The 227,605-nt window shown below is 60.0% G+C and carries 222 protein-coding genes, 1 tRNA gene and 5 pseudogenes (2 of these 228 running past the window's edge); 91 read left to right on the top strand and 137 right to left on the bottom strand.

The genetic code is table 11. From position 1 onward, the window contains the following. From N7U68_RS05755 to N7U68_RS05765, 3 genes are all read left to right on the top strand, one after another. Positions 1-297 carry the 3' end of an O-acetylhomoserine aminocarboxypropyltransferase/cysteine synthase family protein gene (locus tag N7U68_RS05755; protein ID WP_263048532.1) on the top strand. Its footprint begins 981 nt before the window's first position, so 297 of the gene's 1,278 nt are visible here — the last part of the coding sequence; its start codon lies off the left edge, out of view; the stop codon is at positions 295-297. A gap of 184 nt (positions 298-481) precedes the next feature. Next, positions 482-2,263, top strand: coding sequence for a hypothetical protein (locus tag N7U68_RS05760; protein ID WP_263048533.1), 1,782 nt, complete (start codon positions 482-484; stop codon positions 2,261-2,263). 10 nt (positions 2,264-2,273) lie between these two features. After that, entirely contained in the window at positions 2,274-3,383 is a 1,110-nt protein-coding gene (locus tag N7U68_RS05765) for a hypothetical protein (protein ID WP_263048534.1), read from the top strand. Between the two features lie 33 nt (positions 3,384-3,416). Here the strand turns inward: N7U68_RS05765 and hppD are convergent, their stop codons facing one another. Beyond that, positions 3,417-4,520 carry a 4-hydroxyphenylpyruvate dioxygenase gene (gene hppD / locus N7U68_RS05770; protein WP_263048535.1) on the bottom strand — a complete coding sequence of 368 codons (1,104 nt, stop codon included), beginning with the start codon at positions 4,518-4,520 and terminating at the stop codon, positions 3,417-3,419. A gap of 135 nt (positions 4,521-4,655) precedes the next feature. Here hppD and N7U68_RS05775 point away from each other — a divergent pair, with 135 nt between their 5' ends. Together N7U68_RS05775 and N7U68_RS05780 are read left to right on the top strand one after the other, a co-directional pair. Continuing rightward, complete coding sequence (locus N7U68_RS05775) at positions 4,656-5,111, top strand: Lrp/AsnC family transcriptional regulator (RefSeq protein WP_263048536.1); 456 nt, start codon at positions 4,656-4,658, stop codon at positions 5,109-5,111. 16 nt (positions 5,112-5,127) lie between these two features. Beyond that, on the top strand, positions 5,128-7,038 hold the full coding sequence (locus N7U68_RS05780; RefSeq protein WP_165197365.1) for a cation:proton antiporter domain-containing protein: 1,911 nt from the start codon (positions 5,128-5,130) through the stop codon (positions 7,036-7,038). Between the two features lie 61 nt (positions 7,039-7,099). Here the strand turns inward: N7U68_RS05780 and cobT are convergent, their stop codons facing one another. Continuing rightward, on the bottom strand, positions 7,100-8,110 hold the full coding sequence (cobT, locus tag N7U68_RS05785) for a nicotinate-nucleotide--dimethylbenzimidazole phosphoribosyltransferase (protein ID WP_263048537.1): 1,011 nt from the start codon (positions 8,108-8,110) through the stop codon (positions 7,100-7,102). A gap of 78 nt (positions 8,111-8,188) precedes the next feature. Here cobT and N7U68_RS05790 point away from each other — a divergent pair, with 78 nt between their 5' ends. After that, complete coding sequence (locus tag N7U68_RS05790) at positions 8,189-8,944, top strand: adenosylcobinamide-GDP ribazoletransferase (RefSeq protein WP_165197361.1); 756 nt, start codon at positions 8,189-8,191, stop codon at positions 8,942-8,944. A gap of 86 nt (positions 8,945-9,030) precedes the next feature. On the opposite strand, the gene N7U68_RS05795 is transcribed toward N7U68_RS05790, so the two are convergent. The 5 genes from N7U68_RS05795 to N7U68_RS05815 form a co-directional block, all read right to left on the bottom strand. Beyond that, complete coding sequence (locus tag N7U68_RS05795) at positions 9,031-9,543, bottom strand: CarD family transcriptional regulator (RefSeq protein WP_165197359.1); 513 nt, start codon at positions 9,541-9,543, stop codon at positions 9,031-9,033. Between the two features lie 297 nt (positions 9,544-9,840). Then, on the bottom strand, positions 9,841-10,179 hold the full coding sequence (gene fdxA / locus N7U68_RS05800; RefSeq protein ID WP_165197357.1) for a ferredoxin FdxA: 339 nt from the start codon (positions 10,177-10,179) through the stop codon (positions 9,841-9,843). A gap of 63 nt (positions 10,180-10,242) precedes the next feature. Then, positions 10,243-10,638: an RNA-binding S4 domain-containing protein gene (locus N7U68_RS05805; protein ID WP_263048538.1), complete on the bottom strand. Its 396-nt coding sequence runs from the start codon at positions 10,636-10,638 to the stop codon at positions 10,243-10,245. A gap of 8 nt (positions 10,639-10,646) precedes the next feature. Continuing rightward, positions 10,647-13,508, bottom strand: coding sequence for a helicase-related protein (locus N7U68_RS05810; protein ID WP_263048539.1), 2,862 nt, complete (start codon positions 13,506-13,508; stop codon positions 10,647-10,649). 33 nt (positions 13,509-13,541) lie between these two features. Next, complete coding sequence (locus N7U68_RS05815; protein WP_263048540.1) at positions 13,542-14,105, bottom strand: tetratricopeptide repeat protein; 564 nt, start codon at positions 14,103-14,105, stop codon at positions 13,542-13,544. Positions 14,106-14,179: 74 nt separating this feature from the next. Between N7U68_RS05815 and N7U68_RS05820 the strand changes: the two genes are divergently transcribed. The 3 genes from N7U68_RS05820 to N7U68_RS05830 all read left to right on the top strand — a co-directional run bounded on the left by N7U68_RS05820 (position 14,180) and on the right by N7U68_RS05830 (position 17,460). After that, a complete protein-coding gene (locus tag N7U68_RS05820; RefSeq protein WP_165197351.1) occupies positions 14,180-14,470 on the top strand; it encodes an SCP2 sterol-binding domain-containing protein in 291 nt (96 codons plus the stop codon). Between the two features lie 5 nt (positions 14,471-14,475). Then, complete coding sequence (locus N7U68_RS05825) at positions 14,476-15,453, top strand: alpha/beta hydrolase (protein ID WP_263048541.1); 978 nt, start codon at positions 14,476-14,478, stop codon at positions 15,451-15,453. 186 nt (positions 15,454-15,639) lie between these two features. After that, positions 15,640-17,460 (top strand): M3 family oligoendopeptidase, encoded by a 1,821-nt coding sequence (locus tag N7U68_RS05830; RefSeq protein WP_263048542.1) that lies wholly within the window; start codon positions 15,640-15,642, stop codon positions 17,458-17,460. A gap of 165 nt (positions 17,461-17,625) precedes the next feature. On the opposite strand, the gene N7U68_RS05835 is transcribed toward N7U68_RS05830, so the two are convergent. The 4 genes from N7U68_RS05835 to N7U68_RS05850 all read right to left on the bottom strand — a co-directional run bounded on the left by N7U68_RS05835 (position 17,626) and on the right by N7U68_RS05850 (position 21,220). Next, on the bottom strand, positions 17,626-17,895 hold the full coding sequence (locus N7U68_RS05835) for a DksA/TraR family C4-type zinc finger protein (protein WP_165197348.1): 270 nt from the start codon (positions 17,893-17,895) through the stop codon (positions 17,626-17,628). A gap of 84 nt (positions 17,896-17,979) precedes the next feature. Continuing rightward, positions 17,980-19,065 (bottom strand): alpha/beta hydrolase, encoded by a 1,086-nt coding sequence (locus tag N7U68_RS05840; protein ID WP_165197347.1) that lies wholly within the window; start codon positions 19,063-19,065, stop codon positions 17,980-17,982. Positions 19,066-19,127: 62 nt separating this feature from the next. After that, the gene (rpoH, locus tag N7U68_RS05845) at positions 19,128-20,024 is read right to left on the bottom strand and encodes an RNA polymerase sigma factor RpoH (RefSeq protein ID WP_165197346.1); all 897 of its coding nucleotides are present in this window, start codon (positions 20,022-20,024) and stop codon (positions 19,128-19,130) included. Positions 20,025-20,194: 170 nt separating this feature from the next. Next, positions 20,195-21,220: an RluA family pseudouridine synthase gene (locus N7U68_RS05850; protein WP_263048543.1), complete on the bottom strand. Its 1,026-nt coding sequence runs from the start codon at positions 21,218-21,220 to the stop codon at positions 20,195-20,197. On the opposite strand from N7U68_RS05850, the gene N7U68_RS05855 reads away from it, so the two are divergent. After that, a complete protein-coding gene (locus tag N7U68_RS05855) occupies positions 21,219-21,521 on the top strand; it encodes a DUF6476 family protein (RefSeq protein ID WP_263048544.1) in 303 nt (100 codons plus the stop codon). The genes N7U68_RS05850 and N7U68_RS05855 overlap by 2 nt on opposite strands. Positions 21,522-21,570: 49 nt before the next feature. After that, positions 21,571-21,945 carry a hypothetical protein gene (locus N7U68_RS05860; RefSeq protein ID WP_263048545.1) on the top strand — a complete coding sequence of 125 codons (375 nt, stop codon included), beginning with the start codon at positions 21,571-21,573 and terminating at the stop codon, positions 21,943-21,945. A gap of 34 nt (positions 21,946-21,979) precedes the next feature. Here N7U68_RS05860 and N7U68_RS05865 read toward each other — a convergent pair. From N7U68_RS05865 to N7U68_RS05875, 3 genes are all read right to left on the bottom strand, one after another. Beyond that, a tRNA-His gene (locus N7U68_RS05865) sits at positions 21,980-22,056 on the bottom strand. A gap of 41 nt (positions 22,057-22,097) precedes the next feature. Then, entirely contained in the window at positions 22,098-22,556 is a 459-nt protein-coding gene (locus tag N7U68_RS05870; protein WP_263048546.1) for a GNAT family N-acetyltransferase, read from the bottom strand. A 36-nt stretch (positions 22,557-22,592) separates the two neighbouring features. Beyond that, positions 22,593-23,810 (bottom strand): porin, encoded by a 1,218-nt coding sequence (locus N7U68_RS05875; protein WP_263048547.1) that lies wholly within the window; start codon positions 23,808-23,810, stop codon positions 22,593-22,595. A gap of 193 nt (positions 23,811-24,003) precedes the next feature. On the opposite strand from N7U68_RS05875, the gene N7U68_RS05880 reads away from it, so the two are divergent. Further along, complete coding sequence (locus tag N7U68_RS05880) at positions 24,004-24,186, top strand: DUF6324 family protein (protein WP_165197339.1); 183 nt, start codon at positions 24,004-24,006, stop codon at positions 24,184-24,186. Here N7U68_RS05880 and N7U68_RS05885 read toward each other — a convergent pair. The 19 genes and pseudogenes from N7U68_RS05885 to N7U68_RS05975 form a co-directional block, all read right to left on the bottom strand. Beyond that, a complete protein-coding gene (locus N7U68_RS05885; protein WP_165197337.1) occupies positions 24,175-24,639 on the bottom strand; it encodes an MmcB family DNA repair protein in 465 nt (154 codons plus the stop codon). The two genes, N7U68_RS05880 and N7U68_RS05885, sit on opposite strands and share 12 nt — an antisense overlap. Before the next feature lie 427 nt (positions 24,640-25,066). Continuing rightward, the gene (locus tag N7U68_RS05890; protein WP_165197335.1) at positions 25,067-25,402 is read right to left on the bottom strand and encodes a hypothetical protein; all 336 of its coding nucleotides are present in this window, start codon (positions 25,400-25,402) and stop codon (positions 25,067-25,069) included. Positions 25,403-25,501: 99 nt separating this feature from the next. After that, positions 25,502-25,987 carry a transcription antitermination factor NusB gene (gene nusB, locus N7U68_RS05895; RefSeq protein ID WP_263048548.1) on the bottom strand — a complete coding sequence of 162 codons (486 nt, stop codon included), beginning with the start codon at positions 25,985-25,987 and terminating at the stop codon, positions 25,502-25,504. Beyond that, on the bottom strand, positions 25,984-26,529 hold the full coding sequence (locus N7U68_RS05900) for a 6,7-dimethyl-8-ribityllumazine synthase (protein ID WP_165197332.1): 546 nt from the start codon (positions 26,527-26,529) through the stop codon (positions 25,984-25,986). The genes nusB and N7U68_RS05900 overlap by 4 nt, the downstream gene beginning before the upstream one ends. A gap of 3 nt (positions 26,530-26,532) precedes the next feature. Next, positions 26,533-27,666 carry a 3,4-dihydroxy-2-butanone-4-phosphate synthase gene (gene ribB / locus N7U68_RS05905; RefSeq protein WP_263048549.1) on the bottom strand — a complete coding sequence of 378 codons (1,134 nt, stop codon included), beginning with the start codon at positions 27,664-27,666 and terminating at the stop codon, positions 26,533-26,535. A 42-nt stretch (positions 27,667-27,708) separates the two neighbouring features. Beyond that, the gene (murD, locus tag N7U68_RS05910) at positions 27,709-29,118 is read right to left on the bottom strand and encodes a UDP-N-acetylmuramoyl-L-alanine--D-glutamate ligase (protein ID WP_263048550.1); all 1,410 of its coding nucleotides are present in this window, start codon (positions 29,116-29,118) and stop codon (positions 27,709-27,711) included. 132 nt (positions 29,119-29,250) lie between these two features. Further along, positions 29,251-30,558: a tetratricopeptide repeat protein gene (locus N7U68_RS05915; RefSeq protein ID WP_263048551.1), complete on the bottom strand. Its 1,308-nt coding sequence runs from the start codon at positions 30,556-30,558 to the stop codon at positions 29,251-29,253. 94 nt (positions 30,559-30,652) lie between these two features. Next, on the bottom strand, positions 30,653-31,735 hold the full coding sequence (gene mraY, locus N7U68_RS05920; RefSeq protein ID WP_165197329.1) for a phospho-N-acetylmuramoyl-pentapeptide-transferase: 1,083 nt from the start codon (positions 31,733-31,735) through the stop codon (positions 30,653-30,655). Further along, entirely contained in the window at positions 31,736-33,178 is a 1,443-nt protein-coding gene (locus N7U68_RS05925; RefSeq protein WP_263048552.1) for a UDP-N-acetylmuramoyl-tripeptide--D-alanyl-D-alanine ligase, read from the bottom strand. Further along, positions 33,175-34,674: a UDP-N-acetylmuramoyl-L-alanyl-D-glutamate--2,6-diaminopimelate ligase gene (locus tag N7U68_RS05930; protein WP_165197327.1), complete on the bottom strand. Its 1,500-nt coding sequence runs from the start codon at positions 34,672-34,674 to the stop codon at positions 33,175-33,177. Before N7U68_RS05930 ends, N7U68_RS05925 begins: the two co-directional genes overlap by 4 nt. An 18-nt stretch (positions 34,675-34,692) precedes the next feature. Continuing rightward, a complete protein-coding gene (locus N7U68_RS05935) occupies positions 34,693-36,483 on the bottom strand; it encodes a peptidoglycan D,D-transpeptidase FtsI family protein (protein WP_165197326.1) in 1,791 nt (596 codons plus the stop codon). Then, positions 36,480-36,827 carry a cell division protein FtsL gene (gene ftsL / locus N7U68_RS05940; RefSeq protein WP_206295711.1) on the bottom strand — a complete coding sequence of 116 codons (348 nt, stop codon included), beginning with the start codon at positions 36,825-36,827 and terminating at the stop codon, positions 36,480-36,482. The genes N7U68_RS05935 and ftsL overlap by 4 nt, the downstream gene beginning before the upstream one ends. Then, positions 36,827-37,807: a 16S rRNA (cytosine(1402)-N(4))-methyltransferase RsmH gene (gene rsmH, locus N7U68_RS05945; RefSeq protein WP_263048553.1), complete on the bottom strand. Its 981-nt coding sequence runs from the start codon at positions 37,805-37,807 to the stop codon at positions 36,827-36,829. Before rsmH ends, ftsL begins: the two co-directional genes overlap by 1 nt. A gap of 3 nt (positions 37,808-37,810) precedes the next feature. After that, a complete protein-coding gene (locus N7U68_RS05950; protein WP_165197322.1) occupies positions 37,811-38,314 on the bottom strand; it encodes a division/cell wall cluster transcriptional repressor MraZ in 504 nt (167 codons plus the stop codon). A 711-nt stretch (positions 38,315-39,025) separates the two neighbouring features. Then, positions 39,026-40,012, bottom strand: coding sequence for an acryloyl-CoA reductase (acuI, locus tag N7U68_RS05955; RefSeq protein WP_263048554.1), 987 nt, complete (start codon positions 40,010-40,012; stop codon positions 39,026-39,028). A 69-nt stretch (positions 40,013-40,081) separates the two neighbouring features. Then, a pseudogene (locus tag N7U68_RS05960) lies at positions 40,082-41,190 on the bottom strand (dimethylsulfoniopropionate demethylase). Continuing rightward, positions 41,187-41,702 (bottom strand): DinB family protein, encoded by a 516-nt coding sequence (locus N7U68_RS05965; protein WP_263048555.1) that lies wholly within the window; start codon positions 41,700-41,702, stop codon positions 41,187-41,189. Before N7U68_RS05965 ends, N7U68_RS05960 begins: the two are co-directional and overlap by 4 nt. After that, on the bottom strand, positions 41,699-42,346 hold the full coding sequence (locus N7U68_RS05970) for a DUF1326 domain-containing protein (RefSeq protein ID WP_165197316.1): 648 nt from the start codon (positions 42,344-42,346) through the stop codon (positions 41,699-41,701). The genes N7U68_RS05965 and N7U68_RS05970 overlap by 4 nt, the downstream gene beginning before the upstream one ends. 3 nt (positions 42,347-42,349) lie before the next feature. Continuing rightward, the gene (locus N7U68_RS05975; protein WP_263049115.1) at positions 42,350-43,072 is read right to left on the bottom strand and encodes a DUF2182 domain-containing protein; all 723 of its coding nucleotides are present in this window, start codon (positions 43,070-43,072) and stop codon (positions 42,350-42,352) included. Between the two features lie 150 nt (positions 43,073-43,222). Between N7U68_RS05975 and N7U68_RS05980 the strand changes: the two genes are divergently transcribed. Next, the gene (locus N7U68_RS05980; protein WP_165197314.1) at positions 43,223-43,963 is read left to right on the top strand and encodes a FadR/GntR family transcriptional regulator; all 741 of its coding nucleotides are present in this window, start codon (positions 43,223-43,225) and stop codon (positions 43,961-43,963) included. Between the two features lie 12 nt (positions 43,964-43,975). On the opposite strand, the gene N7U68_RS05985 is transcribed toward N7U68_RS05980, so the two are convergent. From N7U68_RS05985 to N7U68_RS05995, 3 genes are all read right to left on the bottom strand, one after another. Continuing rightward, positions 43,976-44,653, bottom strand: a complete 678-nt coding sequence (locus N7U68_RS05985) for a 5-formyltetrahydrofolate cyclo-ligase (protein ID WP_263048556.1) — start codon at positions 44,651-44,653, stop codon at positions 43,976-43,978. A 94-nt stretch (positions 44,654-44,747) separates the two neighbouring features. Then, positions 44,748-44,981: a DUF2842 domain-containing protein gene (locus N7U68_RS05990; RefSeq protein WP_165197310.1), complete on the bottom strand. Its 234-nt coding sequence runs from the start codon at positions 44,979-44,981 to the stop codon at positions 44,748-44,750. Beyond that, positions 44,981-46,276, bottom strand: coding sequence for an adenylosuccinate synthase (locus N7U68_RS05995; protein WP_263048557.1), 1,296 nt, complete (start codon positions 46,274-46,276; stop codon positions 44,981-44,983). The genes N7U68_RS05990 and N7U68_RS05995 overlap by 1 nt, the downstream gene beginning before the upstream one ends. 142 nt (positions 46,277-46,418) lie before the next feature. Here N7U68_RS05995 and N7U68_RS06000 point away from each other — a divergent pair, with 142 nt between their 5' ends. From N7U68_RS06000 to pyrG, 3 genes are all read left to right on the top strand, one after another. Continuing rightward, positions 46,419-46,814: a DUF6524 family protein gene (locus tag N7U68_RS06000; RefSeq protein ID WP_165197306.1), complete on the top strand. Its 396-nt coding sequence runs from the start codon at positions 46,419-46,421 to the stop codon at positions 46,812-46,814. A 115-nt stretch (positions 46,815-46,929) separates the two neighbouring features. After that, positions 46,930-47,292 carry a preprotein translocase subunit SecG gene (gene secG / locus N7U68_RS06005; RefSeq protein ID WP_263048558.1) on the top strand — a complete coding sequence of 121 codons (363 nt, stop codon included), beginning with the start codon at positions 46,930-46,932 and terminating at the stop codon, positions 47,290-47,292. 183 nt (positions 47,293-47,475) lie between these two features. Beyond that, positions 47,476-49,119 carry a CTP synthase gene (gene pyrG, locus N7U68_RS06010; protein ID WP_263048559.1) on the top strand — a complete coding sequence of 548 codons (1,644 nt, stop codon included), beginning with the start codon at positions 47,476-47,478 and terminating at the stop codon, positions 49,117-49,119. A 175-nt stretch (positions 49,120-49,294) separates the two neighbouring features. Here the strand turns inward: pyrG and recN are convergent, their stop codons facing one another. The 14 genes and pseudogenes from recN to N7U68_RS06080 all read right to left on the bottom strand — a co-directional run bounded on the left by recN (position 49,295) and on the right by N7U68_RS06080 (position 64,262). Further along, positions 49,295-50,941, bottom strand: coding sequence for a DNA repair protein RecN (gene recN, locus N7U68_RS06015; RefSeq protein WP_263048560.1), 1,647 nt, complete (start codon positions 50,939-50,941; stop codon positions 49,295-49,297). Between the two features lie 40 nt (positions 50,942-50,981). Further along, the gene (locus N7U68_RS06020; RefSeq protein ID WP_241188139.1) at positions 50,982-51,845 is read right to left on the bottom strand and encodes an outer membrane protein assembly factor BamD; all 864 of its coding nucleotides are present in this window, start codon (positions 51,843-51,845) and stop codon (positions 50,982-50,984) included. 251 nt (positions 51,846-52,096) lie between these two features. Further along, positions 52,097-53,017 carry a UDP-3-O-acyl-N-acetylglucosamine deacetylase gene (gene lpxC, locus N7U68_RS06025; RefSeq protein WP_165197299.1) on the bottom strand — a complete coding sequence of 307 codons (921 nt, stop codon included), beginning with the start codon at positions 53,015-53,017 and terminating at the stop codon, positions 52,097-52,099. Between the two features lie 252 nt (positions 53,018-53,269). After that, positions 53,270-54,925: a cell division protein FtsZ gene (ftsZ, locus tag N7U68_RS06030; protein ID WP_165197298.1), complete on the bottom strand. Its 1,656-nt coding sequence runs from the start codon at positions 54,923-54,925 to the stop codon at positions 53,270-53,272. Positions 54,926-55,101: 176 nt separating this feature from the next. Beyond that, a pseudogene (ftsA, locus tag N7U68_RS06035) lies at positions 55,102-56,437 on the bottom strand (cell division protein FtsA). After that, complete coding sequence (locus tag N7U68_RS06040) at positions 56,430-57,332, bottom strand: cell division protein FtsQ/DivIB (protein WP_263048561.1); 903 nt, start codon at positions 57,330-57,332, stop codon at positions 56,430-56,432. Before N7U68_RS06040 ends, ftsA begins: the two are co-directional and overlap by 8 nt. After that, positions 57,320-58,240 (bottom strand): D-alanine--D-alanine ligase, encoded by a 921-nt coding sequence (locus N7U68_RS06045; RefSeq protein ID WP_165197296.1) that lies wholly within the window; start codon positions 58,238-58,240, stop codon positions 57,320-57,322. Before N7U68_RS06045 ends, N7U68_RS06040 begins: the two co-directional genes overlap by 13 nt. A 48-nt stretch (positions 58,241-58,288) precedes the next feature. Then, entirely contained in the window at positions 58,289-59,230 is a 942-nt protein-coding gene (murB, locus tag N7U68_RS06050; protein ID WP_263048562.1) for a UDP-N-acetylmuramate dehydrogenase, read from the bottom strand. Positions 59,231-59,373: 143 nt separating this feature from the next. Beyond that, entirely contained in the window at positions 59,374-59,754 is a 381-nt protein-coding gene (locus N7U68_RS06055; RefSeq protein WP_165197294.1) for a hypothetical protein, read from the bottom strand. Further along, positions 59,664-59,906, bottom strand: a complete 243-nt coding sequence (locus N7U68_RS06060; protein WP_165197293.1) for a DUF2484 family protein — start codon at positions 59,904-59,906, stop codon at positions 59,664-59,666. The genes N7U68_RS06055 and N7U68_RS06060 overlap by 91 nt, the downstream gene beginning before the upstream one ends. Before the next feature lie 4 nt (positions 59,907-59,910). After that, complete coding sequence (gene murC / locus N7U68_RS06065) at positions 59,911-61,314, bottom strand: UDP-N-acetylmuramate--L-alanine ligase (RefSeq protein WP_165197292.1); 1,404 nt, start codon at positions 61,312-61,314, stop codon at positions 59,911-59,913. Next, a complete protein-coding gene (locus N7U68_RS06070; protein WP_165197290.1) occupies positions 61,311-62,420 on the bottom strand; it encodes a UDP-N-acetylglucosamine--N-acetylmuramyl-(pentapeptide) pyrophosphoryl-undecaprenol N-acetylglucosamine transferase in 1,110 nt (369 codons plus the stop codon). The genes murC and N7U68_RS06070 overlap by 4 nt, the downstream gene beginning before the upstream one ends. A gap of 39 nt (positions 62,421-62,459) precedes the next feature. Then, positions 62,460-63,626: a putative lipid II flippase FtsW gene (gene ftsW, locus N7U68_RS06075; protein ID WP_165197288.1), complete on the bottom strand. Its 1,167-nt coding sequence runs from the start codon at positions 63,624-63,626 to the stop codon at positions 62,460-62,462. 111 nt (positions 63,627-63,737) lie between these two features. Continuing rightward, positions 63,738-64,262, bottom strand: a complete 525-nt coding sequence (locus N7U68_RS06080) for a peroxiredoxin-like family protein (RefSeq protein WP_263048563.1) — start codon at positions 64,260-64,262, stop codon at positions 63,738-63,740. 110 nt (positions 64,263-64,372) lie between these two features. Between N7U68_RS06080 and N7U68_RS06085 the strand changes: the two genes are divergently transcribed. Then, entirely contained in the window at positions 64,373-65,569 is a 1,197-nt protein-coding gene (locus tag N7U68_RS06085) for a BaiN/RdsA family NAD(P)/FAD-dependent oxidoreductase (protein WP_263048564.1), read from the top strand. A gap of 102 nt (positions 65,570-65,671) precedes the next feature. On the opposite strand, the gene map is transcribed toward N7U68_RS06085, so the two are convergent. Beyond that, a complete protein-coding gene (map, locus tag N7U68_RS06090; protein ID WP_241188137.1) occupies positions 65,672-66,487 on the bottom strand; it encodes a type I methionyl aminopeptidase in 816 nt (271 codons plus the stop codon). A gap of 76 nt (positions 66,488-66,563) precedes the next feature. Beyond that, the gene (gene sfsA, locus N7U68_RS06095; protein WP_263048565.1) at positions 66,564-67,283 is read right to left on the bottom strand and encodes a DNA/RNA nuclease SfsA; all 720 of its coding nucleotides are present in this window, start codon (positions 67,281-67,283) and stop codon (positions 66,564-66,566) included. Between the two features lie 48 nt (positions 67,284-67,331). Here sfsA and N7U68_RS06100 point away from each other — a divergent pair, with 48 nt between their 5' ends. The 5 genes from N7U68_RS06100 to N7U68_RS06120 are packed head-to-tail and all read left to right on the top strand — an operon-like array spanning position 67,332 to position 70,835. Next, a complete protein-coding gene (locus N7U68_RS06100) occupies positions 67,332-68,051 on the top strand; it encodes a competence/damage-inducible protein A (RefSeq protein ID WP_263048566.1) in 720 nt (239 codons plus the stop codon). 13 nt (positions 68,052-68,064) lie between these two features. Further along, positions 68,065-68,805 (top strand): GNAT family N-acetyltransferase, encoded by a 741-nt coding sequence (locus tag N7U68_RS06105; protein WP_263048567.1) that lies wholly within the window; start codon positions 68,065-68,067, stop codon positions 68,803-68,805. Then, the gene (locus tag N7U68_RS06110) at positions 68,802-69,374 is read left to right on the top strand and encodes a peroxidase-related enzyme (RefSeq protein WP_263048568.1); all 573 of its coding nucleotides are present in this window, start codon (positions 68,802-68,804) and stop codon (positions 69,372-69,374) included. The genes N7U68_RS06105 and N7U68_RS06110 overlap by 4 nt, the downstream gene beginning before the upstream one ends. Positions 69,375-69,384: 10 nt before the next feature. After that, the gene (locus N7U68_RS06115) at positions 69,385-70,356 is read left to right on the top strand and encodes an OmpA family protein (protein ID WP_263048569.1); all 972 of its coding nucleotides are present in this window, start codon (positions 69,385-69,387) and stop codon (positions 70,354-70,356) included. Continuing rightward, complete coding sequence (locus N7U68_RS06120) at positions 70,353-70,835, top strand: GNAT family N-acetyltransferase (protein ID WP_263048570.1); 483 nt, start codon at positions 70,353-70,355, stop codon at positions 70,833-70,835. Before N7U68_RS06115 ends, N7U68_RS06120 begins: the two co-directional genes overlap by 4 nt. Here the strand turns inward: N7U68_RS06120 and N7U68_RS06125 are convergent. From N7U68_RS06125 to N7U68_RS06160, 8 genes are all read right to left on the bottom strand, one after another. Then, positions 70,832-71,176: an SH3 domain-containing protein gene (locus tag N7U68_RS06125; protein WP_263048571.1), complete on the bottom strand. Its 345-nt coding sequence runs from the start codon at positions 71,174-71,176 to the stop codon at positions 70,832-70,834. The two genes, N7U68_RS06120 and N7U68_RS06125, sit on opposite strands and share 4 nt — an antisense overlap. Before the next feature lie 107 nt (positions 71,177-71,283). Further along, positions 71,284-73,119, bottom strand: coding sequence for a carbamoyltransferase family protein (locus N7U68_RS06130; RefSeq protein WP_263048572.1), 1,836 nt, complete (start codon positions 73,117-73,119; stop codon positions 71,284-71,286). A gap of 1 nt (position 73,120) precedes the next feature. Further along, positions 73,121-73,273, bottom strand: a complete 153-nt coding sequence (locus N7U68_RS06135) for a DUF5989 family protein (protein WP_165197265.1) — start codon at positions 73,271-73,273, stop codon at positions 73,121-73,123. A 9-nt stretch (positions 73,274-73,282) separates the two neighbouring features. Beyond that, on the bottom strand, positions 73,283-73,681 hold the full coding sequence (locus tag N7U68_RS06140) for an SxtJ family membrane protein (RefSeq protein ID WP_165197263.1): 399 nt from the start codon (positions 73,679-73,681) through the stop codon (positions 73,283-73,285). Between the two features lie 100 nt (positions 73,682-73,781). Then, entirely contained in the window at positions 73,782-74,882 is a 1,101-nt protein-coding gene (locus N7U68_RS06145; RefSeq protein ID WP_263048573.1) for an SGNH/GDSL hydrolase family protein, read from the bottom strand. Between the two features lie 84 nt (positions 74,883-74,966). Continuing rightward, positions 74,967-76,022 (bottom strand): YeeE/YedE family protein, encoded by a 1,056-nt coding sequence (locus N7U68_RS06150; RefSeq protein ID WP_263048574.1) that lies wholly within the window; start codon positions 76,020-76,022, stop codon positions 74,967-74,969. 39 nt (positions 76,023-76,061) lie between these two features. Next, a complete protein-coding gene (locus tag N7U68_RS06155) occupies positions 76,062-76,397 on the bottom strand; it encodes an ArsR/SmtB family transcription factor (RefSeq protein ID WP_165197257.1) in 336 nt (111 codons plus the stop codon). Between the two features lie 124 nt (positions 76,398-76,521). Next, a complete protein-coding gene (locus N7U68_RS06160; RefSeq protein WP_263048575.1) occupies positions 76,522-76,893 on the bottom strand; it encodes a thioredoxin domain-containing protein in 372 nt (123 codons plus the stop codon). Between the two features lie 76 nt (positions 76,894-76,969). On the opposite strand from N7U68_RS06160, the gene N7U68_RS06165 reads away from it, so the two are divergent. The 13 genes from N7U68_RS06165 (at position 76,970) to N7U68_RS06225 (ending at position 88,357) form a co-directional block, all read left to right on the top strand. Further along, positions 76,970-77,707 carry a cytochrome c biogenesis CcdA family protein gene (locus tag N7U68_RS06165; RefSeq protein ID WP_165197253.1) on the top strand — a complete coding sequence of 246 codons (738 nt, stop codon included), beginning with the start codon at positions 76,970-76,972 and terminating at the stop codon, positions 77,705-77,707. Between the two features lie 14 nt (positions 77,708-77,721). After that, positions 77,722-78,300 (top strand): thioredoxin family protein, encoded by a 579-nt coding sequence (locus tag N7U68_RS06170; RefSeq protein WP_263048576.1) that lies wholly within the window; start codon positions 77,722-77,724, stop codon positions 78,298-78,300. A gap of 117 nt (positions 78,301-78,417) precedes the next feature. Beyond that, on the top strand, positions 78,418-78,891 hold the full coding sequence (soxX, locus tag N7U68_RS06175; protein ID WP_165197249.1) for a sulfur oxidation c-type cytochrome SoxX: 474 nt from the start codon (positions 78,418-78,420) through the stop codon (positions 78,889-78,891). 41 nt (positions 78,892-78,932) lie between these two features. Continuing rightward, a complete protein-coding gene (gene soxY, locus N7U68_RS06180; protein WP_165197247.1) occupies positions 78,933-79,352 on the top strand; it encodes a thiosulfate oxidation carrier protein SoxY in 420 nt (139 codons plus the stop codon). 22 nt (positions 79,353-79,374) lie between these two features. Continuing rightward, positions 79,375-79,704 carry a thiosulfate oxidation carrier complex protein SoxZ gene (gene soxZ / locus N7U68_RS06185; protein ID WP_165197245.1) on the top strand — a complete coding sequence of 110 codons (330 nt, stop codon included), beginning with the start codon at positions 79,375-79,377 and terminating at the stop codon, positions 79,702-79,704. 27 nt (positions 79,705-79,731) lie between these two features. Beyond that, entirely contained in the window at positions 79,732-80,586 is an 855-nt protein-coding gene (gene soxA / locus N7U68_RS06190) for a sulfur oxidation c-type cytochrome SoxA (protein ID WP_165197243.1), read from the top strand. Positions 80,587-80,680: 94 nt separating this feature from the next. Next, on the top strand, positions 80,681-82,378 hold the full coding sequence (soxB, locus tag N7U68_RS06195) for a thiosulfohydrolase SoxB (RefSeq protein ID WP_263048577.1): 1,698 nt from the start codon (positions 80,681-80,683) through the stop codon (positions 82,376-82,378). A 26-nt stretch (positions 82,379-82,404) separates the two neighbouring features. Further along, positions 82,405-83,673 (top strand): sulfite dehydrogenase, encoded by a 1,269-nt coding sequence (gene soxC / locus N7U68_RS06200; RefSeq protein ID WP_263048578.1) that lies wholly within the window; start codon positions 82,405-82,407, stop codon positions 83,671-83,673. Continuing rightward, positions 83,657-84,685, top strand: coding sequence for a c-type cytochrome (locus N7U68_RS06205; RefSeq protein ID WP_263048579.1), 1,029 nt, complete (start codon positions 83,657-83,659; stop codon positions 84,683-84,685). The genes soxC and N7U68_RS06205 overlap by 17 nt, the downstream gene beginning before the upstream one ends. Before the next feature lie 3 nt (positions 84,686-84,688). After that, positions 84,689-85,393 (top strand): c-type cytochrome, encoded by a 705-nt coding sequence (locus tag N7U68_RS06210; protein WP_165197235.1) that lies wholly within the window; start codon positions 84,689-84,691, stop codon positions 85,391-85,393. A gap of 30 nt (positions 85,394-85,423) precedes the next feature. Next, positions 85,424-86,689 carry an NAD(P)/FAD-dependent oxidoreductase gene (locus tag N7U68_RS06215; protein WP_165197233.1) on the top strand — a complete coding sequence of 422 codons (1,266 nt, stop codon included), beginning with the start codon at positions 85,424-85,426 and terminating at the stop codon, positions 86,687-86,689. 82 nt (positions 86,690-86,771) lie between these two features. Further along, a complete protein-coding gene (locus N7U68_RS06220; protein ID WP_263048580.1) occupies positions 86,772-87,203 on the top strand; it encodes a DUF302 domain-containing protein in 432 nt (143 codons plus the stop codon). An 89-nt stretch (positions 87,204-87,292) separates the two neighbouring features. Next, positions 87,293-88,357 (top strand): YeeE/YedE family protein, encoded by a 1,065-nt coding sequence (locus tag N7U68_RS06225; protein ID WP_165197229.1) that lies wholly within the window; start codon positions 87,293-87,295, stop codon positions 88,355-88,357. Here N7U68_RS06225 and N7U68_RS06230 read toward each other — a convergent pair. The 5 genes from N7U68_RS06230 to N7U68_RS06250 all read right to left on the bottom strand — a co-directional run bounded on the left by N7U68_RS06230 (position 88,338) and on the right by N7U68_RS06250 (position 93,916). Next, on the bottom strand, positions 88,338-89,381 hold the full coding sequence (locus tag N7U68_RS06230) for a YeeE/YedE family protein (RefSeq protein ID WP_263048581.1): 1,044 nt from the start codon (positions 89,379-89,381) through the stop codon (positions 88,338-88,340). The genes N7U68_RS06225 and N7U68_RS06230 overlap by 20 nt on opposite strands. A gap of 192 nt (positions 89,382-89,573) precedes the next feature. Then, on the bottom strand, positions 89,574-90,515 hold the full coding sequence (locus tag N7U68_RS06235) for an MBL fold metallo-hydrolase (RefSeq protein ID WP_263048582.1): 942 nt from the start codon (positions 90,513-90,515) through the stop codon (positions 89,574-89,576). After that, positions 90,515-91,429 (bottom strand): MBL fold metallo-hydrolase, encoded by a 915-nt coding sequence (locus N7U68_RS06240; protein WP_263048583.1) that lies wholly within the window; start codon positions 91,427-91,429, stop codon positions 90,515-90,517. The genes N7U68_RS06235 and N7U68_RS06240 overlap by 1 nt, the downstream gene beginning before the upstream one ends. A 226-nt stretch (positions 91,430-91,655) precedes the next feature. Beyond that, on the bottom strand, positions 91,656-92,981 hold the full coding sequence (locus N7U68_RS06245; RefSeq protein WP_263048584.1) for a DUF6638 family protein: 1,326 nt from the start codon (positions 92,979-92,981) through the stop codon (positions 91,656-91,658). Between the two features lie 236 nt (positions 92,982-93,217). Beyond that, a complete protein-coding gene (locus N7U68_RS06250; RefSeq protein WP_165197219.1) occupies positions 93,218-93,916 on the bottom strand; it encodes a helix-turn-helix domain-containing protein in 699 nt (232 codons plus the stop codon). A gap of 252 nt (positions 93,917-94,168) precedes the next feature. Here N7U68_RS06250 and N7U68_RS06255 point away from each other — a divergent pair, with 252 nt between their 5' ends. From N7U68_RS06255 to N7U68_RS06295, 9 genes are all read left to right on the top strand, one after another. Continuing rightward, entirely contained in the window at positions 94,169-96,853 is a 2,685-nt protein-coding gene (locus N7U68_RS06255) for a nitrate/nitrite transporter (protein ID WP_263048585.1), read from the top strand. A gap of 62 nt (positions 96,854-96,915) precedes the next feature. Beyond that, positions 96,916-100,644 carry a nitrate reductase subunit alpha gene (locus N7U68_RS06260; RefSeq protein WP_263048586.1) on the top strand — a complete coding sequence of 1,243 codons (3,729 nt, stop codon included), beginning with the start codon at positions 96,916-96,918 and terminating at the stop codon, positions 100,642-100,644. Continuing rightward, positions 100,641-102,164 (top strand): nitrate reductase subunit beta, encoded by a 1,524-nt coding sequence (gene narH / locus N7U68_RS06265; protein WP_263048587.1) that lies wholly within the window; start codon positions 100,641-100,643, stop codon positions 102,162-102,164. Before N7U68_RS06260 ends, narH begins: the two co-directional genes overlap by 4 nt. A gap of 1 nt (position 102,165) precedes the next feature. After that, positions 102,166-102,867: a nitrate reductase molybdenum cofactor assembly chaperone gene (gene narJ, locus N7U68_RS06270; protein ID WP_165197214.1), complete on the top strand. Its 702-nt coding sequence runs from the start codon at positions 102,166-102,168 to the stop codon at positions 102,865-102,867. Positions 102,868-102,879: 12 nt separating this feature from the next. Beyond that, positions 102,880-103,623 carry a respiratory nitrate reductase subunit gamma gene (gene narI, locus N7U68_RS06275; protein WP_263048588.1) on the top strand — a complete coding sequence of 248 codons (744 nt, stop codon included), beginning with the start codon at positions 102,880-102,882 and terminating at the stop codon, positions 103,621-103,623. 5 nt (positions 103,624-103,628) lie between these two features. After that, complete coding sequence (locus N7U68_RS06280; protein ID WP_263048589.1) at positions 103,629-104,426, top strand: peptidylprolyl isomerase; 798 nt, start codon at positions 103,629-103,631, stop codon at positions 104,424-104,426. A 57-nt stretch (positions 104,427-104,483) separates the two neighbouring features. Beyond that, complete coding sequence (locus N7U68_RS06285; protein WP_263048590.1) at positions 104,484-105,098, top strand: carbonic anhydrase; 615 nt, start codon at positions 104,484-104,486, stop codon at positions 105,096-105,098. Continuing rightward, positions 105,099-106,355: a molybdopterin molybdotransferase MoeA gene (locus N7U68_RS06290; protein WP_263048591.1), complete on the top strand. Its 1,257-nt coding sequence runs from the start codon at positions 105,099-105,101 to the stop codon at positions 106,353-106,355. A 17-nt stretch (positions 106,356-106,372) separates the two neighbouring features. Continuing rightward, complete coding sequence (locus tag N7U68_RS06295; RefSeq protein ID WP_263048592.1) at positions 106,373-106,894, top strand: DUF2478 domain-containing protein; 522 nt, start codon at positions 106,373-106,375, stop codon at positions 106,892-106,894. A gap of 117 nt (positions 106,895-107,011) precedes the next feature. Here N7U68_RS06295 and N7U68_RS06300 read toward each other — a convergent pair whose 3' ends face one another. The 5 genes from N7U68_RS06300 to N7U68_RS06320 all read right to left on the bottom strand — a co-directional run bounded on the left by N7U68_RS06300 (position 107,012) and on the right by N7U68_RS06320 (position 111,374). Continuing rightward, positions 107,012-107,551: a hypothetical protein gene (locus N7U68_RS06300; RefSeq protein WP_263048593.1), complete on the bottom strand. Its 540-nt coding sequence runs from the start codon at positions 107,549-107,551 to the stop codon at positions 107,012-107,014. Between the two features lie 72 nt (positions 107,552-107,623). Further along, a complete protein-coding gene (locus N7U68_RS06305) occupies positions 107,624-108,502 on the bottom strand; it encodes a sulfotransferase domain-containing protein (protein ID WP_263048594.1) in 879 nt (292 codons plus the stop codon). Further along, positions 108,499-109,329, bottom strand: coding sequence for a sulfotransferase domain-containing protein (locus N7U68_RS06310; protein ID WP_165197206.1), 831 nt, complete (start codon positions 109,327-109,329; stop codon positions 108,499-108,501). The genes N7U68_RS06305 and N7U68_RS06310 overlap by 4 nt, the downstream gene beginning before the upstream one ends. 96 nt (positions 109,330-109,425) lie before the next feature. Continuing rightward, a complete protein-coding gene (locus N7U68_RS06315; RefSeq protein ID WP_241188135.1) occupies positions 109,426-110,556 on the bottom strand; it encodes a porin in 1,131 nt (376 codons plus the stop codon). 428 nt (positions 110,557-110,984) lie between these two features. Further along, complete coding sequence (locus N7U68_RS06320) at positions 110,985-111,374, bottom strand: carboxymuconolactone decarboxylase family protein (protein WP_165197205.1); 390 nt, start codon at positions 111,372-111,374, stop codon at positions 110,985-110,987. A 255-nt stretch (positions 111,375-111,629) separates the two neighbouring features. Between N7U68_RS06320 and N7U68_RS06325 the strand changes: the two genes are divergently transcribed. Together N7U68_RS06325 and N7U68_RS06330 are read left to right on the top strand one after the other, a co-directional pair. Next, complete coding sequence (locus N7U68_RS06325; RefSeq protein ID WP_263048595.1) at positions 111,630-112,394, top strand: class II aldolase and adducin N-terminal domain-containing protein; 765 nt, start codon at positions 111,630-111,632, stop codon at positions 112,392-112,394. 23 nt (positions 112,395-112,417) lie between these two features. After that, on the top strand, positions 112,418-113,653 hold the full coding sequence (locus tag N7U68_RS06330; RefSeq protein WP_263048596.1) for a hypothetical protein: 1,236 nt from the start codon (positions 112,418-112,420) through the stop codon (positions 113,651-113,653). A gap of 68 nt (positions 113,654-113,721) precedes the next feature. Here N7U68_RS06330 and N7U68_RS06335 read toward each other — a convergent pair whose 3' ends face one another. Continuing rightward, positions 113,722-115,044, bottom strand: a complete 1,323-nt coding sequence (locus N7U68_RS06335; RefSeq protein ID WP_263048597.1) for an aspartate aminotransferase family protein — start codon at positions 115,042-115,044, stop codon at positions 113,722-113,724. Positions 115,045-115,176: 132 nt separating this feature from the next. Between N7U68_RS06335 and N7U68_RS06340 the strand changes: the two genes are divergently transcribed. The 4 genes and pseudogenes from N7U68_RS06340 (at position 115,177) to N7U68_RS06355 (ending at position 120,233) form a co-directional block, all read left to right on the top strand. Next, on the top strand, positions 115,177-116,049 hold the full coding sequence (locus tag N7U68_RS06340; protein ID WP_263048598.1) for a MurR/RpiR family transcriptional regulator: 873 nt from the start codon (positions 115,177-115,179) through the stop codon (positions 116,047-116,049). A gap of 40 nt (positions 116,050-116,089) precedes the next feature. After that, a pseudogene (locus N7U68_RS06345) lies at positions 116,090-117,059 on the top strand (TAXI family TRAP transporter solute-binding subunit). Between the two features lie 127 nt (positions 117,060-117,186). Continuing rightward, positions 117,187-119,796 (top strand): TRAP transporter permease, encoded by a 2,610-nt coding sequence (locus tag N7U68_RS06350; RefSeq protein ID WP_263048599.1) that lies wholly within the window; start codon positions 117,187-117,189, stop codon positions 119,794-119,796. Next, the gene (locus N7U68_RS06355) at positions 119,793-120,233 is read left to right on the top strand and encodes a universal stress protein (protein ID WP_308446170.1); all 441 of its coding nucleotides are present in this window, start codon (positions 119,793-119,795) and stop codon (positions 120,231-120,233) included. The genes N7U68_RS06350 and N7U68_RS06355 overlap by 4 nt, the downstream gene beginning before the upstream one ends. 83 nt (positions 120,234-120,316) lie before the next feature. Here N7U68_RS06355 and N7U68_RS06360 read toward each other — a convergent pair whose 3' ends face one another. Genes N7U68_RS06360 through gmd form a run of 4 tightly spaced genes read right to left on the bottom strand, consistent with a single transcriptional unit; the run spans position 120,317 to position 124,762 of the window. Then, entirely contained in the window at positions 120,317-121,204 is an 888-nt protein-coding gene (locus tag N7U68_RS06360) for an NAD-dependent epimerase/dehydratase family protein (RefSeq protein WP_165197200.1), read from the bottom strand. Then, entirely contained in the window at positions 121,191-122,627 is a 1,437-nt protein-coding gene (locus tag N7U68_RS06365) for a mannose-1-phosphate guanylyltransferase/mannose-6-phosphate isomerase (RefSeq protein ID WP_263048600.1), read from the bottom strand. The genes N7U68_RS06360 and N7U68_RS06365 overlap by 14 nt, the downstream gene beginning before the upstream one ends. 37 nt (positions 122,628-122,664) lie before the next feature. Then, positions 122,665-123,630: a GDP-L-fucose synthase gene (gene fcl / locus N7U68_RS06370; RefSeq protein WP_263048601.1), complete on the bottom strand. Its 966-nt coding sequence runs from the start codon at positions 123,628-123,630 to the stop codon at positions 122,665-122,667. Between the two features lie 13 nt (positions 123,631-123,643). Further along, the gene (gmd, locus tag N7U68_RS06375) at positions 123,644-124,762 is read right to left on the bottom strand and encodes a GDP-mannose 4,6-dehydratase (protein WP_165197194.1); all 1,119 of its coding nucleotides are present in this window, start codon (positions 124,760-124,762) and stop codon (positions 123,644-123,646) included. A gap of 453 nt (positions 124,763-125,215) precedes the next feature. On the opposite strand from gmd, the gene N7U68_RS06380 reads away from it, so the two are divergent. The 7 genes from N7U68_RS06380 (at position 125,216) to N7U68_RS06410 (ending at position 131,697) form a co-directional block, all read left to right on the top strand. Then, a complete protein-coding gene (locus N7U68_RS06380; protein WP_263048602.1) occupies positions 125,216-125,500 on the top strand; it encodes a cupin domain-containing protein in 285 nt (94 codons plus the stop codon). 240 nt (positions 125,501-125,740) lie between these two features. Continuing rightward, positions 125,741-126,637: a metal ABC transporter substrate-binding protein gene (locus N7U68_RS06385; RefSeq protein ID WP_373322995.1), complete on the top strand. Its 897-nt coding sequence runs from the start codon at positions 125,741-125,743 to the stop codon at positions 126,635-126,637. Next, entirely contained in the window at positions 126,634-127,563 is a 930-nt protein-coding gene (locus N7U68_RS06390; RefSeq protein ID WP_373322965.1) for a manganese/iron ABC transporter ATP-binding protein, read from the top strand. The genes N7U68_RS06385 and N7U68_RS06390 overlap by 4 nt, the downstream gene beginning before the upstream one ends. Beyond that, positions 127,563-128,444 (top strand): metal ABC transporter permease, encoded by an 882-nt coding sequence (locus N7U68_RS06395; protein WP_263049119.1) that lies wholly within the window; start codon positions 127,563-127,565, stop codon positions 128,442-128,444. Before N7U68_RS06390 ends, N7U68_RS06395 begins: the two co-directional genes overlap by 1 nt. Continuing rightward, entirely contained in the window at positions 128,444-129,283 is an 840-nt protein-coding gene (locus tag N7U68_RS06400) for a metal ABC transporter permease (RefSeq protein WP_165198042.1), read from the top strand. The genes N7U68_RS06395 and N7U68_RS06400 overlap by 1 nt, the downstream gene beginning before the upstream one ends. A 203-nt stretch (positions 129,284-129,486) precedes the next feature. Then, positions 129,487-130,941 carry an aldehyde dehydrogenase family protein gene (locus N7U68_RS06405; protein WP_263048604.1) on the top strand — a complete coding sequence of 485 codons (1,455 nt, stop codon included), beginning with the start codon at positions 129,487-129,489 and terminating at the stop codon, positions 130,939-130,941. 9 nt (positions 130,942-130,950) lie between these two features. Further along, positions 130,951-131,697, top strand: coding sequence for an SDR family oxidoreductase (locus tag N7U68_RS06410; protein ID WP_263048605.1), 747 nt, complete (start codon positions 130,951-130,953; stop codon positions 131,695-131,697). 21 nt (positions 131,698-131,718) lie between these two features. Here N7U68_RS06410 and N7U68_RS06415 read toward each other — a convergent pair whose 3' ends face one another. Together N7U68_RS06415 and N7U68_RS06420 are read right to left on the bottom strand one after the other, a co-directional pair. Continuing rightward, a complete protein-coding gene (locus tag N7U68_RS06415; protein ID WP_263048606.1) occupies positions 131,719-132,951 on the bottom strand; it encodes a vWA domain-containing protein in 1,233 nt (410 codons plus the stop codon). A 1-nt stretch (position 132,952) separates the two neighbouring features. Beyond that, complete coding sequence (locus N7U68_RS06420) at positions 132,953-133,867, bottom strand: AAA family ATPase (RefSeq protein WP_165197180.1); 915 nt, start codon at positions 133,865-133,867, stop codon at positions 132,953-132,955. 141 nt (positions 133,868-134,008) lie between these two features. Between N7U68_RS06420 and N7U68_RS06425 the strand changes: the two genes are divergently transcribed. Then, on the top strand, positions 134,009-136,039 hold the full coding sequence (locus N7U68_RS06425; RefSeq protein WP_263048607.1) for an oxidoreductase: 2,031 nt from the start codon (positions 134,009-134,011) through the stop codon (positions 136,037-136,039). A gap of 22 nt (positions 136,040-136,061) precedes the next feature. On the opposite strand, the gene N7U68_RS06430 is transcribed toward N7U68_RS06425, so the two are convergent. The 3 genes from N7U68_RS06430 to N7U68_RS06440 all read right to left on the bottom strand — a co-directional run bounded on the left by N7U68_RS06430 (position 136,062) and on the right by N7U68_RS06440 (position 137,863). After that, on the bottom strand, positions 136,062-136,781 hold the full coding sequence (locus N7U68_RS06430; protein ID WP_263048608.1) for a type 1 glutamine amidotransferase: 720 nt from the start codon (positions 136,779-136,781) through the stop codon (positions 136,062-136,064). Between the two features lie 72 nt (positions 136,782-136,853). Next, positions 136,854-137,258 (bottom strand): carboxymuconolactone decarboxylase family protein, encoded by a 405-nt coding sequence (locus tag N7U68_RS06435; RefSeq protein ID WP_263048609.1) that lies wholly within the window; start codon positions 137,256-137,258, stop codon positions 136,854-136,856. 83 nt (positions 137,259-137,341) lie between these two features. Beyond that, complete coding sequence (locus tag N7U68_RS06440; RefSeq protein WP_165197172.1) at positions 137,342-137,863, bottom strand: winged helix DNA-binding protein; 522 nt, start codon at positions 137,861-137,863, stop codon at positions 137,342-137,344. A 242-nt stretch (positions 137,864-138,105) separates the two neighbouring features. Between N7U68_RS06440 and N7U68_RS06445 the strand changes: the two genes are divergently transcribed. The 6 genes and pseudogenes from N7U68_RS06445 (at position 138,106) to N7U68_RS06470 (ending at position 143,524) form a co-directional block, all read left to right on the top strand. Next, positions 138,106-139,077 carry a TRAP transporter substrate-binding protein gene (locus N7U68_RS06445; RefSeq protein WP_263048610.1) on the top strand — a complete coding sequence of 324 codons (972 nt, stop codon included), beginning with the start codon at positions 138,106-138,108 and terminating at the stop codon, positions 139,075-139,077. 65 nt (positions 139,078-139,142) lie between these two features. Continuing rightward, a complete protein-coding gene (locus N7U68_RS06450; protein WP_263048611.1) occupies positions 139,143-139,691 on the top strand; it encodes a TRAP transporter small permease in 549 nt (182 codons plus the stop codon). Positions 139,692-139,703: 12 nt separating this feature from the next. Next, entirely contained in the window at positions 139,704-140,999 is a 1,296-nt protein-coding gene (locus N7U68_RS06455) for a TRAP transporter large permease (RefSeq protein WP_263048612.1), read from the top strand. A 20-nt stretch (positions 141,000-141,019) separates the two neighbouring features. Further along, positions 141,020-141,739 carry a 5-oxoprolinase subunit B family protein gene (locus N7U68_RS06460; protein ID WP_263049120.1) on the top strand — a complete coding sequence of 240 codons (720 nt, stop codon included), beginning with the start codon at positions 141,020-141,022 and terminating at the stop codon, positions 141,737-141,739. Further along, a pseudogene (locus tag N7U68_RS06465) lies at positions 141,736-142,754 on the top strand (5-oxoprolinase subunit C family protein). Before N7U68_RS06460 ends, N7U68_RS06465 begins: the two are co-directional and overlap by 4 nt. Beyond that, entirely contained in the window at positions 142,751-143,524 is a 774-nt protein-coding gene (locus tag N7U68_RS06470; protein ID WP_263048613.1) for a LamB/YcsF family protein, read from the top strand. The pseudogene N7U68_RS06465 and the gene N7U68_RS06470 overlap by 4 nt, the downstream one beginning before the upstream one ends. A gap of 17 nt (positions 143,525-143,541) precedes the next feature. Here the strand turns inward: N7U68_RS06470 and N7U68_RS06475 are convergent, their stop codons facing one another. From N7U68_RS06475 to N7U68_RS06510, 9 genes are all read right to left on the bottom strand, one after another. Further along, positions 143,542-143,763 (bottom strand): hypothetical protein, encoded by a 222-nt coding sequence (locus tag N7U68_RS06475; protein ID WP_263048614.1) that lies wholly within the window; start codon positions 143,761-143,763, stop codon positions 143,542-143,544. Continuing rightward, a complete protein-coding gene (locus N7U68_RS06480) occupies positions 143,763-145,829 on the bottom strand; it encodes an oxidoreductase (protein WP_263048615.1) in 2,067 nt (688 codons plus the stop codon). Before N7U68_RS06480 ends, N7U68_RS06475 begins: the two co-directional genes overlap by 1 nt. Before the next feature lie 61 nt (positions 145,830-145,890). Beyond that, on the bottom strand, positions 145,891-146,595 hold the full coding sequence (locus tag N7U68_RS06485) for a TetR/AcrR family transcriptional regulator (RefSeq protein ID WP_263048616.1): 705 nt from the start codon (positions 146,593-146,595) through the stop codon (positions 145,891-145,893). A gap of 56 nt (positions 146,596-146,651) precedes the next feature. Next, positions 146,652-147,545 carry an ABC transporter ATP-binding protein gene (locus tag N7U68_RS06490; protein WP_308446171.1) on the bottom strand — a complete coding sequence of 298 codons (894 nt, stop codon included), beginning with the start codon at positions 147,543-147,545 and terminating at the stop codon, positions 146,652-146,654. Further along, a complete protein-coding gene (locus tag N7U68_RS21045; RefSeq protein ID WP_373322966.1) occupies positions 147,439-147,756 on the bottom strand; it encodes an ATP-binding cassette domain-containing protein in 318 nt (105 codons plus the stop codon). The genes N7U68_RS06490 and N7U68_RS21045 overlap by 107 nt, the downstream gene beginning before the upstream one ends. A 14-nt stretch (positions 147,757-147,770) precedes the next feature. Beyond that, entirely contained in the window at positions 147,771-148,577 is an 807-nt protein-coding gene (locus N7U68_RS06495) for an ABC transporter permease (protein WP_165197152.1), read from the bottom strand. Beyond that, positions 148,574-149,500 (bottom strand): ABC transporter permease, encoded by a 927-nt coding sequence (locus N7U68_RS06500; RefSeq protein ID WP_373322967.1) that lies wholly within the window; start codon positions 149,498-149,500, stop codon positions 148,574-148,576. The genes N7U68_RS06495 and N7U68_RS06500 overlap by 4 nt, the downstream gene beginning before the upstream one ends. Before the next feature lie 72 nt (positions 149,501-149,572). Next, positions 149,573-150,700 (bottom strand): ABC transporter substrate-binding protein, encoded by a 1,128-nt coding sequence (locus N7U68_RS06505; RefSeq protein WP_165197148.1) that lies wholly within the window; start codon positions 150,698-150,700, stop codon positions 149,573-149,575. Positions 150,701-150,962: 262 nt separating this feature from the next. After that, the gene (locus N7U68_RS06510) at positions 150,963-151,607 is read right to left on the bottom strand and encodes a TetR family transcriptional regulator C-terminal domain-containing protein (protein ID WP_165197146.1); all 645 of its coding nucleotides are present in this window, start codon (positions 151,605-151,607) and stop codon (positions 150,963-150,965) included. A 141-nt stretch (positions 151,608-151,748) separates the two neighbouring features. On the opposite strand from N7U68_RS06510, the gene N7U68_RS06515 reads away from it, so the two are divergent. Genes N7U68_RS06515 through N7U68_RS06535 form a run of 5 tightly spaced genes read left to right on the top strand, consistent with a single transcriptional unit; the run spans position 151,749 to position 158,333 of the window. Then, positions 151,749-153,386 carry a phytoene desaturase family protein gene (locus N7U68_RS06515; RefSeq protein WP_263048617.1) on the top strand — a complete coding sequence of 546 codons (1,638 nt, stop codon included), beginning with the start codon at positions 151,749-151,751 and terminating at the stop codon, positions 153,384-153,386. Next, positions 153,383-154,939 carry a phytoene desaturase family protein gene (locus tag N7U68_RS20980; protein WP_308446172.1) on the top strand — a complete coding sequence of 519 codons (1,557 nt, stop codon included), beginning with the start codon at positions 153,383-153,385 and terminating at the stop codon, positions 154,937-154,939. Before N7U68_RS06515 ends, N7U68_RS20980 begins: the two co-directional genes overlap by 4 nt. Then, entirely contained in the window at positions 154,936-156,114 is a 1,179-nt protein-coding gene (locus tag N7U68_RS06525) for an aminomethyl transferase family protein (protein WP_263048618.1), read from the top strand. Before N7U68_RS20980 ends, N7U68_RS06525 begins: the two co-directional genes overlap by 4 nt. Positions 156,115-156,157: 43 nt before the next feature. Then, a complete protein-coding gene (locus N7U68_RS06530; protein ID WP_263048619.1) occupies positions 156,158-157,549 on the top strand; it encodes an aminotransferase in 1,392 nt (463 codons plus the stop codon). Next, a complete protein-coding gene (locus N7U68_RS06535; protein ID WP_263048620.1) occupies positions 157,542-158,333 on the top strand; it encodes a phytanoyl-CoA dioxygenase family protein in 792 nt (263 codons plus the stop codon). Before N7U68_RS06530 ends, N7U68_RS06535 begins: the two co-directional genes overlap by 8 nt. Here N7U68_RS06535 and N7U68_RS06540 read toward each other — a convergent pair. Then, on the bottom strand, positions 158,315-158,914 hold the full coding sequence (locus N7U68_RS06540) for a GNAT family N-acetyltransferase (protein ID WP_263048621.1): 600 nt from the start codon (positions 158,912-158,914) through the stop codon (positions 158,315-158,317). The two genes, N7U68_RS06535 and N7U68_RS06540, sit on opposite strands and share 19 nt — an antisense overlap. Continuing rightward, positions 158,911-159,690 carry a methyltransferase domain-containing protein gene (locus tag N7U68_RS06545; protein WP_263048622.1) on the bottom strand — a complete coding sequence of 260 codons (780 nt, stop codon included), beginning with the start codon at positions 159,688-159,690 and terminating at the stop codon, positions 158,911-158,913. Before N7U68_RS06545 ends, N7U68_RS06540 begins: the two co-directional genes overlap by 4 nt. A 158-nt stretch (positions 159,691-159,848) precedes the next feature. Between N7U68_RS06545 and N7U68_RS06550 the strand changes: the two genes are divergently transcribed. Next, positions 159,849-162,308, top strand: a complete 2,460-nt coding sequence (locus N7U68_RS06550; protein WP_263048623.1) for a GcvT family protein — start codon at positions 159,849-159,851, stop codon at positions 162,306-162,308. A gap of 49 nt (positions 162,309-162,357) precedes the next feature. On the opposite strand, the gene N7U68_RS06555 is transcribed toward N7U68_RS06550, so the two are convergent. Next, positions 162,358-162,846, bottom strand: coding sequence for a MarR family winged helix-turn-helix transcriptional regulator (locus N7U68_RS06555; RefSeq protein ID WP_263048624.1), 489 nt, complete (start codon positions 162,844-162,846; stop codon positions 162,358-162,360). 115 nt (positions 162,847-162,961) lie between these two features. On the opposite strand from N7U68_RS06555, the gene N7U68_RS06560 reads away from it, so the two are divergent. From N7U68_RS06560 to N7U68_RS06575, 4 genes are read left to right on the top strand one after another with little or no spacing between them, the layout of a single operon-like run. After that, positions 162,962-163,501, top strand: coding sequence for a TRAP transporter small permease subunit (locus tag N7U68_RS06560; protein WP_263048625.1), 540 nt, complete (start codon positions 162,962-162,964; stop codon positions 163,499-163,501). Beyond that, entirely contained in the window at positions 163,498-164,808 is a 1,311-nt protein-coding gene (locus tag N7U68_RS06565; RefSeq protein WP_263048626.1) for a TRAP transporter large permease, read from the top strand. The genes N7U68_RS06560 and N7U68_RS06565 overlap by 4 nt, the downstream gene beginning before the upstream one ends. Before the next feature lie 29 nt (positions 164,809-164,837). Further along, entirely contained in the window at positions 164,838-165,860 is a 1,023-nt protein-coding gene (locus N7U68_RS06570; protein ID WP_263048627.1) for a TRAP transporter substrate-binding protein, read from the top strand. A 14-nt stretch (positions 165,861-165,874) separates the two neighbouring features. Beyond that, complete coding sequence (locus N7U68_RS06575) at positions 165,875-166,789, top strand: alpha/beta fold hydrolase (RefSeq protein ID WP_263048628.1); 915 nt, start codon at positions 165,875-165,877, stop codon at positions 166,787-166,789. A 39-nt stretch (positions 166,790-166,828) separates the two neighbouring features. Here N7U68_RS06575 and mnhG read toward each other — a convergent pair whose 3' ends face one another. The 15 genes from mnhG to N7U68_RS06650 form a co-directional block, all read right to left on the bottom strand. After that, on the bottom strand, positions 166,829-167,218 hold the full coding sequence (mnhG, locus tag N7U68_RS06580) for a monovalent cation/H(+) antiporter subunit G (protein ID WP_165197120.1): 390 nt from the start codon (positions 167,216-167,218) through the stop codon (positions 166,829-166,831). Then, a complete protein-coding gene (locus tag N7U68_RS06585; protein WP_165197118.1) occupies positions 167,215-167,502 on the bottom strand; it encodes a K+/H+ antiporter subunit F in 288 nt (95 codons plus the stop codon). The genes mnhG and N7U68_RS06585 overlap by 4 nt, the downstream gene beginning before the upstream one ends. Further along, on the bottom strand, positions 167,499-167,999 hold the full coding sequence (locus tag N7U68_RS06590) for a Na+/H+ antiporter subunit E (RefSeq protein ID WP_263048629.1): 501 nt from the start codon (positions 167,997-167,999) through the stop codon (positions 167,499-167,501). Before N7U68_RS06590 ends, N7U68_RS06585 begins: the two co-directional genes overlap by 4 nt. A 2-nt stretch (positions 168,000-168,001) precedes the next feature. Further along, positions 168,002-169,636, bottom strand: a complete 1,635-nt coding sequence (locus tag N7U68_RS06595; protein WP_263048630.1) for a monovalent cation/H+ antiporter subunit D — start codon at positions 169,634-169,636, stop codon at positions 168,002-168,004. After that, positions 169,633-169,998 carry a Na+/H+ antiporter subunit C gene (locus N7U68_RS06600; protein ID WP_263048631.1) on the bottom strand — a complete coding sequence of 122 codons (366 nt, stop codon included), beginning with the start codon at positions 169,996-169,998 and terminating at the stop codon, positions 169,633-169,635. Before N7U68_RS06600 ends, N7U68_RS06595 begins: the two co-directional genes overlap by 4 nt. A 1-nt stretch (position 169,999) precedes the next feature. Continuing rightward, positions 170,000-172,879, bottom strand: a complete 2,880-nt coding sequence (locus tag N7U68_RS06605; protein WP_263048632.1) for a monovalent cation/H+ antiporter subunit A — start codon at positions 172,877-172,879, stop codon at positions 170,000-170,002. 251 nt (positions 172,880-173,130) lie between these two features. Next, the gene (locus tag N7U68_RS06610; protein ID WP_263048633.1) at positions 173,131-174,240 is read right to left on the bottom strand and encodes an NAD(P)/FAD-dependent oxidoreductase; all 1,110 of its coding nucleotides are present in this window, start codon (positions 174,238-174,240) and stop codon (positions 173,131-173,133) included. Next, positions 174,237-175,259: a histone deacetylase family protein gene (locus tag N7U68_RS06615; protein ID WP_263048634.1), complete on the bottom strand. Its 1,023-nt coding sequence runs from the start codon at positions 175,257-175,259 to the stop codon at positions 174,237-174,239. Before N7U68_RS06615 ends, N7U68_RS06610 begins: the two co-directional genes overlap by 4 nt. Next, the gene (locus N7U68_RS06620) at positions 175,256-175,738 is read right to left on the bottom strand and encodes a GNAT family N-acetyltransferase (protein ID WP_263048635.1); all 483 of its coding nucleotides are present in this window, start codon (positions 175,736-175,738) and stop codon (positions 175,256-175,258) included. The genes N7U68_RS06615 and N7U68_RS06620 overlap by 4 nt, the downstream gene beginning before the upstream one ends. Continuing rightward, the gene (gene kce / locus N7U68_RS06625; protein WP_263048636.1) at positions 175,735-176,661 is read right to left on the bottom strand and encodes a 3,5-dioxohexanoate:acetyl-CoA acetone transferase; all 927 of its coding nucleotides are present in this window, start codon (positions 176,659-176,661) and stop codon (positions 175,735-175,737) included. The genes N7U68_RS06620 and kce overlap by 4 nt, the downstream gene beginning before the upstream one ends. Further along, positions 176,661-177,998 carry an aminotransferase family protein gene (locus N7U68_RS06630; RefSeq protein WP_263048637.1) on the bottom strand — a complete coding sequence of 446 codons (1,338 nt, stop codon included), beginning with the start codon at positions 177,996-177,998 and terminating at the stop codon, positions 176,661-176,663. The genes kce and N7U68_RS06630 overlap by 1 nt, the downstream gene beginning before the upstream one ends. After that, positions 177,995-179,074: an ABC transporter ATP-binding protein gene (locus tag N7U68_RS06635; protein WP_263048638.1), complete on the bottom strand. Its 1,080-nt coding sequence runs from the start codon at positions 179,072-179,074 to the stop codon at positions 177,995-177,997. Before N7U68_RS06635 ends, N7U68_RS06630 begins: the two co-directional genes overlap by 4 nt. Positions 179,075-179,143: 69 nt before the next feature. Further along, the gene (locus N7U68_RS06640; RefSeq protein ID WP_308446182.1) at positions 179,144-180,280 is read right to left on the bottom strand and encodes an extracellular solute-binding protein; all 1,137 of its coding nucleotides are present in this window, start codon (positions 180,278-180,280) and stop codon (positions 179,144-179,146) included. Positions 180,281-180,330: 50 nt separating this feature from the next. After that, positions 180,331-181,137: an ABC transporter permease gene (locus N7U68_RS06645; protein ID WP_165197096.1), complete on the bottom strand. Its 807-nt coding sequence runs from the start codon at positions 181,135-181,137 to the stop codon at positions 180,331-180,333. Further along, positions 181,137-182,003: an ABC transporter permease gene (locus N7U68_RS06650; RefSeq protein ID WP_165197094.1), complete on the bottom strand. Its 867-nt coding sequence runs from the start codon at positions 182,001-182,003 to the stop codon at positions 181,137-181,139. The genes N7U68_RS06645 and N7U68_RS06650 overlap by 1 nt, the downstream gene beginning before the upstream one ends. Positions 182,004-182,094: 91 nt before the next feature. Here N7U68_RS06650 and N7U68_RS06655 point away from each other — a divergent pair, with 91 nt between their 5' ends. After that, positions 182,095-183,072: a LysR family transcriptional regulator gene (locus N7U68_RS06655; protein WP_263048640.1), complete on the top strand. Its 978-nt coding sequence runs from the start codon at positions 182,095-182,097 to the stop codon at positions 183,070-183,072. Between the two features lie 15 nt (positions 183,073-183,087). Here the strand turns inward: N7U68_RS06655 and N7U68_RS06660 are convergent, their stop codons facing one another. The 8 genes from N7U68_RS06660 to N7U68_RS06695 all read right to left on the bottom strand — a co-directional run bounded on the left by N7U68_RS06660 (position 183,088) and on the right by N7U68_RS06695 (position 191,610). Further along, positions 183,088-184,374, bottom strand: coding sequence for an NAD(P)/FAD-dependent oxidoreductase (locus tag N7U68_RS06660; protein ID WP_263048641.1), 1,287 nt, complete (start codon positions 184,372-184,374; stop codon positions 183,088-183,090). Then, the gene (locus tag N7U68_RS06665; protein ID WP_263048642.1) at positions 184,375-185,997 is read right to left on the bottom strand and encodes a GMC family oxidoreductase; all 1,623 of its coding nucleotides are present in this window, start codon (positions 185,995-185,997) and stop codon (positions 184,375-184,377) included. 10 nt (positions 185,998-186,007) lie between these two features. After that, on the bottom strand, positions 186,008-186,868 hold the full coding sequence (locus tag N7U68_RS06670; protein WP_263048643.1) for an ABC transporter permease: 861 nt from the start codon (positions 186,866-186,868) through the stop codon (positions 186,008-186,010). Positions 186,869-186,881: 13 nt separating this feature from the next. After that, a complete protein-coding gene (locus tag N7U68_RS06675) occupies positions 186,882-187,748 on the bottom strand; it encodes an ABC transporter permease (RefSeq protein ID WP_165197086.1) in 867 nt (288 codons plus the stop codon). 5 nt (positions 187,749-187,753) lie between these two features. Then, complete coding sequence (locus N7U68_RS06680; RefSeq protein WP_165197084.1) at positions 187,754-188,854, bottom strand: ABC transporter ATP-binding protein; 1,101 nt, start codon at positions 188,852-188,854, stop codon at positions 187,754-187,756. A 78-nt stretch (positions 188,855-188,932) separates the two neighbouring features. Beyond that, positions 188,933-190,012, bottom strand: coding sequence for an extracellular solute-binding protein (locus N7U68_RS06685; protein WP_165197082.1), 1,080 nt, complete (start codon positions 190,010-190,012; stop codon positions 188,933-188,935). Between the two features lie 117 nt (positions 190,013-190,129). Continuing rightward, complete coding sequence (locus tag N7U68_RS06690; RefSeq protein ID WP_263048644.1) at positions 190,130-191,116, bottom strand: aminotransferase-like domain-containing protein; 987 nt, start codon at positions 191,114-191,116, stop codon at positions 190,130-190,132. Continuing rightward, on the bottom strand, positions 191,056-191,610 hold the full coding sequence (locus N7U68_RS06695; protein WP_263048645.1) for a GntR family transcriptional regulator: 555 nt from the start codon (positions 191,608-191,610) through the stop codon (positions 191,056-191,058). The genes N7U68_RS06690 and N7U68_RS06695 overlap by 61 nt, the downstream gene beginning before the upstream one ends. A 180-nt stretch (positions 191,611-191,790) precedes the next feature. Between N7U68_RS06695 and N7U68_RS06700 the strand changes: the two genes are divergently transcribed. After that, a complete protein-coding gene (locus N7U68_RS06700) occupies positions 191,791-192,897 on the top strand; it encodes a mandelate racemase/muconate lactonizing enzyme family protein (protein ID WP_263048646.1) in 1,107 nt (368 codons plus the stop codon). Positions 192,898-192,999: 102 nt separating this feature from the next. Here the strand turns inward: N7U68_RS06700 and N7U68_RS06705 are convergent, their stop codons facing one another. Continuing rightward, complete coding sequence (locus N7U68_RS06705; protein ID WP_165197076.1) at positions 193,000-194,289, bottom strand: 4-aminobutyrate--2-oxoglutarate transaminase; 1,290 nt, start codon at positions 194,287-194,289, stop codon at positions 193,000-193,002. A gap of 153 nt (positions 194,290-194,442) precedes the next feature. Here N7U68_RS06705 and N7U68_RS06710 point away from each other — a divergent pair, with 153 nt between their 5' ends. From N7U68_RS06710 to N7U68_RS06720, 3 genes are all read left to right on the top strand, one after another. Continuing rightward, positions 194,443-195,009, top strand: a complete 567-nt coding sequence (locus N7U68_RS06710; protein ID WP_165197074.1) for a cupin domain-containing protein — start codon at positions 194,443-194,445, stop codon at positions 195,007-195,009. Positions 195,010-195,116: 107 nt separating this feature from the next. After that, the gene (locus tag N7U68_RS06715) at positions 195,117-196,328 is read left to right on the top strand and encodes a DegT/DnrJ/EryC1/StrS family aminotransferase (protein WP_263048647.1); all 1,212 of its coding nucleotides are present in this window, start codon (positions 195,117-195,119) and stop codon (positions 196,326-196,328) included. A gap of 66 nt (positions 196,329-196,394) precedes the next feature. Further along, the gene (locus N7U68_RS06720; RefSeq protein WP_263048648.1) at positions 196,395-197,300 is read left to right on the top strand and encodes an aminotransferase class IV; all 906 of its coding nucleotides are present in this window, start codon (positions 196,395-196,397) and stop codon (positions 197,298-197,300) included. A 38-nt stretch (positions 197,301-197,338) separates the two neighbouring features. On the opposite strand, the gene N7U68_RS06725 is transcribed toward N7U68_RS06720, so the two are convergent. From N7U68_RS06725 to N7U68_RS06740, 4 genes are all read right to left on the bottom strand, one after another. Continuing rightward, positions 197,339-198,304, bottom strand: a complete 966-nt coding sequence (locus tag N7U68_RS06725; protein WP_263048649.1) for a LysR family transcriptional regulator — start codon at positions 198,302-198,304, stop codon at positions 197,339-197,341. Between the two features lie 17 nt (positions 198,305-198,321). Next, a complete protein-coding gene (gene phaR / locus N7U68_RS06730) occupies positions 198,322-198,897 on the bottom strand; it encodes a polyhydroxyalkanoate synthesis repressor PhaR (RefSeq protein ID WP_165197066.1) in 576 nt (191 codons plus the stop codon). A gap of 230 nt (positions 198,898-199,127) precedes the next feature. Continuing rightward, positions 199,128-199,571, bottom strand: a complete 444-nt coding sequence (locus N7U68_RS06735; protein ID WP_165197064.1) for a phasin, PhaP — start codon at positions 199,569-199,571, stop codon at positions 199,128-199,130. Positions 199,572-199,702: 131 nt separating this feature from the next. Continuing rightward, positions 199,703-201,514, bottom strand: coding sequence for a PHA/PHB synthase family protein (locus N7U68_RS06740; RefSeq protein WP_263048650.1), 1,812 nt, complete (start codon positions 201,512-201,514; stop codon positions 199,703-199,705). Between the two features lie 105 nt (positions 201,515-201,619). Between N7U68_RS06740 and phaZ the strand changes: the two genes are divergently transcribed. Next, positions 201,620-202,897: a polyhydroxyalkanoate depolymerase gene (phaZ, locus tag N7U68_RS06745; RefSeq protein WP_165197060.1), complete on the top strand. Its 1,278-nt coding sequence runs from the start codon at positions 201,620-201,622 to the stop codon at positions 202,895-202,897. Positions 202,898-202,938: 41 nt separating this feature from the next. Here the strand turns inward: phaZ and N7U68_RS06750 are convergent, their stop codons facing one another. From N7U68_RS06750 to N7U68_RS06765, 4 genes are all read right to left on the bottom strand, one after another. Next, positions 202,939-203,649 carry an alpha/beta fold hydrolase gene (locus N7U68_RS06750; RefSeq protein WP_263048651.1) on the bottom strand — a complete coding sequence of 237 codons (711 nt, stop codon included), beginning with the start codon at positions 203,647-203,649 and terminating at the stop codon, positions 202,939-202,941. A 70-nt stretch (positions 203,650-203,719) separates the two neighbouring features. Next, a complete protein-coding gene (locus tag N7U68_RS06755; protein ID WP_263049122.1) occupies positions 203,720-204,343 on the bottom strand; it encodes a hypothetical protein in 624 nt (207 codons plus the stop codon). A 17-nt stretch (positions 204,344-204,360) separates the two neighbouring features. Beyond that, positions 204,361-204,789 carry a VOC family protein gene (locus N7U68_RS06760; protein ID WP_165197056.1) on the bottom strand — a complete coding sequence of 143 codons (429 nt, stop codon included), beginning with the start codon at positions 204,787-204,789 and terminating at the stop codon, positions 204,361-204,363. Then, a complete protein-coding gene (locus N7U68_RS06765; protein WP_263048652.1) occupies positions 204,790-205,554 on the bottom strand; it encodes an alpha/beta hydrolase in 765 nt (254 codons plus the stop codon). Between the two features lie 159 nt (positions 205,555-205,713). On the opposite strand from N7U68_RS06765, the gene thrS reads away from it, so the two are divergent. The 5 genes from thrS to N7U68_RS06790 all read left to right on the top strand — a co-directional run bounded on the left by thrS (position 205,714) and on the right by N7U68_RS06790 (position 210,470). Next, positions 205,714-207,660 carry a threonine--tRNA ligase gene (gene thrS, locus N7U68_RS06770; protein ID WP_263048653.1) on the top strand — a complete coding sequence of 649 codons (1,947 nt, stop codon included), beginning with the start codon at positions 205,714-205,716 and terminating at the stop codon, positions 207,658-207,660. Between the two features lie 249 nt (positions 207,661-207,909). Further along, positions 207,910-208,209 (top strand): BufA1 family periplasmic bufferin-type metallophore, encoded by a 300-nt coding sequence (locus N7U68_RS06775; RefSeq protein ID WP_165197050.1) that lies wholly within the window; start codon positions 207,910-207,912, stop codon positions 208,207-208,209. A gap of 72 nt (positions 208,210-208,281) precedes the next feature. Next, positions 208,282-209,151 (top strand): MNIO family bufferin maturase, encoded by an 870-nt coding sequence (gene bufB / locus N7U68_RS06780; RefSeq protein ID WP_263048654.1) that lies wholly within the window; start codon positions 208,282-208,284, stop codon positions 209,149-209,151. Beyond that, on the top strand, positions 209,148-209,897 hold the full coding sequence (locus N7U68_RS06785) for an HvfC/BufC N-terminal domain-containing protein (RefSeq protein ID WP_263048655.1): 750 nt from the start codon (positions 209,148-209,150) through the stop codon (positions 209,895-209,897). The genes bufB and N7U68_RS06785 overlap by 4 nt, the downstream gene beginning before the upstream one ends. 9 nt (positions 209,898-209,906) lie before the next feature. Continuing rightward, complete coding sequence (locus tag N7U68_RS06790; RefSeq protein WP_263048656.1) at positions 209,907-210,470, top strand: DoxX family protein; 564 nt, start codon at positions 209,907-209,909, stop codon at positions 210,468-210,470. Here the strand turns inward: N7U68_RS06790 and N7U68_RS06795 are convergent. After that, on the bottom strand, positions 210,467-210,781 hold the full coding sequence (locus N7U68_RS06795) for an arsenate reductase family protein (RefSeq protein WP_263048657.1): 315 nt from the start codon (positions 210,779-210,781) through the stop codon (positions 210,467-210,469). The two genes, N7U68_RS06790 and N7U68_RS06795, sit on opposite strands and share 4 nt — an antisense overlap. A gap of 196 nt (positions 210,782-210,977) precedes the next feature. Between N7U68_RS06795 and N7U68_RS06800 the strand changes: the two genes are divergently transcribed. Continuing rightward, on the top strand, positions 210,978-211,184 hold the full coding sequence (locus N7U68_RS06800) for a cold-shock protein (protein WP_165197040.1): 207 nt from the start codon (positions 210,978-210,980) through the stop codon (positions 211,182-211,184). A 214-nt stretch (positions 211,185-211,398) separates the two neighbouring features. Here the strand turns inward: N7U68_RS06800 and N7U68_RS06805 are convergent, their stop codons facing one another. From N7U68_RS06805 to lepA, 4 genes are all read right to left on the bottom strand, one after another. Beyond that, positions 211,399-211,674 carry a hypothetical protein gene (locus N7U68_RS06805; protein WP_241188130.1) on the bottom strand — a complete coding sequence of 92 codons (276 nt, stop codon included), beginning with the start codon at positions 211,672-211,674 and terminating at the stop codon, positions 211,399-211,401. A gap of 112 nt (positions 211,675-211,786) precedes the next feature. Next, positions 211,787-211,972 (bottom strand): CTP synthetase, encoded by a 186-nt coding sequence (locus N7U68_RS06810; RefSeq protein ID WP_263048658.1) that lies wholly within the window; start codon positions 211,970-211,972, stop codon positions 211,787-211,789. Positions 211,973-212,160: 188 nt separating this feature from the next. Further along, positions 212,161-213,306, bottom strand: a complete 1,146-nt coding sequence (locus N7U68_RS06815; protein ID WP_263048659.1) for a hypothetical protein — start codon at positions 213,304-213,306, stop codon at positions 212,161-212,163. A gap of 138 nt (positions 213,307-213,444) precedes the next feature. Continuing rightward, positions 213,445-215,244, bottom strand: a complete 1,800-nt coding sequence (gene lepA / locus N7U68_RS06820; RefSeq protein ID WP_165197034.1) for a translation elongation factor 4 — start codon at positions 215,242-215,244, stop codon at positions 213,445-213,447. A 302-nt stretch (positions 215,245-215,546) separates the two neighbouring features. Between lepA and N7U68_RS06825 the strand changes: the two genes are divergently transcribed. Further along, positions 215,547-215,933 carry a hypothetical protein gene (locus N7U68_RS06825; protein ID WP_165197032.1) on the top strand — a complete coding sequence of 129 codons (387 nt, stop codon included), beginning with the start codon at positions 215,547-215,549 and terminating at the stop codon, positions 215,931-215,933. 70 nt (positions 215,934-216,003) lie between these two features. On the opposite strand, the gene cuyB is transcribed toward N7U68_RS06825, so the two are convergent. The 4 genes from cuyB to N7U68_RS06845 all read right to left on the bottom strand — a co-directional run bounded on the left by cuyB (position 216,004) and on the right by N7U68_RS06845 (position 219,623). Continuing rightward, positions 216,004-216,699 carry a cysteate racemase gene (gene cuyB, locus N7U68_RS06830; RefSeq protein ID WP_263048660.1) on the bottom strand — a complete coding sequence of 232 codons (696 nt, stop codon included), beginning with the start codon at positions 216,697-216,699 and terminating at the stop codon, positions 216,004-216,006. Further along, on the bottom strand, positions 216,696-217,700 hold the full coding sequence (cuyA, locus tag N7U68_RS06835; RefSeq protein ID WP_263048661.1) for a D-cysteate sulfo-lyase: 1,005 nt from the start codon (positions 217,698-217,700) through the stop codon (positions 216,696-216,698). The genes cuyB and cuyA overlap by 4 nt, the downstream gene beginning before the upstream one ends. A gap of 10 nt (positions 217,701-217,710) precedes the next feature. Next, positions 217,711-219,009 carry a histidinol dehydrogenase gene (gene hisD / locus N7U68_RS06840; protein ID WP_263048662.1) on the bottom strand — a complete coding sequence of 433 codons (1,299 nt, stop codon included), beginning with the start codon at positions 219,007-219,009 and terminating at the stop codon, positions 217,711-217,713. Between the two features lie 176 nt (positions 219,010-219,185). Then, on the bottom strand, positions 219,186-219,623 hold the full coding sequence (locus N7U68_RS06845) for a low molecular weight protein-tyrosine-phosphatase (RefSeq protein WP_263048663.1): 438 nt from the start codon (positions 219,621-219,623) through the stop codon (positions 219,186-219,188). Between the two features lie 23 nt (positions 219,624-219,646). On the opposite strand from N7U68_RS06845, the gene N7U68_RS06850 reads away from it, so the two are divergent. After that, complete coding sequence (locus N7U68_RS06850; RefSeq protein ID WP_165197022.1) at positions 219,647-220,345, top strand: NAD-dependent deacylase; 699 nt, start codon at positions 219,647-219,649, stop codon at positions 220,343-220,345. 66 nt (positions 220,346-220,411) lie between these two features. Here the strand turns inward: N7U68_RS06850 and rpmB are convergent, their stop codons facing one another. From rpmB to meaB, 3 genes are all read right to left on the bottom strand, one after another. After that, positions 220,412-220,720: a 50S ribosomal protein L28 gene (rpmB, locus tag N7U68_RS06855; protein ID WP_165197020.1), complete on the bottom strand. Its 309-nt coding sequence runs from the start codon at positions 220,718-220,720 to the stop codon at positions 220,412-220,414. Positions 220,721-221,027: 307 nt separating this feature from the next. Then, complete coding sequence (locus tag N7U68_RS06860; protein ID WP_263048664.1) at positions 221,028-222,863, bottom strand: ABC transporter ATP-binding protein; 1,836 nt, start codon at positions 222,861-222,863, stop codon at positions 221,028-221,030. Positions 222,864-223,063: 200 nt separating this feature from the next. Then, positions 223,064-224,041 carry a methylmalonyl Co-A mutase-associated GTPase MeaB gene (gene meaB, locus N7U68_RS06865; protein WP_263048665.1) on the bottom strand — a complete coding sequence of 326 codons (978 nt, stop codon included), beginning with the start codon at positions 224,039-224,041 and terminating at the stop codon, positions 223,064-223,066. A 106-nt stretch (positions 224,042-224,147) separates the two neighbouring features. On the opposite strand from meaB, the gene N7U68_RS06870 reads away from it, so the two are divergent. The 3 genes and pseudogenes from N7U68_RS06870 to hrpB all read left to right on the top strand — a co-directional run bounded on the left by N7U68_RS06870 (position 224,148) and on the right by hrpB (position 227,335). Further along, positions 224,148-224,375, top strand: coding sequence for a hypothetical protein (locus N7U68_RS06870; protein WP_263048666.1), 228 nt, complete (start codon positions 224,148-224,150; stop codon positions 224,373-224,375). After that, positions 224,356-224,886, top strand: coding sequence for a DUF3108 domain-containing protein (locus tag N7U68_RS06875; RefSeq protein WP_263048667.1), 531 nt, complete (start codon positions 224,356-224,358; stop codon positions 224,884-224,886). Before N7U68_RS06870 ends, N7U68_RS06875 begins: the two co-directional genes overlap by 20 nt. 8 nt (positions 224,887-224,894) lie before the next feature. After that, positions 224,895-227,335, top strand: a pseudogene (gene hrpB / locus N7U68_RS06880) (ATP-dependent helicase HrpB). A gap of 105 nt (positions 227,336-227,440) precedes the next feature. On the opposite strand, the gene gnd reads toward hrpB, so the two are convergent. Then, positions 227,441-227,605: the 3' end of an NADP-dependent phosphogluconate dehydrogenase gene (gene gnd, locus N7U68_RS06885; RefSeq protein WP_263048668.1), read on the bottom strand. 1,239 nt of this gene lie beyond the right edge of the window; only the last 165 of its 1,404 coding nucleotides appear in the window; its start codon lies beyond the right edge, outside the window — the gene reads right to left on this strand; the stop codon is at positions 227,441-227,443.

The following is a 227,605-nucleotide window of genomic DNA, read 5'->3' on the forward strand; positions in this document are numbered from 1 at the left end:
CGTGTCGCCAAATACTGCCCGCGTGGGGCCAGCGGGCTCTTCACCGTGAAACTCAAGGGTGGCTATGACGCCTGTGTGAAAATGGTCGACAGTCTGGAGCTGTTCAGCCACGTCGCCAATCTGGGCGATACCCGTAGCCTTGTGATCCACTCGGCCTCGACCACGCACCGTCAGCTGACGCCGGAACAACAACAGGCAGCCGGTGCCAGCCCCGATATGGTGCGTATCTCGATCGGAACAGAAGATGCGAACGATCTGATCGCCGATCTTGAACAGGCACTGGCCAAGGCGGGCTGATCCCGCCACTCCTGCCACTGTTCGTCAGATATTCCGGGGGCGCCAGCGATTGCCGCGCCCCCGGTCAATTACGCCGGGACAGGTGCGGGCACCATGGCTTCCCCTCGGCAGGAAGCTGCTATAGACTTCCATGCTGTGATAGTGGGACTCCCCGAGTAGTGACAGCGGTGTTAGAACGCCTGATATGAAACCAAATTTTGCCCTTTCTCTGTCATTTGACGGCATTGCCCTTCTGCACCGCCGGTTTCCCGGCTGGACATTGGTGGACGAGGTCAGTCTGGACACGGACGATCTTCAAGCCGCGCTGGCTGAATTGCGCGCCAAGGCCATCGCGCTCGACCCGTCCGGGTTGCGCGCCAAACTGGTCATCCCCAACGATCAGATCAAATACATCACCATCGCCACCACCGATGATAGCGATGAGAACAGCCGCGATCAGGCCGCGCGTGCGGCGTTGGAGGGGGCGACGCCCTATCCGGTCGATGAACTGTCCTACGCTTGGTCGGTGGACGGCTCAGACCTGAAAATTGCCGCCGTTGCCCGAGAAACGCTGGATGAGGCCGAAGCGTTTGCCGTTGATCATGCCTTTGCCCCGGTTTGTTTTGTAGCAATCCCCGCGAATGGCGATTTCAGCGGCGAACCGTTCTTTGGAGAAACCGCACATGCGCGCAGCCTGTTATCCAAAGGTGCGACCGTAACGCGTGACCAGACCCCAATCCGCATTATCGGTGTCAGCAAACCTGTCACGGATGCGTCGCCCGTATCGCCGGTGGACGCGGCACAAGAGGCCGAGCCACCGACGCTTGACTCTGCGCCAGAGGCAACACCGGCAGCGGATATTGCGATCCCGGCCGCCCCCAACGATACCGCAGACGAGGACACGGTCGCAACACCTGACCAGCCCGCTGTCACGGCACCTGAACAGCCTGACGATGAACACGCATCCCCGAAAAAGTCAAAATCAAAGCCAAAAGACAAAACGCCCCCCAAAGGCACGAAGAAATCCGATTCAGAGGTGGCCGGGCCTTTCACCAGCATCCGCGCCAGCCGCGCCGACCCCCTTGGATCGGCACCGAAGCTGGATGCGCCCTCGCGTCTGCGCAGCCTGATCGCAAACCGCAAGGATGACGCGCTGCGTCCCGGCAGTGCCGATATGGACCAGACATCAGCGCCCGAGCTGCCTTCGCCCGGTGCCGAGATGACGCCGGACACTGCACAGATCGCACGGGCTGCGGCCAGTTTGCGACCCGATCCCGCAGAACGCCTGCAAAATACGGCACCCGCATCCGAACCAGCGCCAGATCCAGACAAAGCCCCCAAAATCACGTTCTTTAGCGGACGAAAGCCACGTTCGGCCCGGTCCAACACCCGCTCGGGCAGCGTCAAGCGTATCCCCGAGAGCAACGCCAAGACCCGCTTTGAGGACGAAAAACAGCGCATGACCGTTTTTGGTGCGCGCCACCAACAGGTTGGCGGCAAGCCGCGGTTTCTCGGCCTGATTCTCATGGCAGTTTTGCTGCTCTTTCTGGTCGGCGTCGCGGCGTGGGCGTCAATATTCCTTGATGACGGATTGGCGCGGCTGTTTGGCGGCCCGAAGGACATCAATGTTGCAGAAATGCCGGGCGCGCCTGAATCCGAAGACAATGAACCGATCCGCATAGCCGTCCCGCAAACACCACAGACCAGCACATCATCGGAGTCCGCGGACACGGCAGCGATCGAACTGTCCGACAGCGTGCCGCAAGAAACTGTGCCAGAGGCACCCACGCTCCCGGCAGCAGAAGAAACCGCTTCACTTGCCGATACTCCCGCCTCATCCGAAACGCTTACGCCCAGCGCCTCCCTCGCCCGGTACGCCGCAACCGGTATCTGGCAGATGGCCCCCCGAGCCGCCCGCTTCACCGCGCGCGACGGGCGATGCCGAACGGATTTTCCAGATCTCGGTCGATCCGGATATCCGCTTTGATGACCCCGCCTTGCTGCCCGGTGCCACCTCACCGCAACGCGATGCCCCCCCCGATACGCCAGCCGACCCTCCGCCGCCGGGCGTGACCTTCGATATTGACGATAATGGCTTGGTACGCGCCACCCCCGAAGGGGCGATGACACCGCAGGGGGTCCGCGTTTTCGCCGGACGTCCCACGCTAGAGCCACCCGCCGTCATGCAGGGCCGCACGCCTGCGACCCCCGTCGTACCAGACCCAGCTGAGGTCCAAGGACAGGAAACCGAAGAACAGGCTGAGGAAGAGGTCGCAGAAGAAGAATCCCCACCCGAGTTGAGTGAACCGACCTCGCCTCTGGCCGCAATTCGTCCGCGTCCGCGCCCTGACAGCCTGAGCCCCGAGGCGCAGACCACGCCCGAAACGGATGCTGAAATCAGCTCTGAAACGGCCGAAGTTGCCGAAACAGAAGCCGAATCGGAAGTCGATACAGAAGCCCAGTCAGAAGCCGACGCAGAAACCGATCCGCAAAGCACAGCCGATGACGATGCCGCGCCACTGGTTGCCGTCAACCCGGCCCTTGCAGCGTTCCGTCCTCGGGTACGCCCAGACAGCATCACCGCAGATGCGGCTGAAGACGCCGACACCGACGCAACCACAGATGCTGATGCTGATGCCGTTGAGGCTGCTCTGGCGGCGGCAAATGCCAATACCGATGCAGAGGACGCGGGCGAAGAACGCGACGAAACGCTCTTTGAGAACGCGACAGAGCAAGCCGTGACCGCATCGCTGACGCCGTTAACCCGGCCCAAGAATTTCGCCGCCATCGTCGAACGCGCCCGCGAGAGCGCGTCAGCGCAGCCCGTGGCGGCGGCTCAGGTGCTGGCCCCGTCCCTGCCCTCGACCGCGTCGGTGGCCAAGGAGGCGACAGAACGTAACGTGCTGAACCTGCGCGCGGTCAATCTGATCGGCGTCTACGGGTCCCCCGCCAGTCGCCGTGCGCTGGTGCGCCTATCGAACGGGCGCTACAAGAAGGTCAAGGTTGGCGACCGGCTGGATGGCGGCAAGGTCGCGGCCATTGGCGATAGCGAATTGCGCTACGTGAAGAAGGGCCAGAACCTGACCCTGCGCATGCCCAAGGGCTGATCCGCCTCCTCAACCATCCCCATCGATGCGCCGTCACTCCCCGGTCGTCATCTCCAGTTCGCCCGCATTGATCTGCTCTTGTTCGATCGATTCAAAAAGCGCCTGAAAATTGCCCTCACCAAATCCGTCATCCCCCTTGCGCTGGATGAACTCGAAAAAGATCGGCCCGATCACGGTTTTCGAGAATATTTGCAGCAGGATGCGCGTCTCACCGCCATCCACCACACCCTCGCCGTCGATCAGGATGCCGTGGGCCTTCATCCGGTCCAGCGGCTCTGCATGACCCGGCACGCGGTCATGGCTCAGATCGTAATACGCGTCGGGCGGTGCAGGCATGAACCGCAGCCCGCGTGTCGCGATCTCGTCCACCGCGTCATAGAGTGCCTCGGTCCCGACTGCGATGTGCTGGATGCCTTCGCCACGATACTTGTTCAGATAGGATACGATCTGCCCGGTCTCGCCCCGATCCTCGTTGATCGGGATACGGATACGTCCACAGGGCGACGTCAACGCGCGGCTGTAGAGGCCGGTGAATTTTCCCTTGATATCGAAAAACCGGATCTCACGAAACCCGAACACGTCGCCATAGAACCGAAACCATCGGTCCATGTTCCCCTTGTAAACATTGTGCGTCAGGTGATCGAGATAGTAGAACCCGACGCCCTCGGGCTTGGGCGCGGCCAGCCATTCATACTCTCCGCCATAGACAGCATGCGGGTCGGTTTCGTCGATGAAATAGATCAGCGATCCGCCTATACCCCTGATCGCCGGCACGGTCAGCGCCTTGCCACCGCCATCATAGGCCTCCGCCCCTTTCGCGACTGCATGGGCCAACGCCTTGGGTGCATCCGCCACGCGCCAGCCCATCGACGGCGCCGACGGTCCGTGCTCGGCCTGAAAATCATGTGCGAAACTGTCTGCATCATTGGTCAGGATGTAAGTGATATCCCCCTGCTGCCACAGCTCCGCATCGCGGCGCTTGTGTCTGGCAGTGCAGATGAACCCCATCCGCGCAAAGAGCGCACGCGCCTCTTCTGGGTCCGGATGGGTAAACTCAACGAATTCAAACCCGTTCGTGCCTGCGGGATTGTCAGTGGTGATGCCGGTTTGCGGGGTATCATGCGGGAACGGTCCCATGGGGCAGCCTCCTCCTGTCTTTGACCTACGCCATAATACCACGCAACATGTACATAATTCGCGCATTTAGCGCCCAACATCCCATTTATGCGCAAAATATTTGCATATACTTTCATATTAATACATATATTTCGCATGCTCGATGACACAGATACCCGGCTGGTTCAGGCCCTTCAGGAGAACGCTTATCTCACCGTGCACGAATTGGGCGCGCTCCTGAACCTGTCGGCCAGTCAGGCCGGACGGCGCAGGCAGCGCCTTGAACAATCCGGCATCATCGCCGGCTATACCGCCCGGCTCGACCCGACACTTGCGGGACTGGACGTGCAGGCATTTGTGCAGGTCGCAATGACCAGCCACCGACCCGATGATGCGGCCAGCTTTGCCCGACTGGTCGCCACCCAGCCCCAGATCGTCAGTGCGTGGACCCTAACCGGGGATGCCGATTACCTGCTCAGGGTCTACTGCGCGGACCTTCCTGCGTTGAACCATTTGATTCACGCGGTATTATTACCCCACAGCGCCGTCGCAAAAGTGCATAGCCAAATCGTTATGAACCAGCTCAAGGCGGACGCTCCGCTGCCCACCTGACCCAAAAGGACCCTCAATGGAAGGTTTCCTCTACCAAGCGTCGATATATCTGGCCGCAGCAGTGATTGCGGTGCCAATCGCGGCGCGATTGGGGCTCGGATCAGTGCTGGGCTATTTGGCAGCGGGGATACTCATTGGGCCGGTCTTTGGCCTCGTTGGGCACGAAACCGAAGAGTTACAGCATTTTGCAGAATTCGGCGTGGTGATGATGCTGTTTCTCATCGGGCTGGAATTGTCGCCAAAGGCACTCTGGGACATGCGGCACAGGTTATTGGGTCTCGGCGGCATGCAAACGACCATCACGACACTGGCGGTCATGGTTGGTGCGATGCTGCTGGACCAAAGCTGGAGCGTGGCACTCGCTGTCGGGTTAATATTCGCGCTGTCATCGACGGCGATCGTGCTACAGACCCTGTCTGAAAAGGGCTTGATGCAGACCGGCGGGGGGCGATCGGCCTTCTCGGTGCTGCTGACACAGGACATCGCGGTGATCCCGATCCTCGCTCTCTTGCCCCTACTGGCGCTGCCCAAACCGTCCGATATGGTACTGGCAGATGCGCTGGAGCGCCCTGTAGGCGAAGTGGCCCATGCGGTGTCCGGCCATCACGACGCCAGCTTTTCACTGGTGCAGGGGCTGCCCGGCTGGGGCGTCACACTGGTTACGATAGGGGCGGTCGCGGCGATCATCCTCACCGGCATCTATCTGATCGCACCTGTTTTTCGCTTTATTCATGCTGCCCGCCTGCGCGAGATGTATACCGCGCTGGCATTGCTGATTGTCTGCGGCATCAGCTTCGTGATGTATCTGGTCGGCCTCTCACCCGCGCTCGGTGCATTTCTGGCGGGTGTGGTTCTGGCCAACAGCGAATTCCGGCACGAACTGGAATCGGATATCGAACCCTTCAAGGGGCTGCTCCTCGGCCTCTTCTTCATCACCGTGGGCGCGGGGATCAACTTTGCCATCCTCTTTGGCGCGCCATTCCTCATTCTAGGGCTGGCGCTGCTGGTGATCGTGACCAAGGGGCTGATCCTTTACCTGCTCGGCCGCGTCTTCAATCTGCGCGGGCGCGATCTGTGGCTGTTCACCCTCTCGCTGGCGCAGGCAGGTGAATTCGGTTTTGTCCTGATTTCATTCTCATCCCAGCAAAATGTCGTCCCACCCGCCCTGACCGAGATTCTGCTGCTGGTGGTGGCCCTGACGATGCTGATCACGCCACTGCTCTTTATCTTATACGACTGGCTGTCAAAACGGATTGAAACAATCGCAGAGACCCATGAGCCGGACAAGATCGACCATCAGGGGCCGGTGATCATCGTCGGCATCGGTCGCTTTGGCCAGATCGTCAATCGGCTGGTGCGCTCTGCAGGATACAGCACCGTGGTGCTTGATCACGATCTTCAGGCTATCCAGCGCATGCGCCGTTTTGGCGTCAAGGGGTTCTTTGGCGATCCGACGCGGCCCGAACTGCTTCACGCCGCGGGCCTCAAGGACGCCAAGGTGCTGGTTGCAGCGATCGACGATCCCGACGCCGCCACCCGGCTGGTGGCTTTTGCCAGACGCGAACGGCCGGATCTGCACATCATCGCCCGCGCCCGTGACCGTACCCATGTGTTCCGCCTCTATCAGGCCGGGGCCAATGACATCGTCCGAGAGATGTTCGACGCCTCCCTGCGTGCAGGCCGCTACGTGCTGGAAAACATCGGTCTCTCTGAATATGAGGCGTCCGAGATGGAGGAAACCTTCTATCACCACGACCGGCATTCAGTACGCGAACTGGCTGCCCTATGGAATCCGGACGTGCCGACGATCAAGAACGAGCCCTATATCGCCCGCGCGCAGGAACTGGAAAAAGAGCTGGAGACAATGCTGCTGTCACAGCTGGAAGAAAGCGCCGAGGTCAGCACGACCAAGAAACGTCGCGCGTAGGTCGGGCTGCAACCCGCGCCCACGGCATGGCGCGCCACATCGACTGGCGATATGGCCCGCCCTATCCGCCCGCTACGCCCGCCTCGGCAAATGTCGCCATGCCACTGTGACACGCCAACGCGCCCTGCATCACGCCGATCGCTAACGCGCCACCCGATCCCTCGCCCAGCCGCATATCCAGCGATAATAGCGGCATCTTGCCCAATCGCTCTAACGCGGGCGCATGTGCCGTCTCGGCGCTGACGTGGCCAGCGACGCAGTGATCCAATGCGCCGGATTGTTCGCTTTCCAGACAGGCCGCCGCCGCCGTGCAGATGAACCCATCCAACAGCACCGGGATGCGCAGCACCCGTGCCCGCAGGATTGCCCCCGCCATCGCAGCCAACTCTCGACCACCGACGCGGCGTAACACGTCCAAGCCAGTCGCACCGGCATGCAACTTCGCCGCCGCCTCTACCACTTGCGTCTTGAGGGCCAGCCCAGACGCATCGACTCCGGTCCCCTCGCCCGTCCAATCCCCCGCCTGCCCACCATAGAGCAGATGCAGGATCGCCGAGGCGCTGGTCGTGTTGCCGATCCCCATCTCGCCGGTGACCAGCAAATCACTGGCAGGATCGACCGCATCCCATCCGGTGTGCATCGCCGCGACCAATTCTGCTTGGGTCATCGCGGGCTCTTGGGTGAAATCCGCTGTCGGCACGTCCAGCGACAGCGCATGCACATCCATCCGCGCGCCAAAACAGCGCGCCAACTGGTTGATGGCAGCACCGCCCGCCTGAAAATTGGCCACCATCTGCGCGGTCACTTCGGCAGGAAAGGCAGACACACCGCGCGCCGTTACCCCATGATTACCAGCGAAGACAATGATCTGCGGGGCTTCGATCCGCGCGCGTCCATCGCCGCGCCAGCCACAATACCAAATCGCCAGTTCTTCCAGTCGGCCCAGCGCTCCCGGCGGCTTGGTCAGCTGGCCGTTGCGCGCCTCTGCCGCCGCGCGCGCTACGTCGTCTGAACCCTGCAAAGCACCCAAGATGCCCTGAACCTCCGCGAGCTGCGAAAAATCCTGCCCCATCTACGCCTCCGTTGTGTTTGCCTTCTGCCTTATGTATCGCAGTCGTGCCCCCTGCAAGACACCCGATTGGCCGACCCAATGACCAAAAACGACGCTCCCCTGATCAACCTTGCCGACATCGCCGAGGCGCTGACCCTGCTCAGCCGCCTGCCGATAGCATCACAAGGCAAACGCGGCAGCGCGGCGGTCTGGGCCTACCCCGTGGCCGGGTTGGCGATTGGCGGTATCGCCGGTGCAGCCGGTCATCTGACCGTCTATCTCGGACTGCCGACCGCGCTTGCTGCGATTGCCGCGCTGGCGTGCCAGATCATCATCACAGGGGCCATGCACGAGGACGGGTTTGCCGATAGTGTCGATGGCCTTTGGGGCGGTTGGGACCGCACGCGGCGGCTGGAAATTATGAAGGATAGCCAGATCGGATCTTATGGTGTGATCGCGCTTTGTCTTTCGTTGACCTGTCGATGGGTGCTGCTTTGGTTCTTGTTTGATCTGAATCACGAGGCCGCGCCTGCGGCGATCGCTGTCGCAGCGGCCCTTTCAAGGGCTGCCATGCCGGTGCTGATGTGGTCACTGCCCCACGCGCGCGCAGACGGGTTGTCACACAGCGTCGGGGCCCCTTCCGTCCAATCTGTGCTGATCGGGCTGGCCATCGCTGCCTTTGCAGCGTGCATACTGACATTATCCACCGCCCTTCCGGCAATCATCGCCGCCGGGTGCGTGACATTGGTTGTGCGTCAGATCGCCCGTGCCAAGATCAACGGCCAAACCGGCGATATTCTGGGCGCAACGCAGCAGATGGTCGAAATTGTCGTACTTACGGCCATCATCGCCTGACCATCCCCATCTACGATTTAACCCAGCCACGCAAAAGGGCCGCACCCTTAGCAGGATGCGGCCCTCAATGCGTCAGTTACCTGTGATCAGGCAGCCGCACGCGAGATCAGCACATCGCCAACCTGCTTGGCGGCTTCTACTTCGCCGTCACCGCTAACGGCAGCGACTTCGCGAGTCAAACGCTCCAGCGCCGCCTCATATAGCTGGCGCTCGGAATAGCTCTGTTCGCGTTGATCGTCCGTCCGGTGCAGGTCGCGCACCACTTCGGCAATGGCGATCAGGTCGCCCGAGTTGATCTTTTGCTCGTATTCCTGCGCACGGCGCGACCACATGGCGCGCTTGGCCTTGGCCTTGCCTTTGAGTGTGGTCATCGCGCGCGACACCACATCAGGGCTGGACAGACCACGCATACCGATTTCCGTCGCTTTGTGTGTGGGCACGCGCAGCGTCATCTTGTCTTTTTCGAACGAGATGACGAACAGTTCCAGCTCGATCCCGGCAATCTCTTGGCTCTCAATCGACACGATCTGGCCAACGCCATGCGCGGGATACACCACAAAGTCATTAGGACGGAATTCGGATTTCTTCGATTTTGTCATTCAGATCTTCCTCATACGCCAGCCGCGTTTGCGCAAGAAACAGACCAGAGGGAGAACCCCCTGCTTTGGATCGGTCTGTCTGTGGCGCAAAGAAACCCATCCCCAGGCGGCAGCAAGGGCAGATGGATATCGGGCAAGACTCTACATTTGTAACGGTAATATATCATAATTTTTGACCCACCGAAAGAGACAGGGGTGCGTCAGACAGATCATAGCTTAGAACTCATAGACTTAGCGCGTCACCCTCATGTGAAATGAAAGCGTTTTCAGCCCGTTTTCCGAATCAGACCGTTTAGTTCAGCCACCTTCGCCGGGCTTTTCGGAAAAGTACTTGTCCAGCTTACCCTCTTCGCCATCACGCTCGGCGGCTTCGGGCAGCTCGTCCTTCTTGGTTATGATCACCGGCCAGAGTTCCGCATACTTGCGATTGAACTCCACCCACTTTTCCATATCCGGCTCGGTGTCGGGACGGATCGCGTCGGCCGGGCACTCAGGTTCGCAAACGCCGCAGTCGATACATTCATCCGGATGGATGACCAGCATGTTCTCGCCCTCATAGAAACAATCGACCGGGCACACTTCGACACAGTCGGTGTATTTGCAGGCAATACAGGCATCGTTGACGATATAGGTCATGTCCGGTTTCTCGCGTGAGGCGTCATCGTGGCGTTCTGGGCACTCCTAATCCAGCAGCCAGCATCATTCAAGCGCTCTGGAACGATTGAGATCGAGATCACGGCGCGCCTTCTTGGTCGGGCGTCCTTTTCCGTCATAGCCGGGATTTTGTGGAACAGTGTTCTCGCTCTTGTGTTCCTGAGTTGGCTTCAGATCCTCATAAAGCGCCTGTGCCTCTGGGGCTGGGCCGCGACGCTGGCCGGGTGCGACGATACGCACCACTCTGATTTGCCGTGCTTGGGCAAAGGTCAACACGTCCCCGGCCTGCACAACCGTCGCCGGTTTCACCACCCGTTCACTGTTGACCCTGACATGCCCGGCGCTGACCTCTTTTGCTGCCAACGATCGGGTTTTAAAGAACCGAGCAAAGAAAAGCCACTTGTCGATCCGAATTTTCTGATCTTTATCAGTATCCTGCACGGCAAACTTCAGGTTTTATCCCGCAACCCCATCAATGCGGCGGCGAATGGGTTATCCGGGTCAATCCGGTCCTTCTTGACGGGCTTCGCCGAGAATGACTTGGCGCCGTGATCGTTATCGCCACGCTGCTTGCCCTTGCCTTTACCCTTGTTCGGACGGCCTTTACCTTGCGGCTTGCCCCGTGCGCCGCTCGGTCCTCGTGACGGACCATCGGATGCACCCTGACGACGGGCGCGGCCAGCCCAGGTAAAGGTATAGTAGACTTCTATTTCCGGCGCGACCTTGTCTGCGGGCGCATCGCCGGGCAAGCTCTCGGTTTCGGCCGCTGGGGGAATATCCGCCGGTACAGCGGCTTCTTCAGTCGGTTCAACCGCAATCGGGGCAACACCTTCGTCAACGATTTCCGCCGCTTGATCAGCAGCCGTTTCGGGCGTCGCCTCGGAGGGCGTGACATCCGTTTGCGTCGGTGCATCGGCTACGGCCTGATCCACAGGCTTGACCTTCTCGCGCTCGGCGCGCACGCCCTTGTAGCCCAGCCCTTGCATCAGGTCGGCGAATTGCTCCAGCGTCATGCCCGTGATTGACAACATGTCGGCATCCGCTTCGAACCCGGCGCGGCTGTCTTTTGCCCGCAGCATATCCGCAAGTCGCTCCAGCATGTCGATACGGATGGCCCGCTCGCCTGCGGCGCGGTAGCCCGCCATTGTGAAATAACCCTGCGGGCTGGATCCGGCCGGTACCGTCACCAACCCCGGAGGTGGTGCTTCAGGAAAGTCGTCCAAATCCTTGTAAAGGGACCATAAAACCAATCTCAGACGCGTCGGCGCAGGCTTCAGAAGCAACGGCATAAAGATGGTAAACTGACCGAACCGGATGCCATGCTTGCGCAACGCGCCGCGCGCGTCCTGATCCAGTGCTTTGACGTCATCGGCGACCTCGCCGCGGGGAATGACACCCAGTGCCTCAACCATGCGAAACCCGAAACCGCGCGCAAGCCCGGTCAGTGCCTCATCCCGACCAAGCGCAAGAAGTGGTTCGAACAGAGTCGCGATCTTGCGATCAATGAAATGTTGCAGACGACGTTCGACCTTCTGCGCCACGTCCGCGCCAGCCTCGTCATCGACAAACGCCTTGATCACGGGCTTCAGCGGATCAGCCCCCTTGACCAGCTTACCCACTGCCTGACTGCCCCACATCAGGCCGCCCTGCTCGGTGAAATCAATCTCGGTGTCCGGCGCGTTGTAGAACCGGTCAGCGCGCAGATGGAAATGCGGGCTAAGTGCCTGCAAACTCGCTTGACTCAGTGTCTTGGCCTCCTGTCCGGTCGCGGAATTGTCCGCCAGAAACCGGAACCCGTCCAACCGCCCGACAAATTCGCCTTCGACAGTCACTTCACCTTGATCATTCACTTCGGCCACGATGGCTTCCTTCTGCTTGAGCCGCCGCAACAACACGGATGTGCGCCGGTCCACAAATCGTTGGGTCAGCGCCCCGTGCAGGGCGTCCGACAGTCGGTCTTCTACAGCGCGGGTCGCAGCGCGCCAATGGCTTTCGTCCTCGACCCAGCCTTTTCGTTGCGCAACATAAGTCCACGTCCGGATATAGGCCAGCCTTTTGGACAATGTGTCGATATCTCCGTCGGTGCGGTCGATCCGGCGAATTTGTCGCGCCAGCCAGTCGTCGGGTATCCGCCCGGTTTCGTGCAAGTCGCAATAGATCGTTTCCAGCAGGCTGGCATGTTCGGCCTGACTGATCCCGCGGAAATCAGGAATGCGGCACACATCCCACAACAAACGCACCGACGGGCCATCGGCTGCGCGCATATGCACGTCAGGCACCTCGGCCAGCGTCCGCAGCGCGATCACGTCATCCGCATCACGCGCACGGGCCAGCAATTCATGCCCCGGACGGGCCTCCAGCGATGCAATCAGCGCGCTCACACTGCCCAGAGACAGATCCGCGTTGCGCCATTCCAATTTTGCAATCGGGGTAAAGCGATGATCCATCACAGCCTGCGCCACCTCGTCCGCGAGCGGCGGGGCCTCGCCAGTGACACCAAACGTACCACTCGCCATGCCCCGGCCCGCGCGGCCTGCAATCTGTGCCAGCTCATTGGGCATCAGCGCACGCATGCGCCGCCCGTCAAACTTTGACAGTGCCGAAAACGCGACGTGATTGATATCCAGATTCAACCCCATCCCGATGGCATCCGTGGCCACGAGGTAGTCTACCTCACCGTTCTGATACAGCTCGACCTGCGCGTTGCGAGTACGCGGGCTTAGCGCCCCCATAACGACCGCGGCACCGCCCTTCTGACGGCGCAGCAGCTCTGCGATTGCATATACATTCTCAACCGAAAATCCGACTATTGCCGTGCGGGCCGGTAGCTTGCTTATCTTTTTCGAACCTGAATACACTAATTGCGACATACGTGTGCGTGGTATGAATTCCACTTCTGGCACCAGCGCGGCAATGACACCCCGCATCGTTGCCGCGCCCAGAAACTGGGTTTCGCGCTGCCCGCGCATCCGCAACAACCGGTCGGTAAAGACATGCCCCCGCTCTGGATCGGCACATAGCTGTATTTCGTCGATCGCGACAAAATCGGCGCCCATCCCCTCCGGCATCGCCTCAACCGTACAGACCCAGTATTTGGTGCGCGGCGGCACGATACGTTCTTCGCCGGTGACCAGTGCCACCACCGACGGACCTCGTATCGCCACGATTTTATCATAGACCTCGCGCGCCAACAGGCGCAGCGGCAGGCCGATAATGCCCGTGGGATACCCCAGCATTCGTTCGATCGCGTAATGCGTTTTGCCGGTATTTGTGGGCCCCAGAACCGCGAGCGTTCTTGACGGATCGGCCATTGGCCCGCCTCCAGTATCAAAATGTGCGGAATCTTAGATATCAGATCCGCCGAGTTCGGCGTCCAGACGCCCCAGTGCCGTGGTTACGTCCTCGAAATAGGGATGTATAGCCAGTACTTGCGTATAGGCTTCATGTGCCAGCTGGTCCTGACCAACCTCCTCCAACAGCGCGCCCAGCGACGCAATCGCATCGAAATGCCGCGGGTTCAGCGCCAGCGCGCGTTCCACATCACCCAGCGCCGGGCCATATAGCTCTACCCGTGCATAGGCGATAGCCCGCGCATGCCAGCCTTCGGCAAAATCCGGCGCATGATCGGTGAGCGCCGTCAAATGTTCGATCGCTAGGTCGAAATCACCCGCTTCCATCGCATCGCGGCCGCGTTTCAGCAACAGGTCCATCGCCGCAGAGCCGGATTTCGACTGTTCCAACTGAATTTCGCTTGCGATCCGCTTGGCATCCGCTGCTTCGGCCTGTTTCAACTGGGCATAGAGTGTGTCCAGCCGTCGACCTTCCTCGGCGCTGAGGGGGACGGAAAACAGGACTGCCAGCAGAAATGCCGTGACGGTACTGTTGAGACTTGGACGATCTGCGCTCATAACAAAGAAGAGTGTAGCGCAGCTTGCCGGAATGCAAACCCCCTCCGGCAACCGACAAGCAGAAAGGACATCAAATGAGCGAAGTTGTGACCAAGGCGGTGGACGCCCTGAATGAAAAAATGGCAGGCCGCCCCTTTGACGGATCGGCCAAGTTTATGATCGAAGGCGAAGGTGCCGTGATCATCGACGAAAATGGCGCCCATGCGGGTGATGAGGACACCGATGTAACGCTGACCGCCGACACCGAGACATTCGAATCGATCCTGTCTGGCGATCTAGATCCCACTGCCGCGTTTATGACGGGCAAGCTGGCCGTCGATGGTGACATGGGACTGGCGATGAAGCTAGGCAGCGTTCTCAGCTGATCAGGATGGAGCGCGCGCCCTATTTCGACGATGTGGCCGACGGTCCCCCGGACGGGGGGGCGTGGTGGGTATCGGCGTCAGACGGGGTGCGCCTGCGCATCGGCTATTGGCCCTGCGATGGTGCCAAGGGCACGGTGTTGCTTTACCCCGGACGCACCGAATATATCGAGAAATACAGCCGCGCAGCTACCGACCTTGCCGCGCGCGGCTATGCAACTCTGGCAATCGACTGGCGCGGTCAGGGTCTGTCTGATCGGCTGACGACAGATCAGATGGCCGGTCACGTGCACCTGTTTGCCGACTACCAGCGCGACGTGGCCGCCATGCTTGAAGCCGCGCGCGCCCTTGATGTCCCCAACCCGCTGCACCTGCTTGCACATTCGATGGGTGGCTGCATCGGCTTGCGTGCGGTGATGGACGGGTTACCGGTTGCCTCCTGCGCCTTTTCCGGTCCGATGTGGGGCATCCAGATCTCCGCCACCCTGCGTCCCGTCGCCTGGTCCCTGTCGTGGAGCGGTAGACGGCTGGGCATGGGACATGTCTATGCCCCCGGCGGTGCCGCCGAGAGCTATGTGCTCAAGGAACCGTTTGCCTCGAACAAACTGACCAACGACGCGGAAATGTATCAGCACATGGTCGATCAGACCCGCGCCCATCCCGAACTTGGCCTCGGCGGGCCCAGTCTGCGTTGGCTGCACGAAGCTCTTCGTGAATGTCTGATATTGTCGCGCCGCCCTTCACCCGACCTGCCCTGCCTCACGGTCGCGGGCAGCGACGAGATGATCGTCGACATGCCCCGCATCAAACAGCGAATGCGCGCTTGGCCAAAGGGCACGCTCTATATTGTCGACGGTGGGCGACACGAGGTTCTGATGGATACGGCCACAGTCCGGGACGACCTGTTTGACCGTATCGGTGCGCTCTATGACGCACAGGTAGCCTGCCGTAACCCGTCGCATGATCCCTCTGAAATATCCGCTTAACCGCAGCTCATCTGCGGCCTTTGCCCCTGCGGTGCAAACCGATGCGCGCGACCCCACTGATTAGCACGAAACACCACCGACGCGTCACCGACAGGATACCGACGTAATACCGACGTTCCAAAACACCGCCTTGAGCCTGCCGCCTCCCGCCCCTATGTCTGGTCCGTACCCAAAGGAGAGCCACCCATGATCCAGTCCCCCGCCCCCGCCTATGACGCCAATGCCAGCTCTGGCGCGGACGACCTCGGCAAGCTGCCGGAATGGGACCTGAGCGATCTCTACACCGCCGAAGACGCGCCCGAGCTAAAGCGTGATCTGGACTGGCTCGAAGCGGCCTGCGCCGATTTTGCCAGTGATTACCAGGGCAAACTGGCCGATCTTAACGCCGATGGCCTGCTCACCTGTATCAAGCGCAACGAGGCGATCAGCACCACCGCAGGGCGCATCATGTCCTTTGCTGGCCTGCGCTACTACCAGTTGACCACAGATGGCGGCCGCACCAAATTCCTGTCCGACACACAGGAAAAGATCACCAACTACACCACGCCGCTGGTATTTTTCACGCTGGAGCTGAACCGGCTGGAAGACACCCACCTAGAGACCCTTCTGGCCCAAAACGCCGAACTGGCCCGTTACCGCCCCGTACTGGATCGCATCCGCGCGATGAAACCTTACCAACTCAGCGATGAATTGGAGAAATTCCTGCATGATCTGGGGGTTGTGGGCGACGCCTGGGAGCGACTCTTTGACGAAACCATCGCCGGGCTGACGTTTGATATCGACGGTGAAACGCTCGGGATCGAGGCGACGTTGAACTTTCTCACCGAGCAGGATCGCAGCAAACGCGAGGCCGCCAGCCGTGAACTGGCCCGCGTCTTTGGTGAAAATATCCGCACCTTTGCCCGCGTTCACAACACTTCGGCCAAGGAAAAGGAAGTGCTGGACCGCTGGCGCGGCATGCCCACCGCGCAGACGGGTCGGCATCTCAGCAACGATGTCGAACCCGAAGTGGTCGAGGCTTTGCGCAACGCCGTTGTCGCCGCCTACCCCAGGCTGAGCCACCGCTACTACGAACTAAAGCGCAAGTGGCTCGGCCTCGACGTGATGCAGGTCTGGGACCGCAACGCTCCGCTGCCCATGGAAGAGACGAAAACCGTCGGGTGGGACGCCGCCCGCGCCACAGTCATGGAGGCCTACACCGCCTTTGATCCGCGCATGGGCGATCTGGCAGAACCGTTTTTCGACCGAGGCTGGATCGACGCAGGCGTAAAACCCGGCAAGGCACCCGGCGCGTTTGCCCATCCCACCGTGACGGATGTGCACCCTTACGTGATGCTCAACTACCTTGGAAAACCCCGCGATGTCATGACCTTGGCGCATGAATTGGGCCACGGCGTTCATCAGGTTCTGGCCGCCGAACAGGGCGAGCTACTGAGCTCGACACCGCTGACACTGGCCGAAACCGCCAGCGTGTTCGGCGAAATGCTGACATTCCGCAAGATGCTGGACGGCGCAGCCAACGACGCCGAACGCAAGATCCTGCTGGCAGGCAAGGTCGAGGACATGATCAACACTGTCGTCCGCCAGATCGCATTCTACGATTTCGAATGCAAACTGCACGCCGCACGCCGTCAGGGTGAACTGACACCAGAAGACATCAATGCCCTCTGGATGTCGGTTCAGGCCGAAAGCCTCGGGCCCGCCTTCGAGTTCATGGAAGGGTACGAAACATTCTGGGCCTATATACCGCACTTCGTTCATTCCCCCTTCTATGTTTACGCCTACGCCTTCGGCGATGGTTTGGTAAACGCACTCTACGCCGTCTACGAGGAGCACCCCGACGGCTTTCAGGACAAATATTTCGATATGCTCAAGGCAGGCGGCTCCAAACATCACAAGGCGCTTCTAGCCCCATTCGGCCTTGATGCCAGCGACCCCGCGTTCTGGGGCAAAGGTCTAAGCATGATCTCCGACATGATCGACGAGTTGGAAGCGATGGAGGACTGATGAGTGCAGCGGTCTGGCACGCCGCTGCTGACACACCCCCCATGACCTCCCCAGCCCATATCTTCTTCTTGCTGCAAGTATCCTGGGGGTTTGGGGGCAAAGCCCCCAAGGTCTGAGTGGCCTCAACGCAAATCTGAAAAGCGCGCCGCAGGCGCACCGCAGCCGTTACTTTAACTGGCTGTCCTTCGAGCCGCGCCGATTGATGCCACCGCGCGCCTGTGCTGCGCTGTCGCGCTCTTGCATGCAGTCGATACACAGCTTGACCCCCGGCAGGGCAATCCGGCGCGCTTCGGGGATAGGCTCTTCGCACTCGGCACAGTGGGTTCGGCTTTCGCCTGTTGCCGTCCGTCGCGCCTTGAGACGGGCCAGTTCATCTGCGATCGACGCTTCTATCTGCTCATTTACCGCGCCATCGCGCGCCCATCCACCGGCCATGCGGCACCTCCTTGCTCTTGATCAAAGCTAGGATCGCCAAGGCAGATTGCCAAGGGGGAATGGTCGTCTTTACCTTTCCGGCCCTTATGGGTTTCCAGTCTTCAGGATCGGCGCGTCCAGGATCAGGTAATCGTTAAACGGTGTGCCACCACTCTGCGCTTGTGCCAACATGCCCTGCAGGACAGACACTGCGGCAGGCGATGCGACAGGCACCATATGGTTCAGACCCTCACCATCACTCAGCGCCGTAAAATCCACCACGGTCACGCCCAGATCCGCCACTTGCTCCGGTCCGTCGATCACCCCCAGCCGTGGCTTGCGACCTGTGATAAAGCCCGCAAGCGACAGCGCGCGGTCCTGCCGCGAGACAAAAATCATAAAAGGATCGGGTAATTTGCCAATGGTTTTGGCCTGATGACGGAAAACATCCGGATCAATGTCAGGTGACATCAGAACGACGCCGCTGATCCTGTCCAACAACCGCCGGTTCCCGCGCAGCGCCGCCTGTCGCAGCACTTCCATCGTCAATTGCGATCCCATCGAATGAGCTAGCAGGAACACCTTCTCGCCCGGTGCTGCCGTCAGACCGTTCAGCACTTCCTCCAGATCGTCGCGCGCATGCAATACACTGTCGCGATCATAGATATAGCCACGTGCATCCCCGGCAGATTGCCACGAGAACAGAACACCCGGCATGCCAGTCTTGAAATCACTCTGAATCTGCGCCAACCGGTACATCGCATCCGACAACGTATTGTTATAGCCATGCACGAAGACCAACGTTTCCTTGCCAGAACGACGGGCACGTATATGCGATCTCATTTCGCTCATACCGGAAAACACTTCGGTTTCCGTCACCGCAAAATCCACAGCGGTATCGGCCGGACCTTCAGGCCATTCGATATGTCCCGGCGTATGGGTCGGCGGCACCGAGATGACATTGCGAAAGAATCGCACCCCTTCGGGGCGTTTCTCGCCGAAATAGGGGCCTGTGCGGTCCAGCTTGCGCTGCGTGGCCACATAAATCGGGTAGGGTGTGGCCTCTGGGCTGGGTGCCGCAAACTGCGCTGTTTCACGCGGCGCACAGGCGGCGAGCAACACACACAACAGTGCGCCTATGATACGGCGATGAACCAAGGAAAATTGAACGCGATATTTAGCAGCAGACATAAAAAAAGCCCCCATAGGCAATCCCATGGAGGCTATCGGTTTTCCGCGCTCACGCCAAGCTGTCACGCGCTGGCAAGCATGCCTTTTTCCTGAGCAAGCCCGCGCATCCGCTTTTGTAGCTTCTCGAACGCGCGCACCTCGATCTGGCGAATGCGCTCTCGGCTCACGTCATATTGGCCGCTCAGATCCTCTAGCGTAACAGTCTTGTCACTCAACCGGCGCTGGGTCAGCACGTCCTTTTCCCGGTCGTTCAAAACATCCATCGCCTCTGCCAACAGTTCGCGACGCGCATGCAACTCGTCCCGCGCCTCATAGTCGCTGGCTTGGTCGGCATCTTCGTCCTCCAGCCAGTCCTGCCATTGCATCGTGCCTTCGCCTTCGGAACCGACGGTGGCATTCAGCGACGCATCACCTCCCGACATACGCCGGTTCATCGAGATCACTTCAGTCTCGGTTACGCCCAACTGTGTCGCGATCTTCTTGACGTTGTCGGGATGCATGTCACCATCTTCCAGCGCACCGATCTTGGACTTGGCCTTGCGCAGGTTAAAGAAAAGCTTCTTTTGCGCCGATGTTGTGCCCAACTTGACCAAGCTCCACGACCGCAGGATATATTCCTGAATGCTCGCCCTGATCCACCACATCGCATAGGTCGCCAACCGGAACCCCTTTTCGGGGTCAAACCGTTTCACGGCCTGCATCAGACCCACATTGGCCTCTGAGATCACTTCGGCTTGCGGCAGTCCGTAACCGCGATATCCCATCGCGATCTTGGCGGCGAGCCGCAAGTGTGACGTCACCATTCGGTGCGCCGCTTCGGTGTCTTCCTGCTCTACCCAGCGTTTGGCGAGCATGTATTCCTCTTCCGGCTCCAGGAGCGGAAACTTGCGGATTTCCTGCATATAGCGGTTCAGACCGCCTTCCGGCGTCGGTGCCGGCAGATTTGCATAATTGCCCATGTAACTGACCCTCCAGATTCACCCATGTTTAGGGTGTTAACATGTATTTAGGCATCCGCTTTTTCATTTCAAGGCGGATACGCCTCATTTGTTAACGCTAAATGAATCCTGTTGGTTCCGATTGCCAGCATTGTGTCGGCACCTCACACAAGCGTGCAGGATTGACATAATTACGACGCCAACGCCGCAATTAATCTGTCCATATCCTGTGGCAAGGGGGCATCAAACCGCATCATCTCGGCCGAAACCGGATGTTCGAACCCCAGATGCGCCGCATGCAAAGCCTGCCGATCAAAGTTACCTGCCGCCGCGAGCGCGACCTCTGGCAGTGCCTTTGCCGACAGCTTGCGCCGTCCGCCGTACGTCGGGTCGCCGATCAGCCCGTGACCAGCATAGGCCATATGGACCCGAATCTGATGGGTGCGCCCCGTCTCGAGCCAGCATTCGACCAGTGCCGCCACTTCGGGCGCGCCAAATCGCTGGACGATGCGCGCACGGGTAACCGCGTGCCGCCCACCAGTCTGACAGACCGCCTGCTTTTGTCTGTCGGTTTTGTGACGTGCAAGACGGGTCTCGATTCGCATGATGTTTCCCGGCTCGAAACTAATACCGCGCAACCCGCGCAAGCGCGGATCACTGGCATCGGGCACACCATTGCAAACCGCGAGATACTTCCGTTCCACATCATGCGCCTCGAACTGGGCCGCCAGACCGTGATGCGCACGGTCAGATTTTGCCACCACCAACAGGCCGCTGGTCTCCTTGTCGATGCGATGCACAATACCGGGACGTTTCGCGCCGCCGACCCCCGACAGGTTGCCACCAAAATGGTGCAGCAGGGCATTTACCAGTGTCCCCGACGGTGTGCCGGGTGCCGGATGCACGACCATGCCCGCAGGCTTGTCCACCACGATCAGGTCATCATCCTCATGGACAATATCCAGTGCGATGTCTTCAGGCGCGATATGGCTGTCCTCAGCCACGGGCACTGTGATCTCGACTGTGTCGCCCTCCGCCACGCGCGCCTTGGCGTCAGTGACCACCGCATCGTTCACTACAATGCGTCCTTCGGCGATCAGCCGCGCCAGTCGCGTGCGCGACAGCGCCGCGGCCTCTGGCACATCGCGTGCCAGTGCCTTATCAAGGCGCGGCGGCGGGTTCGGCCCGATTTCAACGTTCAGCGTGGTGGACCCCATGGAAGACACTCCTCAACATCAGCCGATTGATCCGGGCATGGTTAAATACCTGCGCCTGCTGGTCACGATCCTGACGGCGACGATGGTGATCGGGTTCATAGTGATCGTCGTGCTCTTTGTCACCAAGTTCTCGGACGCGTTCGGACCGGATTTGCCAGATGTGATCACCCTGCCCGACGGGTCAGAGCCGCTGGCCTTTACACAAGGCGCGAGTTGGTACGCAGTGGTGACCAAGGACGACCAAGTGCTGATCTATGATCGTGAGACGGGCGTGTTGCGCCAAACGTTGCAGATCGACTGACTTCACAAACCGTCGCATTGCTGGCACCCTGCGGATTGGGGGACATGTCATGCAACGCATCACTTGGGTCTGGATACTCTTTGCACTTTGGGCGGGCCTATATGCCGCGTCGTTCATTGTCGCGCATCACACCGCGCCCACCGGTGACAGTTTCCTGCGGGGAATGAACCGGCTGATGGTCTTCTTTCAGTTCCAGATCGCCGCCGGCATCGTTGCCATCGTGCTGTGGGGCATGGGCCGGGTTTTCAACAAAGGGACATGGCGACGCTGGCTTAGTCGTATACCTGTCCTGCTTGCTGTCGGGTTGGTGCTGTTGATTGTCGGCCTCATCGTCTACGCCAATTTAGGCAGACCCGCACCGGATGCCTCATATGTACCGCCAAAACAGGCGACGGAACCGGCCAAGGCCGTGATCGCGGAATAACCCACCTGAAAACCTGTGATCTGAAAATGGGGGATGGTACCACCTCCTGGTCTCGAACCAGGGACCTCTTGATCCACAATCAAGCGCTCTAACCAACTGAGCTAAGGCGGCACTGGCCGTCGATTTAGCGGCCATGCATCATAAATGCAAGCCTATTGGAGCGCAATTTCCCAGCTTTGTTCCACCAGATCGCAACCGAAGGAATGCACGGGGCGGCTGTCTGTCAAGCTCCAGCCGCGCTTTGCATACAGCGCACAAGCCGCACGGTGGCTTTCATGCGTCCAAAGCTGCATGCGCCGATAACCAGCCACGCGGGCGAATGCCATGCAGGTATCCAGTAGTTGCGCGCCGAGCCCGCTACCACGGGCCTCCGGCAGGACCAGAAACATCCGCAGCTTGGCCGTCTGCGCATCTAGTCGCACGCAAAAAATGCACCCCATTGGCGCACCATCCCGCTCCGCCACCCATCCGGCCTCATACTCCGAATCGTGATTGGCTATGAAATCGGCAACGATTCTGGCGACCAGCCTCCCGAAACTGGCATCGAACCCGTCGTCACGTGCATATAGCTGGCCATGCTGCGCAACGACCCAAGGTCCATCGGAATCCACGAACCTGCGTATGACGACCCTGCCGTGAATTGTGCTTCAGAAGCTCAGCTTGAGCCCGGTCCCGATGACGAAACCGTCGACATCATCACCCGGCGTACCAAAACCACCATCGCCCACATCCTCATCGAATTTGACATAAGAGGCAAAGACGAAGGCGTTGATCCCAACCCCCTTCTGCAATCCGTAGGTGGTATCGTACCCCGCTCCGGGGCGTGGCGGCTGCACCGGACGCTCGGGATGGCCTGTCGCGTAATAGTTTATCGCCGCCGTTATCGCCTGAAACCGTTCCTTTGGTCCGAACCCGGCATGTTCGTTATCTACATTGCGCCCGTGTAGGTAGGACATGCTGTAGCCAAACTTCCCGGCTTGATACAACAAACCAACATCGTAGGCTTCACCGTCCGTCACCCCGTTAGAGCTGTTGTTGCTCTCGGCGAAACTGCCGCCGATGGTAAACCCGCCATATCCCAGATTGGCGCCCGCGCCCCAATATTCAGGGCTTGCATTGGGGTCCGCCGTGTTGTCGGCAATGCCCCATTTCGCCGACAGACCGACGTCGAAATCCCCGAAACTATTGACGTAATTCGCGCCGATATCAAAAAAGTCCTGCCGGTTCGGCGCAGCATTCGGCTCTTCGTGCGCATAGCTTAGGCCCAGTTGAAAACCCGCAAAACGCGGTGTGAAATACGTGATCCGCCCTTGGGTTTCCTCCCCCATATTGGACACAAAGGTACTGCCCAACGTGCCCCGGATCAGGTCATCTCCCATCATCTGGCTGTTATGTACGCCCGAAAATGGAATATACGATCCCAGTGAACCGGAACTGATCCCGCCAAAGTTGGTCGCCGGGCCATACCCCATCGGCGCACCAAAACTCATATGATTGCCCGGCGTATCCGACTTACCAATCAGCAGCTCACCAAAGCTGCCTTTTACAAAGATATGTGCCTCGTCTATGTCTGCTCCAGCGTTGCGTTCGCCGACATGGCCCTCCATCTGGATGTTCACGCCGATCTTGATCCCGTTGTCCAATGTGATCGACGGCAGGAAAAACGCCTCGCCGGAACCAACCGAATCGATGCCGTCGAAATCGCTGGCGGTATCGCTGTCATAGGACGCATAGGCCAGACTCTGCTCAACATAGGCCCCTAGACCGATCTCCCATTCAGCGGCATGTGATGGCATGGCAGCCGACACCCCGAACACAGAGACGCCGCACAGCAGACTGCGTAACATGGTGGGTGGATATGTCATCGGTCTCGGCCCTCCGTGCTGACGTGGTTCTCCCGCCCTAAGCGTATTGTTGTCACTCGCGCTTCAGAGCCGGATCACCACAATACGCTATGCGCAGCCTAGCAAGCGCGATGCAACGGCACAACATTTGCGCTCATGCTTGCAAAACAAGGACGTTCCGCCTATGCCCCGCTAGCAGATCAAGGAGCAAACCATGGGCATTAATTCCGAACGCGACGTCGAGGCGAACCTACAGATCGGGCCGACAGATCAGGGCATGGTGCGCATTTTCGTGGAATCCCAAGGCACGGAGATTCCAATGGATTTCACCCCGGAAGAAGCGGACGAGATCGCCGCCGAGATCATGGCCGCCGCCAAGGCCGCATCAAGACGCTGACAGCCGTGGGTCCCGCAGGCCCTGTAGACGCCGCGCCGTGTCCCGCGCGAACTTGCGGGTAATGGCAGTACGACGCGCGCCGGACAGCTTGCTCTCCGGTCCCATGCGGACGATTTCACCGCCATAGGCATCCGCGATGATCAGGCCCGTTTCATCGGGTAGAATTTCGGTCGGAAAATCTGCATCCACTGCCCAGAAAAACCGATCACACCACTCCAGATAGCCGTCCCACTTGGAGTCGGTCATAAAATCGGCGCGGCTCGACTTGCACTCGACCACCCAGATTTCGCCCTTCGGCCCCAGCGCCATCACGTCAACCCGTTTACCCCGTTGTGGCACGTATTCTTCCAGTGGACAAAAGTCATGGCTGAGCAGATGGCGACACACCCCCCGCGCCAACAGCTGACCGGGCGTTAGGGTCGGTACGGTTGAGATGAAGGTCGCGTCATGCATAGTGCAATAATGAACAAAAGATGAACACATGCAACCCTTGCATCCCCCCTTGTAGCGGACACCTGTGCATCCTAGATTGAGCAATGGCGGGTTCTGCCCTTCTCGTGAACGGTTGCATTCCGGTGGCCTTAAGCAATTCCGAGGGAGCTGGCTCTGTCCGAGCCCTGGTTCGGTTACCCGGCACCCACCTGTACATACAGGTCCTCGGGAATGAGAGAACCAAACGGTTGCGTGCGGGCCCGCCACTTTAACTGCGTCATTGCCACGACATCAGGCCTGTCTGTGGTTCGACGGCGATGCCGAGGTCGCTGCGGAATCTCACGTCTCGATCTTTTCCAGATATACGGACGACGCACGGCAACCGCTGCCCGCGCGATTGGCCGGGCGGAAAAGCGGGTGATCGCCCCCGCACGATCCTGACTATGGCCTAGTTTTTCCGCACGAACCGCTGGTCCCGGCCCGCTTCGACGCGAACGGGGATCAACTGAGGCTGCGCGCGCATGACCCGCTGACGACGACCGCCGCGCGGCTCGTCATCATCGTCGTCCTTCATCCGCATCACCGCGATGGCGAATTGCACACCGGCAAAAACAATACCATTAGCGAACCACAGCACCAGCAACGCCAACCAGCCTTTGTCCGACGTGCTGATGAGATGCCAAAGATTGGCAATATTGAACCATAACAGCATGCCGACAAACACTGCGGCAATGCCAAACCCGATGGCGACATGTGTGATATAAAGGCGGATGAGCTTGGGCATTTTGTCCCTCTCGTCATGCGTTCATATGTAACTATAGCCCAACCGGGACGCTGCTCCAGCGGATGCGCGGACATTGGCCGATCTGTCGCAGCAGCGGCCTTAAAACGCCTCGGGAACAGCTTCGCGTGCCATGTGATCTAGCACAGCGTTGACGAATTTCGGCTCGCGCCCCTCGGGATAGAAGCTCTTGGCGATATCCACGAATTCACTGATCACCACGCGGGGCGGGGCGGATTTCGAAACCATCTCGGCACCGGCCGCACGAAAAAGCGCCCGCAATGTCGGATCAATTCGGTCAATGGGCCATTTGGCCACCAGCGCCCGGTCGGTCATCTGGTCGATTTTGGCCTGCCGATCCACGGCAACATCCAGCAATGTGCGGAACAGATCCATATCGCCGTCGATCATGTCGGTGTCTTCATCCACCTCAGCCCCAAAACGGTGATCCAGAAACTCGGCATAGACGCCGTCCACGCCCTGATTGGAATGTTCCATCTGGAACAGCGCCTGCACAGCATATAGCCGCGCCGCAGAGCGCATCTGACGCTTCTTATTACCAGATAGGGGTGTGGCTGGTTCGGTCATGCAGTCGGGGTATCCTTGGGCGTGCCCGCGATCTTCAATTCATCAGCGTCGGGCAAAAAACCGACCCCTTTGCGCGGAGCGCCCCACTTACGGCTCAGCGCAACCAGATGCAAGGCCGCTGCGGCAGCGCCTGCCCCTTTGTTCATTTCCGCCGGATCAGCACGCACCTCAGCCTGCGCGCGATTCTCGACGGTCAGGATGCCATTGCCGATGCACAATCCCTGCAACCCTAACAGCGTGATCCCACGCGAACTGTCGTTGCAGACCGTTTCGTAATGCGTCGTCTCGCCGCGAATGACACAGCCCAACGCAACGAAACCATCGAAGTTACTCAACCGGTTGGCAATACCGATGGCGGTAGGCACTTCCAGTGCTCCGGGCACCTCGACGAGATCCCAAGTACCGCCCGATGCCTCGATTTCCGCCTTGGCGCCCGTGATAAGATTATCGGCAATATCGCGATAAAATGGTGCAACCACGATCAACAGCTTCACCGGCTTGTCAAATGTCGCAGGCGGCAGGTTGTATTCCTTCTCGGCCATTGGTTATCCCTTGCTCAGAGGATGGGTGCCAGTGATGGTGATCCCGTAGGCATCAAGACCAAGATACCTTGTATCCGGACTGTCGGTCAGCAAGACCAGTTCATGCACCCCCATCGTGGACATGATTTGGGCCCCCAGCCCGGTCTGTTTGATCGTGCGCGGACCATCATCGTCTATTTCACCGGCAAGCTTCGGTCGCGGTTGACGGAACAGGAAGATCGCGCCGCGTCCTTCATCGGCAATGATCTGCATCGCGCGCGGCAGTTTGCCACCCGGCGCGCCACCGATACCCAGTACATCCTCCAGCGCGTTCAGCGCATGTGCCCGCGCCAGAACCGGCCCGCCGGAGGTGATGTCACCCTTGACCAGCACGATATGTTCGGTGCCGCTGATCTGGTCGGTGAAGATGCGCATATCCCATGTGCCACCGATATGCGACTCAACGACTTCACGCCCGGTTTCGCGAACCAGATTGTCATGCTTGTGCCGGTAGGCGATCAAATCGCTAATCGTACCGATCTTTAACCCGTGTTTCGCACCGATTTCGATGAGGTCTGGCAACCGCGCCATGGTGCCGTCTTCTTTCATGATCTCGCAGATCACGCCCGAAGGATGCAGCCCGGCAAGGCGTGATATATCGACGGCCGCCTCGGTATGGCCTGCACGCACCAGCACCCCGCCATTGCGAGCCCGCAGAGGAAAGACGTGGCCCGGCGTCGCTATGGAACCGGCGGTGTTCTGGTCATTGATTGCCGTTGCGACGGTCAGCGCCCGATCAGCAGCGGAAATCCCGGTGCTTACGCCCTCTCTCGCCTCGATCGACACGGTGAATGCCGTCTCGTGGCGCGAGGAATTGTTGACTGCCATCATCGGCAGGCCCAGATGCTCGATCCGTTCGGCCGTCATCGGCAAGCAGATCAACCCCCGCCCGTGTATCGCCATGAAGTTGATGGCTGCAGCATCGGCGAATTCGGCCGGAATCACTAGATCGCCTTCGTTTTCGCGGTCCTCGTGATCCACGAGAATATACATGCGTCCGGCTTTTGCCTCGGCGATAATCTCTTCGGTGCTTGAGATCGCTCCGCGCAGATCGGCCTCAACCGGTCCGGGTTTCTGATATGGCGCGTTTTCTGTCATGGGGCCTCTCACATTTGCGCCTGCAAATAGCGCAGCGCGCCACTATTGACCAGAGCCGAGTGCCGCGCGGACGAGACGGGTAAAGTCATCACCGCGCTGCTCGAAATTGTCATACTGATCAAAGCTGGCAGCGGCCGGTGCCAAAAGCACTGTCTCGCCCGGTTGCGCGTCGTTGATTGCCTGCCCCACGGCAGATTCCATCGTGGTGCAGACCTCGGCCTCGACTCCGTCCAACTGCACGGCAAAACCGGCCGCCTCGCGCCCGATGACGTAGGCCTTTGCGACGCGATCCAGCGCCGGGGCAAGAGCGGATAGCCCGCCTTCCTTTTCTAACCCACCACAAATCCAACGCACCCGATCAAACGCCATCAGCGCCTTGAGCGCGCTGTCGACATTGGTGGCCTTGCTATCGTTGATATAGGTCACGCCACCCGCCTCCGCGATGACCTGACTGCGGTGTGGCAGACCCGGATAGCTGTGCAGCGCCGCCTCGATCACGCCGGGAGCCAGCCCTAGACTGCGGCATGCCGCATAAGCGGCGCATGCGTTCTGATGGTTGTGCGCACCGGGCAACCCCTTGATCTTGCGCAAATCAATGCTGCCTGCCTGACGCCCCTTGCGGTATTCGGCCAGAAACCCCTTGCGCGCAAAAACCTGCCAGCCCGGCCCTGTCAGCTTGGTCCCCGATGATACGCGGATCACCCGATCGTCGCCCGGCCCCTCGCTGAGTTGCCCGGCCAGAAACTGCCCTTCCGGCTCGTCTACGCCGATCACCGCGCGGTCGGGACCACCTTCGGCAAAGAGGCGTCGTTTGGCGGCGAAATATCCGCCCAGCCCGCCGTGACGATCCAGATGGTCGGGGGTGAGGTTGGTGAAAACCGCGATGTCGGGGGTCAGGGCGCGGGCCAGTTCGGTCTGGTAGCTGCTGAGTTCCAACACCACGACACCGCCATTTTCTGGCGGATCGATGTCCAGTACACCGCGCCCGATATTGCCCGCCAGTTGCGACGTCCTGCCTGCCTCGAGCAGGATGTGATGGATCAACGCCGAAGTGGTGGATTTGCCGTTGGAGCCGGTGACGGCAATGACACGCGGGGGGGTCTCAAACGCCTCCCAACCGCTGGTGGCGAATGAGCGAAAGAAGAGACCGATATCGTTATCGACAGGGATGCCAAGCTGTTGGGAAATCGTAATAGTCTTGTTCGGGTTGGGGTAGAGATGCGGGATTCCGGGGCTGACGATCAGGCTGGCCACGCCATCCAGCGCGCCATCGCGGCCAAGGTCGCGGACCTCGAAATCCTCGGCCTCTGCCGCCACCCGTGCCAGCGCGTTATCATCCCAGCACAGCACCTGCGCCCCGCCCGCGCGCAACGCCCTGGCGGCACTGAGGCCAGAGCGGCCAAGGCCCAGAATAGCGACCTTTTGATTTGCAAATCCCACCACCGGTATCATGCTGCGCCCCTCGTTGTGCCCTGATGTCCAGAGCTACCCGAGGCCGCAGGCGGCGTCCAGAGCGGCGCGATTTTGGCGCATCGGTATTGCGTCGGTATCGGGTCGGTATTGCGTCGGTGCCGCAGGCGGCGGTCAGGTGTCAGATGCAGGAGGCGGGGCTTGGGGTTTGAGCAGATCGTCGAGGTTGGATTGAAGTGTTTTCGTGGTGGGGTGATCCGGGTCAAGTGTGGCTGTGACGATCTTCAGCGCCTCACGGCATAGCCCCTTAGCTTCCTCAGTACGGCCCTGCGCCTGAACCACGAGCGCGAGGTTGTTGAGGTGGGTGGCATAAGCCGGATGCCCCTCGCCTATCGTGGCGCGGTCAACCTCCAGCGCCTCGCGGTACAGCCCCTCGGCTTCGGCGTAGCGGCCCTGCGCCTGAACCACGTGTGCGAGGTTATTGAGGTGGGTGGCATAGTCCGGATGCGCCTCGCCTATCGTGGCGCGGCCAACCTCCAGCGCCTCGCGGTACAGCCCCTCGGCTTCGGCGTAGCGGCCCTGCGCCTGAACCACGCCCGCGAGGTTATTGAGGCGGGTGGCATAGGCCGGATGCGCCTCGCCTATCGTGGCGCGGTCAATCTCCAGCGCCTCGCGAGATATCGGTTCCGCCTCGAAATTACGCCCCAAACGCCAAAGAACGGTTGCTTGCAAATCCAAAGCGCGGGAACGCGCAGCATCATTTGCGTCTTGGCGTGCCAGGGTGACCAAATCTTCTGCGATACGCTCGGCCTGATGATACTCCCCGGCCAGTTGAGAGAAGTGAACCGCTTTATAAAGGCTATCAAATTCCGGGTGCAGCCGTGCTGCGCGCGCATAGTGCGTGGCGGCATCGGCCCAGCGTATTTCCGCCTCGGCGATCTCTCCACGGCCATAGGCGGCGCGGGCGGCTTCGTGCACTTCCATCTCGCGGCGGGCCTCGATTTCGGCAAAGAGATCATCCGCGATGGAATAGTCGCCCTTTTCCAGCGCCGCGCGGGCGGCGTTCAGGCGATCACCACCGATGTCGTTACCGGAGCGTTCCAGCAAGGCTTCGAGTTCGGCGATGCGTTTTCTGGACTCGGCCAGCGCCGGTTCGGGATCGGCGATCTGGGATTCGAGTTCAGCGATACGGGCAAGCAGTTGTTGTTTTTCATCTTGGGATGCGCCTGTCAGTTCGGCTTCAAGCTCGGCTTTCAGCTCGCGGCGGATGCGGATGAATTCGGCGACCGTGAGGGCGGGGCCATCTTTGGCCTTTGGCGCGTTGAGGGCTTCGCGGGTTTCCTGCCCCAGTTCGACAGTTTCGGCCTTTCGAAAGAGCTTGCGAAATGGGGCGAACACGGTCTCGACAATAGCCAGACCAGCCGCGACGGCACCCAATGGAATCGCGTAATCTGACAATATGCCGAGAAGGGTTTCCAGCATTTAACACCCCAACTGAATACGGCCAAGGTATCTGATAATCCTCAAAAGGAAAGTGCCAGACGTCGGGCATCCGCTGAGGGCGGATAAGTTGCTTTTACCGCACCTTCAGCGTCGCCAGTCCGATCATCGCGAGGATCAGCGAGATGATCCAGAAGCGGATGACGATCTGCGGTTCTGCCCAGCCCTTTTTCTCGTAGTGGTGATGGATCGGGGCCATAAGGAACACCCGTTTACCGGTGCGTTTGAAGTAAAGCACCTGAATGATCACACTCAGTGCCTCGACCACAAAGAGACCACCGACGATGGCCAGCACGATCTCGTGTTTCGTGGCCACGGCAATGGCGCCCAGCGCGCCGCCCAAGGCAAGACTACCGGTGTCGCCCATGAACACCGCCGCCGGGGGGGCGTTGTACCATAAGAATCCAAGGCCGCCGCCAATCAAGCCCGCAACAAAGACCAGAATTTCGCCCGTCCCCGCCACGTAATGCACATCGAGATATTCGGTAAAGTCGACCCGCCCGACCGCATAGGCGATGATGCCCAGCGTTCCGGCAGCGATCATCACGGGCATGATTGCCAGCCCGTCCAGCCCGTCGGTCAGGTTCACCGCATTAGCGGAACCGACAATGACGATGGTGGCAAAGGGCACAAAGAGAAAGCTGAGGTTGATCAGCGTGTCCTTGAATACCGGCAGGGCCAGTTGGTTCTGCAATTCAGCCGGATGGTACATCGTCGCCCAGTAGGCCGCGATCCCCGCGATGATAAAGCCCAGACCCAGCCGCAGCTTGCCCGATACGCCAGTTACATTCTGCTTGGACACTTTGGCGTAGTCATCGGCAAATCCGATCAGGCCAAAGGAGATGGTGACAAACAGGACGAGCCAGACAAACGGATTGTCGAGCCGGGCCCAGAGCAATGTCGAGGTCAGCAAAGCACCTACGATCAGCAACCCGCCCATCGTCGGTGTGCCTGCCTTGGCGATATGCCCCTCTGGACCGTCGTCACGGATCGGCTGCCCTTTGCCCTGCCTTTTGCGCAGCACGTTGATCAGGGGCGGCCCGAAGAGAAAGCCAAAGATTAGCGCCGTTAGGAACGCGCCGCCGGTGCGGAACGTGATATACCTGAAAAGGTTGAAGACATCGCCGCCATCAGAAAGTGCGGTCAACCAGTAGAACATTCAGTCGTCCCTTGTGTGTGAGCGACTGTGCCGCCCGGTTTTGCGCAAAGCCTCGGCAATCAGGCTGACCTTGCTGCCCTTTGACCCCTTGACCAGGATCACGTCGCCCGCGTCTACCATGCTCAGCACATGGGGCACCAGTGCCTCTGCGGTATCAGACCAGCGGCCGCGTTTCACCTCTGGCAGTGCGTCGTATAGCAACCGCATACGCGGGCCGACACAGTGAATCCGCGCCACCGCATCGAGATGCGGCGACCGGGCCAATGCGCGGTGCATTTCGGCCTCGCCTGTGCCAAGTTCCAGCATATCCCCCAGAATCGCGATGCGGCGGCCTCTTGCGACGTGACCCACACCGTCATGGGGTGTGCTGGCGGCCAGCACTTCGAGCGCAGCCTCCATTGAAGTCGGATTGGCATTGAACGCGTCGTCGATCAGATCAATCGTCCAGCTGTCATCACCGGGGTCGAGCAGCACCGTATCGCGGGTGCCGCGCCCGGCAGGCGGTAGCCAACAGGCCAGATCAGGGGCAGCAACGCCCGCATCCGCGCCCAGCGCCTCGGCAGCGGCGAGCACCGCAAGGCCGTTCATCGCGAAGTGGCGACCGGCGCTGGTCAGCTTGAACGTCACCGGCGTGCCGCGCAAATCGGCCTGTACGATCGTTCTGTCATCGCTCAGCTTTGCGGAAATCAACCAATATTGATCGCTTGTCTCACCGAAAGTGACCGTCTTGGCCCCTTGTGCGGCGGCGGCGGTCAGCAACAGGTGCGACGTGTCCAGATCGGCATTGATGATGGCGGTGCCGCCGGGTTCCAGCCCGTCGAAAACCGCTGCCTTTTCAACCGCGATCCCGTCGATGTTCTCAAACGCTTCCAGATGTGCGGCGGCGACGGTCGTGATGAGCGCGACATGCGGGCGCGCCAGACGGCTGAGGGGTGCGATTTCGCCGGGGTGATTCATACCGATCTCGATCACGGCGAATTCAGTGTCGGCGGGCATCCGCGCCAGTGTCAGCGGTACGCCCCACTGGTTGTTGTAGCTGGCTTCGGCGGCGTGGGTGCGGCCCTGCCTGCCCAGCACCTCGCGCAGCATTTCCTTGGTGGACGTCTTGCCAACAGACCCGGTCACGGCCACCACGCGCGCGGTGCTGCGCGCGCGGGCAGCGATGCCCAATGACTCCAGCCCCTTCAGCACGTCATCGACGATCAGCAGCGGCGCATCTGCCGCCACTCCGTCGGGTATGTGGCTGACCAAGGCAGCAGCAGCGCCTTGCTCCAACGCCTGAGCGACGAAATCATGGCCGTCGCGGGCGGCCTGAAGCGCCACAAAGAGATCGCCGGCCACCAACGTGCGTGTGTCGATCGAGACGCCTCTTGCCTGCCAATCCCCCACAGCCCGCCCGCCGGTCGCTGCGGCGGCCTCGCTGGCGGTCCACAGGCTGCTCATGCGATGCCCCCGTCCAGCGCCGACACGGCAACGCTGGCCTGTTCGGCATCATCAAAGGGCAACACGTCGTCGCCCACGGTCTGGCCTGTCTCATGTCCCTTGCCCAGCACCAGCAGCGCATCGCCGGGCCCAAGCGCGTCAACGCCCCGCAGTATCGCCTCGGCGCGGTCGCCGACTTCGGTCGCGTCCGGACATCCCTGCATGACGGCCGCGCGGATCGTGGCGGGGTCTTCGCTGCGCGGGTTGTCGTCGGTGACGATGACCAGATCAGCCGTTTCCGCCGCCGCAGCCCCCATCAGCGGACGTTTCGCAGTGTCGCGATCACCGCCCGCGCCGACGATGGCGATCAGGCGGCCCATGACATGGGGGCGCAACGCACGAATGGCCGTTTCGACCGCACCGGGTGTGTGGGCATAGTCGACAAAAACCGCCGCGCCGCTTTCGCGGGTGGCAGCCAACTGCATGCGTCCACGCACGGTGCGCATGTGCGGCAATGTCTCGAACACGCGCTTGGGGTCGGCCCCTGCAGCGATCACCAATCCAGCCGCCATCAACACGTTTTCCGCCTGAAACCCGCCGATCAACTGCATCGTGCATTGCTGCTGCTGCCCATTCCAGGCAAAGCGCATGGTCTGGCCCGTCGCCTCGAACCGCTGGGCCTGCAAACACAGGTCTGCTGCCTCGTTGCGGCCAACAGTGATCACTTCCTGACCGCGATCATGCGCGATGAGCGCCATGTCCGACCCGCGCGGGTCGTCAATGTTGATCACGGCGATGCCATCCTCGGGCAATACCCGGTCAAAAAGCCCCGCCTTGGCGTTAAAATAGGCCCCGAAATCGGCGTGATAGTCCAGATGGTCCTGCGTGAAATTGGTGAACCCGGCAGCCGCCAGCCGAACACCGTCCAACCGGCGCTGTTCCAGCCCGTGACTGGAGGCTTCCATCGCCGCGTGGTCTACGCCGGCGCGGGCGGCTTCTGCCAGTACTCGGTGCAGGGTGATCGGCTCTGGCGTGGTGTGCGCCAGTGGTGCGGTATAATCACCCTCAACGCCGGTGGTGCCCAGATTGATCGCCGCATGGCCCAGCTCAGACCAGATCTGACGGGTGAAGCTGGCCACGGATGTTTTACCGTTGGTGCCGGTCACGGCCACCATCACCTCGGGCTGAAGCCCAAACCACAAGGCAGCGGCATAGGCCAGCGTTTGGCGCGGATCCTGTGCGATGACCAATGCTGCATCGCTGGCCGCCAGTTCATCGGCGGCGATGCGCGCGCCCTCGGCATCAGTCAGAACCGCAGACGCCCCCTGCCGCAACGCATATTGGATAAATTCGCCACCATGCACCCGTGTGCCAGGCAATGCGGCAAAAAGCGTGCCGTCACGAACCTGTCGGCTGTCGACGGCCAGACCGGTGATGCGCACCTGCGCTCCGGCGCCGGTGCCACCCTGAGCGGTCAGCCCCAGTTCCGCCAGTGATTTATCTTGTCCTGCCGACATCTGCCCGCCACCTCAGGTCTAATTCGATGTCAGCGTTATACCAGTCAGCGGCGCGGGTTCAATCGTGGGCCGAAGGCCCAGCAGCGGCGCTACGCGCGTGATGATTTCGGCGGCCACCGGCACAGCGGTCCAGCCCGCAGTGCGGCGCGGCTTGCTGCCAGACGTCTCTACCGGCTCGTCCAGCGTGACGATCAGCACATAGCGCGGGTCGTGCGCCGGAAAGATCGAGGCAAAGGTCGCGATAACCTTGTCCTCATAATACCCGCCGCGCGGTCGGGGCTTGTCCGCCGTGCCAGTCTTGCCGCCGACGGCATAGCCGGGCACTTCGCCAAGGCTGGCTGTACCAGACGGCGATGCCACAACGTTGCGCAGCATACGGCGCGCGGCGGCAGCGGTATTTTCTGACATCACCCGCGTCCCCGCCTGTGGTGCGTCGCGACGGATCAGCGTCGGCTGAATCATGCGCCCACCATTGGCGATGGCCGCATATCCTGCCGCCAGATGCAGCGGACTGGAGGACAACCCGTGCCCATAGGAGATGGTGACTGTGGATAGGTCTGTCCAACGCTGTGGCAATAGCGGTTTGCCGCCTCCGGCCTCGATGATTTCCAGCGGGGTGGGTTCAAAGAAACCCAGAGATTTCAGAAACTCCTGCTGTCGCTTTGGCCCGATCTGAAGCGCAATGCGACCGGTCCCCCGGTTCGAGCTTTTGACGATGACATCGGACGCGCTGAGTTTGCCATAATTCTTGTTGTTGAATTCCCCGATGGGAAAGCCACCGACCCTCATCGGGCCTGCGGTGTCGATAATGGTGTTTTCGTTGACCAGCCCCAGTTCGAGAGCCTGCGCCACGGCAAAAATCTTGAACGTCGATCCCAGCTCGTAGACGCCCTGCACCGCGCGGTTAAAGAGCGGGCTGTCGCCTGCATCGCCCTTGGTCAGAGGACGGGGGCGGTCGTTGGGATCAAAATCAGGCAGCGAGGCAATGGCGATGACTTCGCCGGTATGCGCATCCATCAGCACCGCTGCGGCACCTTTGGCGTTCATTATGCTCATGCCGCCATAAAGCACACGTTCTGTTGCCGCCTGTACGGTCAGGTCGAGTGACAGTTCCAGAGGGCGACCCCCATAAGCCGGATCGCGCAGACGTTCATCGAAAAACTTTTCGATCCCGGCGACGCCGATCACCTCGGCGGCATGTACGCCCTCGCGGCCAAAACCCGCGCCGCCCAGCACATGCGCGGCCAGATTTCCATTGGGGTATAGCCGCATTTCACGCGGGCCAAACAGCAAACCCGGTTCACCAATATCATGCACAAGCTGCTGCTGTTCGGGGCTGATTTTTTTCTTTATCCACAGGAATTTACGTTTCCCTGTAAAGTCCTTTAGCAGACGCGCCTGATCCAGATCGGGAAAGATTTCGACCAGCTTTTGCGCGGCGCGCTCTGGCTCGATCATCTGTTGTGGCTGGGCATATAGGCTGTGCGTGTCAAAATTGGTCGCAAGGATACGCCCATGGCGGTCCACGATGTCAGCCCGCTGCGCCAGAATGTCGATGCCTGCGGCGCTGGCGCGCGGCTCGGACGGCTCTGACTGGGCCAAAAGGCCCATACGCCCGCCAATCAAGGCAAAGGCGCAGAAGAACATTGCCCCCAGCATCAGCAATCTGCTTTCGGCACGGCGGCGCGATCGGTCCCGCATCTGTTCGTGACGCAGGCGGATATTCTCGCGCTCGATGGCGTCGGGGTTTTCACCCTTGTCACGGGCGGACAGAATACGGGCGAGCGGGCGAAGCGGGGTGCGGATCATTGGATCTGCTCCTGATCGGAAACGTCGATTGACTTGTCAAAAACCAACGGCAGTTCAGCCGGCGGAAACGCCACCTGATCAATCCGCCCGAACTGGTAGGGCTGCAACGGCATCAGGCCGAGCCGCTCGAAATTTATATCGGCAAGTTCGCGCAGACGGCTGGGACGGTTGAGATAGGCCCATTCAGCGTTGAGCACGCGCAAGCGTTGCCGGGCTATCGCAATCTGGTCTTCCAGTGCTTCGGCCTGTGCATGGGCGTCCTGAGTGCGATAGTTTTCATGGTAGGCCCAATAGGCCAGACCGATCACCGCCATAGCACTGAGAACATAGAACAAACTGCGCATCAGTAGTCCCCTTTCAGCAGCGGCATACCCAGCGCCTTGCGGTCGGTGACACCCGGTGGCGCATCGGTGCGCATTCCCACCCGCAGCCGGGCCGAACGCGCGCGCGGGTTACTGGCCAATTCAGCCTCGTCTGCGGAGATGGCCTTGCGACTGGCTTGGATGAATTGCGGTGCGAAACTCTCTAGCTCGGGCGCGTGACGACTGCCGCCGCCGCCGCCTGCGCGCGACTGAAAGAACCGTTTGACCATGCGATCCTCGATCGAATGAAAGGTGACGACTGCCAGATGCCCGCCGGGGCGCAAGACACGCTCGGCGGCTTCCAGCCCTCCGATCAGCTCGCCATACTCATCGTTTACCGCGATGCGGATCGCCTGAAAGCTGCGCGTCGCCGGATGCGCCTGTCCCGGTTTGGCACGCGGCAAGCATCCCTCGATGATCTCGGCCAGTTGCAATGTGCTGACGATCGGCACCTCGGCGCGCTTGCGCACAATGGCACGGGCGATGCGGCGGCTGGCGCGTTCCTCGCCGTAGAGAAAGAGGATATCGGCCAATTCGCCCTCGTCCACGGAATTGACCAGATCAGCCGCCGTCAGGCCAGACTGGCTCATTCGCATATCGAGCGGCCCGTCGCGCATGAACGAAAACCCGCGCCGCGCCTGATCAAGCTGCATGGACGACACGCCCAGATCCAGCACGACCCCATCGGCGGCGTCCGCGACCTGATCCATCTGCGAAAACTGCGCCTGAACAACCGTCATCCGCGCGCCGTAAGCGTCCGCCCATTCGGCGGCCATCTCGATTGCCATCGGATCGCGGTCCACCCCCGTTACCTGATCGGCACCCGCGTCCAGCAGGGCACGCGCATAGCCCCCCGCCCCCAGCGTGCCGTCGATCCAATGTCCGGCTATTGGTGCGCAGGCGGCGATCAGCGGGGTGATGAGAACCGGAACGTGGGGGCTGTTTGCGGCGTCGCTCCCCATCGGTCAGCCCTCTGACGGCAGGGGGATGAGTGTCAGCGGATCGAAATCGTCCGGCTGATCGTCCAGCCATTCCTCGGTCTCTGCCGCCTCGACCACATCATAGGTCTGCGCATTCCATATCTCGAAGTATTCGCCCATAGCGGCCATGACAGCCTCGCCTTCCAGGCCGATCTGTTGACGCAGACGCTGCGGCAGTACGATCCGCCCGTCCTTGTCCACTTCGGTGCTCCACGATTTGCCCAAGATCATGCGGCTGGCGCGCTTGCGCTCGACCGAGCCGCGCGGCAGTTTGCGGATACCGGCCTCGATTTCAGCCATGGCATCTATGGTATAGGCGTGAAGGCAATTTTTCAGGTGCGGGCCATGCAGTACCACCAAACGGGGCAGCGCGGCCTCGGGGCATTTTGGGTCGCCATCCGCCAGCACAGCGCGAAAATCGGCAGGGATCGACATCCGACCCTTACCGTCAACCTTCTGGTTGAACTCGCCTCTGAAGCTGAGAACCACTGTCCCGTTCGCCTCTCTCCCCCCGTTAATGACCCCTTAAACACGAAACGACGGGTTGATCTGCTGCCACTGATCAACCCGCCGCCCTCGTCCCGCTCTAGCGGGGTGTCCGACTGCGCGCGCCACCTGGGGGGATGTCTGCTCGCTCGCGCGCCGGATCTCTTCGTCATGATGAAGCGGAAGTGCCTGTATGAAACCTGACTTGGGTTGTTTTATTCGGGGTCGTTTGGTGCCCCTTGTTCCCGTCCTCATCGTGTAAACATGATTGCCATGGTACTTCATGGAAATCAATGGAAAACTTACCCAAAACCTACTGGATATTGTTTTGGAAGGTTCAGAAAAACAAGATGCTGTGGGGCGCGGAAACCGGATTTACGCAGAACCTAGCGCAATCAAGACGCAAAAACACAAGATGTAGTGATCGACGAAAGCCCCAAAAACCTGCCAGATTTTCCCGAATTTTTCGATCTTTTTTGCATTTTGGCGCCCGATGATGGTTCCGCGCGCGCCTCTATGCGCAGAAAATCACACGATCTACCACCGCAATCCCGCTGTGAATCGCCCCGAATCGGACGAGTCGCGACACGACAGCCTGCTGTGAAGGCTTGGATCCCCTTCTCAGCCACGCCATTCCCATGATTTCCCGAAAATGAATGGAAAAGGGCCCCGGCGACGCGCGCCGAGGCCCCTACCCGCCCTGATCCGGCAGAATCAGGCGTTAACGTCGACGACCACGCGGCCTTTGACCTGACCTTTGAGGATATCTCGGCCCAGTCCGGGCAACTCGCTCAGCGTTGCGGGTTGGACCATCGCCTCCAGCTTGTCCATCGGCAGATCGCTGGCAATCCGCTTCCACGCGCGCAACCGGTTGTCATAGGGCTGCATGACACTGTCGATCCCCAGCAGATTTACACCGCGCAGCAGGAACGGAATCACCGTGCCCGGCAGGTCAGCCCCACCGGCAAGGCCGACAGCCGCGACAGAAGCGCCGTATTTCATCTGCCCCAGCAAACGCGCCAACATGGCGCTGCCGACCGCATCAACACACCCACCCCAGGTTTCGGCCTCCAGCGGACGTTTAACCGTTTCGTTGATCTCGTCGCGCGCGACGATCTGCGTCGCACCCAACCCCCGGAGGTAATCACCGGTTTCGGGGCGTCCGGTGACGGCGGCCACCTCATGGCCCAGCCCCGCCAGAATGGCGGTTGCGACCGAACCAACACCGCCTGCAGCCCCGGTGACCAACACCGGACCATCCTTGATTCCGTGATCCTCCAGCGCCATGACAGCCAGCATCGCGGTAAACCCTGCCGTGCCCACCGCCATCGCCTGACGCGCATCAATCCCGTCGGGCAATGGTACCAGCCAATCGGCCTTGACCCGCGCCTTTTGCGAATACCCGCCCCAATGAGCCTCTCCCACGCGCCAGCCGGTTAGCACAACCTTGTCGCCGGGCTGATACCGGTCATCCGAGGACGTCTCGACCGTGCCGGAGAAATCAATACCGGGCACATGCGGATATTTGCGTACCAGCCCGCCGCCCGGCCCGATGCACAGCCCGTCCTTGTAGTTCACAGTCGAGTATTCGACCGCGACAGTCACCTCTCCGTCTGGCAGCGCGTCTTCGGAAATCTGCTGCACGGCGGCGCTCGTCTTGCCGGTCTCTTCGTTCTTTTCAACAACCAATGCGTTGAACATGCCGTTCTCCTCTTTCAGTGTCTTTCAATGTTCCAAAAATATCCGATGCGGCACGCGCACCCGCGGCGCTCAGGCCCAGAACGTTTCGCGGACCCGTGCCGCGCGATCCGCGCCCAGTACATCGACGCGCAATTCGGCCCCTGCGTCCCAATGGGTCATCCGCACCATTCCGATGGCCACGTTGGTGTCAAAATCGGGCGACCACGCCGCCGAGGTGATCTGCCCTACGCGCACATCGCCTGCATATAGCGGCCAGGGTCGGTCGCAACCGGGCACCGCATCGCCTGCAATCTCGATGGCACGGATTTGTTGTACCGGGCCTTCCTTGGCCACACGCAGCAGCGCATCACGGCCGATGCATCCAATCGCCGTATGGGTGTTACAGAACCGCCCCAGCCCGCATTCATGTGGGGTGTTGGCCATCGTCATGTCGTTGCCATAGCTCAACAGGCCACTTTCGATCCGCTCGATCAGGTTCGGGCACCCGGCCCGCACATTCAGGTCACGCCCGGCCTCAAACAGCGCGTCCCACAACGGCATACCGATATCGCCGCCCTCGACATAGATCTCGAATCCGCCCTGTTTGGAGTAGCCCGAGCGCGCCACCACCATGCTGCGACCCTGAAAATCAAACATCCCGTAGCGAAAGAACCGCACGTCGCGCACGGCATCGCCAAAAACGCGGGCCATCAGGTCATCCGCCTTGGGTCCCTGTACACCCAGCGGCGACACGTCGGGTTCATCCACCAGCACATCGAGGCGATAGCCGTTTGCGATCCCCTTGACCCAGAGCAGCAGGTCACTGTCGGCGATCGAAATCCACCAGCGGTCCTCGGACAGCTTGACCGCCACCGGATCGTTCAGCATGCCGCCGGTTTCATCCACGATGGGCACGTAGTAGCACTGCCCGGCAGTCATCCCGCGCAGGTCGCGCGGCGTCAGCATCTGCATCAGTCGCGCGGCGTCCGGGCCGCGCAATTCCACTTGTCGCTCGCAAGAGACATCCCAGACCTGCACATGCTCTTTCAAGTGGCGATAATCGGCTTGAACGCTCTCGAACACAGTCGGCAGCAGCATGCGATTGTAAACCGTATAGGCTTTGACCCCTTCGGCCTCGACACCGGCGGCAAGGGGGTACGCCGCAACCGGCGTGAGGGGGACAGGAGTGGTGTGATCAAAATCCGATATCCTCTGGCATGACGAACAGATCCGTATCGCCGGGGCCCGCGCCCGCAGCGGTGAGCATGGCGTGTATCTGCCCGCGGTGGTGGGTTTGGTGGTTAAAGAAATGCGCGATGCACATCGCATAGGGTCGGGACACATCACGCCCCAATGCGCCGGAATGCCAGCTGAGTTCCCCCTCCAGATCGTCGGTATCCAACCGGTCGGCCCAACCGAGTATCCGGCGGTCGGCGCGCGTGCGTGTGGATTTGAACGCAGTCCAGTCAGGGTGCAGCGCGGCACTGCCCGGAATACCGCCCACGGGTGCATCCCAGCCATCGAAGCGCGACATCCAGATCGTATCCGCCCAGAGCAGATGGCTGAATGTTCCCATGATCGACCCAAAGAATGCGCCACGATCCGCAACGCGTGCGCCCTCATTCAGCTGATCCGCCGCTGTCACAAGCGACGCGTTCTGCCACATATTGTAGCGCGCCATCATTGCGCAGAACGAGGGCGAGACAATCATTTGCCCGGGCCGCTCCAGTCGATCGGGCAGATCTCTGCTGATTTTCCGCCGAAGTCCCAGATGCGGCCATAATCGCGCACCCGGCTTTTCTTGCCTTTGGCAGCGATGATGTCGGGGCCCATCCAGTATTGCGAATTCGTGATCGTGACCGGCTGATCGGGGTTGGCGCCGTCGATCATTTCAATTTCGCCCTGAATCTTGCGGCCAATGCGGATGCTGCGGGTCTTGCCTTCGCGGACGATCTCGACCGGTTCACGCTGGACCCCGATGATTTCGGACACCAGCATGGTAAAGAGGCCGGTTGTCCCGCCTGCCGCGCCGGAAAAAATCTGGCAAATACCGTCAAATGCCGCGTCGCTGGCACGATCATCGACATACAGCGCGACCTTCCAGTTTCCTTCGCCCATGCGACCGGGAATATCGGCCAGAATACCCACGTTCAGCCCCGACAGATCGGCACCGTCGTATTCGCCCTGATCGATGGCAATCGCCATCCATGCGTGACAATGCCCCTCGGTGGGAGGGTGCGCCCCAAGGCTGACGACGCAAGGGCAGAACACATCGCACGAGCAGTTCAGAAACAATTCGCCTTTGATGGCCCATTCGGGCAAAGGCGCGTTGTCGGGTTTCGGGTTTGCTGACATTTTCTATCCTCCGGTGAACAGTGGCGTGGCCACAACAGCCAGACCACCAACAATCAAAATCAGGCCCATCGGGCGCGTCACCCGGTGGCCGATCTGCGGCAGTTTCTCAATCACCATGAACAGGGTCGCCAGTCCCATCCACGCAAGGTTCATCACGCCGCCGGCAAAGCCGAGCGCCATGAAGCCCCAGCAGCAGCCGACACAGAATGCACCCAGCCCCAGCCCCATACGCAATCCGCCGGCCGCGCCGCTGCGCCAGTGACCCAAAAAGTAGGTCATCGGGCTGTGGCAGACGCCGTGGCAGACCTCTTTGGCGCGAGTGAACTGGAACGCGCCGACTGCGATCAGCAATCCCCCGGCAAAGAGCGGCGATTTGGCAATGCCCAGCATGTCCACCACACCGCCATAAAGCAGCGCGAGTTGAACGCCGGTGATCACGGCGGCGAACCCGACCCAGACGATGCCATATCCCGCCACAACGCCCAGCCACCCGGCGCGACTGCCATTGGCGGAGACCATCAAATCCTCGTAGCTGCGCAGTGTGGGCACCAGTGTCGGCAGCATCATCGCGGCCATCATAATCGCCCACATGGCAAAGAGCGGACCGAAACGCGCCATCGGCATGTCCATCGGCATCCGCGGGTCCATAGCCGCCATCATTGCGCCCTGCGTGCCCGGCCGCCCCAACAGATCGAGGTCCATTTGCATCGCCATCACATACATCATCCACCACGCAGCGAGGATCGCGGCGAAGAAGCCGAGCCACAGCACGTTCCGAAGCGGCGTTGCAAGAATGGTGCGCACGGATGGTTTTCCTCTGCTGAGTCGCAATTCACATCTTGCCGGGAAAATGTCAGACCTTTAAACGTCTGACAAATGAAATCTGTATCCGCCTCCAAACCCGCGCCGAAATCGGACTTGTCCGCACAGATTGCGACGGCGATTCGCGATGCGATCATCTCGGGCGAGATGATCGTGGATGAGCGGCTGCCTTCTGAGGCTGAACTGGCCGAGCAATTCAACGTCTCGCGCCCGACTGTCCGCGAGGCGCTAAAGCGGCTCGCGGCACAGTCGTTGATCCGTACCCAGCGCGGGGCATTTGGTGGGGCATTCGTCAATAGGCTGAGCTATTCCGAGGCCTATGGTCAGCAGATCACCACTGCGACACTGCTGCTGAGCATGAATGACGTCAGCTTTGATGTGGCCTGCGAGGCGCGCTATGCGCTGGAACGGGCCTGTGCGCCGCTGTCTGCCCTGCGCTGCACGGCGGACCAGTTGGCCAGCATGCGGGCGGAAATTCATCGACAGGGGCAACCGGGGCTGAGTGACGAAGGGTTCTGCGCCTCAGACGTAGCGTTTCACCGCGCGCTGGTGGACGGGGCGGGCAACCCGGTGCTGGGCTACCAGCTGGCCGGGGCGATAGAGGCGATGCAGCCGCTGATGAACATGATCACCTTTACCGCCCGGTCGCGCGGCGCGATCATCGCGCTGCACACCCGTATCGCCGACGCGCTGGAAGCGCGCGATGCCGCCGCTGCCGATGGCGCGCTGCAAGAGCTGGAGCGTTACACGTTGTCACTGGCGCGCGACGTCATGGCCGCGCGGCAAAAGCGTTAGGTCGCGCACCGCTCAGGCGGATGCCGGATAGTGCTGCGTATTGCCATCGCCCAGCACGGTCATGGTCATAGGCACATCCCACGGCATTGGATAGATCGTCTTTATCCGACAGTCCGGAGCGCCGATTCCGACGATGAGGGGTGGCGTTTCCATCGCTGCCAAGGTGCGGTCATAATACCCACCGCCATTGCCCAGACGGTATCCTGCCTCGTCCACGCCCAGCAGCGGTGAAATCACGATATCGGGCGTAGCCTCTGCCCCGTCAGAGGGCACGGGGATGTTCCAAATACCGCGCTCCATCGCGCAGCGTGGTGCCCATGTGCGGAAAATCAGGGGGGCGTTCTTCTCGACCACCACAGGCAGGACGATACGCGCGCGCGCCTCATGTGCGCGCGTCATCCAGTCGCGCAGGTCAGGCTCGGACCGGATCGGCCAGTAGGCAGCGATGATGCGACCTGCCAGATCGGTCAGTTCGCGGTCCAGCTCGGTCGCGATCGCATCCGACAATTGCGCGCGATCCTCGGCAGTGCCCGCGTTGCGCAGCGCATAGAGGCGCGCGCGCTCGGCCTTGCGAAAGCGGGACACATCGCGGGCGGTGGCCGGATCAATGGCGTGGCCGGCAATAATGAGATGTTGATAGCAGGGATCGTCGCCCGGTATGTCGTCGTCTGATCTGTCTTCGGAATGCATCGCGGGCCGCCCTCCTGAAACCTAACGGAATACAGGCCAGACGTGAGCATATCGCACCCGCGGTTGCAAGTGACGGATCGATACCGAAAGCGGCCTAGCCTTGGGGCGGCTGATCCGCATCGGGGTCGGCCTTGCCCACCCCGAGAAAGACGAATTTGAACGGCACGATCCACGCGAACCCGAGTACGACATAGAGCGGCAGTTGCACCCAGCGTGGCAAGTCACCCATCATCGCCACCAGACTGATGACCACCACGATATAGGCAGGCAACCCGATCAACAGGATCACCAGTGACCAGCGACGGCGGGCTTTGTAACTGAGCGCCATCAGTCAGCGAACGGGTCAGTGACAAGGATCGTGTCGTCACGCTCGGGCGAGGTCGAGACCATCGCGACCGGGCAATCAATCAGTTCCTCCACCCGGCGCACATACTTGATCGCGTTGGCCGGCAGGTCGGCCCAGCTGCGCGCGCTCTCAGTCGATTCGCTCCAGCCCGGCAATTCTTCGTAGATCGGGGTGCAGCGGGTCTGCGCATCCGCCGCCGTGGGCAGATAATCAAGCCGTGTGCCGTCCAGATCATAACCGACACAGACCCTCAGCACGTCGAATCCGTCCAGAACATCCAGCTTGGTCAGGGCGATGCCCTTGACACCGCTGGTGGCGCAGGTCTGGCGCACCAGTGCCGCGTCGAACCAGCCGCAGCGCCGCTTGCGCCCGGTGACTGTGCCGAATTCGCGGCCGCGCTCGCCCAGACGCTGACCATCGTCATCCTCCAGTTCGGTCGGGAACGGACCTTCTCCGACGCGGGTGGTGTAGGCTTTGACGATGCCCAGCACATAGTTAATGGCGTTTGGCCCGACTCCCACGCCCGTCGCGGCCTGACCCGCGATCACGTTCGACGAGGTGACAAAAGGATAGGTGCCGAAATCAATGTCCAGCAATGCGCCCTGTGCGCCCTCAAAGAGGATGCGTTTGCCCGCTTTGCGCTTGTCATTCAGCACTTTCCAGACCGGGGCCGCGTATTGCAGAATCTCGGGCGCGATGGCGCGCAACTGCGCGATCAGCGCGTCACGGTCAACCGGTTCGATCCCAAGGCCACGGCGCAACGGATCATGGTGCTGCAATGCGCGATCAACGCGCGCCTCAAGCGTGGCCGCGTCAGCCAAATCCGCCACGCGGACAGAGCGACGGCCCACTTTGTCCTCGTAGGCCGGGCCAATGCCGCGCCCGGTGGTGCCAATCTTGGTGCCCTTGCTGGCCGCTTCTTCGCGGGCGCGGTCCAGTTCGCCGTGGATCGGCAGAATCAGCGGTGTGTTTTCCGCAATCATCAGTGTCGCTGGCGTAATATCGACGCCCTGCTCGCGAATCTTCGCGATCTCTTCGACCAGATGCCAAGGATCCAGCACGACGCCATTGCCGATAACGCTCAGCTTGCCACCGCGCACCACGCCCGAAGGCAGCGCGTTCAGCTTGTATACCTTGCCGTCGATCACCAACGTATGCCCGGCATTGTGCCCACCCTGAAAGCGCGCGATCACATCAGCGCGTTCACTGAGCCAATCCACGATTTTGCCTTTTCCTTCGTCGCCCCATTGAGCGCCCACGACAACGACATTGGCCATGCTGATCCTCTTGAATTGCGGTCAAACCCGCGTCGGTATAGCGGGGCATACCGGACGGCGAAACCGTTAAATCGTCGCGCCCCTCTGGACACGACCCCGTGGTTGGGATCATTTTAGGCGCGGGAGCCATCCGAGAGGGCATATGGGGTTCATTATTCGCTGGTGCGTGGCGTTCGTATTGCTGGCCGCCACTTTCAATCCGACCGAGTGGAATTATGTCCACTGGGCAACACAGAATTATTCGGAGCAAATGCCGCTGGCGGTGTTGATCGGGTTGTTGCTGATGGTCGGCTACATCATCTACCTGCGTGCGACTCTGCGGTCCATCGGAGGATTTGGCATGTTGCTGATCGCGGCCATCATTGGCGCCGTGCTGTGGGTGCTCTTTGATTACGGGGTTCTGACGCTTTACAGTCAGGACGAAATGGTTTGGCTGGGGCTTGCCACTCTGGCCACAGTGCTGGGTATCGGCCTGAGCTGGAGCCATGTACGCCGCCGCCTGAGCGGGCAATCTGATATGGATGACGTGGGCGACTGATCAGATCGACAGATTGCCCCTGCCCTAGCTGAAGGCAGTTGCCGTGATTGTCGGGTTGCGGGGCGGCACGTTATTGCATAGATAGCGCCTGAACCAATCCAATGCGGGCCGTTACATGGAAAACGTCGTTCTCATCATCCATCTCCTTCTGGCACTGTCGCTGATCGGCGCAGTTTTGCTGCAACGCTCGGAAGGGGGCGGACTTGGCATGGGCGGAGGTGGCGGTGCTGCCGCGGGTCGCTCGGCCGGAACGGCGATGGGCAAGCTGACATGGATATTGGCGATTGCATTCATCTGCACGTCAATGGCGCTGACCGTGATCGCCGCACGCAACGCGGCGGGCAGTTCGGTGCTGGACCGGATCGTTGACAGTCCGGCCCCCTCAGCGGCAGAGGAAGAAACGCCCGGCCTGTCCGGTGGCAGCCTGCTGCCGCCTGCGGCGGACGACGACGCACCACTTCTGCCGACGGCGGAGTAATACAACTAGGCCTTGGGCTATACCGAATTTCCGTAACATCATGTTGCGGCGCGGTTGCACAACAGGGCCGAATCCTGATAGGCTTAAATCCCGTGGGCTGCGGTATTCCGCACGCTACCAGTGATGCTTTGTTGCTGATCTGACGAGGCTTGGGCCAGAAACAACACGGGGGGTCGCCGACGCATGGCGCGCTATATATTCATCACAGGCGGCGTGGTTTCCTCTCTGGGCAAGGGTCTGGCCTCGGCTGCACTCGGCGCGCTGTTGCAGGCACGCGGATTTTCCGTCCGGTTGCGCAAGCTCGATCCCTACCTGAATGTCGATCCTGGCACGATGTCACCGTTCGAACATGGCGAAGTGTTCGTGACCGACGATGGTGCCGAAACCGATCTGGATCTGGGCCATTACGAACGGTTCACCGGCGTGCCTGCGCGCATGACCGATTCCGTCAGTTCCGGACGCATCTATTCGGATGTGCTGGAGAAAGAGCGCCGCGGCGACTATCTGGGCAAGACCATTCAGGTGGTTCCGCATGTCACCAACCAGATCAAAGAATTTCTGGATGTGGGCGATGGTGAAGTGGATTTCATGCTCTGCGAGATCGGCGGTACTGTGGGCGATATCGAAGGGCTGCCGTTCTTTGAGGCGATCCGCCAGTTCAGCCATGATCGCCCGCGTGGTCAGTGTATTTTCATGCACCTCACCCTGCTGCCCTATCTGGCGGCGAGTGGTGAGCTGAAGACCAAGCCGACCCAGCACAGCGTCAAAGAATTGCAGAGCATCGGCATCGCGCCCGATATCCTCGTCTGCCGATCCGAGCAACCGATCCCGGAAAAGGAACGCGAGAAGATCGCCCTGTTCTGCAATGTCCGCAAAGAGGCGGTGGTGGCTGCATACGATCTGAAATCCATCTATGAAGCGCCACTGGCCTACCACCACGAAGGGCTGGATCAGGCTGTTCTGGATGCGTTTCAGATATCACCTGCCCCACGCCCCGATCTGGACGTTTGGCGCGATGTGGTCGACCGGACTCACAAGACCGATGGCACTGTGAACATCGCCATTGTCGGCAAATACGTCCAGTTGGAAGATGCATATAAATCGATCAAAGAAGCACTGACGCATGGCGGCATGGCCAACCGGGTCAAGGTCAACGTCGAATGGGTCGACGCCGAAGTGTTCGATACCGAAGACCCCGCCCCGCACCTTGAAGGCTTTCATGCAATCCTCGTGCCCGGTGGCTTTGGCGAGCGCGGCACCGAAGGCAAGATCAAGGCTGCCGAATTTGCCCGCACCCGCAAAATTCCCTATCTCGGCATTTGCCTCGGTATGCAGATGGCGGTGATTGAGGCGGCTCGCAACGTCGCGGGGATCGAGGCGGCGGGGTCCGAGGAGTTCGACCACGAGGCCGGGCGCAAGCGGTTCGAGCCGGTGGTTTACCACCTCAAGGAATGGGTACAGGGCAATGCCAAGGTCCGCCGCAAAGTCGGCGACGACAAGGGCGGAACGATGCGGCTGGGCGCCTATGACGCCACCCTAAAGGAGCGGTCAAAGGTCGCGAAGGTCTATGGCACAACCACCATCGAGGAACGTCATCGCCACCGCTATGAGGTGGACATCAAGTATATGGACAAGCTGGAAAAATGCGGTCTGCGGTTTTCGGGCATGTCGCCCGATGGACGGCTTCCCGAGATCGTCGAATGGGCCGATCATCCTTGGTTCATCGGGGTGCAATTCCATCCCGAGTTGAAATCAAAACCCTTTGCGCCGCATCCGCTCTTTGCCGATTTCGTGCGCGCGGCGATCGAGACGTCGCGTCTGGTCTGAGTTCACCACAGGATGGGGCTCGGCCCCACGTTAAGTTTTCCCACGTTGAATTTTCAATGAAAACGCAACGCCCCCGGGGTAGTTCGACCAAGAAAAAGCCCTTTTTTTTCTACCGGTTCCGGATATCTTTGCAGAAGGCACTCAGCCGGCGTTATCCAAACAGGTCGCCAGGCGATCAGCCCATCAGCGCCTCGGCGGCTGCGCGGGCCTCGTCGGTCACGCGATCGCCCGACAGCATGCGGGCAATCTCGTCCACGCGGTCCTGAGTGTTCAGCGGTGTCACGGTCGAGAGCGTCTGTTCGCCCGTCACACGCTTTTCGACGCGCCAATGGTGCCCGGCCAGCGCCGCGACCTGTGGCGAATGGGTGACCACCAAGACCTGCCCACCCTGTGCCAATTGCGCGAGACGCCGACCGACGGCGTCGGCAGTGGCACCACCCACGCCGCGATCAATCTCGTCGAAGATCAATGTGAGGCCGCTTTGTGTGCCGGTCAGACACACCTTGAGCGCCAGCAGAAAGCGGCTTAGCTCGCCCCCGGATGCAATTTTGGCCAGCGGTCCTGACGGCGCGCCGGGGTTGGTGGCGACGCGAAAGGCAACCTCGTCAGTGCCTTCGGGGCCGGGGTCCGTCTCGATGATGCTGGTTTCAAAGACCGCGCGCTCCATCTTGAGCGGGGCAAGTTCTGCCATAACCGCCGCATCGAGCCGGGTTGCGGCCTCGACGCGAGCTGTGTGAAGCGTGGTCGCGGCCGTCGCGTATGTCTCGGCTGCCTGCCGCGCGGCGGCGCGCAGCGTGGCCAGATGGGAATCGCCATCGTCAAGCGCGCTGAGGCGCGTGCGCAATTCGGTGGCGAAATCGCCCAGATCATCCGGGGCCACACCATGTTTGCGCGCCAGCGCGCGGATCGCAAAGAGCCGTTCTTCGGCGGCTTCCAACTCGAGCGGATCAAAGCTGAGTGCGTCGAGGCAGTCGGCGACACCGCGCCCTGCCTCGTCCAGTTCGACCATTGCCCGCGCCAGCGCGGCGAGTGGCGCATCAAGCCGCCCCTCTACGGCATCTGCCGCACCCTCGAGCCAGCGCAGCGCATCGGATGCTGCCCCCTCGGCACCCTCCAGCCCCAGCGCCTGCTGCGCGCGCTGCACGTCGCCGCGCATCTTTTCCGCGCCCTGCATCATCCGTCGGCGGCTGTCGAGATCGGCCTCCTCGCCCGGTGCCGGGTTCAACGCGTCCAGCTCAGTGACGGCATGGCGCAGAAAATCTTCTTCTTCGCGCACGGCGGCCAGTGCCGTTTCGGCATCGGATTCGGCGCGGCGCGCTGCGCTCCAGCCCTTCCAAGCGGCTCGGACCTCTGCCCGCACGGCGTCAAGCGCGCCAAACGAGTCGAGCATCTGGCGATGGCCGCGTGGATTCAGCAACCCCCGGTCGTCATGTTGACCGTGTAGTTCTATCAATGTGTCGGATAGCCGGCGCAGCACCTCGCCCGAACAGCGTCGGTCGTTGACCCAAGCTGTCTTGCGTCCGTCAGCGGCATTGATACGGCGCAGGATCAGCGTGTCACCGCCCGGCAATCCGGCCTCGGCGAGCACTGCATGGGCGGCGTGGTCATCCGGCAGGTCAAATTCGGCAGTCACTTCGCCTTGATCTGCGCCACTGCGCACCAGTTCGGCCCGGCCACGCCATCCGAGAACAAAGCCGAGGCTGTCGAGAAGGATGGATTTCCCCGCGCCGGTTTCGCCGGTCAGCACGTTCAGACCGGGCGCGAAGCCCAGCTCGAGCCGGTCGATGATCAGCATGTCGCGGATGTCCAGATGGCGCAGCATCGTTTTGCCCCGTAGGGTGGGCCTTAGCCCACCGCCCGTGTTACAGCCATTCGCCCTTGATCATCTGGCGATAGACCTGTCGCAGCCAGTTGTCGCCGCGCGCCTCCAGTGCCAGACCACGCCGAGTCAGCAATTCGTAGCTATCCTCGTACCATTTCGTGCCGCGGAAGTTGTGGCCCAGAATCGCACCAGCGGTCTGTGCCTCGTCCGTCAGGCCAAGTGATACGTAGGCTTCGACCAAGCGGTGCAGCGCCTCGGCTGTGTGGGATGTGGTCTGGAAATCCTCGACCACCACACGGAATCGGTTAATCGCAGCGGTAAAATGATCGCGGCGCAGATAGTACCGCCCGACTTCCATTTCCTTGGAGGCGAGGTGGTCAAAAGCCAGATCGAATTTCAGAATCGCAGAGCGGGCATATTCACTGTCGGGATAAACCTCGATCACGCGGCGCAGCGATTGCAGCGCCTGAAAGGTCAGGCCCTGATCGCGGCCAACTTCGTCGATCTGGTCATAATAGCTAAGGGCGAGCAGATACTGCGCATAGGCCGCATCCTCGTCCGTCGGGTAAAAATCAATATAGCGTTGCGCGGCAGAGCGGCTGGCCTCGTAATCCTCATCAAGGTGATAAGAATAGGCCTGCATGATGACCGCGCGCTTGGTCAGGTCGGAATACGGGTATAGCCGTTCAACCTCGGCAAAGCTTTGCGCAGCCAATTCCGGGTTGTTCTGCGCCAGATCGTATTCGCCACGCTCAAAGATATGTTTGGCTGAGAAGTTCTCATAGTCCACGTCGCCGCGTTCAAGCTTGCTATTGATACCGCTGCACGCCGTCAGGCCAAGCGCCAGCACAAGTGCCGCCGCCGTCCGTGTCGCGATTCTGCCGTAAACTTTGCCGCGCATCATGCCGGACCGGTCCCCTAACCCAAGTAGAGGTTTTGTAGCCCAATCATAACGGCTGTGCCAGTGAAGAAATCTCTTGTTTGCTATGGTGTTGGTGCAATCCCGCCCACTGCCGGGATTCGGTTTCTCAATAGCAGGCGTCAGGTTGAAATTTCCCGTGGTGTTTCGCCCGGAGGGTTTCAACCGAAAGGAAGCATTCTGGTCGTGCTGTAAAAGCTGCGGCTGGGAGGTTACGAACATGGGTTGACGTGCTGTCAGGCGACGCGCGGCAACTCGCCCCAATGTACACCAGCGCCGGGCAGAGTGGCTGCAACAGAGGCGTCACAGGTCACCCACTCGTAGCTGTCGGGTGTTGCAAAGAGCGTGCGCAACAGTTCGTTCGTCAGGGCGTGACCGGCACGCGATCCACGATAAAGGCCCAGTATGGGGGCCCCTGCCAGCGCCAGATCGCCCAGTGCATCCAACATCTTGTGGCGCACGGCCTCGTCTGTGTGACGCAAGCCACCGGGGCTGAGAACATCCGCGCCGTCAACGACAACGGCATTTTCCAGCGATCCACCCAGCGCAAGACCGTTTGCGCGCATCTCGTCTACATCCGCCTTACGGCAAAATGTGCGGCTGCTGGCCAGTTCGCGCACAAAGCTGCCATTGGCCATGTTCAGCGTTTTCTTTTGCACACCGATAGCGGCGTCCGCGAAATCAATGTCGAATTCGATCGTCAGCGCATCTTGTGGGGTCAGACGCGCCACGGCATCACCACGGCGCACTTCGATTGGCTTCAGCACACGCAGCGCCCGTACCGGGCGATAGAGTTGGCGCAGGCCACAAGCGAGAATGCCGCGCACAAATTCGACGGAACTGCCGTCAAGAATCGGTGCTTCGGGACCATCGACGGTGATCAGCGCGTTATGAACGCCACAGCCCATCAGCGCAGCCATCACGTGTTCTACCGTAGATACCTGAACACCCTTGTCGTTTTCGAGACGGGTGCAGAGTGGTGATTGCAACACGCGGTCCCACAGCGCAGGAATATCACCTGTGCCCGATGCACAGTCCACGCGGCGGAACACAATCCCATGATCCGCTCCAGCGGGGCGGATCACCATACGCGCGGCATGGCCTGAATGCAGGCCGACACCGTCGAAGGGGATTGGGGTGTTCACAGTGGTTTGCAATTTGTCCTCATACGCCAGAGTGAGTGGTATCTCTGAAGTGGTAACGCATGAAGTAATGAACGGGTGCCGAAGCCTCAACTCAATCTTTGCAACCGAATGAAACATCCATGTAACAAAGCTCGGCAGTTTTTTGCCGAATGCCATAAACCCATTTGTTTACCATGCGTTACGCGGCACGATTTCTGCGGCTAAAACAGAAAAAGGGCCGCCTTGGGCGGCCCAATTTCAAAGATTCCAGAACATGCCCCGACGTCAGTTTGCCTGACGACGCAGGAAGGCCGGGATTTCGATTTGCTCGTCACGCTCGTCTTCCGGCTCCGCGCGTGCGGGCTGTGCCTGCATCGATGGTTGCTGGCGTGCAGGGCGCTGCGGTTCGGATTCTTGTGCGTGGCCGGTCATCCGGTTGAGCAGCGAATTGATCCCAAAACGTGGGCGCTCTGCCTGTGTTTCAGCAGCGCGCTGAGGCTCGGACTGTTGCGTTTTTTGCGGATTGCTGCGCGGCGAAGCATTGCCAACTGCGGCCTGCAACCGTGCCATCGCTTCGGGCGATGGGGTGCCGGCGGCAGGGGCGCGAGGGGCAACATAAGCATCCAGATCTTCTTCGTGATGCTGCGTACGCTCAGCGGCGGCAGGCGGCACATAGGCTGGCGGGGGCAGGTCATCGGCCTGCGCACGCGCGGCGGGTGCCATGCGCGCGGGGGCCTCGTGTCCTGCGTTCTGCGGCTCAAAGATGTCTTCCATCTGATCTTCGGCGGCAGCGCGTTCTGCCTCTACCTGAGAGAACAGCGAAGGTTCTTCTGAGACTTCGGCGCTGGCAGCAATGGGTTCTGCCATTTCTTCACGAACATCTTCCTCGGGCGCGTGATGTTCCTCGGAGGGAACATGCTGGCGCAGAGGTTCGGCCAGAGAACGGCGCGGCACGGGGATGTCCGTGACATTTTCATTGGCATCAATACCCGTGGCGACGACGCTGACGCGCATCGAACCTTCCATCGCGGGGTCAAGCGTGGAACCGACGATGATATTCGCCTCTGCGTCCACTTCTTCGCGGATGCGGTTGGCAGCTTCGTCCAGTTCGAACAGGGTCAGATCGTGACCACCGGTGATGTTGATCAGCACACCCTTGGCGCCACGCAGGCTGATTTCGTCCAACAGCGGGTTGGCGATCGCCTTTTCGGCGGCCTGAATCGCGCGATCTTCGCCGCTGTCCTCGCCGGTACCCATCATCGCCTTGCCCATCTCGTCCATGACGGCACGGACATCGGCAAAATCGAGGTTGATCAACCCGGGGCGCACCATCAGATCGGTCACACCCTTGACGCCCTGATAAAGAACGTCGTCAGCCATCGAGAAGGCTTCGGTAAATGTGGTTTTCTCATTCGCCAGCCGGAACAGGTTCTGGTTGGGGATGATGATCAGCGTATCAACGACCTTTTGCAGGGCTTCCACCCCGTCCTCGGCCTGTTTCATCCGCTTGCCGCCCTCAAATTGGAACGGTTTGGTCACGACACCGACGGTCAGCACGCCCAATTCACGCGCGGCCTGCGCGATGATCGGCGCGGCCCCGGTACCCGTGCCACCACCCATACCGGCAGTGATAAAGCACATGTGTGCGCCCGCCAGATGGTCGACGATCTGTTCAATGCTCTCTTCGGCGGCAGCGGCCCCGACAGAGGCCCGCGCGCCTGCACCCAGACCTTCGGTTACTTTGACACCCAACTGCACGCGGCTTTCCGCGTTGCTTTGCTGAAGCGCCTGAGCATCGGTATTGGCAACGACGAAATCGACACCATCCAGCTCTTTTTCGATCATGTTGTTGACCGCGTTGCCACCTGCCCCGCCGACACCGAATACGGTGATCCGGGGTTTCAGCTCTTCACGACCTGGCATTGTGAGATTCAATGTCATTGCTCTGTCCGCCTGATGTTACGCCCGCAGTTTCGGGCCGTTTTTTTCTGCCTATACCCGTCATTATTACCCATGAGGGGTGTGATCGTCACCAAAAAAACACGAAAAACCCGCAAAATATGGACCTTTTTTTGGATGTTTCCGCGGGATTTCGCCGATCACACCGCATATTGCGTTTACCAGTTGTCCTTGAACCACTTCACGGCTCTCTTAAGGGACCGCGCCGGATAACGATCCACCGGCAGTTCAAAGTCCCACCATTCGTCCTGAGGATTGGCCGCAAAGAGGCACATACCCACCGCGCTGGCAAATCCCGCACCGGTCGCGGCCTGTGGTAGACCGTGCACCCGCAGGGGTCGTCCGAGGCGTACTTGCTGTCCAAGGATACGACTGGCCAGCCCGTCCAGACCCGGAATTTGGCTGCCTCCGCCGGTCAACACGATCTGCTGGCTCGGCAGATATTCGAACCCGGCCGCATCAAGACGTGCGCGCACTTCTTCCAGTATCTCTTCGACCCGAGGGCGCATGATACCGATCAGCTCCGCGCGGCTGACGGTGCGGCGGTCGCGATCCCAGTCGCCGGTATCCCCGCCGATCTCGATCATCTCGCGATCATCCATGCCGGTGGCGACGACGCCGCCGTAGAATGTCTTGATCCGTTCAGCCACAGAGGTCGGTACTTGCAGGCCCATCGAGATGTCGCCGGTGACATGATCACCGCCCATGCGCACGGAATCCGCGTAGATCATATGTTTCTTGATAAAGATCGATATGCTGGAAGACCCGCCCCCAAGGTCGATGCAGGCAGCGCCCAACTCTTGTTCGTCCTCGACCAATGAGGAGACGCCGCTGACATAGCCCGACGAGGCGACACCGGCGAGTTCCAGATCGCAGCGCTTAACGCAATGGGCGAGGTTCTGGATCGCGATGCTGTCAACCGTCAGCATGTGCATATCCGTGGCCAGCGTCTGACCTAACTGGCCACGCGGATCAATCAGGCCGGACCGATGATCCAGTGCAAAGTTTACCGGCTGGGCATGCAGGACCTCACGACCATCTCCGATGTCGGGCAAATCACATGCGCTCAGAACGCGGCTAACGTCCTGTTCCGTCACGACCTGACCTTCCAGTTCCACCTGCCCTGCCAATCCGTAGCTGCGCGGTTGCGCGCCGGAAAAGCACGCGATCACATGGTCGACACGCATGTTGGCCATCTTTTGCGCGGCTTGTACCGCGGTGCGAATGGCACGCTCGGTTTCCTGCATCGCCTCGATCTCGCCAAAGCGGACACCGCGCGACCTGGTTGTGGCGGCACCGATCACCCGAAACCCCGCCTGCCCGGCCATCGCGCCGATGCCGTCAGCCTCAGTCAGCCCATCGGTGCCATCGAACCGCAGCACCAAGCAGGCGATTTTCGAGGTGCCAACATCCAGCACCGCGACGACGCCGCGCTGCATCGCCGCACGGCGCATGTTGCGCATCGCGCGTTGGGATTCTGTATAGTTCAATCATTGCTCACCTGTCCCACACCCATGTTACGCACGCTCCACCAGCTTTCGACGGCGCGCTCCCGCATTCTCAGCGTCGGCCGCGCAGCCAGACGCATGTCCACCGCCGCGATGTCGCGCTCTAGCATTTCCTGACTTTCATTCAGCACGATCACGCGCTCCAGCGCGCGGATCGGATTTTCGACCGGCAGCATGATCCGCTGATCACGGTCCAAAACCACGTCCCAGCGTCGTTCGCCCATCCGAACCAAGCCGCGCAGGCGCAGACGCAATGGACCGGCTGCATTTCGGATTTCCAGCGCCTCGGCGACATGCACATCGGCCCCTTTGCCGGTCAGCACCGGCAGGTCAGGCCGCGCCGCGCGCGATGGTGCGACGCCAATAACGACGCCGTCGATATCAATGACCTGCAAGCCCGCCCGCGTCCGCAACAGCGCGACGGGCTGGCGTTCTTGGACCCGCACCTCGAGAACGCCGCCCTGACGCAGGCGCACAGCTGCCGACGCCACCGCAGGCAGGTTTTCGACGGCGCGACGTACATCATCAAGTTCCATGTCAAAGGAACTGGCGGGGAGTCGGTAGGGAAACCCGTCGTGAATGGCCTCGGCCACGGCCGTGCTTGCACCCTCGACCGCCAGCAATTTGACCATGAATTCCGAGCGCGTTTCGAATTGCTCGCGCAGATCAACGGCCGTCAGCCATATTTTCTGCTGAACATGGGCTTGCGACAAATAGCTGGTCGCCCCCACGAAACAGATCGTGAAAGGAATGCCAAAGCGCAGCAGACGCCGGTAGAGTGGGGTCAGCAGGATACGGTGCACGCGGTAGGACCACCGCGACGGCGCGGGATCGGAGCGGGATATCTGCGCACGTCCGGCGCGGCGCTTCATCTCGGGCATGAGGCATCCTCCACCATCCAGCGACAGAACGCGCCGAACGAAATGCCCATCACTTGTGCCTGTTCAGGGCTTAGCGATGTGGGGGTCATGCCGGGCTGGGTGTTCGTCTCCAGCAGGATCAGGCCATCAGTGCCGCGTGCCTCGTCCCAGCGAAAGTCGGTACGGCTGACACCGCGACACCCCAGCGCACGATGGGCACGCAGGGCGTAATCCATGCATAGATCGAATATTTCGGTCGGGATGTCCGCGGGAACGACATGGCGCGATCCGCCGACTTCGTATTTGGCTGAATAGTCATACCAGCCATCGGTGATTATGTCGGTTACGGTCAGCGGGCGATCGCCCATCACGGTGGTCGTCAGCTCGCGGCCCGGTGCATAGGTTTCCACCATCACTACATCGGGCATATCATCGCTCAGCTGCGGCGGACTGTTGGCCGCCTCGTGCACGATGTAGACACCGACAGAGGACCCTTCGTTGTTGGGCTTGACCACATAGGGCGGGGTCATCACGTGACGGCTGCGCACCTCGTCGCGGGGTGCCAGCACGCTGTCCACGACCGGTAGGCCAGCAGCGCGGTAGGCGGCTTTGCTGGCTTCCTTGTCCATCGCGAGCGCCGAGGCCAGAACGCCGGAATGGGTATAGGGAATCCCGAGCCATTCCAGCATCCCCTGCACGCAGCCATCCTCGCCCCAACGGCCATGCAGCGCGTTAAAGACAACGTCGGGTTTCAGATCTGTCAGATGCGCAGCCAAATCGCGGCCAGCGTCAAGCTCGACCACGTCATAGCCTTCTTCCCTTAGCGCGGTGGCGCATTCGCGCCCAGACGACAGTGACACGTCATGTTCTGCTGACGGGCCGCCCAATATCACCGCAACTTTCGGGGTTGTTCTGCTCGAACGAACCACCTTTATGCCTCAATGTCCCGGGCCGTTTTCGGCCCTGTTTTTATCTGCTCAGGGCGTTTTGCCCTCTGATGGGGCCGGTTCACCGACCCTCATGATTTCCCACTCTAGCTGGATTGCACTGTTTTGAAAAACCTTTTTTCGGACATCCTCACCAAGAGTTTCAAGATCGGCAGCTGTGGCGCCACCGGTGTTGATCAGGAAGTTTGAATGTTTCTCGCTCATCTGCGCGCCGCCACGTCGCGCGCCGCGCATTCCGGCGTCGTCGATCACCTTCCATGCCTTGAGTTCATGGGTATCGTCGGCCTGTCCTGTGCTGCTGAACCCGGCAGGGTTGCGGAACGTGCTGCCCGCGGTGCGGTCCTTGGTGGGCTGGGTTTCGTCACGCTTGGCCAGTTGCGCGGTCATCCGCGCATCAAGCGCATCGGGATCGCCCGACGGCCCGCGCAAGACCGCATGCGTAATCACCCAGCCGTCGGGCAGATCGGTCTGGCGGTAGCGAAAGTTCAGATCCTCGGCGCTCAGCGTGACCACCTCACCCGCCCGTGTCACGGCGCGCGCGGACACGAAAGCATCCGCCGTATAGGTGCCATAACAGCCTGCATTCATCCGCACCGCACCGCCGATTGCGCCGGGGATCGTCCGCAGGAACGTCAGGTCGATGCCTGCCTGTGCCGCCTTGCGCGCCACATGTGCATCCAGTGCTGCGGCCCCGGCGGTGACGTGATCGCCTGCAACCTCGATCCCGTTAAAACCACGCCCAAGGCGGATCACCACTGCGCGCAATCCGCCGTCGCGCACGATAAGATTGCTGCCAACCCCCATCGGGAACACCGGGATGGCCGGGTCGAGATCGCGCAGGAATGCGGCGAGGTCATCCTCGTCCGCGGGCTGAAACAGCCAATCGGCAGGTCCGCCGACGCGCAGCCATGTGAGGTCGGCCAAGCGGCGGTTCGGCGAGAGTTTGCCGCGTGGGGTGGGGAGTTGGGTCATGTGCATCGGGTAAAGTTTTGCTGACGTTGGTGCAAGATCGTTCTGCGCGAAGTGCAGCGCGGGTGTAGTTTGACAGAATTGCCCGGCGCTTTGCACGGCGCCGCGACCGCAGCTGACACAAAGATCGCCATGCATCTGATCGCTCAGAAATCCTGATACCAGATCAGGCCCAAAATTGCCCCCAACGCACCGCCCAACAGGCCGGCAGGCATCAGGAATCCCAGTACCTCGCCAACAAAGTCAGCGCGGATCCCGTATGACGTCACCACCCAGAATAGCCCCGCGCAGAGTGCAGCACAGCCGATCCAGCCGACGAAAACATAACGCCATGGGTAATCAGCGCACGCCATGAAGGCCGCAATCGCACCGAACAGGAATGCCGAGGCAAGTCGCACCAAGACCGGTAGGATATCGCTTGACCCTTCCATCCCGATCAGCTCTGCCGACGCACCCAGCGCCACAGGTAGATCATCGGCCAGCGCAGCATCGACATCGCCGCGACGAGGCAGGCCAATCCCCACCATGGCCCCATCTGATAGGTCACGAAGCCGAGGATCGGGATACCAATGACAATCAGCCCATAGGCCAGCCGCCAGTGATTATCGCGACTGGGCCGCATTGCCAACAGATTGGCGACCAACACCCAGAGGCACGCAAGGATCAGAGACAACGGCATCAACCTATCCTTTTCTCAATTGATCTGGCAGCGCGTTGGCCCACGTGCTGATCGTACCTGCACCGAGGCAGACGACCATATCACCCGGCCCAGCCTGTTCGCGGATCAATCGCACCAAATCATCCTCGCCCTGAATCGCGCGGGCGTGGCGGTGGCCATGACGGATCAAGCCCGCGACCAGATCATCGCGGCTGGCACCTTCGATCGGGGCTTCGCCTGCGGCGTATACTTCGGCGATGGCGACGACGTCGGCCTCGTTGAAACAGGCGCAGAAATCCTCGAAATGATGGCTCAGGCGGGTGTAACGGTGGGGCTGATGCACGGCGATGACGCGGCCTTCGGTGGCTTGGCGTGCGGCCTTGAGCACGGCGGCAATCTCGGTCGGGTGGTGGCCGTAATCGTCTATGATGGTGACGCCGTCCACCTCGCCCACGCGGGTAAAGCGGCGATTGACGCCACCGAACGCGGCAAGTGCTTCGCGGATTTCATCCGCCTTCATGCCCAAATGGCGTGCGACCGCCACAGCGCTGAGCGCGTTGCTGACGTTGTGATCGCCGGGCATGGGCAACATGCACCCTTCGATCACCTTGCCTTCGGTCTGCAACTGCACGTCGAAATAGGCAGCCCCTGCCTTGTAATGCAGATTGACCGCGCGAACATCGGCTTGCTTGTTAAATCCGTAGGTCACGACGCGACGATCGGTGATCTTGCCCACCAGCGTCTGCACATCGGTATCGTCAGTGCAGCAGACAGCCAGACCATAGAACGGGATATTGGACACAAAATCGAGAAAGCCCTGATGCAGCGCCGCCTCTGTGCCCCAATGCTCCATATGCTCGGGGTCGATATTGGTCACGATGGCAATGGTGGCGGGCAGCCGGTTGAAGGTGCCGTCACTCTCGTCGGCCTCGACCACCATCCATTCGCCCTGCCCCACCCGGGCGTTGGAGCCATAGGCATGGATAATGCCGCCGTTGATCACTGTGGGATCGAATTTACCGTGATCCAGCAACGCGGCAACCATCGTGGTTGTCGTCGTCTTGCCATGCGTGCCCGCGACGGCGACGTTGGATTTCAGGCGCATCAGTTCCGCCAGCATTTCTGCCCTGCGCACGATGGGCAAACCGCGCGCGCGGGCGGCGTCCAACTCGGGGTTGCCGGGTTTGATGGCGGACGAAATAACAACCACCTCGGCCTCTGCGATATTCTCGGCCTTCTGGCCCTCAAAGATCAGCGCGCCATTTTCGGCCAACCGGTCGGTGATCGGAGTGCGTTTCAAATCGCTGCCCTGCACCACATACCCGTGGTTCAGCAGCACCTCGGCGATGCCGGACATGCCGATGCCGCCGATACCGACGAAATGGATGGGGCCGACGTCGCCGGGCAGTTTGGTCGCGGCTGCGTTCATTTCGGTTTCCTGCCTTGGTCTGCGAGGGTCTGCACCAGATCGGCCAGATGGGTAGACGCGTCCGGCATGGCGCAACTCATCGCTGCGCGCGACATTTGCGCGGCTCCCTCGGGGTGGTTCAACACGGTTTCGATTTGCGCGCTCAACGCGTCGGGCGTCAGCGCGGCCTCGGGGATCAGAATCGCGCCGCCAGCCTCGGTCAGGTGGCGCGCATTTGCGGTCTGATGATCGCCCACCGCAATCGCAAGCGGAATCACGATGGCCGGACGTCCGATCACGCTGATATCAGCGATGGACGACGCGCCAGCGCGACTAATCACCAACTGTGCCTCGCTCATCCGGCGCGGGACATCGCGAAAGAACGGCTCGACATCCGCGTCGATGCCGTTTTCGGCATAGTAGGTGGCGACACGTACCTGATCCTCGCCGCGCGCCTGATGGCTGACGCGAATGTTGCGCAGCATCTCCATCGGTAGTGCGGCAATCGCGGGTGGCACCAGATCACTGAGGATGCGCGCGCCCTGACTGCCGCCGATCACAAGGATCGACATGGGGTAATCACCCGGCGGGATATACCCTGCACCGGCCCGCTCCAGCACGGCCGCGCGGACTGGGTTGCCGACATGCTCGGCAGTGGTGCCCTCTGGCAGATCGGTGGGCCATGTACCGCAGGCGATCATATCGACGCGCTTGGCAAACGCGCGGTTCACCCGTCCCAACACGCCGTTTTGTTCGTGCACCATACGCGGACGCCGCAGTAGCACGGCCGCGCTAAGGGCGGGTATCGTCGGGTAGCCGCCAAATCCGATCACCATGTCGGGTTTGTCACGCAGCATACGCACCGTCGCACCGATCACCCCCGCCGCGATACGAAAGGGCGCGATCATTTTGGCCAGAACGCCGCCACGCGCAAAGGTCGCGCTGCTGATCTGCTCGATCTCGACCGAATGCGGGAAACCGCCGGTATAGCGCGCGCCACGGGCATCGGTGCTCAGCTTGACCCGCCAGCCGCGGCGCAGCATGACCTCGGCCAAGGACTGCGCGGGGAACATATGCCCGCCTGTGCCGCCTGCGGCCATCAGCAGGAGTGGTTGCCGTTCGCTCATGTCTGCCCTCTCGGGCGGGTATTACCCCGCCGCAAATCGTTATCTCACCCGACCGCGCAGGATATCGCCAATCTCGCCTTGCGGGCGCGTGCGGGTAAAGGCGAAAAGCATCCCGAGCGCAAGCCCGCCTGCGATCAAAGATGACCCACCATAGCTGACGAAAGGAAGCGTCATGCCTTTGGCCGGCAGTAACCGCACCGCGACGCCCATGTTGATCATCGCCTGCACACCGAATGCAGCGGCCAATCCAGTGCCCGCCAGCCGGATGAACGGATCGCGCTCGCGCATCAGGCGCAGCAGCGACCTGACCACGACGAGCGTGTAAAGCGTGATGATCACCAGCACCAGCACCAGCCCGTATTCCTCGGCGGCCACGGCGATGATGAAATCGGTATGTGCATCAGGTAGTGACCATTTCACCTCGCCCTCGCCCACTCCGACGCCGAAAAAACCGCCCTCGCGGATTGCATTCGAGGCAAAACCCAACTGCGTCGTCGGGTCGACATCGGGGCTGAGAAACCCGTCGATCCGGCGCGCGAAGTGCTCGGAATTGGCATAGGCAAAGCTGCCCACAAGCACGACGCACCCTGCCATGATCAGCAGTAGCAGGATCGGCGCACCGGCGACGAAATACATCACGCCCCAAGAAAACAGCACCAGTGACGCCTGACCGAAATCGGGCTGTAGCGCCAGAAAGGCCACGATCACCAGCGCCAGCAGGAATGACCATGACAGGCCGGGCGGGCCGTTGATCTCGCGGCTGGCGGCCATCATCCAGGCAGCTGCGACCACGAAGCCGGGCTTGAGAAACTCTGACGGCTGGATGCTGGCAAAGCCGAGGCTGTACCATCGCACGGCCCCCTTGCCGAAATCCGTGCCAAGCACGGGCAGCAATGCCAATGCTACGAATGACACAACAAATCCGATCACAGCGAGACGCCGCACCAGCAGGGGGCTCATCATCGAGGCCATCAGCATCGCGATCATCGCCATACCGCCGAAAAACGCCTGCCGCTGCACGTAGTGGAATGGCGCGAACCCGTTCTTTTCCGCCAATGGCGGCGATGCGGCAAAGCCCAGAAGCAACCCGATCCCGAACAGGATCAGCACACTGGAGATCGACCATTTGTCGATCGTCCGCCACCATTTCGGCAAAACCGGTTCGACATCGCGAACGGGTACTGCCCCATAGACCATCTCTGTCATGACAACCGCCGATTACTGCCTCAAGTCGCGCCCCTTTGCGGGGTCTGGGACACAGACTAGCAGGAAGAGGCGATTGAGGGAAGCGTCCAGTGCGCAATGTCGGCGCGCGGCTCAGGACCGGTGCGTGCCCCGGATCGGATAGTCCTTGTTGCGTATGAATTCCAGACCACCCGCCAACCCTTCAAGGTCAGGTCGGGAAAAGGGCGCATTCGAGACATCCACAATGTGCAGATCGCCATTCGCATTGATCACGAACAGACCCGGCTCCGCAAAGGGACGGTCCGTTTCCTGTGGGCTGCGCGGGTCCGAGATATAGAGGCCAAGGGCGCGCATCTGAGCAATGCTCAAGTCGTATCCCACCGGCATCGTCAGACCCAACTCGTCCACCATCGTCTGTGCCTTGTCCTGCGGATCGCCAGAGACGGTCACCACATCGATCCCGTTCTCATGATAACGCGACAACAGCATTTCGAGACGGGTCAGGTATTTCTTGCAAATCGGGCAGTGCAATCCGCGATAAACCACTACCATTTGCCAATCGCGACCGTCTTGGGGTGTCCCGAGATCCATTGTCCCGCCACCAATCCGTTTGACGGTCTGTTGAGGAAAGTTCGTGCCAGCATCCAGCGTATTCATAGCGTGCTCCTGTCAAATTGCATTACAACTCGACTTAGGTTCGTCAGCGTATGCGGCAACCCGGTCACAGCAACTTGACCGCGCCGCCACATTGCGGCAGGGGCAAGCACATGCAATTCGACACGCTTATCCTTGGCGCCGGTGCGGCCGGCATGATGTGCGCAACCCATGCGGGCGGGCGTACGCTGGTGATCGACCATGCCCGCGCGCCGGGTGAGAAAATCCGCATTTCGGGTGGTGGGCGCTGCAACTTCACCAACCTCTACGCGGGTCCAGAGAATTTTCTGTCGCAAAACCCTCACTTCTGCAAATCGGCCCTGAGCCGATACACCCAATGGGATTTCATCGCATTAGTCGAAGCACATGGCATCACGTGGCATGAAAAAACCCTGGGGCAACTCTTTTGCGACGAGTCCGCCAAACAGATTGTTGCGATGCTGCGCGCCGAGATGGATCGCGCGGGGGTCGCCCTGTGGTTGCAGACCTCCGTTCACGACATCACCCACGACGGTGGGCACTATACGGCCGTGTTGGAACGCGAAGGCAAACGCCACACGATACGCACCCGCAATCTGGTGCTGGCATCAGGTGGCAAATCCATCCCAACGATGGGCGCAACCGGGTTGGCCTATGAGATCGCGACCCAATTCGGCCTGCGCCTGACAGAAACCCGCGCTGCATTGGTGCCCTTCACCTTTTCCGATGGCCGGTTCGCCGCACTCTCGGGGCTGTCACTGCCCGTCCGGGCGACGGCCGGTGATACGACCTTCGACGAGGCGATGCTATTCACCCATCGCGGGCTATCGGGGCCGGCTATGCTGCAAATCTCGTCGTTCTGGCGCGAGGGTGCACCGATCACACTGGACCTTGATCCCCGCGGCACGCTGCTTGATGCGCTGCGCACTCAACGTGCGCGCGCGGGACGCCATCTGCTCAGCACCGAACTGGCCCGCCACTTGCCCTCTCGTCTGGTGACAGCGCTGCCCGATCAGATCGATTTGCCACTCGTCGGTAATCTGGCCGACCAGAGCGACGCTGCGCTTCGGACTCTCACCGATACGCTGCGCAACTGGCAACTGACGCCAGCGGGCACCGAAGGCTACCGCACCGCCGAGGTCACACTGGGCGGCATTGACACCGACACCTTGCAAGCACGCACGCTGGAGGCGCGCGATATGCCCGGCCTATATGCCATCGGCGAAGCGGTGGATGTCACAGGCTGGCTCGGCGGATACAATTTCCAATGGGCCTGGGCGTCGGGTGCCGCCGCAGGGCGTGCGATTGCCGAGACAACCGCCAGAGTCTGATCGCCCTCTTGATCATCTTCTTGCCGGAAATATCCCCGCCGGGGGCATGAAAACAACGGCCCGCAGGGCCGCCCCCGGCGACGCGCCTCGCGCGGCGCAATCCTACGAGGTGTAGGTCGGGTGAAACAGCCCACCGGGCGACAGCGTGAAGATCTCGGCCCCTGTCGCGGTCACGCCAACCGAATGTTCGAACTGCGCCGACAGCGACTTGTCCCGCGTCACGGCGGTCCAGTCATCCGCCAGTACCTTGGTCTCGGGTCGCCCCAGATTGACCATTGGCTCGATGGTAAAGAACATGCCCTCTTCGAGAACCGCACCAGCGCCTGCGCGCCCGTAATGCAGCACGTTGGGCGGCGCATGAAACACCCGGCCCAGACCATGACCGCAGAAATCGCGTACAATCGACATGCGATGTGCTTCGGCATAGGCCTGAATGGCGTGGCCGATATCACCAAAGGTGTTGCCGGGCTTGACCGCCTCGATCCCCTTCATCAGCGCGTCATGGGTGGTCTGGATCAGCCGCTCTGCCTTGCGGCTCAGCTTGCCCGCGACATACATCCGGCTGGTGTCGCCGAACCAGCCATCGACGATCACGGTCACGTCGATATTCGCGATATCGCCGTCCTTCAGCAGCTTGTCGCCGGGAATGCCGTGGCAGACCACATGATTGACGCTGATACAACTGGCGTGTTTGTAGCCCTTGTAGCCGATGGTGGCGGATTTTGCGCCTGCGGCGTTGACCATTTCCTCGATCGCTGCATCAATGGCTCTGGTCGATTGGCCCGGCACGACCAGCGGTGCGATATCGTCTAGGATACGCGCGGCCAGCGCGCCCGCCGCGTGCATTCCGGCAAAATCCGCGTCCTCATGGATGCGAATGCCGTCTCGTGTCACCCGTCCGCGATGTTGATCGTACACTTTGCGCCTCATAACTCGTGGTTTTGGCCCTATTTAGGCCACCTGTCCCCGACATGCCAGTGCCCGGTCGCTGACATTACCGTGCTGCCCTCTCGCGTGCGAACGCAATCGGCGCGCCGAGGTCAATCGCTTCGGGGGTGATCCGACAACCGATGCACAGCACCTCGACCCCTGCCGCACGGGCCGCGTCAAAGGCGGCGGCATAGGCCGGATCAATATCGGCAGCAAGTGTCACGGCGCTACAATCGGTCCGCTGCACCAGAAACAACATCACGGCGCGGTGCCCGGCCTGCGCCATTGCCTCCAGTTCCTCCAGATGCTTGCGCCCGCGCGCGGTCACACTATCAGGAAATTCGGCCAATCCGGGCGTGCGCGACAAGGTGACCGACTTCACCTCGACATAGGCGTCCGGTAACCCATCCTCCCGCAGCAGGAAATCGATCCGGCTGTTTGAACCATATTTCTGCTCTGGCAGTACCGTTCCATAAGCGGCAAGTTCGGGTATTGCGCGCACGGTCAGCGCATCTTTCAACGCCCGGTTCGGCACGCTGGTGTCGACGCCGGTGAAATGGCCGCTTCCGTGGTCGACCAGACGCCAGCCATATTTCAGCTTCTTGCGGGGATCGTCATTCGGCTCGACCCAGATCCGCATCCCCGGCTGTGCCAGCCCCATCATTGAGCCGGGATTGGCGCAATGGGCCGTCACCTCGCGCCCGTCATCCAGCTGGATGTCCGCCAGAAAGCGTTTGTAGCGGCGCAACAGCACAGCCGGTTGAAGAGGGGTTTGAAACCGCATGGGCGCGGGCCTATACGAGAGGGGCGCGCCAATCAAGGAGGCCGAGCGATGCCCAACCCCACTGCCGCGATGCTGGTCATCGGCGACGAGATCCTGTCGGGCCGCACACGCGATGCCAACATGCATTTTCTGGCCGGACAACTAACCGAGGCAGGCATAGATCTGCGCGAGATGCGCGTGGTCAGCGATGATCCCGCCGCGATACAATGCGCGGTACGTGCGCTAAGCGATGCCTATGGTTATGTGTTCACCTCTGGCGGGATCGGACCGACCCATGACGATATCACCGCCGACAACATCGCCGCCGCCTTTAACGTGCCGATTGACGTGCGAGCGGATGCCCGCGCGATTCTGGCCACGCATTATGATCGCACCGGTCTGGTAATGAACGCGGCCCGCCTGCGCATGGCGCGCATCCCCGAGGGGGCCTCACTGATCGACAATCCAGTGAGCGCTGCGCCGGGATTTATCCTGCGAAACGTCTATGTGATGGCCGGTGTCCCCGCGATATTCGAGGCGATGGTCGCCTCTGTGCTGCCAACCCTTACCGGCGGTGCTCCGCTAACGTCACGCAACCTGACAATCCACCGAGGCGAGGGGGATATTGCCGCGCCGTTGGCCGATCTGGCGGCACGTTATCCCACGCTCAGCTTTGGCTCTTATCCGTTTCAACGGGACGGAGCCTATGGCACGAACGTGGTGATCCGTGGACAGGACGCGGGGGCAGTTGAGGCCGCGCTGGCCGATCTTGTCACATTGGCCGGATGAAAGGGCGCAGGTGATGGAGCTTCCGACCACGGATCACCTCTTTGACGTGATCGAACATACCTGGCCCGCCTTTGCCAACAGCGCGCTTGGTCCATGGACCATCCGCGACGGGCGCGGCGGTGGAAAACGTGTCAGTGCGGCCACAGCGCGCGCACCTGTGACGACAGAGGATCTGCCTGCCGCCGAGGACGCGATGCGCGCGTTGGGCGAGGTGCCCCGCTTTATGATCCGACCGGAACAGGGCGATCTGGATGCGCTGCTGGCCAGCGCGGAATACACCATCGTTGACCCGGTCAATATCTACGTCTGCCCGATCGAAGCGCTGACCGGCGCGCATCCGCCGCGCACCGCCACCTTTGACATCTGGGAGCCGATGGCGATCCAGTTGGATATCTGGCAGACAGGCGGCATAGGATCCGCACGCATCGACGTGATGCGCCGTGCAAAGACGCCAAAGACCGCGCTCTTTGGTCGCGACGACAATCGCCCTGCGGCGACGGGCTATGCCGCGATTCACGATGGCACGGCCATGGTGCATGCGCTCGAAGTGTTGCCACGCCACCGCAAGCGCGGGCTGGGGCGTCACATGATGATCCACACGGCCCACTGGGCAGGCACGCATGGTGCCACGCATCTGTCGGTGATCTGCACAGCCGCCAATACCGGCGCCAACGCGCTCTACGCTTCCCTCGGCATGCGCCTTGTGGGACATTACCATTACCGCCAGCATCCGATAGGAGCCCCTGCCCCATGACCCGTTCTGACCGCCCGACCGCCCTTGATCTGCCGATGGTCGATCCGCTGCCCGACGCTACGCAGAAATATTTTGATATCTGTCAGAACAAGCTGGGGATGATCCCCAATGTGCTGAAGGCGCACGCGTTCGATATTGAAAAGCTTAATACCTTTACCGCGCTCTACAATGATCTGATGTTGGCCGACAGCGCCCTGAGCAAGCTGGAACGCGAGATGATCGCCGTGGTCGTCAGCTCGATCAACCGGTGTTGGTATTGTCAGGTCGCCCATGGTGCCGCGGTACGGCAATTGTCGGGTGATCCGGCGCTGGGCGAGGCGATGGTGATGAACTGGCGTGTGGCGCAACTGGATGCACGCCAGACAGCGATGCTGGAATTCACCGAGAAAGTCACAACCCAAAGCGCCAAGGTGGTCGAGGCTGATCGCGCGGCGCTGCGCGATGTGGGTTTCAGCGACCGTGACATCTGGGACATTGCCAATGTGACCGGCTTTTTCAACATGTCGAACCGCGTGGCCAGTGCCACCGGCATGGAACCAAACCCGGAATATCATGGCAGCGCACGCTAGAAACAGGCGCTTGCTGGTCAGTCTGCTGGTCGCGCTCTGCGCGGGGCTGTCCCCGGTCCATGCGCTGGAATTGAACCTGCCGGGAAACGGGACCATGTCCCGAGAGGTCGTACGCGACCCGGACACCTACCTGCTGCCCGTCGGCCCGTGGGAGGAGGACACGCTACCCGTTCTCGAGGTTTCGGGGCGCGTCGTTCAGCAGGCGTGGCGCATCGTCATCGAGGGCATCACGACATTGCAGGTCATGCGACCGCTGGCGGCCCAGTTGGAGGCGGCAGGATACGAGACATTGCTGCGATGCGCCGGCCAATCCTGCGGCGGCTTCGATTTCCGGTTCGGGACGCCGGTGCTGCCGGCACCGGAAATGTTTGTGGACCTTTTTGATTATCGGTTTCTGTCTGCTCGACTAGCCGGGCCAGAGGGGCCGGAATATGTATCCTTGTTGGTCAGCCGCTCGTCCAACACCGCCTATGTCCAGATCATTCATGTCGGCAGCGATGGCAGTCCCAACCCAATCGTATCGCCCAATCCGGGCGCGCGTCCTGTCGCGCGTCCCGCCACCGGGCAAAACGCGCAGGACAACGCCGAAGCAGCCTCTGCTGGCGATCCCATCGCGGGCACGCTGGTCACGCAAGGCCATGTCATTCTGCATGATCTGGAATTCGACACCGGCTCGGCCACGCTCGGACCCGGCCCGTTCGCTACCGTCGCAGCACTGGCCGCCTACCTGAAATCCGATCCCACCCGGCGCATTGCACTGGTCGGTCATACCGATACCGTCGGCAATCTGGACACCAACATCGCACTGTCGCGCCGCCGTGCGGCCTCGGTGATGAACCGGCTGGCCGAAACGTATGAAGTGCCGCGCGCGCAACTGGAGGCGGAAGGGATGGGGTATCTGTCACCTGTGGCGCCGAACCTGACAGCAGAAGGGCGCGAGGCTAATCGCCGTGTCGAAGCCGTCCTGCTGAACAGCGAATGAGCGCGTCACAACCGTATATTCTGCGCCCGCCTCGGGTAGAGGAATTGGCCCGCGTTTCGGCGCTGATGCTGCGGTCCAAGGCGCATTGGGGTTACGATGCGACCTTCATGCGCGCCTGCGTGGCGGAATTGACAATGACCGCTGCCGATTTGATGCGCGACGATTGCATGTTGGCCTGCGATGGCGACCGGATGCTGGGTGTAGCGCAGGTTAGCTGCGATGGTGGAATTGCCGAGCTGGAGGCGCTCTTTGTCGATCCCGTCGCAATGGGGCGCGGCGTCGGACGGAGGCTGTTTGACTGGGCTACAGGTGCTGCGATTGCCCATGGCGCGCGGTCGCTGGTTATCGTGGCCGATCCCGATGCAGAGCCGTTTTATCAGCGCATGGGCGCGGTTCCGGCGGGTACCACGCCCTCAGGCTCGATCCCCGGGCGCCACCTGCCCCGACTTACGCTGACACTGTCGGACACTGGGGCTTAGTCTTCTTCGAGGTAGCGCGCATTAGCCCAGCCACGCTCTCCGTCCAGAGACACCAGACACCAGCGCGGCGGGAATTTGTGCCCGGCATCTGACAGCCATTGATATTGCTGATAGGTCAATGTCGGGACGCAAACCAGCATCTCGATCCCGCGCGCATAGGGCGCAAGCTGTCCGATCTTGACATAGTCCGTTGACGGCCCGGCGCGCAGGTTGAGCACATCGTTCGACGCAACGCCAGTCACCGCCCAAGCGTCCGGACCATGCCCGTCCAGCAACGTCTGCGCAGTTGCCGGACCGGCCAGTGACAGGGCCAGCCCCATGGCCAAGTGGCGAATTTTCATAGCAATTCCTCCAATACGGGTGACAAAACAGCCATTGCCACAGCTATTGGGGCAGATTTCATCGCGTTTGGAAAGGTTAATCCCCCCAGCACGCATAGCCCGTGCGCCTAGTCCAACTCGTACCGGTTCTTGTAGTCGGTCTTTAGCGCGTCGGGCTGGTCGGCTTTGCGCAGGACGCAGTTGCCCACCACCAGCATGTCCATTTCGGTGCCCATGAAGCAGTGGAATGCGTCCTCTGGTGTGCACACGATCGGCTCGCCGCGCACGTTAAACGAGGTGTTCACCACCATCGGGCAATCTGTGCGTTTGGCAAATGCTGAAATGACGTCGTGATAGGCCGGGTTCGTATCCTTGTGCACCGTCTGGAGGCGCGCAGAATAATCCACATGGGTGATCGCCGGCACTTCGGAGCGTTTGACGTTCAGCTTGTCGATGCCGAATAGAGCCTGCTGCGCCTCTGTCATCGCCACACGTTTTTCCTCGACCACATCAGCGACCAGCAGCATATAGGGGCTGTCGCCTTCATGCTGGAACCAGTCCGAGACACTTTCTGCCAAAACAGAGGGGGCGAAGGGGCGAAAGCTTTCGCGGTACTTCACCTTCAGGTTCAACAGTTTTTGCGTCTTGTCCGAGCGCGGATCACCGAGAATAGACCGCCCACCCAGCGCGCGAGGGCCGAACTCCATCCGGCCCTGAAACCAGCCAACGGCGCCCTCTTCGGCCAAGCAATCGGCGGCGGCGGCGATCATGCTATCGTAGTCCCGCACCTCGTAGACCGCGCCACAGGATTCCAATGCCATCTCTATCTGGGTCTGGTCAAAGGCGGGGCCAAGATAGGAGCCTTTCATCGCATCGCGCTTTTGCACGGTGCGGGGCATGTCCATTTCGTGGTGCCACATCGCCTGCGCGGCGCCCAGCGCACCGCCGGCGTCGCCCGATGCGGGCTGAATCCAGATGTTTTCAAACGCGCCATCGCGATGCACCTTGCCGTTGGCAACGCAATTCAGCGCAACACCGCCTGCCAGACAGAGATTCGCAATCCCGTATTCCGCTGCCAGCGCGCGGGTCAGGCGCAGCACGACCTCTTCGGTCACGCTCTGGACCGAGGCGGCAATATCCATATGGAACTGGGTCAGATCCTCGCTTTCAGGCTTGCGCACCGGCTGACCGAACAGGTCGGCGAACTTGTCGTTCGTCATCGTCAGGCCGGTTGCATAGTTGAAATACCGCTGATCGAGGTGGAATGACCCGTCGTCCTTGAGGTCCACCAGCTTGTCCAAAATCAGGTCATGGTATTTCGGCGTACCGTAAGGTGCGAGTCCCATCACCTTGTATTCGCCGCTGTTGACCTTGAACCCGGTGTAATAGGTGAACGCGGAATAGAGCAGGCCCAGCGAGTGTGGGAAATGCATTTCCTTCTCGATGGTCAAGGTGTTACCGCGCCCGATTGCGACAGAGGATGTGGCCCATTCCCCCACGCCGTCCAGTGTCAGTACGACCGCCTCCTCGAACGGGGACGGATAAAATGCGGACGCCGCGTGGCTGTAGTGGTGTTCACTGAATTGCAGTTGATCGGGACTGAATCCCTTGTGCAACTTGCGAAATTCCTTGAGCAGGAAATCCTTCAGGAACAATTTCTCGCGCAGCCAGACTGGCATCGCCAGCCTGAAAGAGGAAAAGCCGCGCGGCGCGCGCGCCAGATAAGTTTCCAACAGCCGCTCGAACTTCAGCAGGGGTTTGTCGTAGAAAACGACGTGATCCACCTGATCGAAAGCCACCCCGGCCTCTTGCAGCACATAGGCGATCGAGTGCTCGGGAAAGCGCGGATCGTGCTTGCGCCGGGTAAAGCGTTCTTCTTGCGCAGCGGCGACAATCTCGCCGTCGCGCAGAAGGGCGGCGGCGCTATCATGGTAGAGCGCGGAGAGACCGAGGATCAGCGTCATATCAGAAGATCGTATAGATGAACGGTGCGATTGCAGAGCCTTGGGCCAGCACGATCAGTACGCCAAAGAGGCCCAGCACAATCAGAATCGGCAGCAGCCAGAATTTTTTGCGCACTTTCATAAAAGCCCACAATTCGGAAATGAGTGAAAGCATGATCTGACCCTAGAATTGACGTTTGAAAGATTGCAGCGGTGTGTCACGGGGAATCCAGTAGGATTTCGCCTGTGGGTCCGGCGTCGGCGCCAGCGGGTTGCGCCCCAGACGTTGTCGCACCAGACCAAATGGCGTGATGACAACCAAAAACACCAGCGCCATGACGATGGGTGCCACGATGGCCCCCAACAGCATGCCGAACTTAAACCAGATCTTGTTCGGAACGATCAGCCATTGCGGTCGGATCAACCCGATCGCAAGGATTACCGCAGCGACAGCCAGCGCCCACAGGCGGATGTCATTGCCGTGCCACAGCGGAAAAAGCGCGATAATTGTAAATACGGCGGCGAAAACGTAGGCAAAACCACGTTCCGAGCCCATTTTGACGTCGATATTAGAACTGTCCATCCAGCACCGATAACCCCTGCTTCGCCCCCGCCCGCATATAGGACGGGTCAGGCGAAAAAATAAAGCTTGGAAATTGCACAAAATGAAATCTGTGGCAGAACTACCTATCCAGTGTTTTTTGCAAAGCCTCGAAGATCAATCTGTTGCCCGCTTTGGCATAATGCACATCCCCCTGCAGAAAGAGAGTGTCATACCAATCGTCCCCGGCATCCTGTGCGGTACGGAAGGCCGGAAATGTGTCGATCACGCCGTTGCACGCAATGCGCGCGCACAGCGTGCGGACATGGTCCGGCCAGCGCAGTTCAGTACTGTCATGCACCAGTTGCGCGGGCCAGGGATAGACCAGCAACCAGACGTCACCGCCATTCTGGCGCGCTAGGGCACTCAGTTCCGAGAGCTTGGTCTCGATCCGTGTCAGCCCGCCCGCAACGCCCAGTGGCGCATAGGCGCGTGCATCCAGTGTTTGCCAGTCGCGAAAGGTGAAGGCGGAACGGTCAATCGCCGCCATCGCGCCCGCCACGGTACCCACGTCGCCGTCGCCATCTGGACCCTTTAACGTCTTGAGCCCCTTTTCGACCATTCCCCACATCGCCAACCCCTTTGGAAACGTGCGATCGAACCAGAGGTCGAGGGCGGATTTTTCCAGATGTGAATAGCGTACCGGGCCATCCGGACCGTCGGTCCAGATCGCCGCTTCGTCCTGCACGTCTGACACGTCCAGACCAATCACCACCCGATGCTGCGGCGCCAGCCGTCCCTGACGCAGTGCGGCGCCGTAGCGATGCAGATAGGCGGTGGGCGAATACGACGATACGCCGGCATTGATCACCGGATCGGGCGTTGCCTGTGCATACATGCCGACAAACGTCTCGTCCCACGGGCCGTTCACCCCATAGGTAAAGCTGTCGCCAAGAAAGATGGTCGTCGCGGGCCCGGTCCGGCGCGCGTCAGGTGGCCCCGCGCGATAGCCGTCCGCGTCGGTGTAGACGGTGTATTGCGCCCCACCGAACTGGTCGTGGCCGCTAAAGTTGGCGCGTAGCTGATACCAGCCTCCAGCCTGCCGGTCGTAAGGCAATGCCTCTGTGTCCTGCCCTGTGGCCAGCGTATAGGCCACATCGAGCGCAACAAAGAGCAACAGCGCGGCGAATGTAGAGAAAAGAATAAGCGCTGTGGTTTTCGCGACGCGCAGAAAGGGGTGCATTCAATCGGGTCCATCGTAAACGGGATCGCGGGAACGATGCCGTGCCGCCTTTGCCCCGTCAAGGCGACGCCCGTCGAGGCAACCTCAGGATGCGGACGAAAACCCCTCGATCAACTGGCGCAGGCCGATCATCGCGCCGACAAAGATTGCGCCCAACGTCAGCGGTGCCCCCAGCGCCAGCACTGACATTGCCGAAATCCCCTGCCCGATGGTACAGCCCAGCGCCAACACTGCGCCGAACCCCATCAGGATCGCGCCAAGGAACTGTCGCTTCAGCTCTCGCGGGTCTTCGCAGGCTTCCCAACGGAAATGACCCTTGAGCAGGCTACCCGCAAAGGCACCGGCCAGTACGCCCGCAACCGACCCCACGCCAAAGCTGATCCCGCCACCGCTGGAGGTCATCACAAACAGCATGGTTTCGCCCAAAGGCGCGGTGAACGTATGGCTGGCCACGGCCTGTGCACGAAACCCGGTCTCGGCGATCCATTGCGTACCGATCCAGCCGGATACGATGGCGATCGCGACCATCGCCGACCAAAAGAGCGCCGCGCGTTCTGCCACGAACCCGCGTGACCAGAGGGCTGCGAGTGTGATCGCTGTGCAGATCGCCAGCCCGGTCACGAGCTCTGCACCCCCATTTCCGAGCGCAATCAGGTCGGCATACCCACGCGCGCCGGGATGCAGAGTGGTGGCCTCCACCAGCGTCACGCGCAGCTGCGCCAGCGGCCCGGACAGCGCGATATAGGCCGCGATCCCCATCACCAGCACGATCACGAAAGACCGCAGATCACCGCCCCCGGCCCGTGCCAGCGCGCCAAAACCGCAATTGCCCGCCAGAGACATGCCGTACCCGAACAGCAGCCCGCCAACGATATGCGCGAGTGGTGAAAATGCGGCGCGGTGATAAACTGACTGTGCAGGATCGAACCCGCCCGCGAGCGCGGCAGCAAAAGTCAGAATTCCGGCGAGACCGATCGCCAACGCCCACATGCGCAGCCGGGTATCGCTGCCTTGATAAAGGTAATCTTCGATCGCGCCCAAGGTACAGAACCGCCCCAGCCGGGCCGCAAGACCCAAAAGCATGCCACCGCCGAACCCGATCAGGGCGACGAGCCACGCGTCAGACAAATGCTGGATCATGGATTGGCCCCTCCCCTGACCAGCCCCTATGGCAGGTATTTACCCGTCCTTGCAGAACAGGTCGTAGACGACTTCGAGTATCTGAACCGCCCGGCGGTCTGTCAGGCTGTAATAGATGACCTTGCCCTCGCGGCGCGGGCTGACCAGACCCTCACTGCGCAGGCGTGACAATTGTTGGGATACCGCCGCCTGACGTGCTGACAGCAGACCTTCCAGCTCGGTCACGGATTTCTCGCCAGTGGCGAGGTGGCACAGGATCATCAACCGGCCTTCATGGCTGATCGCCTTGAGGAAATTGGACGCTTCGCAGGCGTTGCGCATCATCCGGTCAATCTCGGCCTCGGACAGATCGTCAGTGATTACAGGCAGGCTCATCTCGGGCAATCCATCAGCAGGGCTATCCAGCGTTGGGTGCCCGGTGTGATACCGACCCATGCGGCACCGCGCAATTCCGGCCGGGTCAGTTTTCGGCCAGTGCGACTTTTGCCCCACGCCCCGATCATTCGGCTGGTACCGCCGCTATTTCGTGGGCGTCCAGCAACCGGCCCAGCAAGAACCAGAAGAATTCATCGCCATTGTAGCCCTCCATGCGACCCAGTTCCTGCGCGTCCTCGACCAGAACGAATGTCGGGGTGAACACGGGCGGCGAGGTAAAGAAAATGTCTTCGGGGAGATCATGTAGATCGACCCGGCGCAGTGGCGCGCGGCGGCCTTCTGTCGTCTTTGGGTAGATCGCCGATACTTCGGCATCCCAGCGTTCGCACCAGTGGCATCCCACCTGTTCGACCATGATCAACTCTGCGGCGCGCGCAGGCAGCAATGCCGTCAGCGTTATTGCACATGCGACAACAGTAACTCTCGCCCGTCTCATGTCGGCTCCTGTTGACGCTGCGGTTAAATATACAATATCTTGAATATGTAACCTGATCAAGCGGCGGGGCGCTCAGATGCTAGATGTCAGTTTCTTCGGAGCCATTGTTGGTGGATTGATCGTATTCTTTTCACCCTGCGTTCTGCCGATTGTTCCATTCTACCTAAGCTACATGGCCGGGGCATCCATGTCCGAAATCAGCGAGGACGGCGCGTTGGCACCCGGCGTGCGCCGCCGCGCGTTTCTGGCGTCGGTCATGTTCTCATTGGGAATCATCACCGTTTTCGTGATGCTGGGTGCCGCCGCGTGGGGACTGAGCCAACTGTTTCGCGGGGTCCAGACCGAATTCCGACTGGTGGCGGCGCTCATCGTCTTTGTCATGGGGCTGCATTTTCTGGGCGTGTTACATATCGGGTTCCTGAACCGGATGTTTCAGATGGACGCTGGCGAAACCAAGGGCATGTCGGTGCTTGGCGCTTATGTCGTCGGTTTCGCCTTTGCTGCCGGTTGGACACCATGCGTCGGCGGCGTGCTGACGGCGGTGATCTTTACCGCCAGTACGGAATCGACCGCATGGGAGGGACTTTGGCTGTTGCTGGTTTTCGGGGTCGCGATGACATCGCCATTTGTCATTGCCTCGCTCTTTATCGCGCCGTTTCTGCGGTTTGCCGCACGGTTCCGCAAGCATCTGCCAAAGGTGGAAAAGGCGATGGGCCTGCTGCTGATCGTTTTCGCCATTCTTATCGCGACGGACAGTGTTAACTATATTGCACAATGGATGCTGGAGACGTTCCCGGCCTTCCAAAACATCTGATGAGGAGAGTATCCATGACACGACTATTCACATTCCTCGCGGCCGCGTTTCTGGCGCTGCCTGCGCTTGCGGTCGAGTTGGGCGATGATGGCCTGCACAAGACGGATTGGATGCGTGACACGTTCAAGGACCTGTCAGAAGATCTGGCCGAAGCCAATGCAGAAGGCAAACGGCTGGCGGTGATCGTCGAGCAGCGAGGTTGCGTATACTGCACCAAGATGCACAACGAGGTGTTCCCGCAGCCTGAGCTGGCAGATTACATCCGCGAGAATTTTTTTGTCGTGCAGATCAACCTGCATGGCGATACCGAAATCACCGATCTCGACGGTGAGGTGCTGAGCGAGAAAGATGCCGCGCGCAAGTGGGGGCTGCTGTTCACCCCGTCGATTCTGTTTCTGCCCGAAGAGGTCGAGGACGGAAAAAGCGCCGGACAATCGGCGGTGGCTCTGATGCCGGGTGCGTTTGCGCTTGGCACAACGCTGGACCTGTTCACATGGGTGAATGAGAAACGCTATGCGCTTGATGGCGATGAGGATTTTCAACGTTACCACGCGCGGCGTATCCAAGAGCGCGACAACGGAAAAACCGACTGACCGCGATGCTGCGGAAAAAGATAAATTCAAAAAACAGAATTTATTGTTGATCGTGCATCGTCCCCTGCCCTAGGGTGAGGACAAAACAAGACAACAATATGTGTTGCGGGAGGACGCATGAAACATTCCATACTAGCTGCGATGGCGCTGGCGCTATCGACCGGGGGGCTCGCTGCTGGCGAGGTCGCTCCGAGCCAGGTTAAATACGAGGACGGTGCCGTAATGACGTCACTGACCGGCACGCCCGGTGATGCCGCAGAGGGTCGCAAGATCGTCGGCAGCAAGAAGCTGGGCAACTGCGTGGCGTGCCATGTGGTCTCGGATCTGGCAGATGTGCCATTTCAGGGCGAAATCGGCCCGCCTCTGGATGGCGCGGGCGAGCGCTGGAGCGAGGCCGACCTGCGCGGCATCGTATCCAACGCCAAGATGATGTTCGACGGCTCGATGATGCCTTCGTTCTACAAGACCGAAGGGTTCATTCGTCCCGGCAAAGCCTATACCGGCAAGGCTGCTGATGACACGTTCGGCCCGCTATTGTCGGCTGAGCAGATCGAGAATGTCGTGGCGTATCTCGTCACGCTCAAGGAATGACCTGCCCGCACCATCGGGTACACGTTCAGGAGAATAGAAAAATGGAACTGACACGACGCAACGCGATGATCCTCGGTGCCGGAGCGCTGGTCGCCACCGGCCTGCCGGTGGCCGTCGCCGCCGCTGCTGGAGACGATCAGATCGCGGCCTTTACGGGTGGCGCGGAAATGGGCAGCGAAGGGATCACCCTGACCGCGCCCGAAATCGCGGAAAACGGCAACACCGTCCCGATCGAGGTCTCCGCCCCCGGAGCAACCGCAATCATGGTGCTGGCACTGGGAAACCCCACGCCGCCTGTCGCCACCTTCAATTTCGGCCCGCTCGCGGCATCGCAGAACGCATCGACACGTATCCGTCTGGCGGGAACGCAGGATGTAGTCGCAATCGCCAAACTGGCAGATGGGTCGTTCGCCCGCGCGTCGAGCACGGTCAAGGTCACAATCGGCGGCTGCGGCGGCTGATAGATTCAAGGAGAATTATGATATGGCCAAAGGTGTAAAACCCCGCGTCAAAGTCCCGAAGAAAGCCGCCGTCGGCGAGGCGATCACGATCAAGACACTGATCAGCCACAAGATGGAAAGCGGCCAGCGCAAGGATGGCGAGGGCAACCCGATCCCGCGCTCGATCATCAATCGCTTTACCTGCGATTTCAACGGCGAGAACGTCGTGGATATCACACTGGAGCCTGCGATCTCGACCAACCCGTTCTTTGAATTCGAGGCGACGGTGCCGGAAAGCGGCGAGTTCCAGTTTACGTGGTACGACGATGATGGGTCGGTCTATGAGACCGCCAAGAAAATCGCCGTCGAGTAAACCGGGGCACCAAAGGGAGGAACGATAATGATAAAAACGAATTGGGCCCTGAGCGCGACCGCCGCGCTGATGCTGGCGGGATCGCCCGCATTGGCGGACCCGGTGGATGCGACGCTTGTCCTGAATGAAGAGACCGAGATGGTCACCCGTACCGCCGCCCCCGACCACCTGTCGGACGCGATGGACGAGGTGATGTCAGGTTGGCTGTTTCGCGGGACAGAGACGCGTGCGATGCAGGCGGATGATTTCGACAACCCCGGTATGATCTTTGTGGAACAGGCAATGGATGCTTGGGACACGGTTGAAGGGACCGAGGACAAATCTTGCGCCTCTTGCCACGACGGCGCCGACAGCATGGCAGGCGTCAAGGCCGTCTATCCGAAATGGAACGAGGGCGCAGGCGAAGTACGCACATTGGAAATGCAGGTCAACGACTGCCGCGAGAACCGTATGGGCGCGGAGAAGTGGAAGTATACCAGCGGCACCATGCAGAACATGATCGCGCTGATCGCGTCCGTTTCACGCGGGTTGCCAGTAAATGTCGCCACCGACGGCCCGGCGCAATCGACGTGGGAAAAGGGCAAAGAGCTGTATTACACCCGCACCGGTCAGCTGGAGCTGAGCTGCGCCAATTGCCACGAAGACAACTACGGCAACATGATCCGCGCCGACCACCTCAGCCAAGGGCAGATCAACGGGTTTCCCGTCTACCGTCTGAAAAATACCAAGCTGAACGCGGTGCATGCGCGCTTTAAAGGGTGCATCCGTGACACCCGCGCTGAGACCTACAGCCCGGGAAGCGACGAGTTCATCGCGCTGGAACTGTATGTCGCGTCGCGCGGCAACGGCCTGTCGGTCGAAGGACCGTCCGTCCGCAACTAAACCAATCGAATGCCCCGCCCGAGCCATCGGAGCGGGGTATTTTTTGACCCTAAACATTCAAGATCGCGCATGTGATAGCGCGAGGAGGCCTCTGATGATCTCACGGCGTGACTTTTTGCAAACCGGCATGGCAGCGAGTGCGATCCTAGGTGCGTCCTCCTTTGGTCAGTGGGGTCGTCTGGCCGCGCAGCAGGTGCTGACGCAGGATCAACTGACGCAGTTCGACACGTTCGGGAACGTATCTCTGATCCACGTCACAGATATTCATGCGCAAATGAAGCCGATCTATTTCCGCGAGCCGTCAATTAACATCGGCGTCGGATCGAACAAGGGCGAAGTGCCGCATGTGACCGGCGCCGATTTCCGCCGTCTCTACGGGATCGATGATGGCAGCCCGGCGCATTACGCGCTCTCCTCGGGCGATTTCACCGCATTAGCGCAGGGATATGGACGTGTCGGGGGCCTCGACCGCGTGGCGACCGTCATCAACCAGATCCGCAGCGACCGCCCCGATGCGCTGTTGCTGGATGGCGGCGACACATGGCACGGCAGCTATACCTGCTACCACACCGAGGGTCAGGACATGGTCAACGTGATGAACGCGTTGAAGCCGGATGCAATGACCTTTCACTGGGAATTCACGCTGGGGTCCGACCGGGTGAACGAGCTGGTCGAGGGGCTGCCCTTCGCCGCGCTTGGGCAAAACATATTCGATGCTGAATGGGACGAACCCGCAGAACTGTTCCCGCCTTACAAGTTCTTTGAGCGCGGCGGCGTCAAGATCGCGGTGATCGGTCAGGCGTTCCCCTATATGCCCATCGCCAATCCCGGCTGGATGTTCCCCGAATACGCCTTTGGCATTCGTGACGAGCATATGCAGGAAGTGGTGGATGATGTCCGCGGTCAGGGTGCCGAACTGGTCGTGCTGCTCAGCCATAATGGTTTTGACGTGGACAAGAAGATGGCCGGGATCGTCACCGGCATCGACGTGATCCTCAGTGGCCACACACATGACGCGCTGCCCGAACCAGTGCTGGCGGGCGAGACAATCATCGTCGCCTCAGGCTCTAACGGGAAATTTGTCAGCCGGGTTGATCTGGACGTGCGCGACGGGCGCATGATGGGATTTCGGCACAAGCTGATCCCGATCTTTTCCGACGTGATCACGCCCGATCCCGAAGTGGCCACATTGATTGACGAACAGCGCGCGCCCTACACCGATCAACTGAACGAGGTGATCGGCCAGACCGATAGCCTGCTGTACCGGCGTGGCAATTTCAACGGCAGCTGGGACGATCTGATCTGCGACGCGCTGCTGTCCGAACGCGAAGCCGATATCGCGCTCAGCCCCGGTGTACGCTGGGGGCCGAGCCTGCTGCCCGGTCAGGACATCACCCGCGAAGATATCTGGAACGTCACTTCAATGACCTATGGCGAGGCGTACCGCACCGAGATGACCGGCGAGTTTCTGCATGTGGTGCTGGAGGACGTGGCCGACAACCTGTTTAACCCAGACCCTTATTACCAGCAGGGCGGCGACATGGTGCGCACCGGGGGCTTGGGTTACCGGATCGACATTTCCCTGCCGCAGGGTAGCCGGATCACCGATCTGACATTGCTGAAAACTGGCGAGGCGATTGATCCGGCCAAGAGCTACGTGGTGGCTGGCTGGGCCTCGGTCAACGAGGGCACCGAGGGGCCGATGATCTGGGACGTGGTCGAGGATCACATCGCCCGGCAGGGCACAGTCACGGTCGCCCCCAATACCAGCGTCGAAGTCATCGGCCTTTGACCGCACACGACAAGGAGGCATGCGCTATGTCCAAGACTTTCTCTGGCAACCCGACATCGCGCCGCGCGTTCCTGCGCGGAGCGGCTGCCACGGGCGTCGGCGTGGCGGCAAGTGCCGCCAGCGCGCAGACCCCCGACCCGATGATTACCGAAGTGCAGCCCTGGGCCAGCGGTTTGGGCGACGGAGTGGATGCCACACCCTACGGTGCGCCGATCCGGTTCGAGGATGATGTGATCCGGCGCAATGTCGAGTGGCTGACCGCCGACACGATCAGTTCGATCAACTTTACGCCGATCCACGCGCTGGACGGTACCATCACCCCGCAGGGTTGCGCGTTCGAGCGCCACCATTCCGGCGCGATCGAATTGCGCAAGGAGGATTACCGTCTGATGATCAATGGGCTGGTCGATACGCCGCTGGTGTTCACCTACGCCGATCTGGAACGGTTCCCACGCGAAAACCACGTCTATTTCTGCGAATGTGCGGCCAATTCGGGCATGGAGTGGGCCGGTGCGCAACTCAATGGTGCGCAGTTCACCCATGGCATGATTCACAACATGGAGTATACTGGCGTGCCCCTGCGCACCCTGCTGCAGGAGGCCGGATATGATACGGCGGGCAAGTGGGTCTATGTCGAAGGCGCGGATGCGTCCTCGAACGGGCGCTCGATCCCGATGGAAAAGGCGTTGGATGATGTGCTCGTTGCGTTCAAAGCCAACGGCGAGGCTTTGCGTAAAGAGCACGGGTACCCTGTGCGCCTCGTCGTGCCCGGCTGGGAAGGCAATATGTGGATCAAGTGGCTGCGCCGGATCGAAGTGACCGACGCGCCCGTGGAAAGCCGCGAGGAAACCAGCAAATATACCGATGTGCTGGAGGATGGCACCGCACGCAAATGGACGTGGGAAATGGACGCCAAATCGGTCGTCACCTCACCCAGCCCGCAATCGCCCATCACCCACGGTCCCGGCCCTCTGGTCATCAGCGGTCTGGCGTGGTCCGGGCGCGGCGCGATCACCCGTGTCGACGTGTCCACCGATGGCGGCAAGACATGGCAAACTGCGCGACTGGCCAAACCCGGAGAAAAGATGGCGCTGAGCCGCTTTTATCTGGATACGGAATGGGACGGCTCAGAGATGCTGTTGCAGGCGCGCTCGATGGACGACACCGGCTATGTCCAGCCGACCAAGGACCAGCTGCGCGAGGTGCGCGGGCTGAATTCGATCTATCACAACAACGGAATTCAGACGTGGTGGGTTCGCGACACCGGGGAGGCCGAAAATGTCGAAGTATCTTAAACCCGCCACCCTGATGGCTTTTGGTTGCATGATCGCAGTTCCGGCACTGGCCGGAAACTTTGGCCTTGGCCGCCCTGCCCTGCCCGCAGAAATCGAGGCGTGGGATCTGGATATTCATCCCGATGGCACCGGACTACCTGCCGGATCAGGCGACGTGGCAACCGGCGAGGCAATCTTTGCCGCCAAATGTGCGTCGTGCCACGGTGACTTTGCCGAAGGTGTGGGAAACTGGCCCAAGCTGGCAGGCGGTGACGGCACGTTGGCGGACGAGGACCCGGTCAAGACCGTGGGCAGCTACTGGCCGTACCTTTCGACGACGTGGGACTATATCAACCGGTCGATGCCTTTCGGCGATGCGCAAAGTCTGGAGATCGATGAAGTTTACGCGATCACCGCCTATATTCTCTATTCCAACTATTTGGTCGACGATGACTTTGTCCTCTCGAACGAGACATTTTCGGACGTGGACATGCCCAACGCCGATGGTTTCATCGTCGATGACCGGGCCGAGACCGAGTATCCGAAATGGATTGGCGAGCCATGTATGCAGGACTGTAAGGATGCGGTCGAGATCACCATGCGGGCGCGTGTTCTGGACGTGACGCCAGAAACCGAGGGTGATGCGGAGAGCACAGTAGAGCCAACCGAGGCAACGACCGAGCCGACGGTAGAAGAAGCCGTCGGACCGGACCCCCAACTGGTGGCCAAGGGTGAAAAGGTGTTTCGCAAGTGCCAGGCCTGTCACAAGGTCGGTGACAAGGCCAAGAACGGGATCGGTCCACACTTGAACGGCATCATCGGCCGCGCGGCCGGATCGGTGGATGGGTTCCGCTATTCCAAACCGTTGACGGCACGCGCCGAAGAAGGGCTGGTCTGGACGCCAGAGGAACTGAGTGCGTTCCTAGCATCGCCGAAATCCTATCTCAAAGGTACCAAGATGGCGTTCAACGGGTTGCGCAAAGAGGCCGATCTGGAAGCAATCACCGCCTATTTGTCGACCTTTACGGAGTAATCCATGTCCCCATCCCGGCTCTTCCCGCTGGCTCTGGTCGCCTGTCTGGTGGCTGGATCGGGTGCGGCAGATAGACTGGGTGACGCGGACAAGGGGGCCATGCTCTTTGCCCAATGCAAGGGCTGTCATCAGATTGGCGAGGGTGCCACGGACCGCATCGGGCCGCATCTGAACGGCATATTCGGGCGCGCGGCTGCGGCCCATGATGGGTTCGCCTACTCCAAGTCGATGCAGCGTGCGGGCGTGGACGGCTTGATCTGGACTGCTGAGACACTGGATGCCTATATTGAGAACCCGCGCGCGCTGGTCTCGAAAACGCGGATGAGCTTTCGCGGTATCCCCGATCCAAGCGATCGCGCCGATCTGCTGGCCTATCTGCGCCGCTATTCCGACGACCCGGCGGACATCCCCGAGGCAGAGCCGACCGCCCTGCCCACGGATCATGATCTGGACCCTGCGATCCTCGCACTGGAGGGCGACCCGGACTATGGTGCGTATCTGGCGACCGAATGCCTGACCTGTCACCGCGCCGATGGCAGCGCGAATGGCATCCCGTCAATCACGCTCTGGCCGACAGACGATTTCGTGATCGCCATGCACGCCTACAAGCGTAAACTACGACCGCACCCCGTCATGCAGATGATGGCCGGTCGGCTATCCGATGAGGAGATCGCGGCACTGGCGGCCTATTTCAAAGACCTTGAATAACTCAAGGCATCCAATAAGGGAGGAAAGACCATGACTGTTAACAGACGGACGTTCCTGACCACCAGCGCGGCAGCGGCGGCAACGCTGCATGCGCCAGCATTGTTGGCCGCGGGCCACGGCAAGCCGCGCGTCGTTGTGATCGGCGGTGGCGCGGGTGGCGCAACGGCGGCGCGCTATATCGCCAAGGATAGCAAGGGCGAGATCGACGTCACGCTAATCGAGCCATCACGTACCTATTTTACCTGCTTCTTCTCGAACCTCTATCTGGGTGGGTTCAAGGAAATGAGCGATCTGGGCCACACCTATGGCACGCTTGCCGCAAGCGGGGTCAACGTGGTGCATGACTGGGCCGTGGACGTCAACGCCGAGGCCAGCAATGTCACCCTCGCGGGGGGCGATGTATTGCCTTATGACAAGCTGATCCTCAGCCCCGGCATTGATTTCATCGACGACAGTGTGCCGGGCTGGAGCGTTGCCGCGCAAAACGCCATGCCGCACGCCTACAAGGCCGGATCGCAGACCGAACTGTTGAAGGCGCAAGTGATGGCCATGCCCGAGGGCGGCCTCTATGCGATGGTCGCACCGCCCAATCCGTTCCGTTGCCCACCCGGCCCTTATGAGCGGATTTCGATGATCGCGCATACGCTGAAGGCCAGCAATCCCACGGCCAAGATCATCATCGCGGACCCCAAGGCGAAGTTTTCCAAGATGGCCCTGTTTCAGGAAGGCTGGGCAGATCACTACGCCGGCATGATCGACTGGATCGGGCAGGATTTCGGCGGCGGCAATGTTTCGGTCGATCCCGATGCGATGACGCTGACCATCGACGGCGAGAAAACCAAGGTCGATGTCTGTAACGTGATCCCGGCGCAGAAGGCCGGCCGGATTGCCGAGATTGCAGGTGTGACCGATGGCAACTGGGCCCCCGTCAATGCCGCCGACATGAGCAGCAAGGCGAATGCGGATATCTACGTTCTGGGGGACTCCAGCCAGCAGGGCGACATGCCCAAATCCGGCTTCTCTGCCAACAGTCAGGCCAAGGTCTGCGCCAATGCGGTGCGCGGCGCGCTGACCGGGTCAAAGGTGTTCCCGGCCAAATTCTCGAACACATGCTGGTCGCTCATTGACACGAACGATGGGGTCAAGGTCGGCGCAACCTACGAGCCGACAGATGAGAAGATCGCCAAGGTCGACGGTTTCATCAGCCAGCCCGGAGAGGATGACGCGACCCGCAAGGCCACCTACGAGGAGTCGGTTGGCTGGTACGCCGCAATCACGGCGGATATATTTGGCTAAACGTTTCGGGCGCGCGTGTGACATGGATCAATGCGCGCCCGAACCCGATATGGAATATGGGCACGAACAAGGAGAAGCTGCCATGAAATCCCTATTGCTTGCGGCGACGCTTGCCCTGACGACCCTGCCCGCCAGCGCGGATGATCAGGCCGTGACCTACCCCTATTCCGGCAGTTTCGATGATGCGGCCTTTGTTGTGGAAAGCGCGATCATCGGGCGCGGGCTGGTGATTGACTATGTCAGCCACACCGGCGAAATGCTGGCGCGTACTGCCGCCGACGTGGGCAGCGATACGGTGCTGTTCAAAGAGGCGGATGTGTTCCTCTTTTGCTCGGCACAACTGTCTCGCAAGGTGATGGAAGCGGACCCCATGAATATCGCCCATTGTCCCTACGGCATCTTTGTCGCCGAACGCGAGGGCGAGGTGATGATCGGCTATCGCACCTATCCTGACGGGCCGATGAAAGAGGTGCAGGCGCTGCTGGACGAGATCGTGCAGGACGCGCTGGACTGATGGAGCGCCTCGCGTTCCGCGCAGGCTTTCGCGTGGACAGTTGACACGTTGCAGAGCGTTCTGGAGCAGTTCGGAACGATGGAGGCACGATGATCGAGGCTCTGCTTGATCGCTATGGTGACGGCACGGTGCTGGCGTTCGCCGGGGTGTTGACGGGCCTCGTCTTTGGCGCAGCCGCGCAGCATTCCCGGTTCTGTCTGCGCGCTGCCACGGTGGAGGTGACAGATGGCGTGCTGGGGCCGCGACTGGCGATCTGGTTGATCGCGTTCAGCGCTGCGGTCCTAAGCGTACAGGCGTTCGTGGCGGCGGGATGGTTCGACCCGTCGCAGTCACGCCAACTCGCCACGACAGGCAGCTTGTCGGGTGCGATCATCGGTGGGGGCATGTTCGGCTGCGGTATGATCCTCGCACGCGGTTGTGCCAGTCGTCTGTTGGTCTTGTCGGCCACCGGAAACCTGCGGGCATTGCTGACCGGGCTGGTGCTGACCATCGTGGCACAGATGTCGTTGCGGGGCGCGCTGTCGCCCTTGCGCGAAACGCTGGCAAATCTCTGGACAATAGACGGTGGCAGCACACGCGACCTGCTGAGCCATCTTCGTCTGACATCTGGTGCCGCGGCAGTACTTTCGGCTGTGGCGCTGGGTGTTTCTCTGTGGTTGGGGCGGCGACACACGGTGCAGGCCAGCCACACCATCGCGGCCGTTATCGTCGGCGGCGCGATCGGACTGGGCTGGCTGCTGACCTATGCGATCGCCGAGACATCGTTCGGCGTCGTGCCGATATCCTCGGTTACATTCACCGGCCCGTCGGCGGATACGTTGATGGGGTTGGTGAACAACCGCGCATTGCCGCTCAGCTTTGGGATCGGGCTGGTGCCGGGGGTGTTTGTCGGTGCGGCGCTGATGGCGCTGGCGACCCGCGAGGCGCGCATTGAGCGGTTCGGCCCGAAAACCCCGATGGAGCGGTATCTGATCGGGGCCGTATTGATGGGGTTCGGCAGCATGTTGGCCGGGGGCTGCGCCGTGGGCGCAGGTATGTCCGGCGGCGCGGTCTTTGCCGTAACCGCATGGATCGCCGTCACTTGCATGTGGCTCGGCGCGATGGCGACCCACCGCGCCACCCGGATTGCAGGGATCACTCGGCCGGTTGCATAAGCGGTGCACGCCCTAGCACGCGGTCGGCCAAGAGCGCGCCCACGCCGATTGATACCAATGCTGCAATCGCCGCAATGCTCAGCATCGACACGCCCGAGAGCCCCGCACCGACCGTACAGCCGCCCGCAAGCACACCGCCAAAGCCCATCAGCGCACCGCCTGCGACATAGCGCAACGTCTGCGGCGCATCCTCAAAGCTGGCAAAGCTCAGCTCGCGCCGCAACAGTGCGGAGAGGAACGCACCACCGAAGACGCCGGCAACCATGCCCACCCCAAAGCCTGCGGGGATCGAGGACGAGGCAACCGTCCAAAACAGGCTGTCGGCCCAAGTCGATGTGAAGGCCAGCGATTGCACCGGCAGTGGATCGAACTCATCCATCAGCAACCAACCGGTCGCGACCCAGCCAAAAGCCACCAACAGACCGATCACCACTGCCATCGCCACATGCAAGGGGCGCGGCCGCAGCACAGTAATCGCGGCAACAAGGCCCGCGATGGCCAGCGCCGCCCATGTCAGCAATCCGCCCGGCAGCTCTGCCAGCGACGCGATGCCGGTTTCCGTGGTGACCGAGCCCAACGCCACACGCAACGGAGCAAAGACCCCTTTGAGCGTCGCATGCGCGACCACAGCAAAGACCAAAAGCACCGTCAGCGCGCGCAGATTGCCCGTGCCGCCCAGCACGGTCAGGCGGCTGACACAACCGCGCGTCAGAACCATCCCTATACCGAAGGCCAAACCGCCGATCACGATGGCCAGCAGCGGCAAATCTGTTGTCATCAGACGGTGATCAGACAGATCAATCCAACCCAGCCAAATGGCGGCACTGGTTGCCGCAATCGCCGTGGCCAGCGCAGTCAACCAAGTGCCCAACGCAGGCGCGCGATCCGGCCCAGCCACCAGCCCACGGCGCAGGCAGAACCGGCTGATCTGTGCGGCGATGCCGAACAACAGCCCCAAGCCCAGCCCGAGATAGAGATGCGCAGCCTGAACATCGAATGGCAGGTCATATAGATCGAATAGCATGACGGAATCGCCTCCGCGAAATAAGACAGTTCTGCCTTAAATCGGACTCCACGTCGCAGGGTCAAGGGGCGCGGATCGGGATGAAATTCCTAGATGATTGCACAATCCGGAACAACAACCCAAATAGAACCAAGGGTGCGTACGATCAGATCAACATCGTTCCAAAAATCTGAACGATCATCCTATTTGGCGCTATTCCCATTCCATCTGTTCATAAACGCGCCCGGCATTCTTGGTCGCAAGCTCTTCGAACGTATCGAGATGCGCATATGGTGACTGATCGACATAATATGCCTCGGCCAGATCACCGCCATTGTCGATATGTTCGCCGATCTTGGTCCGCAGATAGACCAGATAATCACGGGTGTAGCGACGGACCTGCGCCATGTTGGTCGGATGGCCGTGGCCGGGGATGACATAGGTGGCGTCCAACGGCTCGAACTCGGCCTCCCACGTTTCCAGCCAGTCGGCAGTCAGCGTGTCGGGAAAGATCGGCAGCATCCGTTCGTGGAACGCCATGTCGCCAGCGATCACAAGGCTCTGCTCGGGCAGCCAGATGACAATATCGCCGGGGCTGTGTGCTGGCCCCAGATACCGTGCCTCGATGTGGAAATCGCCCATATCGACGATGTATTCATCCTGAAACGTCTCGGTCGGCTCAACGATTTCGGTACCCGCCGCCTGATCGCGGTTGTAGCGCTTCATTCCTTCCAGGATCGTTCCGCCATATTCCGCAATCTCGTGTGCGGCGTCTTCGTGCATGACGACGGGCACGCCCTGTTCCACCCAGTAGCCGTTGCCGAGCATTGCATGCCCCTGCCCGTTCTCGTTAAAGACCAGCTTGACAGGTTGATCCGTCACCGCGCGAATTTCGTCATGCAGCGCCTTTGCAAGCCCATAAGCAGCCCCGCCGTTGATCACCACGACGCCATCACCAGTGATGATAAAGCTGAGGTTGTTGTTATGACCTGCATTCTCATAGGTCGGCGGGGCGCTGGCACCGATAGCGGAGAAAACGCCGGGGATTACCTCGACCGGTTTATCGTAGAGCAGTGAAGCAGGGTATTTGTCGGCAATGTCTTCGCTCGCCGTCGCCATGCCCGCGGCAAGCATCAAAATCGCAATCCAACGCATCACATATCCTCCGTTACAAACCGATAGGCGCTGCCATCGCGTTCAACCCGTCCCAGCCCACCGCCGGGCAGGTGAAAGCCGAGAAGCGTGATCTGATCCTGTACCAATCTGTCCAATAGCCGTGACCGGGTTTGGGCGCCCAGCGCGGTATCCTGATCGGCGCCGTGGGGCCAACCGGGGCGGGCAAAGGCAACATGATGGTTCCCGATCGCATCGCCGCCGATCAGCATCGACTCGGTACCGGAGCGCAGCTCGAACGACATATGCCCCGGCGTATGCCCATAGCTGGCCACGGCAGCCACGCCGGGTAGGATTTCTTCACCGTCACGAAATAGGTGAATGCGCTCTTCGATGGCGTCCAGACGTCGTGCAGCGCCAACTGCAAAGGCCGCGCGCGCCGGGTCGATCGCGTCAACTGTCGCGGGATCGCGCCAATAGTCCCATTCAATCGTCCCCATCATATAGGTCGCGTCGGGGAACATGACGTCATCAAATTCGTCGAGCACCCCCCACAGGTGATCGGGATGGCAATGGGTAAAGACAACATGGGTGATCTCTTCGGGCGCGACACCGACAGCGTCGAGGCTGTCGGATAGTGCGCCTGCGCTCGGCATGAAGCCCGCACCAGCCCCGGCGTCAAAGAGAACGGTGCGGTCATCATCCCGCAGAAGCGTGACATTGCAGGGCGGCTGCAATTCATCAGGCGAGATATCATAGCGTGACAGAACAGCGCGCAATTCATCCTGTGGCAGACCATCGAAGGCAAACTCACCCGGCAGCACCAGATGTCCGTCGCTAAGCGAGGTTAGTCGCATCGCGCCAATGTTGTGACGCGTCGCGGCCATGGTGCGACCTGCCAGCCCGATGACTGCGGCAGAACCCAGCCCGGCGATCATATGTCGGCGCGTGATCATGGCAACCTCCAATCTCATTCAATAACGTGAATATATTGCGGTTCGCGCGGCCTGTTTGGCAAGCCATTTTTGCCCGAATGTTGCCAACGCAATGAGCATGACCTGTCGGAACGCGCCACAGGCGCGTACAGGGTCATTCTGCGTTCACGCAGACCGGGGGTTTCACCCCCGGACCCCCGAGGATACTTTCTGCAAGAAGAAGCAGGCTGATCGGGTTCGAATTGCTCTAGCCCCACGGGCCTTTGACTCTGGGCGTCGCACGAACCGGTTCGGGTTCAGCCATTTCGGGTTCGTGGCCGAAGAGCGCCTGCCGCGCGCCTGCCTTGTCAATCTGATATTCGCGCGTGAGAAATTCGACCACGTAGGCTTTTTTCGCTTCGGGCCAATTTTGGTAGAGGTGATAAAAGAGCGGTTTGTGGCAGATGAACAGCTGGCGGATATCCTTTGGCGACAATTCGGATAGGAGCATGTTGATCAGGTCTGCATCCGCGTGATCGGCGGCACGCAGGGTATAGAAATAGGCCGGGTGGTCGGATGTGATGCGCGGCCAGAGACCGTCGTTTTCGACCCAATTGACCAGCGATGCGAGCGCATGGAATTCCTCGGGCAGAACGCTTGCGTGGCGGCTGGCCAGTCGCCGCATGTCGACCCGCCCCCGTCCGGCCAGCGGAATTCCTTCTCCGGCCAACGCATCGACCAGAATGAAATCCATCTTTTGCCGCAGGATCGCGCCTGCATTCACGCCGCGCGCCTTGACCACCGGTTGCACCAGATCATTGTACTCCAAGAACTTTGCGATCCGGTTTCGGTCAGTCAGATCAAAAACATACTTGATTGGCAAATCGCCCAAGCCGTCCTTGTCGCCACTGGTGATCAGCGCGGGATGATCCATTTGCTGAAAAAGGTAGAGGCCGCCAAAATGGGCCGTCCAGAAATTGCGCTGCTCAAAGCTCATTTCCTTGAGCTGCACCGGATTGCGCACCACATCGCCAGTCTGGCCCGCAAGTTCTATCATCTCGGCGATCAGCACGTCGTCAAACCATGCGTCTTCTTCGGATAGAAATTGGTCCGTCTTGGCCTTCAGCTTTTCGGCTTGTTGGACTGCGCCGCCGGTTGTGTCCGCCTCGACCCGCACGCGGCGCAGATCGAACAGGCGCTCAGGTGAGGACATATCAAAGACCGAATTGACCAGCTCTCCGGCCACCGCGTCACGTGCCGTGAGGGCAAAGAGCGCCGCCTCGTTTTCCTCGATGAACTGGCGCAGGATCCCGCGCGATGTCGAGAATTTGGCCCCCAGCAACGGCGCTGTCTTTTGCTGGGTGCTGAGCAGAATGAACTGACGGTTCACACCCGCATGATTTAGGTAGAGGTAATCGCCCAACTCGTGGCCGATTTCCGGAGAGTAACCGGAGATGTCGATATAGAAATCGGGCAGTTTGGTGGTTTTTCCGGTCAGATGCTCCAGCGCGCGGTTGTAACGCTCTACCAGAGCCGGAGAGGAGACGTGGATCAGGTTGCCAAACATGAGGCCGGATTCGACGAGGCGTTTCATCGGGGCAATTCCTCCAAATCGGTTGAGGACATACGAAGACGGTGGTGCGGCTGTACTCCCGTCGGGCACCGCGAGTCTAACACCTATTCAACGTTGTAAGCGGTTTGAGGCTGCTCTGCACCTTGGATTAATCACAATGCGTGTCAGTGGTCGGTCCCCGAGACAAATCCAGCTCGTTCTGTAGGCACGCGACGGGCCGATCGTCCCCGTCCGACCTTTGCCGATGACCAGCGGCATCACCCCCCACGGTCATCAATCAAGGGGCTTGGTTTGGCAAACGCCACGAGATCGGCCTGATCCGTGATGCTGATGCGGTTGCCGTCGACGACAACGCCGTAGGGACGGAGCCCCTTGAATGCCCGGCTGAGGTTTTCCGGGGTCATGCCCAGAAACGAGGCCAGTCGTCGCTTTTCATAGGGGAGAGCAAACTGTGGTGCACCCGCCTGACGGTTCTGTTCGCGCAAGAGGTAGTTTGCCAACCGTTCAAGTGACGTGCGCAGCTTGAGATCTTTGGTGTTCTTGACCACCGCCCGATAACAATCGGCCAGTTCGTTCACAACAGCGCGCGCAAATTCGACGTCCTCGCCGAACACCCGCCGGACATCCTGTGACGGAATGAGGGCGATCCGGCTTTTCTCTAACGTTCGTGCCGACATCAGGTAGGGCGCATCCCGGACCGCAGCCGCCAGAATAAAGGTTGATACCGGGCGCACCGTTGCCAGCGACGTTTCCCGTGTGTGCCAGGAAGAGAACAGCTCTACCGAACCAGCAAGCACGATGTGCAAGAAATCGCTGGGATCACCTTCGGTAATCAACTCCACATGCTGCGGAAAGTTCTGCACATAGGCCGCTTGCATCAGATCGTGGAAATGCCCCTCAGCCACGGTGGAAAAGATCGCAAGCTGGCGTATTTCGGGATGATACGTTTCAAACATGGGACCCGTTCACATTTTGATTTCGAACAAAATCGATCAATTCATTGATAAATGTCAATTCAAAACCTGACGATTGCCTTCCATCGACTTGATGCGAGCCCAGCCCAGGCCTGACCAAATTTGTACCAATAATTATTTCGACCCGGTCAACCCTGATATTTGACTTCGATCAATCCAGTGGCACGGCGGGGGCGCCATCACACTCCCAAACAACAGGGTGCGTTCGCACACCCTCATCTGGAAGGATTTGTAATGTCCCCCCATGCCCAATCGTCAAGCGATCAGAGCCGGGCCCTTGGCCTGAGTACGCTCGCCTTTACGTTGAACTTTGCCGTCTGGACGATCTTTGCCATCATCGGTGTGCAGATCAAAACCGAACTGGGACTGAGTGAAACCCAATTCGGGATATTGGTGGCGACGCCAATCCTGACGGGGTCCCTGACCCGTCTGATCCTCGGTATCTGGACCGAGCAATTTGGCGGTCGCATCGTGTTCCCGTTGCAGATGTTGCTGGCTGCAACGGCGACATGGCTGCTGACGATGGCCGAAACCTATCCAATGTTCCTGCTGGCCGCCCTCGGTGTCGGGCTGGCGGGTGGCTCGTTCGCGATTGGCGTTGCTTATGTCTCGCACTGGTATCCGCGTGAAAAACAGGGCACAGCACTAGGGATTTTCGGCGCTGGCAACGTCGGAGCCGCCGTGACCAAGTTTGGCGCGCCCTTTGTAATGGTCGCCTATGGATGGGAAGCCGTCGCCAATGTTTGGGCGCTTGGTTTGGCTGCAATCGCAATCGTTTTTTTCCTGTTTGCCAAGAATGACCCGGTGTTCGAGGCGCGCCGCAAATCCGGCGCCAAAGCGGCGACGATCTTCCAGCAACTGGCCCCGCTAAAGAACATGCAGGTCTGGCGGTTTTCGCTCTACTATTTCTTTGTTTTCGGGGCTTTCGTCGCTCTCGCGCTGTGGTTGCCGCACTATCTGGTGGATGTCTACAGCGTCGATATTCGTACCGCAGGTATGGCTGCTGCCGCCTTCTCGCTCTCTGCCAGCATCTTTCGCGCGTATGGTGGCCACCTGAGCGATCGGTTCGGCGCGCGCAAAGTGATGTACTGGACGTTCGGCTTTTCGCTGATCATGCTGTTCATGCTGTCCTATCCGCCGACCACCTACACGGTCCACGCGGTTGCAGGCGATATCACCTTTTCCACACGCATGGGCTTTGGTGCCTTTGTGTTGGCGATCTTTGCGCTCGGTTTCTTCATGAGTCTGGGCAAGGCAGCAGTCTATAAACATATTCCGGCCTACTATCCTGATAATGTCGGCTCGGTCGGCGGTCTGGTGGGGATGATCGGGGGGCTTGGTGGCTTTGTCCTGCCGATCATCTTCGGTGCGCTTCTGGATCTCACCGGTATCTACACCACCTGTTTTGCGTTCCTGTTCATACTGGTCGGCATCGCGTTGACATGGATGCACTTTGCCGTGCGCAACATGGAAGCCGCCAACCCAACAGTGCCACGCGCGCAACTACCGGAATTGCCCGAATTCGAAGGCATGCCGATCCCCGAAGCCCCCGCAGCTGCAGTGCTGACTGAATGGGAGCCGGAAAACGCCGAATTCTGGGATGCCAAAGGCCGCAAGATCGCCCGGCGCAACCTCTGGATCTCGATCCCTGCCCTGCTGCTGGCGTTCTCGGTCTGGATGGTCTGGTCAGTCGTGGTGGCCCGGTTGCCCGCCATCGGCTTCGACTTTGAACAGGGTCAGCTTTTCTGGCTGGCGGCGCTGCCCGGCCTGTCCGGTGCGACACTGCGCATCTTCTACAGCTTCATGGTCCCGATCTTTGGCGGGCGGCTCTGGACAACGCTCTCTACCGCGTCCTTGCTCTTGCCTGCGATGGGGATAGGGTATGCCGTACAGAACCCTGAAACACCCTACCTGATCTTTCTGGTGCTGGCGCTGCTCTGTGGCTTTGGCGGCGGTAACTTTGCCTCGTCGATGGCCAATATCAGCTTTTTCTACCCCAAGGCGGAAAAGGGCAATGCACTGGCGCTGAATGCCGGGCTGGGCAATCTGGGCGTGTCGGTCATGCAGTTTCTTGTGCCGGTGGTCATCACGATGGGCGTCTTTGGCGCACTTGGTGGCGATCCACAGCCGCTCTCGGATGGGGGGCAACTGTGGCTGCAAAACGCCGGGTTCGTCTGGGTACCCTTTATCGTACTGGCAACTATCGCGGCCTATCTGGGCATGAACGACATTGCTTCGGCGAAGTCATCGTTTTCCGATCAGGCGATCATTTTCAGCCGCAAGCACAACTGGATCATGTGTATCCTCTACACCGGCACCTTTGGCAGCTTTATCGGCTATGCCGCCGGTTTCCCACTACTGATGAAAACCCAGTTCCCCGAAGTGAACGTGCTGCAATACGCCTTCCTCGGCCCGCTTGTCGGTGCGCTCAGCCGGGCGGGCACGGGATGGATATCAGACCGTTTTGGCGGCGGGCGCGTGACCTTCTGGACCTTCGCGGGCATGATCGTCGCGGTCTATGGCGTGCTCCAATTCCTGCCCTCCGAGGCAAACACGGCGGGCAATTTCTGGGGCTTCTTCGCCTGCTTCATGGCGCTGTTCTTCCTGACCGGCGTGGGCAACGCATCCACGTTCCAGATGATCCCCTCAATCATGCGTCAGGAAATACCACGCCTGATGCCGGAACTCGACGAGGCGGCAACGCGCACACAGTCGGAACGCGAAAGTGCTGCAATCATCGCCTTTACGTCGGCCATCGCAGCCTATGGCGCGTTCTTCATCCCCAAGAGCTACGGCACCTCAATCGCCGTGACAGGGGCACCAAACGGCGCGCTTTGGGCCTTCCTCGGGTTCTACGCCATCTGCGCCGTGATCTGCTGGGTATTCTACAGCCGCAAGTCTGCCCCGGTTCCCTGCTGAACCATTGAAAGCCAGTGCGCCCGGCATGTCCGGGCGCTGCCCGCCAAAAACAGGAGAATGACATGAGCCATCTGCTCGACAGACTGAACTTCCTCCAATCCAAGGAATTGGAAAAATTCTCGAACGGTCACGGCCAGGTGACTCGCGAAGATCGCGCATGGGAAGACACCTATCGCAATCGCTGGCGGCACGACAAAATCGTGCGCTCAACCCACGGAGTGAACTGTACCGGATCATGCAGCTGGAAAATCTACGTCAAATCCGGGATCGTCACATGGGAAACCCAGCAGACGGACTATCCACGCACCCGGGCCGACCTGCCCAATCACGAACCCCGCGGCTGTGCCCGCGGTGCCAGCTATAGCTGGTATCTGTATTCTGCCAACCGGGTGAAAAACCCGCTGGTGCGTGGCAAGCTGATGAAGGTCTGGCGAAAGATGCGCGAGACCATGCAGCCAATCGAGGCATGGACCAAGCTACAGAACGACCCGATCCTGCGCGCCTCTTACGTGGAATCGCGCGGCAAGGGCGGGTTCGTACGCGCCACATGGGACGAAGCCACCGAAATCACCGCCGCCGCCAACGCCTATACAGTCAAGACATACGGGCCCGACCGCGTGTTCGGTTTCTCGCCCATTCCCGCGATGTCGATGGTCAGCTATGCCGCCGGATCACGCTATCTGTCGCTGCTGGGTGGCGTGTGCATGTCGTTCTACGACTGGTATTGCGACCTGCCCCCCGCCAGCCCCCAGACATGGGGCGAACAGACTGACGTGCCCGAAAGCGCCGATTGGTACAACGCCGGTTATCTGCTGCTGTGGGGGTCGAACGTGCCGCAGACCCGGACGCCCGACGCGCATTTCTATACCGAGGCCCGCTACAAGGGTACCAAATCCGCCGTCATCTGCCCCGACTATTCCGAAGCGGCTAAATTCGGTGATGTCTGGCTTAATGCCAAGCAGGGTACCGATGCGGCACTGGCCATGGCCTTTGGCCATGTGATCCTGCGCGAATTCCATCTCGACCGGCAGTCCGAATATTTCGACGATTATACCCGTAAATATTCCGACTTCCCCATGCTGGTGAAGCTGGAGGAGAAAGACGGCCGTCTTGTGCCGGGACGTTTCCTGCGCGCCGACGATCTGGACGGCAAGCTGGGAGAGGATAACAATCCCGAGTGGAAGACCGTCGCCTTTGACGAAACATCGGGCGCGCTCGTCGCCCCTAACGGGTCAGTCGGCTATCGCTGGGGCGAGGATGGTGAATGGAACCTTGAGGAGCGCGCCAAAGGCAAAGATGTGCGTCTCAAGACCACATTCGTCTTGGATGTGGACCATGATGATGTGGCTCAGGTCGACTTTCCCTATTTCGGCGGTGTGGCAACCAAGCACTTCGCCACGGACGCCAAGCACCCTGACATACTGACACGCAACATCCCCATCAAAACGGTCAAGACGGCCGACGGCGATGTTCAGGTCGCCACGGTCTTTGATCTGTTCTGCGCCAATTACGGCCTCGACCGGGGACTGGGCGGCGAGTGGGTCACGGCAGACTATGCCGACGACATGCCCGGAACGCCTGCCTGGGCGGAAAAGATCACCGGCGTGAAGGCAGACAAGATCATCCACGTCGCACGCGAATTCGCAGACAACGCGGAGAAAACCCAAGGCAAGTCGATGGTGATCATCGGGGCCGCGATGAACCACTGGTACCACATGGACATGAACTATCGCGGTGTCATCAACATGCTGGTGATGTGCGGCTGCGTCGGTCAGTCCGGCGGCGGATGGGCGCATTACGTGGGTCAGGAAAAGCTGCGTCCGCAAACCGGCTGGCAACCATTGGCATTCGGTCTGGACTGGAGCCGCCCCCCCCGCCACATGAACGCCACCAGCGCGTGGTATGCGCACACCGATCAGTGGCGGTATGAGACGCTGGAGGCCAAGGAAATCCTGTCGCCCACGGCGCCAGCGGGCGATTGGGACATCAACCTGATCGACTATAACATTCGCGCCGAGCGCATGGGCTGGCTGCCCTCAGCGCCGCAACTGAAAACCAATCCGCTGGAGGTGGCCAAGGCCGCCAAGGCGGCAGGCAAGGAAATCCCTGCCTACGTGACAGAGCAGTTGAAATCCGGCGCACTGGAAATGTCCTGCGAGGACCCTGACGATCCGGCGAACTGGCCGCGCAACCTATTTGTCTGGCGCTCGAACCTGCTGGGATCAAGCGGCAAGGGGCATGAATATTTCCTCAAGCACCTGCTGGGCACGCAACACGGCGTCATGGGTAAGGATCTGGGCGAGGATGGCGGTCAAATGCCGAAAGAGGCGAAATGGCATGACGAAGCGCCGCGCGGCAAGCTGGACCTGCTGGTCACGATCGACTTCCGCATGTCCACCACGTGCGTCTATTCCGACATCGTTTTGCCAACGGCCAGCTGGTACGAAAAGGACGATATGAACACGTCCGACATGCACCCGTTCATTCACCCGCTTCAGGCGGCTGTAGACCCGGCGTATGAGAGTAAATCGGACTGGGAGATCTTCAAATCCATCGCCAAGAAATTCCAGCAGATTGCGCCGGAAGCGTTAGGTGTGGAAACCGATATCGTGGCGCTGCCCATTTTGCACGACACCCCTGCCGAGATTGCGCAGGATCAGGTCAAGGACTGGAAGAAAGGCGAATGCGATCTGATCCCCGGCAAGACCGCGCCAAACTACATCGCGGTCGAGCGGGATTACTCTACCATCTATGATCGCTTCACATCGCTCGGTCCGTTGCTGGGCAAGCTCGGCAATGGTGGCAAGGGGATCAACTGGAACACCGACGACGAGATTGAAAACCTTGCCGCGCTGAACGGTGTACAGCTGGATGGTTCGGCAGCAGGCCGTCCAAAGATCGACACCGCGATTGACGCCTGCGAAGTGATCCTGATGCTGGCACCCGAAACCAATGGCGAGGTAGCAGTCAAGGCGTGGCAGGCACTGGAAAAGGCCACCGGGCGCAAACACACCCACTTGGCCGATGGCGAACACCACAACAAGATCCGGTTCCGTGACATCGCCGCACAACCGCGCAAGATCATCTCGTCGCCCACATGGTCGGGCATCGAGAGCGAGAAGGTCAGCTATAACGCGGGTTACACCAACGTGCATGAGTTGATCCCGTGGCGCACGCTGACCGGGCGGCAACAACTCTATCAGGATCACCTGTGGATGCGGGCCTTTGGCGAGGGGCTGATGTCCTATCGCCCGCCTGTCGACCTCAAAACCATCACGGAAGCCGTGCAGGATGATGGTGACACGCTGGTGCTGAACTTTATCACCCCGCACCAAAAATGGGGCATCCACTCGACCTATACCGACAACCTGCTGATGCTGACGCTCAACCGCGGTGGCCCGGTTGTGTGGCTCAGCGAGGTCGACGCGAAATCGGCGGGTATCGTCGATAATGACTGGATCGAGGTCTATAACATCAACGGCGCACTGACAGCGCGCGCTGTGGTCAGCCAGCGGATCAAGGAAGGCAGCACCTTCATGTATCACGCGCAGGAAAAGATCGTGAACACCCCCGGTTCGGAAAAGACCGGCAATCGCGGCGGCATCCACAACTCTGTCACCCGCACCACGCTGAAGCCCACCCATATGATCGGCGGCTACGCCCATCAGTCCTATGGCTTCAACTACTACGGCACCGTCGGCAGCAACCGCGATGAGTTCGTCATCGTGCGCAAAATGAAAAAAGTGGACTGGCTCGACCAGCCAGCGACCGAAAAGGAGGCAGCACAATGAGAGTGCGCGCACAAATCGGCATGGTGCTAAACCTCGACAAATGCATCGGGTGCCACACCTGCTCTGTCACCTGCAAGAACGTCTGGACCAGCCGGGATGGCGTCGAATACGCATGGTTCAACAACGTCGAAACCAAGCCCGGCCTCGGCTATCCGACCGACTGGGAAAATCAGGAACGCTGGAACGGCGGCTGGGAACGGACCTCGCGGGGCAAGCTGCAACCCAAACAGGGCGGCAAGTGGCGTATTCTGGCAAACATCTTTGCCAACCCAAGCCTGCCCGAAATCGACGATTATTATGAGCCGTTCGATTTCGACTACGACCACCTGAAATCCGCGCCCGAAATGAAGGCGTTCCCGACGGCCCGCCCCCGGTCCAAGATCACCGGCGAGCGGATGGAGAAGATCGAAAAGGGCCCGAACTGGGAGGAAATTTTGGGTGGTGAATTCTCCAAACGATCGGAGGATTACAACTTTGATGGTATCCAGAAAGAGATCTACGGCGAGTACGAAAACACCTTTATGATGTACCTGCCGCGCCTGTGTGAGCATTGCCTCAACCCCACCTGCGTATCCTCCTGTCCGTCGGGCGCGATCTACAAGCGCGAAGAGGACGGCATCGTTCTGATTGATCAGGAAAAATGCCGCGGCTGGCGGATGTGCGTTTCGGGGTGCCCCTACAAGAAGGTCTATTACAACTGGTCCACTGGCAAATCCGAGAAATGCACGCTGTGCTATCCCCGGATCGAGAGCGGCAACCCGACGGTTTGCTCCGAAACCTGCGTCGGTCGCATCCGCTATCTGGGGGTGATGCTCTATGATGCGGACAAGATCGAAGAGGCGGCATCGGTAGAGAACACCACTGATCTCTATGATGCGCAACTGGGTGTGTTTCTTGACCCGCATGACCCAGAAGTGATCGCCGCGGCGCAGGCAGATGGCGTGCCGCAGGACTGGATCAAGGGCGCGCAAAACAGCCCGATCTGGAAAATGGCGATGGATTGGAAGGTCGCCTTTCCGTTGCACCCCGAGTACCGGACGCTGCCGATGGTGTGGTATATCCCACCTCTCAGCCCGATTCAGAACGCCGCCGAGGCGGGTGCCATCGGCATGGACGGCGACATGCCGGACGTCAAAAACCTGCGTATTCCGGTGAAATACCTCGCCAACATGCTGACTGCGGGCGACGAGGCCCCGGTGGTCACGGCGCTGGAACGGATGCTGGCGATGCGCTCCTACATGCGTGCCAAATCCATCGAGGGTGTGCAGGACGAGGCCATTGCAGAGCGCGTCGGCCTGACCGGACGAATGATCGAGGATATGTACAAGATCATGGCTCTGGCCGATTACGAGGACCGCTTCGTGATCCCTACCACCCACCGTGAACAGGTCGAAGAGGCTTATGATTTGCGCGGCGGCTGCGGCTTTACCGATGGCAACGGGTGCTCATCCGGCATCTCCAACGGTTCGCTCTTTGGCGGATCCAAAAAACCCCTAAAAATGCCAACGGAGGCGATGTGACATGGACCGCACCCTGAAAGCACTATCCCTGATACTGAGTTACCCGACCCGCGAGCTGCAGCACGCGATACCCGAAATCGGAGGCGTCCTGAGTTCGGAGAGGCGATTGACAGCAGCAGCGCGTCGGGCGTTGCGCCCGCTCATGGAGGAGTTGAGCGGGCGCGACATTTATGATCTGGAAGAGCAGTTCGTGCTGCTGTTCGATCGGTCGCGTACGCTATCACTCAACCTCTTTGAGCATGTGCATGGTGAAAGCCGCGACAGGGGTGGCGCGATGGTTTCGCTGATCGAGACCTATCGCGAACACGGGTTTGATCCGTCCACCTCTGAATTGCCCGACCATTTGCCGGTGCTGCTGGAATTCTTGTCAATGGTTCCCGCAGATGAGGCGCGCGAGATACTGGCCGACGCGGCCCATATCTTTGCCGCTCTGCGCGAACGGCTGGAACGCCGCGAGAGCAGCTATGCGGCGGTCTTCGATGCATTGTTGCAGTTGTCCGGTGCCAAGGCGGACCAAACTGCCGTGGCCGAGATGCTGAAGGCCGAGGAGGTCGATCCAAACGACCTTGAGGCGCTCGATGCAGTCTGGGAGGAAACCGAAGTCAGCTTCGGTCCCGATCCCAACGCTGGCTGCCCGCAGGTGCGTGACATGCTCTCGCGTATGGACACGCCCATCAACCCCGCGCCGCATGCGGCAGAATAGGGAGGATCAGACATGCTATTTGCCAATTTCGATATCAACTACTTCATCTTTGGGATCATGCCCTATATCGCACTGACGGTGCTCATCGTGGGGTGCATTGCACGGTATGAACGCGATCCTTTCACATGGAAATCCTCGTCAAGCCAGCTGTTGCGCCGCAAACAGCTGATCTGGGGCTCCATCCTCTTTCACGTCGGGATCCTCACGGTGTTCTTTGGCCATCTCATAGGCCTGTTCACACCGATTTGGTTGATCGACGCATTGGGCGTCCCGCATGGCCTGAAACAATGGATGGCTGTCATTGTCGGCGGCACTGCCGGGATCGCAGCACTGATCGGTGCGTCCATGTTGCTGCATCGTAGGCTCTTTGATCCGCGCATCCGCGTGACGTCCAGTTTTGCCGATATCCTGATTCTGGTGCTGATCTGGGTCCAGCTCTTTGTCGGGTTGGGCACAATTATCCTGACGCTGGAGCATATGGACGGGGTGGAAATGGTCCGCTTCATGACCTGGAGCCAGAGCGTGGTCACGCTGGAACTCAACGCATGGGCAGACGTGATCGACGTGCATTGGCTCTATAAGTTCCACATCCTGCTGGGCCTGATCATCGTCACGCTCTTTCCGTTCACCCGGCTGGTCCACATGATCTCGGGGCTGGCGGCACCATTCCGCTACCTCTTGCGACCGGGGTATCAGGTGGTCCGGTCGCGGCGGCAGAAGCCCCTGCCCTCGCGCAAAAGCACACCGGCGGAGTAACCCCGATGAACAAGGCTCGTTTTCCCGACCTCATTGTAAACGGCGAAACCGTTACCCATGCGGATATTGCCGCCGAGGCCCAGAACCACACAGGCCCCAAGGGCAAGCCTGGCATCGCGTGGCGCAAGGCGGCACATGCGCTGACGGTGCGCATGCTGCTGCTGCAAGAGGCGCGCAAACGCGGCATGACCGCCGATTGCCGCGAGCTGTCGCCGGGGAGGTTTGAAACAGAGGAGGAGGCCCTGATCCGGGGCCTTCTCGAAACCGAGATCAACGTGAACACGCCGACCCAAGACGCTGTGTACGCCGAATGGGCGCACGATCCCAGCCGGTTCCGGGCCCCGCCGCTGTGGGAGGTGTCGCATATTCTGATCGCCTGCGATCCACGCGACGAGGTCGAGCGCGACAAGACCCGATCGCGCGCAGAGGAACTGGCGATCCGCGCGACCTCTGGTAACGAGGATTTCGCAGAGCTTGCACGCGCGCACAGTGATTGCGGGTCGCGTGCAAACGGCGGCCAACTGGGCCAGATGAGCCCCGGCGATGCGGTGCCAGAATTTGAATCCGCGTTGCGCCAAATGGCCGACCGTGAGGTTTCGGCCAGTCCAGTACTCACCCGACATGGATGGCACGTCATCCGCATGGACGCTGTCGCATACGGGGACACCCTGCCGTTTGACGCTGTCAAACCACAGATTGCTGCCGCGATGGAAAAGGCCGCGTGGGCCCATGCTTCGCGCAGCTTTGTCGGAGCGTTGATGGCAAAGGCCGATATCTCGGGATTACCCAAGCAGCCGGAGTAGCGGGGATGGGCGTGCACAACACAGCGTCGGTCAAGAATACCAGAAAGGGCGAACCCCATGCTGGATGATCTTCTCAAACGCAATCGCGATTGGTCAGAGCAGCGGTGCGCCGAAGAATCGGGTTATTTTTCGCGCTTGTCTGACCAGCAGACGCCCGACTTTTTCTGGATTGGTTGTTCGGACAGCCGCGTTCCCGCGAATGTCATTGCCGGGCTGGACCCCGGCGAGGTGTTCGTTCATCGCAACGTGGCGAATGTCATTCACAGCACGGACATGAGCCTGCTGTCCGCGCTCGAATTTGCGGTTGAGGTGCTGCATATCCGCGAAATCATCCTGTGCGGCCATTACGGCTGTGGAGGCGTTCGCGCAGCAACCGAAGATTTGCCCCATGGGCTGGCGGACCACTGGCTGGAGCCAATTCGCCGGTTGACCCGCGCCTATGCGGTCGATCTGACACAGACGACAGGTGCCGAAACCCGCCGTGACAGGCTGGCAGAACTGAACGTGATCGAGGGCGTGACCCGCATCGCGGAAACACCGATCCTGCAACGCGCATGGGCGCGCGGCGAAAACGTCGCCATCCACGGGCTGGTTTACGGGCTAAAGGATGGTCGATTGAACGACCTTGATTGCACGATTTCACGCGGATTTTTTGGATCAGGAGGTCGCTAGATGAGTTTGTTTGACCCAATTTCTGCCCCTGGATGCGGCTGCGACGCTGCGCATCCCCGGTTGGCGTCGGTGCCGGTGGCACTGACAAACGCATTGGCATGCGTTCCCCCCGTCACCCGGACCGAAATCCTGCCACTGCATCTTGCCATGGGCCGCGTCCTCTCTGCGCCTGTTCACGTGCAGACTGATCTACCCCGCTTTGATTGCGCTGCCATGGATGGTTACGCGATGCGGTTCGACGACGCGTCGCTTGGCACGTTACCCCTGTGCGGCGTCGCTGCTGCGGGGCAGGCTCCCGACACGCTGCGCCCCGGCACCGTGATGCGCATTTTCACCGGTGCCCCCCTGCCCCATGGCGCCGACACCGTCGTGATGCAGGAGAACACGGAAACAGCGGCCAAGGACATCGTGCTGGCGCGAAAGCCGGTCAAAGGCTCGCACATACGTCGGCGTGGCGAAGACCAGCGCACCGGCGGGCTACTGATCGAAGCACGGCATCGTCTCGACGCACTGTCCATCGGCAATTGTGCCAGCGCCGGCGTGGGGCGCGTGCAGGTTCTTTGTCGGCCGAAAGTCTCAATACTAGTGACCGGCGACGAGTTAACCGCACCTGGCACTCGTCTGACCGAAGCGGCGATCTGGGATGTGAACGGCCCGATGATTCAAGCCGCCCTCACCGCAGCCGGATGCGACGTCGTTGACCTGATCCGCCTACCGGACGACCCGGATTTGCTGTGCGCCGCCCTGTTCAAGCTCGCGCGGCGCAATGACATGATCGTCACCAGCGGCGGCGCATCCGTCGGTGATCGCGACCATCTGTCTGGCGCGCTAAAAAATCTCGGAGCGCAGGTTCACGTATCGGGCATCGCGGTCAAACCGGGCAAGCCAACGACCGTCGCCAGCATATCCGGGACGCCCCTGCTGGCTTTGCCCGGCAACCCGTTGGCGGCATTTACCATGTGGCAGGTATTTGGACGTGCCATGACAGCGCGTCTGTCAGGTGCTCGATCAGAGCAGGCCGTCTGCCGGCACATCAGGATAACGCAGTCCTTGCGCCACACGCCCGGACGATGCGAGTTTCGTCCGGCCCGAATCGCGGGCTATGGTCCTGACGGGATAGAATATGCCACCTGCTCGAACGCTACCCACTCCGCACGCCTGTCACAGGCGCTGACTGCCGATGGTTTTGTGCTGCTGCCTGCCGAATGCGACGGCCTGAGCCAAGGCGACATGGCGGAATTCCTTCCGTTTCAATAGATCAAGTGAGGCCACAGATGAAAATCGCCTATGTAACGACCACCGACAAAGGGGCAACCGACCGTTTACTGACAACAGCCGCCAACGCCGCGATTGAACGCGGGCACACTGTGGCAGGCGTCGTCCAGAGCAATACCCCGCGTCCCAAAACGCATCGCTGCGATATGGATGTTCAGGTATTGCCCAAGGGGCCAATCATCCGCATTTCGCAGGACCTGGGACCAGAGGCGAGCGGATGTGCGCTTGACCCCGCCGCGCTGGAGCAAGCCGTCGTCGAAGTCCATAAAACACTCGTCGACGGCGCGGACCTTTTGATTGTGAACAAATTCGGCAAGCATGAAGCGGCCGGGCGAGGGTTTCGTCCCCTGATTGCCGAGGCGCTTTCACAGGATGTGCCTGTACTGGTCGGCCTCAATCCACTGAACCGCGCAGAATTCGAGGCTTTCGCTGAGGGGGTGGCGCAAGAACTGTCCGCAACCACGGAAACGCTGGCGCAATGGATCGACACGACCTGCCTCGCCGCTGAAAAAGTGGACTGAAACACAGGCGAGCGATTGCGCCTGATCCGATGCCTATTTCAAGTGGGTACTACGCCGGGTGCGACTGGCAAGGTGGCCAAGCCGCCGATCCGGTACATCGGGACGGCGGCGTTTGATTTAGGCAGGATCCCACGGTTTTGGGTCGGAGGGATGAGCACTCGGGCCGCCCGGACGGAAATAGATCACTGTGCCGCTGGCGCCGCCTACTCCGCCATCAAGGTCGTTAAACACGATTTGCCGCGGGATGATGATCTGTGCCCGACGCCCTGCGTCCGCTGCTGACCAAGGCCGCTCACTGACCACGCAATGGCCTGTTTGGCCGGTATAGGACGTCGCCGGATCAACCTCACGCAGGAATGTCAGACCATTCACCAGCGCTTCGCCATTCAGCACCACAGCGCCTGAGCCGATGACTTGCTGCGCCTTGCCACGCGTCATAACGGACTGGCTCTTGCTCTGGGCCCAGACGCCACAAACGCCTGTTTTTCCGCCAATATTTTGAACATCTATCGCCACGCTCAGCCCGCCGGGTGAGCTGTAGGTGCCGCCGCCCATGACCGGATCAGACCCAAGCGTGGCAGTACCTGCGGGCGTGGTGGTCGAGCAGGCCGCAAGCCCAAGCATTGCCATGCAGGATGTTAGAACCGAAATTCGCATTACGTCACCTCTATGACAGATCGCCCGTATATGGAGCTTCTCACAAGGAAATTACAAGGTCAGCTATGCTGGTTACGCGGTATCACACCCGGCGGCAAACGCCTCTGTTTCGCGCAGCATTTCAGGATACCATTCCTCGATTGTCGGCAGGAAAGCTTCGCGGATGCGCCCGACCTGTTCCGGGGTCAAATCCTCGCGCCAAACACCCGACTGGCCCTTGGCAAAGAAATTCTGCATTCCTTCCGGGCGTTCGGAAAACCCTTTTTCCTGTTCCTGCTTTTGCATACTTGCAAAGCTGGTGGCCTTGATCGCCCGCGCAAGCCGTGGTTTTTCCACCTTGAGGCGCAGGAATTTCGACAGCAGGTCGTTGAATGTCTTGCCCGGTTTGGCCAGCATGTCCTCGTACCGAACAATATGCCGCGATAGGCCCGGCGCACGCGCCCAACTCATCACATGGCCATCCCAACTGCCCAATGCCTCGTAAATTCCAGCCGGGGTGCCCATGATCATTTCCGGGTCCATCATCCGGGTGATCGCAGTGTCGATATCGCAGTTCTGGTGGCGCGCAAAAGACGGGGCCAGATCGAAGGGGTTGCGAATGATGTAGATCGCAGCCGCCGTTACTTGCGGCGGGATAAGATCCTGCCCGAGAAACCTGATGGCCTGACAGTGGGTCTTCACAAAATGGTGGTCGGGCTTGGATGCGGCAATCAACTCCAGCGCGCGGGGCCGGACCTTTAGCCAGTCCTCCGGGCTGTGGGCCTGAAACTTGCCCCCTGCTGCGGCATCAAAGAAGTCCTGACGCACATCGCCGGTGGTGAATTTGCGCAGGTTGTTGATATCTGGTGCTTCGCCCGGAGGCATCAGATAGTGCGCCAGAAAGCTGCGCATCCATGTGTTTCCCGACTTGGGAAACGAGGCCAACCAGATGATCCGCTGCAGATTGTTCATTCCAGATATCCGAATTTTTTCATGGTCTTGGCGTGATTGTTGCAAATCTGATCTGCCAGCGCAGGATCCAGATCAGTCTTCCACTGGCCACTGCGCCCTGAGGCAAAGAACTTCTCGGCGCCGGCGGGCTTCTCCATGAATCCAGTCTCGGTTTCCTGTTTCGACACTTCATCGAAACTGGCATGACGCACAGCCCGATCCAAACGTTCGTCGTCGACCGGGACACCCAGATGGGTCAGCGTCTTGGCAAATTCCTGATGCGGATTGGTAAGCATGTCCTCGTAGCGCAAGGTCAAAACCGGATAGGGCGCATAGCCGGTCCAGCTTTTGACATGCTCGGACCATGAGCCCTGAAATACTGCTACCGTGTTATCGTCCGCTTGCGTCGCATTATCGCTGCGCGCAATACGGGCCACGACCTTCTCCACCGGCTCTCCGTAATGGCGCGCGGCTGACAATACCATGTCGCGCGGATCGCGCATAATGTAGATCGCCGAGCGAGTGTATTTCGTCGGGATCAGGTCAATCCCGCGTGCCACTGATTTGATATTGTGGGTTTTCACCAGATTGACGTCGGCATTGTTCGCAACGATCCCGCGCAGCACCTTTTCACGCAGTGAAAGTGTCAACGCCAAGTCGCGCGTGTCGATCCTACGACCGGCCACCATATGATAGGTTTTGGCGATTGCATCGCCCATGCCAAACTTGTTGACCTGATTGATCGGCATCGGCTCTTGGGTATTCGCTAGGTAGTTCGCTAGGAATATCCGCGTCCAAGTATTTCCCGATTTGGGGTAGGACGCCAGCCAGACAATGCTGTTTTTCATCTTGTTTGCCCGCGTTCAGTGATGACAGGCCCAGATAAAAGAAGACGAGGGAGAAATACATCCCCCCCGTCCAATTTTTTCCGAAGTACCTAAAGCTTAGAAGCTCAGGTTGATCGCTGTACCGATAACGGTACCTTCGATTTCGGTTGCGGCTGTGCCTTTGTCGTCTGCTTCTGCGAAGACGGCATAGATGTCCCAATCAACACCTGGGCCCAAGTCGCGGCTGGCGCCGATACGGTACGCAATGTACTCTTCGTTCGCGCCACCAGCACCGGTCGCTTTGCTCTCGCCTTGGAAGGTCAGAGCTTCAAACGCCCAAGGACCAGCTGCGTCGTACGTAACACCGAAGCTCCAGCCTTCTTGGTCGGTTGCGCCAGCGGCCAGGCCGTTGTCGTTCTCAGCATAGTGACCACCAACGGTGAAGTCGCCGAAGCCAACTTGCAGACCGATACCCCAAGTGCTGGGATCGGAAACGCCAGCAGCAGTCGCGTCCGCGGTGCCGTAACGTGCGCCAACAGTGACGCTGGTCGTGCCGAACGTCTGGCTGTAGTTCAGGCCGATGTCGAAGATGTCGGTCAGAGCTGCAACGTTGTTGTTGTTGTGGTTGGTCAGAGCGTTACCGGCGTTGTTGCGGGCATACGAAACACCCAGCGTCAGGCCGTTGAAGGACGGCGTGAAGTACGTCAGACGGTCAACGTCGTTGTTACGACCAACTTCGGTGTAAGCCGAAACCATCGCGCCGCGGAAGATACCGGGCAGAGGACCACCGGTCGAACCCGAGAGCGGGATGAACGCGGAGATCGAAGGCGAGTTGATGTACATCGAAGTTACGCCAGGAGCAGCAACCATCGATTTGTAACCAGCGGAGTTCTCGGAACCCACGATGATCTGACCCAGTGTGTCACCGGAGATCGTCATGTATGTTTCGTCGATACCGATGGCACCACCACCGTTGTTCTCGCCTTCCATCTGAACGTTCACACCGAAGGTGATGCCGTTGTCCAGAGTGATCGAGGGCGAGAAGATGATTTCAGTGGTCGAGTGGAAGCCGATGCCGTCGTTGTCGACTTGGCCAGCGCCTGTACCGGCGAGCGTACCGCTCAGATCGGTGTAAGCGACGTGCTGGTTCATGTAACCACCCCAGTTCAGGTCCCATTCTTGGGCCGTCGCTGGAGCCGCCATTGCGCAACCGATGATCGCGCTGGTGCAAAGCAGATGCTTTTTCAAGGTTGTCCCTCCTCATAATAGCAGGAATATGTGTGTCATGATCCGCCGCCTCCAAAGCTAGACGCGGCTTGGGGATCAAATGCAGCTTTTTGCCCCCGAGTGTCAACGCGCACTGCCAGCCCTGCAATGTTGTTGCCCCGGTTGTGGCGTTTAAACCACACAATCAAGGCAAGGCATCCCCAATTTAACCTGAAATTGCTGAAACACCTAGGTTTTATAGACAGCAGCACCGCGCTACTCCGTGCCACATTTCGACATCAAATGTATGATCAGAGCGGTCTGTAAACAGGAATCACGCCCAACATGGCGTGCTGTGATGGGTTATGCCCACGACGCAACCCGACGCCGAGTCGCGGGTTGTGGCGCATGTCGGATCAGTGTCTGGTCACAAGATCGCGGTGGCGCCGCAGGCGGTCTCTGGCGACGCCTCAGATGTCGTTTTCTTCCAACACCTTTTTCGCTGTGCGGAAACATTCCACCCCCTGCGGTACGCCGCAATAGATAGCGATCACGTGGATGATTGCGCGAATTTCCTCCTTGGTGACGCCATTGTTCAGCGCACCGCGGCAGTGGATTTCCCATTCGTGCATTTTACCCAACGCACCAATCATGGCGAGGTTCATCATGCTGCGTGTTTTGGGGGCGATCACATCGTCACCCCAGCCGAAACCCCAGCACCAAGCGGTCATCGCCTCCTGAAAAGGTCTGGTAAAGTCATCTGCGGCAGCGAGGTTTTTCTCGACATACTCGGGCCCCAGCGTGGCCTTGCGTTGTTCCAGCCCTTTTAGAAAAAGGTCTTCGTTGAATGTATCCGGCATGAAACGGTCCTTTCGTGGTTTGAATGGTCATGACACCTTTCGCGTATCAGGCCCGGACGGAATGACCAGTGCCAAAATCGGCGGCCGGGAATTTCGGACGCAGATACCGGGGGCATGGATTTGCGGGTTTTGTCTCATGTTTCATGTTTCATGGCATCTGATCCTGCGATGATACGCCACCGGCATCTAGATGCATTGCCCAAACACCTGCGAATCGCGCAGGATGCGCAGAACATCATAACGTAGGAGCAAAAAGTGGCACAGACATCCCAGAACCCCGCAATTGCCAATATCGGCCATTGGCCCGAGCGCGTGCAGATGGCCGCTGCTTTTCGCTGGACTGAGCGGCTGAACATGCACGAGGCGGTCGCGAACCATTTCAGCCTCGCCGTGAACGAGGAAGGCACCCAGTTCCTGATGAATCCGAACCAGATGCATTTCGCCCGTATGCGCGCGTCGGATCTGTTGTTGCTGGACGCGAACGACCCCGACACGCTGGACCGACCGGGCGCGCCTGATGCCACGGCTTGGGGCCTGCATGGCTCGGTCCACCGCCATTGCCGCCATGCGCGCTGCGTAATGCATGTGCATTCTATCCACGCCACCGTTCTGGCCTGTCTCGCCGACAGTTCGCTACCACCGGTGGATCAGAACGCGGCCACGTTCTTTAATCGGTACGTCATCGACGATGGCTATTCTGGCCTCGCGTTCGAGAGCGAGGGCGAACGCTGTGCCCGAATGCTGAGTGATCCCAAGATCAAGGTGATGATCATGGGCAATCACGGCGTTCTGGTGCTGGGCGACAGCGTCGCGGACACGTTCAACCGGATGTATTACTTTGAGCGCGCCGCCGAAACATACATCCGCGCGCTTCAGACGGGCCAGCCCCTGCGCGTCCTGAGCGACGAGATCGCCGAAAAAACCGCGCAGGAGCTGGAAAGCTATCCCGGTCAGGCCAACAGCCACCTGTCGGAGCTGATGGCTATTCTTGATGATGAAGGATCGAACTACGCCAGCTGATCGCGCCGATCCGGGGAATGCCTATGTCCGATCCCGACACAGACCACCCGACTGATCGCCTAACGCATCTGCTGGACGGATTTGATCGCGTGCTGGCGACCTCAGGCCGCGAGGTCATGATCTCGTTCCGCCTGTCAGCCGCGCAGACGTTCAGCTATGGGGTGACGACCGACCGGATTGGTCTTCGGCTTAGCCGGCGACCGGACCTGCGGGCGTATGTGGAACGCTGGCTACGCGCCCTCAGCGCCCCCGGTCTGCTGCGCGATTTCGGCCTCTCACGCGCGCCAAAGGACCGATTGCTGGAGGGCAATTACTTTGACGTACAAGATCTGGCGATCCACGGTGTGCCGCAACATACCTGCGAAAGCTTTGACGCGGATGCTACCGACCCGGACTGGGTTCAGCCCACCGCAGGCAGCATACTGCCCGAAGATATGGCCGGGCCTGCCCCGCCCGGTTTCGACCTCTTGGATGGACGCGAAGTGCTGGACAGCGATCCGGTTTCGGGTCGCGTGATCCTGTCGTATGACAGCGGGTCGGGCCGCGATGACGATGACTGCTGGGAGCGGCGCGGTTTCGAGGTGCTTGAGCCAAACGGCACCTGCGTCCTGACAACAGGCGCCACGGGCCGCGGCCGCGGCTTTGCCGGAGCCTGGATGTGGTTCATTCCCGGGGCGGATGGCATGCAGGCACGTATATCCACGTCGGACGGCGGCGACGACGATGTTGTTCACCTGCCGCCACCTGCGCAAACCTTGTGGTCAGGCCTTGCCGGATCGGCAATCGCCGACCTGCCGCGACCCGGCGGCCCCACGGATGACGCGATCCGTTTTGCGCAGCAACGCGGCCACCGCTATCTTCTGGATGAACACCTGAGAACATTCCGGCTGAGCCGCGGCGCGGCGGGCGCGAATCTGATCCCGCCCAACGCCCCAAACCCTGTTCGGGCGGCGGATGATGACACGACCCTGTCGCTTTACCTGCATCTGACACTGCGCGACCTGCCCCGGCTGACGCAAACCCACGACGGCTTTGCGATGCGGTTCAATCGGACCAGTGACTGGCCCGAGTTCCGAAACCGGATCGCGGACTGGATCAATGCCCTTGCCCCCGGCCCGGTGCGGATTGACCGATCTCGCCGCATCCGCGGCGGCAACGCTTTCAGCGTCGCGCACCTGCACCTGTTCACGGCCAACCCGTGGTGCACGCAGGTCTATGACGCCGATCAGGCCGATCACCGCGATCTTTTGCTTATTTAGTAATAGATCATAATCGCTATCACACGGCACATGCCGTTGTGCGCGGTCACCTCATGGATCCCCTGCGACTATCCCAGCACCGTCTTAAAGGCGCCGCCCAGCTTCTCTACAAGTTCGTCGATCTGGCTCTCGTTCAGGATAAACGGCGGCGCCAAAAGCACATGATCACCGCGCTGACCATCAATCGTACCCCCCATCGGATAGCATAGCAGACCAGCCTCAAACGCCGCTTTCTTCAGCGCCTTATGCACCCCGCGGGCCGGATCAAATGGCGTCTTGGTCTCGCGATCCTCGACCACCTCCAGCCCACGGAACATGCCCCGCCCGCGAATATCGCCAATATGCGGATGCTGTCCAAGCGCTGCCCGCAGCTTGGCATGCAGCATGTCGCCCAGTTCTGCCGCTCGCACCGTCAGTCCGCCCTCGGTCAGTTTCGTTACCACGGCCAACCCTGCCGCGCAGGCCACCGGATGTCCGATATAGGTATGCCCATGTTGGAAAAAGCCCGATCCGCTTTCGATTGCGTCATGGATGGCGGCCGAGCACAGCGTCGCCGCGATCGGTTGATAACCCGCGCCCAACCCTTTGGCGATAATGACAATATCGGGGCGCACGTCCTCCTGTTCGCAGGCAAACAGCGTGCCTGTCCGCCCCATCCCGCACATCACTTCATCAAGGATCAACAGTATGCCGTATCGATCACAAATCTCGCGGATACGCTTGAAATATCCGGGCACCGCAGGCACTGCGCCCAGCGTGGCGCCGACGACTGGCTCCGCGATAAAACCAATCACCGTCTCCGGGCCAACACGCTGCAACTCGGCTTCTAGTTCATCCGCCACGCGCAAGCCGTAGGCCTCGGCGCTCTCGTCGTCTTGCTGATCGCGGTAGGCGTAACAGGGCGCAATATGGGTGGTGTCGATCATCAGCGGCGCGAAAGGCTCCTTACGCCACGCATTTCCTCCGGTGGCCAATGCCGCCAGCGTGTTGCCGTGATAGCTCTGCCTGCGCGCGATGAAGCGACCGCGTTGCGATTGGCCAATCTCCAGCATGTATTGCCGCGCGAGTTTCAGCGCCGTTTCTACCGCCTCGGATCCGCCCGAAACGAAATAGACCCGATCGAGTCCTTCGGGCGCATGAGCAATCAGCAGGTCAGCCAGTTCCTCGGCCGGTTCTGACGTAAAAAAGGACGTATGCGCATACGCCATGGTACCGACCTGTGCCTGAATGGCGGCGATCACATCCGCATCCGAATGCCCCAGACACGACACCGCCGCCCCGCCGGAGCCATCGAGATAGGCGCGTCCGTCAGTGTCAAAGAGATAAGGCCCCTCACCGCGTGTCGCCAAACGCGGAGGGGATTTGGAATGGCGGGGAAAGACGTGGCTCATGGCGTATCGCAATCCTGAAAAGAGACGAGTCGCGACCTGTCGCGATGGCAAACTGAAACACATGAGTCATATCTTGACAAGATATGAAACAGTTGAAACACTCCATTTCCGACATCTTGGGAGGGGCATCTATTGGATGGCGCGTTTTCGCAGCGGCTGGCGGCTGAATATGATCGGTTGAGTGATCGACTGCGTCAGGCGGGTGACTATGTGGCCGCCAACCCGCTCAACACAGCCACGCGCAGCCTGCGTTCGATCGCAGGCGAGGCTGCATTGCCGCCCGCTACATTCTCGCGGTTGGCCCGGCGTCTGGGATACGCTGATTTCGAGGCGCTGCGCGATGAAATGCGCAGCCGGATTGACCGGCAGATCGACCCACATGGTCACAGCTTTGCCGACCGGGCGCGACGCTTGCAGCAGGACCAATCCACCGGCACGCTTGACTTTCTCGGCGCGCATCGCGACGCTTGTTTGGCAAATGTGCAAACCCTTGCTGTGGGTGTGGATCACGACCTTCTGGAACGGACGGTTGAACGGCTGCATCGGTCGCGGCGTGTGCTGCTGCTGGGCGCATTGGGATCGACGGGGATCGTAGAGCATATGTCGTATATGGCGAATTTCCTGACCGACAACTGGCACATCGCGGGCCGGATGGGGGCGTCAATCGGCAGTGCGCTGACGGGTCTGGGGGTCGACGATTCGCTGGTTATCGTGACCAAGCCACCATTTGCCCGCAAGTCCATCCTCGCCGCTGCTCAGGCTAGGGAACTCGGCGTTTTTGTGGTGGTCATCACCGATAGTCACACGTGCCCCGCATTGGCCCAAGCCGATGCGGGATTTCTGGTGCCCACTGGCAGCCCGCATTTCTTTTCGTCCTATGTGGCGACACTCTTTTTGGTCGAAACGATGATCGGCATGCTCGCCGGGCGCACTGGCACCGAGGCCACGGGCCGCATCGCCGAGGTCGAAACCCGAAACCGCAAGCTGGAAGCAGCTGGCGGATGAAACGAAACCAAAGAACATCAACAAGAAAAGGGAGAAAATGATGTTTTCCAAATTTAAGTTCACGATCGCGGGGGCCGCAATGGCCACGCTGATGGCACCGGCGGCCTATGCCGAAGAGTTCATCACCATCGGCACTGGCGGTGTTACCGGCGTCTATTACCCCACCGGCGGCGCCATCTGCCGTCTGGTCAACAAGGGTCGCAAAGAACATGGCATTCGCTGCTCGGTCGAGATCGACAGGCGGCTCGGTCTACAACATCAAGACCATCCGCGCTGGCGAGCTGGAATTCGGCGTTGCACAATCCGACTGGCAGTACCACGCCTATAACGGCTCGTCGCAATTCGAGGATGATGGCGCATTCGAAGACCTGCGCGCAGTGTTTTCGATCCACCCCGAACCGTTTACCGTCGTGGCGCGCGCCGACAGCGGGATCAAGTCGTTCGATGATCTCAAGGGCAAGCGGGTCAACCTCGGCAACCCCGGTTCCGGCGCACGCGGCACGTTTGAGGTCGTGATGGAGAAAAAGGGCTGGACCAGCGACGATTTCGCCCTCGCCGCGGAACTGAAGCCAGCCGAGCAATCCGCCGCGCTGTGCGACAATCAGGTGGATGCCATCGTCTTTACCGTTGGTCACCCTTCGGGCACCATCCAAGAGGCCACCACTGCGTGTGAATCGGTTCTGGTCAACGTGACCGGTCCCGAAATCGACGCGCTCATCGCGGATAACCCATTCTACCGGACAGCCACCGTTCCGGGCGGCATGTATCGCGGATCGGATGAGGACACCGCGACCTTCGGTGTGGGCGCCACGCTGGTCAGTTCCACCAACGTGAGCGAAGATGCGGTCTATGCCCTCGTCAGCGCGGTCTTTGACAATTTTGACGCGTTCACCGGGCTGCACCCTGCGTTTGCCAATCTCAAGCCCGAGGAAATGGCGACGGCTGGCCTGTCCGCGCCGCTGCATGATGGCGCTGCGAAATATTACCGTGAAAAAGGCTGGATCGAGTAAACTGGCCCGATCCGGCACTCGGCAGGGGCGACAATTGCCGCCCCCGCCAACCACCTAAACGTCTGAATAAGGCGACAAAAAACAGCAGCGCGAGAAAAAATGCGCAGCGGGACAGGGAGACATTGGGATGGTCGATGACAAGCAGGGCAAAGGCCCTCTGAGCGAAGCGGAATTACAGGAGTTAGTGGCATCCTCTGATGCAGGGGGGCGCAACCCGTCCTCTGCGGGCGTCGCAACGATGCTGGCCGTGGTTGCCGTGGTCTGGTCCGTGTTTCAGGTGCTGCTGGCATCGCCGGTATCGAATTACGTTCTACCCGGCGACGTGATCAACAACTCACGCCAAATCCACCTCGCCTTTGCGGTTTTCCTCGCTTTCATGGCCTATCCTGCATTAAAGTCCAGCCCGCGCACCTATGTGCCCATTCAGGACTGGGTCATGGGTATCGTCGGCGCAATCATCGCGCTCTACGGCTACATCGTATATGATAAGATCGTCAGCAATGGTGGCCTTGCCGATGACACCGATAAATGGGTGGCGCTGATCGGCCTGATCCTGCTGTTTGAGGGTGCGCGCCGCGCGCTTGGCCCCGCGATGGCAATCATCGCCACGATCTTTCTTGGCTACGTCTTCTTTGGGGCGTCCCCGTGGGTGCCCGAAGTAATCCGCTGGAAGGGTGCCTCTTTGCAAAAGGCGATGAGCCACATGTGGATCACGTCCGAGGGCGTGTTCGGCATCGCGCTGGGTGTTTCCACCAAGTTCGTGTTCCTCTTTGTCCTTTTTGGCGCATTGCTGGAAAAAGCGGGAGCGGGCAACTATTTCATCAAAATGGCATTCGGCGCGTTAGGCCACCTGCGAGGCGGCCCGGCGAAGGCCGCTGTTGTCGGCTCTGCGGCTACGGGCCTGATCTCTGGCTCGTCCATCGCCAACGTTGTCACCACCGGTACATTCACCATCCCGTTGATGAAACGTGTCGGGTTCAGCTCTGAAAAGGGCGGCGCAGTCGAAGTGGCCAGCTCTGTCAACGGCCAGATCATGCCGCCCGTCATGGGCGCTGCGGCCTTCCTGATGGTCGAATATGTAGGTATTTCCTATGTCGAGGTAATCACCCATGCCTTCCTGCCGGCGGCGATTTCATACATCGCGCTGGTCTATATCGTCCACCTTGAGGCGGTAAAGAACAACATGCCGACACTGGGCAACCGTGTCGTTAGCATGGGTAAGACCATCGGCGGTATGGCGGTCTTTTTTGTCGGCTTTGCCGCGCTCTGCTACGGCGTACAGTATCCGGTGAAATGGGTCGTGAGCATGACCGATAACTCGGGCATCATCCTGTCAGCACTTATCGTTCTGGCTTATGTCGCACTGCTCTGGCTCGCGTCCAAGGGCCCCGATCTGGAACCGGACGATCCCAACGCAGAAGAGGTCGAACTGCCCGTCGTGGGAGAGATCTACAAATCCGGCCTCTACTACCTGCTACCGATCATCGTGCTGGTTTACTTCCTGATGATCGAACAGAAATCACCCGGTCTATCAGCCTTCTGGGCGACCACCTTGCTCTTTGTGATCTTGCTCACACAACGTCCGCTCAAGGCGATGTTCCGCGGCGCGGGCGAGATGGGTGAACATCTGAAGGAAGGTGCGTTTGATTTGTGGCAGGGCCTTATCGACGGGGCGCGCAACATGATCGGTATTGGCCTCGCCACGGCCACGGCGGGCGTGATCGTCGGCACTGTGACACTGACCGGCGTTGGTCAGGTCATGGCCGATCTGGTCGAATTTCTGTCGGGCGGCAACCTGATCCTGATGCTGATCATGGTCGGCCTTCTCAGCCTCATTCTGGGGATGGGCCTGCCGACCACGGCCAACTACATCGTCGTCAGTTCACTGATGGCCGGGGTTGTGGTGGAATTGGGCGCGCAATCGGGACTGATCGTTCCGTTGATCGCGGTACACCTCTTCGTATTCTATTTTGGTATCATGGCGGATGTGACACCTCCTGTGGGACTGGCCAGCTTTGCTGCGGCGGCCGTATCAGGCGGTGACGCGATCAAGACCGGCTTTATCGCCTTTTTCTACAGTCTGCGGACTGTGGCGTTGCCGTTCGTGTTCATCTTCAACACCGACTTGTTGCTGATCGACGTGACATGGACCCAAGGGATACTGGTAGCCATATCGGCAACCATCGCGATCCTTGTCTTTACGGCGGGCACGATGAATTACTTTCTGGTCAAAAACCGCATCTATGAAAGCGTGGCACTGATCCTCGTGGCCTTCCTGTTGTTCCGGCCAGACTATGTGATGGACCGTATCCAACCGCCGTTCAAGATCATCGAACCCACGGCGTTTGAGCAGACATTGGATGCCGCAAAACCCGGCGACGAGGTGCGTGTCATCGTCTCTGGTCCCGACTTCGACACTGGCGAGATGGTGGAAACCGCTCTGTCGATGTCGATCGACGGCGAAGGTACTGGCGCTGAACGGCTCGACACCTTCGGCCTGATGATCATGGAAGAAGACGGTGCAGTGAAACTGGACGAACCGATGTTCGGCACACCCTTTGCCGATAACCTTCAAGGCTTCGACTTTTACGGTGACACGCCTGTGACGCTGGTAACGGTCAAGGCCTCGGCTAACCAGATGCCCAAAGAGCTTATCTTTATCCCGGCGCTTCTGTTGTTGGCACTAATCGCCATGCTGCAACGCGGCCGCATGAGCAAAGAAGGAGAGCCCGCATGACCCAGATAGGGAAACCCGTCCTCTGTGCGATTGACGTCAGCAACAAGGGGCTTGACGACAACGTGCTGAAGGAATCTGTACGCATGGCCGGTATCAACAATGCGCAGCTTGATGTGATCACCGTGCTGCCCGATCTGGGCATGAGCATTGTGGGCAGCTATTTCGACAAGGACCATCACGAAAAGGCGTTGGCGCAGGCGACAAAGCTGATGCGTGATCAGATCGAGGCATCGCTGGGCGCGGAGGCAAACGCGTCCATCCGCCATATCGTCGCCACGGGCAACGCCTACGAAGAGATCCTGAAGGCCGCTACGGCAGCAGAGACAGGTCTGATCGTCATCGGCGCGCACAAGCCCGATCTGCACGATTTCCTGCTTGGCCCTAACGCATCGCGCGTGGTCCGCCATGCCAAATGTTCGGTCTATGTCGTACGCTGAGGCCCGTTATCGAAATCAACCAAGGCCTTTGAAATAGGGCCTTGGAGACTTTTCCAAATAATCTGGGCTGTTTGTGTCCGGCATCAGATACCGGAGCCAACCTTGCGCAATTGCGCGATCATACCCTCAGGCGCACATTCTTCGGGTTCGAACGTGTAAAACTGCGACAGCCGGGATGTATCGACTGAAATGTGCTGAACTGCATCACGCGGAGCAACGGCCCAGTCCCAATTCAGGCCTGCGGCATCGGCCAATGCGCTCATGTCGCTGCCTCCCGGTGCCGCGACGTTCAGAGTTTCGGGCAAGCATTCGGGCCAAGACGCCAGCGTGCTCACAATCCGCGCCAGACTTTCGGGACCGATATAGGGGCGACTCGGCCCCTGCCCGGCGGGAAAGCGGTCGATGCGCAGATCGCCGCCTGCCTCTGCATTGCGCATCAGGGCATCGGCACCGACAACATTTCCAATCCGCAGGCAGCACACATCCATCCCTTGATCGCGGTAGGGCACGCATGCCTGCTCCATTGCCAGCTTTGACGCACCATAGAGCGTCGACGGGTTGCAAGGCGCATCCTCGGTCAGCGGCATATCACTGCTATGATCGTAGACAGCCACTGACGACGCAATCAATACCCGTTCACAGCCCGCCGCTTTGGCCGCCTCCAAACAGGCGACCGCGAGGCCGACATTTGTGGAAAAATCTGCGTCTGGTCCGGGGATCACCCCCGCAAGCATGATCAACGCAGCAGGTGTTCCATCATAGCGCACATAGCGTTCAAACGGTTCGGGCCCGTCCAGCGGTGCCCAATAGAGGACACGATCCGTAGTCGCGACCGTGCCGCTACGCAGTTGTGGAACAAGGCGGATTGCAACGTCCGGATCATCCACCCAAGCACGGCGCACCATACGACCCACGCGCCCGGATGCACCAACCATCAGCCAGTCTGCCCCTGTCAGATCAAGTCCGGGCATAGACGTCCTCGTAACGAATGATATCGTCCTCGCCCAGATAGCTGCCTGTCTGGACCTCGATCAGGACCATCTCCAGCTTACCGGGGTTTTCCATGCGATGTACGGCACCGAGCGGGATATAAACGCTTTCATTTTCTCCAATAAGTTTGATCTCGTCATCCACAGTCACCTTTGCCGTGCCCTGCACAACGATCCAGTGCTCAGAGCGGTGATGGTGGCTTTGCAGACTTAGCGCCGCACCGGGCTTGACCACAATGCGTTTGACCTGAAACCGCTCTCCGACAACCAGACTCTCGAACCACCCCCACGGACGGTGATCGACCGGAAACTCAGTTGCTTGTTTCACGCCGCGCGCCTTTAGCGCGGTTACCGCCTCTTTCACCCGCTGGCTGTCATTGCGTCGGGCAACGATGACGGCATCCGGCATCGCCACGGCAATCATGTCCTCGAGCCCGATTCCGACCAATTCCTGCGCGCCGTCTTCAGAGCGCAGCAAGGTACCGGCACAGCCCAGAGCTGTCGCATTGTCAGACAGCACGTTACCGTCCGCGTCCGGGCCACATTCCGCCCAGACCGCATTCCAATCACCCAGATCGGACCAGCCGTCACCAAAGGGCATGACCGCAAGATTATCGGCATGCTCCATGATCGCATAATCAATCGAGTTATCAGGGACATCTGCCCAGGCAGCAGCATTCAGCCGGGTAAAGCCCAGATCGTCCTGCGCCCCATCGACAGCTGCGCGGACCGGCGCAATCATTTCGCGCGCGTGCATCTCAAAGGCGGCGATCACTGCACGGGCTGACAGCAGGAAAATACCGGCGTTCCACAGATAGCTGCCCGCGGCAAGCATTGCCTCTGCATTGGCCTCGTCTGGTTTTTCCACAAACCGCGCCAACGCTTGCGGCGTTGTGGCAGATGCATCCGCACCTTCGGCTAACTCCAGCCACCCATAGCCGGTTTCGGCCCGCGTCGGGTGAATGCCGAATGTGACCAGATCGCCAGCGGCGGCGCGGGGTGCTGCCGCCAATATGGCCGTGCGAAACGCGGCAGCATCCGGGATCACATGATCCGACGGTGCCACCAGCATCAGCGCATTCGCATCGCGCGACGCCAGCCATAAGGCGGCGGCAAGAACTGCCGGTGCGGTATTGCGACCTTCCGGCTCGATCAGCACGCCTTGGGGCTGTGTTTGTGCCGCTGCCAACTGCTCTAACACGATAAAGCGGAACGGCTCGCCAGTCAGGACCACAGGAGCCGCGAACCCAACACCAGAAAGGCGACGGACCGACGCCTGAAACAGTGTCTCGTCTCCGATCAATGGCGTAAACTGTTTGGGATAGCTCTGCCGTGACAGCGGCCAGAGCCGTGTGCCTGATCCACCACATAGGATCACCGGATGAATAAGGGGCGTGTCAGTCATAGTCAGTCATGTCACGGCTCGGGCCGGATAATTCAAGTCACTTCTCCCTCACGGTGTCGGCATGGCGTTGAAACCATTCATATGTCCCTGAAATACCCTCGTGCAATCCCGTCCGTGCCCGCCACCCCATGTCGGCCAGCCGGCTGACATCCATCAGCTTGCGCGCAGTGCCGTCGGGCTTGGTCGTGTCATAGACGATCTGGCCAGTGAAACCGGTAATCCCCGCCACCATCTGCGCCAGTTCGGCAATCGACACATCGGTGCCAGTACCCACGTTGATATGACTCAGCATCGGGTCGGTGTTAGCGTCATAGCTGGCACGATCCAGATCCATGACAAACAGGCTCGCCTCGGCCATATCGTCCACGTGCAGAAACTCGCGGCGCGGCGTACCGGTGCCCCAAATCACCACCTCGCGCACACCATCGCGGACCGCCTCGTGAAAACGGCGGATCATGGCGGGCAGAACATGACTGTTTTCAGGATGAAAATTATCGCCGGGCCCATAAAGGTTGGTGGGCATAACACTGCGGTAATCAGTGCCATGCTGGCGGTTGTAGCTCTCGCACAGCTTGATGCCCGCGATCTTGGCCACCGCATAGGGCTCGTTCGTCGGCTCCAGCACGCCAGTCAGCAGCGCATCCTCACGCATCGGCTGCGGCACCGCGCGCGGGTAGATGCAGCTAGACCCCAGTTGCAGCAGTCGCGTTACGCCCGCGTCGTACGCCTGATGGATCACATTGCATTCGATCATCAGGTTTTCATATATGAAATCAGCGGGATAGGTGTTGTTGGCGTGAATGCCGCCCACTTTGGCCGCTGCCAGAATAACCGCATCGGGCCGCTCGCTTTGCATGAATGCGCGAACGGCCCCCTGATCGGTCAGATCCAGTTCTGCATGGGTGCGGACGAGAATATCACCCTCGGCCATACCGCGTGCGATCAGTCGTCGGTGGATCGCACCGCCGACCATACCGCGATGCCCTGCCAAGTAGACCCTCATGCCGACGCGCCCATCAATTCTCGGAACTCACTGGCACGTCATACCCATGTTCTTTTAACAATGCATGGCGTCGCGCGGTTCGCAGATCCTCGGCCACCATTTCGGCGCACATTTGCTGCGTCGTGATCTGCGGCTCCCAGCCCAACACCTCGCGCGCCTTGGTCGGATCACCCAACAGCGTCTCGACTTCGGCGGGACGGAAATAGCGCGGGTCGATCCGCACAACCACATCGCCGGGACTGACCGCCGGGGCCATATCCGACGTCACGCGGGTGACAGTGCCGGTTTCCTCCAGCCCCTCGCCCGAAAACGCCAACTCGATCCCCAGCTCTGCCGCTGACATCGCGATGAAATCACGCACCGAATACTGTTTTCCCGTGGCGATTACGAAATCGTCCGCCTTATCCTGTTGCAGCATCATCCACTGCATGCGCACATAGTCCTTGGCATGGCCCCAGTCGCGCAGCGCGTCGATGTTGCCCATGTGCAGACAATCGTCCAGACCCTGCGCGATATTGGCCAACCCGCGGGTAATCTTGCGCGTGACGAAGGTTTCGCCCCGGCGCGGGCTCTCGTGATTGAACAGGATACCGTTGCAGGCGTACATGCCGTAGGCTTCTCGGTAGTTGACGGTAATCCAGTAGGAATAGAGCTTGGCCACCGCATAGGGCGAACGTGGATAAAACGGCGTCGTCTCGGATTGCGGGGTTTCCTGCACGAGACCGTACAACTCGGACGTCGAGGCCTGATAAAACCGACAGGTTTTTTCCATCCCCAGAAAGCGGATCGCCTCCAGCAGGCGCAGCGTGCCCATCCCGTCCACATCGGCCGTGTATTCCGGCGATTCAAAGCTGACAGCCACATGGCTCTGGGCGCCAAGGTTATAAACCTCGTCCGGCTTGATCTCTGAGATAAGCCGCGTCAGGTTCGATGTGTCCGTCAAATCACCGTAATGCAGCTTTAGCTGTGGGTTCGGTTCGTGCGGGTCCTGATAGATATGGTCGATCCGCTGGGTGTTGAACGACGATGCCCGCCGTTTAATCCCGTGCACCTCGTAACCTTTTTCAAGCAGCAACTCAGCCAGATAAGAGCCATCCTGCCCGGTAATCCCCGTGATGAGGGCACGTTTCATTTCGCGTTCTCCAGCCACCTTTTGTCCGGGTGGCATAGCCGCACGCCCCGGGAGTCAATGACGATACCTAAACGCTCAGTGTTTCCGGGGCAACTGCAAGCGCGGTCGATTGTCCTCCCACAGCGTATGACGCTTAGATTTCAGGGTGCTGAGTACGACCCCGGCCAACCGATATTCTGTTTATTTTTCATCGCTCAATCATGCATCACCAGAGGACAGGTCCGCCGCCGCGCCTGAGCGAATCGAACGCCAGTAAAGCAACCTCGATTGTCACAATTTCGGAAACGTTGACCACATGCGTGTCAGCACAGCCATGGTGCCACGGCACGGTTGCGGGATTTTTCGCTCGTTTCCCATGATGCTCGCGTCGAAGCTCTGGCCAAGATCGGATCACAGTGTCACGTTAACCACAGTCTGCTTCGGCACATCCGTCGAAATCTGGAGGGAATCCCAATGACTATGACCTGCACCGCTACCCAATTGATCGACGACGCCCGTGTGCGTGTCACGCGCTTTGATTTTGCCCCCGGTCAGCAAACCGGATGGCATACCCACGGATTTGATTACGTCATCACGGCTGTCACCGATTGCCACATGCGGCTGGAACTGCCCGGCGGCGAGGTCAACGAGGTGACTGTGCCGGCGGGCGCAGCCTACAGACGTCAAGAAGGGGTGGAGCACAATGTCATCAATGGCGGCGATGCCACGATGTCATTTGTCGAAGTCGAGTTGAAGTGAGGGAACCTAATTCTCGATCTATGCGCGCGACCTTTCGCTGATCCGTTCCGGCTGGGCGGGTCATGTCCCAGCAGCAGTCGGCGAAACACACCCAAGACAACTACATCCACATCAAGCGCATAACATTCTTTTTGAGAACCATTCTCATCCCTCTTGACAGTTGCGAATGATTGTCATTTACAGAACGTAATATGCCCACCCCGTCACCGCCCCCTCGCTTACGGAGACACCATGCCCGACATTCGACTGCCTCGCCTCGCTACATCACTGGTCCTTGTTCTGGCCTTGTTTGCCACCAGCGCCCCGGCGGACAAGCTCAAGGTCGTGACCACCTTCACCGTTCTGGCCGATATGGCGCAGAACGTCGCGGGAGACGCGGCAGAGGTGGTGTCCATCACCAAGCCCGGTGCGGAAATCCACGGCTATGAACCCACGCCACGCGACATCGTACGTGCCTCGGACGCCGATCTTATCCTTTGGAACGGCATGAATCTGGAGCTCTGGTTCGAACAGTTCCTAGGTCATTTAGAGGGCATCCCGTCGGCGACGCTGACCGATGGGATTGATCCCATCTCGATCGCGTCGGGCGCATATGAGGGCAAACCAAACCCGCACGCATGGATGGGGTTGGGCACGGCACTGATCTACATCGACAATATCACCGCTGCCCTATCCCTGCATGATCCTGACAACGCCGCCACCTACGCTGCCAACGCCGCATCCTACAAGGACGCGCTGCGTGAGGCGATGGAGCCGTTGCAGGCAAAAATCACCGCGATTCCTCAGGCGCAACGCTGGCTCGTGACCTGCGAGGGCGCATTCAGCTATCTGGCCCGCGACTTTGGCATGCAGGAATTGTACCTCTGGCCGATGAACGCCGACCGGGTCGGCACCCCACAGCAGGTCCGCGCCGTGATCGACGGGGTTCGCGAGCATGATATTCCTGTGGTTTTCTGCGAAAGCACCGTGCGCTCTGCCCCGGCCGAACAGGTCGCGCGTGAAACCGGCGCACGTTTCGGCGGTGTCCTCTATGTGGACAGTCTGAGTACGGCGGATGGGCCCGTGCCGACCTATCTCGATCTGTTGCGCGTCACCTCGCAGACCGTCGCAGATGGGCTGAGCGGGGCCACAGAATGACCAACCGAGAAGGTCGCGCCCCGGACATGCCGAAACCGGCCCAAGACCATACCACCACGGCAGATGAAACCATCACCGATCCGGGCCTCTCGGCGCAGGGCGTGACTGTGACCTATCGCAACGGGATGACCGCGCTTTGGGACGCAAGCTTTGAAATCCCGCGCGGCACGGTCACGGCACTGGTGGGCGTGAACGGCGCGGGGAAATCCACGCTATTCAAGGCTATTATGGGGTTTGTTCCCGCGGCCAAAGGTGAAATCCGTCTATTGGGCCGCACCGTCAAACAGGCCCTGCGCGAGAATCTGGTGGCCTATGTGCCCCAATCCGAGGAGGTCGACTGGGCCTTTCCTGTCCTCGTCGAGGATGTGGTGATGATGGGACGCTACGGCCATATGGGATTCCTGCGCCGCCCTTCTCAGGCAGATCGCGATGCGGTGGACACAGCCCTGTCGCGTGTAAATATGCAGGCCTACCGCCATCGCCAGATTGGCGAGTTATCGGGCGGTCAGCGCAAGCGTGTCTTTCTAGCGCGAGCGCTGGCACAGGACGGGCAGATCATCCTTCTGGATGAACCTTTTACCGGCGTCGACGTCAAGACCGAGGATCAGATTGTCGCCCTTCTGCGCGAGATGCGGGACGAGGGCCGGGTCATGCTGGTTTCGACCCATAACCTTGGCTCGGTGCCCGAGTTTTGCGACCGTACCGTTCTGGTCAAAGGCACGGTGTTGACCTATGGCCCGACCGAAACCGTGTTCACGCATAAGAACCTAGAGGCGGCGTTTGGCGGCGTGCTGCGCCACTTCACGCTCGGTGGCGACCAATTGCACGATGACGAGGACGCGCGCAGTGTCACGATCCTGACAGATGATGAGCGCCCCTTCGTACAATATGGCGACGTGACCCACACCAAAGAGCCGGGCGCATGATGCAAACCCTGCTGGAGCCGTTCGCCTATAGCTATATGACCAATGCGATGTGGGTCTCTGCACTTGTTGGCGGGGTCTGCGCGTTCCTGTCGGCCTATCTGATGCTCAAGGGCTGGTCGCTGATCGGTGACGCGCTGAGCCACTCGGTCGTGCCAGGTGTCGCCGGGGCCTATATCCTTGGCCTGCCCTTTGCATTGGGAGCGTTTGTGGCGGGCGGCCTGGCAGCGGGCGCAATGCTGTTTCTGTCGGAACGCTCGGGGCTAAAGGTCGACGTCATTATCGGGCTGATCTTTACATCGTTCTTCGGGCTGGGCCTGTTCATGATCTCACTCAATCCGATGTCGGTCAGCATCCAGACCATCACCATGGGTAATATTCTGGCGATCACGCCAGAGGATACATTGCAACTGGTGATCATCGGCGTGGTGTCTCTGATCGTCCTGCTGGCGAAATGGAAGGACCTGATGGTCACATTTTTCGACGAGAGCCATGCGCGTTCCATCGGGTTGCGGCCCGGTCTGCTGAAGGCGGTATTTTTCATGCTGTTGTCTGCCTCGGTTGTAGCGGCAATGCAGACTGTTGGTGCGTTTCTGGTGATCGCCATGGTTGTGACGCCGGGGGCGACGGCCTATCTGCTATGCGACCGTTTCCCGCGCCTGATCGCCACATCCGTCGCCATCGGCGCAGTCAGCAGTTTTGTTGGCGCTTACATCAGCTATTTTCTCGACGGGGCGACGGGTGGGATCATTGTGACCCTTCAGACCTGCGTTTTCCTGCTGGCTTTCTTCTTTGCACCAAAGCACGGACTGCTTGCCGCGCGACGCCGGGCAATGCAGGCGCTTGTGGATGGGCGCCCGATGAGCGGAGAGGGCCACGCGTGATGGATATCGAAACGCTTTTGATGCCGTTCCGCTTTGGTTTCATGCTGAACGCCTTCTACATCTCAATGCTGGTGGCCGTCCCCACGGCGCTGTTGTCGTGTTTTCTGGTACTCAAGGGCTGGGCATTGATGGGCGATGCGATCAGCCATGCGGTGCTTCCCGGTATCGTGCTGGCCTATATCGTGGGCATCCCGCTGATTTTCGGTGCCTTTGCCGCCGGAATGATCTGCGCGCTCGCGACCGGGTATCTGGCGGGCAATAGTCGGGTCAAGGAAGACACGGTGATGGGTGTCGTGTTCTCCGGCATGTTCGGGATCGGGCTGGTTCTGTATGTGTCAGTCGAGACGAACGCGCATCTCGATCACATCCTCTTTGGCAACATGCTAGGCGTAGAACCGCATGAACTATGGACAGCCGGCGCGATTGCTCTACTGGTCTCTGGCGCGCTGGTGCTGAAGTGGAAGGACCTGCTGCTGCACAGTTTTGACCCTGCACAGGCGCGTGCGGCAGGTCTGCCGGTGAATGTGTTGCATTACGGGTTGTTGGCTGCCCTCTCTCTGACCATCGTGGCCACATTGTCGGCGGCGGGGCTGATCCTTGCCATCGGGCTGCTGATCGCACCGGGGGCAATCGCCTTTCTGCTGGTTCGACGTTTCGGCGCAATGTTGGTGGTGGCTGTGGCAGTCTGCCTTTTCTCGATGCTGGCCGGCACCTACGCGAGCTTTTTCATCGACAGCGCCCCAGCACCAACCATTGTGCTGATCCTCACCGCGCTTTTCGTCGCGGCCTTCCTGCGCCGGGTCTGGCTGACACGACAAGCCGAGCGGCGTCAGGTTTAGCGCCACGACCTGTTTTTGGCCAGAGGAACACTCACCCGCGGGGGTTAGGGCTCACAACACTCGCGACGATAGGGTTGCAACACGTCTGCCGTGGCTTGATCCTTTCACCTTGCAACGGCGTATTGGTGTGGGCATCGTCTTTGCCGACCTAACGCTGATAACTGGACCGCCCGCCAACACCTACGGCAATCAGGGGAGATACCATGACCGTTACGCCGCTCGGGATTGATCCCGCAACCGTTTTCATCGGTGGCACCTGGTGCGCCACCTTGTCGGGCGAAACGCTCGATCTGAGCAACCCGTCCGATGGCAGTATCCTGTGCCAAATCGCACGCGGGAACGCCGACGATGTCGATCGCGCAGTTGCCGCCGCGGAGGGCGCCATGCAGGGCGATTGGGGTCGCATGCCCGCATTTGAACGGGGGCGCATTCTGGCCCGGATCGGCGCACTGGTGGTGGAGAATGCCGAAGAACTGGCAACACTGGAGGCGCTCGACGTGGGCAAACCGCTGACACAAGCGCGCGCCGATGTAACCGCACTTGCCCGCTATATGGAGTTCTACGCAGGTGCCGCAGACAAGGTGCACGGCGCCACGATCCCCTATCTCGATGGCTACACCGTTTATACACTGCGCCAACCGCACGGAGTCACCGGCCATATCGTACCGTGGAACTACCCCATGCAGATCATCGGTCGATCTGTCGGGGCTGCACTGGCAATGGGCAACGCCGCTGTGCTGAAACCCGCAGAAGAGGCGTGCCTGACCGCGCTGGCCTTTGCCGAGCTTGGTCGTCGGGCTGGCCTGCCGGATGGCGCGCTGAATGTTGTGACTGGGCTCGGAGCCGAGGCCGGTGCCGCGCTGGCGTCGCATCCCGGCGTGCATCACATCTCGTTCACGGGGTCGGTCAGCGTGGGCAAACTGATCCAGCAGGCGGCCGGTCAGAATGTCGTGCCTGTCACGTTGGAACTGGGCGGCAAATCCCCGCAACTGGTGTTTGACGATGCCGACCTTGATGCGGCGCTGCCCTTTCTGGTGAATGCCGGCATCCAGAACGCGGGCCAGACCTGTTCGGCCTCATCGCGCATTCTGGTGCAGCGCGGGGTCTATGATCGCGTTGTCGCGGCCATGGCTGAACGCTACGGCACTTTGCGCGCGGGACCGGCGCTCAGCGATCTGAATGTTGGGCCTCTCGTCTCGATCCGGCAACAGCAGATCGTAACCGAGTTTCTGGAACAGGGCCGCGACCTGACCATTGCAGCACGCGGCCAGATCATTCCGGACGCCCCGGAGGGCGGCGCCTATGTCGCCCCCACGCTCTTTGCCGATGTCCCCCCAGATCATCCTTTGGCGCAGGACGAGATCTTCGGCCCCGTACAGGTGATCATCCCGTTCAAGGACGAGGCAGAGGCACTGGCGATTGCCAATGGCACTAACTATGGCCTCGTCGCGTCAGTCTGGAGCAGCGATGGCGCACGGCAGATGCGGCTTGCCAAGGCATTGCGCGCAGGGCAGGTTTTCCTCAACAACTACGGTGCCGGAGGCGGTGTGGAGTTGCCCTTTGGCGGATTGGGGCTGTCCGGGCATGGGCGTGAAAAGGGATTCGAGGCGCTTTACGGATTTTCCACGCTCAAGACCGTCGCAGCCCTGCATGGATAAGGAAAACGGATGAGGTTAAGCGGAAAAACAGCCATAGTCACCGGCGGGGCATCGGGCTTTGGCGCGGGCATCGTGCGCAAGTTCATCGCCGAAGGCGCACGGGTGATGATAGCTGATCTAAATCTGGACATGGCCGAAAGTCTGGCCCGCGACTTGGGCACACAGGCGCAGGTGATCCGCGCTGATGTATCCGACCGGGTCAGCGTACAGGCGCTGGCACAGGCCACAGTTGATACGTTGGGCCGGATCGACATTCTGGTGAACAATGCCGGCACCACCCATCTGCCGACCCCTCTGGAGGATGTGAGCGACGATGACTTCGACAGGGTGTTCGCGGTCAACTGCAAATCCGTCTACCTGACCGCACGCTGCATCGTGCCACTGATGAAGGCACAACACGGCGGTGCGATCCTGAATGTCGCCTCGACCGCAGGTGTCAGTCCCCGCCCACGGCTAAACTGGTACAACGCCTCAAAAGGGTGGATGATCACCGCGACCAAGGCAATGGCGGTCGAACTGGCACCAGCTGGGGTGCGTGTAAACGCGATTAACCCGGTCGCGGGCGAGACCCCGCTGCTGAAGAGTTTTTTGGGCGAGGATACCCCCGAAATGCGGGCGAAATTTCTGTCAACGATCCCGATGGGGCGGTTCTCGACCCCGGACGACATGGGCAATGCCGCCGCGTTCCTATGCTCGGACGAGGCCAGCATGATAACCGGCGTCTGTATGGAGGTCGATGGCGGGCGTTGCATCTGATGCGTCGGAGCCGCCCGTCGTCTAGTCGCACATTGCGCGCATAAGGCGTGGCTTCTCTCCCGGACCATCCAAGGCGTGTGCCAGATCCGACATCGCATCCAGCGAATGGCACGCGTGGAAGCTGCCGACATGGGGCAGGATTGCACGAATACCTGCCGCCTTTGGCGCGAACCCATCCCAGCGCAGCAGCGGGTTGAGCCAGATCAGCTTGCGACACGAGCGGGCCAACCGCTCTACCTGCGTTTCCAACAGCGCGGTGTCGCCACGTTCCAGCCCGTCCGTGATCAACAGCACCGCCGCCCCCTGCCCCAATACCCGGCGTGACCAATCGCGATTAAATTGCAGAAAGGCCTCACCAATGCGGGTGCCACCCTGCCAATCAGGTGCATCCTGCCCCGCCGCCTGCAACGCCAGATCAACGTCGCGCAGGTGCAGCGCGCGGGTCACATTCGTCAGTTGCGTGCCAAAGGTGAAGCCATGCACATGCCCCCATCCGGGGTTCGGTGCCCAGGTCAGCGCATGGAGAAAATGCATCATCATGCGCGAATAAACCGACATTGATCCCGAAATATCGCAAAGCGCCACCAAATCCGGCGGACGTTTGCGCGGCTGTTTGAAGGACATCGTATGCATTTCGCCGCCCCGACGCATGGCGCGGCGCAACATCCGCCGCGTGTCCGGGATGCGCCCATATCCGCTTGGGGTGCAGCGACGGGTCAGCATCGGATCGACCGGCAGCCGAAGCGTGCGCATCATCCGTGACGCCTGCCGGATTTCGGCTGCGCTCATCTGCTCAAAATCCAGTTGGCGGAACTTTTCGTCCTCCGACCAGCTGAATGAGGCGTCAACCTCGACCTCTTCTCGGTCAGGCGCTTGTGGCTGACGCGCCTGCGCTTCGCTCAATGCCTCGGCGGCACGACGCTCTGCGGGTTTCGGCCGCGCCTCATCCTCGCCGCCCATCGCCTGCACCAATGGCAGCATCATCTTCATCATCCGTTCCAGATAATCCGGATCGCGCCAGAAGAAGGCAAAGACCTGATGATACGTCTCCAGATGTTCGGGCCGCGTAACCAAGCAGGCGCGCAACGTGTGATAAAAATCCTGCCGCTTGGTGAACCCGGCGCGTTCAACCGCCTCTACTGCGACGTGCACCTGTGCCGTGCCGACATTGACACCCGCCTTTCGCAATGCGCGGGCGAAATGCACGATGTTCTGCGCCAGCCGTCCGTCCGTCTCTGGTAGAGTCGCGGTCATTTCAGGACGCTTTGGCCAGATCCGCGCGCGCGCTATCCAGAATGCGCGACGCTTCGGAACCGGCGATTTTCGCAATGTCATCCTGATATTTCAACACCGCACCCAGCGTATCCGATACCATCTCGGGTGACAACGCCACAGCGTCGAGCGCAACGAGACATCGCGCCCAGTCCACCATTTCGGCTACGCCGGGATTCTTGAACAGATCCTCGCCGCGCAGTCGCTGGATGAAGGCCACGATTTCGGCCGACAGTACTGCCGCGCATTCGGGCACGCGTGCCATCAGGATTTCCAGTTCACGCGCATAGTCGGGATAGTCCACCCAATGATAGAGGCACCTGCGTTTCAGGGCATCGTGCACCTCTCGTGTGCGGTTCGAGGTCAGGATGACGATAGGCGGCTCGGCGGCCTTGATCGTGCCCAACTCGGGAATCGTAACCTGAAAATCCGACAGCGCCTCCAGCAGAAAGGCTTCGAATGGCGCATCGGTGCGGTCCACCTCGTCGATCAGCAGGACCGGCGGGCCGCCTTCGTGCTGCTCCATCGCCTCAAGCAGCGGACGCCGGATCAGGTAATCATCTGAGAACAGTTCGGACTGTAGCGCGCCACGGTCCGCGCTGCCTGTCGCCTCGGCCGTGCGAATTGCGACCATCTGCGCGGCAAAGTTCCATTCATAGATCGCCGATGCCGCATCCAGTCCCTCGTAGCATTGCAACCGAATCAACCGCCGACCCAGTGCTGTTGCGATCGCCTTGGCAATCTCGGTCTTGCCAACACCGGCCTCACCTTCGAGAAAAAGCGGCTTGCCGAGGCTAAGTGCGAGAAACGCCACCGTGCCCAGATCCCGCCCGCAGACATAGTTCTGCGCCGCCAGTAAGCCAAGCGTTTCATCAATACTTTGGGGACGATCAGACATTTGGGAACTGCAACCTCAGAATAGCTCAATGATGTTGACCCTATCACAGCCCTGTGGCGCGGCCACATTGAAAAACCGCTTTGCGCCAGCGGCGCTCCGTGCTCAGACTTGACCATCACCCCAGACCCGGAGTCGCACATCATGGACGCATCCAATCCGCACACTGATCCACTGCTGCAACCATTCCAGATTGGTCATCTGAATTTGCGTAATCGGATCATGAGCACCAGCCACGCCATTGGATTCGGCGAAGACGGCATGCCGGCGGAACGTTACCAGCTCTACCACGAGGAAAAGGCCAAGGGGGGTATTGGCCTGACGATGTTCGGCGGCTCGACCAACGTGTCGCGCGACAGCGCCAACACCTTTGCTCAGCTCAACGCGCGCGACGATGGGGTGATCCCCTATTTCCGCGAATTTGCCGACCGTGTGCGTCGGCATGGAAGCGCGATCATGTGTCAGTTGACCCATCTTGGCGGGCGCAGCGTCTGGCGTGGCGATAACTGGCTACCGACCGTATCGCCGTCTCGGTTTCGCGAACCACTACACCGAGGATTTACCAAGGAAATGGACCGCGCGGACATCGCGCGCGTGATTGAGGATTTCGGTCAGGCCGCGCGCCGCTGCTACGAGGGCGGGTTAGACGGCTGCGAACTGCATATCACTGGGCACCTCATCGGCCAGTTCTGGTCGCCGGGCATCAATCGGCGCACTGACGACTTCGGCGGCAACATCCAGAACCGTGCACGGTTCGGCCTCATGGCACTGGAGGAAATCCGCCGCCACGTGGGTGAACGGTTTCTTGTCGGTATCCGCATGGTGGTGGGCGAAGGCGACAATGGCGACATGAGCGATGATGAATATGTCGAGATGGCGCGCATCTATGAGCAATCCGGCCTGATCGACTTTTTCAACTTTGGCTATGGGCGTATCGACACCGAAGTGGGGCTGGCGCGGTACATGCCCGGTATGGCGCTGGGGCTGGCCCCACAGCTGCGCCCGGTGGCGGCGTTCCGACAGCATGTCGGCCTGCCGGTTTTTCACGCGGCACGTATCAATGACATGGCCACGGCGCGACATGCGGTCAGCGAAGGACATGTGGACCTCGTGGGCATGACCCGCGCGCATATCGCGGACCCGCATATCGCCCGCAAACTGGGCGATGGGGTCGAAGAGCAAATTCGTCCTTGCGTCGGTGCCACCTATTGTTCGTGGCACGGCAGTTGCATTCACAATCCGGCCATCGGTCGCGAGGCCACGATTCCCCACCGCATCGAGCCAAGTGCGCAGCCTCGCCGCGTCACCGTTGTGGGTGCCGGCCCGGGCGGCCTAGAAGCGGCGCGGATATGCGCCGAGCGCGGCCATATCGTGACACTGTTGGAGGCTGCGCCAAAGGCTGGCGGACAGATTCTGACAGCTGCGATGATGGACCAGCGGCGCGATCTGAAGGGCATCATCGACTGGCGCGTGTCCGAGCTGGAACGACTGAGCGCCACCATCCGCTACAACTGCTACGCTGACGAGGACACGATCAGCCAGACAACACCGGACACCGTGATCATCGCCACTGGCGGCGTCCCCGACGCGTTAGAGGACATCCCCGGTGCAGAATTGGGCACTCCGCTGTGGGAGGCCTTGGAAACGCCAACACCGTTGGAAGGCGAAACAGTGTTCTATGACGGAACCGGAACCGTCGCAGGGATTTCAGGCGCGCACACTTTGGCCGCACGGAGCGATGGCCGCATGACCTACGCCACCCCCGACAGCACTGCCGGTGCCGAAATGAGCCCGATCGAACGCCCGCTCTCGATGCGCGCGCTCTATCAGGCCAAGGTCACGCTGCGGCCTGATCTCAAGCTGCGCAGGATAGAACGCAACGACAACCGCCTGCGGCTAACGATGGAAAACACCTATTCGGGTGACGTCCAGATGCTCGAATGCGACCAGCTTGTTTACGAACATGGCACGCTGCCTGTTGATGAGCTTTATCACACACTTGCGCCCCGTGCCCGCAACGGAGGTGTGATCGATCAAGTCGCGATGATCAACACCCAGCCGCAACCGGTCAGTGATGCAGACGGCTATGATCTGTACCGTATTGGCGACGCCGTTTCATCGCGTGACATACACGCGGCAATCCTTGATGCAGCGCGCCTCTGTTCGCGGCTTTAGCGCCTATAGAACGGCTGCACCCTCACCGTTCCCCGAGGCGAAGCTTCGCGCCGCGCAACCAATTGCCGAACAACTCTTCGGCCATCGCCTCCTGCTGTCCAGTCCTTTCCTTGAAATCAGCCAGCAATCTATCGGGCAAAGAGGCCCCACCAATCGCAACCAGATCATCGATCACGCCCGGCATGGCATACCAGTCCTGTAACGTCGCCACATCCACCTCCGAATGGAACTGTACCGAATGCACGCCGTTTGGACCCTGCATGGTCTGATACGCGCAATCCGGACTGCGCCAACCGGAGTGGAATCCCGGCGGCATCGCACTGACTTCGGCGCTGTGCCATTGAAACACTTCGCGATGGTCCGTGCCGTCACCGCCCAGCACTGCGTCACCTCCTTTGATCGACAACAGGCCGAACTCACGCGTCTGCGCCGCGCCGACCTGACCGCCGCAGGCCACGGCCAATAGCTGATGACCAAAGCAAACGCCGAAATATGGCTTACCCGCTGCCAAAACGCACTGTTTGATAAACGCGATCTCGGATGTGAGCCACGGATGCGCCTCCGTCTCCCACAATTGCATCGCTCCGCCCATGACCCAAAGCGCGTCAAAACTGTCGAGAGCGGGCCATTCAGTCGTCTTTGGTGCAATGATGGCCGTCACGCGGATACCGTGTGCCGTGAACAGGTGCTGAAACCGTCCGGCATGACCGGATGTATCATGTTGGATGATCAGAATTCGCATTGTTGTGTACTCAACCGAAACAGTCTGGGCTAGTTGCCCCGATCCTCAGACAACACAGGATATGCCTGTGGCTTACGCGCCATCTTTCTCGAACGCCGAGTCCACAGGCACTTGCAAGCCCGTGACCAGCGCATTGGTCGTGCTGGCCATGCCGATCACACTCAGCAGTTCTCCATGCTGTTCAGGCGTCATGCCTTTTGCCTCGGCTGCGGCTGTATGGGAATGGATGCAGTAACTGCATCCGTTGGCAGTCGAGACAGCGATATAAATCATTTCCTTGACCAGTGGATCAAGCGTGCCCGGCCCCATCACAACTTTCAGCCGATCCCATGTGGCGCGCAGTAGTTCCGGGTCGTGCGCCAGAGCGCGCCAGAAATTATTGATGAAGTCACTGCCGCGTGTTGCACGGATGTCGTCAAAAACCGCCTGCACTTCTGTACTTGCGTCGTGGTCTTGGATCAGCGGAACTGTGGCCATGTGGGATTCCTTTTGCTCTTTGCAGTCTGCGCAGGATCATCAAGGTTTGCAAAGTGTGGATGCGATCAACCTAAGCCCCCGGATCAGAGCGATGCTGCGGCCCGGCTGGCCTGATCGTAATGCCCGGACAGTGTCCGCAAACTGCGCGCAAACTCTCGCAGTTCCGGCCCGCTCAGATCAGAGGCGGGCATGCCTTCCAGCAGGCATTGTCGACGCACATTGCGATAAGTCTCGCACAGGGCGCTGCCGGTTTCGGAGGTTCGGTAGAACACTTCTTTTCCGCGTTTTTCCGACACAAGCAGGCCCGCCTTCAGGAGTTTGCGCAGCCCGTAGTTGACCGTATGGCTATCCTCGATATTGAGCAGAAAGCTGATATCCGCCAGCCTCTTGTCTCGACCACGATGATTGACGTTGTGCAATATCAGGATATCCAGCGGACTAAGGTCCCTCTGCCCAGCGGCCGCCATGCATCGCGTCATCCAACGCGAGAACGCATTGAACATGATGATCAAACCAAATTCCATCTCCGACAGTTCCCACCCTTCGCCCTCTGCCAGATGTCTGGACGAAACGATGCGGCGATCATCGGGATTCTTTTCGGTCATTCTCGGCCTCTCTTCACGTTAAAACGTTCACGTTTTAACGACATTTTGTCATGGAAATCGGGTTTAATCAACGCAACTTTCTGGGCCACGCGAAACGTAAGGTGGATCAAGACCGGGAAAAATTATTACCCGTCAACTAGATATCGCAGATTTCCCTTACGTCACATTTACGTTGACATAACGTTGACAAATCGTCAGCATCTCGTCAATCACAACGACCAAAACCACTAGGGAGAAAACAGATGTTCGTATCACGTTATTTTGGCGGGGCGATTGCCGCGCTGGCTGGTCTTGCCGTCACCGCGCAGGCCGATACTTGGGATATGCCGACGCCTTATCCGGACGCGACGTTCCATACGGTCAACATCCATCAATTTGCCAAGGACGTGTCAGAGGCCACCGATGGGGCGCTGGAAATCAAGGTGCATTCGGCTGGTTCACTGTTCAAACACCCCGAAATCAGCAAAGCCGTTCGCAGCGGTCAGGTGCCTGCGGGCGAGTTTTTCCTGTCCCTGCTGGCCAATGACAACCCCGCGTTCGCCGCGGATGGGCTGCCGTTTCTGGCGACCAGCTACGAGGATGCAGAACGTCTCTGGGCCGCGCAAAAGGATGTGATCGAAGGGTTGCTTGATGCGCAGGGCATGATGGCGCTTTATGCCGTACCATGGCCACCGCAGGGTCTTTATACCACCAAGGAGGTCAATTCGGTCGCTGACCTCGCCGGGCTGAAGTTCCGCACCAACAACGCCACACTCGAAGAATTCGCCAACCTCGCTGGTGCTGCCCCGACGCAGATCGAAGTGCCCGACATCCCGCAGGCATTCAGCACAGGTCGAGTCGAGGCAATGATTACCTCGCCCTCCACCGGCGCCAATTCCAAGGCGTGGGACTTCCTGACGCACTACACCGATATTCAGGCTTGGATCCCGAAGAACATCGTCGTGGTCAACAAGCGTGCCTTCCGTCGTCTCGATGAGGCCACGCAGACCGCCATTCTCGATGCAGCCGCCGCAGCAGAAACCCGTGGTTGGGAAATGAGCAAAGCGGAAACCAGTGCGAAAGTCGCCATTCTTAAGGAAAACGGCATCACAGTGGTGGAACCATCTGACGAGTTGATGACCGGCCTGCGCGCTATCGGTGACACGATGCTGGAGAACTGGAAAGCCAAGGCAGGTGCCGATGGCGAAGCATTGCTAAGCGCCTACGCAGAGTAATCTGCCATCGTGGCCGGGAGGGAAACCATCCGGCCACTTTTTTCTGACCAACGGGGGGGACGGTCATGCGAAGCAGTCTTGATTTCATCTACAAAGCCGCCGGCGCACTGGCCGCGTTTTTTATCCTAGCCATCGTCGTGCTCGTCTTTGCTCAGGTTTGTTTGAACCTCGCAGATAAGGTTTCAGCCGCCATTACCGGCCATGCGATCGGCCTGACGATACCATCCTATTCAGATTTCACAGGCTTTTTTCTAGCCGCCTCGACCTTTCTTGCATTGGCCTACTGCCTGCGGGCGGGCGGCCACATTCGCGTAACTCTGGTGCTGGGGCGTTTATCAAAGGGCGCGCAACGCGCCTTTGAAATGCTTGTCACCGCCATCGCTCTGATGATGTCCGCCTATGCCACTTGGTACATGGCGCTGTTGGTCGCGGAATCGCTGGAATACGGCGATCGCAGTTCCGGCATGGTGTCAGTTCCGATCTGGATACCACAATTGCCCGTGGCGCTCGGCCTCGGCATCCTCACCCTTGCCTTGGCAGATGAACTGCTCAGCCTCGCACGCGGCGCCCCTGCATCCTGGGACGGCAAGGGCGAAAACCTGCTGAGCGAATAGGAGCCGGAACCAATGTCCATTACCATTCTGTCTGTCATTCTTCTGGTCCTGCTTTTTGCCTTTCTGGGCGCGGGCCTTTGGGTCGCGTTCTCGCTCTTGGGTGTGGGTATCGCCGCCATGGCGCTGTTCAGTGACGCGCCGCTGGGGTTGGTCATGGCCACCACCATGTGGGGGCATTCCAACAGTTGGGCGCTTGCGGCGCTGCCCCTGTTCATCTGGATGGGCGAGATCCTGTTTCGCTCTCGCCTTTCTGAGGACATGTTCGCAGGTCTCAGCCCGTGGATGAACCGCCTGCCGGGGCAACTGCTGCACGTCAATATCTTTGCCTGCGGGATTTTCGCCGCTGTATCCGGCTCTTCGGCTGCCACCGCCGCCACTATTGGCAAATTGTCGATCCCCGAGCTCAGCGCGCGTGGCTATCCCGAAAAACTGGTGATTGGCACGCTGGCGGGGTCGGCAACGCTGGGTTTGCTGATCCCGCCCTCGATCATCCTGATTGTCTATGGCGTGGCGACGGAGCAATCCATCGCGCGCCTGTTCGTCGCGGGCGTGCTGCCCGGGGTACTGCTGGTAACGCTGTTTGTAGGCTATGTGATCGTTTGGGCGTTGCTGAACCGCGCCTCGCTACCGATTGAGGATATGCGCGTCACCTTTGGCGAAAAACTACATCGCGCCCGGCGTCTTTTGCCCGTCATGGGCCTGATCGCCGGGGTGATTGGATCAATCTATGCCGGAATCGCCTCACCCACCGATGCCGCTGCCGTGGGCGTGGTGCTGGCGCTGATTTTGTCGTGGAGCAGTGGCACACTGTCTCGCCAAAGCTTTGTCGATGGATTGATGGGTGCCACCATTACGTCCTGCATGATCGCCTTTATTTTGGCAGGTGCATCGTTCCTGACCGTCGCCATGGGCTTTACCGGTATCCCACGCGTATTGGCCCAGTGGATCGGAGAGATGGGCCTGTCGACCTTTACTTTACTGGCGGCACTCACTCTCTTTTTCATCGTACTGGGATGTTTCCTTGATGGTATTTCTGTCGTTGTTCTGACGGCATCCGTGATCATGCCGATGGTATTGGAGGCCGGGATTGATCCGCTGTGGTTCGGTATCTTTCTGGTGATCGTGGTCGAAATGAGCCAGATCACGCCACCGGTAGGGTTCAATCTCTTCGTGCTGCAATCGCTCACAGGACGCGATATCCTGACCGTTGCCCGTGCGGCGCTGCCGTTCTTCTTTCTGATGGTTCTGGCATTGGTGATTATCGTCATTTTCCCATCAATAGTGACCTTCCTGCCGGAGCAGATGTGACTCACTCCTCATCCACATCCATGCCGCAAATCGTGCCTGCGGGCGTAAACGGAATGCTGGTCCGTTTTGCCGATAAGCTGAGCGAACCTGCCAATCGCGCTGCGCTGGCGTTTCGCGCAGCAGTCGAAACTCTGGGCTGGGACGGGGTCGAGGAAACATCGTCGACCCTTGTCTCTACCTTCCTGCGGTTCGATCCTTTGCATTTGTCCCATGACGGGTTGCGAGGAGCTCTGGCGACGCTGCTGAAATCGCGAGACTGGTACGCCGCGGACCTGCCCGAGGGACGGCGATTTTGGCGCATTCCGGCAGTTTTCGGCACCGATCTGGGTCCGCAATTGCGACAGGCCGCAGAGGCCGCAGGCATGACCGAGGCAGCAGCGATCAAATCGCTCTCGCAGGCGCGTGTTCGGGTACAAACCATCGGCTTCGCGCCCGGACAGCCCTATCTGGGCGAGTTGCCGGAAGCATGGAATATTTCCCGCCAGACGACGCTGACGCCACGTATTCCCGAAGGAGCTATTGCCGTCGCGATCCGACAGCTTGTCCTCTTTTCCCGCCCCACTCCGACGGGCTGGCAGCATGTCGGACAAACCGCAATGCAACTGTTCCGGCCCGAGACCGAGAAACCCTTTCTGCTGCGCCCCGGTGACGAGGTGCAATTCACTGAAACCGACCCTGATACGCTGGATCAGATGCGTAGCGATCCGCAGGGCGGCGCCACATCGGAGCCAGTCACTTGAGTCGGAACCTGACCATCCATCGCGCCGGGCCGGGCCTTACAGTGCAGGACATCGGGCGCACCGGCTGGCTGGGCTTCGGGCTCTCGCGGGGGGGGCAGCCGATCCGCTGGCCTTGGCCGAAGGGGCCGCATTGCTAGGGGTAAAAAACGCGCATAGCGCCATTGAAATGGCCGGGTTAGGAGGCGAGTTCGAGGCCTCCGAGGACATGCGCTTTGCCCTGACCGGCGCGCCAATGACGGCCAGCATTGATGGTACACGCCTGACGTGGAACGCCAGTCACCCGCTGCCTGCGGGTAGCCGCCTGAGCATCGGCGCCGCCCTCAACGGCAACTACGGTTATCTGCATATTGGCGGCGGCATCGACACGCCCCAGCATCTTGGAGCCCGGTCGGCCCATCTGGCAGCCGGTATCGGCGCCCCGCTGGAAGCCGGGTCCATTCTGGACATCGGGCCCGACAAAAGCAGCGTCACGGGCATGGAGATCGACGCCGAGGACAGGTTCAAAGGCGGAGAAATACGCATAGTCGCCAGCTTTCAGACCACGCTCTTTGCACAAGACGAGTTAGATAGGCTGGTGACAACCGACCTGCACCGTGATCCGCGCGGGAACCGCATGGGTGTCCGGCTGGAGCCCGACGGCGAAGGCTTTCACGCCAGCGGCGGGCGCACTGTCGTTTCTGAAGTAATCATGCCCGGCGATATTCAGATAACGGGCGATGGCATCCCTTTCGTTTTGATGAGCGAATGCCAAACCACAGGTGGTTATCCGCGCATCGGCACCGTCCTGCCATGCGATCTGCGCCGCGTCGCGCAGGCCGCCCCCGGTGCACGACTGCGGTTCCGGTTTGTCACGCTGGACGAGGCCGTGGCGCTGGAACGTACAGATCGCAAGATGCTGGCCGATTTACCGCAACGCCTGCACCCCTTGATCCGCGACCCGCGCATGATGCATGACCTGCTATCCTATCAGCTGATCAGCGGCGCTGTCAGTGGCACCGAAGGAGATACCGAATGAGCAAGACTGTCGATCTGAACGCCGATATGGGCGAAGGCTATGGCGCGTGGGACATCGGCGACGATGCGGCGTTACTGGATATCGTCACCTCCGCCAACATCGCCTGTGGCATGCATGCCGGTGACTGGGACGTGATGGCCCGAACAATGAGGTTAGCGGTTGAAAACGATGTCGGAATCGGGGCGCATCCCGGCTTTCCCGATCTACACGGATTCGGTCGCCGTCGGATGCAGCTTCCCTTGCCATCTCTTCAAAATCTGGTGCGATATCAGGTCGGTGCGGCACTGGCCATGGCACGCGCTGCGGGCGGTGCAGTCCGTCATCTGAAGCTACACGGCGCGCTGGCAAACATGACCTCAGAGGATGTGGAAATGGCGCGTGCGTGCTACGAGGCGGCGCTGTCTGTCGCCCCGAACATCATCGTGATGGTGCTGGCAGGCACCGCCCAGCAACGTGCAGCGACTGATCTGGGCTGCGCAATGGCGTGCGAGATTTTCGCCGACCGTGCGTATAATGATGATGCAACGCTGGTCGACCGCTCCCTGCCCGGTGCGGTCATCCACGACCCGGATGTGGCCGGACCGCGCATGGCCGAGATGATCCGCGAAGGCGCAATCATCACCGCCAGCGGAAAACGGATCGAGACGCGCATTGATACGATCTGCCTGCATGGCGATACCCCCACTGCGGTCAAGATCGCGGGACAGGTGCGCCGTGCCTTAGAGGATAGCGGCGTAACGCTGGAACGATTTAAGGGCGCGCCGGGGTAGTTTCACGCCTCCGCTGTTTACTCTTGGGGTTCAGAGACAGGCGGCGTCAGGGAACAACCTTCCTTTTTCACACCGGCAGCCAAGGCCTGTTCACAGGCTTTGGCCTTGCGCGCTTCATGAATCTTCTGCATCCCGCTCTTGCGACCGGCGCAGACATCACATTCCTGTTTTTCAGTAACCGCATCCTGAGCGTCAGCGGACACAGAAATAGCCAGCAACGCCGCTAACACAAACTGCATCAATTAGCCCCCAACCCGACATCAACCCGATCATGGCGCAACGGTTCGTCGATATCGACAACCGTTTCCAATTCGCGCGCATAGCGATGCCCGGCATAGACTGCCGATGCGATGATCGCAGGTGCCTCGCAATCTCCGATACGGCGCAGGGTAAAGGGCAGCGCCCCCGCCCGCGCCCCGCCCAGTAGATCGTAGTAGAGCGCATCATTCGGCGTTCGCGCCGTGACCATCACCACGTGGCTGGCGGATACAGCCCTGTCAGCCCCGGTATAGGCACAGGTCAAACGTGCCGTATGCCCGTCGAACCCGGCAATCGAATGGGCCGTTTCGATCCCGATCCCGAGGGTCATCATATGTGTGCGGATGCGCCATCGTTCGGACGTGTTCGCAGCCCAGCGCGACACGCTGTCGGCCGGTGTGCAATAGGTCACATCCAGCCCGACCCGATGCAGATGCTCGGCAATGACACCGCCCATGTAATATCCATCGCCATCATAGACCAATGTCGGTCCATCCGGCAGCCTGCCATCCATGATATCGTCCGGCGTCAGCACGCGTGCAGCCGCATCACCCGTTGCAATCTGGTGGAACATCTCATCATCGAACATCTCTGGGCGCCAGCGCGATCCGGTGGCGATGGCGACGTGATCCGCCTCTACTGCCATAACATCGGCCACATCCATCATGCTCTCGCGAAAGATATCGACATTGGGCATGACCAGCAGTTGCTGTTTGCGGTAATCGCGAACGCGGATGTATTCGCTCATTCCCGGCAGCGCCGCCTCGCGTGTCACCCGCCCGCCAATCTCGCGGCCCGCCTCCGCCAGCATCACCTCGTAACCGCGTTTACCCAGTCCGCGCGCGGCCTCTAACCCAGCGGGGCCGGACCCCACCACCAGAACACGTCCCTCAGTCGCTTTTTCGCTGATGATTTCGGGATGCCAGCCACGGCGCCATTCCTCTCCCATCGTGGGGTTCTGGGTACATCGGATCGGCGCGCTCAGACTGTCGCCCGCATAGCAAATGTTGCAGCCGATACATTCGCGGATCTCTTCGGAACGGCCCTCTTCGATTTTCTTTGGCAGAAACGGGTCGGCAATGGACGGCCGCGCCGCGCCGATGAAATCGGTCACGCCGCGTTTGATCTGCGACACCATCGTGTCGGGTGAGGTAAAGCGACCGACGGTAACGACGGGCTTGTCAGTGACTGATTTCACCCAAGACATGTAAGGCTCAAGCGGGGCTTCCTTGACGAAGCGGGATACCCCCATCTCCAGCGAATAATCAGCAATGTTGATGTCCCAAAGATCGGGGAGCGACTGCAACATCTCGAACATTTCCCGCCGCTCGCCATAGATTGGCACACCGTCCTCGCCAACCTCTTCGTCCGACGAAAACCTGACGGCGACAGCACAGGTATCGCCCACTGCTTCCTTGGTTTCTTCGATCAGTTCGCGCACTAGGCGCACACGGTTTTCCAATGAACCGCCATATTCGTCACTGCGGGTGTTCATGCGTGGATTTAGGAAATTGGACAGCAGATAGCCGTGCGTCGCGTAAACATAAACAATATCAAAGCCGGCATCGCGCGCCCGGATCGCAGCGCGGCGGTGCCAGTGGCGAAATGTGCGAATATCGTCCTTGTCCATTGCGCGGCACTGAAACGGGTGCCCGGCAGTGTTGGGCACCGAGGCAAGGTCCATCGGCGGCAGGCGGCTCATCATGTTGGGGGAGCGCGCGCCGCCATACCATAGCTCTGCCCCCGCGAGGCTACCATGTTTGTGGACCGCATCTGTCATCAATCGGTGCGCCCTTACATCGCTGTCATCCCAGAGTGACGCATAGGCATGGGGCAGATCGTCGGATGTCGGGTGGATAGAGTTATATTCCGTACAGACCACCCCCCAGCCGCCTTCGGCCTTTACCCCACGCATTGCCGCCAGTGTACGTGGGCGCAAAAAACCCATGCCGGTACAATGCGGCACTTGGTAGAAACGGTTCGGCGCGGTGACCGGCCCGATTTTTAACGGCTCAAACAAAATGTCATACCGGGGATCTCTGGTCATGCGTGTCACTCCATTCGCGACGGTTAGGGGCTGTCAGGCAGAGCAGCGTCAGCCTGACTGCTTACCCGGAACCTCGGTTTTGCGCGCCGCGCACGTCATCCTCGTCAAAGATGGGCATATCGATATTGCCGGGGAAAACCGATGCCAGATAGGCACGTATCTGGGCCTTGGCCTGATCGCGGCTAAACTGATCGGGATACATCAGGATATTGAGGCAAATCCCATCGTATAGCCCTTCGAGCGTCTTGGCGATCTGGGTCGCCGGCGGGCCATCATGCGGGCCGTCGTCGATAATTTCCTGGCACAGCGCTTGGGACACATCAAAACGCTCGTCATCTATCTCATCCACCAGATCGCGATACCTGGCGCGACGTCCGGCCTCTCCGTAAAATGCATACCAAACGGCAATTTTCTTGCGCGTACAGATGCGCGGATGGAAGTGTGCATCGACAATAGCCAGCAGCTTTTCAGGCGCATTCAGCCCGGCGTCGCGATAATATTTCCACCAGTGATCGTGATGTTCGCGCGCCAAATGCATCAGCGTTTCGTCCAGCAGGTTCTGCTTGCTCTTGAAATGGAAATTCACGATGCCAATGGATAGTCCGGCGAACTCGGTCACAGTGGACATCGTCGTGCCGGCGATGCCGTGTTTCGCGATCGAGTTGATCGTTGCATCAATCAACTGACTGCGTCGCACTTCCTTGGAGGCCGTCCGCCGCGGCGCAGATTTCTTGCCCTCTGGGCGGTTTGCATCGGTGGTGGCCATGAGGCTCCTGTCCTTGGGCTATTGACCCGCCATTTGGTCGAGCGGTTCCTAGACGGTCAGTCGCTTTTCAGGATCACGACAGACTTTGGTGACCAGGACAACCAGACCGGTGCGCCGATCCGCTGCTCCAGTCCCTCGCGCCCTCCACGCGATTGATTGGGGGTAGAGATGGCGATGGGCGCCTCTTTGCCATCAATTGCAACGTAAAAATGGCTGCGTTCGCCCAGATAGGCTGCTTCGCGTACCTTCCCCGCAACGGCGTGTTCGGTATCGGGTTTTTCTGGTGAAAGAGAGAATTTTTCCGGGCGCAACGCCAGTAGAACCGGCGCACCATCGGGTTGTGTGATCTGCTCGATGTCCATGGGAACCGTACCCAGCCCTTCGGTCTCGACGGCAGCATTGCTGCCATTGCGGCGCACGGTACCGGGAAAGAAATTCATGTTGCCGATGAAACTGGCTACCTCGCGGGTTTTGGGTGTTTCGTACAGGCCTTCGGGCGTATCCACTTGCAGAACCTTGCCGCCGGACATCACCGCAATCCGGTCCGACAGGGTCAGCGCCTCTTCCTGATCGTGCGTCACGAAAACAAAGGTGATCCCCACCTGTCGTTGCAGCGCGCGCAACTCCAGTTGCATCTGCTCGCGCAGTTGCTTGTCCAGCGCGCCCAGCGGCTCATCCAGCAACAACACCTTTGGGCGCAGGATCAACGCCCGAGCCAAGGCGATCCGCTGTCTCTGTCCACCCGACAGCTGCGTCGCCTTACGATCACCATATCCCGGCAGCTTGATCAGATCGAGCATCTCATCAATCATTTCACGCCGCTTGGCCTTGGCTAGTTTCTGTTTACGCAATCCGTAGGCGATGTTGTCCGCGACACTTAAGTGCGGAAAGATCGCGTAGCTCTGGAAAACCATGTTCACCGGCCGATGATGCGGCGGCACGTCCGACATTGGCTGTCCGTCGATGTAAATCTCGCCCTTGGTGGTCGATTCTGAATCCCGCCAACATCCGTAAAAGCGTGGTCTTGCCGCACCCCGAAGCACCCAGCAGCGAGAAGAATTCCCCTTGCCCTATATCCATCGAAATATTCTCGATGGCCTGAAAAGAACCGAAGAATTTGCTCACATTGTCGATCGAGATGTATGCGTCTGCATTGGTCATATGCCGGGCAGCCTTTACTGGTCTGGGTCCAATCCCTGTCGTCCCAGATACTGGGCGACAAAGACGACGAAGAACGAAACAAAGAGGATAAGTGAAGATAGCGCCAGAACAGATGGAAACTGCTGCGGAAAGCGCAACTGCCCCCAGATGTACATCGGCAGGGTCGGGTCGGTTCCCGTCAAGAAAAATGCCATGATGAATTCATCGAAGGAGATGGTGAACGACAGCAGCAGGCTTGCCACAATGCCGGGAAACACCATCGGCATGGTCACGCGCCAGAACGTCCACCAGCCATTTTCGCCCAGATCGGCCGAGGCTTCTTCCATCGACTTGTCGAAGCCTTCGAAGCGCGGCAGCAATGTCGCCACCGCGAAAGGAAGACAAACAATCAGGTGCCCCAGCGTTACGGTATACAACGACAGCGGCACGCCCATGCGGCTCATCAACACGAGCAGAGCCACCCCAAAAATGATCCCCGGAATGACCAGCGGCATCATAATGAACGTGACCAGTGCATTCTTGCCCGGCAGGCGGTAGCGCGTGATCCCCCGCGCCGCGACGACGCCAAGGATCGTCGAAATAATCGAAACCACCCCGCCGACTTTGACGCTGTTCCAGAGGGCTGCCCACATCGGCTCTCTTGACCACAGCTCAACATACCATTGGGTCGTCACGCCAGTCAGCGGAAACTTGGCATAAACCGAGTCGTTGAAACTGAAGAGCGGAATGAAGAGGATAGGCACGTAGAGCACAATCAAAAAGATGACTGCATAGACCTGCAGCGGACGGTTCGGACGCTTTATATACGACAGGTCACTCATGCTATCTTATCCTTAGCCAAACGGGTGATGAACAAAAACACCAGCGCGATCGCCGACACCCACAACATCAACACAATCGACAGAGTTGCGCCCATCGGCCAGTTGTTCACTGGGCCAAATTGCAACTGGATGAAATTGCCGATCATCGCACCGTCGGGCCCTCCCAGAAGTGCCGGGGTGATGTAATCGCCCGTGGTTGGAATAAAGATCAGGAATGCCGCCGCGATGATCCCCGGCAGAGACAGCGGCAGTGTCACCCGCAAGAATCGCGCCACAGGCCCGTCCCCCAGATCGGTTGCAGCCTCCAGCAAGGATTTGTCGATTTTCTCTAGGCTCACATATAACGGAAGGATCGCAAACGCGGCCCAAGCATGCGCCAGCGTGATAATCACCGCCTCACGGCTGTAGAGCAAAAATTCGAGTGGTTCTTCGATCAATCCGACCACCATCAGACCAGAGTTGATCACCCCCTCATAGCCCAGGATCACCTTCCATGCGAAAACCCGCAGCAGATAGCTGGTCCAGAATGGCAGCGTCATCAGGATGATCCACATCATCTTGTTACGATGGACGTGGAAGGCGACGTAGTAGGCCATAGGATAGCACAAGGCGACAGTCACGACTGTGGCGATCCCCGAGATCCAGAAGGATCGCTTCAGAAGCGCGCCAAAGATCGGCTCGGTCCAGGCACGTTCGTAATTCGCCATCGTCAGAGCCGTGTCAAAGCTGAAGCCGTCACGGGTCCATAGGCTCATCGTTACGAGAATCAGGAACGGTGCAAGAATACCGATGCTCATCACCAGCAATGTCGGCGACATCAGCAGATAACCGCGTAGGTTCTCGCTGCGATGGAGCAGCCCACTCAGCCCGCCCTTGTTCCGGGCGCGTTGCTTTCGCGTGCTGGAAACCGACGTTTCTGTCATCCGGCCCTACCAAATCTGGAATGTTTGAAAAGGCCCGCCAACCTAGGGTTGGCGGGCCGTGGATCGTTGAAATCAGAAACCAGCTTTGATCTGCTCGAACATTTCGTTCATCTTGGTTTCCCATTCCTGCGTCTGCGGTATCTGGAAGTGCCCCGCCTGAAGGATTTCAATCGGGTTCTTGCTTAGACCAAGCCCCGTAAGCGTCTCTTCGTCGAACTCATCGAACGCCTTCTTGTTGGAATGGCCATATCCGTAATCGCCAATCAGGAACTTGCCGCTTTCGACGCTGATCAGGCTGTCGATAATCTCGTATGCCTTGTCCAGCTTGGGCGCGTCCTTGTGCACCATCAGACCACATACCCAAGTCAGAGCGCCCTCTTTCGGCTTGGCGAACTTGACTGGCACGCCTTCGGCCTGCAATTGCACTGCAGAGCTGTTCCACGTCATGGACGCGACCATCTCACCCGACGACAGCGCCTGTTCAAGCGTGGTGTTATCATCCGTATATGTGCGGATCAGTGGACGTTGCTCGCGCATCACTGCGGCGATCTTTTCGAACGCTTCTGGCGTATCGAGCTGATCGAACGGCACACCGGCCTTAATTGCACCGATCCACCACGCGTCCGCGCCCGCGCCCAGCGATCCCAGCTTGCCCTTGTACTTGGGGTCCCACAGGATATCCCAGCTTTCTTCCTCACCTTCCAGATCGATCAGATCGGTCCGGTAGGTGATTGATGTCTGCCCCCAGTCAAAGGGCGCCATCCAGATGTCGTTGCCTTCAGCCATATTGCCCGGCAGATCGACCAGTTCCGGCATCACATCGGGCCAATTGCTAAGGCGCGACGTGTCGATTGATTGGAACAGACCCGTCTTGACCCAGCGCGGCAGGGCCGAATTGCAGGGGTGCGAAACATCTACGACGAAACCGCCGCGCATCTTGGTCAGCGCCTCTTCAGAGCCACCGAACACGGCGAAATTAGGCAACTCGCCGTTGGCTTCATTGTAGGGTTGGAACAATTCAGGGATGTCGTACCCACCCCATGTAAAATACGTTCCCTGATCTTCGGCCGCAGCCATCGCGCGCCTTGCGCCGACCGGAACGCTCGCAATCGCCACGCCACTTGCCAGTAGTGAGCGCGTGAATGCACGGCGGCTCATTTTGCCTTCGCGCATGGCACCTAGCTGATCAACAACATCCATCTCTGTCAGACTCCCTTTGGTATGGCCCGGATTGTTCCGCGCCTGTTATGTGTGGATGATCACCCGGTCTACATGCGTCCGTCAATGTAAAAGAATGTAGTCATGTAGGGCGGGACCTCGGCATCCACTTATTGAATGTTCATTCAGTAACTGAACAGCAAATCAAATCAGGTCGACCATTGAGCCATTATTCATATCCTCCGACTATTGCCGGATTATGCTTGGCCGATCTGATATGCCTGATGCGCAGCACAGTGATTTTCTATTTATCTGCGTCAATACTCCCCACCAATGCTGGCACCAGCCTGGCCAGACAGACCCGCGCGGCACGTTCTGCGCGCGCGCGCGTCATTCCACCCGGCGCGATGTGCAAATGTTGCCAATACCCATCCGTCAGCGTTTCCATCCAGTCACACAATTCATCAGCATCCCCGGATGCGCCATTCTGTATCAACGCATCCCAGACCCGCGTCAGCGCCTCGCGGCGACGCTGGTCGAATTCCTGCGCAACTTCGGCATATTGCGCGGAAAAGCGCAGCTCCCCCCAGAACGCGAACCAGAGCGGCAGCACCTTTGGTCCGCACGCCTTAGCTTCAAAATCTGTGGCGATCAGCGCGCTTAGCTGATCGCGCGGATCACTCCCTGCCCGCTCCAGCGCGCCCATCCAGAGCACCTCGTACTGGGAGTAGAGATCGCGCAGCGTCTCGGCCAACAGGCCATTCTTGGACTTGAAATAAAACGCCGCCACGCCCTGACTTAGCCCAGCCTCTTCGGCCACGGTTGCCAGCGTTGTCCTGGCCAGACCATGCGCTAGGATCGACCGCTTCGCCGCATCCAGCAACTGTCGCCGTCGCCGATTCGCATTTTCGGTGCGCTCTTTGCGCGGCTTAGTGCGTGATTCCGCCATTAATCATCCCATTGTCGACGCCATACTCCCTATTTTGTCACAGAAATTCAGCCTCGTCAGTAAAAAAATTTATTTATTTACTCAAATAAACTTTACGAAACACTCAACTCCAGTCTAGTCTGGCTTCAGGATTTCAAATTCATGGCAAAACAGACATCATATGACGCGATCATCGCTGGCGCGGGCCATAATGGCCTGACCACTGCCGCCTATCTGGCGCGCGCTGGCTTGCAGGTATTGGTGGTCGAAAAAAACGACTGGATCGGCGGTGCGGCAGTCAGCCGCTCGCTGCACGAGGGCTGGACCTACTCAAACTGCTCGTACGTCTGCTCGCTGTTGCGGCGCGAGATTGTACGCGATCTCGACCTGCCCAGATACGGCCTGCAAGTCATCCCCTACGAAGGCGGCGCCAGCTTTACCAAGAGCGGCGACTACTTCGCCTACTACTCGGATCATGATGCGTTGCGCCGTGAAATGGCGCGCCACTCCCCCCGCGATGCGGATGCTTACGCCCATTACAGTCAGGCGATCATGCGCCAATGCCGGTTCATTCGTCCCTTCCTCCTGCGCGATGCGCCCGATCCCACGTCAATGCGTCCGCGCGACCTGAGTGAACTGGCATATCTGGTGAAAAAGGCCCACGGGCTGGGCAAGAAGGAATTGGGCGAAACACTGCGCTTCTGGACTATGTCCATTGGTGATCTTCTAGATGAACATTTCGAAAATGACCTGATCAAGGCGCATTTGGCGGGCTCCGGCATTATCGGTACCGGTCTGGGCGTCTATTCCCCCGGCACAGCCTATGTTCTGTTGCACCATTACATGGGCGACATTGATGGTGGCATCGGCGCATGGGGGTTTGCCCGCGGCGGAATGGGCGCGATTTCGGCCTCGATGGCCGCAGCATTCAAGGATCACGACGGCACTATCCTGACGGGGTCAGGTGTCGAGGAGTTCATCATAGAGGATGGCCGCGTAACTGGCGTGGCACTGGAAAACGGCGACACGTTCCATGCGCCTGTTGTGGCCTCCAACATGGATGTAAAGCGCACATTCCTGAACCACGTTCCGCGCGCTAAACTACCCGGTGACTTCGTTAAGGGCGTCGAGCGATTCAAAATACGCGGCTCATCGGCCAAGCTGAACATCGCGCTCGACCGGATGCCTGACATGCCTGCGGCCCCTGCTCATGCCGGCTTCCTGCGCGGCGATATGCACGTCTCCGAAAGCTTGATGGATCTGGAGCGCGCCTATGATGACTGGAAGGACGGGCGCTGGTCAGTCAGGCCCTATATCGACATGCTGATCCCCAGTCAGATAGATCCCACCATGGCGCCGACAGGCAGCCACATGATGACGGTATTCGTGCAGTATGCACCCTATGATCTGGAGGTCGACGGCATCCGGTCTGGCGCAAACTGGGATGATGCGCAGCGCGCCGCCATGGCCGAGGCCGTCATTGACCAGATCGCCATTGCCTGCCCCGACATACGTGAGCGTATCGTACACAAGGAAGTGCGCAGCCCCGCAGATATCGAACGTGAAGTAGGGCTGACTGAGGGCAACATCTTTCAGGGTGAACTGACATTCGACCAACTGTTGTTCAACCGTCCTGTACCGGGCTTTGCCCAGTACGAGTCGCCCATCAAGGGGCTGTATCTGGTCGGATCCTCAGCGCATCCCGGTGGTGGCGTCATGGGTGCCCCCGGTGCCAATGCCGCGCGCACGATCCTGCGCCGTGAAACCCGCGACAAACGGATGAAAGGCTACGCCGCATGAGCCGCTTTGACGCAATCGTAATCGGCGGCGGAATCAACGGGCTGAGCGCGGCGAGCGTGCTGGCTAGGCGCGGCAAATCCGTCTGTCTGCTGGAACAGTCCGAGACACTGGGCGGCATGGCTGCCCCCGGCCCCGATGGCGCACCGCGGTGCGCGCATCTGCTTTATAATCTCAGCCCGGTTGTCCGCGCCGATATCGGTCTGGGCAAGGGTGGTTGGCCATTTCGCACAACGCCACTGCCCACTGTGGCGCTGGCACCCGATGGCGCGCATGTCGTGCTGCACGCCGGTGAGGCGACGCTGACGGATGGCAGTGCGCATCCTGACGCAGATGCCTACCGCACTCTGCACGATAGACTGGTCAAATACGGTGCCCTGCTACGGCAGTTGGCCGAGAATGCGCCACCTGGTTTTGACGCCCCTCTGGCTTCACGCGGCGCATTACGGCAATTGACGCGACTCGGGTGGCTTGGCCTCGGGATCAAGCGGATGGGCCGGGATGAAATGCGCAATTTCCTGCGCGTGTTGCTGTCCAACGCGTTCGACACGATTCTGGACGAAATGCCCGATGGCCCGATGGCCGGTCTGCTGGCCACCGATGCAGTGCGCGGCGCAGCGATGGGACCGCGCGCGCCCGGCACGGTCTTTAGCCTGATTTACCGGATGGGGCATGGCGGCGAGGCCACGCTACCAATGGGTGGCATGACCGCGCTTTGCGGCGCCTTCGCCGGAGCCGCACGCGGTGCGGGCTGCCGGATAGAGACAGGCGTAAGCGTTTCCCGATTGTTGATCGAGAATGGCGCAGTCACCGGTGTCGAGACGTCCGATGGTCGTTGCCTCACTGCGCCGCTGGTCCTGACCAGTACAGGAGCCGAGGCCACCTGCCGCCTTGCCGGGTCGCAGCATTTCGATATCGAGGCCGCGCGGCGCATGCGCAACGTCCGCGCGCGGGGCACGGCGGCCAAGGTCAATCTGCGCCTTGGTGGACTGCCAGCGATCTCCGGCCTGCCCGATAGCCTGACCGGCGCGCGTATGGTCGTCGCGCCCTCTGCAGCTTATGTCGAGCGCGCCTTCAACCCCTCAAAGTACCGCGAGATGTCATCTGCCCCGGTGATTGAAGCGATCATACCATCCGTCACAGACCCGACTCTCGCACCGGATGGTGGTCATCTTCTATCTGCCATCGTGCAATACGCGCCATGCGATTTGCAGGGGGGCTGGACCGAAACGGCCAAGAAAGCCCTGGCAAAGACAGCCATCGACACGCTCGCCGCCTACATGCCCGATCTGCCCGGGCAGATCACCGCGACAGAAGTTCTGACCCCCGCCGATATCGAGGCTGAGACCGGCGCGCCGGGTGGGCATTGGCATCACGCGGAAATGAGCCTTGATCAGTTGCTGACACTGCGCCCGGCCAGCGGGCTGGGGCGCTATGCGCTGGGGCCGGATGGCCTCTACCTTTGCGGTGCGTCGGCGCATCCGGGAGGCGATATCATGGGGCTGGCGGGGCGCAACGCGGCGCTGGTCGCCCTAGCGGCGGAGGGGCGCAAATGAGTATTTTCACCGATCCCGCACTCGGCCTGCGTGGTGGCCCTTTTCAGCCCCGATTGGAAGAGCAGAGCCGCAGCAAGGCATGGTATGGCTGGGCCGGATACATCGCCCCCGCATCGCTGGATAATGTGGAGTTCGAATATTTCGCGCTGCGCAATCAGGCCGCGCTCTTTGATATATCGCCGATGAAGAAATATCGGATTACCGGCCCCGACGCGCTGACCGCGATAAATCGGCTGATCACCCGCGATGCAGCAAAAATCCGCGTGGGCCGCGTCGGCTATTGCGTCTGGTGCGACGAAGAGGGGATGGTCATCGACGACGGCACGCTCTTTCGTCTGGCCGAGAATGACTGGCGGCTGTGCTGTCAGGAACCGATGCTGACATGGCTGTTGGATGCCACATGGGGCATGGACGCTGATGTGATCGACGAAACCGACACTCTCGCGGCCCTCGCACTGCAAGGGCCGACCTCCTATGCGATCCTTGAGGCGGCCGGTCTGGAGGTGGCGCAGATGAAACCCTTCGACCACGCCGAAGTCGAGCCGGGTTTGATGATTTCGCGCACCGGCTTTACCGGCGATCTGGGGTACGAGTTGTGGACCGACCGCGATGCGGCCCTGCCGCTCTGGGATCGGATTTGGCAGGCAAGCACGCATCAGGGCCTGCGCGCCATCGGATACGAGGCGGTCAACATCGCCCGGATTGAGGCCGGCTATCTGGCCGCCGGGATTGATTTTCAACCCGTTCACGCCACCGAGCGGCTGCATCGCGGACAGACCCCGTTCGAACTGGGCTTAGGCTGGCAGGTTAACTGGGACAAAGGCCACTTTAACGGTCGCCGTGCCCTGCGCGCGGCACAGGACTCACCGCGCAGCCTGCTGATGAAACTGGATGTTGAAGGGTTCAAACCCGCCAACGGCGCACTGGTCTATCATCGCAAACGGCGCGAGGTGGGCCATATCACGTCGGGCCTGTGGTCACCGACGGCCAAGCGCAACATCGCACTGGCGCATGTCAAGACGTCCTACGCCCGTCCGCGCGCGCCTGATCTCTGGGCCGAAGTTTATACATCCGAAGAAGGTCGCTGGACCACGCGCATGGCCCGGCTCACCCCGATGACGACGCCGTTCTTCGCCCCGGCTCGCGCCCGCGCAACACCGCCCGGCCGATTGTGACCACAGATCGCCGCGCCTCACAGACTTCAAACCGGAGAAACCGATGACCGACCTTGCAACCGCCCCCGCCAACAGCCCCAGTGATACCGACATCACCGACTGGGACCGCGACCATAACCTCCACCCTTGGGCCACCACTGACAGTTGGCGCACGGATGATTACATGCGGATCAACACCGCCAAGGGCATCTACGTGTGGGACAGCACCGGCAAGAAGTTCATCGACGGACCCGGCGGCATGTGGTGCGTGCAGATTGGGTATGGCCGACAAGACATGGCCGACGCCATCGCCAAGCAGGTGATGGAAATGCCCTATGCCTCGCCTTGGTCCTCGACATCCGAACCCGCGGCGATATTGGCGCGCAAGATTGCCGAGATGACGCCCGGCGACCTAGATACCGTGTTCTTCACCACCGGCGGCTCCACCGCTGTCGATACCGCGCTGCGCACAGTACAGTTTTACAACAACCGTCTCGGACGGCCCGAGAAGAAGCTGATCATGGCCCGCGAGAAAGGTTATCACGGATCGACCTATCTCGCCTCTTCCGTGACTGGCAAGGAGCGGTTCAACACCAAATACGACAATGCCAGCGATCTGGTGCGTTTCCTGCCTGATGTGAATCCCTATGGTCGCCCCGAGGGGACAACGCTGGACCAGTGGTGCGATCAGAAAGTTGCCGATATGGAGGCGCTGATCGAACGCGAAGGTGCGGACAATATCGGTGCATTCATCGCCGAACCCATCCTGTGCTCGGGAGGGGTCATCGTGCCGCCGCCCGGCTACCACAAGCGCACGCTCGATCTCTGTCGCAAGCATGACATTCTCTATATTTCCGACGAGGTTGTGACCGGATTTGGCCGCCTCGGGCATTGGTTCGCCTCCGAGGAAGTGTTCGACATTGTGCCCGACATGATCACCTGCGCCAAAGGGCTGACATCAGGCTATCTGCCGCTGGGCGCGTGTATCATGTCCAACGCGCTGATGAAGCGCATGGAGGATCCAACCGGCGAAGAGGTTTTCTACAACGGCTACACCTATACCGGTCACCCTGTCAGTTGCGCTGCGGCACTCAAGAATATCGAGATCATGGAAGACGAGGATATTCTCGGCCATGTGCAGCGCGTCACACCGCATTTTCAAGATCGATTGAAGGCGATAGGCGAAAAGTTCGACATTGTCGGCGACGTACGCGGCATGGGATTGCTGGGGTGTATCGAGTGTCGCCCAGACCTGCCGCAAGACACATTCGACGCGCATCTCAAGTTCGGCGCCAAGCTGGATATGGCTTGCGAGGAAATGGGGCTGATGCTGCGTCCGTTCGGGAATATGGCGGTATTCTCGCCGCCGCTGATCATCAGCAAAGAAGAAATTGACGATATGTTCGACATCATGGAGGCGGGGCTGGAAAAGCTCAGCGCAGAGTACAATGGTTGATATCAAGAGACTGAACAATGACGCGGATGCTGTGGCAGAGGCCCTGCTATCTGACGGCGGCGTAATCGTTGAAAACCTCGCAGAGCCTGCTCTGCTGGACCAGATACTGGCGGATTTCGACGCACCATTCGATGAGCAAGGCGATAAGTTCGCCAATGACTTTAACGGGTTCAAAACGCGCAGACTGGCCAGCATTCTGGCCTACAGTACCGCTTCGGCGGACCTGATTGCACATGATCTGGTCATGGGCGTCGCCGACCGCGTGCTGAAACGCCATTGCAAGACCTATCGGCTGGGCAGTTCCACCGCGATCGAAATACACCCCGGCGAAGGTGGTCAACAGTTGCACCGCGACGACGACTTCTACCCTATTCGCATTCCCGGCGTGGAATTCCAGATTTCCGCGATGTGGGCGCTGACCGATTTTACCATTGAAAACGGCGCCACCCGCGTCGTTCCCGGTTCGCAGGACCTGCGCAAGATCAAGGACATCCCCGAAACGGATGTCACGCAGGCGGCCATGCCGCGCGGGTCGGTTCTGTTCTATCTGGGTGGTACCGTGCACGGCGGTGGCAAGAATGAAAGCACCGAGCCGCGTACCGGACTGATCACCACCTATTCGCTGGGCTGGCTGCGACAGGAAGAGAACATGTACCTCTCCGTCCCTCGCGAGAAGGCGGATTCCTATCCCGACCACGTCCGCCGCTTGATGGGCTATCAGTCACATGGGCCTTATCTGGGGGTCTATCCGGGCGACCCGGACAATCACTGGTTCGATGCCTGATCGGCCTGCCACTCGGCGCGCGTGATCTCGAACCACGGCACGTCTTCGGCATAGGCCCGTCCCATGCCGCAATCACGCAGGCCGCATTTCAGCAGCACCCGTTGCGATGCTGCATTTTCGGGGTCCGTGCAGGCCACCACCAAATCCAGCGTGGTGGCCTCGAACGCAAAACGCAGCAGGCGCGTGCAGATCTCTGAGGCATAGCCCTGCCCCCACGCCGACTGCTTCAGCATATAGCCGACCTCGATCTGGTCGTCGGGATAGGCATCCGGCACCAGCGCCTCCCATTCAATGTCGTCCGCTTCCACCGGGATCGGGGTCAGGACGCCATCGCCGATCTTCTCGCCGGTATCCAGCCGCTCGGCGCACCACATGCCGATCCGACCACCGGCACCGCGCCGGGTAATGAGCGACATCGCCTCTGCCACTTGCTCCGGCGTTTTCGGATCACACACGTATCTGGTCACCGCTGGATCACACAGTACATCGCGCGCCACATCCTCGTCGTCCAGCGCATAGGGTCGCAGGCGCAGGCGCGGCGTCTCCAGTATCAGTTCGGCGGACGACAAGGCAGGGATCATACCGGCTTGCGCCCACGTATGTGATGGGGGCAATGCTCGCCCGATTGCAGCACTGGCACCATGGCCTGCCATGTCGCAATCTGCTCGGCGATGAAATCCGCGCCATAACGCGCCTCCCAAGCGCCGCGCCTTGCACCGGACAGTTGTTCTAACTCATCCACTGAGACACCGGCATACCAACGGTTGCGGTTGACCAGTTCGACATCCTCGAACCCCGCATCGCGCATCGCCACCCCGTATCGTGCGGGCGAGGCCATGGCGAAGTCCAGCGCCTCGGCGGCGATGTAATCAGCCATCTCACGGCTAGGCGCACCATCATGCGAGATCAGCCAGTCCGATGCCGCGAACATGCCACCCGGTTTCAGCACCCGGAACGCCTCTTTGGTCAGCGCTTCTTTGTCTGGGATGTGGATGATGGAGTCCTTGGAAAACACAACGTCGAATGTCGCATCCGCAAATGGAAAGGGGCCCGGCGTCACCTTCTTGATCGTGATCTTATCCGCGAGTTCCGCCGCCTCGGCCCGCTCCCGCGCCGCGCGGCAAACCGGGTCCTCGACGTCGATGCCGGTGACGTGCCCTGCACCGTGACTGCGCACCAGTTCCAAGGCAATGGCACCCGACCCGCACCCGATATCCAGCACATGTTTGCCCGCCAGATCGACCGCCTCGATCACGCGGGCCACCTCGTCCGGTCCGCCGGGTGACAGATACCCTTCGCCCCACAGCTCTTCTAGAAAATCTATGTGTATCTGGTCGTATAGATCATCGCCCGGCATGACATCCTCCGCTGCGTTTCCATTCAATTTAGTGAACCGCGAAACGCGCAGCCGGACAAGTCAATACTGCCGCAGCATCTTGCGGAATTCCACCCTTGCCGACTGAATGATCATTCAATAGCCTGCCTCTATGTCCACCATGTATTCAGGAACCAACCATGCCTGCCAATCTGCCCAGCCATGCCCGGACAGTTATCATCGGTGGCGGCTCTATTGGCTGCAACACGGCCTACCACCTGACCAAACTCGGGCACGCGGACGTGGTCGTTCTGGAACAGGGGCAGTTGACCTCCGGCACCACCTGGCACGCCGCCGGGCTGATCGTCGCAGGGTTGTTGAAGTCAGAGTCCGAATGCGAAATCTATACTCATGGGCGTGACCTCTATGCCCGTCTGGAACAGGAAACCGGCCTGCCAACCGGCTTTCGCGATGTTGGTTACCTTCAGATCGCCACCAACGACGAGCGTACACACGAGATGCGCCGCGCAGCGCCGTTCATGCGGCGATACGGCATCAATTGCTACGAAGTGTCACCGCGCGAGGCGCAGGATCTCTTTCCCGTCGGCGATCTTAACAACGTAAAATCCGCATTCTACATCCCCGAAGATGGCCGTGCGAACCCGGTTGATGTGACCATGTCGCTGGGCAAGGGCGCGCGTATGGGGGGCGCGCAGATATTCGAGGGTGTCCGCGTGACAGAGATTACCGCCAAGAACGGCACCGCCACTGGCATCTGCACGCAGGACGGTCAGGCGATCACCTGCGAAAACATCGTGATCTGCGGCGGCATGTGGTCACGACAATTGGGCGCAAAGGCCGGCATTAACCTGCCTCTACAGGCCGCCGAACATTACTATCTGATCACCGAAGCCATCCCCGGCCTGCCCCGTGATCTGCCAGTGCTCGAAGACCCCAGCACCTACACTTACTACCGCGAGGAAATGGGCGGGATGATGCTGGGCCTGTTCGAGCCGGGTGCCGCCGCGTGGAAGCTGGACGGCATTCCCGACGATTTCCAGTTCGGCGAGATTGAACCGGACTGGGACCGTGTCACCCCCGATCTGGAAAAGGCCTATAGCCGCGTCCCAGATATGATGACCCATGGTGTGAAAAAGCTCTTTTGCGGACCAGAGAGTTTTACCCCGGATCTGGCTCCGCTGGTTGGCCCGACGCCGGAGTTGCGCAACGCATGGGTTGCCTGCGGCATGAACTCGCTCGGCATCCTAAACGGTGCGGGCACTGGCATGGTTCTGGCGCACTGGATCGTCGATGGCCTGCCGCCCGTCGATGTGACGGGCATCAACGTCAACCGCTTTGGCAAATCCGAAGCAACACCTGCGTTTCGCCGTGACCGCACACCAGAGCAGCTGGGTATGCTCTTTGGTCAACATTGGCCGGATGAATCACCAAAGACCGCGCGCAATGTCAAACGCTCGGTTCTGCATGACCGGTTGGCTGCGGCGGGGGCCTATTTCGCCGAAGGACACGGTTGGGAAATGCCGGACTGGTTCGCGCCGACACCCGGTCAGGCCAAGATCGAAAATCATAGCTGGTTCCGTCAACATTGGTGGGACTGGCACGCCGGAGAACACCGCGCCGCGCGCGAAGACGTGATCGTTATGGATATGAGCACCATGTCGTGCTTTGCCGTCGAAGGTCCGCATGCCTGCGCGCTGCTGTCCCGCCTCAGTTGCAACGAGGTCGATGTGGCACCGGGTCGGGTCGTCTATACCGCGTGGGTCAACGAAGCCGGCGGGTTCGAGGCGGACCTGACTGTGACGCGGTTGACCCGAGACAAATTCATGGTCGTGGTCGGTGAAAACAGCCACGGCCACACCGAAATGCGTCTGCGCCGCCATATCGCGGAGGATGAATTTGTTGTCATAACCGATGTCACTGCCGCGCGTTCGCAGATCAACGTGCACGGCCCTAAATCGCGCGAACTTCTCAGCCGCGTATCGGGCGCGGACCTCGGTAACGATGCATTTCCCTTTATGACTGCGCGCGAGATCGACGTCGGCTATGCTGTTGTGCTGGCCATGCGCGTCACCTTTGTGGGCGAGTTGGGATGGGAATTGCACGTCCCTGCGACGCAAGCAGTGCAAACCTATGATCTGATCACTGACGCAGGCCATGATTTGGGCCTGCGCAATGCCGGCATGCAAACGCTGAATTCCCTACGGCTAGAGAAAGCATATCGCGATTTTGGGTTGGATGTGGACAACACAGACAACCCGATCGAGGCTGGATTGGGCTTTGCCGTCAAACTGGACAAGCCCGGCGGCTTTATCGGGCGCGATGCGCTGGCCGCGATCAAGGCGCGCGGTGTCCCGCACGCCCGGATGCTGCAATTCCTGCTGCGCGATCCCGAGCCGTTACTATATGGCAACGAGTTGATTTATCTGGATGGCCGTGAAGTCGGCTACATTCAGGTTGGCGGCTACGGACACACGCTGGGCGGCGCGGTGGGGCTGGGCTTTGCCGAATTGGACGCTCCCCTGACCGCCGCGCGGGTCGAGGCAGGCCACTGGCAGATCGACATTGCCGGACAGCGATACGCGGCGACGGCGTCGCTCAGACCTCTTTATGATCCGGACATGACAAAGATCAAAGTGTAACAGCGCATGGCGCTCTGTCGCCATGCAGGCCAGTCGTAGGGGCTGGACATCAGCCGCGCCGGTTTTCTTCCTTGTAGGGCGGCAATTGCTGCCAGCGCGGCACGTCACGCCCCATCCGGTCCAACAGCTTTTCCAACAGATCACGCTCTTGAACGCTCAGCGAAGCGGTCAGATGTGTCTCGGCCTCGACGAACCACGTCATCACGGCGTCGTATTGCGCCCGCCCTGCTGGCTCCAGAAACAGCAGCTTGCGCCGCCCATCGCGGGTATCCCCCCGTCGGCTGATCATCCCCTTGGCCAGCAGAGATGACACCGCGCGGCTGATCGTGTTCGAGGGTTGTTCAGTTACCTCGCATACATCGCTGGAACTCAACCCCTCGCGATAAACCAGACAGATCAGCACTGTCCATTCAGGCCGTATCAACCCGTACTCGCGCTCCATGCGGCGCAGCAACGGCTCGCGCATGAAGTTGGTCAGAAAAGCCATGCGATAGCCGATGGGGATCGCTGTCTCGCCCAAGATATCAATCAGTTTCATGGTTTCTCCCAGATGTCAGGTTCGACTATGCCTTAAATTAGCTCCATATGGAAATAATTTTGTTCCATTCGGAGCTAATTTGATTTACGGTCATTGCCGACAGGGGAGAGTCACAATGCCAGCCGGAACGGGGATGAAATCACTGGGCGACACAATGCTGAACGCATTGGCCGTGCTTGTGATTGCACTGATGCTCTGCGTGGTTCTTCAAGTTGCGTGCAGCTTTTTTGACATAAACCCACTGATATCGTTTGAAAACCGCGTTGGCTTTTTCGGCAAGGGGATCACTCTGAATTCACTACTTGATCTGCAATGGCATCTCTTTGCGCTGATCTGCCTCGTGCCGTCTGGCGCCGTCCTGATCCGTGACACCCACGTACGCGTGGATTTCCTCTATGATCGTCTTGGGCCAAATGCACGCCGTGGCATCGACGGGGTTGGCCACGTGGTCTTTGCCCTGCCCTTCTTTGTCATGGCTCTGCCTGCAGCGTGGGATTTCGCAATGCGCGCCTATCGTTCCGGCGAAGGCTCGCGCAATGGTGGGCTGGATGATCTGTGGATCATCAAGCTGGTGCTGCCCGTTGGCCTTGGCCTCTTGGCTGTCGCAATCGTGTGGGAAACCGGACGCTTGATCCGGGGAAACCGCGCAACATGACCGAATTTGCCCTGCCTATGGCGATGGCTGCCCTGACGATGCTGGGTATTGTTCTGGGCTACCGCGTGGCATTGGTACTGGCGGGCACCGCCGCGCTCTTTATCCTCGTGTCAGATCTGCCGACCGCCTTTTTCAAGCTCATTGTCAGCCGGATCTACGCCAATGTCCTGTCAAACTGGCTCTTTGTGGCGATCCCAATGTTCATTTTCATGGGATTGATCTTGGAAAAATCCGGCGTTGCGGAACGCTCTCTCAAAGGTGCTCAGCGGGCACTGGGCGGCACCCCTGCCGGTATGGGAATTTCAGTTCTGGTCGTCGGTTTGTTGCTCGCTGCGTCATCCGGGGTCGTGGGCGCATCTGTGGTGCTGCTGTCGCTGCTGGCGCTGCCCCGGATGCAGGAGGCCGGGTTCGACACGCCGACCAGCGCCGGTCTGGTTGCCGCCTCGGGCACCATGTCAATCCTTGTGCCCCCGTCTGTGATGCTGATCGTGCTGGGCGACCAATTGCAAACATCCGTGCCTGCGATGTTCGCAGGGGCCATCGGGCCGGGGCTATTGCTGGTCGCGCTGTACGGTGCCTACGTTCTGTGGCGCGCACGAGGTCTGCCCCGGCAACCGACGGCATCGGATGGGCGCAACGGTATCGCCGCGTTGCTGATCGACGTCGCGCCATTGGTGGTTTTGATCATCTGTGTACTCGGCTCGATCATCGGCGGGCTGGCGACCCCAACCGAGGCAAGCGGGCTGGGCGCATTCGGCGCGGTCATCGTCACGCTGATTTACCGCCGGTTCAGCCTGTCCATGTTGATGGACGCGGCCCGCGACACTGTCACGACGACCGCAATGGTCGCTCTGGTGATCATCGGCGCGACTTGTTTTGCTGCCGTTTTTCGCGGCGTCGGTGGAGATGAAATGATCCAGTCGGGTCTGGGTAGCTTCGGCACCAGCCCCTGGGCGGTGATGGCCGTGGTGATGGCGGCGATTTTCATACTCGGGTTCTTCCTCGACTGGCTGGAGATCACTCTGATCCTGATCCCGATCTTTGCGCCTGTCATCGCCGGACTAGACTTTGGCAATGGGCTGGCGGGGCAGGATCTGTTGATCTGGTTCGGCATCCTGGTTGCGGTAAACCTACAAACCTCATTCCTGACGCCACCTTTTGGATTTGCACTGTTTTATGTGCGGGGCGCCGTCGGCGACCGCGTCAGCACGGGTCAGATTTATCGCGGTGTACTGCCCTTTATCGGGCTGCAACTGTTGGCCATGGGCCTGCTGATGGCCATGCCCGGCCTGATCATCGGATTTTGACGAATAAACACCAAATGGGAGGATACCACATGATCAAGACGACAATCGCGGCACTCGCCGCCTGCACACTTGCGCTGCCCGTTACGGCAGAAAGCTATAACCTGCAAAGCGCATTTGGCAAAACGCTCCCGGTGCTAGGCGCGGCAGCAGACCGTTTCGTGGCCAATGTCGCCGCGCTGACCGATGGCGCGGTAGAGTTCAAGCATCTGGGCGCAGGAGAGTTGTCTCCTGCGTTCGAGATTTTCGACAATGTCAGCGTCGGAGCTATCGACGCTGCGTGGTCATTTGCCGCCTATGCCAGCGGCAAGGAACCGGCCGCAGCCCTCTTTGGCTCTGTGCCCTTTGGCGGTGAACCATTGCAATATATCTCTTGGCTGAACCACGGCGGCGGTCTGGAGCTATGGCGCGAGATCTATGCCCCTTATGATCTGGTGCCGATGGCCTGTGGTGTAATCCTGTCAGAGGCTGGAGGCTGGTACACCAAAGCCATCGAAACTCCGGCGGACCTGCAAGGACTGAACATCCGCATCGGTGGTCTGGGTGGCGATATTCTGTCCAAACTGGGCGCGAACGCCATGTCCCTGCCCGTGGGCGAGATTTCAACATCGCTGGAAACCGGACGTCTGGACGCGACCGAGCTCAGCTTTCCTCTGGTGGACAAGCTGCTGGGCTTCGACAAGGTTGCCAAGAATTACTATTTTCCCGGCTGGCACCAACCTGCGGGCTTTATCGAGTTCTATATGAACAAGGGTAAATGGGACGCGCTAACCGATGCCCAGCGTACCGCGATCGAAGTCGGATGCAACGATATCAACCTCTACACGCTGGGCGTGGCCGCTGGGGCACAGAGCGAAATCCTGCAAGAGTTTCGCGACAACGGCGTGAACGTTGCACGGTTCCCCGACAGCGTCGTGGACGCCCTGCGTAACGCCGCCGACGAGGTCTACGCCGAAAAATCCGCAGAGGACGAGATGTTCAAGCGGGTGATCGACAGCTATCGCGCCTATGGCGAGAAGTACCGCGAATATCAGGCGCTGGTTGCGCTAGACTGACCGGACGTCGGGTGATGGCATATATCTTGCGCGATTTTGGCAGCTATACGGTGGGCGGGCACGTCCATCGTGTGACGCAAGGCACGACGCGCGAGGTGAATTTCACCCGAAGCGCCAGCTATACTTATGACCCGCGCGGTAGTTTTCGCGTGGGTCAAACCTACGTTCAATATTTCATCCCTGAGCGGATGCGCGACGCGCCACCCATGGTACTGGTCCACGGCGGCGGCATGCATGGCAGCACATGGGAGACGACACCCGATGGTCGCCCGGGCTGGCTACATTTGTTGCTGGGTCGTGGTTATGCGGTGCACGTAGTTGATCTGGTTGAACGCGGGCGTTCCGGCTTTGCCGCTGGTATTTGGAACGAGGCGCCGATCCTGCGATCCGCCGAGGAAGCGTGGAGCCTGTTTCGTATCGGTGCACCAGAAGGCTATAGCCAGCGTCGCGCGCATGATGCGCAACAATTTCCGGTAGACCATTTCGATACATTTTGTTCCCAGATGGTGCCGCGCTGGTTAAACACCTCAGACCTGCAAGTGGCGGGTGTTGTCGCGGTGCTGGATCGGTTGAAGTGCGCAACCTTGGTTTGTCACAGTCAGGGCGGAGAAATCTGCCTCGACGCAACTCGCGAACGCCCCGACCTCGTTGCCGGTATCCTTGCGGTCGAACCCTCCGCGCTGCCCGATGCGGCGCTGCCCTGCCCGATTGCCCTGCTTGCAGGGGACTATCTTAATACGGCACCACACTGGGTCCAACGTCGCAAAGACTGGCAGCGATCCATTCGGCAGATCACAGAAACCGGCCGGGTGGCGCATTACATTGATACGGCAACAGAGGTAGCGCCCGGCGGCAGTCATATGCTGATGATGGACCAGCATGGGCCAGAATGTCTGGAGGCAGGGTTAGCGCGCTTGGCGTTGGTCTGACACCATTGCTGCGCTCTCGTTGTCAGAGCGGCATGTCGATCACGCGTCTTGCTGCACCGCAATCTCGCGATCCGCCTCGGGTACGTCGAACGTCGCCCAAGTTTCATCCTGCGGTGGCTTCGGCGGCGTTTCGCACGATCCGCGATGGATGTTAACCTTGCCCAGAAAATTGGCCGAGATCGGGGCGGTGACAAACAAGAATGCCATGATCAATATCTGATGCGCCGATCCGTGGTCGGTCACGTAAGCGTTGATAATGGAGGCCAGCAACAAGGCGCCCACCCCCATCGTGCCAACCTTGGTCGGAGCGTGCAGGCGGGTCATCGAGTCATTGAACCTGAGCAGGCCGATCACCCCCACCAACATGAAGAACGCACCTATCAGTAGACAAATTCCAATGGCGAACATTGCCAGCGTTTCAATCGTCATTCGATGATATCCCCCCGCAACACGAACCGCGCATAGGCGACAGTGGAAACAAAACCCAGCATCGCGATGATCAGGGCCACCTCGAAATAGATCGACGTCCCCTGCGAAATACCCAGCAGTACGATCAACCCAATCGCATTCACCACCATCGTATCCAATGCCAGAATACGGTCCCCGGTGCTGGGTCCGATCACCAGCCGGATCATCGACAGGATTTGAGCCACCGCGACCGACACGAACGCGATGATCAGCGCCACGTTCATAAAATCCGCTGCAACGCTCATACGAAAATCTCCTTCAGACGACGCTCGTAACGCTGTTTGATCTCGTCCCGCACCCCGTCCGGATCATCCGTATCCAGCGTATGCACCAGCAGGCTGTGCCCATCGCTGGACAGGTCGGTGGACACCGTGCCGGGCGTTAGCGTTATCGTGCCCGCCAAAACCGTGATTGCCTCGGGCTGACGCAGGTCCAACGGTACCACGACCCAGGCCGGGCGCAGTTTCGAATTGGGGCGCGTCAGTACGATCCAGGCGACCTGAACATTGGCGATCAAGATATCCCATATCACCAGCACCATATAGGACATCATCCGCCCGACCCGTATCTTCGTCGGTCTGTCTGGCCACCAGCCGACCGTGAACCTCGGAATGATAATTCCAAGGATGAAGCCAAAGACCACCATTCCCGCAGACACATCGTTTTGCAGCAGCGTCCAGACCGCCGTCAGAAGCAGCGTCAGCAATGGGTGCGGAAAGAGCCAGCGAAATGCGCGTATCATGTTCAGTGCCCTTCCTCAGCGTTTGTATGGCCGTCATCATGGGCGGCGTCGGTGCCATGACTGCTCTCGTCGCCCTGCCCGTCCTCCGCGTTCGGTACCTTGGCGGGCTTTGGTCTGGTCAGCTTGCCAGGTGTATTGACCACTTTGGAAATATAAGGACCGGGAGCAAAGAGTTGGGCCGACGTACGGCTCATGTATTCATGCGCCTTGCCCGCAAAAACCGTGTACAGCACCAACAGCCCCAACAGACCACCCACCGCAACATAGGACAGGCCCGAAGGATGCGGCGCTGGCTCTACTCCTTCGGCATATGGAACGCTCTCGGCTTTCCAGAAGAGCGTGCTGCCTGCTCGGGCAAAACCAACCAGACTGATCAGGCTGGCGCCAAGTACGATTGCCCAAACCCAGACCACGGACTCCGTTCCGAACGACGCGTCGAGAATTAACAGCTTGCCGACGAAACCCGACAGCGGCGGCACGCCAACCATCGCAATACCCGCAACAAAGAACATCGCCGCCGTCAGTGCCGCACCAGACACGGGCGGCTGCGCCCGCAGGTCAAGATTGTCACGTCCCGCGCGCACCAGATCAGTTATCAGGAACAGCGCACCAGCCGCCAAGGTCGAATGCACTATATAGTATAGCGCCGCCGCAATCCCCGCTTGGGTAAACAGTGATATGGCAACCATCACCATACCCATGGACCCGATGACGGCAAACGCCACGAGCCTGTCCAGCTTGCGCGCTGCCAGCACGCCGATCATCCCGATCGCCAGCGATACCAGCGCCGCAGGCAGCAACAATGCGCCATGCAGGTCCGCCGTCACAGCCAGATCAGGAGGGAAGACAATAGTGTAGACGCGGATGATCGCATAGGCACCCACTTTGGTCATGATCGCAAAGAGCGCCGCCACTGGTGCTGGCGCTTCGGCATAGCTTGATGGCAACCAGAAATGCAGCGGCACCACCGCCGCCTTGATGGCAAAGACCAGTAACAATAGCACCGCCGCAATGCGGATACCGGCCGTCGAGTCCGCCCCGATCATTTGCGCACGCTCTGCCAGATCGGCCATGTTGAGCGTGCCTGTCTCGGCGTAGATCGACCCGAGCGCAAACAGAAACAGCGTAGAGCCAAGAAGGTTAAACAGCACATACTGCACCCCTGCGCGCAGCCGTACATTGCCGCCCGCATGGATCATCAGGCCATAAGAGGCAATCAGCAGCACTTCGAAAAATACAAAGAGGTTGAACAGGTCGCCGGTCAGGAACGCCCCCATGATCCCCATCAACTGAAACTGATAGAGCGCATGGAAATGTCGACCCCGATTGTCCCAACCCGATCCGATGGCGTAGAGCAGCACAAAGAGCGCCAGCACCGCCGTCAATAGCACCATCAGCGTCGACAGTCTGTCAGCGACAAGCACAATGCCAAAAGGCGCGGCCCAATCGCTCAGCTGATAGAGTGTGATCGTTCCGTCAGAAGCTTGCCATGCCAGCCCGGCAGCGATCACGATCAGGGACATCACGCCCGCGACGGACACCGCACGCTGGATACCGATATGATACCGTGCAGCCAGCACGATGAACGGGGCAAGAATGGCAGGCAGGACGACAGGCAGAATAATCCAATGACTCATGCCCGATCCCCCTGCACAGACGTGCCGGAAGTATCATCCTCATCGATGTCATCCACATGATCGTCGTCCGACCCCAGATAGGCCCCCAGCGCGATCATCACGATTACCGCCGTCATCCCAAAAGAGATCACGATCGCGGTCAGTACCAGTGCCTGCGGCAGCGGATCGGTATAGGTCTCGACCCCTTTTTGCAGGATCGGCGGCGCGCCGACGGTCAACCGACCCGAGGCAAAGAGAAAGACGTTTACCGCGTAAGTCAGCAGCGACATGCCCATAATCACCGGGAATGTGCGCAGACGCAGTACCAGATACAGCCCGGCGGCTGTCAGAATGCCGATGGCAGAAGCGACGAGAAGTTCCATGTTACCCCTCCCCCCTTGCAGCGGGTTCTGCGCTCGCGGTTGATTCGTCGCGGGACGGGTCAATATCCATAGCATGCTCGCTCTCAGTCATTTGCGCACGCCGCGCGAGGCGCGAAAAGCTTTCGAGCGACAGCATTACCGCGCCCACAACTGCCAGAAACACTCCCAGATCAAACAGCGCGGCAGTTGCCAACTCGAACTCCTCAAAAGGTGGGATACGGACATAGGTGAAGTCCGATGTCAGGAAGGGTTTATCGACGAACCATGATCCCATTCCTGTCAACCCAGCGATCAGCACACCCGATCCGATGATGCCATGATATGGGTAATGCTGTCGCGCCGACGCCCAGCTGAATCCACTCGCCATATATTGCATCACCACGGCAATGGACACGATCAGCCCGGCAATGAACCCGCCGCCCGGTTCGTTGTGACCCCGCAGGAAGATGTAGAATCCGACCATCAGAACCACCGGCATGATTACGCGGGTCAACACCACCATCATCGTCGGATGCATATCACCTGCGCGCGCCTGATCCGGTTTGCGGTTCAGCAAACGCGCCCGGACCGGCCCGGCCAGCAGCGTTTCGGTCAGCGCATAGATCAGCAGTGCCGCGATCCCCAGCACGATGATCTCGCCATACGTGTCAAACCCCCGGAAGTCGACAAGGATCACATTGACGACATTGGTGCCTCCGCCGCCCTTATAGGAATTGGCAAGATGGAATTCGGAAATCGGCGTCGATACGGCATCCCGCAACAGATAGTGATAGGCCAGCCCCATCGCGCCCAGCCCACCCGCTATCGCCACCGCACCGTCGCGGGTCCGCCGCAACAGGCTGCTCTCGACCGGTGTGCGGTTGGGCAGGAAATTCAGCGCCAGCAGCAGCAGGATAATTGTTACCACCTCGACTGTGATTTGGGTCATCGCCAGATCCGGCGCGCTGAGGAATACAAAGCCGATCGACACCATCAATCCGACGATGGCGATCAGGATGAGCGCCAACAATCGGTTGCGGTGCAGAAACACCATACCGACTGTTGCCGACACCAGCATGAGCCAACCTGCAATTGGTACAGCGCCCGGCGATTGCAAAGTCCGCGTCGGTGCGCTCACGGTGCCGGTGCTCCACGCATAATAGCCCGCTGCCAGCACGGTCACTGCCATAATGGCGCCGTAGCGCGTGAAGGCGCCGTCATGCAGGGGTCGGACCACGCCACGTGCGACCCAAACTGAACCCGCGATAATCCGGTCGAAAATGATTTTTGCCTCGGGGCGCGGGGCCGCGTTCCAGCCGCGCAAAAGCGGGGTGAACAGCGCCAAAACGATCAAACCGCCGCCCACCGCGACAATCGACATGTATAGGGGCGTCGTCAGTCCATGCCAGATTTTCAGATGCGCCGTGGGCATTGGTAGGGCATTGCCCAACACGGCACCGGTCACCAGCTTGACGAATGGCTCTGCCAGAAACGGTGCCACACCGATGACGACGACCAATACGACCAGAATCGCAGGCGGCAGCCACATGCCCGATCCCGGATCATGCGGATGCGACGGGTAATCGTCGCGCTTGGGGCCCAGAAACGTGTGGCTGATAAAGCGAAAACAGTAAGCCGCGGAAAAGAGCGAGCCGACAGTCGCCATCACTGGCACCAGCCACCACGTCCCATAAAGGGTCGTATGCACTGCTTCTTCGAGCATCATCTCCTTGCTCAGAAATCCGTTCAGCAACGGGATACCCGCCATCGACAGCGCCGCCAGCGTGGCGATCACGAATGTCACCGGCATCAGGTGCCGTAGCCCTCCCAGACGTCGGATATCGCGGGTATGTGCCTCGTGGTCGATGATACCAGCCGACATAAATAGCGCGGCCTTGAACGTCGCATGGTTAAGGATATGGAACACCGCCGCCATCGCACCGAATGCTGTACCTGTGCCGAGCAGCATGGTGATCAGCCCCAGATGTGACACCGTCGAGAACGCCAGCAGCGCCTTCAGGTCATGCTTGAAGAGGGCAATTACCGCGCCCAGCACCATGGTGATCAGCCCGGCGGTCGTCACGATCATCACCCATTCTGGCGTGCCGGACAGCACCGGCCACATGCGGGCCATCAGGAAAATACCCGCCTTGACCATCGTGGCAGAGTGTAGATAGGCACTGACCGGCGTAGGCGCGGCCATCGCATGCGGCAGCCAGAAATGGAACGGAAATTGCGCCGATTTGGTGAAACACCCCATCAGGATCAACAACAACGCGGGTATATAGAGCGGATCGGCCTGAATCATGTCACGGTTCTGCAAGATGACGCTCAGATCGTAACTGCCGACAATCTGACCAAGGATCAACATTCCCCCGATCATCGCCAGCCCACCCATTCCGGTTACAGCCAGCGCCATGCGTGCGCCCTGACGCCCTTCCGGCAGATGTTTCCAATAGCCGATCAGCAAAAAGGACGAGAGCGATGTCAGTTCCCAGAAAACTAATAATAGCAATATGTTATCGCTAAGAACAATACCAACCATCGCCCCCTGAAAGAGCAGGAGGTAGGTAAAGAATTCGCCCATGTTGTCATCGCGCGACAGGTAGAAGCGACCATAGGTGATGATCAACAGGCCAATGCCAAGGATCAGGAACGCAAAGAAAAATCCGAGCGCATCCAACATCAGCGTGAAATTGAGCCCAAGCGTTGGCAGCCAGTCCACCCGCGCCGTGATGACGTCACCCGCAAAGATCGCGGGGACATGTGACATAAGCCCGACAAAAGCCAGCAACGACACCATGAAGGTCACACCTGCGCAGGCCTGCCTGCCCGCTGAATTCATCAATCCTGGGAGCAATGCGCCCAGAAAGGGCAAGGCGACGATTAGGAAGAGGGACAACGCGATCTCCTGATCAAGGGGCCAATGGGTTCCACAATTTGTGTTCTAAACTCGGGGCAGGCTCAAGCGAAACCCGGAAAAACCGTCATAATACCGTTGGGAACGCAATTAAAGTCCGGTTTTCAGCGTTGCCAGCCGGGCGATCACATCAATTCTGTGGACCCGGTGCCATTTACAAGACATCGGGCCGGGGGCATCGCGCGGGACTTCAGGATATTCCCGGCCAGCAGACACCGTTGCCGAGATATGTGTCAGGGATGTACCGTGCCCTCGAAACGCTCGGGTGACAGAGCGCGCAGCAAATCCGGCCCCACCGACGGTTCACCGCGCAGCAGGCCCGCAGCGATCTGCGACAGTGCCGGGGCTGTCTGCACTCCATACCCGCCCTGTCCGGCGAGCCAGAAGAATCCCTCGGCGCGACGATCGAGCCCGACGACGGGCGTGGCATCCGGTGCAAACGTGCGCAGCCCGGCCCAGGACCGTTCAACCCGCGTCACGGGGACCGTGACTGCGCATTCGTAGCGGTGCAGTCCTTCGGCCAGCACCATGTCATCGGGCCAGGCGTCGTGCGGCTCCACCGCGTCGGCATCAGCGGGGCTGACCATCAAGCGGCCGGCGTCGGGTTTTGCGTACCACGTTTCGGCGACCGACCCGAAGAGCGGCCATCGTTCGGTCTCATATCCGTCCGGTGCGGGCAGGAGTGCGGCAGAGCGGCGTTTTGGTGTCAGCGTGATCGGGACCGCCCCTGCCAGCTGCCCCATTTGCCCGGCCCATGCCCCGGCAGCATTGATCACAATCGGCGCCGTATGAACATCACTGCCCGCCGTTACCTGCCATAGCCCGCCTGAGCGGGTCAGCCCCGTCACCGGTGCGTCAGTCACGACCCGCCCACCGCGTGATCGCAATAGACGTGCGTAGCCTTGCAGCATGCGGTCTACGTCGATCCCTTGCGCGTCGTTTTCATAAATCGCGGCGGTGATCCGATCTTCGCGCAGGATAGGCACCAAAGCCACCGCCTCTGCAGCGGTTAACCGATCCAGCCCCTCCGCCCCGGCAGCGTAGGATTCGAGCGCGCCCATCTCGGCTTCGGAGGCCAACAGCAATTCGCCGCGGGGCGACAAGAGTGTTTCATCCGCGATACCGGCAGGATTTTCCAACACCGGCACCGCCAGTGCGTTGAGCGCGCGCAAAGTTGCGTTGCCATAGTTACGGATAAAAATCGCTGCCGAACGCCCGGTTGAATGGTATCCTAGGTGCGGCTCTGCCTCTAACAACAGAACCGATGCATCTGCGGCGATCTCAGCCCCCGCGCTGGTCCCGGCAATCCCGCCGCCGATGATGATAACATCTGCAGAACTCATAGTGCACCGTACCCTTCTAGTGTGCGCGTCAGATTCGCCCCCAACGTGTCCGATATATATCCCCCTTCCTGAACAAAGAGCACCGGCAACCCGGTTTTGGCGAAGGTATCGCCAATCCGGGCAAACCCGTCCTGCGTCACCGCAAATCCCTGAAACGGATCGTCAATCGAGGCATCCAACCCCAGCGCAACCACAATCACATCCGCGCCAAAGCTGTCGACGCAAGCCAACGACGCATCCAGCGCGCGCAAGAATGCATTGTCATCGGTGCCGCGTGGCAATGGCAGGTTCAGGTTAGCGCCCAGCCCGGCGCCTTCTCCGCGTTCTTGCGCGTGCCCCCAGAAAAACGGGTAGAAACGGACGGGATCGGCATGGATCGACACCGTTAGAACATCCCCGCGCGTATAAAAGATACCTTGGGTGCCATTGCCGTGATGCACGTCCACATCAACAATCGCAGGGCGCAACCCAGCGGCGCGCAGGCGCTCTGCCGCGATGGCGGAATTATTCAGGAAACAGAATCCGCCCGCCAGATCCGCAAAGGCATGATGCCCCGGTGGGCGCGACAGAACATAGGTCGCACGCGTGCCACGAGCGATGCAATCAGCCCCCGCCACTGCGCTTTGTGCCGACCAATAGGCCGCATCCCATGTGCCCGCCGCGATCGGGCAGGCCGTATCAGCCTGATGATACCCGGCCTGCCCCACAGCTGATCTTGGGTAGCCATCGGAGCGGTTCGCCGGGTGGATGTTGGGGATTACCTCCGGGCCAGCACCCTCGATCCGCAGCCAGCGGGTGTGGATATTGCGTAAAAACGTCAGATATTCCGCCGTATGAACAGCCGCGATAGGGCCAAGCCCGGCATCATTCGGCGCGTCAAAGTCGCAACCGGCATCTACGGCTGCCGCGCGCAGTATCTCGATTCGGCGAGGCTGTTCAGGGTTTGGCGAAAATGCACCATTGGCCATGAAATTCTGCGGATCATGCGCCCATTGCCGGTCATCAAAAAACGCTTTCATACATCGCCTCCCAGTGCCGTGCATCCGGTCGCGTCCAGATGCATTTCTGTACTTCCCTCAGCCGGACCAAACCCCAGCCGCTCGTAGAACCGTCGCGCTGCGGGGCTGGTGTCATAGACCGTCAGCTTCATCCAGCGCGCATCCCATTCCGATCGTGCATCGTCCATGACCGCGCGCAATATGTCCTGCCCCAGCCCCGTGCCGCGATGGTCGGTCAGGACCCATAGATCAGATACATATGCGACGACACACCCCCGCGAGGTCGAAAAAAGCGGCGAATAGACCGCCACGCCAGCGAGTGTCGTACCCACCTCGGCCAAAATCGCGCGAAACGCCGGATGCGTGCCTTCGATCGCCCGCATCAGGTCTGCGACCTCCGAGCGATGACAATCCCCCAACTCAGCCGATAGCGCGGCCAGCGCGGTATTCAGTTGCGCCGCATCGTCGCGCCCAGCAATTCGAAAATGCACATCCGTCATATCGCCGTCTTGCCTGCACCCTTCAGTGCCAGCATCGCCCGCGCCTCTGCGGGGGTCGCCGGATGGCGTCCCGTCTGCTCAACGAGACCGCGCACCTTATCCACCAGCTCTGCGTTAGAACGTGCCAGTTGCCCCTTGGCAAGGCTCAGATTATCCTCCAGTCCGACCCGCACATGCCCGCCCATTTCGGCGGCGGTCTGCGCCATCGGCATCTGATGTCGACCCGCCGCAAGAACAGAGAACATGTAATCACCGCCTAACAGCTTGTCCGCCATGTGCTTCATGTGGCGCAGGTTATCGGCATCTGCCCCCATCCCACCCAACACGCCAAAAACGAATTGCAGAAACACCGGCCCTTCGACCAGCCCGCGATCCATGAAGTGACGCAGCATGTGCAGGTGGCTCACGTCATAGCACTCGAACTCGAACCGCGCGCCGCGCGCCTGCCCCAGATCGGTCAGGATACGGGTTATGTCGCGCGGCGTGTTCTTGAACACCAGATCATCTGAGTTTTCCAGAAATGGCTTCTCCCAGTCGAAACGCCATTCTCCCTTGCGGGCCGCCATTGGATAAAGCGCGAAATTCATGCTGCCCATGTTCAGGCTGCACATCTCTGGTGCGGCCATCAGCGGGGCCGCCAGCCGGTCGTCCAGGCTCATCACCGCACTGCCGCCGGTGGTCATGTTGATCACCGCATCCGTGCCCGCCTTGATACGTGGCAGGAAGGCGCGCCAATGGTCAACGTCGGCAGAGGGTCGGCCATTGGCGGGGTCGCGCGCATGCAGATGCAGGATGGCCGCCCCCGCTTGGGCCGCAGCGATGGATTGCTCTGCAATCTGGTCGGCAGTGTAGGGCAGATGGGGCGACATCGAGGGCGTATGGATCGAGCCGGTGATCGCACAGGTAATGATCGCGACGGACATCAGGCCATCTCCTTTAGCGCGGGCAGTTCAGCAGTGAACTGCTGCAAGGACTGGTCTAGAACTTCGATGATTTCGTCTAGATGCGTATTCGTCACCGTCAGGGGTGGACAGACCAGAATGTGATCTCCTTCTACTCCGTCCCGCGTCCGCCGCGCGTAAACGATCAGGCCTTTTTCATAGGCAATCTCGACAAAGCGAAGATAGGCGTCGTACTCCTTGGGCAGCGGTCGCTTGCTCACCCGGTCTGCCATGAATTCGAAGGCCAGCAACAGGCCCTTGCCCCGTACGTCGCCGATGATCTCGTGACGCTCCATCAATCCATCAAGGCGGGCACGCAACCGGTCCCCCATGCGCGCGGCATTCTTGATCAGGCCCAGCCGGTCAATCTCCTCCAGCACTGCATGGCCAGCGGCACAGGCCAGCGGATTGCCCGCATAGGTGAACCCATGCGCAAACCCACCTGCATCCAGCACCGGATCGACGATGGCATCACTGGCGACGATGGCCCCCAGCGGCGCGTAACCGGCGGCAAAACCCTTGGACAGGACGACAATATCCGGCGTGACACCCCAGTGGTCCGCCCCCAGAAAGGCCCCGGTACGGCCCGCACCGGTCATCACCTCATCCATGATCAGGATGATGTCGTGCCGGTCACATATCTGGCGGATACGTTTCATATAGCCTGTCGGCGGCACCAGCGCGCCGGTGGATGCGCCGCCGACAGGCTCCATCAGGAAGGCCAGGACGCTGGCTGCCCCTTCGCGGGCGATGCAATCCTCCAGCATGTCGGCATAGTGATCACCCGTCGCCGGATCAGTCGGGTCCAACCCGTCGAGATAGGCGCGTGGCGCAGGGATTTTCGGCATCTCCCGCATCATCGGGGCAAAGGGTTGGGTGAGCGTTGCGTAGCCCGTCACCGCCAGCGCGCCCAAGGTGCAGCCGTGATAGGACGGGCTGCGCGAAATCACTTTCCAGCGCTGCTCTCTGCCTGTCGCGATAGCATGCTGGCGTGCCAGCTTCATCGCACTTTCCACCGCCTCTGATCCGCCGGAAACAAAAAACACCTTGTTCAGACCGACCGGCGTCTTTTCCACTGTTCTCGCCGCCAATCTCTCTGACGCTTCGGTTTCAAAGTGCAGGCGATACCCGAAGGTTGATTTTTCCATCTGACGGCGCATCGCTTCCAGCACGGCCTCGTTGGAGTGGCCGATATTGCAAACCATCGCGCCGCTCGATCCGTCGAGATATCGCTTACCGCCCTCGTCCCACATATAGACGCCGCGCGCCTGCGCCAGCACCGGTTTGCGCGTGCGACCCTGATAGAATAGATGGCTCATTGTACCGCCAGTGCCGACCCGTCTCTGGGGCGGAACGCGACTATGGCTGCGCTGCCTTGGGAAAACGGGTGATCGTCGATCATGTTGAGCGCCTGTAGTTGCGTATCCCCGACCCGCACGAAATAGCGCACAGTCTGGCCCTGATAATCTACGGTTTCGACCGTGGCAGGCGCAGTAATCATCCCTTCAGGTGCCTTGCCCTCTTTCATCACTTGCAATTTTTCCGCGCGCAGCACCAGCTTGGCCGGGCCTGGGCCGCTGAGGCGGACGGATTTCGCAGGCGGTAATGGCACGTCACCGAATAGAGCCGTGTCCAGTAACGCACCACCTGCCTCTAGCGCGCGGCAATCGGCGTCAAGCACGTTGGACGCGCCGAGGAAGTTGGCGACGAACTCGCTCGCCGGGTTGTTGTAAACCTCTTCGGGTGCGCCGACCTGCTCTATACGGCCCGCGCTCATCACCACGATATGATCGGACATCGCCAGCGCCTCGGACTGGTCGTGGGTGACAAACACCGTGGTCACGCCGATCTGGTCCTGAATGCGTTTCAACTCTACCCGCATATCTTCGCGCAGGTTGGCGTCCAGCGCACTAAGCGGTTCGTCCAGCAGCAGAACATCAGGCTCGATCACGATCGCGCGCGCCAAAGCGATCCGCTGTTGTTGCCCGCCCGACAGTTCTTTTGGGTAACGGTGGCCCACATCGGGCAGTTGCACCAGTTCCAACGCCGCCTGCACCTTGCCCGGTATCTCGCTGGCGGGGACATCGCGGTATTTGAGGCCAAAAGCGATATTATCCGCCACCGTCTTGTGCGGGAACAATGCATAATTCTGGAACACAATCCCAAGGTTGCGTTTATGAATTGGCACGTCGTTGACGCGCCGCCCCCCGATCAGGATTTCACCCTCGCTGGGGTCAAGCAACCCTGCGATCATCCGCAGGTTGGTGGTTTTGCCGCAGCCCGACGGGCCAAGAAGCGTGACAAACGCGCCTTCGGGAATTTCCAGATTCGCCTTGTGCACAGCAGTAAAACTGCCAAAGCGTTTGACGATATTGTTAAGGCTGACGGAACTCATGGCGGCAGTATCCTGTTCGGATCGAATTCGGAAAACCCCGCCCCGGACCGAATCCGAGGCGGGCGCTACTTAGTACCCTTTTTGGACGCGGCCAAAGGTTTTTGCCCACTCCGCTTCGTTGCCGTTCCAATAGCCCGGATCGGCGAAGGTCAGGTTTTCGAGCGTGCCATTGGGATCGAACGCGGGCAACGTCGGGATCTTCTTGCCCAGGTCAACCTTGTTGGGATCAAGTGCCGGCGGATAATTCTGCCCTTCGGCCACGGCGATCGACGTTTCCGGTGCCAGCATGAAGTTCAACAATTCCTCGCACGCCTCCATCGGGCTGCCCTTGATCACGAACATGCACTCCTGCCAGCCAAATCCGTTGGGCGGATCCATGTAGCCGATATCGTGACCCTGTTCCTGCAGCGCATAGATGCGGCCAGACCAGCCTTCGGTCACATGGATTTCCTCTTCGGCCAGCAGGCTCATCAATTCGGCACCGGAACCCCAGTATTTCAGGCTAAGGTCGCGGTGCTGACGCACGGCATCCCATGCGGCCTCCACATCCGTGATGTCGTTGGGCGATTGACCAGTCTGCAAAGCAGCGTACCACATCCGCGTGCGCCAGTCAGACCAGCCTGCGATCTTGCCCTTGCGATCGGCGTCCAGCAGGATCATCGCGCCCTTTTCCTGCATCTCTTCGTCCGAGATATGCTTGCGATTGTAGGCGAGGCCAGTAGTGCCGTAATCGTAGGGGACGCAGCTCAGCTTGCCATCGGTCACGCCGCGGAACACGTCGATCAGCTTGGGAATGACGAATTCGAGGTTCGGAATGTTATCCTCGTTCAGTTCGGAACTGAGGCCCAGATTGTGATAACGCGCGTAGTCGAACACGCCCGACAAGTGGGCAATGTTGTACTCGCCCGGCTGGCTGGCCTTCACGCGGCTCAGGTATTCGTCACCGCCACCGAACGTGCCGTCGACGACCTTCATGCCCGTCTCGTTTTCAAAGGGATCGAATGCATTGGCGCGCAGCGCCTCGGAAACGACGCCACCCCAACCGTCAAAACGGACCTCGGTCACGTCCGCCGCCATAGCGCGGTAGGGCGTCACAAGGCCATAGGCCGCACCAGCCGCGCCCAGCAGGCCTAGAAAATTACGGCGGCTCAGGTCGCCGTTCATATACCGCTCGCGCAGCCGCTCATAGCGTTTGGTGTTGTCGATCTTGGTCATGTTGGTTTCCTCCATTGGATCGGGTTAATTTCAGCGGATCGTCAGAGCCCGCTTTTCTTTGAAAGTTGTCTAGCGATGGCCGCGCCCAACAGGGGCAGACCCACGGTCATCACGATCATCACAGTCCCCAGCGCGTTGATCTCGGGGCTGATGGAATTGCGCAGCATCGCGAAAATCTGCGTCGGCACGGTCTCGACGCCGCCCGGCTTCCAAAACAGAGTGCCGGTGATGTCGTCAAAACTGATCGTAAAGGCGAAAAGTGCGCCGGCCAGAACCGCAGGTAGCATCAGCGGCAGCGTCACTTGAAAAAACGTCTGCACCGGCGAAGCGCCGAGGCTCATCGCCGCCTCTTCGACGTCACGTCGGATGGCGATCAGCCGCGCCTGCACGACGAGAATAACAAACGGCAGGGTAAAGATCACATGGCCAAAAAGCAGTAACGCGAAACTCTTGTTTACGCCCAGAAAGTTCAGGAACAACAGCAGCGCCACCGCCAGCACCACTTCGGGGACCAGAATGGGGGCGATCAGGATGGTCGAGATCATGTTCGCCCCCGGCACTCGGTACCGCACCAAGGCGAGGCTGGCCAACACGCCAAGCGTGGTCGAGATGGCCGCCGTCAACAGACCCAGAATGACCGACGTTCGGAACGCGCGCAGGATCGCCTCGTTCTCCCACAACTCGATAAACCAGCGAAACGAAAATCCGGTCATCGGGAAGCTGCCGAATTGACTGGCGTTGAAGCTGAGCAGCACGACCACCATCACCGGCAGGAACATGAAAATATAGACCAACACCGCGTATCCACGGATCATATGCCAGCCAAAGGATGTCGTGCGCTCAGCCATCAGCCCAGCCCCTTCATCAATTGCGCCATGCCCAGATAACGGTTGTAGATCATCACCAGTACGCCAAGCACAGCCAGCAACATCAGCGATAGCGCGCTACCCAGCGGCCAGTTCAGCTGTGTGATGATCGCTTCGAATACCAGATTGGCGAACATCGCGTCGGAGGTACCACCCAGCACCAGCGGTGTGATGTAGGTCCCTGCACCCAGTACAAAGCACAGCAACCCACCCGCCGCGAGACCGGGCAATGACAAAGGCAGCGTGACCTGAAGGAAAGACTGCCAGCGCGTCGCGCCCAGAGAGTTCGCCGCGTCCTCTAGCGTTTCGTCAATGCCATCGAGGCTGACAAAGACGTTCAGCACCATGAAGGGCAGCAAAAAATGCACGAGGCCAAGGATCACTGTCGCCTCATTGTAAAGCATCTGCATCGGCTCGTTGATGATGCCGATCCACAGCAGGAATGTATTGAGCGCGCCCGACACCCCGAGGATGTTGATCCAGCTCATCGTGCGGATGATGTAGCTGATCCAAAAGGGCAGCATCAGCAATAACAGCAGAACTGGCTTGTTACCCTTCGAGCGCGCGATGAAATAGGCCGCTGGATAGCCCATGACAGCGCAAAGCAATGTGGTGATGGCCGCGATGCGCAGCGTATGTAGCAGGATGTCGCGATAGAACGCATCGGTCAGCGCCTCGCGCCAGTTGTCCAGATAAAATCCGACTTCATCCGCGCCCGTCGCGGTGCGCAGCCAGAAACTGTAAACGAGGATGAAAAGCAGCGGAATGAACAGCAGCAGCGTGATCGCCGTTAACGCGGGCGATAATAATATCCACGGCTGGCGCTTTTCGCGCGCTTCGACCGACATATGGACGACTCCCCCCAGTTTCTTCTTGCACAAAGCATGCGGAGCGGAGGATCATCGCGCAAATAGATAATTAGAATGATGAGTATTGCCAATGTCTATTGTTGGTTCGGATGACCACCGTTACAGCCCGCAACGCATCGCGCGCGAGTTGGACTGGAACCTGCTTCGCACCTTTGTCGTATTGGCTGAATCCCGGTCGATCACCGACGCATCCGAACGGCTGCGCCTAAAGCAACCTTCGGTGTCTACCGCATTGAAACGTCTGGAAGATCGCGTCGGCCGTCAACTGATAGATCGACGCCCCGGCCACTATTCCCTGACTGATGCCGGCCGCCTCCTCTATCGTGAAGCGTTGGACATAAACGGATCGATCCTGCGGTTGTCCACACTGTTGCGCGAAATGACAGATGACGTGCGCGGGCATGTGGATTTGGTCGTGGCAAGCCATGTAGTTTGTCCGTTTTTCGACCGGATCCTGTCCGATTGGCACCGCGCAAACCCACAAACGACGCTCACTGTCGAAGTGCTGTCCAGCATCGACGCTATTGCCGAAGTGCAGGCGAAACGCGCTTCCTTTGCGCTGTGCCTCGTGCGCAGCCGCAATGCGCGACTGGAATACCGGCAACTATACCGCGAGTTCTTTGGCCTCTATTGCGGGCCGGGTCATCCGCTGTTTGGACGCGGCAGCCTGTCGCCCGCCGATCTGGAGGGTAGTAATTCAGTCAGCTTCGATACTGATCGTCTGCAGGATGTCCTAAGTCCCGTGACCTTGATGCGTGCGCAATCCAGCATGAGTGAAAAGATCGTCGGCACATCCAGTAATCTGGAAGAGGTGCGGCGGATGATCATGGCCGGGATCGGGATCGGGCCGCTGCCTGTACACGTCGCAGCCCGCGACGTGGCCGATGGTGCGCTATGGCAGGTGCCGCCCTACGATGACCTGCCCGCCATCGACGTGCATCTGGTGTGGAACCCGCACGCGGTGATGAACCGCGCCGAAGAGATTTTGCTGCTTATGCTTCAGGACAAGATCGACAACACGCCGATCGCGGATCGCACTTACAGCTGACAGCTTGGGCGCATCTTAGATCCCGAAACGGTCACGGAAACGGTAAACCATGATTGACGGGGCCAGAAACCACGGGTTCCCGGTGTAGAAGGGTCGCGTCGGGAATGGAATACGCCCAAAGGCCGTCTCGCCCGCCGGATCATCCGCCGCCTGAAGGCCGATCTTCATGCCCAGATAGCTGGCCATGCCCACGCCTGAGCCACAATAGCCCATGGCATAGTACAGTCCGTCGTCTTGTCCGCAGTGCATCAGCGTGTCGAAAGTATATCCGACATACCCGGACCAAGAATAGCTGATCTTGACGGTTTCCAACTCGGGAAACAGCGCAACCAGCATACTCTTCAGACGCGGGCCGGTGATGGTCGGGTTCATCTCTTTCAATGATACGCGCCCGCCAAACAGGATACGTTTGCGATCAGGCGAAGGGCGATAGTAGACAACCAGCTTGCGTGTGTCTGACAGCACCCGGTTGGTGGGCATCAGCCGATCCATCTGCGCCTTCGGCAACTCTTCGGTCGCAATGATATAGGACCCGATAGGTATGACCCGGCGCTGCTGCCATGGCGTCAGCCCGGTCGTATAGCCGTTCGTGGCAACGATGACGCGTTTTGCCATCACCTCGCCCCGTTCGGTGCGTACGCGAAATCCCGGTGCCTGCCGATCGATTGCCGTTACACGACAATGCGACACCATTTGCGCGCCGGCCTTGCGCACCACATCGCGCAATCCCTTGTGGTAGAGTGCCGGATGCACGCTTGCGTGTTTGGGAAAGACGATCCCCCCATAATAAGCGTCGGTGCCCAACTCGGCATGCTGATCCGCGCGCGGGACCATGAATGCCTCGGTGTCGATCCCGTCGCCCATAGATGCCACATACGCCGCCAGCTTGTCATACTGCCCGGCCGTGTGCGCACCGTGAAAGCGACCCGGCACACGCAAATGACAGTCGATTCCTTCTTCGGCGATAAAGTCCTGAAAGTAATCCAGCGATGCTTGGGCATCGTGGATGATCCCGCGAGCCGTGTCTTCACCATAGCGCCGTTTGAGCGCCGCGAAATCAGGTTTGATAGAGGTCGAAACCTGCCCGCCATTGCGGCTGCTGGCGCCATGGCCCAACGCTTCTGCCTCAAGCACCAGTGTGCTGCGCCCGGCGCGCGCGGTGCGCAGCGCGGCATGTAGGCCAGTGTAACCTGATCCAATGACAAGAACATCAACTGTTTTTGGCAATTCGCTGCTGCGCGCGTCCTCGGGCGCGGCTGCATCCCACCAGTAGGGCTGGTCCTTGAAATCATCTGTGAACATCTACTGCCCCTTTGCATCCTCAAGGATCATATCGGCCCCCTTTTCCCCCACCATGATCGCGGGAGCATTGGTGTTGCCAGATGTAAGCGTCGGAAATATTGACGCATCCACCACACGCAACCCTTGCAAACCGTAGACCCGCAAACGTGAATCGACAACATCCACCTGCGGGTCCGGCCCCATTCGGCAGGTACTGACCGGGTGAAAGACGGTGCCAGCGCGAGCGCGAACATCGGCGGCAAAATCTGCGTCGCTTTGCACGTCGCGGCCCGGAACAATCTCGGCTTCGATAATATCGGCAAGAGCGGGTGCGGCAGCAAGTTTGCGGATAAATCGCAACCCCTCGATTTGCTCCTGCATGTCGAAATCCGTGCTGAGGTAATTGGGATGAATAGCAGGCGGCGCGAACGGGTCCGCACTGGCGATCTCGATATGACCACGGCTGGTGGGCCGTGTTGGCTGCGACCCGATCAGGAAACCGGCAAATGGGTCGGGGTTCATCAGCGGACGTTTACCCGGCGGGGCCTTGGTATAGCTGACCGGGGAGAAGAAGAGTTGCATGTTGGGTCGTGTCAGCCCAGCGCGCGTGCGGACAAATCCGCCCCCCTGATTGACCCCGAGTGACAGTGGCCCGCCACGGGTCAAAACATAACGCATCCCCTGCCAAAGCTTGCCGTACCAACTGTGCAACTGGTTGTTGAGGGTCGGCAGCTTGGAGCGATAGAGGAAATCCATGCCCAGATGGTCCTGCAAATGCTGCCCCACGCCGGGCGTATCCTGCACGACATCGACCCCGTGTTCGCGCAAGAGCGCCCCCGGCCCCACGCCCGACAATTGCAAGAGTTGCGGCGAGTTGACCGCACCCGCCGATACGATCACTTCACGTGACGCCATCGCGCGACAGGTTTTTCCGTTCTGGACGTACTCCACCCCGCCCGCGCGTGTCCCGTCAAAGATCAGCCGAGTCGCCATCGCGCGCTTTTCTATCCGCAGATTGGCGCGTCCGCGCGCAGGCCGGATATAGGCGCGCGCCGTGCTCATCCGCATGCCATCACGGGCTGTGTTCTGATAGGTGCCTACGCCCTCTTGGCGCGCACCGTTGAAATCGGGATTGTGCGGCACCTGTATCTGTTCGCCCGCCTTGATGAAGTTCTGGCAGAGCGGATGCAGGTAGCGATCCATCGTGCTCACCGCGAGCGGCCCGTCGCCGCCGCGCCAGTCATCCGCGCCACGATCATTGCTCTCTGATTTGCGGAAATAGGGCAGCACATCATCCCAGCCCCAGCCCGGATTCCCCATCGCGCGCCAATCTTCGAAATCCTCCGCCTGCCCGCGGACGTAAACCATTGCGTTGATTGAACTGGAGCCGCCCATGACCTTGCCGCGGGGCCAATAGCTCACGCGTCCGTTCAGGCCTGCATCGGGCTGGCTCTGGTACATCCAGTTGACGGATTTGCGGTAGAACGTCTTGCCATAGCCGATCGGCATCCAAATCCACAGACTGGCATCCGACCCGCCGGCTTCCAGCAGCAACACACGGTATTTACCATCCGCACTCAGCCGGTTCGCCAAAACACAGCCTGCTGACCCCGCTCCGACGATGACGAAATCATAACGATCCATTTTGTTCGCCTTAGCCGCCGGATTTATCGCGCTGGATCACGACACTGATCAGCGCCAAAAGACCCGAACCGACAATCAGGAAGAAGGATACCGCGTTCAGCACCGGAGTCGAGCCGACCTTGGCCATACGGTCAAACATGGTGATGGTCAGAGGCGATTCCGACCCGACAAGGAAGAGCGTCGTGTTGAAATTCTCGAAACTGACCAGAAACGCGACAATGCCCGCTGCGATCATCGCGGGCCGCAGAAACGGTAGGGTGACAGTGCGCAGCACTTGCAAGCGGCTCGCACCGAGGTTCAGCGCGGCCTCTTCCATCGTGTAGTCGAATTTCTTCAGCCGCGCTGTGATCACCAGTGACGTGATCGTGGTGACAAACGAAAACTGCCCCAACACCACCAGCAGGATACCGGGTCGAAGGAATTCCAGTTCGATCCCATAGTTATCCTCTAGCCCGTTGGCGATGTTGCTGGCCATGACCAGAATCGAGATGCCGAGGATAACGCCCGGAATGACGAGCGGCAGCACCATCAGGATGTAAAAGAAATTCTTGGCCGGAAAATCACCGCGGACGAAAAGGAATGCATTGCAGGTGCCCACGAAGACAGACAGCGATGACACCAGCACACCGATGATCGCAGAGTAATACAGCCCGCGCAGCAGACGACGATCGTGGAACATGCCCAGTTGCGGATCGGTATCGTTAAAGAACCAGTCGAGCGTGAAACCCTGCCACGGCAAGGCCGGAAACAGGGAATCGTTGAATGCAAACGTACCCGCCGCCACCAATGGAGCGGCGAGGAAGATGAAGAATGCGATCACATAGGCGCGGTAACCGAATAGGAGCGCCTTGTTCTGGGTTGCTACTGCCATCTGACTCTCCTCCTCAGCTCTTTGCCACGGTATTGGCCAGTGTCTGACCGGTCAGTTTGAGGCCCAACCACACCACCAGCGACGTGAATGCCAGCAGCAGGAAGCCGAAGGCCGCGCCGCTCTCCCAATTGAACCGCGTAATGAACTGGTCATAGATTTGCTCGGTAAACCAACTGGAGTTTTTGCCGCCCAGCAGGATCGGGGTCAGGTAACTGCCCGCCGTGAGCATAAACACCACGATACAGCCCGACACGATACCCGGCATGGCATAGGGCACAATGATTTTGCGCAGCACGGTAAAACCGCTGCCGCCAAGGTTATAGCCTGCCTCGATCATATCATCGCCCATGCCGTCCAGCGTGGACACCAATGGCACGATCATGAACAAAATCACGGTGTAGACAAGGCCGATGACCACCGTGACGTCGTTATAGAGAAATTCGATCGGTTGACTGACCAACCCTGTATTCTGCAGGAAAGTCGACACGACGCCGGTTTCGCGCAGCAGCAAAATCCAGCCAAACGCGCGGATCAGGTCGCTGACCCACAATGGAATGAGGCATAACAGGAACAGCGCCCCGCGCGACCGGTTGCCGGCAATCTTGGCGATATAGTAGGCAATCGGAAACCCGATCAGCAGCGCCAGAACGGTTACCAGGATCGACATGGAGCCGGTGCGCAGCAGCGTGTTCCAGTAGATCGGTTCCTGAATGAAATCTATGTAGTTGCCAAAACCGAACTCGTAGACACGCGGCGCCACCTTCTCGCGCAGCGACAGGGCCACGATCCCAATATGCGGCAGGATGATCAGCAGCAGCAGCCAGAGCGCGAAAGGCGCAAAGAGCAGGATCAGCGAGAGGCGTTTGATGTCACTTTGCATCTATCCTACCCCGCGAAACACATGGTCTGTTGTGCTGCCCAGCTAAGGCAGACGCCATCGCCTTGGCGCAAATCCTCTGCCCCACCGGTCACGACGACATCGGCCTCTATCAGCTCGGCGCTGGGGCCGCGCACCAGAACTCTGCTATTGGCCCCGTTGAAGAGAACGGAATCGACAGTGCCGGTCAGCGTGTTGTCAGCATTGGCCGCGCTACCTGCTTTCTGTGCGGTGATAAACTCTGGGCGCACGAATATCTCGACCGTCTGCCCCGCGTTCAGTTCCTCGCCCTTGCGGCGTTTGCAGATCATGGTCAGTCCGGCATCAGTCTCAACCCGCGCGCTGTCGGATTTCACCTCGGCGACCTTGCCTTTCCAGCGGTTCGAGTCGCCGACAAAACCCGCGACGAAACTGGTCGCCGGGTTATGATAGAGCGCCTCGGGTCGCCCGATCTGTTCAAAACGACCGTTGTTCATGATGGCAACGTGATCAGACATCACCAGCGCCTCTGATTGGTCATGGGTGATGTAGACAAACGTGGTGTTGAACTGGTGTTGCAACAGCTTCAACTCGATCTTCATCGCCTCGCGCAGCTTCAGGTCCAGCGCGCCGAGCGGTTCATCGAGCAACAGCACATCAGGGTCCAGAACCATGCAGCGCGCAATCGCGATACGTTGCTTCTGCCCGCCCGAGAGCTGATGTATTTCACGTTGCGCCACATCGGGCAACGCGATCCGGTCCAACACGTCGCGCACCTTGCCTTCGATTTCGGATTTTGGCGTGCCTGCGCAACGCAGCCCGTAGGCGATATTGTCATAGACATTCATCATCGGGAACAGCGCGAGGTGTTGGAACACCATCTTTACGTTGCGCTTGTTCGGCGGCACATCGAGGACCGAGCGGCCCTTGATGCGGATATCGCCGCTGGTCGGGTTTTCGAACCCGGCGATCATGCGCATCAGCGTTGTCTTGCCACAGCCCGATGGACCGAGGATCGAAAAGAACGACCCTGACGGAATTTCAAAAGATACATCCTCGACCGCGCGGATCGATCCGAAATCCTTGGTGATGTTGGTGCATTCCAGATCGTAGGCAGCTTGGTCACTCATTGGGGCGTCCATCTTGGGATGTTGAAAATAGGTGGGGCGGCGCGCACATCGGCACGCCGCCCCAAGGATCAGATCAGATCATTCGCTGCCCGTGGCCGCTTTGATCTTTTCCAGAGTCTTGCCTTCCATGTCCTCTACACCCGGAGGGATGTTGGCGAAGAATTTCAGGTTGTCGATATCTGCATCGGTAAAGGCGGCGTTGACAGCCATCTTCTTGTCCTCGGGCAGCAGATCCTTGGCCCCTTTGACGGAGGCAATAGCACCCGTGCTGCCGGACATGATCGTGACATTCTCGGGCTCGAGCACGAAGTTGATCCACTTGTAGGCTGCATCATCCGCCTTACCCTTGCGCGGGATGGCAAAGGTATCGATCCACGCCAGTGCGCCGGTTTCTGGCGGCACAAACACGATATCAGGGTTTTGCGCGAACAGCCGGTAGGCCGTGCTGTCCCATGTTTCGGACGCGACGATTTCGCCTGACAGCATCATTGCGGACAGATCATCGCCACCCTTCCAGTAGGCTTTGATATTGGATTTGCATTCGATCAGCTTTTCCGCGACCTCGTCGAGGATGTTCTGATACTCGTCCAGATCGGCATAGGCCGCAAACGGGTCTTTGCCCATTGCAAATGCTGTGCCCAGCAGGATTGTACGCTTAAGGCGCATCGACGTTTTGCCCTGATACGCGGGATCGCACAGGTCATCCCAGCCGTTGAAATCGGGGGCTTCCTTCTTGTTCTTCATCAGGCCGGAGGTGCCCCACTGGTGCGGCACGGCATAGACTTCACCGTCGATGGTGGTGTTGGCTTTCACACCATTCAGCAGCGATTCGTTCATCACATCTGTGTTGATCTTGCTCAGATCGAGCGGCTTGTAGATGTCATATTCCAGCTGGGCGGCATAAATCCGGTCATGGCTGGGCTGGGCAAGGTCAAAGCCAGCGCCGCCGGTGGCGCGCAGCTTGGCAATCATTTCTTCGTTGTTCGAGAACGTGACTTCAACGTTGATGTCGGGATACTTTTCCTCGAACTTTTGAACCAGTTCCTCTGGCGCATAAGAACCCCAAGTCATCAGGCGCAGTGTTTCGGCCGATCCGACCGATACCGTTCCCATCATTAACGCGGCAACAAGGCCCGTTGTTTTAAGTGTTCTGATCATTTGATCCTCCCTTATGTACGGCGCAGATGCACCGCTATTATGGTCAAATTGCCGCCAAAGCTTAGGCGTAGATTGGTCTGCCTCTCATATCCATTATGGAAAATTGTGCAGACCAATTCAAACCCGAAGTGCAGGCATCTCTCGCAGCACCCTAATCCCAGCACGAATCTCGTCCGGGCCGGTGCTACCAAAGCCGAGTACCAACCCATTGTAACCAAGAGGCGACAGCGCGTAACGACTAATCGGAACAATCGTGACTCCGGCACTCCGCGCCTGATTTATCAGCAGTTGCACGTCCACCCGACCATCCAACAGTGCCGTTGTGTGGAACCCGCTCGTCGTTGGCTGCACCTTGATACTCTCTGGCAGGGCGGGTGATTCTTCCATCAGTGTCTGATAGCGCGCCTTGTAGAGCCGCCGCATGATACGGATATGCGTGGCAAACAGGCCCTCATCCATGAATTCGGCCACACTGGCCTGAGTTGCGGTGGGCGGAGTGCTGATCCAACTGGCAAAAAGACGATCAAATGCCGTGACCAGACTGCGCGGGACCAGAACAAACCCCAATCGCAACGATGGAAACATCGTCTTGGAGAACGTCCCGACATAGAGCACGCGATCCTCGGTATCGATACTCTTGAGCGGTGGCATGGGGCGATCACCGTAGTAAAACTCACCATCATAATCATCCTCGATGATGAGGGCCTGTGCCGCATTCGCCGCCTCCAGCAACTCCAGTCGACGCGCCAGTGACATGACGTGCCCCAACGGTTGCTGGTGCGACGGGGTGACGAAAGCCAGCCGGAAATGCGGCGCCTTGGCGCGTCCCTCCTCTACATCCAGCCCCTCAGCGCCCACGTTTACGGGCACCAGATCCGCTCCGGCCGCGATCAGAGCGTTGCGCGCCCCGGTGGCGCCGGGGTTCTCGTACCAAACCCCGTCACCGGGATTAAGCAGCACCCGGCCAATCAGCGAAAATGCCTGTTGCGCGCCGCCGGTCACGAAAATCTGGTCGGGATCACACTTGATCCCCCGGCTGGCATTTAGGTGACTGGCAATGGCGCGGCGCAATCCCGGATGACCTGCGGGCGGGCCATATCCCATAATTGTCTCGCGGTCACCGCGCAGATGTCGGGCCGAAATCCGCGCCCAATGTGCAACGGGAAACGCATCGAGCGCGGGCAGTGCCGTGACGAAGGCACCTGCGCTGTGAGGTAACTGCGCGCGCGGTGCATACGCTTCGAACGCATGGTCGATGGTATGCGACAGGCGCGGCGTGGGCGCCGGCACACCGGGGGGGCAGCGACGGGGGGTGTCGGGCGTTGATGCTCCAGAATGTCGCTGACAAAGGTGCCCGCACCAACACGAGAGACCAGCATTCCCTCGGCGACCAGCCGTTCAATCGCGTCAATCACAGTGGTGCGCGACACCCCCACTTCTCGCGCCAGAATACGGCTGGCTGGCAGCCGGTCACCCGGTCCCAGCCCCCCTGATAGGATGATATCACGCAAGGCGAGGTAGAGTTGCACGCTCACTTTTCGGGGCGCATCACGATCAATCGCGATCGAGGACAAGAGTGCGCCAGCCTGTTGTTTCATCTGGCGCCTCCCCATTATCCACAAAAATCGGCACGACAAATTGGCCTGACAAATTGGCCGTAATGGACCTATCTTAGGGTCCAATTCTGCTTATGGTCAATGCCAGTATCACGTCGGTATTGCGTCGGTATTGCGTAGGTCCGATGCCCCGTCAGTTCTCAAAATTGCGCCGGATGTCCCATGAAAATCACCTCTATCGAAACCTTCTCTGACGAATTCATCTGCTTTACCCGTGTCACCACAGAGGATGGCGCACAGGGCTGGGGCCAGGTCGCGCCCTATTATGCCGACATTACCGCGCATGTGGTGCATCGACAGGTGGCTCCCTATGCACTGGACCGGGACTCGGGCGATATCGACGCTATTCTGGAAACCGTGCGTGACCGCGAGCATAAATTTCCCGGATCCTATCTGCGGCGCGCGATGGGCGGGCTGGATACCGCACTGTGGGACCTGCGCGGTCGGCGCGAGAACAAGCCGGTCTGCGCTCTGATCGGCGGCACGCCGGGCACGGTGCGCGCCTACGGTTCGTCAATGAAGCGCGACATCACCCCGCAAGACGAGGCTGATCGTCTGGTTCGACTGCGCGACGAGAAGGGTTTTGATGCGTTCAAGTTTCGCATCGGCGCCGAGGTCGGCCATGACGTGGACGAATGGGAGGGCCGCACCGAAGAGATCGTCCCGACCATGCGCCGCGCGATGGGCGAGGACATTGCGCTGCTGGTCGATGCCAATTCATGTTATTCGCCCAAACGTGCCATCGAAGTTGGCCGGATGCTGGAGCAGCACGGCATTTCGCACTACGAAGAGCCTTGCCCCTACTGGGAGTTCGCCCAGACCAAGGAAGTGACCGATACGCTGGATATTGATGTGACGGGCGGTGAGCAAGACTGCATGATGGCCAACTGGCGTGGCATGATCGACGGGCGCGTGGTGGATATCCTCCAACCCGACATCTGCTATCTGGGCGGCATCAGCCGGACGTTGCAGGTCTGCAAAATGGCCGAAGAGGCCGGAATGCCGATCACGCCACATGCGGCGAACCTGTCGATGGTGACGATGTTCACCATGCACCTGCTGCGGGCCATCCCGAACGCGGGCAAATATCTGGAGTTCTCGATCGAGGGGCTGGATTACTACCCTTGGCAGGACCAGATTTTCGTCAATGACCCCTACGAGATCGTTGACGGCCATGCGACCGTCACGGATGCGCCGGGCTGGGGGCTTGAGGTTAACCCCGAGTGGCTGGCGAAGGCCGCGTATAGGATAAGTGAATTGGACCGATAGGGGCTTTGATTCCGCGTGACGGTGTGCGCGGCCAATATCTGAACGAATAAAGGCCCGCGCGGATCGCTCCACGCGGGCCTTTTGAATGCATTTGCTGTCAGATCACGCCGCTTTGGCCTGCTTGCGCACTGCGGCAATCGACGCCTCGAGGATATCAAGCCCCTCGGCGAACACTTCGTCCTGCACTGTGATCGGCGCGAGGAAACGGATGACGTTACCGTAAACACCACAGCTGAGTAGGATCAGGCCACGCTTTTGCGCCTCGGCGCGGATCGCGTTCACCATATCGGGGTTCGGCGATTTGCCATCAGCGGTGTTGAACTCTGCCGCAACCATGAAGCCGGGGCCGCGCACATCGATCATCTCTGGCGTGCTGGCGCGGATCGATTCGAGGCGCTGCTTCAAACGCGAGCCAAGCTCGTTGGCGCGGTTGCACAGGTCCTCTTCTTCAATCACGTCGAGAACGGCATTGGCCGCCGCGATCCCCAGTGGGTTACCGCCATAGGTACCGCCCAGACCGCCGGGATGCGCCGCATCCATCAGGTCCGCGCGTCCGGTCAGCGCCGCCAGCGGCAGGCCACCGGCAAGGCCCTTGGCCATCGTGGTGATGTCTGCGGCCACGTCGTAGCCTTCCATCGCGAACAGATGCCCGGTACGGGCAAAACCGGTTTGCACTTCGTCCGCGATCATGACGATGCCATGCTCGTCGCACAGGGCGCGCAACCCGCGCATCAGTTCTGCCGGGGCGGGATAGAAACCACCCTCGCCCTGAACTGGCTCGATGATGATCGCCGCGACGCGGCTAGGGTCAAGATCAGCCTTGAACAGCTTGGTCAGCGCGCCCAATGCCTCGTCTACACCAGTGCCGTGCAATTCGACCGGGAACGGGACGTGATAGACGTCGGGCATCATCGCGCCGAAGCCCTTTTTATATGGAACAACCTTGCCTGTCAGGGACATGCCCATGAAGGTCCGACCGTGGAACGCACCACCAAAGGCGATGATCGCCGGACGCTGAGTCGCGATACGCGCAACCTTGATGGCGTTTTCGACTGCTTCGGCACCGGTGGTGACGAAAACGGTTTTCTTGTCAAAATTGCCCGGCACCTTTTCGTTCAGGCGTTCGGCCAGACGGACATAGTTTTCGTATGGCAGGACCTGATGGCAGGTGTGGGTAAAGCGCGCGGCCTGTTCTGCGACAGCGGACATGACCTTTGGATGGCAATGGCCTGTATTGACCACCGCGATGCCGGCGGCGAAATCAATGTAGCGGTTGCCTTCGACATCCCAAACTTCGGAATTCTCGGCACGATCCACATAGATCTGGGTCATCATGCCCACGCCCTGGCTGACGGCAGCCTCGCGGCGCTTTGCGATGTCTGCGTTCAACATAGTGCTTCCTTTCAGGTGTTCGGGCAGCGCGGCTGCCCTGATTTTGATCTGCGGACAATATGGTGTTTCGAGCAAACACAAAAGAGGATTTCTTGCGCAGTGCAAGCCGCTGAATTACATGGGGTCGCAGGCCAAGTGTTGAAAGTACTGAACATGTCGAACACCCCACCGGATGATATTGAACTCGGTTTGCGACTACGCGCATTGCGAATACATGCAGGCCTGTCCCAGCGCGCGTTGGCCAAACGTTCGGGGGTGCCGAACTCGACCATATCATTGATAGAGGCAGGCAAAGTGAACCCGTCGGTTGCCGCGCTAAAGCGTATCCTGGAGGGGGTCCCCGTCGGCCTGTCAGAGTTTTTCGCCTATCAGCCAGAGGCAGAGCGCAAGGTATTTTATGCCGCAGAAGACCTGACCGAGATCGGCAAGAACGGCGTATCACTGAAACAAGTGGGCGCGACGCTATTTGGTCGGGCGATGATGATTTTGAAAGAAACCTATGAGGTCGGTGCCGATACCGGGCGGGGCATGATCGGACACGAGGCCGAAGAGGGCGGGATCGTGGTCAAGGGGCGCGTCGAAGTAACTGTAGGCGACCAGCGCAAGGTTCTGGGGCCGGGTGACGCGTATTATTTCGACAGTCGCACGCCCCACCGGTTCCGGCAGGTCGGGCCAGAGCGGTGCGAAGTCATCAGCGCCTGCACCCCACCGACCTTCTGAGCCGCGCGCCTTTCCGCGCGCGACGCGGTGTCGCGCAAATTTCACTTTTGGTTGGGGTGCAACTGGTTTAAGATTTCCCGAAAGTAACTTTCGGAAAAAATAAAAACATGACACTTGCGCCCAACACCTATGACGCCGAGCCGATCCCCGAAGCCGCCCGCGCGGCCATCGATACGATGCTGCAATCGGGCGACCTGTTCCGCTATACCGCGCCGCAGGATGCGCCCGTGGCCCTGCTGGAGCACGAGTTTGCCGCGCTGATGGGCAGCAGATACGCACTGGCGGTCTCATCATGTTCCGCAGCGCTATTTTTGTCGCTCAAGGCGCTGGACCTGCCGCGCGATGCACGGGTTCTGATCCCGGCCTTTACCTTTGCCGCGGTGCCGTCGTCGGTTCTGCATGCGGATTGCCTGCCGGTGCTGTGCGAAGTGGGAGCGAATTACCGCATCGACATGGATGATTTTGCGGCCAAGTTGGACGCGGACATCAGCGCGGTCATCATCAGCCACATGCGCGGCCACACCTCGGACATGGATGCAATCATGGCGCTGTGTGATGCACGCAGCATCCCGGTGATTGAGGACGCGGCACATTCGCTGGGCACGCGCTGGCATGGGCGTAACATCGGGACGCTGGGCCGCATGGGCTGTTTCAGTTTCCAGTCCTACAAGCTGGTGAACGCGGGCGAAGGTGGGATCATGATCACCGACGACGCCGATCTGGTCGCCCGCGCGATTATCATGTCAGGGGCATATGAACATAATTGGGCCAAGCACATTGCCGGGACGGACCCTGACCTTGCTGCTGCCTTTGCGCGTTGGCAAAATCGACTGCCGCTCTACAACCTGCGTTTGAGCAACCTGAGTGCGGCCATCATCCGCCCGCAACTGGACGAGATCCCACGCCGGGTGCGTGACGGGCGTGCCAATCACGACTATGTGGCAGAGCAGCTTAGCCGCAGCCCATGGCTGGATGTGCCGCCGCCACTGGCCCCCGAAGAACGCGCGCCAGATTCGATCCAGTTCAATCTGGTCGATATGGACGACACCGCCGCCAGCGGCTTTGCCGCCGCTGCCGCCGCGCGCGGGGTCAAAGTGCAGGTGTTCGGCCAGTCGACGGATAACGCGCGCGCCTTCTGGAACTGGCGCTTTATTCCCGGTGACGTACCAGACCTGCCGCAAACCCGTGCGATGCTGATGTCGGCCTGCGATACCCGCCTGCCCGCGCGCCTGACACGCGCCGAACTGGACGTGATCATCGGCGCGCTGCTGGGCGCCGCGACCGACGTGATGGGCCCCGAGGCACGTTACGGCACCTGATCCGCAGTCACACCTTGTGCTGTACGTTCCCTCGCGCCACTCTGGGTGCGCGAGGGGGATATTGAGATGACCGATTTCAGCAACGGCGCGGCGTGGATCAAAGGCCGTATCGTGCCGATCGCAGAGGCGACGATTGGCGTCACCGACTGGGCCGTGACCCACTCGGATGTGACTTATGACGTGGTGCCGGTCTGGGACGGCGCGTTTTTCCGACTGGTTGATTATCTGGACCGGTTCGAGGCCTCTATAGCGGCGTGTCACATGAATATCGGTATGGACCGCACGGAAATCACGCGCGCGTTGACCGATATGGTCGCGCAATCCGGCCTGCGCCGCGCCTATGTGGCGATGGTCGCAGCGCGTGGCACCCCGATGATACCGGGCAGTCGCGATCCGCGCGAGTGTGCCAATCACTTTTACGGCTGGTGCGTGCCTTATGTGCATGTGATCAAACCCGACGTGGCAGACGCCGGCGCGCGCATCTGGCTGTCCGACACTGTCAGGCGCATACCGCATAACAGCGTCAATCCGTTGGCGAAAAACTATCACTGGGGCGATTTCACCCAAGGGCTGTTCGAGGCCAAGGAGGCCGGGTTTGACACGGTTCTGCTGCCCGATGATGCAGGCAACGTCACCGAGGGGCCGGGATTTAACGTCTTTGCTGTAAAGGGTCGTTCGGTCGTGACGCCGCAGGACGGTGTGCTGCACGGGATCACCCGCAAGAACGCGATGGAGATGTGTGCGGCCAATGGCATGGATGTCGAGAGCCGCGCGCTGCCGATTGCAGAGCTGATGGAAGCCGACGAAGTGTTTCTGTCGACCTCCGGCGGCGGCATCATTCCGGTGGCACAGATCGGCGAACGGCGATTTTCCAACGGGGCCGCCGGACCAGTGGCCACGGCACTGCGGGCACAATATTTTGAACGTCTGGCCGATCCGGCATACCGCACCGAAATCGACTATCCGGGGTGATGAGTGGTTCTGGAACGATGCACAGCATGGGCGCGCTGTTACAGCACTTTGATCTCACCCTGAAGAAAGGGGTGCCGGGCGATGGCCGGGGTGACAATGCTGGCCTCAAGTATCGGTTTCAACGTCGCGGCGACCTGCGCGGGCATGTCCTGTAGGATTCCCTTGCGGGCGGTCAGGCTGATGGTGCGGCTGAGCGGTTCGAACGGCAGGGGCAGCACGTCGATCTGATCGGCAAAGCGGCGCGCGCGCATCAACGCCAGCGGTGTCAGGATGGTCCAGCCACTCCCCTGCCCGACCATGGCAAGGATCGCGTGATAGCTGTCCAGTTCGAACCGGTGCGGTAACGAGATGTTCTGACGAGCCAGATGCGACGTCACGAGACGGCCCATGTAATGCCGTTGGGTGTATTGCACCATCGGCGCGCGTTTCAGCTGGCGCAGCACGTCCTTTTCGGGATTTATCATGCCTTTGGGCGTGGCGACGACGAAGCTTTCGCGCATCAGGGGATGAACTTCGACCCAATCCGCCTCGCCGCCCACTTCAGCGGCCACGATCACGTCGAGCGCGCGCGCGTCGAGCAGATCGTAGAGGCTGTGGCTGGGTCCGGTTTCCAGCAGGAACTGGCAGCTTTTCAGTTCACCCGCCATGTGAGTCAGCAGCTTTGGCGTGACGTCGGCCTCGAAATCCTCGATCATACCTAGGCGAAACCGGGTCAACATCGCCAGATCGGACATCGCCAGTTCGGCGCGTGCCTGTGCGGCCTCGTTGAGGATTGCCTGTGCGCGGCGGTGCATGATTTCACCCGCGCGGGTCAGCCGGACGGGGCGCGAATTGCGTTGTAGCAGCGTCGCGCCCACGGCGGTTTCGAGATTGGTCAGCTGTTGACTGACCGTCGACGGGCTGGCCCCCAGACGGCGGGCGGCGGCCGAAATGGACCGCTCGTCAGCAGCGGCCATAAAGACCTCGATCCCCCAAAGCGTGATCCGGCCCGGGCTATCAACCATTGCAGCGCCTGATCTCGTTAGTTGCCAAGGTTGGACAGTTTGCGTTGCAGTTCGGCGAGCTGCTGTTTGATCTCGTCGAGATTGTCATCGCTGCGCTTGTCGTTTTTGCTGGCTTTTGGCTCTGCCTTGTCAGGCTCGACCGTGGTGCCCATCGGCCCAAGGCCGCCGGTCATTGCCTTGAAAAAAGCCTCTTGCTGGGCGCGCATGGCTTCCATGCCGGGCATTGCTGCCATCGGGTTGGATTTGGTCATGTTTTCCAGCATCTTGGACTGACCGTCGCGCAGCATTTCGAAGCTGGCCTGAAGAAACTCGGGCACGACGCTGGAGGCCTGCGTGGTGTAGCTACGCACCAGATCATTCAATACGTTGGTCGGCAGCACATTTTCGCCGCGGCTTTCGTGTTCGGCGATGATCTGAAGCAGGTATTGCCGCGTGAGGTCATCGCCTGATTTCAGGTCGATGATCTGTACTTCGCGCCCGTCGCGGATGAATTGGCTGATATCTTCGAGCGTCACGTAGTCAGACGTCTCGGTGTTATAGAGCCGACGGCTGGCGTACCGCTTGATCAGAAGAGGTTTTGGGGTGTCGGCCACGTTAGGTTTCCTTCCCTAGAGCGTTTCAGCAGCTACCTGCAACAGCATCATGCCGACATGCGGGCGCATCTTTCAAGTGCTGCATGGGTTTCAAAAAACGTTCTGAAAATGCAGCAGTGCAGAAAATCCTAGACGCATGCGCAGCAAAAAGAAAGGGCGAGCCGATACGGCTCGCCCTCATCCGTTCGCAACCATCGCAGGGAGGAGCAATGGTGCGCTCTGATGTTTTCTTACTTCGTGGTCGCTTTTTTAGCAGCTGCCGTCATGTCGTCGGTCGCTTTTTTCACTGCTTTGGAAGCGTCAGCCTGAATGTCGCGGCCTGCGGACATCATCAGTTCAACGGTTTCCATTTGCACTTTTTTCGCTACTTCAGCGAAAGCGGCCATGTTTTCGGCTGCCACTTCAGCGTTGGCCGATGCGAAATCGGTCATTGCTTTGGCGTAGTCGGCGGGCTCTGCTTTGGCTTTCGACATGTCCGACAGTTTTGCCAGAGTCGATTTGGTCCATGCGCTGGAGATTTCTGCCGATTTCTCGGCTGCGTCCAGGGCAACGCCCGACAGTTTTTCATTCAGAGCGGCTTGGCTCTTGAATGCGTCTTCCATCGCTTTGGTGTCGACGGGGAATGCGCCCATGATGTCTTTCATCGCGGCGGTGAAGTCTTGTTGCTTAGCCATCTGGTTAATCCTTTCATCGCTTGCGGGCCGATCCCGCTTTGCTGCGTCTGCAAACAATATGCATGCTGCAGCGCGGCATTTCAAGGATTTTTTCTGCATTGCAGCATAAATTTCATAAGCTGCTGAATAGACTAAGAAACACCCTCGTTAGCCTTGCGGGTTACATAGGTTCCGGGGGCCGGGCAGATGGGCGGATGGTCAGAATCACCGGGCTGACGCGCCGCGACCTTCTTGCCAGAACGCTTGCGCAGCCACGCTTCCCAGCGGGGCCACCAGCTACCGTCATGCCGTTTGGCCCCGTCCAGCCATTCATCGGGCGTACCTTTGATGTCAGCATTGGTGTAATGGCCATATTTCTTCTTGCTGGGTGGGTTCACGATCCCTGCGATGTGGCCTGATTCCGATACGATAAAGGTACGGTCCTTCGCTCCGGTCTGCTGAAACCCGCGGTAGCAATCCTTCCACGGTGCGATGTGGTCGGTCTGACAGGTGATCGACATCAGCGGCACCTTGACGTCACTGATATGCAGTTTCTCCCCCAACACATTGATACCGTCGGTGACGAACGCATTGCGCTGACACAGGTTGCGCAGGTACTCGACCGCCATCGCGCCCGGCAGGTTGGCCCCGTCCCCGTTCCAGTAGAGCAGATCAAAGGCCGGGGGCTGTTCGCCCAGCATGTAGCTCTTGATTGCCGGTTGATAAATCAGATCGTTGGAGCGCAGGAACGACATGGTGCGGCCAAGGATGAAGGCGCGCAGAACGCCCTGTTCGGCGACTTCCTCCTCGATCCCGTCGATGAAATCGTCCTGAAGAAACGGCGTAAACTCGCCCTGCTCGGAAAAATCCGTGAGCGCGGTAAAGAACGTAGCCGATTTGATGCTGGTATCCTTGCGCTTGGCCATCAGCGACAGCGTCATGTGCAATGTCGTACCCGCGATGCAGTATCCAACAGCATTGACCTGCTTGGTTCCGGCGATTGCGCGGGCTTCGCGCACGGCTGTCAGGAACCCTTGTTCAATGTAATCGCCCATGCCGATATGGGCGTGGCTTGCATCCGGATTGAACCACGAGACGACAAACAGTGTATAGCCCTGATCGGTGATCCATTTGATCAGGCTATTCTGTTCCTTGAGGTCAAGAATGTAGAATTTGTTGATCCACGGCGGAAAGATCACCAGCGGTATCTCGTGCACCTCGTCGGTTGTCGGTGCGTATTGGATCAGTTCCATCACGTCATTGCGATAGACCACCTCGCCCGGCGTGGTGGCAATGTTTTCGCCAATTTTAAAGGCACTTTCATCCGCCAGTCGCACAACCATTTCGCCATTGTTGGCCTCTAGATCGGCGACAAGGTTCTCCAGCCCCTTAACCAGCGATTCGCCGTCCGTCTCGACGGCGCGTTCCAGCGCATCGGGGTTGGTGCCCAGAAAATTGGTCGGCGACATCATATCAATGATCTGTTGCGAGAAATATTCGAGCCGCCGTTTCTCCTTTGGGGCGAGGTCATCAACATCCGCCACCGCCTGCGCGATTGCCTCGGCGTTGAGCTGGTACTGCTCGCGCACCAGATTGAAGTAGGGGTTGGTATCCCACATCGGGTTGGAAAAGCGTTTATCCTTGAGACGATCCTTGGCTTCGCCGGGGGCCTGAGCATGCTCCCCTTTGAGCAACATCTGCTGTGAATCCATGAAATGACGGACCGATTTACCCCAGTATTCCAACTGCTGTTCGTAGATCCTGCCGGGGTTTTCCAAGGCCTCGGACCAGTATGACATTGCCGCCTTGGCAAAGAGATCCTGACTGGGACCGCTAAGCGCGGCGTTGGCTGGGTTTTTCTTGGACAATGCTTCGATCAACCGCTGAGATAGCTCTTCGACCCGCTCCAGATTTGCATTCATCTTTTCAAGGTTCTCGCCCATCGCGCCCTCTTGCGTTGTCATTTGAATGGTTTCCCCTTAATCTTTCTGCTATGCAGCATTACGTCGTTTTGTCGGGAGGGGCACCGCGACACCAAGAATCGGGCACCGCGACCTTAGGAGATATTCATGCGCTATATGGCCACATACGATCTGATGGAAACCCTCCGTAACACGAACCAGTGGCTTGGAGCCACCGCGCTTTCCATGGCATCTTATCCGATCTTCAGTATGACTCCAAACCCTGCGTTTCAGTGGATTTCGGCGTGGGGTGAAGTCACGGAGCGTACATTCCAGCGCATGGTCACAAAGCCGGACTGGGGCATTCACACCTTTACCTGCGAGGACGGCAAGGATCATCTGGTCAGCATCGACACCGTCGTTGAAAAGCCGTTCGGCGACCTGATCCACTTTGCCGTTCCCGGCCGCAAGCCGATGAAGCGGCGCGTTCTACTGGTCGCGCCGATGTCGGGCCATTATGCGACTCTGCTGCGATCGACCGTCAAAAGCCTGCTGGTCGATTGCGAGGTGTTTGTGACCGACTGGCACAACGCGCGTGATATTCCCGTGAGCGCAGGTAAATTCGACGTCGAGGATTATACGCTCTATCTGACGGAATTCATGCGCGCCATGGGCCCGGATACCCATGTGATCGCCGTGTGCCAGCCAGCGCCGTTGGCATTGGCGGCGACTGCTCTGCTGGCCGAGGAAGAGCCGGAGGCGCAGCCGCGTTCGCTGACCCTGATCGGTGGGCCGGTTGATCCTGATGCCAGCCCGACCGAAGTGACAGATTTTGGCCGTCGTGTGACGATGGGTCAGCTGGAAGAGACGATGATTCAGCGCGTCGGGTTCAAGTATCCGGGTGTTGGTCGCATGGTTTATCCCGGCCTGCTGCAACTGGCATCATTCATCTCGATGAATAGTGAAAAACACGCCGCAGCCTTTACAGACCAGATCGCACGGGTTGCCCGTGGCGAGGATGGCGACCACGACAAGCACAACAAGTTCTACGACGAATACCTTGCCGTGATGGACATGCCCGCCGAATTTTACCTGTCAACGGTCGAGCGTATCTTTAAGGGGCTGGAAATCGCCAAGAACGAATTCACAGTTGCCGGTCGCAAGGTCGACATGGGCAAGATCACCAACGTCGCGGTCAAGACCGTCGAAGGCGGCAAGGACGACATTTCGGCCCCCGGCCAATGTGTTGCCGCGCTTGATCTGTGCACCGGGTTACCGGAGTCGCTGAAAGCCAGCCATCTGGAGCCTGAAGCCGGGCATTACGGCATTTTCGCCGGCAAAAGCTGGCGCAACAATATCCGGCCTCTGGTGCTGGAATTCATTGATGCCAATAGCGGCGACCGCAAGACGGCCAGCAAGCCGGCGAACAAGAACGCTGCGGCCTGAAATCCTGTCTAGGGTGGGGCTGACCCCACCCTATCGCGAGATCACTGCAACACCAGCGGCTGCTTCATCCACGTACGCAACGCTTGTGTGGTCTCGTCGGGGCGTTCCAGTGTCGGCAGGTGCCCGGCCCCTCCGATCACCTCTAACTGCGCATAGGGGATGAGATCGGCCATGAACTTGTGCCGTTTGATCGGTGTCAGCCCGTCATGTTCACCACACAGCACCAATGCCGGCGTCTTGCAACGCCGTAACACGGACTGGTAATCGCGCCGCCGCTGCATCGCGCGCACCTGCCGCAAGAGCACGGTCGCACCCAGATGTGCGGCCATGTCCTGCGCCAGCGCCATCACCTCGGCCCGGCCCGGCCCGGGGGCCAGAACGTCGGGCCGCAGAATGCCATCCACGAATTCCGTCAGTTTGCCTGCGCGAATCTTGATGATCAGCGGTTCCAGATTGGCCGAAGATTGCGGCGTCTCAGCCAGCGGATTGGTGTCCATCAACGCGATCCGGCTGACGCGGTCGGGCGCGCGGCGCAGCACCTCCATCGCGACGATGCCCCCCAGCGACAGCCCCGCCAGCGCGAATTTGCGCGGCAACACATCCAGCAGGTTCGACGCGATTTCCTCGATCCGGTCGCCTTGGGTGATCGGTGCGACCGTCACCGCCATTTCGGTGCTGAGTGCGGCCAGTTGAGGGCCGAACACCCGCGCGTCACACATCATCCCCGGCAAAAACACCAATGGTTCCTGCATGCCTGTTTTCCTTCTGCCCGGGCGTTGCCTCGTTTGCTTTGCGCACACATTGCCACAATGCCGCTATGGGTCAACTGCCTGAGGGGTATGCGATGCCACGAAAGGCTGGAAAGTCCACATAACGGGCACGCCGCACCGCGAGCGATTCCGGCGGGTCATCGCCCTGCGCCAGAAGCGTCCCCTTGGGGGCGATATAGCTGGCGATCAGGCGGCGGGGATCAGCGCGCCAGCTGAGGTTCATCGCGCAGAGTTTTGGAAAGAACCACAGATCGGAAAATGGCAGATGGTCGTGTATCCACCACGCCAGATCGCGCCAATCGCGGCCTTGCGCGTACTGATCCGCGAACCACGGGATCACCAGTGACGTGCCGGCCCCGCGCTGTGCGGGATCGCCGCGATCCCAGATGTGGTGGCCATAATTGGCGTCATTGCGGGCGCAGTTCAGTTTGTTCTCGTTGCCATAGCGATTCAGGTCGGGACTGCGATAGCCCGAGCGGATGGCGATACGCCCGAACGTCTCTTCCAGCGGGTCAAGCAGGTGTTCGCAAAGCTGGCGGCCGTTTTCGATCGCCAGATCAGGGTTTTCCGGGATGTTCTGGATGCGGTGGAAATTGCCGATTTCCGAATACAGGAAATCGCGCATGTAGAAATGCCTGCTCAGGCGGACCCTGCCGAAGGTTTCAAGGCTCCACATGCTGGCGGGTTTGCGCATCAGCTATAGCCGTTCCAGCGAAACGCACCCTCATCCGACAGCGGAGAGAATGGGTTATGGGCGATTTCCCAGATGTGGCCATCGGGGTCAGCGAAATAGCCGATATGCCCGCCCCAGAACACGTCATGTGCAGGTTTGAGAATACGGGCACCGGCGTCGCGGGCACGGTCCAGTAGCTGCGCCACTTGCTGTTTGTCGCGCACGTTGTAGGCCAGTGTGGTGGCACCGGTTCCCAGATCGTTTTCTTCAAGCCCCATATCGCGGGCCAGATCAGCCCGAGGGTATAGGCCCAGCGTTTGCCCGATCAGATCGAAGACCACGATTCCATCCGGGCTATCCACCCGCGTCCAACCCATCGATTCATAGAATGCGGCCGATTGTGCAACATCGCGTACGGCCAGCGTTATCAAAGAGATACGTTGTTCCATTCAGGTATTCCTTTCGCTACGCGCGATCACATCCTCGACGGCTGTTTCGATCAGCGCCAAGCAGTCCACATCCGAGAATCGGTGATCGGCGCCATCAACCAGTGTCAGGCGCATATCCGGGCCTGTTGCATGTTCTAACAGGCGCAAAGCGACCGACTTATCCACATCCAGATCGGCGGTGCCTTGTAGAAATCGAACAGGAAAGGCGAGTTGTAAAGGCTGGCGCAGCACCAAATGCGCGCGGCCGTCCTCGATCAGCTTTTGGGTGATGATATAGGGCTCTCCATACTCGCTGGGAAGCGCTATCTGTCCCTCGTTTTGCAACCCGGCCCGTTGGGTGGAATCAAAGCCCGCCCACATGCTGTCTTCGGTAAAATCGGGGGCAGCCGCGATCGTAACCAGCCCCGCGATGCGTGGCGTCATCGCGCGAGCGGTTAACAACGATATCCAGCCGCCCATCGACGAGCCGACCAGCACCTGCGGTCCCGTTGTCAGTTCGGAAATGACAGCCTGCGCATCCTCGGCCCAATCGCCGATGCAGCCATCGGTGAATGCGCCCGAGGATTGGCCGTGACCGGAGTAATCCAATCGCAGGAAGGCGCGCCCTGTGCGTTCTGCCCATGCTTGCAGATGTATGGCCTTGGTCCCTTGCATGTCGGATTTGAACCCGCCTAGGAACACGACGCCCGGACCGGCGCCGGGCACCTGAACATGGGCGATGCGCCGCCCCTGCGGTGTTGTCAGATACTGTGTCTGGTCTGTCATTCGCTGTCCCTGTCCGTGTTTTGCTGGTCGCAGTCTCACCCCAGTAGGATACGGGCGCAAGGGCGCGCTTGACCTTTGGGGATGCCCCAGCCATATGGGCACGACCCAACCCGCAACCGGGCGCACTTGTAGGCGCCAAACTGACGAGGAGCGCCCAAGATGGCCCAAATCTCCCTTACCTTTCCCGATGGCAATGCACGCGAATTTGACGCGGGCATAACCCCTGCCCAAGTCGCCGCAGATATTTCCAAATCCTTGGGGAAAAAGGCGATTTCCGCCACGGTTGATGGTCGCCACTGGGATCTGCAATGGCCCATCGACGCCGATGCACAGATCGCCATTCACACCATGCAGGACGAGGCACAAGCAAATGAGCTGGTCCGCCATGATCTGGCGCATGTGATGGCGCGCGCCGTGCAAGAAATCTGGCCTGATGTGAAAGTGACCATTGGGCCGGTGATTGATAACGGTTGGTATTATGACTTTGACCGCAAAGAGCCGTTCACCCCGGAAGATCTGGGCCGGATCGAGAAAAAGATGCGCGAGATCATCGCGGCGCGCGACCCGGTTCGCACCGAAATCTGGGAACGCGATCGCGCGATCCAGCACTACCGCGACAACGGTGAGCCGTTCAAAGTCGAGCTGATCGAGGCGATCCCCGGTGACGAGCCTTTGCGCATGTATTGGCATGGCGACTGGCAAGACCTGTGTCGTGGCCCACATTTGCAAAACACCGGCCAATTGCCCGGCGACGCATTCAAGCTGATGAGCGTGGCGGGGGCCTATTGGCGCGGCGACAGTGACCGCGAGATGCTGCAACGCATCTATGGCGTCGCCTTTACCGGCAAGGACAAGCTAAAGGCGCATCTGCACATGCTGGAGGAGGCCGCCAAGCGCGACCACCGCAAGCTGGGCCGCGAGATGGACCTGTTTCATATGCAAGAAGAGGCCCGAGGGCAGATTTTCTGGCATCCCAATGGCTGGACCATCTACACGCAATTGCAGGATTACATGCGCCGCAAGCAGCGCGCAGGCGGCTATGTCGAGGTGAACACCCCGCAAGTGGTGGACCGCAAGCTGTGGGAACAGTCGGGACACTGGGAAAAGTATCAGGAGCATATGTTCGTCGTCGAAGTGGACGAGGAACACGCGCGCGAGAAGGCCGTGAATGCCCTGAAGCCGATGAACTGTCCGTGTCACGTACAGATTTTCAATCAGGGGCTGAAATCCTACCGCGATCTGCCGCTGCGCATGGCCGAGTTCGGGTCGTGCAACCGGTACGAGCCGTCCGGCGCGCTGCACGGGATCATGCGTGTGCGTGGCTTTACGCAGGATGACGGGCATATTTTCTGCCGCGAGGACCAGATCGAATCTGAGACCGCCGAATTCATACGCTTTTTGTCAGAGGTCTATCGCGATCTTGGTTTCGAGCAGTTCAAGGTCAAATTCTCGGACCGGCCCGACATGCGAGCGGGGTCCGATGACGTCTGGGACAAGGCCGAGGCTGCCCTGCTCAGCGCCACCCGCGCGGCGGGGATCGAGCCAGAACTGAACCCCGGCGAAGGCGCGTTCTACGGGCCAAAACTGGAGTTTGTGCTGACCGATGCGATTGGCCGGGATTGGCAATGCGGTACCCATCAGGTGGATTTCGTCCTGCCAGAGCGGCTGGATGCCACCTATATCGGCGCAGACGGGGGCAAACATCGCCCCGTTATGCTGCACCGCGCGACATTGGGCAGTTTCGAGCGGTTCATCGGCATCCTGATCGAAGAACACGCGGGCAAACTACCCTTCTGGCTGGCACCGCGTCAGGTGGTGGTTGCCTCGATCGTGTCCGAGGCGGACGATTATGTGCATGACGTCGTGGCACAGTTGCGCAGCAAAGGTATCCGTGCCGAGGCCGACATCCGCAACGAGAAGATCAATTACAAGGTGCGCGAACATTCGGTTGGCAAGGTGCCGGTGATTCTGGCCTGCGGTATGCGCGAGGTCGAAGAAGGTACCGTTTCTGTCCGACGTCTGGGCGAGAAGCAAACCAGTGTCGAGGCCCTGAGCGATGTAACAAATGATCTGGCGCAAGGCGCGACGCCGCCCGATCTACTGTAACAATCGCGGTTTTTCGCTGTGAGATTGGCACGATTATTACGCCGATCTCACGGCATTCTCCAAAAATCCCATTGTTTTCAGTCCATCTTATGGAAACCGATCACACGATGCGCTGACGGATATGTGTCTGACGCGCTCGTGATTGGCGTCGTGAGCAGGCCTGCATCTATGTTTTGGTCATCGCCTCAACAACGGCGGGCAATGGTGCCCCCGGCGACACGACAGTAACCACTAAGGGAGACCCAAGATATGTCCATGATGAAAACCGTTGCCATCGCAGGCGCCGTGACCGCAGCCCTCGCCGCGCAAACCTCGACCGCTGCCGCGATGGAAAAAGAGAAATGCTATGGCGTGTCGCTGGCCGGTGAAAACGATTGCGCCGCTGGCGAAGGCACGACCTGCAAGGGGACGTCGAAAGTAGATTATCAGGGCAATGCGTGGACGCTGGTCGATGCTGGCACCTGCGCCGAGATTGAGCTGCCCGCGATGGCGGATGGCACAGCGCGCACCGGCTCGACCGAGGAACTGTCGCGCGACCTGCCTGCGTAACCTGTCAGGGGCATGTGCGGGTACGCCTGCATATGCCCCGTTTGATTTCGCCCCAAAATCCCGAGGCCCAAAATGCCCGACGCATCCGCCCAGAGAACTGCCCTGCCCCACGCCCCCGGCGTTGGCTACAAGCCTCAGCATTTTCAGGGCATCCGTGAAAATCCCGGTTCGGTAGAGTGGTTCGAAATTCATGCGGAAAACTATATGGGCGATGGCGGACGTCCCTTGGCGCAGCTGCGTCATCTGGCGGAAAAATATGCGATTTCCGTGCATGGAGTCGGCCTCAGCATCGGTGGAGAGGGTCGGTTGGACCCCGATCATCTGGCGCGGCTGAAACATCTGTGCCAGTGGCTGAACCCAGCCAGTTTTTCCGAACATCTGGCATGGTCCAGCCACGACAGTGCATTCCTGAATGATCTGCTGCCCCTGCCCTATACGCCCGCGACCGTCGTCCGCGTGGCCGATCACATCGACGAGGTGCAATCGGTTCTGGGGCGGCAGATGCTACTGGAAAATCCGTCAAGCTATCTGGCCTTTGACGAGAGCACGATGCCCGAGACCGAGTTTCTGGCAGAAATTACCCGCCGTACCGGCTGTGGGCTGCTCTTGGATGTGAACAATGTCTTTGTTTCGGCCACAAACCTGCAAATGGATGCGCGTGCCTATCTGGATGCGTTCCCGGTGGGCGCGGTCGGCGAGATCCATCTTGGCGGCCATCACGAGGATGCCGACGACCACGGTGATCCGCTGCTAATCGACAGCCATGACCACGCTATCGCCGAACCGGTCTGGGATTTGCTGGATGAGACCCTAGCGTGCACCGGCCCGCTGCCGGTCCTAATCGAGCGTGACGACGACATTCCGCCGTGGGCCGAGCTGGAAGCAGAAGCCGCCCGCGCCGGGCACGCCCTGAGCCACCTGCGCAAAGTCGCCGCCGAATGAGCGTCGGTCAGGCCCAGTTCCGCGAGGCGATTTTTGACGCCACCCGCCCTGCGCCAGTTGGGTTAACCGACGGTTTGGGCCGGGTCGCTGGTGCGCGGTTTGACGTTTACCGCAATAATGTGGCGGTAGGTTTGACGGAAGTTCTGCAAACCGGGTTCCCGGTAATCCGAAAACTGCTGGGCGAAGAGAATTTTCAGGCCATCAGCGGCGTGTTCCTGCGCCGCCATCCGCCGACATCGCCGGTGCTGTTTCAATATGGCAGCGATTTCCCTGTCTTTCTGAGGAATTTTGAACCGCTGGCGCATCTGGGCTATCTGCATGATGTGGCCACATTGGAAATGGCGATCCGCCAATCCTATCACGCTGCCGACGCCGTACCGATCCCGGCGGAGCGGCTGGCAGAGATACCAGCAGAACAACTGGGTGACTTACGGCTGGGTTTTGCCCCTGCGCTGCGCGTCTTGCGCTCGCCTTGGCCGCTCTTTGATCTGTGGGCGTATAACGCGCGCGATGGCCACCCCAAGCCACGCCCCGCCTCGCAGGATGTGATGATAACCCGACCCGAATTTGACCCCCTGCCGCATCTGCTGCTCCCCGGTGGAGCGGATTTCATTGAGGCCCTGATGGCAGGGCGCACGTTAGGCGACGCTGCCGAGACAGCGCAGCGCAGCGCCACAGAGTTCGATCTGACGGCAGTTCTGGGGCTGATGCTGGCCGGCAACGCCATCACTTCGGCAGAATATTAGGAGCGCGCAATGACGCATATTTTCAGTATCTACCGTTCGTTGACCGCCACGCTGGAGCGTCAGGACTGGCTGGTTCCCACGCTGGCCCGGATCATATTTGCGGGGGTGCTGTTCTATTACTTCTGGCAATCGGGCGTGTCCAAGATCGCCTTTGATCAGGGGATCGGGGGATGGCTGACGCCGACGGACGGGGCCTTTGCCCAGATATTCCCCAAGGCTGCCGAGGCTGTTCTGTATGACGTCGACCAGATGACATTCCTGCAAAAGGTGATTGCCGTGGCCGGTGGCTGGGCCGAAATCCTGCTGCCGCTGCTGATCGTGGTTGGTCTGATGACGCGATTGGCGGCGATTGGTATGATCGGCTTCGTGATCGTGCAGTCGCTCACCGATGTCTTTGCCCACGGGGTCAAGCTCGGAATGGCGGCCAACGATGCGTGGTTTGACCGCTATTCGGACGGCCTGCTGATGGATCAGCGGGCGTTCTGGCTGTTTTTGTTGATCGTATTGGTGATCCAAGGTGCGGGACCGCTATCGCTGGACCGGGTGCTGGTGCGCCGCACAACCACGGCCTAGCCGCGCAGCGCCGCCTGAACATCTGCCCCCCAGCCCAGATAGAGCGTGCCATCCACGTCAATCAGGGGTCGTTTCATCAATGCCGGGTACCGCGCGAGCAAATCCAACGACGGTTCTTCACGCTCGGTTGCACTCAGACCGCGCCATGTGGTTGAACGTGTGTTGAGCAAAGCGGCGCCAAATTGGGCATGAGCCGCAGCCAGAACATCGGGCGGAACGCCATCCGCGCGGACATCTTTCAGAACCGCATCAGGCAATGCTTTCAATACCTTGCGGCATGTATCACAGGTTTTCAGCCCATAGAGTTTCATCTGATCGTCCTCTGATTTTCGCACTTCCTAATGCAGTGACAACAAAACTTCACGCTGTTTTACTTGATTTTTGCGAAGTGCATGCAATCATTCATACCGCAGTGGGGGCTAAATTACCCGTGCGCGCTGATTGCGCCCGAACCCTCCTGCATGGCCCGGCATCACCTCCGGGATGACGACAAGAAGGAGAAGCGGAATGCCAACTGGCACCGTGAAATGGTTCAACACCACCAAAGGTTACGGGTTCATTGCACCCGATGAAGGCGGCAAGGATGTGTTTGTACATATCTCGGCCGTAGAACAATCCGGGCTGACCGGTCTGGCAGACAATCAGAAGGTCTCGTACGACCTTCAGGCGGGCCGCGACGGACGAGAGATGGCGTCGGATATTAAACCGCTCTAGGTTCTGATCCCCCCGTTCACGGGGGACAAGAATACCCTCGCACCCCGCGCAGTTTATGCGCCGGGGGCATGGATGATCTATCGCCTCAGCGACCGGCAGGCAGATGCGGACAAGCGCCCCAAAGCCAGCCAAACAGCAAAGGGCGCACCCGTCGGCACGCCCCTTGTGATCCGCGCCGGTTGTAGCTGCCGCGCGGGATGGTTGGTTGTATGAGTTACGAGCAGCCCTTGGTGCCGACGGGGCAATGGGTGCGTGCCGAATAGTGACGTTTTTTCGCGCGGCGCGGATGCTTCATCACTTGCTGGTAGGAAACGCTGGTCGTCGGCTGGCCACAGCAGATTACACCGTTCAGCACGATGGGCTGCAGGCCCGCCGGGCAGTAGTTCACGTTGGTCGCATACGGGTAGAGCGTCGGACCGTCAGCAGCGGCGGGCGAGGCCGCGAGGAAAGCCAGGGCAAGGCCCGTGGAAAGTGTTGGCAGGAGGCGCATGTCTGTCCCTCATTATGTTGTTGGTATCGCACAGGTGTTCACTATGCATGGTATACGAGCAGGTGCGCCTGTCAATTTCTTTGGGCAAAACAGTGCGTTCTTTGCGGTGGTTTCAGTCCCGGCGCAGCAGTTTGCGCGCCAGAAGCCATGAAACCGGGGCTGCGGCCACGAACCCCACCAGCGCCGCGCCCAGCAGGACGGGCACGCTGGCATGGCCCATCACCAGCGCCGCGATGATGCCGATCCCGGCCAAAGTCGCGCCGATGAAGAGGTGTAAAACAGTGATCAGCCAGCCCATTGGTGCCTCCTGTGGTGGTGGTGGAGGGGGGTATGGCATGGGACAGGTTGTCGGGCTTTGATCTGGGTCAGGTGAGACGGGTTTTTGCGCTTGTATAAACCGCACCGCCCGCCCCAACCACCCGCGCCCGCCCCGTGGGGGCGGTTCAGGCGCTGCCAAATCGGAGATTTGGCAGTTCGATTCTATATCTATTGCATGATAATCTTTGACTGCAACCCTGGCACAAAAACTGAAATTGGGTTATCTGAAGTGTCTGCCTCCAAGGCTTGACGAGCTTGAGCACTTAAATCTGCAATGAACGTGGGCATCTTTGCAATTAAATCATATTTGTCTTCTTCGTCGATTATTACTGTGCGATTTTGCGCCACGTCGAATGGTAGACGATCAATCTTCCTCATAATTTGTACCGTCGGCTTTCTCAGCATATGGCGTACAGCTAATTCATAAAAAACGTTTGGATTGTGGAATGAAAGGTCAGCCACTACCAATCTGGAATGAACCAAATATTCAATAATCTGTTTAGTAATTAGCCCTGGAGATTCGATCTCGTCGGCCCGGACCAATTTCAGTTTAGAAAACTTTAAAGCGGGCTCGACAATAGAAGTAGCGAACATGTCAGCATGTTTTCGCTCGGGTGAACCCGGTTGCCCGATCGGCGTTATATAGAAACAACTGGCCTCGTAACTGGCATGGGTGGACGTTATCATAGTGGCGGCAGGTGAAACGGTAGTACTCAGAGAGTCCTGTAAATCACCTTGCAGGTTACTCGAACCTGAAGTAGCTGGAAGTTCATCGAGTCTTGCGTCGACAGTTATGACACGCTCTGCACCCGACAGTGTCTTTAGTAGCCCAACGTCACGCAAGTTGACGATTAACGTATCTACAGCTTCGTTGGCTGAACCGTCAGCAACTCCAAATTCCTTGATTCGATCTTCGAGGACCGCAGATGCAGGTAATTTATTTCCAATTAAAGATTCATACACTCCCTTGAAGGGAGTAACGCCTAGTATGGCTAAATCTATTCTTGCGCGCTCTTTCTCTCGTGCTGCGATTTGTTCTGAAACAACCTTGAGACCATCAGAAGTTAGTGAAATTTCTTCTGCTTTATAGCTACCGGTCGTCAAACCATATTTGCCAGAGTTTGTGATCATCATTCGGCTTGGGCCACTATCAGGGCTTTTGCCCATCTGATCAAATAGAGTTAATCGTTTCACGGCTTGCCCACCGCCGACGTCAAACACCGCATGAGCAAATTCTTCTGCGTCGACGAATGTTGATGCGGGAAAGTTGCGTACTGTCCTTCCCTTCTTTGCTGACTTCACACCTTTAACCATAAGCAGCATCCTCCAATACTAGGAAGGTACCGCCTCACCCGTCCATCTTCAAGTAAAGTGCGCCCCATCCCACCGGGGTGCGGCCGCAATCACCCACGCCAATCGCTTACCCGCACTGCGCGCAAAAACCGGACAGCTTTAGCTGTCCATTTTTAGCGCGCTGATAAACGCTTCCTGCGGGATATCCACCTTGCCGAACTGGCGCATCTTTTTCTTACCGGCCTTCTGCTTTTCCAGCAGCTTCTTTTTCCGCGTCGCGTCGCCGCCATAGCATTTGGCCGTCACGTCCTTGCGCATCGCCGACAGGGTTTCGCGCGCGATCACCTTGCCGCCAATCGCGGCCTGAATCGGGATTTTGAACATGTGGCGGGGGATCAGGTCCTTTAGCTTTTCGACCATCGCGCGACCGCGCATCTCGGCCCGGTCGCGGTGGACCATCATCGACAGCGCATCAACCGGTTCGTCATTCACGAGGATCGACATCTTGACCAGATTATCCTCGCGGTAGCCGACCATCTGATAGTCGAATGACGCATAGCCCTTGGTCACTGATTTCAGGCGATCGTAGAAATCGAACACCACTTCGTTGAGCGGCAGATCATAGACCACCATCGCGCGCGACCCGGCATAGGTCAGGTCCATCTGGATGCCGCGGCGGTCCTGACACAGCTTTAGCACGTCACCGAGGTAATCGTCGGGCACAAGGATGGTCGCCTTGATCCGCGGTTCTTCCAGATGGTCGACGGTGCTCATGTCCGGCATGTCGGCGGGATTGTGCAGCGGCGCCATCGTCCCGTCTTTCATGTAGATGTTGTAGATCACGCTTGGCGCTGTGGTGATCAGTTCGATGTCATATTCGCGCTCGATCCGGTCGCGGATCACCTCTAGGTGCAGGAGGCCGAGGAAACCGCAGCGAAAGCCGAACCCGAGGGCGGCGGAGGTTTCCATCTCGTAGCTGAAACTGGCATCGTTCAGCGCCAGCTTTTCGATCGCGTCGCGCAGGTCCTCGAATTCGGCACTGTCGACGGGAAAGAGACCACAGAACACCACCGGTACAGAAGGTTTGAACCCCGGCAGCGGTTTCTCGCACGGGGCCTTGTCCAGCGTGATGGTGTCGCCCACCTTGGTATCGCGGACCTGTTTGATCGACGCGGTGATAAATCCGATCTCGCCGGGGCCCAAGGCCTCGACCGTGGTCATGGCGGGGCGAAAGACGCCGATGCGGTCAACCTGATGCACAGAACCGTTCTGCATCATGCGGACGCGGTCACCCTTTTTCAGCTTGCCATCCATGATCCGCACCAGAACGATCACCCCGAGATAGGCGTCATACCAGCTGTCGACCAGCATTGCCTTGAGCGGGGCATCAATATCGCCCTTTGGGGCTGGCAGATGGGCGATGATCGCCTCAAGCGTTTCGGTGATGCCTTGACCCGTCTTGGCGCTGACCCGGATCGCGCCGCTGGCGTCGATCCCAATCACGTCCTCGATCTGTTCCGCGACGCGGTCACAATCGGTGGCAGGCAGGTCGATCTTGTTCAGGACCGGCACGATCTCGTGGTCGGCATCAATCGCGTGATAGACGTTGGCCAGCGTCTGCGCCTCGACCCCTTGGGTGCTGTCGACGACCAGTAGCGACCCCTCGACCGCGCGCATCGACCGGCTGACCTCGTAGGCGAAGTCGACATGGCCGGGCGTGTCGATCAGGTTCAGGACGTATTCCTCGCCGTTCTCGGCGGTATAGTTGATCCGCACGGTCTGGGCCTTGATCGTGATGCCGCGCTCACGCTCGATATCCATGCTGTCGAGCATTTGCTCTTTCATGTCCCGCGCGGCAACCGTGTTGGTCTGCTGGATCAGGCGATCAGCAAGCGTGGATTTCCCGTGGTCGATATGCGCCACGATCGAGAAATTGCGGATATGTGCGAGGTCTGTCATGGATTGGGATATGTATGGGAAATAAGGGTTGGTCAAGGTGGGATAGCGGGCGCGCACCCTTCGGCGCGGACCTGCATCGCAAATGCCATTTTCTGCGCGATGGCGCTGCGCGCAGCAGACCGATCACAATGCCCGGTGCCGGTTCCCACCCCCGCGGCCATTTAACCGCGCCCACTGACAGAAATGCCATCTGATTCATGTTGTGAATTGAAAAATCCGCTTTGATCAGGCAATGATCGCTGCAACATGCAACTTCATCGGGGATCAACCCCGGGGCGAGCAGGCAAGACGAGGCAAAAGCGATGAAAAACATCCTGATTATGGGATTGATATTGGCATTGGCCGGATGCGGTGGCGTGCACAGGTTCAAATCCAAACCCCAGAACACATCGACACGCGTGGCACAGCCCGCTCGTTTGGTGATTCCCAGTACCACACCACGTGCCCATGGCCCATTGAGCCAAGCGTGCCTGGCATCAGATCGAAAGGCGCGCTCGCCAGAGCGGTGCGGCTGTATTCAGGCGGTCGCGGATCAGTCGCTGTCGGGCACGCAGCAGCGCCGCGCCGCCACATTCTACAGCGACCCGCAAAAGGCGCAGGACGTCCGCATGTCCGACCGCGCCAGCGATGAGCTATTCTGGGAGACCTACGTGGAATATGCCACCCGAGCCAAGAAAATCTGTAGCTGACAGCGGGCAGTTTGGGGCACGGACCCGCCCCTTTCATCTTTTCACAAATACCTCTGCGCGGCGGGTGCGGCTACCCTTGCATGCTGTCACCGCGCGAAAACCCGACAATCGCCTGTACCAGACAATCCAGCGTGTCCGTAACCGGCCCTGCACTGTCCAGCGCATCGGTCATCAACGATAATTCGGTGCACGCCACCAGCAGATGGTTCGCGCCTTGCGCCCGCAGGGCCGCACCGCAGGCTGCCAGCCGCGGTTTCAAACCGGCGATGTCTTCCCCGGCCTTGACCGCGCGGATGATGGCCAGCAATTCCGCCTCATCCTCCAGCCACACTGGTGCCAGCCCGTGGGCGGCAAACGGCGCATCGAATACGCCTGTCAAATGCGTCGCGGGCGAAGCGAGCATGCCGATCCGGGTTGCGCCTCCGGCTTGCAGCGTTTCTGCCGACAGTGCCAGCATATCCAGAAAGGGCAGTTCGCTGGCCGAGCGCACGGTATCCGCATAGTGGTGTGCGGTGTTGCAGGGCATCGCCAGTGCCGCTGCACCCGCTGCCTGCAAATCCCGCGCCATCTGTGCCAAAACCGGGCCGGGGTCCTGCCCTCGCCCCTCGATCAGAGCCGCGATACGGCTGGGAACCTGCGGGTTCTGATGCACGATCAGTGGGATATGATCGCCGTCATCGCGTGCGGGGACAGCCTCCAACACCTTTTGCATCAGCAGGATGGTCGCCTCCGGCCCCATCCCGCCCAGAATGCCGACCGGTCTCATTTTGGCACGTCAAAGCAATGGGTGTAGCCCGTCAGGCCAATCGCGCCGCCAGTGTGCAGGAAAACGATGTTCTCACCCTTCTTGAAATGCCCCTTGCGGATCAGATCAATCAGACCGGCACCACCTTTGGCCGAATAAACCGGATCAAGCAGGATCGCCTCGGTGCGCGCGAACATGTCAATCGCTTCGAGCGTGTCCTCGGCGGGCATACCATAGCCGGGGCCGACGTAATCGGTATTGGCGACGACATCTTCGCGCGCAACAACACCGGGGCAGCCCAGCTTCTCGGCGGTTTTCACAGCAAGGTTATAGACGTTCTCTTCCTGTTTGGCCTTTGGTGCGCGCACTCCGATTCCCAGCAGCGGGATGTTCGCGTTCATGGCGCGCAACCCGGTGATCAGCCCTGCCTGTGTGCCGGCGCTGCCGGTGGCGTGGACGATGTGATCGACATTCAGACCAGTGGTCACGAACTGGTTGAGCATCTCCAGCGCACAGTTGACATAGCCCAGCGCGCCCGTCGGGTTCGACCCGCCTCCGGGGATCGTATAGACGTTCTTGCCCTCCGCCCGCATCTTGTCGGCGACAGCCTCCATCTCGGCATTCATGTCCAGATCGGGGCCGCGATGCTCGATTGTGGCGCCGTGCAGGTGGTCCAGCAGGACGTTGCCGTTATACTTGTAATTCTCATGGTTATAGCCGGTCCGATCCTCCAGCAGGATATGACAGGCAAGGCCCAGCTTGGCCGCCGCCGCCGCGGTCTGGCGCGCGTGGTTGGATTGCGTGGCCCCTTGGGTCATCACCATCTCAGCACCCTGCGCCAGCGCCTCTGCCATCAGCCATTCCAGCTTGCGGGTCTTGTTGCCCCCGGTGCTGAGCCCTGTGCAATCGTCCCGCTTGATCCAGATTTCCGGACCGCCCAACGCCGCGCTGAGACGCGGCATATGTTCCAACGGGGTGGGCAGATGCGCAAGAGAGACACGGGGAAATTGGGCGAGGTTCATGCTGTTATCCTTATGAATTCATTGTTCGTTGCGACGGTGCTTGCGCAGCACACCGCAGATCGGCAGAGCGCGCATGCCCTTCCATCCGCTCGGCCCGGCTGATGCTGGCCGTGACCCTCGCCAGATCGTCCTGTACCGGGCCGCTTACTCGCTGCCAAGTGACGGTCTTGAGGAATTTGTGCACCGACAGCCCCCCTGTATACCGCGCCGCGCCGCTGGTGGGTAGGACATGGTTCGGTCCCGCGGCCTTGTCCCCAAAGGCCACGGTGGTCTCCGCCCCCAGAAAGAGCGATCCATAGGCCAGCAGCCGCGAGCGCCACCAATCAAGGTCGGCGGCCTGCACATGCAGGTGTTCCGGCGCTTTTGCGTCGGCATAGGCGGCCATCGCTTCGCGGTCCTCACACAGCACCACCTCTCCCAGATCAGCCCAGGCCGTGCGCGCCGCACTTTGGTTCGGCTCTGGCAGATCAGCGATCAGATCGGACATACGTGCCAGAACGGCCTCTGCCAGTGGGCGGTGAGTCGTCGCCATCCAGACAGGGCTGTTGGTCCCATGCTCGGCCTGCCCCACGAGGTCCATCGCCACGAGGTCCGCATCGGCCGTTTCGTCCGCCAGAACCAGGCTGTCGGTCGGCCCGGCAAACATGTCGATCCCGATCGGACCGAACAGCTGCCGCTTGGCCTCGGCGACATAGGCGTTGCCCGGCCCGACAAGGATATCTGCGGCAGGTGCGCCAAACAGGCCAAACGCCATCGCGGCCAGACCCTGCACTCCACCGATGGTCAGAATGCGCGTCGCACCAGCCAGGTCCATCGCACACAGCATCGCGTCGGGGATACCCGCCGCGCCGTTGGGCGGCGAACAGGCGGTGATATCCGGCACGCCCGCCTCGCGCGCGGTGGCGATGCTCATCAATGCGCTGGCGATATGGGTATAGCGCCCGCCCGGCACATAGCAGCCCGCCGCCTGCAGCGGTATTTGCTTTTGCCCGGCGAACAGGCCGGGGCGCAACTCGATCTCCATATCATGTGCCGTGGCCCGCTGGGCAGCTGCGAACCGGCTGATATTGTCATGTGCCCAGACGATATCAGCCTTCAGCGTATCAGGGACCCGCGCAATCGCCGCGTCAATCTGCGTCTGTGGCACCATGACCTCGCCCTGCCAGCCATCAAGACTGCGGGCATATTCCAGCGCCACCTGTGCACCGCCTGCGCGCAGCCGTGCCAGCATGATCGCAACGGTATCGCCGATATCTGCCGCCGTCGTTGGCGGCTCTCCTGTGGCGGTCTTGAGCAAGGTAATAGGCATGGACAAATCTCCTCACCGCTCAGTCCTGCGCCTCGCACGGTCGCCGTGCAAGCCTGACGCGCCACGCTGGCATAGGTTTTTCAAGGCGCTGAAACGCCACTTCGGAATTCTCGAATGACGCGCTTTCATCTTTCTGAAAATACCTGTTCGCACCGTGCACCGGGCGCTACACCCGATCAGAGCGCCGCGCCAAGCCTCCGGATGCATCGCTCGATCAGATCGAGCACGCCGTCGAAATCGCGCGTGTAATAGGGATCCGGCACATGATCCATGCCCGCGCCGGGGGCATAATCGGTCAGCACCCGCACCGGTGCGCCGGCACCGGAGGGACGCAGCTCCTCCAGCGCGGCCCGGTTATCTTGGTCCATTGCCACGATCAGGTCGAAGCGGTCGAAATCTGCAGATACCACCTGTCGCGCCCGCAGCCCACTCAGGTCATAGCCGCGCGCCCGTGCGGCTGCCTGCATCGGCGCATAGGGTGGTTCGCCCACATGCCAGCCCCCCGTTCCCGCGCTGTCGACCTGAAGGTCCGGCAACACGACCCGCGCTACCGCCTCGGCTGTGGGCGAACGACAGATGTTGCCGAGACAGACAAATAGGATACGATTGCTCATAGCCGCGCAGACTAGAGCATCAAATGACCCCCGAAAAGATCGTGATCCTTACCGGTGCCGGCATTTCCGCCGAAAGCGGGCTCAGCACCTTTCGGGATGCGGGCGGCCTTTGGGCGCAACACCGGGTCGAGGACGTGGCCACCCCGGAGGCCTACCAACGCGATCCCACCCTCGTCCATGCGTTCTATAACGCCCGCCGCACCCGCGCAGCAGAGGCTGAGCCGAACGCCGCACATATTGCACTGGCCCGGCTTGAGGCGAAACATCCTGGTGACGTGCTGATCATCACCCAGAATGTCGATGACCTGCATGCGCGGGCAGGCAGCCGTAATCTGGTGCATATGCATGGCCGCCTGATGGGCGCGCTCTGCCATGCCTGCCAGCACCGGTGGCCCGCCCCGCGCGAAATGCGCGCTACCGATCCGTGCCCTGCCTGTAACGCGGCGCAGACCCGTCCTGATATCGTCTGGTTCGGAGAGGTGCCCTATGGCGCAGAGATCATCGACCCCGCCCTGTCAGCCGCTGATCTCTTTGTCGCGATCGGCACATCGGGCAATGTCTATCCCGCTGCGGCCTATGCGCAGCACACGGCGCGGCTGGGCGCACATACGGTGCAGATCAATCTGGAAGCCGCGAGCAATGCTCGTGATTTTGCCGAAAGCCACTTTGGCCCCGCAACGGACGTCGTGCCAAAATGGGTCGAGAGCATTCTGCGCCGATGAGGTCCGCAAACGAAAACAGCCCGCCGATTACCGGCAGGCTGCAAAAATTCGTCCGGATGGGTCGGCTCAGGCTTCGAGAACTGCGGCAGCAGCCGTGCTGCTGAGCTTGGCAATCTCTTTTTTCACCTTCAGCGCGGCGGGGGACAGTTCAACATCCTTCGCCTTGGCCAGATAGGCGTCCAGCCCGCCCCGGTGATCGACACTGCGCAAAGCTGCGGCAGAGATGCGCAGTTTGATGCCGCGGCCCAGAGCCTCGGATTGCAGAGTCACATCATTCAGGTTCGGCAAATACCGACGCTTGGTCTTGTTGTTGGCGTGGCTGGAGTTGTTGCCAACCATCGGGCCTTTTCCGGTCAGTTCGCAGCGGCGCGACATGGGATCATCCTCATCTTTTCATGAGGGCCTTGGCGGCCCGTCTCTAAACAGTCTCAAAACAAACGAACGCCGCCACTGGCAGCGTCCTGAATTCCGTTGGCGGTGGATAGGCGGAATCAGGGGGGCCGTCAAGGGGCGCGGCGCGGAATTGCCAACGCTGCGCCAGAACGGTCTTCATATCTTCCCTCCCACGCAGACCGCTTCGCCCGTAGGCAGTGGACGAGGACACATTCAGCCAGAGGATGCAAGAGAACCTGCTGCTTCTTCTTGCTGCAAATATCCCGGGGAGTTCGAGGGGCAGCGCCCCTCATTCCGCGTTCTCCCCCAAAAACCCACCTGACTGACGTGCCCAGAGGGCCGCATAGACACCATCACGCGCCAACAGGACGTCATGGGTGCCATCCTCGACGATACGCCCCGCATCCATCACCACGATCCGATCCATCTGGGCAATTGTGCTCAGACGGTGAGCGATGGCGATGACCGTCTTGCCCTTCATCAAATCAAAGAGCGTGTCCTGAATCGCGGCCTCCACTTCACTGTCGAGCGCCGAAGTCGCCTCGTCCAGCACCAGAATCGGTGCGTCCTTGAGGATCACCCGCGCCAGCGACACACGCTGACGCTGCCCCCCGGACAGCTTCACGCCACGTTCGCCAACTTGTGCGTCGTAGCCCGCCCGCCCCTCGGCGTCGCGCAGGTCCATGATGAACGCATGCGCCTCGGCCTGTTTGGCCGCCGCGACCATCGCGGCCTCGTCCGCCTGCGCACGCCCATAGAGGATGTTGGCCCGGATCGAGCGGTGCAACAGGGCGCTGTCCTGACTGACCATGCCGATTGCCTGACGCAGGGATGTCTGGCGCACAGTTGCCACGTCCTGCTCGTCGATCAGGATCTGCCCGGCTTCGGCATCGCGCATCCGCAAGAGCAGGTTCACGAGGCTGGATTTCCCCGCGCCCGACCGGCCCACCAGTCCGACCTTCTGGCCCGGCGAGATGGTCAGGTCGATCCCGTTCAACCCGCCACGCCCGCGCCCGTAATGATGCGTCACGCCGCGAAACTCGATCTTTGCGGCGTCCACCTTCAACGTCGGCGCGTCGGGCTGATCAACCACGTCATGCGGCACGGCGACAGAGCGAAGCCCCTCACGAATGACGCCGGCATGCTCGAAAAGGCGGATCACCACCCACATGATCCAGCCCGACATACCATTCAGCCGGATGGTCAGCGCTATCGCGGCAGACACCTCGCCGACAGAAATCGCACCATCCGACCAGAGCCAGATCGCCGGGGTCAGCATGCCGACGATCAGCACGCCGTTGATGATGTTGAGGCCAAAGCTGAGTTCGGTCATCAACCGCAGGAACCGCTGGAATCGCAGCCGCAACCGGCGCATGGCCGACAGCACATACCGTTCTTCGGTGCCTTCATCAGCAAAGAGCTTGATCGTCTCGATGTTGGAATAGGCATCCACCACCCGCGCAGTCACGGTCGAACGCGCGTCGGACCATTTTTCCGACGCCACGGCCACCCGCCGCGCGATATAACGCACATAAAGCGCAAAGATCAGCGCCCAGAGCAGCAGCGGCACCGCCAGAATCGGATGCACGCCCGCAAGAATCACCGCCGCGCCCAACACATAGGTCAGCGAATACCATACACCCTCGAACGCCATATAGGTGCCGTCCTCGACTGCCTCGCCCAATTGCATCACCCGATTGCTCAACCTGCCGGCGAATTCGTTCTGGAAATACCCGGTACTTTGCCCCAGCAGGTGTTTGTGCGCGCGCCAACGGACCTGTTCCTGCATGTTGCTGGCCAACATCTGTTCCAGCAGCAGGTGATTCAGCGCGATCATCACCGGCCGCAGCGTCATGATGAACACCGCCGCCACGATCAATTCGGCCCCGTGGCGCGCCATCAGGCCCCCCGGCTCAGTCGCACCCAGCAGGTCGATCACGCGCCCGGAGTAAAAGATCAGCCCGGTTTCGACCAAGGCCACGATGATGCCACTGATTGCCAGAACGGCCAGCCATTTGCGAAACGGATGGTAATGGGATTTCAGATAGGCCCACAGCGTTGCGGGCGGAGTTGCATCCTCAAAGAATGCAAACGGGTCGATAAGGTTTTCGAATTTCTTGAACATGACGTACGCCTGAAAATAGCGTTGAAAATAGACACTCTACGTGCGTGAAGCGGAGCCGGTGACAGCCGCCGCAACAGGGCTGGCTGCCTCAAGAGGCTCGGTGCCAGATCCCTTTGTACATAGAGTATCCTCCGTCATGTCAGGCGCTCAAACACGCGATACTGACGTAGGGTTAGCCTAGGCGCGCCGATCTGTCACGTCTATGCGCGGCCAATCTGTTCCAGCAGTTGCGCGGCGGCCACAGAGGGGGTGATGCGTCCTTCGCCGACCTGTGCCCCCAATCTCTCCAGCGCCGCGCGTGCCTCATCGCTGCGCAATTGCGCCAACAGGCCCTGCCGCACTTCTTCCTCGAACCAGTAGCGCGCCTGCCCTGCGCGTCGCGCGCCCCAATGCCCATGCTCGCGCCGCCAGTCGGTCAGTGCGCGCATCTCGTCCCAGAGCTTGGCAAATCCGGTCTCTTGTAACGCGGACACCATCAGCGCCTTGGGAAAGCCTTTGGGATCCTGCGGACGTTTGCGCAACAGACGCAGCGCGCCGGAATAATCTGAACAGGTTCGGGTCGCGGCCGCCTTCAGATCGCCATCGGCCTTGTTGACCACGATGAGGTCGGCGATCTCCATGATCCCGCGTTTGACACCCTGCAATTCGTCGCCACCCGCCGGGGCCAGCAACAGCAGGAAGAGGTCCGACATCTCTGCCACCACTGTTTCGGACTGGCCGACGCCCACTGTCTCGATCAGCACCGCGTCAAAACCCGCCGCCTCGCACAGCGCAACCGCCTCTCGCGAACGCCGTGCGACCCCGCCCAGATGGGTCTGGCTGGGTGATGGACGGATAAAGGCGTTGGGATCACGGCTGAGCCGTTCCATCCGCGTTTTGTCCCCGAGGATCGAGCCGCCAGAGCGTGTGGAACTGGGATCGACCGCCAACACCGCGACCTTCAGATCCTGCGCGGTCAGCATACCGCCGAAACCTTCGATAAATGTAGATTTTCCTACTCCCGGCGTGCCCGACAGGCCAACGCGGATCGCTTCGCGCCCACCGCCGCGCAACAGTTCCAGCAATTCAGCGGCCTGATCGCGGTGATCGGCGCGGCTGCTTTCGACCAGCGTGATCGCGCGGGCGAGCGCACGCCTGTCGCAGCGCGATACCTTGTCCGCCAGTTCCGAAATATCCATGAACGCTGCCTGCCCGTTGGTATTGTTTCACTCTGGCACTACATGCCTTGGCAGGCGGGCGGTTGTCCAGACGCGTTGCCGCCGCCCTAACGCCCGAGGAGACATCATGCGCCGTATCATCGCCATCCTTGCCGCCGCGCTGCTGACCATTGGCCCCGCCCTGTCCGGGCCGCCCGTACCCGGCGATACCGCCGCGCGGTATGATGTGCGGCTGCTGGGGATAAAGCTGGGCGAAATGACGCTGGCGGGACGGATCAGCGGCGGCACCTATGTGATCGAGATCGGCGTTTTCCACCAGCGGTGTGGCCGGGGCAGTGACGCGCGCATCTTTTGACCTGAAATCGCGTGGGCGGGTAACCGACAGCCGATTCATCCCCCAGCGATACGACGAACAGATCGACACGGGCAGCCGCCAGTCGACGGCCCAACTGCGCTACTCCGGGGGAGTGCCACGCATCACCGGGGGGACGCTTGCCTCGGCAGAGCCTGATCCGGGCGAGACCACGCTGGACCCGGCACGCGAGGGCGGCACGCTGGATCCGCTGACGGCGATGTTTGCGGCCCTGCACGATCAGCCGCGCGCGGCACTGTGCCAGACTGATGTTGTCATCTTTGACGGTGCGCGTCGCTCTGCAATTCGCACCACTGCGCGCAGCGACATTGGCGACGAGGTGATCTGCACCGGGGCCTATACCCGCCTTGCCGGGTTTTCCGCGTCCGAACTGAAGCGCCAGACAGTTTATCCCTACACGATCCGCTTTGTCCCTGGCGGCGATGGCCGGATGCAGGCGCGTCAACTGACGGTGCGCTCCACCTATGGCAAAGCCGAGCTTTTGCGCCGATAACGCTGGGTATGACTGCAGACCTGCCGATCCATGACGCCCTCCCTGCGCTGATCGCCGCGATCCGTGCGCGCGGTCGCGCGGTTCTACAGGCCCCCCCGGCGCGGGTAAGACGACAGTGGTGCCACTGGCATTGCTGGACGCTGGAGTTGTGCAGGACCGTATCGTGATGCTGGAGCCGCGCCGTCTGGCGGCGCGCGCCGCTGCCGAACGCATGGCCGAAACGCTGGGCGAGCCAGTCGGACAGACGGTCGGCTACCGCGTGCGCGGTGAGGCGCAGATCAGCGGCGCCACCCGTATCGAGGTCGTGACCGAAGGCATCCTGACACGCCGCCTGCAATCGCAACCTGACCTGCCGGGCGTGGGTGCTGTGATCTTTGACGAATTTCACGAACGCTCGCTCAATGCCGATCTGGGCCTTGCGCTCTGCCTCGAAGTCGCGGGCGCGCTGCGTGAGGACCTGATCCTGATCGCCATGTCCGCCACGCTGGATGCCGGGCCGGTCGCGGCGCTGATGGATGATGCCCCGATGATCACCTCTGAGGGTCGCAGTTATCCGGTCGATATCCGTTGGCTGGACCGCCCCCTGCCCAAGAAATCCCGGCTCGAGCCTGCAATGGCCGATCTGATCTGTACCGCGCTGGAGGCTGGCGAAGGTGGCCTGCTGGCATTTCTGCCCGGCGAGGGCGAAATTCGCCGCACAGCCGGATTGCTGTCGTCGCGCGTACCCGCCGATTGCCAAATCCGCCCGCTCTATGGCGCAATGCCCTTTGCCGAGCAGCGCGCCGCCATCGCGCCCAGCAAAGGGGGACGCAAACTGGTGCTGGCCACGTCGATTGCCGAAACATCGCTGACCATCGAGGATATTCGCATCGTGGTTGATAGTGGGCGGTCACGTCGCGCGCGATTCGATCCCGGCTCTGGCATGGCCCGGCTGGTGACCGATCCCGTCAGCCGCGCCGAGGCGACACAGCGCACGGGCCGCGCAGGGCGCGTCGCACCGGGTACGGCGTACCGGCTATGGACCCGCGGCGAGCAAGGCGCGTTGCCTGCTTTTCCACCTGCCGAGATCGAGGCGGCAGATCTGGCCCCATTGGCGCTGGAACTGGCGATGTGGGGCGCGGCACCGGATCAGCTGCCGCTGCTGACCCAGCCCAATCCCGGCAGCTATGCCGAGGCGCGCGCGTTGCTGTCGATGTTGGGCGCGTTGGACGATACCGGTCGGATCACCGATCACGGCCGGGCGCTGGTCGCCCTGCCCCTGCATCCACGGCTGGCGCATATGCTCACGCTGGCCGGGCCGGATGCCGCACCCCTCGCCGCCCTGCTGGCGGATCGCGATCCACTGCCACGCGCGGCCCCCAGCGATCTGGCACTGCGTCTGACCGCGATCCGCGATCCGCAGGCGTGCCTGCCCCATGAGCCGAACCGCGCGGCCCTCGCGCGTATCCGCCAAGAGGCCAAGCGGCTGGCGCGCGCGGCCAAAAGCACCCGCAAAGAGGCGATGAGCGATGCCGAAATGGCCGCCCTCGCCTACCCCGATCGCATCGGCCTGCGCCGCCCCGGTGATGCCCCGCGTTATATCCTGTCAGGCGGCAAGGGCGCGGTGCTGCCCGATGACGACACGTTGGCAGGGACCCGGCTGATCGTCGCCACGGATCTGGACGGCGATCCACGAGAGGCACGCATCCGGCAAGCGATTGCGATCAGCGAAGGCGAATTGCGTGCGCTTTATGCGGATCAGATCAGCTGGCAAGACACCTGCCACTGGTCGCGCCGCGAACGTCGGGTGATCGCGCGCCGACAGGAACGTTTTGGCGCGCTGGTGCTGGATGACCGCATCTGGAAAGACGCGCCGACGGATGCCATCGCGCGCGGCATGCTGGACGGCGTGGGCGATCTGGGCCTGAACTGGAGCGATGCCGCCAGCCGTTTCGCCGCGCGGGTCACATTGGTGCACGCAGACCAACCCGACCTGCCCGACATGTCCGACGACGCGCTGATGCAGCGGCTCGATGACTGGCTGCTGCCACATCTCGGCGGCGTCCGAACCGCGCAGGAATGGAAGCGTTTCGATATGCTAGAATCGCTGCGCGCCCAGCTGGACTGGAACCAGATGCAGGCACTGGACCGCGCGGCACCGGCACATTTCACCACACCCTTGGGGCGCAAGATCCCCATCGATTATGCCAGCGATCCGCCCGAAATCAGCCTGCGCCTGCAAGAAATGTTCGGCCAGACCACGCATCCGATCATCGGGCAGACGCCGCTCAAGGTCACGCTGCTGTCACCCGCGCACCGCCCGGTCCAGACCACGACCGACATCCCCGGTTTCTGGGCCAGTTCCTATGCGGATGTGCGCCGCGACATGCGCGGACGATACCCCCGGCACCCGTGGCCAGAAGACCCGACGCAGGCCGACCCGACATTGCGGGCGAAACGGCGAAGCTGACGCTAAAGCGTCCACCCGTTGGTTCTGACACTCCCCCCGGCATCATCTTCTTGCCGAAAATATCCTCGCCGAAGGCAGACCGATTGCGCGGTCGGCGCTGCGGGATCAGGTCCACCACGGCCCGTGATGCTTGCCCTCCTGCCCCAATCGTTCAAACCCGTGATAGCCAAAGAAATCGCGTTGCGCCTGAATGATGTTGGCGGTGCCATAGCCTTGCCGCATGGTGTCGAAAAACGCCAATGCGGCTCCCAGTGCGGGCACTGCATGCCC

Origin of the sequence: Roseovarius pelagicus (genome assembly GCF_025639885.1) — a bacterium.
GTDB classification, from domain to species: Bacteria; Pseudomonadota; Alphaproteobacteria; order Rhodobacterales; family Rhodobacteraceae; genus Roseovarius; species Roseovarius pelagicus.

What these genes read in the sequence shown, in the direction of transcription:
- sfsA (WP_263048565.1), bottom strand. Translation starts at nt 67,283, where the DNA reads ATGCGGTTTCAAACCCCTCTTCAACCGGCTGTGCTGTTGCGCCGCTAC.
- N7U68_RS06630 (WP_263048637.1), bottom strand. Translation starts at nt 177,998, where the DNA reads ATGAGCCATCTATTCTATCAGGGTCGCACGCGCAAACCGGTGCTGGCG.
- meaB (WP_263048665.1), bottom strand. Translation starts at nt 224,041, where the DNA reads ATGGATATTTCGGAACTGGCGGACAAGGTATCGCGCTGCGACAGGCGT.
- N7U68_RS06330 (WP_263048596.1), top strand. Translation starts at nt 112,418, where the DNA reads ATGTCCGATCCCGACACAGACCACCCGACTGATCGCCTAACGCATCTG.
- N7U68_RS05760 (WP_263048533.1), top strand. Translation starts at nt 482, where the DNA reads ATGAAACCAAATTTTGCCCTTTCTCTGTCATTTGACGGCATTGCCCTT.
- narJ (WP_165197214.1), top strand. Translation starts at nt 102,166, where the DNA reads ATGGACCGCACCCTGAAAGCACTATCCCTGATACTGAGTTACCCGACC.
- N7U68_RS05830 (WP_263048542.1), top strand. Translation starts at nt 15,640, where the DNA reads ATGATCCAGTCCCCCGCCCCCGCCTATGACGCCAATGCCAGCTCTGGC.
- N7U68_RS05965 (WP_263048555.1), bottom strand. Translation starts at nt 41,702, where the DNA reads ATGATTGTCTCGCCCTCGTTCTGCGCAATGATGGCGCGCTACAATATG.
- N7U68_RS06255 (WP_263048585.1), top strand. Translation starts at nt 94,169, where the DNA reads ATGTCCCCCCATGCCCAATCGTCAAGCGATCAGAGCCGGGCCCTTGGC.
- N7U68_RS06510 (WP_165197146.1), bottom strand. Translation starts at nt 151,607, where the DNA reads ATGGCGGAATCACGCACTAAGCCGCGCAAAGAGCGCACCGAAAATGCG.
- rpmB (WP_165197020.1), bottom strand. Translation starts at nt 220,720, where the DNA reads ATGTCGCGCCGCTGCGAACTGACCGGAAAAGGCCCGATGGTTGGCAAC.
- N7U68_RS06225 (WP_165197229.1), top strand. Translation starts at nt 87,293, where the DNA reads ATGATCGAGGCTCTGCTTGATCGCTATGGTGACGGCACGGTGCTGGCG.
- N7U68_RS06435 (WP_263048609.1), bottom strand. Translation starts at nt 137,258, where the DNA reads ATGGCCACAGTTCCGCTGATCCAAGACCACGACGCAAGTACAGAAGTG.
- N7U68_RS06425 (WP_263048607.1), top strand. Translation starts at nt 134,009, where the DNA reads ATGGACGCATCCAATCCGCACACTGATCCACTGCTGCAACCATTCCAG.
- N7U68_RS06130 (WP_263048572.1), bottom strand. Translation starts at nt 73,119, where the DNA reads ATGACGCTGATCCTCGGTCTCTCCGCGCTCTACCATGATAGCGCCGCC.
- N7U68_RS06595 (WP_263048630.1), bottom strand. Translation starts at nt 169,636, where the DNA reads ATGAGTCATTGGATTATTCTGCCTGTCGTCCTGCCTGCCATTCTTGCC.
- N7U68_RS06485 (WP_263048616.1), bottom strand. Translation starts at nt 146,595, where the DNA reads ATGGCCACCACCGATGCAAACCGCCCAGAGGGCAAGAAATCTGCGCCG.
- N7U68_RS06110 (WP_263048568.1), top strand. Translation starts at nt 68,802, where the DNA reads ATGACCCGTTCTGACCGCCCGACCGCCCTTGATCTGCCGATGGTCGAT.
- N7U68_RS06825 (WP_165197032.1), top strand. Translation starts at nt 215,547, where the DNA reads ATGAAAAACATCCTGATTATGGGATTGATATTGGCATTGGCCGGATGC.
- N7U68_RS06695 (WP_263048645.1), bottom strand. Translation starts at nt 191,610, where the DNA reads ATGAAACAACAGGCTGGCGCACTCTTGTCCTCGATCGCGATTGATCGT.
- soxZ (WP_165197245.1), top strand. Translation starts at nt 79,375, where the DNA reads ATGGCCAAAGGTGTAAAACCCCGCGTCAAAGTCCCGAAGAAAGCCGCC.
- N7U68_RS05790 (WP_165197361.1), top strand. Translation starts at nt 8,189, where the DNA reads ATGACCAAAAACGACGCTCCCCTGATCAACCTTGCCGACATCGCCGAG.
- N7U68_RS05795 (WP_165197359.1), bottom strand. Translation starts at nt 9,543, where the DNA reads ATGACAAAATCGAAGAAATCCGAATTCCGTCCTAATGACTTTGTGGTG.
- murC (WP_165197292.1), bottom strand. Translation starts at nt 61,314, where the DNA reads ATGAACGCAGCCGCGACCAAACTGCCCGGCGACGTCGGCCCCATCCAT.
- N7U68_RS05980 (WP_165197314.1), top strand. Translation starts at nt 43,223, where the DNA reads ATGAAATCTGTATCCGCCTCCAAACCCGCGCCGAAATCGGACTTGTCC.
- N7U68_RS06550 (WP_263048623.1), top strand. Translation starts at nt 159,849, where the DNA reads ATGCCTGCCAATCTGCCCAGCCATGCCCGGACAGTTATCATCGGTGGC.
- N7U68_RS06380 (WP_263048602.1), top strand. Translation starts at nt 125,216, where the DNA reads ATGACTATGACCTGCACCGCTACCCAATTGATCGACGACGCCCGTGTG.
- N7U68_RS06600 (WP_263048631.1), bottom strand. Translation starts at nt 169,998, where the DNA reads ATGGAACTTCTCGTCGCTTCTGCCATCGGCATTCTGACAGCCGCCGGG.
- soxC (WP_263048578.1), top strand. Translation starts at nt 82,405, where the DNA reads ATGTCCAAGACTTTCTCTGGCAACCCGACATCGCGCCGCGCGTTCCTG.
- N7U68_RS06515 (WP_263048617.1), top strand. Translation starts at nt 151,749, where the DNA reads ATGGCAAAACAGACATCATATGACGCGATCATCGCTGGCGCGGGCCAT.
- N7U68_RS06305 (WP_263048594.1), bottom strand. Translation starts at nt 108,502, where the DNA reads ATGAACAATCTGCAGCGGATCATCTGGTTGGCCTCGTTTCCCAAGTCG.
- ftsZ (WP_165197298.1), bottom strand. Translation starts at nt 54,925, where the DNA reads ATGACATTGAATCTCACAATGCCAGGTCGTGAAGAGCTGAAACCCCGG.
- N7U68_RS06560 (WP_263048625.1), top strand. Translation starts at nt 162,962, where the DNA reads ATGCCAGCCGGAACGGGGATGAAATCACTGGGCGACACAATGCTGAAC.
- N7U68_RS06735 (WP_165197064.1), bottom strand. Translation starts at nt 199,571, where the DNA reads ATGGCTAAGCAACAAGACTTCACCGCCGCGATGAAAGACATCATGGGC.
- N7U68_RS06280 (WP_263048589.1), top strand. Translation starts at nt 103,629, where the DNA reads ATGAACAAGGCTCGTTTTCCCGACCTCATTGTAAACGGCGAAACCGTT.
- N7U68_RS06750 (WP_263048651.1), bottom strand. Translation starts at nt 203,649, where the DNA reads ATGCAGGAACCATTGGTGTTTTTGCCGGGGATGATGTGTGACGCGCGG.
- kce (WP_263048636.1), bottom strand. Translation starts at nt 176,661, where the DNA reads ATGTCCGTCGCGATCATTACCTGTGCGATCACCGGCTCGATCCATACG.
- N7U68_RS06320 (WP_165197205.1), bottom strand. Translation starts at nt 111,374, where the DNA reads ATGCCGGATACATTCAACGAAGACCTTTTTCTAAAAGGGCTGGAACAA.
- cobT (WP_263048537.1), bottom strand. Translation starts at nt 8,110, where the DNA reads ATGGGGCAGGATTTTTCGCAGCTCGCGGAGGTTCAGGGCATCTTGGGT.
- N7U68_RS05890 (WP_165197335.1), bottom strand. Translation starts at nt 25,402, where the DNA reads ATGCCCAAGCTCATCCGCCTTTATATCACACATGTCGCCATCGGGTTT.
- N7U68_RS05855 (WP_263048544.1), top strand. Translation starts at nt 21,219, where the DNA reads ATGGAAGACACTCCTCAACATCAGCCGATTGATCCGGGCATGGTTAAA.
- N7U68_RS06760 (WP_165197056.1), bottom strand. Translation starts at nt 204,789, where the DNA reads ATGGAACAACGTATCTCTTTGATAACGCTGGCCGTACGCGATGTTGCA.
- N7U68_RS05835 (WP_165197348.1), bottom strand. Translation starts at nt 17,895, where the DNA reads ATGGCCGGTGGATGGGCGCGCGATGGCGCGGTAAATGAGCAGATAGAA.
- N7U68_RS06570 (WP_263048627.1), top strand. Translation starts at nt 164,838, where the DNA reads ATGATCAAGACGACAATCGCGGCACTCGCCGCCTGCACACTTGCGCTG.
- N7U68_RS06420 (WP_165197180.1), bottom strand. Translation starts at nt 133,867, where the DNA reads ATGTCTGATCGTCCCCAAAGTATTGATGAAACGCTTGGCTTACTGGCG.
- N7U68_RS06555 (WP_263048624.1), bottom strand. Translation starts at nt 162,846, where the DNA reads ATGAAACTGATTGATATCTTGGGCGAGACAGCGATCCCCATCGGCTAT.
- N7U68_RS06665 (WP_263048642.1), bottom strand. Translation starts at nt 185,997, where the DNA reads ATGGATCGTTATGATTTCGTCATCGTCGGAGCGGGGTCAGCAGGCTGT.
- N7U68_RS06160 (WP_263048575.1), bottom strand. Translation starts at nt 76,893, where the DNA reads ATGAGACGGGCGAGAGTTACTGTTGTCGCATGTGCAATAACGCTGACG.
- N7U68_RS06310 (WP_165197206.1), bottom strand. Translation starts at nt 109,329, where the DNA reads ATGAAAAACAGCATTGTCTGGCTGGCGTCCTACCCCAAATCGGGAAAT.
- N7U68_RS06785 (WP_263048655.1), top strand. Translation starts at nt 209,148, where the DNA reads ATGAGCGTCGGTCAGGCCCAGTTCCGCGAGGCGATTTTTGACGCCACC.
- N7U68_RS06810 (WP_263048658.1), bottom strand. Translation starts at nt 211,972, where the DNA reads ATGGGCTGGCTGATCACTGTTTTACACCTCTTCATCGGCGCGACTTTG.
- N7U68_RS06155 (WP_165197257.1), bottom strand. Translation starts at nt 76,397, where the DNA reads ATGAGCCTGCCTGTAATCACTGACGATCTGTCCGAGGCCGAGATTGAC.
- acuI (WP_263048554.1), bottom strand. Translation starts at nt 40,012, where the DNA reads ATGTTCAACGCATTGGTTGTTGAAAAGAACGAAGAGACCGGCAAGACG.
- N7U68_RS06705 (WP_165197076.1), bottom strand. Translation starts at nt 194,289, where the DNA reads ATGTTGAACGCAGACATCGCAAAGCGCCGCGAGGCTGCCGTCAGCCAG.
- N7U68_RS06685 (WP_165197082.1), bottom strand. Translation starts at nt 190,012, where the DNA reads ATGATCAGAACACTTAAAACAACGGGCCTTGTTGCCGCGTTAATGATG.
- N7U68_RS06290 (WP_263048591.1), top strand. Translation starts at nt 105,099, where the DNA reads ATGAGTTTGTTTGACCCAATTTCTGCCCCTGGATGCGGCTGCGACGCT.
- N7U68_RS06230 (WP_263048581.1), bottom strand. Translation starts at nt 89,381, where the DNA reads ATGCTATTCGATCTATATGACCTGCCATTCGATGTTCAGGCTGCGCAT.
- N7U68_RS06100 (WP_263048566.1), top strand. Translation starts at nt 67,332, where the DNA reads ATGCCCAACCCCACTGCCGCGATGCTGGTCATCGGCGACGAGATCCTG.
- narH (WP_263048587.1), top strand. Translation starts at nt 100,641, where the DNA reads ATGAGAGTGCGCGCACAAATCGGCATGGTGCTAAACCTCGACAAATGC.
- N7U68_RS06405 (WP_263048604.1), top strand. Translation starts at nt 129,487, where the DNA reads ATGACCGTTACGCCGCTCGGGATTGATCCCGCAACCGTTTTCATCGGT.
- N7U68_RS06085 (WP_263048564.1), top strand. Translation starts at nt 64,373, where the DNA reads ATGCAATTCGACACGCTTATCCTTGGCGCCGGTGCGGCCGGCATGATG.
- N7U68_RS06650 (WP_165197094.1), bottom strand. Translation starts at nt 182,003, where the DNA reads ATGTCGGTCGAAGCGCGCGAAAAGCGCCAGCCGTGGATATTATTATCG.
- N7U68_RS06575 (WP_263048628.1), top strand. Translation starts at nt 165,875, where the DNA reads ATGGCATATATCTTGCGCGATTTTGGCAGCTATACGGTGGGCGGGCAC.
- N7U68_RS06125 (WP_263048571.1), bottom strand. Translation starts at nt 71,176, where the DNA reads ATGAAAATTCGCCACTTGGCCATGGGGCTGGCCCTGTCACTGGCCGGT.
- N7U68_RS06020 (WP_241188139.1), bottom strand. Translation starts at nt 51,845, where the DNA reads ATGATGCGCGGCAAAGTTTACGGCAGAATCGCGACACGGACGGCGGCG.
- N7U68_RS06260 (WP_263048586.1), top strand. Translation starts at nt 96,916, where the DNA reads ATGAGCCATCTGCTCGACAGACTGAACTTCCTCCAATCCAAGGAATTG.
- N7U68_RS06845 (WP_263048663.1), bottom strand. Translation starts at nt 219,623, where the DNA reads ATGAGCAATCGTATCCTATTTGTCTGTCTCGGCAACATCTGTCGTTCG.
- N7U68_RS05935 (WP_165197326.1), bottom strand. Translation starts at nt 36,483, where the DNA reads ATGATCCGCACCCCGCTTCGCCCGCTCGCCCGTATTCTGTCCGCCCGT.
- rpoH (WP_165197346.1), bottom strand. Translation starts at nt 20,024, where the DNA reads ATGGGCAATTATGCAAATCTGCCGGCACCGACGCCGGAAGGCGGTCTG.
- mnhG (WP_165197120.1), bottom strand. Translation starts at nt 167,218, where the DNA reads ATGACGATTGAAACGCTGGCAATGTTCGCCATTGGAATTTGTCTACTG.
- pyrG (WP_263048559.1), top strand. Translation starts at nt 47,476, where the DNA reads ATGGCGCGCTATATATTCATCACAGGCGGCGTGGTTTCCTCTCTGGGC.
- N7U68_RS06300 (WP_263048593.1), bottom strand. Translation starts at nt 107,551, where the DNA reads ATGCGAATTTCGGTTCTAACATCCTGCATGGCAATGCTTGGGCTTGCG.
- N7U68_RS06355 (WP_308446170.1), top strand. Translation starts at nt 119,793, where the DNA reads ATGACCCAGATAGGGAAACCCGTCCTCTGTGCGATTGACGTCAGCAAC.
- N7U68_RS06660 (WP_263048641.1), bottom strand. Translation starts at nt 184,374, where the DNA reads ATGTTCACAGATGATTTCAAGGACCAGCCCTACTGGTGGGATGCAGCC.
- N7U68_RS06670 (WP_263048643.1), bottom strand. Translation starts at nt 186,868, where the DNA reads ATGGCAGTAGCAACCCAGAACAAGGCGCTCCTATTCGGTTACCGCGCC.
- fdxA (WP_165197357.1), bottom strand. Translation starts at nt 10,179, where the DNA reads ATGACCTATATCGTCAACGATGCCTGTATTGCCTGCAAATACACCGAC.
- N7U68_RS05820 (WP_165197351.1), top strand. Translation starts at nt 14,180, where the DNA reads ATGAGCGAAGTTGTGACCAAGGCGGTGGACGCCCTGAATGAAAAAATG.
- N7U68_RS06815 (WP_263048659.1), bottom strand. Translation starts at nt 213,306, where the DNA reads ATGGTTAAAGGTGTGAAGTCAGCAAAGAAGGGAAGGACAGTACGCAAC.
- N7U68_RS06525 (WP_263048618.1), top strand. Translation starts at nt 154,936, where the DNA reads ATGAGTATTTTCACCGATCCCGCACTCGGCCTGCGTGGTGGCCCTTTT.
- N7U68_RS06000 (WP_165197306.1), top strand. Translation starts at nt 46,419, where the DNA reads ATGGGGTTCATTATTCGCTGGTGCGTGGCGTTCGTATTGCTGGCCGCC.
- soxA (WP_165197243.1), top strand. Translation starts at nt 79,732, where the DNA reads ATGATAAAAACGAATTGGGCCCTGAGCGCGACCGCCGCGCTGATGCTG.
- N7U68_RS06755 (WP_263049122.1), bottom strand. Translation starts at nt 204,343, where the DNA reads ATGTGGAGCCTTGAAACCTTCGGCAGGGTCCGCCTGAGCAGGCATTTC.
- N7U68_RS06765 (WP_263048652.1), bottom strand. Translation starts at nt 205,554, where the DNA reads ATGACAGACCAGACACAGTATCTGACAACACCGCAGGGGCGGCGCATC.
- N7U68_RS06400 (WP_165198042.1), top strand. Translation starts at nt 128,444, where the DNA reads ATGGATATCGAAACGCTTTTGATGCCGTTCCGCTTTGGTTTCATGCTG.
- N7U68_RS06540 (WP_263048621.1), bottom strand. Translation starts at nt 158,914, where the DNA reads ATGATCCCTGCCTTGTCGTCCGCCGAACTGATACTGGAGACGCCGCGC.
- N7U68_RS06365 (WP_263048600.1), bottom strand. Translation starts at nt 122,627, where the DNA reads ATGACTGACACGCCCCTTATTCATCCGGTGATCCTATGTGGTGGATCA.
- N7U68_RS06725 (WP_263048649.1), bottom strand. Translation starts at nt 198,304, where the DNA reads ATGGTTGATAGCCCGGGCCGGATCACGCTTTGGGGGATCGAGGTCTTT.
- N7U68_RS06635 (WP_263048638.1), bottom strand. Translation starts at nt 179,074, where the DNA reads ATGAGTTCCGTCAGCCTTAACAATATCGTCAAACGCTTTGGCAGTTTT.
- N7U68_RS06140 (WP_165197263.1), bottom strand. Translation starts at nt 73,681, where the DNA reads ATGGACAGTTCTAATATCGACGTCAAAATGGGCTCGGAACGTGGTTTT.
- N7U68_RS06475 (WP_263048614.1), bottom strand. Translation starts at nt 143,763, where the DNA reads ATGCAGTTTGTGTTAGCGGCGTTGCTGGCTATTTCTGTGTCCGCTGAC.
- N7U68_RS06205 (WP_263048579.1), top strand. Translation starts at nt 83,657, where the DNA reads ATGTCGAAGTATCTTAAACCCGCCACCCTGATGGCTTTTGGTTGCATG.
- N7U68_RS05815 (WP_263048540.1), bottom strand. Translation starts at nt 14,105, where the DNA reads ATGAGCGCAGATCGTCCAAGTCTCAACAGTACCGTCACGGCATTTCTG.
- N7U68_RS05780 (WP_165197365.1), top strand. Translation starts at nt 5,128, where the DNA reads ATGGAAGGTTTCCTCTACCAAGCGTCGATATATCTGGCCGCAGCAGTG.
- N7U68_RS06250 (WP_165197219.1), bottom strand. Translation starts at nt 93,916, where the DNA reads ATGTTTGAAACGTATCATCCCGAAATACGCCAGCTTGCGATCTTTTCC.
- N7U68_RS06585 (WP_165197118.1), bottom strand. Translation starts at nt 167,502, where the DNA reads ATGAGCGTTGCAGCGGATTTTATGAACGTGGCGCTGATCATCGCGTTC.
- N7U68_RS06415 (WP_263048606.1), bottom strand. Translation starts at nt 132,951, where the DNA reads ATGACCGCGACTCTACCAGAGACGGACGGACGGCTGGCGCAGAACATC.
- N7U68_RS06460 (WP_263049120.1), top strand. Translation starts at nt 141,020, where the DNA reads ATGCCGCAAATCGTGCCTGCGGGCGTAAACGGAATGCTGGTCCGTTTT.
- N7U68_RS06590 (WP_263048629.1), bottom strand. Translation starts at nt 167,999, where the DNA reads ATGATACGCGCATTTCGCTGGCTCTTTCCGCACCCATTGCTGACGCTG.
- N7U68_RS06680 (WP_165197084.1), bottom strand. Translation starts at nt 188,854, where the DNA reads ATGAGTGACCAAGCTGCCTACGATCTGGAATGCACCAACATCACCAAG.
- cuyA (WP_263048661.1), bottom strand. Translation starts at nt 217,700, where the DNA reads ATGAACCTCGCCCAATTTCCCCGTGTCTCTCTTGCGCATCTGCCCACC.
- N7U68_RS05985 (WP_263048556.1), bottom strand. Translation starts at nt 44,653, where the DNA reads ATGCATTCCGAAGACAGATCAGACGACGACATACCGGGCGACGATCCC.
- N7U68_RS06870 (WP_263048666.1), top strand. Translation starts at nt 224,148, where the DNA reads ATGCGCCGTATCATCGCCATCCTTGCCGCCGCGCTGCTGACCATTGGC.
- thrS (WP_263048653.1), top strand. Translation starts at nt 205,714, where the DNA reads ATGGCCCAAATCTCCCTTACCTTTCCCGATGGCAATGCACGCGAATTT.
- N7U68_RS06480 (WP_263048615.1), bottom strand. Translation starts at nt 145,829, where the DNA reads ATGACCAGAGATCCCCGGTATGACATTTTGTTTGAGCCGTTAAAAATC.
- ftsW (WP_165197288.1), bottom strand. Translation starts at nt 63,626, where the DNA reads ATGACAGAGATGGTCTATGGGGCAGTACCCGTTCGCGATGTCGAACCG.
- N7U68_RS05775 (WP_263048536.1), top strand. Translation starts at nt 4,656, where the DNA reads ATGCTCGATGACACAGATACCCGGCTGGTTCAGGCCCTTCAGGAGAAC.
- N7U68_RS06170 (WP_263048576.1), top strand. Translation starts at nt 77,722, where the DNA reads ATGACACGACTATTCACATTCCTCGCGGCCGCGTTTCTGGCGCTGCCT.
- N7U68_RS05880 (WP_165197339.1), top strand. Translation starts at nt 24,004, where the DNA reads ATGGGCATTAATTCCGAACGCGACGTCGAGGCGAACCTACAGATCGGG.
- gmd (WP_165197194.1), bottom strand. Translation starts at nt 124,762, where the DNA reads ATGAAACGTGCCCTCATCACGGGGATTACCGGGCAGGATGGCTCTTAT.
- N7U68_RS20980 (WP_308446172.1), top strand. Translation starts at nt 153,383, where the DNA reads ATGAGCCGCTTTGACGCAATCGTAATCGGCGGCGGAATCAACGGGCTG.
- N7U68_RS06645 (WP_165197096.1), bottom strand. Translation starts at nt 181,137, where the DNA reads ATGGCTGAGCGCACGACATCCTTTGGCTGGCATATGATCCGTGGATAC.
- N7U68_RS06710 (WP_165197074.1), top strand. Translation starts at nt 194,443, where the DNA reads ATGTCGAACACCCCACCGGATGATATTGAACTCGGTTTGCGACTACGC.
- N7U68_RS06390 (WP_373322965.1), top strand. Translation starts at nt 126,634, where the DNA reads ATGACCAACCGAGAAGGTCGCGCCCCGGACATGCCGAAACCGGCCCAA.
- N7U68_RS06060 (WP_165197293.1), bottom strand. Translation starts at nt 59,906, where the DNA reads ATGCCGTTGTCTCTGATCCTTGCGTGCCTCTGGGTGTTGGTCGCCAAT.
- N7U68_RS06615 (WP_263048634.1), bottom strand. Translation starts at nt 175,259, where the DNA reads ATGAAAGCGTTTTTTGATGACCGGCAATGGGCGCATGATCCGCAGAAT.
- N7U68_RS06395 (WP_263049119.1), top strand. Translation starts at nt 127,563, where the DNA reads ATGCAAACCCTGCTGGAGCCGTTCGCCTATAGCTATATGACCAATGCG.
- N7U68_RS06490 (WP_308446171.1), bottom strand. Translation starts at nt 147,545, where the DNA reads ATGTCGGACGTGCCGCCGCATCATCGGCCGGTGAACATGGTTTTCCAG.
- bufB (WP_263048654.1), top strand. Translation starts at nt 208,282, where the DNA reads ATGCCCGACGCATCCGCCCAGAGAACTGCCCTGCCCCACGCCCCCGGC.
- N7U68_RS05970 (WP_165197316.1), bottom strand. Translation starts at nt 42,346, where the DNA reads ATGTCAGCAAACCCGAAACCCGACAACGCGCCTTTGCCCGAATGGGCC.
- N7U68_RS06445 (WP_263048610.1), top strand. Translation starts at nt 138,106, where the DNA reads ATGTTCGTATCACGTTATTTTGGCGGGGCGATTGCCGCGCTGGCTGGT.
- secG (WP_263048558.1), top strand. Translation starts at nt 46,930, where the DNA reads ATGGAAAACGTCGTTCTCATCATCCATCTCCTTCTGGCACTGTCGCTG.
- mraY (WP_165197329.1), bottom strand. Translation starts at nt 31,735, where the DNA reads ATGTTCTACTGGTTGACCGCACTTTCTGATGGCGGCGATGTCTTCAAC.
- N7U68_RS06235 (WP_263048582.1), bottom strand. Translation starts at nt 90,515, where the DNA reads ATGCGTTGGATTGCGATTTTGATGCTTGCCGCGGGCATGGCGACGGCG.
- N7U68_RS05990 (WP_165197310.1), bottom strand. Translation starts at nt 44,981, where the DNA reads ATGGCGCTCAGTTACAAAGCCCGCCGTCGCTGGTCACTGGTGATCCTG.
- N7U68_RS06220 (WP_263048580.1), top strand. Translation starts at nt 86,772, where the DNA reads ATGAAATCCCTATTGCTTGCGGCGACGCTTGCCCTGACGACCCTGCCC.
- N7U68_RS06440 (WP_165197172.1), bottom strand. Translation starts at nt 137,863, where the DNA reads ATGACCGAAAAGAATCCCGATGATCGCCGCATCGTTTCGTCCAGACAT.
- N7U68_RS06495 (WP_165197152.1), bottom strand. Translation starts at nt 148,577, where the DNA reads ATGAGTGACCTGTCGTATATAAAGCGTCCGAACCGTCCGCTGCAGGTC.
- N7U68_RS05915 (WP_263048551.1), bottom strand. Translation starts at nt 30,558, where the DNA reads ATGCTGGAAACCCTTCTCGGCATATTGTCAGATTACGCGATTCCATTG.
- N7U68_RS06120 (WP_263048570.1), top strand. Translation starts at nt 70,353, where the DNA reads ATGAGCGCGTCACAACCGTATATTCTGCGCCCGCCTCGGGTAGAGGAA.
- N7U68_RS05810 (WP_263048539.1), bottom strand. Translation starts at nt 13,508, where the DNA reads ATGGCCGATCCGTCAAGAACGCTCGCGGTTCTGGGGCCCACAAATACC.
- N7U68_RS06360 (WP_165197200.1), bottom strand. Translation starts at nt 121,204, where the DNA reads ATGCCCGGACTTGATCTGACAGGGGCAGACTGGCTGATGGTTGGTGCA.
- narI (WP_263048588.1), top strand. Translation starts at nt 102,880, where the DNA reads ATGCTATTTGCCAATTTCGATATCAACTACTTCATCTTTGGGATCATG.
- N7U68_RS06215 (WP_165197233.1), top strand. Translation starts at nt 85,424, where the DNA reads ATGACTGTTAACAGACGGACGTTCCTGACCACCAGCGCGGCAGCGGCG.
- cuyB (WP_263048660.1), bottom strand. Translation starts at nt 216,699, where the DNA reads ATGAGACCGGTCGGCATTCTGGGCGGGATGGGGCCGGAGGCGACCATC.
- N7U68_RS21045 (WP_373322966.1), bottom strand. Translation starts at nt 147,756, where the DNA reads ATGACCAATGCAGACGCATACATCTCGATCGACAATGTGAGCAAATTC.
- N7U68_RS06500 (WP_373322967.1), bottom strand. Translation starts at nt 149,500, where the DNA reads ATGACAGAAACGTCGGTTTCCAGCACGCGAAAGCAACGCGCCCGGAAC.
- N7U68_RS06410 (WP_263048605.1), top strand. Translation starts at nt 130,951, where the DNA reads ATGAGGTTAAGCGGAAAAACAGCCATAGTCACCGGCGGGGCATCGGGC.
- N7U68_RS05925 (WP_263048552.1), bottom strand. Translation starts at nt 33,178, where the DNA reads ATGAGCAGCCTGTGGACCGCCAGCGAGGCCGCCGCAGCGACCGGCGGG.
- N7U68_RS06505 (WP_165197148.1), bottom strand. Translation starts at nt 150,700, where the DNA reads ATGGATGTTGTTGATCAGCTAGGTGCCATGCGCGAAGGCAAAATGAGC.
- ribB (WP_263048549.1), bottom strand. Translation starts at nt 27,666, where the DNA reads ATGACAGAAAACGCGCCATATCAGAAACCCGGACCGGTTGAGGCCGAT.
- N7U68_RS05850 (WP_263048543.1), bottom strand. Translation starts at nt 21,220, where the DNA reads ATGGGGTCCACCACGCTGAACGTTGAAATCGGGCCGAACCCGCCGCCG.
- nusB (WP_263048548.1), bottom strand. Translation starts at nt 25,987, where the DNA reads ATGACCGAACCAGCCACACCCCTATCTGGTAATAAGAAGCGTCAGATG.
- recN (WP_263048560.1), bottom strand. Translation starts at nt 50,941, where the DNA reads ATGCTGCGCCATCTGGACATCCGCGACATGCTGATCATCGACCGGCTC.
- N7U68_RS06860 (WP_263048664.1), bottom strand. Translation starts at nt 222,863, where the DNA reads ATGTTCAAGAAATTCGAAAACCTTATCGACCCGTTTGCATTCTTTGAG.
- N7U68_RS06720 (WP_263048648.1), top strand. Translation starts at nt 196,395, where the DNA reads ATGACCGATTTCAGCAACGGCGCGGCGTGGATCAAAGGCCGTATCGTG.
- N7U68_RS06715 (WP_263048647.1), top strand. Translation starts at nt 195,117, where the DNA reads ATGACACTTGCGCCCAACACCTATGACGCCGAGCCGATCCCCGAAGCC.
- N7U68_RS06080 (WP_263048563.1), bottom strand. Translation starts at nt 64,262, where the DNA reads ATGAATACGCTGGATGCTGGCACGAACTTTCCTCAACAGACCGTCAAA.
- rsmH (WP_263048553.1), bottom strand. Translation starts at nt 37,807, where the DNA reads ATGGGGAGCGACGCCGCAAACAGCCCCCACGTTCCGGTTCTCATCACC.
- N7U68_RS05975 (WP_263049115.1), bottom strand. Translation starts at nt 43,072, where the DNA reads ATGATGTATGTGATGGCGATGCAAATGGACCTCGATCTGTTGGGGCGG.
- N7U68_RS06800 (WP_165197040.1), top strand. Translation starts at nt 210,978, where the DNA reads ATGCCAACTGGCACCGTGAAATGGTTCAACACCACCAAAGGTTACGGG.
- N7U68_RS06775 (WP_165197050.1), top strand. Translation starts at nt 207,910, where the DNA reads ATGTCCATGATGAAAACCGTTGCCATCGCAGGCGCCGTGACCGCAGCC.
- N7U68_RS06150 (WP_263048574.1), bottom strand. Translation starts at nt 76,022, where the DNA reads ATGATCCAGCATTTGTCTGACGCGTGGCTCGTCGCCCTGATCGGGTTC.
- N7U68_RS06795 (WP_263048657.1), bottom strand. Translation starts at nt 210,781, where the DNA reads ATGAAACTCTATGGGCTGAAAACCTGTGATACATGCCGCAAGGTATTG.
- phaZ (WP_165197060.1), top strand. Translation starts at nt 201,620, where the DNA reads ATGCGCTATATGGCCACATACGATCTGATGGAAACCCTCCGTAACACG.
- N7U68_RS06135 (WP_165197265.1), bottom strand. Translation starts at nt 73,273, where the DNA reads ATGCTTTCACTCATTTCCGAATTGTGGGCTTTTATGAAAGTGCGCAAA.
- N7U68_RS06675 (WP_165197086.1), bottom strand. Translation starts at nt 187,748, where the DNA reads ATGCAAAGTGACATCAAACGCCTCTCGCTGATCCTGCTCTTTGCGCCT.
- N7U68_RS06450 (WP_263048611.1), top strand. Translation starts at nt 139,143, where the DNA reads ATGCGAAGCAGTCTTGATTTCATCTACAAAGCCGCCGGCGCACTGGCC.
- N7U68_RS06070 (WP_165197290.1), bottom strand. Translation starts at nt 62,420, where the DNA reads ATGAGCGAACGGCAACCACTCCTGCTGATGGCCGCAGGCGGCACAGGC.
- N7U68_RS06350 (WP_263048599.1), top strand. Translation starts at nt 117,187, where the DNA reads ATGGTCGATGACAAGCAGGGCAAAGGCCCTCTGAGCGAAGCGGAATTA.
- N7U68_RS05900 (WP_165197332.1), bottom strand. Translation starts at nt 26,529, where the DNA reads ATGGCCGAGAAGGAATACAACCTGCCGCCTGCGACATTTGACAAGCCG.
- hppD (WP_263048535.1), bottom strand. Translation starts at nt 4,520, where the DNA reads ATGGGACCGTTCCCGCATGATACCCCGCAAACCGGCATCACCACTGAC.
- N7U68_RS06655 (WP_263048640.1), top strand. Translation starts at nt 182,095, where the DNA reads ATGTCTATTGTTGGTTCGGATGACCACCGTTACAGCCCGCAACGCATC.
- N7U68_RS05875 (WP_263048547.1), bottom strand. Translation starts at nt 23,810, where the DNA reads ATGACATATCCACCCACCATGTTACGCAGTCTGCTGTGCGGCGTCTCT.
- N7U68_RS06740 (WP_263048650.1), bottom strand. Translation starts at nt 201,514, where the DNA reads ATGACAACGCAAGAGGGCGCGATGGGCGAGAACCTTGAAAAGATGAAT.
- N7U68_RS06105 (WP_263048567.1), top strand. Translation starts at nt 68,065, where the DNA reads ATGGAGCTTCCGACCACGGATCACCTCTTTGACGTGATCGAACATACC.
- N7U68_RS06295 (WP_263048592.1), top strand. Translation starts at nt 106,373, where the DNA reads ATGAAAATCGCCTATGTAACGACCACCGACAAAGGGGCAACCGACCGT.
- N7U68_RS06285 (WP_263048590.1), top strand. Translation starts at nt 104,484, where the DNA reads ATGCTGGATGATCTTCTCAAACGCAATCGCGATTGGTCAGAGCAGCGG.
- N7U68_RS06805 (WP_241188130.1), bottom strand. Translation starts at nt 211,674, where the DNA reads ATGCGCCTCCTGCCAACACTTTCCACGGGCCTTGCCCTGGCTTTCCTC.
- N7U68_RS05995 (WP_263048557.1), bottom strand. Translation starts at nt 46,276, where the DNA reads ATGGCCAATGTCGTTGTCGTGGGCGCTCAATGGGGCGACGAAGGAAAA.
- N7U68_RS06530 (WP_263048619.1), top strand. Translation starts at nt 156,158, where the DNA reads ATGACCGACCTTGCAACCGCCCCCGCCAACAGCCCCAGTGATACCGAC.
- N7U68_RS05885 (WP_165197337.1), bottom strand. Translation starts at nt 24,639, where the DNA reads ATGCATGACGCGACCTTCATCTCAACCGTACCGACCCTAACGCCCGGT.
- N7U68_RS06700 (WP_263048646.1), top strand. Translation starts at nt 191,791, where the DNA reads ATGAAAATCACCTCTATCGAAACCTTCTCTGACGAATTCATCTGCTTT.
- N7U68_RS06165 (WP_165197253.1), top strand. Translation starts at nt 76,970, where the DNA reads ATGCTAGATGTCAGTTTCTTCGGAGCCATTGTTGGTGGATTGATCGTA.
- N7U68_RS06335 (WP_263048597.1), bottom strand. Translation starts at nt 115,044, where the DNA reads ATGAGCCACGTCTTTCCCCGCCATTCCAAATCCCCTCCGCGTTTGGCG.
- N7U68_RS06790 (WP_263048656.1), top strand. Translation starts at nt 209,907, where the DNA reads ATGACGCATATTTTCAGTATCTACCGTTCGTTGACCGCCACGCTGGAG.
- N7U68_RS06565 (WP_263048626.1), top strand. Translation starts at nt 163,498, where the DNA reads ATGACCGAATTTGCCCTGCCTATGGCGATGGCTGCCCTGACGATGCTG.
- ftsL (WP_206295711.1), bottom strand. Translation starts at nt 36,827, where the DNA reads ATGCGCAGTTTGTTCTATGTTCTCAGTGCTATGGCGGTGATCGGTCTG.
- N7U68_RS06535 (WP_263048620.1), top strand. Translation starts at nt 157,542, where the DNA reads ATGGTTGATATCAAGAGACTGAACAATGACGCGGATGCTGTGGCAGAG.
- soxY (WP_165197247.1), top strand. Translation starts at nt 78,933, where the DNA reads ATGGAACTGACACGACGCAACGCGATGATCCTCGGTGCCGGAGCGCTG.
- N7U68_RS06145 (WP_263048573.1), bottom strand. Translation starts at nt 74,882, where the DNA reads ATGCACCCCTTTCTGCGCGTCGCGAAAACCACAGCGCTTATTCTTTTC.
- N7U68_RS06245 (WP_263048584.1), bottom strand. Translation starts at nt 92,981, where the DNA reads ATGAAACGCCTCGTCGAATCCGGCCTCATGTTTGGCAACCTGATCCAC.
- N7U68_RS06470 (WP_263048613.1), top strand. Translation starts at nt 142,751, where the DNA reads ATGAGCAAGACTGTCGATCTGAACGCCGATATGGGCGAAGGCTATGGC.
- N7U68_RS06455 (WP_263048612.1), top strand. Translation starts at nt 139,704, where the DNA reads ATGTCCATTACCATTCTGTCTGTCATTCTTCTGGTCCTGCTTTTTGCC.
- soxX (WP_165197249.1), top strand. Translation starts at nt 78,418, where the DNA reads ATGAAACATTCCATACTAGCTGCGATGGCGCTGGCGCTATCGACCGGG.
- N7U68_RS06690 (WP_263048644.1), bottom strand. Translation starts at nt 191,116, where the DNA reads ATGGGATATGGCCCGCCCGCAGGTCATCCGGGATTGCGCCGCGCCATT.
- N7U68_RS06850 (WP_165197022.1), top strand. Translation starts at nt 219,647, where the DNA reads ATGACCCCCGAAAAGATCGTGATCCTTACCGGTGCCGGCATTTCCGCC.
- N7U68_RS05930 (WP_165197327.1), bottom strand. Translation starts at nt 34,674, where the DNA reads ATGTCGGCAGGACAAGATAAATCACTGGCGGAACTGGGGCTGACCGCT.
- soxB (WP_263048577.1), top strand. Translation starts at nt 80,681, where the DNA reads ATGATCTCACGGCGTGACTTTTTGCAAACCGGCATGGCAGCGAGTGCG.
- murD (WP_263048550.1), bottom strand. Translation starts at nt 29,118, where the DNA reads ATGATACCGGTGGTGGGATTTGCAAATCAAAAGGTCGCTATTCTGGGC.
- N7U68_RS06545 (WP_263048622.1), bottom strand. Translation starts at nt 159,690, where the DNA reads ATGCCGGGCGATGATCTATACGACCAGATACACATAGATTTTCTAGAA.
- N7U68_RS06620 (WP_263048635.1), bottom strand. Translation starts at nt 175,738, where the DNA reads ATGACGGATGTGCATTTTCGAATTGCTGGGCGCGACGATGCGGCGCAA.
- hisD (WP_263048662.1), bottom strand. Translation starts at nt 219,009, where the DNA reads ATGCCTATTACCTTGCTCAAGACCGCCACAGGAGAGCCGCCAACGACG.
- N7U68_RS06430 (WP_263048608.1), bottom strand. Translation starts at nt 136,781, where the DNA reads ATGCGAATTCTGATCATCCAACATGATACATCCGGTCATGCCGGACGG.
- lepA (WP_165197034.1), bottom strand. Translation starts at nt 215,244, where the DNA reads ATGACAGACCTCGCACATATCCGCAATTTCTCGATCGTGGCGCATATC.
- N7U68_RS06240 (WP_263048583.1), bottom strand. Translation starts at nt 91,429, where the DNA reads ATGATCACGCGCCGACATATGATCGCCGGGCTGGGTTCTGCCGCAGTC.
- N7U68_RS05860 (WP_263048545.1), top strand. Translation starts at nt 21,571, where the DNA reads ATGCAACGCATCACTTGGGTCTGGATACTCTTTGCACTTTGGGCGGGC.
- N7U68_RS05840 (WP_165197347.1), bottom strand. Translation starts at nt 19,065, where the DNA reads ATGTCTGCTGCTAAATATCGCGTTCAATTTTCCTTGGTTCATCGCCGT.
- fcl (WP_263048601.1), bottom strand. Translation starts at nt 123,630, where the DNA reads ATGAGGGTCTACTTGGCAGGGCATCGCGGTATGGTCGGCGGTGCGATC.
- murB (WP_263048562.1), bottom strand. Translation starts at nt 59,230, where the DNA reads ATGACCCAACTCCCCACCCCACGCGGCAAACTCTCGCCGAACCGCCGC.
- N7U68_RS05825 (WP_263048541.1), top strand. Translation starts at nt 14,476, where the DNA reads ATGGAGCGCGCGCCCTATTTCGACGATGTGGCCGACGGTCCCCCGGAC.
- N7U68_RS06055 (WP_165197294.1), bottom strand. Translation starts at nt 59,754, where the DNA reads ATGGTGGGGATTGGCCTGCCTCGTCGCGGCGATGTCGATGCTGCGCTG.
- N7U68_RS06210 (WP_165197235.1), top strand. Translation starts at nt 84,689, where the DNA reads ATGTCCCCATCCCGGCTCTTCCCGCTGGCTCTGGTCGCCTGTCTGGTG.
- N7U68_RS06610 (WP_263048633.1), bottom strand. Translation starts at nt 174,240, where the DNA reads ATGAGTTCTGCAGATGTTATCATCATCGGCGGCGGGATTGCCGGGACC.
- N7U68_RS06040 (WP_263048561.1), bottom strand. Translation starts at nt 57,332, where the DNA reads ATGCCCGAGATGAAGCGCCGCGCCGGACGTGCGCAGATATCCCGCTCC.